This is a genomic window from Sanguibacter sp. HDW7 (genome assembly GCF_011300875.1).
Lineage (GTDB): Bacteria > Actinomycetota > Actinomycetes > Actinomycetales > Cellulomonadaceae > Flavimobilis.
This window is the reverse complement of sequence record NZ_CP049862.1, coordinates 2,111,112-2,341,797: the sequence shown is the minus strand read 5'-3', so window position 1 is coordinate 2,341,797 and position 230,686 is coordinate 2,111,112. Positions and strand designations below refer to the sequence as shown.

Sequence of the window (230,686 nt, the reverse complement as noted above, 5' to 3'; positions counted from 1 at the left end):
CAGCGCGTTGATGGCCTCCTGCGGCACGGGGTGCGTGCCGGCGGTCTTGCCGACGTCGACGACCTCGACGTCGTCGCGCGCGTGCTCGAGCGCGGCGCGCGGGGCGAGGCGGTCGAGGACGACGACGTCGGCCTGCGCGAGCATCTCCGCGGCGCGGAGCGTGAGGAGGCCGGGATCGCCGGGGCCGCCGCCGACGAGCGCGACCGAGCCGACGCCGGGAGGTGCGGGGACGGGCTCGGCCGGCGGCACGGCGGAGAGCGGCGACGGCGTCGTGCTCGCGGCGGCGCGGTGGCGCGGGGCACTGATCGTGCCCTCGCGCAGGGCCCCCGCGATCTTGTCGCGCAGCTCCATGGCGCGGCGGGGGTCGCCGCCGGCGCCGACGGTCACGGTGATGTCGTCGATGCGGGCGACTGCAGGTGACCAGAGGCTCGAGCGGGTGCGGTCGTCCGCGCGGCCGAGCCACACGCGAGCGGCCTCGGCGTCGGCGGAGACGGCCTCGTCGATCGCACGCACGCCGGTCGCGGTGTGCGCGACCCAGGCGTCGGCGAGGTCGCCCGTCGCGTACGGCCGCTGCTCCCAGGTGAGCTCGCCCCGTGCGGCGGCACCACGGACGTCGGCGCTCGCGACGGGCGCGACGACCGTGACGACCGCACCCGCGCGGACGAGCGCGAGCGCGCGCCGGGTCCCGACGGGCCCGGCGCCGACGACGACGCAGCGGCGACCGGCGACGCGGAGCGTCAGCGGGTAGGCGGGGTCGGTGGTCGAGGTGTCCACGGTGCCTCCGAGGTCGGTTGGTCGGGCGTCCGTGATCCTACCGACCGCGAGGTTTCGACCGCATGACGGCCCGTCGGGCCGTGCCCCGGCAAGCTGCACGACTGCCCACCCGTGCGTGCGTCGGCCCAGCCGGACGCGCGCCGGGACGGTCGCCGTCGCCGAGATAGTACTCTGCGCCCGACCTAGGACGGCGGGAGTCCTAGGTCGCGCGCAGAGGACTATCTCGCAGGCCCGGCGACCGGCACCCCGACGCGCAGTCCGAGGGACCAGCTCCCGACGACGACACCCCGGCGCGGCCCGGCCGGGGCCGCGCCAGGGTGCGTGCGCTCAGATCGCGAAGTCGACCGGACGGTCGCCGGGGAAACGTGCGGCGGCGAGCGCGTCGCCGACCATGCCTGCGGCGAGCGTGCGCCCGTCGGCGGGGTCGATGACGCAGAAAGCGCCCGTGCGCCGGTGGTCGACGTACTCCTCGGCGGGGATCGGCGCCGCGAGTCGCAGCTGGACCCGACCGATGTCGTTGAGCTCGAGCGCGTCGCCGGGCACGAGGTGCGCGGCGTCGAGGTCGAGGCGACCGACGACGTCGCGGACGATCGCCTGGACGACCTTCGTCGTGTGCTTGACGAGCACGCGCTGGCCGGGGCGCAGCGGATTCTCGCCGAGCCACGCGAGGGTCGCGGTGACGTCCTGCGTGAGCGCGGGGACGTCGGTGGCGGCGACGATCTGGTCCCCACGGGCGATGTCGATCTCGTCGGTGAGCCGCAGCGTGACGGACTGCCCCGCGAAGGCCTCGGCGAGCGGCCCGTCGGCCGTGTCGATCGCCTCGACGAGCGTGCGCTTCCCCGAAGGGAGCACGACGACCTCGTCGCCGGGACGCACGACGCCCTCGGCGATCTGGCCCGCGTAGCCGCGGTAGTCGACGTGCAGCGGGTCGCGTGCGGCGCCCTGGGGGCGCAGGACGACCTGGACGGGGAAGCGCAGGTGCTGCGCCGCGACGTCCTCGCCGACCGGGAGGTCCTCGAGGAGCTCGAGAAGGCTCGGACCGTCGTACCACGGCGTCGCGGCCGACCGGTCGACGACGTTGTCGCCGACGAGCGCGCTCACGGGAACCGTGTGGATCGCCGGCACGCCGAGGTCGGCGGCCGTGGCGCGGATCTCGGCGGCGAGCTCGGCGTAGCGCTCGGCCGAGTAGTCGACGAGGTCGATCTTGTTGACGGCGACGACGACGTGGGGCACGCGCAGCAGCGAGGCGACGGCGAGGTGGCGGCGGGTCTGCTCGAGCAGGCCCTTGCGTGCGTCGATGAGCAGGACGACGGCGTCGGCGGTCGACGCGCCCGTCACGGTGTTGCGCGTGTACTGGACGTGCCCGGGGCAGTCGGCGAGGACGAACGCGCGCCGCGCGGTCGCGAAGTAGCGGTAGGCGACGTCGATCGTGATGCCCTGCTCGCGCTCGGCGCGCAGGCCGTCGGTGAGGAGCGCGAGGTCGGCGCCCTCGAGGCCGCGGTCGCGCGAGACGCGCTCGACGGCGTCGAGCTGGTCGGCGAGGACGGACTTCGAGTCGAACAGCAGGCGGCCGACGAGCGTCGACTTGCCGTCGTCGACCGAGCCGGCCGTCGCGAGACGCAGGAGCGTCGCGGACGCGGGGAGGGTGGCGGTGCTCACGGGAGGATCTCCTTGCGGGCGGGCGAGACAGGGGACGCGATGGGGGAGCGGAGCATCAGAAGTACCCCTCCTTCTTGCGGTCCTCCATGGCGGCCTCGGAGATCCGGTCGTCGGCGCGGGTCGCGCCGCGCTCGGTGATGCGGGTCGTGGCGACCTCGGCGATGACGTCGGCGACCGTGACAGCGTCGGACGAGACGGCGCCGGTGCACGACATGTCGCCGACGGTCCGGTAGCGGACGACCTCGGTGCGGACGGACGCCGCCTCGGCGTCCGAGCGCGGGGCGGAGTACGGTCCGACGGCGAGGAGCATGCCGTCGCGGTCGAAGACCTCGCGCTCGTGCGCGTAGTAGAGGCCGGGCAGCGCGATGTTCTCGCGCTCGATGTAGCGCCACACGTCGAGCTCGGTCCAGTTCGACAGCGGGAACGCGCGGACGTGCTCGCCCGGGCGGTGCCGGCCGTTGTAGAGGTTCCACAGCTCGGGCCGCTGGTTGCGCGGGTCCCACTGACCGAACTCGTCGCGCAGCGACAGCACGCGCTCCTTGGCGCGCGCCTTCTCCTCGTCGCGTCGGCCGCCGCCGAAGACGGCGTCGAAGCGGCCGCCGGAGATCGCGTCGAGCAGCGGCTGCGTCTGCAGGGGGTTGCGCGTGCCGTCGGCACGCTCCTGGAGGCGACCGTCGTCGAGGTAGTCCTGCACGGACGCGACGACGAGGCGCAGGCCGAGCCGCTCGACCTCGGCGTCGCGGTACGCGAGGACCTCGGGGAAGTTGTGGCCCGTGTCGACGTGGACGACGGGGAAGGGCACGGGCGCCGGCCAGAACGCCTTGGCGGCGAGGTGGAGCATGACGACGGAGTCCTTGCCGCCCGAGAAGAGCAGCGCAGGGCGCTCGAACTCGGCGACGACCTCACGGATGATGTGGATCGCCTCGGACTCGAGCTGGTCGAGGTGGCTGAGGGTGTACGGCGCGGCCTGCGCGGCAGGGGCGTCGGTGGTGGTCGTCATGCGTGGAGCCCACATTCTGTCTTGTCGAGCCCTGCCCAGCGTCCTGAGCGAGGGTCCTCGCCGGGGGCGACCCGGCGGGTGCAGGGAGCGCAGCCGATCGACGGGTAGCCGTCGTCGAGCAGCGGGTTGAGCAGCACCTTGTGCTGCGTCGCGTAGCCGAGAAGGTCGTCGAACGACCAGGCGGCGAGCGGGTTGATCTTCACGAGGCGGTTCTTCTCGTCCCAGGAGACGAGGGGCGTGCCGGTGCGCGTGGGGGCCTCGTCGCGGCGGACGCCCGTCACCCAGGCCTCGTAGCCGCCGAGGGAGGCCTGGAGCGGGGCGACCTTGCGCAGCGCGCAGCACAGGCCGGGGTCGCGCTCGTGCAGGCGGGGTCCGTACTGGGCGTCCTGCTCGGCGACGGACTGCCTCGCGGCGACGTCGACGACGGTGATGGGCATCGTGGCCGCGGCGGCGTCGCGGGTGCCGATCGTCTCGGGGAAGTGGTAGCCGGTCTCGAGGAAGAGGACGTCGACCCAGGGGGCGCGCTGCGCGACGACGTGCGGCAGCACGAGGTCGGCCATCGAGCAGGCGACGGTGAGAAGGTCGCCGAAGGTCTCGGCGGCCCACGCGGAGATCTCGTCGGCGCTCGCCTCGGGGCCGTCGGCGGGCGAGAGCAGCGCAGCACCCTCGGCGGCGAGCCGCTTGAGCTCGTCGTCGCTGCGGCGGCGTGCGTCGCGTGCGGCGCGGGCCGCGGCGTGCGCGACGCGCGCCCGCTCGTGCTCGGCCGCGCGGGCGCGGCCCGCGGCACCGAACGCCGCGAGGTCACCGGCGCGTCCCTGCCCGACGACACCCTGCCCGGTGCCCGCTCCGGCGAGCCCGGGCAGCGCGAGGCCGAAGGGCCCGGGGAGGTCGACGGCGCTCATGCGAGCACCTCGTCGTCGACGCGAAGGGCCCAGTCGGCGAACGTCTCGTCGCCCTCGTGCTCGGCGTCGTAGCGGCTCACGACGCGGTCGACGTAGGACGCGACATCGTCGGCCGTGACCTTGAGGCCGCGGACGGTGCGGCCGAGGCCTCCCTCGTCGCGACGGTGACCTGAGAGGCCGCCGCCGAGGTGCACCTGGAAGCCGGGCACCTGCTCGCCGTCGGCGGTCGTGACGATCTGGCCCTTGAGGCCGATGTCGCCGATCTGCGTGCGGGCGCACGCGTTGGGGCAGCCGTTGACGTTGATCGTGATGGGGCGGCGCTCGCCGCGGTCGAGCCGCGTCTCGAGAGCTTGGATGGTCTCGCGCGCGAGCCCCTTGGTCTCGACGATCGCGAGCTTGCAGAACTCGATGCCGGTGCACGCGATGGTCGACCGGCGCCATGCGCTGGGCTCGGCCTCGAGCCCCGTGGCACGCAGACCGTCGACGAGCGCCGGCACGTGCTCGGCGGGGACGTCGAGCACGAGGAGCTTCTGCTGGGGCGTGAGCCGGATGCGACCGGACCCGGCGGCCTCGGCGAGCCGCGCGACCTCGAGAAGGGTCTCGCCCGAGACACGGCCGACGTAGGGGGCCGCGCCGACGTAGAAGCGCCCGTCCTTCTGCTCGTGGACCCCGACGTGGTCGCCCGAGCGCGGCGCGGGTGCGGGCGCGGGGCCGTCGGCGAGGCGGTAGCCGAGGTACTCGGTCTCGAGGATCTCGCGGAACTTCTCGGCGCCCCAGTCGGCGAGGAGGAACTTCAGGCGGGCCTTGTTGCGCAGCCGGCGGAAACCGTAGTCGCGGAAGATCGAGGTGACGCCGACCCAGACGTCGGGGACCTGCTCCTCGGTGACGAAGGCACCGAGACGCTCGGCGAGCCGGGGCTGCGCGGAGAGCCCGCCGCCCACCCAGACGTCGTAGCCGGGGCCGAGGTCGGGGTGGACGACGCCGACGAGCCCGAGGTCGTTGATCTCGTGGAGCACGTCGAGGCTCGGGTGGCCGGTGATCGCGGTCTTGTACTTGCGCGGCAGGTTGGAGAAGGTCGGGTCGCCGATGTAGCGGTCGACGATCTCGCGGATGACGGGGGTCGGGTCGATGATCTCGTCCTTGGCGACCCCGGCGACGGGGGAGCCGAGGATGACGCGCGGCACGTCGCCGCACGCCTCGGTCGTCGAGAGCCCGACGTCCTCGAGGCGACGCCAGATCTCGGGGACGTCACGCACGTCGATCCAGTGGAGCTGGATGTTGTGACGGTCGGTGATGTCGGCCGTCGACCGGCCGAACTCGACGGAGATCTCGCCGATGACGCGTAGCTGTTCGGTCGTGAGGGCCCCGCCGTCGGAGCGGACGCGCATCATGAAGAACTCGTCGTCGAGCTCGTGGGGCTCGAGGGAGGCGGTGCGACCGCCGTCGATGCCGGGGCGGCGCTGGGTGTAGAGGCCCCACCAGCGGAAGCGCCCGTGGAGGTCTTCCTTGGTGATGGACTCGAAGCCGCCGGCCGCGTAGATCGTCTCGATGCGCTCGCGGACGTTGAGGCCGTCGTCCTTCTGCTTGATGACCTCGTTGGCGTTGAGGGGCTCGGTGCCGTCAACCTTCCACTGCCCCTGGGGGCGGGTCGAGCGGGACGGGCGCGCGACGCCGCGCGAGGCGCGCGGTGCGGCCTCGGGCTGGCCGGGTGCTGTCGTCGTCATGGTGTCCCCTCGATGTGCGGTGGTCGGTGACCCAGAACTTAGGAACCTCCGCCGCGCGGAACAACCTGTCCCGCCATCCGGGACGACTTGATCTGACACCCCGTCACGGTCCGCACCCCCCGTCCGCGAGATAGGGGCGTGCACGCGAGATAGGGGCCCCTGGGCCCCTGTCTCGACGTTGCACCCCTATCTCGCGAGAGGTTCTGGACGGGTTGGGGTGGGGAGGGGGTGTCGGTCGTAGTGTGGGGGCTTCGAACGGGGAGGACGGGATGACGATGGTGGGTGGCGCTGCATCGCGGGACGAGCGCGCGGGGGTGACCCGATGGGGCTGAGCTCCCTCGCAGGTCTCGCCTTTCCGTGGGACCTCCTCGAGCCCGCGAAGGCACGTGCGGCCGCGCACCCGGACGGCATCGTCGACCTCTCCGTCGGCACCCCCGTCGACGCGACCCCGGACGTCGTGCGCCGCGCGCTCGAGTCCGCGTCCGACGCCCACGGTTACCCGCTCACCGCAGGCACGCCGGCGCTGCGCGCGGCGGTCGCGGGCTGGTTCGCGCGGCGCCGCGGCGTGACGGTCGCGCCCGACGCGACACTGCCGACGGTCGGCTCCAAGGAGCTCGTCGGCCTCCTGCCCTCGATGCTCGGCCTCGGCGCGGGCGACACGGTCGTCCACCCGGCCGTCGCGTACCCGACCTACGACGTGGGCGCGCGCCTCGCAGGGGCGACGTCGCTCGCGACCGACGACGTGCGCGACTGGGACGGTCGCGAGGGGGTCCGGCTCGTCTGGGTGAACTCGCCGGGCAACCCGCACGGGCGCGTCGCGGACGTCGCCGAGCTGCGCGCGGTCGTCGAGGCCGCGCGTCGCACGGGTGCCGTCGTCGTCTCCGACGAGTGCTACGCGGAGCTCGGCTGGGGCGACGGGCCGCACGACCCGCAGACCGTGCCGAGCCTCCTCGACCCGCGCGTGTGCGGCGACGACCACACGAACCTGCTCGTCACCTACTCGCTGTCGAAGCAGTCGAGCATGGCCGGCTACCGCGCGGCGTTCGTCGCGGGCGACCCGGCGCTCGTCGGCGCGCTCCTCGGCCTGCGCAAGCAGCTCGGGCTCATCGTCCCGGGTCCGGTGCAGGCGGCGATGGTCGCGGCGCTCGACGACGACGAGCACGTCGCCGTGCAGCGCGAAAGCTACCGGGCGCGGCGCGACCTCCTTGGTGCGGCCTTGACCGATGCAGGCTTCGTCATCGACCACTCCGAGGCCGGCCTTTACCTCTGGGTGCGGCCGGCGGGTGAGCGTGTCGACTGCTGGGCCACGGTCGACCGCCTCGCGCAGATCGGGTTGCTCGTCGCGCCCGGTGCGTTCTACGGCGCGGCGGGCGAGGGGCACGTCCGCGTCGCGCTCACCGTGACCGACGAGCGCGCGGAAGCCGCTGCGAACCGACTGAGCACGCTCGTGGACGCGTGATCGCGCAGGTCGGGACGTTCGTCCCACGCTTTGTGACGTTCATCACCGGATTCTGACCCGCAGATGACCCGTGAGGATTGGTCCCGGGCCGCTCAGCGCGGGTACCGTCGACCCAGACGGTCGACGCAGCCCGCCGGACGTGGGACACCCAGGTCCGCAGGCCGGGCCTCCGCACGCGCGGAGGATCCCGGGAGGTCGTCGACGCTCACGGACGTACGCGGCCACAGCCCTCGGGCCCGGCCCCAAGGAAGGACACCATGACCCAGAACGCGCAGACCGGTGTGTCGCTCACCGTCGGTCAGGTCACCCAGGACCTCCCCGTCGTCCCCGCGACGGAGGGCAACGACGGCATCGTCGTCTCCTCGCTCCTCGGCACGACCGGCAAGGTGACGCTCGACCCGGGCTTCACCAACACGGCGTCGTGCGAGTCCGGCATCACCTACATCGACGGCGGCGAGGGCATCCTCCGCTACCGCGGCTACCCGATCGACCAGCTCGCCGAGGGCTCGACGTTCCTCGAGGTCGCGTACCTCCTCATCCACGGCGAGCTGCCGTCGGCGGACGAGCTCGAGGCGTTCGTCACGCGCGTCAACCGCCACACGCTCGTCCACGAGGACTTCCGCACGTTCATGGGGACGTTCCCGCGCAACGCGCACCCCATGGCGGTCATGGCGTCGGCGATCAACGCGCTCTCGACGTTCTACCCGGAGTCCCTCGACCCGTTCGACGACGAGACGGTCGAGCTCGCGAGCGTCCTGCTCCTCGCGAAGACCCGCACGATCACCTCCTACGTGCACCGTCGCTCGGTCGGTGAGCCGCTGCTCTACCCGGACTACTCGCGCGGCTACGTCGACGACTTCCTCCGCATGAGCTTCGCGCAGCCGTACATGCCGTACGAGGCCGACCCGATCGTCGTCGACGCGCTCGACACGCTCCTCGTCCTCCACGCCGACCACGAGCAGAACTGCTCGACGTCGACGGTCCGCATGGTCGGCTCCGCGCACGCGAACCTCTATGCGTCCGTCTCGGCCGGGATCAACGCGCTCTCGGGCCCGCTCCACGGCGGCGCCAACGAGGCCGTGCTGACGATGCTCACCGATCTGAAGAAGTCGGGCGACGACGTCGACACGTACATGTCGCGCGTGAAGAACAAGGAGGCGGGCGTCCGCCTCATGGGCTTCGGCCACCGCGTCTACAAGAACTACGACCCGCGCGCGGCGATCGTCAAGAAGAAGGCGTACGCGGTGCTCGACGCCCTCGGCGCGCGCGACGAGCTGCTCGACATCGCGCTGCGGCTCGAGGAGATCGCGCTCAACGAAGACTACTTCATCGAGCGCAAGCTCTACCCGAACGTCGACTTCTACACAGGCCTCATCTACAAGGCCATGGGCTTCAGCCCGGCGATGTTCACGCCGCTGTTCGCGCTCGGTCGCATGCCCGGCTGGATCGCGCAGTGGCGCGAGATGATGAAGGACCCGACGACGAAGATCGGCCGTCCGCGCCAGGTCTACACGGGCGCGACGGAGCGCGCGTACGTCCCGGTCGAGAACCGCTGACTCACGGCCCACGACGGGCGCAGGGCTGCCTCGGCGGTCCTGCGCCCGTTCTCGTGCGCCGGGCCCGCGGGGTCCGGGGCCCGCGCGATTCCAGGCGTGCGAGCGCGGCGCACCTGCCCGCCCCGGGGGAGAGGCGCACCCCTCAGCGACGACGAAGGCCCCGGAGCGATGCTCCGGGGCCTTGCGTGTGCCGATGGTCGGCCGCTCCGAGACGATGCTCAGGCGTTGGGGCGGTTGCCGTGGTTGGCGGCGCTGCCCTTGCGGCTACGACGCTTGCGTCCGCGCTTGCTCATGGTGACTCCAAGTCCTTCGTGACGTGCTGGCCATCGACCATCTTCCCACACGCGACGTGGTGCGGGCGAACGGGCCGCCACGCCGAGCCCCGCGAGGCTCAAGTCTGTGCCCGAATGGGCCGATACTGTGTAGCGTGAACGCCACGCCGCAGTCCGTCATCCCGTTGCTCCACGCCGTCGTCAAGGCCGAGGCCTCGGACCTCCACGTCAAGGTCGGCTCCGCGCCCCGTGTGCGTGTCGACGGGCGGCTCCGTCGTCTGCAGGTCCCCGTGCTCACGCCGATGGACACGGACCACATGCTCTCGCAGGTGCTGCCCGCGGACCTCGTCGACCAGTTCGAGCGGACGCACGAGGCCGACTTCGCGTACTCGGTCGCGGGCGTCGGGCGTTTCCGCGTCAACGCGTACCAGGCGCGTGGCACGACGGCGATGGTGTTCCGACTCGTCGGCATGGGGACGTCGAGCCTTGCGGAGCTCGGTGTTCCCGGGATCGTCGGCGACCTTGCGCTCGAGCCGCGCGGTCTCGTGCTCGTGACGGGTCCGACGGGTGCGGGCAAGACGACGACGCTCGCGGCGATGGTCGATCTCATCAACACGCACCGCGAGGTCAACATCATCACGATCGAGGACCCGATCGAGGTCCTCCACGAGGACAAGAGGGCGATCATCTCGCAGCGCGAGGTGCGCCAGGACACGAAGGACTTCTCGACGGCGCTGCGTGCGGCGATGCGTCAGGACCCGGACGTCATCCTCGTCGGTGAGATGCGTGACATCGAGACGGTGCGTGCGGCGCTCCAGGCGGCGGAGACCGGTCACCTCGTGCTCTCGACGCTCCACACGATCGACGCGCAGGAGACGGTCAACCGCATCATCGACTTCTTCCCGCCGTACGAGCAGCTGCAGATCCGTACGGCGCTCTCGCAGATGCTGCGTGGCATCGTCTCGCAGCGTCTGGTGCGGACGGTCGACGACAACCGGTGCCCGTCGGTCGAGGTGCTCGTCAACACGGGTCGTACGGCTGAGGCGATCGTCAACCCGCTCGACAACCCGCCGCTCGCCGACCTCATCGCGGACGGTGGCTACTACAAGATGCAGACGTTCGACCAGCACCTGTGCGAGCTGGTCGTCTCGGGTCGCATCACGTACGACGAGGCGATCGTCTCGGCGTCGAACCCGCAGGATCTCACGCTGTCGCTGCGCGGCATGGGTGTCGAGGTCTGAGGCCCGCACCCCGAAGCACGCGAGGCCCCGTCCGTCCGGACGGGGCCTCGCGGCGTTCGTGGGTGGTGCTCAGGCGTCGGGGTCGGCGAGCCCGAGCCAGCGGTGCCAGCCGGAGTGGAGGACGAGCCAGGCCATGAGGCCGTAGCCGGCCTGCTGGGGGAGGTCGTCGCCGCGTCCGGCGAGGTCGGCGTGCCACTGGTCGTGGTTGACGAGGGGCGTGAAGGTCTCGACGAAGGGGACGCGTCGGCGCTGGGCGACGTCGCCGTAGGCGCGTGAGAGATCGGCGAGCCGGTCGTCGTCGGCGCGGCTGCCGGGCGGGGGCCCGACGACGAGGGTGCGCAGGTGCCGCGCCTCGGCCACGTCGAGAGTGTTGGCGAGGTTGAGGCGTGAGCGCGCGACGGAGAGGCCGGCGGTGAGGTCGTGGCGGCCGAGGGCGACGACGAGGCGCTGGTCGACGTCGGGGTCGGTCGTGAGGCGCGGCTCGACCTCGCGCTCCCAGCGGGCGGAGAGGGCGGTCGACGTCTCGCCGGGGGCGGCGAGGACGTAGTGCTCGGTCTCGACCTCGGTCGTGCGGGCGACGACGCGTCCGACCCAGCCGAGCGCCCGGGGGTCGCCGACGCCGGCGGCGAGCTCGTCGCCGACGACGACGATGCGCAGCTTCCTGGTCACGTGGGGTCCTCCTCGGGGGTTCGTCCCATCGTCACCCGTGCGGCAGCGCCGGGCGGCACTGACACGCCGCGTGGCCTACCAGCGCTCGTGCACGGAGGCGCGGACGTCCCGGTCGTAGATGCGGTGCACGGCCTCGTCGTACGCGGCGGGGAGCGGGGCGGCGGCCCCGGCCGCCGCGTTCGCGCGCGCCTGCTCGGGCGTGCGCGCGCCTGGGATGACGGTGGTCACGGCGTCGTGCTGCGCGAGCCACGCGAGCGCCGCCTGGGCGGCCGTGAGGTCGTCGGGGCCGTGCGACGCGAGCTCGGCGGCTGCTGCGACGCCCGTCGCGAAGTCGACGCCCGCGAAGGTCTCGCCGACGTCGAAGGCCTCGCCGTTGCGGTTGAAGGTCCGGTGGTCGTCGGCCGCGAACGTCGTCGTGGGCGTGTACCGGTTCGCGAGCAGGCCCGACGCGAGCGGGACGCGCGCGATGATCGCGACGCCGCGATCGACGGCCGTCGGCACGACGTCGTCGAACGGAGCGAGGCGGAACGCGTTGAGGACGATCTGGATGCTCGCGAGGCCCGGGCGCTCGAGCGCCCGCAGTGCCTCGACGCGCTTCTCGACGCTCACGCCCCACGACGCGATCGCGCCCTCGTCGACGAGCGTCCCGAGCGCGTCGAACACCTCGTCGTCCGTGTAGACGGACGTGGGCGGGCAGTGGAGCTGGACGAGCGGCAGCGTGTCGAGCCCGAGGTTGCGGCGCGAGCGGTCGGTCCAGGCGCGGAGGTTCGCGAGCGAGTAGTTCTCGTGGACCTGGGGCATGCGGCGCCCCGCCTTCGTCGCGACGAAGATGGCGGCGTCCGGGCGGGCCCGCAGGAACGAGCCGATGATCTGCTCGGAGCGGCCGTCGCCGTAGACGTCCGCGGTGTCGAAGAACGTCACCCCGGCCTCGAGCGCGGCGTCGAGCACCGCGTGCGCGTCCTTCTCCTCGACGTCGCCCCAGTCGGCCCCGAGCTGCCAGGTGCCGAGGCCGATCGCCGAGACCTGCTGTCCGTCGCTCCATCGCTTGGTCTGCATGCTCCGACCCTAGCCCCGTGCGCGGCGGCGCGGACCGCGCTCGGGTGCGGAGGGTCCGGGCCATGCCGACGAGCCGGGCGTGCAGAGATATGAGCGTTCACATAGCGCCGCCGGAGGACGTCGCCATGCCGACGGCTAGACGCGTCCTGCCTGTACGACGAGGGGAACGCGTGAGGCCCGCACCCTGGCGGGTGCGGGCCTCGGCTGCGTGACGGGAGGCGTCAGCGCGTGAACGCGGCCTCGAGGAGCTCCTCGTTCTGGCGCTGGTGACGCTTCATCGTGCCGGTCGACGGCGACGCCGACGCGGGACGCGAGACGACGCGGATGAGACGCCCGAGCGCGTGCTGGAGGTTCATCGCCATGAACGGCCACGGCCCCTGGTTCTCGGGCTCGTCCTGGACCCACACGATCTCGGCGTCGCCGAACGGTGCGAGGGCCTCGGCCACGGCCTCGGTCTCGAGCGGGTAGAGCTGCTCGAGACGGACGATCGCCGTGCGCTCGTCGCCGAGCTTGGTACGGCGTGCGAGCAGGTCGTAGTAGACCCGGCCCGAGCACAGCAGGACGCGGTCGACGCCGCCCGCCTTCGCGGCCAACTCGGCGTCGCCGATGACTGGCTGGAACGTACCGGTCGTGAAGTCCTCGACGCTCGACGCGGCGGCCTTGAGACGCAGCAGCTGCTTCGGCGTGAAGACGATGAGCGGACGGCGCGGGCGGTGGTATGCCTGGCGACGCAGCAGGTGGAAGTGCGACGCGGGCGTCGAGGGCTGCGCGACGAACATGTTGTCCTGCGCGGCGAGCTGGAGGAAGCGCTCGATGCGTGCGGAGGAGTGGTCCGGGCCCTGGCCCTCGAAGCCGTGGGGCAGGAGCATGACGAGCGAGGAGTGCTGGCCCCACTTCTGCTCGGCCGAGGAGATGAACTCGTCGATGACGGTCTGGGCGCCGTTGACGAAGTCGCCGAACTGCGCCTCCCACAGGACGAGTGCGTCGGGGCGCTCGACCGAGTAGCCGTACTCGAACGCGAGGGCGGCGTACTCGGACAGCGAGGAGTCGTAGACCCAGAGCTTGGCCTGGTCGGGCGAGAGGTAGAGCAGCGGCGTCCACTCGGCGCCGGTCTCGCGGTCGTGCATGACCGCGTGGCGCTGGACGAACGTGCCGCGGCGCGAGTCCTGGCCCGCGAGGCGCACGGGCGTGCCCTCGGTGAGCAGGGAGCCGAACGCGAGGAGCTCGCCGAAGCCCCAGTCGATGCCGCCCTCGCGCGACATCTGCTCGCGCTTCTCGAGGAGCTGCGCCAGCTTGGGGTGGACGGTGAAGCCCTCGGGCGGGTTGACGTGCGTGCGGCCGACGAGCTCGACGGTCGAGCGGTCGATCGCCGTCGTCCAGCCGACCATCGTGCCGGCGTCCTCGCGCTGCGACTCGGGGATCTCGAGGCCACGGATGGCCTCGGTGTGCGCGGGCGGCTGGAAGCCCCCCTCCTTCGCCTCCGTGAAGACGCGCTCGAGCTGCGCCTGGAAGTCCTGCGCGACCTGCTCGGCCTCGTCGACGGTGATGTCCCCGCGCGAGACGAGGGTCTCGGTGTAGAGCTTGCGGGTCGAGCGCTTGGCGTCGATGAGGTTGTACATGAGCGGCTGCGTCATCGAGGGGTCGTCGCCCTCGTTGTGACCGCGGCGGCGGTAGCAGACCATGTCGATGATGACGTCGCGGTCGAACTCCTCGCGGAACGCGAACGCGAGCTCTGCGACGCGGACGACGGCCTCGGGGTCGTCGCCGTTGACGTGGAAGATCGGGACCTGGAGGCCCTTGGCGACGTCCGTCGTGTAGAGCGTCGAGCGCGAGGAACCGGGGCCCGTCGTGAAGCCGACCTGGTTGTTGATGATGATGTGGACCGTGCCGCCCGTGCGGTAGCCGCGCAGGCCCGCAAGGTTGAGGGTCTCCTGGACGACGCCCTGGCCGGCGAAGGCCGCGTCGCCGTGGATGAGGATCGGCAGGACGGAGAAGCCGTCGCCGCCGAGGTCGATCTTGTCCTGCTTGGCGCGCACGACGCCCTCGAGCACGCCGTTGACGGCCTCGAGGTGGGAGGGGTTGGCCGCGAGGTAGACCTTCGTGGTCTCGCCCGTGTCGGTCGTGAACGTGCCCTCGGTGCCGAGGTGGTACTTGACGTCGCCCGAGCCCTGGAAGGTCTTGGGGTCGAGGTTGCCCTCGAACTCCGCGAAGATCTGCGAGTAGCTCTTGCCCGCGATGTTCGCGAGGACGTTGAGGCGGCCGCGGTGGGCCATGCCGATGCAGACCTCGTCGAGACCCGCGCGGGCGGCGGAGTTGAGGACGCCGTCGAGGAGCGCGATGACGGACTCGCCGCCCTCGAGCGAGAAGCGCTTCTGGCCGACGAACTTCGTCTGGAGGAACGTCTCGAACGCCTCGGCGGCGTTGAGGCGGCCGAGGATGCGCAGCTGCTCCTCGCGCGGCGTGCGCTCGTAGCCTGCCTCGAGACGCGCCTGGAGCCACTTGCGCTGCGTGCGGTCGGCGAGGTGCATGTACTCGGCGCCGATCGTGCGGCAGTAGGAGTCGCGCAGGAGGCCGAGGATGTTGCGCAGCGTGTCCTTGGGCTTGCCGCCGAAGCCGCCCGTGGGGAACGTGCGGTCGAGGTCCCACAGCGTGAGGCCGTGCGTCTGGACGTCGAGGTCCGGGTGACGGCGGACGCGGTAGGTCAGCGGGTCGGTGTCGGCCATGAGGTGGCCGCGCGAGCGGAACGCGTGGATGAGCTCGGCGACGCGCGCGGGCTTGGCCGCCTCGACGTCGTCGTCCACGGTGTTGTCGCGGACCCAGCGGACGGGCTCGTACGGGATGTGGAGCGCCGCGAAGATCCGGTCGTAGAGACCGTCCTCGCCCAGGAGCTTGGTGCCGAGGATCCGCAGGAACTCGCCCGAGTGCGCACCCTGGATGATGCGGTGGTCGTACGTCGAGGTGAGCGTGAGGACCTTGGAGACACCCATGCGGGCGAGGCGCTCGACGGACGCGCCCTGGAACTCGGCGGGGTAGTCCATCGCGCCGACGCCGACGATCGTGCCCTGGCCCTGCATGAGGCGAGGCACCGAGTGGACCGTGCCGATCGTGCCGGGGTTGGTGAGGGAGATCGTCGTGCCCTGGAAGTCCGCGACCTCGAGCTTGTTGCCGCGGGCGCGGCGCACGATGTCCTCGTACGCGGCCCAGAACCCGGCGAAGTCGAGGGTCTGCGCGGCCTTGACCGAGGGCACCATGAGCTGGCGCGAGCCGTCGGGCTTGGGCAGGTCGATCGCGATGCCGAGGTTGATGTCAGCCGGGTGGTGGACGGCGGGCTTGCCGTCGAGCTGCGTGTAGGACGCGTTCATCGCGGGCATCTCGGTGAGCGCCTCGACGAGCGCGAAGCCGATGATGTGCGTGAACGACACCTTGCCGCCGCGGCCGCGGGCCAGGGCGTTGTTGATGACGATGCGGTTGTCGACCATGAGCTTGGCCGGGACGGCACGCACCGAGGTCGCGGTGGGGACCTCGAGGCTCGCCTCCATGTTGGTGACGACGCGTGCGGCGGGGCCGCGAAGCTTCTCGACGTTCTCCGTGGCCGTCGCGGCGGCCGCGGCGTCCGTGCGGGTCGCGGCGCGCTGCGCGTAGGGCGCGGTCGCGGGCGTCGCGGTGGGGACGAGCGGGACCTGCGTCGTGCCGTGGCCTGCGGGAGGCACGGGGGAGGGCGCGGTCGCGGGGGTCGCGACCGGGGTGGGCGTCGCGGCGGGGCTCGCGTCCGGCGCCGGGCTCACGCTCGGCGCCGCTGCGACGGGCTCGCCCGAGGCGGTGACGGCGGGGGCTGCGGGGGCGGCCGACGTGACGTCGACGTCCGAGGTCACCGTGGTGCTCGGGGTGTAGTCGGCGAAGAACTCCCACCACGACGGGTCGACGGAGTTCTTGTCCCGGAGGTACTGCTCATAGAGCTCGTCGACGAGCCACTCGTTCGCACCGAACGTGGCGCTCGCCCCGCTGATCGACGTTGATTCAGCATTACCGGACACTTCGCAGATCGCCTCTTCCACAGACTGGGTGGTCGTGCGGGCACGGAGCGTGCACGCACGGCATCGGTCAGCACCACACTACGTGCCGGGGAAGGGCCTTCCGGGGCGTCGTCGGGCGGGTGACCAGCGACGCCTGTGCGGAAGGCAAAATCTGGACAAGGGGTGGGTCGCCTAGGACCAAGGACTCACCTCCGCCGGCCATCACTTGGTGAGGGAGGTGTATCAGTGTGACGAAGGTCACACCCCGCGGTGTCGAGTGGGACCGCTCCCGCTGTCCGCGCCTCGGACCGACGGTGTGTCGCGCCGTGGACGGCAGGCGCGCCGCCTCCGCGCCCGGACCCTGCGTCCGCGCGGCCTTCGTCGCGCCCCGCACCGAGTGCGGGGCGCGACGGCCCGTCAGTCGATGTCGCGACGGAAGGTCGTGAGCCTGCCGACGACGGTGAGGATCACCGCGTAGCCGAGCAGGACGAGAGCCCCCTGCCACCACGGCGCGAGCGTCCCCGGTGCCATGAGCGAGTAGATCGACCCCTCGGCGAGCGCGTCGCCCGCCGCGCCCGGCAGGAACTGCGCGATCCTCGTCCCCGCGGCACCGAGGCCGGCCGTCAGGCCCGTCCGTGCGATCGGCTCGACGAACTGCGTGAAGGCGAGCAGGACGACGAGCGCCGCGACCTGGTTGCTGATGGCCGAGCCGACGCCGACGCCGACGAGCGTCCACAGCGTGAGTGCGACGGTCGAGAGTGCGACGGTCCGCCACACCTCGGGGTGGCCGAGCATCGGGTCGCCGCCGCCGAGCGTGATGAGCGCAGCACCCGCGCCGAGCGCCGCGAGCGAGCCCACGAGCCCGTACGCGATCCCGACGGGCAGGGCGCCGAGATGCTTGGCGACGAGCAGTCGCGTGCGCGAAGGGTCTGCGAGGAGCGTCGGGACGATCGTGCGGTGCCGCAGGTCGCCCGTCACGGCGAGCGTGCCGATGATCGCGGGGAAGACGTAGCCGAGCGTCGTGCCGACCGCATAGACCGCGCGGGCCGTCGCGAGTGGGTCGGCGGCCGGAGTGCCCGTGCCGGCGCCCCCGGAGACGCTCTCCGGCGCGGCCGTGAACGCGAAGCCCATCCCGCCGGCAAGGAGCGCCATGTAGCCGCCCATGAGGATGAGCAGGACCCACCACATGCGGGTCGAGAAGAACTTCGCGACCTCGAGCCGCACCGCGCGCATCATGCCGCCACCTCCGTCGTCTGACCGGTGAGGCGGAGGAAGACGTCCTCGAGCCCCGGGGAGTCCTCCGAGAGGAGGTGGAGCTCGACGCCGGCGGCGAAGGCCGCGGTGCCGACCTCGGCGGCGTGCACGTCCCGGAGGCGCAGTGCGCCGGGCGACGTGGCGTCGGCGGGCTCGGACGCCCAGCCGCGCTGCGCGACGACGGCGGCGAGCGCCGCGGGGTCGGGCGACGCGACCGTGACGGTGCGGACCGCGCGCGCCGCGAGCTCCGTGAGCGAGGAGGTGTGCACGAGCCGGCCGTGGGCGACGATGACGACGTCGTCGACCGAGTGCTGCACCTCCGAGAGGATGTGGCTCGAGACGAGGACCGTGCGGCCGCTCGCGGCGAAGTTGCGCATGAACGAGCGCAGCCACGCGATGCCCGCGGGGTCGAGGCCGTTCGTCGGCTCGTCGAGCACGAGGATCTCGGGGTCGCCGAGGAGCGCGGTCGCGAGCGCGAGCCGCTGCCGCATGCCGGTCGAGTAGCCTCCGACCCGGCGATCGGCGTCGGGGGTGAGCCCGACGAGGTCGAGGAGCTGCTCGACGCGTGCCGCGTCGGCCCCGGCGGCGGGCGCGAACATGCGCAGGTGCGCACGTGCGGTGCGTCCAGGGTGGAACGTCGAGGCCTCGAGCGCGACGCCGATCGTACGGGCGGGGTCCGTGAGCTCGGAGTAGCGCCTCCCGCCGATCGTCGCGGACCCGGCCGTGGGGGTCGCGAGGCCGACGAGCATGCGCAGCGTCGTCGTCTTGCCGGCGCCGTTGGGGCCGAGGAAGCCCGTGACGCGGCCGGGGGTGACGTCGAACGTCAGGTCCTCGACGGCGTGCACGGTGCCGAATCGCTTGGTGAGCCCGCGGACGGACAGGCGCGCAGCCGTTCCTGGCGGGGAGTCGGAGATCGTCATGCCACCACCTTAGTTGTTCTATCTTCTCTAGAACAAGAGGCTTTACGTGCCGGCGTCGCGACCCGGCACCCGCAGCCCGCGCAGGCGCGGTGCGGGCAGCGACACCCGGAACGTCGCCCCCTGCTCGGAGTCGACGACCTCGATGTCCCCGTCGTGCAGCGCGACAGCCCACCGCACGATCGCGAGCCCGATGCCCGTGCCGCCCGACGTCCCGGCGCTCGCCGTCGCCTGCGGCGTCGCCCCGTGGACGAAACGCTCGAAGATCCGCGACCGGTCCGCCGCAGCGATGCCGGGCCCCTCGTCCGCGACGTCGATGACGACCCGGTCCCCGCGGCGCATCGCCGCGACACGCACCGTCGAACCGTGCGGCGCATGCCGGATCGCGTTGTGGAGGAGGTTGACGAAGATCTGCGAGAGCCGGTCCGGGTCCGCGGGGAGCGTGAGCTCCGCCGGCGTCACGTCGACCTCGAAGACGAGGTTCTTGCCCGCCTCGACCATCTCGACCTCGTCGACGACCGCGTCGAGGAAGTCGGCGACGTGCACCGTCGTCACGGTGAGGTCCGCCGCGCCCGCCTCGATCCGCGAGAGGTCGAGCAGATAGGTGACGAGCCGCGAGAGCCGCTCGGTCTGCGTGAGCGCCGTCCCGAGGGTCGCGGGCGTCGCCGGGGTCACGCCGTCGACGATGTTCTCGAGCTGCGCGCGCAGCGCAGCCACCGGTGTGCGCAGCTCGTGCGACACGTTCGCGATGAGGTCGCGCCGCTGCTGGTCGCCCGTCGCGAGGTCGTCGGCCATCTGGTTGAACGCGACGGCGAGCTGCCCCACCTCGTCGCGGCTCGTCGCCCGCACGCGGCGCGAGTAGTCGCCGCCCGCCATCGCACGCGCAGCCGCCGTCATCTCCCGGAGCGGCGACGTCATGCCGCGCGCCAGGATGGCCGTCACGATGATCGAGACGATGAGCGCGAGCGGGAACGTCCGCGTCGGCCCGAGGTGCATCCGCAGGCCCATCCACGTGATGAGCGCGGCGAGGGCGTTCGTCGCGATGACCAGCACCCCGAGCTTCGTCCGGATCGAGCGCAGGAGGTCGAGCGGACGCACGTCGGGAAGGTGCGGCCGGGGGACCCGACCGTGACGACCGGGCGACGGCACGCTCAGCCCTTCGCGCCCTCGTCGCCGTCCACGGGCGGCTCGAAGGCGTAGCCCACGCCGTGGACCGTGCGGATGAGCTCGGCGCCGAGTTTGCGGCGCACCGCCTTGATGTGGGAGTCGACGGTGCGCGTGCCGCTCGCGTCGACCCAGTCCCACACCTCCGCGAGCAGCCGCTCGCGCGTGAGGACCGTCCGCGGCGAGCTCGCGAGCATGACGAGCAGCTCGAACTCCGTCGGCGTGAGGTGGATCTCCTCGCCGCCTCGGTGCACCCGCCGCTGGTCGCGGTCGATCGTCACGTCGCCCGCGATGATCGGGGGCTCGCCCACGGGGGAGGTCGCGGCCTGCTGCGCGCGGTCCACCCGGCGCAGGAGCGCCTTGAGCCGCGCGACGAGCTCGCGCATCGAGAACGGCTTCGTCATGTAGTCGTCGGCACCCACGCCGAGTCCGATGAGCATGTCCGTCTCGTCGTCGCGCGCCGTGAGCATGAGGATCGGCACGGGGCGCTCGGCCTGGATGCGGCGGCACACCTCGAGCCCGTCGATGCCCGGGAGCATGACGTCGAGCACGACGGCGTCGGGCAGGACGCGGCTGGCGGCCGCGACACCCGCAAGACCGTCGCGGGCGACCTCGACCCGCCACCCCTCGGCGGTGAGTCGCTGGGCGATCGCCGTGGCGATCGTCGACTCGTCCTCGACGACGAGGATCGTCGTGCCGCGCGCGGCACCGGTGCTGGCTGCGTTGCTGCTCATACCCCCAAGATTCGCACAGCGGAACGTCCCGCGGTACTCGCGGCGCGCAGGATGCCCGCCCCGGTCGGTACGATCCGTGGCACGGGTGCGACGCACCTCGCCCGGGACGACCGGGTCGGACGACAAGGAGCGCGGCACGTGCCGCGCCACGAAGGGGAGCGCGTGCTGGCCGACTGGCTGCTCGTCGCGTTCGGGGTCCTGCTCACCGCAGGCACCGCGGTGTTCGTCGCGAGCGAGTTCGCGCTCGTGACGATCGACCCGGCCGGGCTCGAGTCCGAGATCGCGCAGAGGTCGGGGCCGGGGGGCCCCGACCGGCGCACGCGGTCAGTCCTCGCGGCGCTGCGCTCGCTGTCGACCGAGCTCTCGAGCTCGCAGGTCGGCATCACCGTGACGACGATCCTCCTGGGCTACACCGCTCAGCCCGCGCTGCAGCGGCTCCTCGTGCACGGGTTCGGGCTCACCGGGTGGGCGGCGTCGATCGTCTCCGTCGTCGCGACCGTGACCGCGCTCGTGCTCGTCAACCTCTTCTCGATGCTCGCGGGCGAGCTCATCCCCAAGAACTTCGCGCTCAGCGCGCCGCTCGCGACCGCACGGCTCGTCGTGCCCGTGCAGCGCGTCTTCACGCGCGCCATGCACCCGCTCATCACGGGCCTCAACGGCTCGGCCAACGCGCTCCTGCGTCGGCTCGGCGTCGAGCCCCGTGAGGAGCTCTCGGGCGCGCGTTCCGCGCCCGAGCTGCTCTCGCTCGTGCGCCGCTCGGCGCAGCAGGGCACGCTCGAGGCGTCGACGGCGCTCCTCCTCAAGAACTCCCTCGAGCTCGAGCAGCTCGACGCGTCCGACGTCATGACGGACCGCACGCGCCTCGTCGTCCTCACGCGTGAGGACTCCGCGCAGCGCGTCGTCGAGCTCTCGCGCTCCACGGGGCACTCGCGCTTCCCGGTCATCGACGGCTCGCGCGACGAGATCGTCGGGCTCGTCCACGTGCGCCGGGCCGTGGGGGTGCCGCGCGAGCGCCGCGCCGAGGTCCCGGCCGCCGCGCTCATGGTCGAGGCCCCGACGGTTCCCGAGACCGCCCGGCTCGGGCCGCTCCTCGTCACGCTGCGCGGCCTCGGCCTGCAGATGGCCGTCGTGCTCGACGAGTACGGCGGCACCGCGGGCGTCGTCACGCTCGAGGACGTCGTCGAGGAGCTCGTCGGGGACGTCGCCGACGAGCACGACGTGCGGCGCGCGGGCGCGACCCGCCAGGCCGACGGCGCGTGGCTGCTGCCGGGCCTCCTTCGGCCCGACGAGCTCACGGAGCAGACGGGTCTCGTCGTCCCCGACTCTCCCGTCTACGAGACGCTCGGCGGGCTCGTCATGTCGCTGCTCGGACGGCTCCCCGACATCGGCGACGAGGTCGACGTCGACGGCGTGCACCTCGAGGTGGTCGGCATGCACGGGCGCCGTGTCGCGCGGTTGCGTGCGACGCACGTCGCCGCGACCGAGGAGGACGCATGAGCACCGGCACCGCCCTCCTCGTGGGGCTTGCGCTGCTCGTCGGCAACGCGTTCTTCGTCGGCGCGGAGTTCGCGGTGCTCTCCGCCCGACGCTCGGCGATCGAGCCGCTCGCCGAGGCCGGCAACCGGCGCGCCCGGACCGTCCTGTGGGCGATGGAGCACGTCTCGCTCATGCTCGCGTGCGCGCAGCTCGGCGTCACCGTGTGCTCGATCGGTCTCGGCATGGTCGCCGAGCCCGCGATCGCGCACGCGCTCGAGGACCCGCTCGCGGCGCTGCGCGTGCCGGCGGCGCTCGTCCACCCTGTCGCGTTCACGATCGCGCTCGCGATCGTCGTCTACCTCCATGTCGTCCTCGGCGAGATGGTGCCGAAGAACCTCGCGGTCGCGGGTCCGGACGCGGCGGTCATGTGGTTCGGCCCGCCGCTCGTGTGGCTCGGACGTGCCGTGAGGCCCCTCATCGTCGTCCTCAACCGGCTCGCCAACCTCTTCGTGAGGCTCGGCGGGGTCGAGCCGCAGGACGAGGTCGCGTCGGCGTTCACGGCCGAGCAGGTGCACTCGATCGTCGAGGTCTCGCGCCAGGAGGGCGTCCTCGACGACGAGCAGGGACTGCTCGCGGGCTCGCTCGAGTTCTCCGAGCGGGTCGCGCGCGAGGTCATGGTGCCGACGGACGCGCTCACGGCGCTCGTCGCGGGTGCGACGCCCGACGACGTCGAGCACGCGGTCACCCGGACGGGCTTCTCACGATTCCCGCTCGTCGCGACCGAGGGTGGTCCCGTGACGGGCTATCTCCACCTCAAGGACGTCCTCTACGCGGGGGAGTCCGACCACGACGTCCCCGTGCCGACGTGGCGGGTGCGCTCGCTCGCGACCGTCGGTCCGGAGGACGAGGTCGAGGAGGTCCTCGCCGCGATGCAGCGCGACGGTGCCCACCTGGCGCTCGTCGTCGACGAGGGGCGGCAGACAGGCGTCGTCTTCCTCGAGGACATCCTCGAGGAGCTCGTCGGCGAGGTCCGGGACGCGATGCAGCGCGAGGCCGACCGTCCATGACGCTGTGGCCTCCTTCGTCGAGGGACGAACGTCCCAGCATCCGCCATCTGAGACGTAGATCGCAGTTGCGCAGGTGGTCTTGGCCGGGCGGCATCGGCTCGTTATAGTTTTGTGATCGACCTGAGGTCGACGCGGACGTCGTCCGTGCCGATGCAGGAGGTACCGCCGGAACGGCAACCACGCAGGGCCCTGACGGGGTCGCGTGCGGCCCGGAACGGTTCTGACCGGTCGCCCGGTCGGGGTAGCGTGACCTGTCGGGAATCCCCGGCGGGGCCGGGCAGGAACGCCGCGAGAACGGCGCACGAGCGTGGATGGAGGTGTCGTGAGCACGAGCAGCAAGGTCGAAGCTCCCGCTCCCGAGACCCGCCGTTCCCGCCGTGAGGCAGCACTCCTCGACGCCCGTGCAGCGACCGCCCCCGTCTCCTCCGGCGCACCCACCACCGGGTCGGCGACGTCAGCCCCCGTTCCTGTCGTGCGACCCCACGCGACCGCAGCCGTGACGTCCCCCTACGGGACGCTCGGCCGTCCGTCCGCGCACGTCGTCGTGCCCGACCTCGAGCCTGACGAGGCCCCCGTGCGCGCCACCGCGCAGAGCGGCGCCGCGTCGCCCGCTCGTGCGGCCGCGCGCCCCGTTGCGGGCCGTCCCCACGAGCTTCTCGGCCGCCCGGTGCCCGCGACCAGCTGGACGCCCGTGCCGCAGCCCTCGATCGCCCGGGGCGCCGAGCTCGCCGATGCCGCGGTCGCGGCGCGCGCCGCCCTGCGCTCCTCGGGCGTGACCCCCGCGCGGCCCTCCGCCGTCACCGACACCGGCCCTGTGCCGCGCACGGTCCCGGCACCCGTCGCCGCTGCTGCACGTCCCGCGGCCGCTCCGGCAGTGCGCACCGTCGCTCCCGCCAGGGTCACGCCGGCCGAGCCCGTCGTCGCGTCGTCGGCCGCCCCCGCGGATGTCCCGACCTCCGTCGAGGCGCCGACCGCCCCGCCGGCACCCGCTGCAGCACCGAGCCGCCAGCGCACCCGTCGTGAGTCCGTCGCCGACGAGCGTCGTCGTGCCGGCCGCGCGACGCCTCGCACAGCACCGCGCCGCCCCTCCGGGACCCGTGCCGCCCGCGCCGGGGTGCTTGCCGCGCTCGCGATCGCGACGGTCGCCGTCCCCGTCTCCCAGGGGATCGGTCAGACCGGCGACGAGGCCGTCGTGCGCGACTACGCCGAAGGTCGTGCGACGTACGACGTCCTCATGAGCCCGCGCGGCCTCTCCGACAACGCGGTCATCGTCGCCGACACCCTCGCGGGTCGTGACGTCGACCTCGCCTCGCGTTCCGAGGCACGCCCGGCGATCGCCGGGTGCGACGGCACGGTCGTCGTCCCGAAGACCAGCAACGGCCGCCTCTCCGGCGAACAGCTGTGCAACCTCCCGCAGCAGGGGCACCAGCTCCAGCCTGCGGCTGCGCTCGCGTTCGCCGAGCTCAACGCGCAGTTCGTCGCGCGCTTCAACACCCCGATCTGCATCTCGGACTCCTACCGCTCGCTGTCGGGCCAGTACTCGGTCGCGGCGAGCCGGGGCGCCTACGCGGCGCGTCCGGGCACGTCGCAGCACGGTCTGGGCCTGGCGCTCGACCTGTGCTCGGGCACGTATCGTGACTCGGCCAAGTGGTCGTGGCTCAAGGCGAACGCCCCGGTGTACGGCTTCGACAACCCCGCGTGGGCGCGTCGTGGCGGCTCCGGCATGTACGAGCCGTGGCACTGGGAGTTCTTCAGCCTCGTCGACTACTGAGCCGGCACCACCTGCGAGAGGCCACCCCGTCGGGGTGGCCTTCGTCGTCTCGGGCACCGGGCTGGCGTGCCCGGGGACGACGGAAGGGGGTGGTGGCCGGGAACGGCCACCACCCCCTTCCGGGGCGAGCAGGTCAGCGCTTGCGAGCTGCCTTACGTGCCTTGGGAGCCTCGGCCGGCTCGGCGCCAGCCTCGACGGCCGCTGCACCGACGGCCTTGCGCGACGCCTTGACCTCAGCGAAGGACGTGCCGTAGTAGGCGGCCTCCATGAGGATCTTCATGTCGTCGAGCATCGGCATGCGCGGGTTCGCGGGGGCGCACTGGTCCTCGTAGGCGCCCATCGCGAGCTCGTCGAGCTTGGAGATGAAGAGCTCCTCGTCGACACCCTGCAGCTGGAACGAGGCCGGGATGCCGACCTGCTCGCGCAGCTCCTCGACGGCCCGGGCGTAGGACTCGACGCCCTCCTCCGGGGTGCTCGCCGGGAGGCCGAGGTGCTTGGCGATCTCCTGGAAGCGCTCGGGGGCCACGTAGTGCTCGTACTTCGGCCAGCTCGTGAGCTTGGTCGGGACGGTGCCGTTGTAGCGGATGACGTGCGGCAGGTACGTCGCGTTGGTGCGGCCGTGGACGAGCTTGAACGTGCCGCCCGTGACGTGCGCCATCGCGTGGACGATGCCGAGGAACGCGTTGCCGAACGCCATGCCGGAGATCGTCGAGGCGTTGTGCATCTTCTCGCGCGCCTTGACGGTGCGCTCGTCGGTCGCGCCGGGGCCACCCTTGACCGAGTCTGCGATGTTCTCGAAGATCAGCTTGATCGCGTGGAGGCACAGACCGTCGGTGTAGTCGTTCGCGTAGACGGAGACGTAGGCCTCGGTCGCGTGCGTGAGGGCGTCGAAGCCGGAGTCGGCGACGAGGAACGACGGCATCATCGCGGTGAGGGCCGGGTCGACGATCGCGACGGTCGGCGTGAGCGCGTAGTCCGCGAGGGGGTACTTCTTGCCCTTGGCGGGGTCGGAGATCACCGCGAACGGCGTCATCTCCGAGCCGGTGCCCGAGGTCGTCGGGATGCAGACGAGCGAGGCCTTCTCACCGAGGTCGGGGAACTTGAAGGCGCGCTTGCGGACGTCGAAGAACTTCTCCTTCATGTCCGCGAACTCGATCTCGGGGTGCTCGTAGAGCAGCCACATGACCTTGGCGGCGTCCATGGGCGAGCCGCCACCGAGGGCGATGATCGTGTCCGGGTTGAAGTGCCGCATGAGGGCGGCACCCTTCTGGACGAAGTCGACGGTCGGCTCGGGCATGACGTCGTCGATGATCTGCAGCGCGATGCGCTCGCCACGACGGTTGAGGACGTCGAGGATCTTGTCGACGAAGCCGAGCTTGGTCATCGTCGAGTCGGTGACGATCGTGACCCGCGAGATACCACGCATGTCGGCGAGGTAGCGGATGGCGTTCGGCTCGAAGTACGTCTTGGCCGGGACCTTGAACCACTGCAAGTTGTTGTTCCTCCGCCCGATGCGCTTGATGTTGACGAGGTTGACCGCGGAGACGTTGTTCGACACCGAGTTGTGGCCGTAGGAGCCGCAGCCGAGCGTGAGCGACGGGATGAACGCGTTGTAGATGTCGCCGATGCCGCCGAGCGAGCTGGGCGCGTTCGTGATGATGCGGACCGCCTTGATGCGCGAGCCGAACTCGCGGATGATCGCCTGGTCCTCGGAGTGGATCGAGCCGGAGTGGCCCAGGCCGTCGAACTCGACCATCTGCTCGGAGAGGCGGATGCCCTCCTCGGCGCTCTCGGCGCGGAGAACGGCGAGCACGGGGCAGAGCTTCTCGCGGGTGAGCGGCTCGTTCGGGCCGACCTCGGTGACCTCCGCGAGGATGATCGAGGTGTCCTCGGGGACGGTGAAGCCCGCCTTCTCGGCGATCCACTGCGGCGACTGGCCGACGACGGCCGGGTTGAGCTTCGCACCGCCGCAGTTCTCGCCGCCCGCGGTGACACCGAAGATGAACTCCTCGAGCATCGCCTTCTCGGCGGGGGTCGCGCGGTAGGCGTGGAGCTTGGCGAACTCGGCCATCGCGTCGTCGTAGATGGGGGCGTCGAGGATGGCGGCCTGCTCGGACGCGCAGATCATGCCGTTGTCGAAGGCCTTGGACAGGACGACGTCGTTGACGGCGCGCTTGAGCTTCGCGGAGCGCTCGATGAAGGCCGGGACGTTGCCCGCGCCGACCCCGAGGGCCGGCTTGCCGCACGAGTACGCGGCGCGGACCATCGCGTTGCCGCCGGTCGCGAGGATGAGCGCGACACCCGGGTGGTTCATGAGGGTGCTCGTGGCCTCGAGCGAGGGCTGCTCGACCCACTGGACGCAGTCGGCGGGAGCGCCGGCCTCGATCGCGGCGTCACGCACGACCTTCGCGGCGGCGACGGAGGACGCCTGCGCGGAGGGGTGGAAGCCGAAGACGATCGGGTTGCGGGTCTTGAGGGCGATGAGCGCCTTGAAGATCGTCGTCGACGTCGGGTTGGTCACGGGGGTGACGCCGCAGATGACGCCGACGGGCTCGGCGATCTCGGTGATGCCCGTGATCTCGTCCTCGCCGACGATGCCGACGGTGCGCATCTTGAGCATCGAGTTGGTGACGTGCTCGCACGCGAAGATGTTCTTGACGGCCTTGTCCTCGAAGACGCCGCGTCCGGTCTCCTCGACCGCGAGGACGGCGAGCTCGCCGTGCTGCGAGAGGGCGGCGACGGAGGCCTTCTTGACGATGTGGTCGACCTGCTCCTGGTTGAGGAGCATGAAGGCGTCGAGGGCCTTCTGGCCGCGCGTGACGAGCGCGTCGATCGCCTGGGCGACGGGGCTGGTGGTGCCGGGGCCGGCGGTGGTGGTCATGGTCGATCCCCTTTGCGGGTTCGGGGTGCTTCTGTGGTCTCAAGACCAACCTACGGGCGTGTTGAACGTCACTCGCGTGTCAAAGGTCCCACCTTTTTCACCGGTGGGGTCGCGACGACCTCGCACGATGCCCGCGCAGGGTGTCGATGCAGGTCGGAGGTCCTAGAGCGGCGCGTCGTCGGCGTCGCCGCGGGGTTCTCCGCGCCGGCCGACGGCCTGCGCGAGCACCCGTCCGACGGCCCCGGCGACGAGCACGGCGCCGGCGACCGCGAGGGCGTCACGGGGGAGCGTCGCGACGAGCGCCAGGCAGCCGGCGAGCCCGAGCGCGGGCACCCAGCGCGGCACGATCCGCTCGCCTCGGGGCTGCGTCCACGCCGCCGCGTTCGCGACGCCGTAGTAGAGCAGCACGCCGGCCGACGACGCCCCGAGCACGCCGCGCAGGTCCGTCGTCCACACGAGGACGGCGACCGCAGCCCCGACGAGCAGCGTCGCCGTCGTCGGCGTGCGCCACCTGGTGCCGACGTGCGCGAGCGCGCGCGGCAGGTCACCCTCCCGGGCCATCGCGAACGTCGTGCGCCCCACGCCCGCGAGCAGCGCGAGCAAGGCCCCGCCCGACGCCGTGACCGCCGCGACGCCGACGACAGGCACGAGCCACGGCGCGCCCGCAGCCCGCGCCGTGTCGGCGAGCGGGGCCACCGACGCCGCGAGAGCCGCCGGGCCGAGCGCGGCGAGCGCCGCCGCAGCGACGAGGGCGACGACGGCGACGGCACCGACGAGCGCGATGGCCACGGCGCGCGGGATCGTCCGCGCAGGGTCGCGTACCTCCTCGCCGAGCGTCGCCACGCGCGCGTAGCCGGCAAGCGCGAAGAAGAGGAGGCCGGCGGCGCCGAGGATGCCGGTGAGGTCGGGGGCTGCCTGGAGGTCGAGCATCGTGCCGGTCGGAGCGCCAGCACCGGCCGCGTCAACGCTGCCGAGGATGTCGGGCACAGCGAGCGTCCCCGTCGCGGCCGCGACCGCCACGACGATGACGAGCGTCCCGAGCGCGAGCAGCGTGACGACGAGCAGCGCGCGCGTCGCACGCGCCGTCCGTGTCACCCCCGCGACGTCGATGGCGACGAGCAGCGCGAGCGCCACGAGTGCGACGACGCGCTCGTGGCCCGGCCACGCGTACGCGCCGAGCGTGAGCGCCATCGCGGCGCAGCTCGCGGTCTTGCCCACGACGAAGCCCCACCCCGCGACGAACCCCCACCAGGGGCCGAGCCGGGCCCGCCCGTAGGCGTACGCGCCGCCCGCAACCGGGTGCTGCGCGGCGAGCTGCGCCGTCGACAGGGCGTTCGCCGTCGCGACGAGCGCCGCGATCCCGAGCGCCACGAGCAGCCACCGCCCTGCGAGCCCGGCCGCGGGCGCGAGCGCGGCGAACACGCCGGCCCCGAGCATCGAGCCGAGGCCGAGCGTCACGGCGTCGCCGAGCGTGAGGCGGCGGGCAAGAGGGGCAGAGGTCACACGACGACGCTAGCCGTGACAGGTGCCCGGAGGTGGACGGGGCGTGTCCAGACAGCGACCTGGTCCACGCGTGTTGGTGGCGGTCTGACGCAACCCCGGGCGGCTCAGCCGCGTGGCGTCACGGGGGTGATGTCGAGCTTGAGCTTGGTGTCGCGGAGGGCGTTGGCGACTCGGTCTGTCGTATAGAAGATGTAGCTGCCGCCGCGACCGAGATCGGTGATGTCGGTATCGAGGGTGTCGGACGTGGTTCGGAAGCCGACGAACCCTGGCAGGGGGCTACCGTCACGGTTGCGTACGTCGAGGTCGTATGTGGCGTAGCCGGCGACGCCCAGGTCGTTGAGGACGGCGACGAGGGCGGTGGACGCGATCATGCCGAGGCCGCCTGTCCAGAGCATGTCGTTGATGCGCTTGCCCTGGTAGATGCGTGCCTGGACGGGGAAGGGAAGTTCGCCTGCCCGCCCTTCGCGGATCTCGTCGAGGATGTCGCGGCCGTCGGGGAGGAGGTGCGGGCCCAGGTCGGGTTTGCCGTCCCACACGTAGTCGGTCCATGCGTCTCGCGTTGCGCTGGGGGCGGCGACTCTCCACATAGGACTCATTCTGCACGGCTTGCGAACTGTCCCGGAAACGCAAGAACCCCGGACTCCGCGAGGGGAGTCCGGGGCCTGAACGTGCCCTCGATAGGAGTCGAACCTACGACCTTCTGCTCCGGAGGCAGACGCTCTATCCACTGAGCTACGAGGGCATGCGCACCGTGGTGCACGAGGGACGACATTAGCACCGCGCGCGGCGCAGGGTCACATCTGCCCAGGGTCAGCTCGTGAGGGCCTCGAGGTAGAGCTCGAGGTAGGCGTAGATCTCGCGTGCGGCCGCGTCCTCGTCGCCGTCGACGATGGCCTCGACGAGCTCGTCGTGCGTGTGGTCGGGGTGATCGGTCTCGACGTTGGCGCGGATGGAGTCGCCGATCGCGTCGAGGAGGTTCTCGTAGAGGTCGAGCAGCAACGGGTTGCGCGCTGCGGCGACGATCGCGCGGTGGAGCGCGAGGTCGCTCGTCACCATCGAGTCGACGTCGCCGACGGAGAAGCTCTGCTGGCGGCCCTCGTTGAGGGAGCGGAGAGTCATGACGTCGCGCTCGGTGCGGCGGCGGGCGGCGAGGCGGGCGGCCTCGACCTCGAGGCTGCGGCGGACCTCGAGGATGTGCTGCTGGTGGACGTGCTCGATCTGTCGGCCGAGGGCGACGGAGAGCTCAGAGTCCGAGAGCACGTAGGTCCCGGAGCCCTGGCGCCGCACGAGGAGCCCGGAGTGGACGAGCGACTGCACCGCCTCGCGGATCGTGTTGCGCCCGACGCCGAGCGTCGAGGCGAGGTCCGCCTCGGTGGGGATGCGGCTGCCGACGGGCCAGGTGCCGTCGATGACGGACTCGCGGAGCTGCTCGACCGTGCGATCGATGAGTCCGGTGCGGGCAACCATGTACGTCTCCTTCGTCGGGTGGTTCACGAGAAGTGAACACCGTCGTGGGTCCCGTGGCCACATCGGCTCACCGGCTGGACCGGAACATCCCGATCGTCACGCACACGACGCGGCGGCGACGGTCGCTCATGGCCAGGGGTCCGGCTAGGCTGGGGGCGTGCAGGTGCAGCACCCCACGGGACCGCGCCGCACGCCCGACATGCTCAAGGAGGAGCGATGACCACGGAGCGCCGCGGCGCCCCCGGCCGCAGCCGTGACGGTGCGCGGACGGCTGTGGCGTCGGTCGTCGCAGGCGTCCTCATGACGGGCCCCGTCGCTCTCGTTCTCGGCGTCGCCTCGCTCGTCGCGCGCCCCGCCGCGGCGGTGCGCAGGCTCGCGATCGTCGGCTGCGCGCTCGGGATCCTCGGCACGGCCGCGTGGGGCCTGTGGGGCGCGAGCCTCCAGGGCGACGTCGTCCCGTCGGCCGCGGCAGCACCGGTGCCCACCCCTGTCCGGCTCGCGCTGCCGTCCACGGCGATCACGACGGAGATGGTGACGGAGGACTCGCTCGGGTACCGCTCCGAGGCCACGGAGAAGGCGTCGACCGGCGGCACGGTGACGATCGAGGACCTCGACGGCATGACGGAGGTTCCCGTCCTCGGGACGGGCACGGGTCTCGTGCTCAGCCTGCCGCTGGAGATCGAGAAGTTCGCGACCGACGGCTGGACGGTCGTCGTCGACGACGGTGCGACCGAGTCGATGCAGGCGACGTTCACACGGAACGGCACTGCGGTCGCCGTCGTCGTCACGCTCCACCCGACCTCGACGGACGCCGAGGCGATGGCTGCTGGGATCGTCCGGGACCGCCTCGAGGGCGCCGACACGACCGAGGGCAAGACGCTGGCGGCAGAGGGCGGCGCGATCGTGCGCCGGGTGGTCCACGACGGCCGCACGACGTTCGTGTGGTCGGAGTTCACGGCGAGCGTCGAGGTCGACGGGCCGACGGGGGCGGCGCGCGTGCTCGTCGACCGCTTCCGCCTCGGACCGGGGGAGCAGCCCGGCTAGCAGTCTCGCTAGGATTGCCCGGTGACTCCCGACGAGCTTTCCCACGCGATCAGTTCCGCCCTCGCCGCCGCCGTCGCTGACGGCACCCTGGCTCTCCCCGCGGAGGAGGTCCCGACGTCCGTCCACGTCGAGCGACCGCGTCAGCGCGAGCACGGCGACTGGGCGACGAACGTCGCGCTGCAGCTCGCCAAGAAGGCGGGCGTCGCCCCGCGCGTACTCGCCGACGACCTCGCCGCGCGCCTCGCTGCGACGCCTGGCGTCGCCAAGGTTGACGTCGCCGGACCGGGCTTCCTCAACATCACCCTCGACGCGGCTGCGGCGGGCGAGCTCGCGCGCACGATCCTCGAGGCGGGCGCGGCCTATGGCCGCGGCACCGCCGAGGCGGGCAAGAAGATCAACCTCGAGTTCGTCTCGGCGAACCCGACGGGCCCCATCCACATCGGTGGTGTGCGCTGGGCCGCGGTGGGCGACTCGCTCGCCCGCGTCCTCGAGTCGCAGGGCGCCGAGGTGACGCGCGAGTACTACTTCAACGACCACGGCGCGCAGATCGACCGCTTCGCGCGGTCGCTGCTCGCGCGCGCCCGCGGCGAGGAGGCCCCGGAGGACGGCTACGGCGGCCAGTACATCCAGGACATCGCCGACGCCGTCCAGGCCGACGTCGCCGCAGCGGGCGACCCTGACCCGCTGACGCTGCCCGAGGCCGAGGCGCAGGAGGTCTTCCGCGCGCGCGGCGTCGAGCGCATGTTCGGCGAGATCAAGCAGTCGCTCCACGAGTTCGGCGTCGACTTCGACGTCTTCTTCCACGAGGACTCCCTCCACGAGTCGGGTGCGGTGGACCGTGCGATCGAGCGGCTGCGCGCGCAGGGCCACATCTTCGAGAAGGACGGCGCGACCTGGCTGCGCACGACCGACTTCGGCGACGACAAGGACCGCGTCGTCGTGAAGTCCGACGGTGACGCCGCCTACATCGCGGGCGACATCGCCTACTACCTCGACAAGCGTGAGCGCGGCTTCGACGTCGAGATCCTCATGCTCGGCGCCGACCACCACGGCTACGTCGCCCGCATGCAGGCCGTGTGCGCCGCGTTCGGCGACACCCCGAACGTCAACCTGCAGATCCTCATCGGGCAGATGGTCAACCTCCTCAAGGACGGCCAGCCGCTGCGCATGTCGAAGCGTGCGGGCACGATCGTCACGCTCGAGGACCTCGTCGAGATCGTCGGCGTCGACGCCGCGCGCTACTCGCTCGCGCGCTCCTCGTCCGACTCGTCGATCGACCTCGACCTCGATCTCCTCGCCCGCGCGAGCAACGAGAACCCCGTGTTCTACGTGCAGTACGCGCACGCGCGCACCGCGAACGTCGCGCGCAACGCGGCCGAGCACGGCGTGCGCCGCGAGGACGGCTTCGACCCGTCGCAGCTCGACCACCCGACCGAGGCCGCGCTCATCGGTGCCCTCACGGAGTTCCCGCGCGTCGTCGCGCAGGCTGCGGAGCTGCGCGAGCCGCACCGTGTCGCGCGCTACCTCGAGGCCCTCGCGGGCTCGTACCACAAGTGGTACGGCGAGCGTCGCGTGACGCCGCTCGGCGAGGAGCCCGTGGGCGACGAGCACCGCACGCGCCTGTGGCTCAACGACGCGACGCGTCAGGTCATCGCGAACGGCCTCGGCCTGCTCGGCGTGTCCGCGCCGGAGCGGATGTGAGCGCCGCGGCCGGCGGGCCGGTGCCCGCCCAGGTGCCCGGCGGCACGTCGATGCCCGGGGAGCCGTGGCCGCGTTCGGCGCGCCGCGACGACGACGGCGCCGTGCACGTCGCGGGCGTCGACGTCCGTGAGGTCGCGGCCGAGCACGGCACGCCCGCCTACCTCGTCGACGAGTCCGACATGCGGGGGCGCGCCCGCGCCTACCGCACGGCCTTCGAGGCCGCGTTCGCTGCGATCGGTGCCGAGGTCGACGTCTACTACGCGGGCAAGGCGTTCCTCTCGACGGCCGTCGCGCGCTGGATGCACGCCGAGGGCCTGCGCATCGACACCGCGTCGGGTGCCGAGCTCCTCACCGCGCTCCGCGCAGGCGTGCCGGGCGCCGACATCGGCCTGCACGGCAACAACAAGTCCGACGCAGAGATCGCCCGGGCGCTCGAGGAGGGTGTCGGTCGCATCATCGTCGACTCCCTCGCCGAGATCGAGCGCGTCGCGGACGCGGCCGGTGCGCACGGCGTCGTCGCGCCCGTCATGGTGCGCGTGACGACGGGCGTGCACGCGGGCGGCCACGAGTACATCTCGACGGCGCACGAGGACCAGAAGTTCGGCCTCTCCGTCGCGGCTCCCGAGGGCGCTGACAGCCCCGCGCTCGCGGGACTGCTCGCGGTGCTCGCTCACCCCGAGCTCGCGCTCCAGGGCATCCACTCCCACATCGGCTCGCAGATCCTCGACGCCTCGGGCTTCGAGGCCGCCGCGCACAAGGTCCTCGAGCTTCGCGGCGCCCTCGCGGCGCGCACGGGCGTCCTCGTCGACGAGGTCGACCTCGGCGGCGGCTACGGCATCGCCTACCTGCCCGGGGAGGTCGCGCTCGACCCCGAGCGCGTCGCGAAGGAGATCGCGTCGGCCGTCGCGGACGCCGCGGCGTCCCTCGGCCAGAGCCTGCCGCGCTTCTCGATCGAGCCCGGCCGCTCGATCGCGGGCCCTCCCGGCACGACGCTCTACACGATCGGCACGATCAAGCCCGTGCGGGTCGACGACACCACGTCGCGCCTCTACGTCTCGGTCGACGGCGGCATGAGCGACAACGTGCGCCCCGCGCTCTACGGCGCGGCGTACCACGCCGAGGTCGCCGGGCGTCTCTCGACGGCCGAGCCCGTGCTCGCGCGCGTCGTCGGCAAGCACTGCGAGTCGGGCGACATCGTTGTCCACGACGTGTGGCTGCCGGCGGACGTGCGCGCGGGCGACCTCCTGCTCGTCGCCGCGACGGGCGCGTACGGCCGCTCGATGGCGTCGAACTACAACATGGTGCCCCGTCCGCCCGTCGTCGCCCTCGCCGAGGGCGGCACGAGCGTTCTCGTGCGCCGCGAGACCGAGGACGACCTGCTCGCGCTCGACGTCGGCTGACCGTGCGGGGCCGTCCACGTTCGTGGACGGCCCCGCACGGCCGGTCCGCCGCCGCCTATCCTGTGCACGACCCGCCGCACCCGGACCGGAGCGGCGTCCGATCCGGGGCTCCACGAGCCCCGAACGAAGGAGGACCGGTGCCTGCACCGTCCAGCGCCCTGCGCATCGCCCTGCTGGGCTGCGGCGTCGTCGGCACGCAGGTCGTGCGGCTGCTCACGGAGCAGTCGGAGGACCTCGCGGCCCGCGTCGGCGCCTCGCTCGAGCTCGTCGGTGTCGCCGTCCGTGACGTCGACGCCCCGCGCGACGCGGTCGTCCCGCGCGCCCTGCTGACGACGGACGCGGCGGAGCTCGTGACGCGCGCCGACATCGTCGTCGAGCTGATGGGAGGTATCGAGCCCGCGCGCGGCCTGCTGCTGCGTGCGATCGAGCACGGCGCGAGCGTCGTCACGGCCAACAAGGCGCTCCTCGCCCAGCACGGTCCCGAGCTCTACCAGGCGGCCGACGCCGCGGGCGTCGACGTCTACTTCGAGGCCGCCGTCGCGGGTGCGATCCCGCTCGTGCGGCCGCTGCGCGAGTCGCTCGCGGGCGACCGCGTGCGCCGCGTCCTCGGCATCGTCAACGGCACGACGAACTACATCCTCGACGAGATGACGACGAAGGGCCTCGCGTTCGCGGACGTCCTGCGCACGGCGCAGGAGCTCGGCTACGCCGAGGCGGACCCGACCGCCGACGTCGAGGGCCACGACGCCGCGGCGAAGGCCGCGATCATCGCGTCGCTCGCGTTCCACACGCGCGTGCGGCTCGAGGACGTCGCATGCGAGGGCATCACGCGGGTCTCGGCCGACGACGTCGCCTGGGCGGCCGCGACGGGCCACGTCATCAAGCTCCTCGCGATCGCGGAGCTCACCGACGAGGGCGTCTCGGTGCGCGTGCACCCCTCGCTCGTCCCCCTGACGCACCCGCTCGCCACCGTCGGCGGCGCTTTCAACGCTGTCTTCGTCGAGGCCGAGGCGGCAGGCGAGCTCATGTTCTACGGCCGCGGCGCCGGTGGCGCACCGACCGCGTCGGCCGTCGTCGGTGACGTCGTCTCCGTCGGCCGTCACCGCGTGCTCGGGGGCAAGGGCCCCGACGAGTCGCGCTACGCCGACCTCCCGCTCGCGCCCGCCACGGCGGCCGTGACGCGCTACCAGATCCGCGTGCTCGTCGACGACCGTCCCGGTGTGCTCGCCCGGGTCGCGGGCGTCGTCGCGGAGCACGGCGTCTCGATCGCCGCGATGCGCCAGCAGGGGGAGACCGCCGACGGCGGAGCCCGCCTCGTGCTGACGACGCACTCCGCACCCGAGGCCGCGCTCGCGGCCACCGTCGAGGCCGTCCGTGGCCTCGACGTCGTCAAGGAAGTCACCTCCGTCCTGAGAGTTGAGGGAGCCTGATGGCCCACCAGTGGCAGGGAATCATCCGTGAGTACGGCGATCTGCTCCCGGAGCACCTCCGCACGCACGTCGTGACGCTCGGCGAGGGCGGCACGCCGCTCGTGCCCGCTCCGGCGCTCTCGGCCCGCACGGGTGCCGAGGTCTTCGTCAAGGTCGAGGGCATGAACCCGACCGGCTCGTTCAAGGACCGCGGCATGACGACCGCGATCTCGGCCGCTGCCGCGCGCGGTGCCAAGGCCGTCGTGTGCGCGTCGACCGGCAACACGTCGGCGTCGGCTGCGGCCTACGCGACCGCGGCGGGCATGACGTGCGCCGTCCTCGTGCCCGACGGCAAGATCGCGATGGGCAAGCTCAGCCAGGCGGTCGCGCACGGCGCGCGTCTGCTGCAGGTCGACGGCAACTTCGACGACTGCCTCGACATCGCGCGCAAGCTCGCCGAGGTCTACCCGGTCGAGCTCGTCAACTCGGTCAACCCCGACCGCATCCAGGGCCAGAAGACGGCGTCGTTCGAGATCGTCGACGCCCTCGGCGACGCCCCGGACATCCACTGCCTGCCCGTCGGCAACGCGGGCAACATCACGGCATACTGGAAGGGCTTCCGCGAGTACGCGGAGGCTGGCGTCGCGACGCGCACCCCGCAGATGTGGGGCTTCCAGGCCGAGGGCGCCTCGCCGCTCGTCAAGGGCTACCCGATCGACGAGCCCGAGACGATCGCGACCGCGATCCGCATCGGCAAGCCGGCGTCGTGGGACCAGGCGATCGAGGCGCGCGACGCGTCGGGCGGCGTCATCGAGGCCGTGACCGACGAGCAGATCCTTGCGGCGCACCGCATCCTGTCGGCCGAGGTCGGCGTGTTCGTCGAGCCGGCCTCCGCAGCGGGTGTCGCGGGCCTGCTCATGCGTGCCGAGCGAGGGCTCGTGCCCGCGGGCGCCCGCGTGACGATCACGGTGACTGGCCACGGGCTCAAGGACCCGCAGTGGGCGCTGCGCACGCTCGACGGCGCGGACGTCGAGCCGCAGAAGGTGTCGGTCGACGTCATGTCGGTCGCCGACGCCCTCGGCCTCGTCTGACCATGCGGCTCGGACACGACCACGTCCGGGTGACGGTTCCCGCGACGAGCGCGAACCTCGGCCCCGGCTTCGACGCGATGGGCCTCGCGCTCGGTCGGCACGACGTCCTCGACGTCCGGGCGATCGGCACGGACACGACCGAGGTCTCGGTGCTCGGGGAGGGCGCGGGGGAGGTGCCGCTCGGCGAGGACCACCTCGTCGTGCGTGCGCTGCGCGCCGCGCTCGACCTCGTGGGTGCGCCGCAGACCGGTCTGCTCATGACGTGCACGAACGAGATCCCGCACGGCCGCGGCATGGGCTCGTCGGCCGCCGCCGTCGTCGCGGGTATCGCCGCTGCGCGTGCGCTCATCTCGGACCCGGAGGCGCTCGACGACCGGGTTGCGCTGCGGCTCGCGACGCAGTTCGAGGGGCACCCCGACAACGCGGCTCCCGCGATCCTCGGCGGTGCGACGATCGCGTGGCAGGAGGCTGGCGGCGCGCGTGCGACGCGGCTCGAGGTCCATGCGGACGTCGAGCCCTGGGTGCTCGTCCCGACGGAGAGGCTCGCGACGAAGCGAGCGCGCGGCGTCCTGCCGACGCACGTCCCGCACGCGGACGCGGCGTTCAACGCCGGCCGGGCGGCGCTCCTCGTCGAGGCGCTCACGCGCCGTCCCGAGCTCCTGCTCGAGGCGACCGAGGACAAGCTCCACCAGGACTACCGCGGTGACGTCATGCGTGGTTCCGTCGACCTCGTCCACGCTCTGCGCGAGCGCCGCCTCGCAGCCGTCGTCTCGGGTGCGGGGCCGACGGTCCTCGTGCTCGGCCGTGCGAGCGAGGGCGATCTCGTCGCCGACACGGTCGCCGAGCTGCTCGACGGCGCACCTGCGTGGCATGCGTCGTGCCCTGGCATCGACGCGGTCGGTGCCCACGCCGAGCGGCTCTGAGCGCGTCGTTCCACCTCGTGGTGGTGCGACGCCCGAGCCCACAGGACCCGCAGAACGACGCTGTGCGCGAGGGATGCGCGAGTGCGGTGCTCGTGTACGATAGGTCTGTTCCCCCGGTGATTCTCCTGAGACCGGGTCTGCCCGCGCCGCGACGCGCAGGGCTGCCACACGGGGGTACGTCTCCGGAACGTCGCGTCGGCACCTGCCGGCCCCTGTACGTGCGCGAGCACGAGGGTAGTCGCGTCCGGACGGTCCGCGCGCGGGAGACGCGTGAGTCCTCCACACCAGCGGTCGACCGCACGGGCGGCGTACCGCAACATCAGGGGAAGGGTCCTCAGTGACTGACACCACCTCCGCTCCCTCCGGCGCACTCACAGCGATGCGCCTCGCCGAGCTCCAGACGGTCGCGTCCGGCCTCGGCGTCAAGGGAACCTCGAAGATGCGCAAGAGCGACCTCGTCGAGGCGATCAAGGGAGCCCGCGGCGCCGCCGCGTCCAAGCCCCGGACCGAGAAGGCCGCGCAGGCAGAGAAGCCTGCGACCGCCCGGTCCGCCGAGAAGCCCGCCGCCGAGAAGGCGGCCGCCGAGAAGCCCGCCGCCGAGAAGGCGGCCGGAACCCCCGACCGCGAGGAGCGCGCCGAGCGCCCCGCCCGCGAGGACCGCGCTCGTCGTGAGGACGGCCGCCGGCCAGCGCGTGGCGAGCGTCCGCGTCGCGGCGACGACGCCGAGCAGCGCGCCGAGGAGGCCCGTAAGCGGGCCGAGGCCCGCAGCGGGCAGCGTCGCGACGAGCAGGGTGCTGGCGAGGAGACGCCGCGCGCCGCGCGCGAGGTCGTCGCCGCCGACCTCGCCTCGATCGAGCGTGGCCTCGAGCGCGGCCAGCGCCGTCGCGCCGGCCGCGACCAGGGCCCCGCCGAGGGGCAGGACAAGAACCAGGGGCAGGGCCAGCAGTCGCGGCAGTCGCGGCAGTCGCAGCAGGGCCAGCAGGGTCAGCAGGGTCAGCCGCAGAACCAGCAGGGCGGCCAGGGTCAGCGCCCGGCCGGCCAGCCCCAGGCCGGCCAGCCCCAGCAGGAGCAGGGCTTCGAGGACGACGAGCGCGGCGGCCGTCGCCGTCGCGGTCGCGACCGCTACCGCGAGCGCGACCGCAAGCGCGGCCGCAGCCGCACGGGCAACCTCGACCTGGACGCCGAGGACTTCGAGATCCACGAGGACGACGTCCTCGTGCCCATCGCCGGGATCCTCGACATCCGCGACAACATGGCGTTCGTCCGCACGAGCGGCTACCTGCCGGGCCCGAGCGACGTCTACGTCTCCATGGGTCAGGTGAAGAAGTCCGGCCTCCGCCGCGGCGACGCGATCACGGGTGCCGTGCGCCAGCCCCATGAGGGCGACCAGGGCCCGCAGTCGAACATCGCGCGCGCCAAGGCCAACGCCCTCGTGCGCCTCGACACCGTCAACGGCGATGTGCCGTCGAAGGCGCACGAGCGTCCCGACTTCGCAAAGCTCACGCCGCTGTACCCGCAGGAGCGGCTGCGCCTCGAGAACCCCGCGGCGACGAAGCTCACGCCGCGTGTCATCGATATCGTCGCGCCGATCGGCAAGGGGCAGCGCGGCCTCATCGTCGCGCCGCCCAAGGCGGGCAAGACGATCATCATGCAGCAGATCGCGAACTCGATCACGGCGAACAACCCCGAGGTCCACCTCATGGTGGTGCTCGTGGACGAGCGCCCCGAGGAGGTCACGGACATGGAGCGGACGGTCGACGGCGAGGTCATCGCCTCGACGTTCGACCGCCCCGCCACGGACCACACGATGGTCGCCGAGCTCGCGATCGAGCGCGCGAAGCGGCTCGTCGAGCTCGGGCAGGACGTCGTCGTGCTCCTCGACTCGCTCACGCGCCTGTCGCGCGCCTACAACCTCGCCGCCCCCGCGTCGGGCCGCATCCTCTCCGGTGGTGTCGACGCTTCGGCGCTCTACCCGCCGAAGCGGTTCTTCGGTGCGGCGCGCAACATCGAGAACGGCGGCTCGCTGACGATCCTCGCCTCGGCGCTCGTCGAGACGGGCTCGAAGATGGACGAGGTGATCTTCGAGGAGTTCAAGGGCACCGGCAACATGGAGCTGCGTCTGTCGCGGAGCCTCGCCGACAAGCGGATCTTCCCCGCCGTCGACGTCAACGCGTCGGGCACGCGCCGTGAGGAGATCCTCATGGGCGGCGACGAGCTGAAGATCGTCTGGAAGCTCCGCCGCCTGCTCTCCGGGCTCGACCAGCAGCAGGCCATCGAGCTGCTGCTCGGTAAGTTCAAGGAGACGAAGTCGAACGTCGAGTTCCTGCTCCAGGTGCAGAAGACGACGCCGACGACGGCGCACGACGACGACGCGGGCAAGACCGTCTGACCTGAGACCGACGCAGCCACGGGCTCCACGACCCTTCGGTCGTGGAGCCCGTGGTCCGTTCGGCGACGACCCTTCCGGACGAGAAGGGGCGACCTGCATGAGATCGGTCGTCATGCGCTAGCGTTACACCGCTCGCATGACGAGCAACCGTGACGATAGTGCTTGTCGTGCCATCGCTTGTCTCAGGGGGACCCATGACCCGTCGCCACCGGATCGCCTGGCGCTACGTCCTGCTCGTCGCACCGCTCGTCGCGTTGGTGGGACTCTTCTTCACCGGGGGATCGGCATCGCTCTCGCGACGTCGGGCCTCAACCCGGATCACTGGGAGACCACGGACGGGCTCGTCGTCTCGGTCACGAGCGGCGAGGTCGTCAATGCCGACGAGATCGAGGAGGCCCGCCGTCTCGCCGCCGCCGAGGGGGTCGAGGCGTCCGACACGAGCCTGCCGGAGCCGCACTACAGCTCGTGCACGGTGACGTTCACCTACGTGGTCGGGTCGGAGACCCTCACGTCGCGAGCGTACGAACCGCGCGCCACCGAGTGGTGCGACCAGGAGGCGGGAGCGGTCATCAAGCTCGCCTACGACCCGGCTGACCCGACGAACGTCACGGACGACTTCAACGCGTCCTGGAACGCGATGTTCCGGACCTACCAGATCATCAACGTCGTGCTGGTTCTCGTCTCGGTCGTCGGCCTCGTGCTCATCGTCCGCGGGCACGTGCACAATGCTCGTCACCGGCGCGCGGAGCGTGAGGCCGTTCTCGTGTGAGGGCCGTCCGTGCCGTGTGGCGCTAGGCTGACCGCGACCCGTCCGGCGACCTGGAGACTGGTGTGCGCACGCTCATCCTCACGAACGACTTCCCGACGCGTCAGGGGGGCATCGAGACCTTCGTCAAGGCGTTGACGGACAGGTTCCCGGCCGACGAGGTCGTCGTCTACACCGCGCGCATGCCGGGCGACGCCGAGCTCGACGCGACCCTCCCGTACCCCGTCGTGCGCGACCGGGCGCGGACGCTCCTGCCGACGCCCCGCGTGGGCCGTGAGGTCGTCCGTGTGTTCCGGGAGCACGGGTGCGACACGGTGCTCGTCGGGTCGTCCGTCCCGCTGGGGCTGCTCGCGCCGGCGTTGCGGGCCGCCGGCGCCCGCCGTGTCGTCGCGATGACCCACGGTCACGAGGTGTGGTGGTCGCGCCTGCCCGGGGCGCGGCAGGCGCTGCGAAAGGTCGCGGCGAGCGTCGACGTCCTCACGTACGTCTCGGGGTGGTGCCACGACGCCATCGGGTCGGCGCTGCGGCCGGCGGACCGTGCGCGCATGCGCCCGCTCTCGCCGGGGGTCGACGTCGACCAGTTCCGTCCGGGGGAGGGTGGCGCGGCGGTGCGAGCGCGGCTCGGGCTCGGACCGACGGCGCCCGTCGTCCTGTGCGCGGCCAGGCTCGTTCCGCGCAAGGGGCAGGACATGCTCGTCCGCGCATGGCCGCGCGTCCTCGAGCAGGTGCCTGACGCTCATCTCGTCCTCGTCGGCCGGGGACCCGCGGCGGGCTCGCTCGCGAAGGACGTGGCGCGGCTCGGGCTCGACGCGTCGGTGACCCTCGTCGGACCTGTTCCGTGGGACGACATCCCGGGATTCTTCGACGCTGCCGACGTCTTCGCAGGTCCGTCGCGCACGCGGCTCGGCGGGCTTGAGCCCGAGGCCTTCGGCATCGTCTTCCTCGAGGCCGCTGCGTGCGGCAAGCCGATTGTCGTCGGACGCTCGGGCGGCACGCCGGACACGCTTGAGGACGGCGAGACAGGCTTCCTCGTCGACCCTCGGAGCACCGAGGAGATCGCCGCGCGGATCGTCGAGCTGCTCCGGGACCCGGAACGCGCACGCGCGATGGGGGCTGCGGGCCGTGAGCGAGCTGCGAACGGCTGGACGTGGGACGAGGCGACTGCAAAGGTGCGCGGATACCTCGCCGGATAGATCCGCTTGGCGGTACCGGTTTCTTGAGTGGCGACTGTCTGGTTAGGGCGCTAATTTGACGATCGCGGCGTATCGATACGTCGCGAGGTGGCGCCGCTGGGGTGGCGCCCTGACAGTCAGGAGCAGGGGCATGGGTATTCGTCTGACTCGGGTGGCGGCGTCGTTCGCGACGCTCGCCATCGCGGCAGGTATGGGGCTGGCGGCGACGTCGCCAGCGGCCGCCGCAGGCACGAAGGTGACAAGCACGTGCGCCAACGTCGTCATCATGGGCGCGCGCGGCTCGGGCGAGTCGAGCACGTCAGGGAGGATCAAGAACTTTGGCGAGCGTCTCGACGATGTCGCCGAGAAGATCGCGGCCGGGCTCGAGAAGGGGCAGACGTACCGCTATGCGGGAATCAGCTACCCGGCGAACGGTCTCCCGAGCCCGAAGTCGGCCACGGAGATGCGTGCCTACCTCGACTCGATGCTCAGCGGTGCGTCGGCGGTCCAGTCGGCGGTGACCTCCCTCGTGAAGTCGTGCCCGTCCACGCGGATCGTGCTCACGGGCTACTCGCAGGGGGCCTTTGCCGTGCACTGGGGCCTGTTCAAGATCGGTGACAACGCTGCCGTGTCGAAGGCCGTCCGTTCGGTGATCCTGCTCGCCGACCCGCTCAACTACGGGGACACGATGCGCCAGAGGATCATCACGACCTCGGGGGCGCTCGTGCGGGAGCACTCGCCCTCGACGAAGGGCCTGATCCACACGGTTGCGCCGGCGCTCGACGCGATCGTGCTCTCCAAGCTCGGGAAGTCGCTGACGGTCGAGGCGCGCAAGTCGAACGTGCCGCTGCTCGTCGACCACACCCGGACTCTGTCGATCTGCCAGTCGAGCGACCCCGTGTGTGCCTCGGGCAAGGATTCGAAGGCGCACAGCACCGCGTACTCGCCGGCAGCGGTGTCGAGCGCCGCTGCGGCGTTCGCACTTCCGACTCTCAAGAAGTCGAACGGCAACGGCGTCTGCGACGCCGGGGAGCTCTGCGCGTACGACGGAAGCGGGTACACCGGGTACCTCACCGACTGGAGCGCGAACCTCAAGCCGACCTCGATCAGCATGTTCAACATCTCTGTCGTCAACGACAAGACGTCGTCGGTGTGGAACCGCACGCCCTACTCCGTCACTGCGGTGAACGAGAAGATCGGACGCGGAGACGAGAAGCTCGTCCTCAGGGCGGGAACGTCGACGAACCTCACGAAGGTGAAGAAGGGCTTCTCGGGCGACTGGTCGAACGTCATCGACCACTTCGACGTGAGCAAGTGAACTGATCCGTGTGACCACGAGGTCTTGACGTCCGTGGCACAATGGAGCGCTGGGATTCCGGTTCACGGCCGCGGTGCGCGGGCGACCCGGGACCTACTCACATGAGGAGAACCATGAAGAAGGACATCCACCCGGAGTACGTGGAGACCACGGTGTACTGCACCTGTGGCAACACGTTCACCACGCGCTCGACGAAGACCTCGGGCGAGATCCGCGCGGACGTGTGCAGCGCCTGCCACCCGTTCTACACGGGCAAGCAGAAGATCCTCGACACGGGCGGCCGCGTGGCGCGCTTCGAGGCTCGCTACGGCAAGAAGGCTGCCAACTAGCTTTCTCTCCGACGCCGGCGGGACCACGTCCGACAACCTCTCCAGGGGCAGTCGGAGCCGTGGACCCGCCGGCGTCGGCCGTTCCCGGGCACTCCGTCCGGGCACCCCTGAGCACGAGAGGCACCGATGAGCACCCCCGTCGGGCCCGACGCCTTCGCGGCGGTCGAGCCCCTCCTCGCCGAGCACGCCGACATCGAGCAGCAGCTCGCCGACCCGGCCGTCCATGCGGACGGTGACCGTGCGCGCACGCTCGGCCGTCGCTACGCCGAGCTGGGCCGCGTCGTCGGTGCGTACCGAGCGTGGCGCGCGGCCGTGGACGACCTTGGCGCTGCGCGCGAGATGGCCGCCGAGGACGAGGGCTTCGCCGCCGAGGTCCCGGGGCTCGAGGCAGCCGCCGCGGAGGCGACGGAGCACCTGCGCCGCGTCCTCGTCCCGCGCGACCCGGACGACGCGCGCGACGTCATCCTTGAGATCAAGGCGGGGGAGGGCGGCGAGGAGTCGGCTCTCTTCGCGGGCGACCTCCTGCGCATGTACCTGCGCTACGCCGAGCAGCGTGGCTGGCGCACCGAGATCCTCGAACGCACCGAGTCCGACCTCGGCGGCTACAAGGACGTGCAGGTCGCGGTCAAGGCGCGCGGCACCGTCGCGCCCGAGGACGGGGTGTGGGCGTCCCTCAAGTACGAGGGCGGCGTCCACCGTGTCCAGCGCGTGCCCGTGACGGAGTCGCAGGGCCGCATCCACACGTCGGCCGTCGGAGTGCTCGTGTTCCCGGAGGTCGAGGACGCGGGCGAGGTCGTCATCGACCCGAACGACCTGCGCATCGACGTCTACAGGTCCTCGGGCCCGGGCGGTCAGTCCGTCAACACGACGGACTCCGCGGTGCGCATCACGCACGTACCGACGGGCATCGTCGTCTCGATGCAGAACGAGAAGTCCCAGCTGCAGAACCGCGAGCAGGCGATGCGTGTCCTGCGCGCGCGCCTCCTCGCCGCGCAGCAGGAGGAGGCCGCCGCAGCGGCCAACGACATCCGCCGCTCGCAGGTGCGCACCGTCGACCGCTCCGAGCGCATCCGCACGTACAACTTCCCCGAGAACCGCATCGCCGACCATCGCACGGGCTACAAGGCCTACAACCTCGACACCGTGCTCGACGGCGAGCTCGGCCCTGTCGTCGCGTCGGCGATCGAGGCCGACGAGGCGGCGCGCCTCGCAGGCGCGGGCGAGTGACGGTGACGTTCGCGGGCACGACGTCGGTCCGTGACGCGGTCGCGGCCGCGACCGCGCTGCTGGGCGAGGCGGGCGTGCCGAGCCCGCGCGTCGACGCGGAGCTGCTGTGCGCGCACGCCGCGGGAACTGACCGTTCGGCCGTGACCACGGCGGGACTGCTCGGGCGTTCGCTCGCTGACCTCGGCCCGGGCGTCGCGGACGAGCTCGCACGGCTCGTCGCCGCCCGCGGCGAGCGCCGCCCGCTCCAGCACCTCACGGGCCGCGCGCCCTTCCGTCACCTCGAGCTCGAGGTCGGGCCCGGCGTCTTCGTGCCGCGCCCAGAGACCGAGGACGTCGCGCAGGTCGCGATCGACGCCGCGCGCGCGGCCGTCGAGGCGCGGGGGAGCGCGGTCGTCGTCGACCTCTGCACAGGCTCGGGCGCGATCGCGCTCGCGGTCGCGACCGAGGTCCCCGGGGCGCAGGTCCATGCGGTCGAGCTCGACGCCGACGCGCACGCGTGGGCCGCGCGCAACGTCGCGCGGGTCGCTGCAGCCACAGGTGCTGTCGTCACCCTGGTGCGGGGCGACGCGCGCACCGCGCTCGGCCACCTCGACGGGTCCGTCGACGTCGTCGTCTCCAACCCGCCGTACGTGCCGTCCGACGCCGTGCCCCGTGACCCCGAGGTCGCCCGCCACGACCCGGCCGTAGCCCTCTACGGGCTCGGCGCCGACGGCCTCGAGGTGCCGCGCGGCGTCACGGCAGCGGCCGTGCGCCTCCTGCGCCCGGGCGGCCTCTACGTCATGGAGCACTCCGAGGTCCAGGATTCCGCGGCGCGCTCGATGGCCGAGGCTGCGGGCCTCGTCGACGCCCGCACGATCCCCGATCTCACGGGCCGTCCGCGGGCCGTCGTCGCGCACCGGCCGCCCGCGGACGTGGGAGGATCGGAGTCGTGACGCACGCGATCCTCCCCGCCTCAGACCCGCAGACGTGGGGTCCCGCGCTCGACGAGACGGTCGCCGCCGTCCAGCGCGGAGCCGTCGTCGTCCTGCCGACCGACACCGTCTACGGCGTCGGCGCCGACGCGTTCTCGCCCGCGGCGGTCGCGGCAGTGCTCGCGGCCAAGGGCCGCGGCCGGCAGATGCCGCCGCCCGTGCTCGTGCCTGACGCCCGCACGCTCGACGGCCTCGCGACCGACGTCTCGGACGACGTCCGGGCGCTCGTCGAGGCGTTCTGGCCCGGCGGCCTCACGGTCATCTGCCGCGCGCAGCCGACGCTCGCGTGGGACCTCGGCGAGACGCACGGGACCGTCGCGCTGCGCATGCCCGACCACCCGACCGCGCTCGCCCTCCTGCGTCGCACGGGGCCGCTCGCGGTCTCGAGCGCCAACCTCACGGGTCAGCCGGCGGCGCTCGAGGTCGCGGACGCTGCGGCCCAGCTCGGAGACGCCGTCGCCGTCTACCTCGACGGGGGTCCCGTCCCCGGCGGCGTCGCCTCGACGATCGTCGACGCGACAGGCGACGTGCCCGTCGTCGTCCGCGAGGGCGCGATCTCCCTCGAGTGCCTGCGCGAGGTCGTCCCGGCGCTGCGCGGCGCCGGGGAGCCTGTCGCCGAGCCGGAGGAGCCGGGGGACACGTCTCCCGATGCACACCGGTGAGGGCCTATCTGCTCGTCGCGCTCGTCGCCGCGACCGTCACCTTCCTCCTCACGCCGCTCGCGCGGTGGATCGCGATGCGCACGGGCGGCATGACCGCTGTGCGTTCGCGGGACGTCCACACGGTCCCGACGCCGCGGCTCGGCGGGCTCGCGATGCTCGCCGGCCTCGCTGTCGCGTTCCTCGTCGCGTCGCAGATCGGGTTCCTCGAGGACGTCTTCGCGTCCGGGGAGGCATGGGCGATCCTCCTCGGTGCGACCCTCGTCGCGCTACTCGGCGCGGCCGACGACATCTGGGACCTCGACTGGATGACGAAGCTCGCGGGCCAGGTCCTCGCGGCCGGCGTCATGGCGTGGCAGGGCGTCCAGCTCATCACCGTGCCGATCGGCGGCCTGACGATCGGCTCGGGACGCCTCTCGCTCTTCCTCACCGTGCTCGCGGTCGTCACCGCGATGAACGCCGTGAACTTCGTCGACGGTCTCGACGGTCTCGCCGCGGGGCTCATCGCGATCGGCGGCAGCGCGTTCTTCCTCTACACCTACCTGCTCACGCAGTCGACGAACCCGACCGACTACTCCGACCTCGCGAGCCTCGCGACCGTCGCGCTCGTCGGCGTGTGCCTCGGCTTCCTGCCGCACAACTTCCATCCCTCGCGACTCTTCATGGGCGACTCGGGCTCGATGCTCATAGGCCTCGTCATCGCGGCCGCAGCGATCGCCGTCACGGGTCGCATCGACCCGGCCCGGATCTCCGAGGGACAGTCCATCCCAGCGTTCCTGCCGATCCTCCTGCCGGCAGCGGTCATCGTGCTCCCGCTGCTCGACATGATCCTTGCGGTGCTGCGCCGCACCCTGCAGGGCAAGAGCCCGTTCCACCCCGACCGCATGCACCTGCACCACCGGCTGCTCCAGCTCGGGCACACGCACCGCCGCGCCGTCGTCATCATGTACCTGTGGACCGCGGTGCTCGCGTTCGGCGCGGCCGCGCTCGTCGCGTTCTCCGCGACCGAGGTGCTCATCGGGATCGCCGTCGCCTCCGTCGTCGTCCTCGCACTCACCCTCGGACCGCTCGGCCGCCCCGGTCGTCGTGACGAGGCCCCCGTCCCGGCCGGCACCTCGCAGGCATGACCGAACCAGGAGCCACCATGTCCCAGCCTTCCGGCCCGTCCCCGGTCCGCGCAGCCTTCGCCGGCGTGCTGCGGGCACTGACGATCTTCGTCGCCGCCGTCACCGTGCTCGGCGCGGGCATCGGGCTGCTCGTCGGGGGGACGCCCGGTCTGTGGGGCGGTCTCATGGGCGCGGCCGTCGCTGCGTTCTTCTCGCTGACGACCGCGCTCATCATGGTGCGGACGGCCGACCGGCCGATGCACGTCATGAACGCCTGGGTCGTCGGGGCGTGGCTCGCGAAGATGCTCGTCCTGCTCGTCGTCCTCGCTGTCCTCAAGGACGCGACGTACTTCCACAAGGGCGTGTTCTTCGCGGTGCTCGTCGTCGCGATCCTCGGCTCGACCGCTCTCGAGATGGTCCAGCTGCAGCGGGCCCGCATCCCTGTCGTCGATCTCACGCAGTCGCCCCGCGCGGACGACGGCGCGGGGCCGGATGCGACATAGCCCCACGACGTCCGGACGATCCGTGGAGCGCAACCCCTGCGCACGTGGTCATCGTCACACCAGAGGGCACCTGCGGCCCTCGGCTGCGGCAGATCGACGCGGCTCCATGCGCTAGTCTTGGACCCGATTCCGACAATGTAGTCCGACGGCCCACGTCCGCACCTGCGTGGTGTGGTATGCCGTCGACACGATCGCTGGGAGATCACCCTGTTCGCTCTGCCTCTCCACGGTGCCACTGTGCTCGCTGCCGGTGACGGCGGTGGGTTCCACACGCCCACCCTGGCCGACTTCTTCCCCCCGGCGATCTTCTTCGAGGGCACGCCCTTCGAGTTCAACCGGATCACTCTCGTCCGCGTCTTCGTGACGGTCGTGCTGCTCACGGTCTTCGCCATCGCGGCGCGCCGCGCGAAGCTCGTCCCCGGCCGCTTCCAGGGCGGCGTCGAGATGGTGCTCGACTTCGTGCGCGTCCAGATCGTCGAGGAGATCATCGGCAAGAAGACGGCCCGCCGTCACACGCCGCTCCTCACGATCATGTTCGTGACGATCTTCGCGTTCAACATCACCGGCATCGTCCCCGCCCTCAACATCGCGGGCTCGGGCGTCATCGGCTTCCCGATCGTCATGGCCCTCGTCGCCTACGTCGCGTTCATCGTCGCGGGCGTCCGCGCCCAGGGCGGCGCGCACTTCCTCAAGAGCTCGCTCTTCCCGAGCGGCGTGCCGTGGCCGATCTACTTCATCCTCACGCCGATCGAGCTCATCTCGACGTTCATCCTGCGCCCCGCGACGCTCGCGATCCGACTCCTCGTCAACATGGTCGCCGGGCACCTCCTGCTCGTCCTGTGCTTCGCCGCGACGCACTTCCTCTTCCTCGAGGCTGCCGGCGCGCTCAAGCTCGTCGGCGGCGTGACGCTGGCGGCCGGCTTCGCCTTCACCGCGTTCGAGATCTTCATCGCAGTCCTGCAGGCGTACATCTTCGTCCTGCTCACCGCGGTGTACATCAACCTCTCCGAGGAAGCCCACTAAGCATCCCTGCTGGGACAGGCCGCGGACCGGCCCGTCCTCACACCCCCGACCGGGACTCTCCCGGCCGTACTGGAAGGAACACACTCGTGGACATCACGACGCTCGCCGCTCTCGAGGGCAACATCGCGACCATCGGTTACGGTCTCGCGGCACTCGGCCCGGGTATCGGCCTCGGCATCATGGTCGCCAAGACGCAGGAGGCCACGGCTCGTCAGCCCGAGGTCGCCGGCGCCCTCCGCACCAACATGTTCATCGCCCTCGCCGCCATCGAGGCCCTCGGCCTCATCGGCTTCGCCGCGGGCTTCGTCTTCTGACGATGATCACCACGACGACCATCCTCGCGGCAGCGGAAGGGGAGCAGCCCTCGCTGCTCTTCCCCGCGCCGTACGACATCATCTGGTCGGCGGTCTGCTTCGCGATCATCGCGTTCGTCCTGGGCAAGTTCGTCCTCCCCGTCTTCACGGCGATCCTCGACGAGAGGACCGCGAAGATCGAGGCCGGCCTGAGCTTCGCCGACGAGGCGAAGGCGAGCGCCGAGGCCGCGGCCACCGAGCAGGAGCAGACGCTCCGCGCGGCACGTGCCGAGGCCGCCCAGGTCCGCGAGCAGGCTCGTACCGAGGCCGCTGCCATCGTGGCCGAGGCCCGGACCAAGGCGACGGCTGAGGCCGACCGGCTCGTCGAGACGGCCCAGCGCCAGATCGACGCCGAGCGCCAGGCCGCGGCGGTCTCGCTGCGTGCCGACGTCGGTGCGCTCGCGACCGAGCTCGCTTCGAAGATCGTGGGCGAGTCCCTCGAGGACATCGCGCGCCAGTCGCGTGTCGTGGACCGCTTCCTCGACGAGCTCGAGGCGTCCACCCTCACCACCGCCAAGGAGAAGTGATGCGGGGTACCAGCCAGCGTTCGCTGGAGGTCGTGCGTGCCGGGTTCGCCCCGGTGCTCCGCGACGCCGGCGAGGGCGCCGCCGAGCTCGGAGAGCAGCTGTTCACCGTGCTCGACGCGCTCGACGGATCCGCTGCGCTTCTGCGCGGCCTCGCCGACCCGGCGCGTGACGCCGCGGCGAAGGCCGGGCTCGTGCGCGGCATCCTCGGGGGGAAGGCCGACGACCGCGTCGTCGCCGTCCTCGTCGACCTCGTGGCCCAGCGCTGGTCGGCGGACGCCGACCTCGCCGAGGCCGTCGAGGACCTCGCGGTCGGGGCGACTCTCGCGTCGGCACGTTCGCGAGGGACGCTCGAGACCGTCGAGAACGAGCTCTTCACGATCGTGAGGTCGCTCATCGGCTCCCCGGCCGACGTCCGTGCCATGCTCAGCAACCCCGGTGTCTCCGTGGCCGACAGGATCCGTCTTCTCGACGCGATCCTCGCGGGCCGCGGCGACGAGGCCACGCGCGGGCTCGCACGCCGCGCCGCCGGCCTGCGGGGCGGGCGCCGGTTCGTCGCCACGCTCAGCTGGTACATGGAGATCGCCGCCGCCATGCGCGACCGTCTCGTCGGTCTCGCCACGGTCACCGCACCTCTCTCGGAGGCGCAGACCGATCGGCTCGGCACCCTGCTCGCCCAGGCATACGGCAAGCCCGTCCAGCTCAACGTCGTCGTCGACCCCTCGGTCGTCGGCGGCCTGCGCATCCAGGTCGGCGATGACATCGTCGAGGCCACCGTGCTCGCACGTATGGCCGACGCCCGCCGCCGACTGGCGAGCTGACCCCCGCGCCGCAGGCGCACCACCCGCACCTCGCGGCCCGGCAAGGTCCGCACACTGAAGATCGCACGACCGCCACGGGCGGTCATGACAGGAGAGATCAATGGCTGAGCTGCAGATCCGGCCGGACGAGATCCGTGCCGCGCTGGACAGCTTCGTGAAGTCCTACGAGCCCACGGCCGCCGCGAGCGAGGAAGTCGGTCGCGTCACGCTCGCGGGCGACGGCATCGCCCGCGTCGAGGGCCTCCCGGGCGTCATGGCGAACGAGCTGGTCCGCTTCGAGGACGGCACGCTCGGCCTCGCCCTCAACCTCGAGGCCCGCGAGATCGGTGTCGTCGTCCTCGGCGAGTTCACCGGCATCGAGGAGGGCCAGACGGTCCACCGCACGGGCGAGGTCCTCTCGGTCCCCGTCGGTGACGGCTACCTCGGCCGCGTCGTCGACCCGCTCGGCAAGCCGATCGACGGGCTCGGCGAGCTCGAGACGACCGGCCGCCGCGCCCTCGAGCTCCAGGCGCCCGGCGTCATGCAGCGCAAGTCGGTGCACGAGCCGCTCCAGACTGGCCTCAAGGCGATCGACGCGATGATCCCCGTCGGCCGCGGCCAGCGTCAGCTCATCATCGGCGACCGCCAGACGGGCAAGACCGCGATCGCGATCGACACGATCATCAACCAGAAGGCGAACTGGGAGACGGGCGACCCGACCAAGCAGGTCCGCTGCATCTACGTCGCCATCGGCCAGAAGGGCTCGACGATCGCGTCGGTCCGCGGCGCCCTCGAGGAGGCCGGCGCGCTCGAGTACACGACGATCGTCGCGGCTCCCGCCTCCGACCCGGCCGGCTTCAAGTACCTCGCGCCCTACACGGGCTCGGCCATCGGCCAGCACTGGATGTACGACGGCAAGCACGTCCTCATCGTCTTCGACGACCTGTCGAAGCAGGCCGAGGCCTACCGTGCCGTCTCGCTCCTCCTGCGTCGTCCGCCGGGCCGCGAGGCCTACCCCGGTGACGTCTTCTACCTGCACTCCCGTCTGCTCGAGCGTTGTGCCAAGCTCTCGGACGAGATGGGTGCGGGCTCGATGACAGGTCTGCCCGTCATCGAGACGAAGGCGAACGACGTCTCGGCGTACATCCCGACGAACGTCATCTCCATCACCGACGGTCAGATCTTCCTCCAGTCCGACCTCTTCAACGCCGACCAGCGTCCCGCTGTCGACGTCGGTATCTCCGTCTCGCGAGTCGGTGGTTCCGCGCAGGTCAAGGCCATGAAGAAGGTCTCCGGAACGCTCAAGCTCGACCTCGCCCAGTACCGCTCGCTCGAGGCGTTCGCGATGTTCGCGTCCGACCTCGACGCGGCGTCCAAGGCGCAGCTCACGCGTGGCGCGCGTCTCATGGAGCTCCTCAAGCAGGCGCAGTACACGCCGTACCCGGTCGAGGACCAGGTCGCGTCCATCTGGGCCGGCACGAAGGGCAAGCTCGACGACGTGCCGCTCGAGGACGTCCGCCGGTTCGAGACCGAGCTCATCGACCACCTGCGTCGCAACACCGACGTCCTCGCGACCATCGGCTCGACCGGCAAGCTCGAGGACGAGACCGAGGCTGCCCTCGCGGCCGGGGTCGAGGACTTCCGCCTCGGCTTCCTCAAGGGTGACGGCACGCCGCTCGTCGGTGGCGAGACCGCTGACGAGGACACCCCGGTCGAGCAGGAGCAGATCGTCAAGCAGAAGAAGGCCTGACGATGGCGGGTCAGCAGCGCGTCTACCGGCAGAGGATCCGGTCGACACAGTCGCTGAAGAAGATCTTCCGTGCGATGGAGCTCATCGCGGCCTCACGCATCGGCAAGGCCCGTGCGAAGGTCACCGCGGCGACGCCGTACACGGAGATGCTCACGCGTGCCGTCTCGGCGGCCGCCACGCACGGCGCGACCGACCACCCGCTGCTCTCGGAGCGTGAGGACACGAACCGCGTCGCGGTCCTGCTCGTCACGTCCGACCGCGGCATGGCCGGCTCGTACTCGGCGTCCGTCATCCGCGAGGCTGAGACGCTCATCGAGCGTCTCGAGGGCGAGGGCAAGGTCGTCGACCTCTACCTCGCCGGGCGCCGCGGCATCTCGTACTACGCGTTCCGCAACCGGCCCGTGGTCGCGTCGTGGTCCGGCGAGTCCGACGCTCCGACGGTCGAGACGGCCAAGGAGATCGCCGATCAGCTGCTCGGCGCCTTCCTGGCACCGGCCGAGGAGGGGGGCGTGGGCGAGCTCCACGTCGTCTACACCCGGTTCATCAACATGGTGACGCAGAAGCCGCGCATCGTCCGGCTCCTGCCGCTCGAGGTCGTCGAGGGCGTCACCGTCGCGGGCGCCGACGAGCCCCTTCCGCTCTACGAGTTCGAGCCGTCCGCGGAAGCCGTGCTCGACGCGCTCCTGCCGCGCTACGTCGGTCGTCGCATCTACACCGCGCTCCTCCAGGCGGCCGCGTCCGAGCTGGCCGCCCGCCAGCGCGCGATGCACACGGCGACGGACAACGCGGAGGATCTCATCCGCAACTACACGCGTCTGGCCAACCAGGCGCGTCAGGCTGAGATCACGCAGGAGATCTCCGAGATCGTCTCGGGCGCTGACGCCCTGGCGGCGTCATGAACCTGACGTCCCGAACCCACGTTGCAAGCATCGACCCCGTCGGGCACCTGCCCGGCTCTGTGAAGCGAGGCCAGCAGTCATGACCGCCACCACTGTCGACACCGGCGCAGCCGGCGCGAAGACCCCCGGCGTGGGGCGCGTCGCCCGCGTCATCGGCCCCGTCGTGGACATCGAGTTCCCGTCGGACCAGATTCCCGAGCTCTACAACGCGCTCCAGGTCGAGATCGACCTGTCGTCGCAGGGCGAGGGCGAGAAGTCGTTCACGCTCAACCTCGAGGTCGCCCAGCACCTCGGCGACTCGATGGTCCGTGCCATCGCCCTCAAGCCGACGGACGGTCTCGTCCGTGGGTCCGAGGTCCGCGACACGGGCGCCCCGATCTCCGTCCCCGTCGGCGACATCACCAAGGGTCACGTCTTCGACGTCACCGGTGAGGTCCTCAACGCGGAGCCTGGCGAGAGGATCGAGATCACCGAGCGTTGGCCGATCCACCGCAAGCCCCCGGCGTTCGACCAGCTCGAGTCGAAGACCTCGATGTTCGAGACCGGCATCAAGTCGATCGACCTCCTCACCCCGTACGTGCAGGGTGGAAAGATCGGCCTCTTCGGTGGTGCGGGCGTCGGCAAGACCGTCCTCATCCAGGAGATGATCTACCGCGTCGCCAACAACCACAACGGTGTCTCCGTGTTCGCCGGTGTCGGCGAGCGCACGCGTGAGGGCAACGACCTCATCCAGGAGATGACGGAGTCGGGCGTCATCAAGCAGACCGCCCTCGTCTTCGGCCAGATGGACGAGCCGCCGGGCACGCGTCTCCGCGTCGCCCTCTCGGCCCTCACCATGGCCGAGTACTTCCGTGACGTGCAGAAGCAGGACGTCCTCCTCTTCATCGACAACATCTTCCGCTTCACGCAGGCCGGCTCCGAGGTCTCGACGCTGCTCGGCCGCATGCCGTCCGCCGTCGGCTACCAGCCGAACCTCGCGGACGAGATGGGTCAGCTGCAGGAGCGCATCACCTCGACGCGTGGTCACTCGATCACGTCGCTCCAGGCGATCTACGTCCCCGCCGACGACTACACGGACCCGGCCCCGGCGACGACGTTCGCGCACCTCGACGCGACGACCGAGCTGAGCCGTGAGATCGCCTCGCGCGGTCTCTACCCGGCCATCGACCCGCTGACGTCGACGTCGCGCATCCTCGACCCGCGGTACGTGGGCCAGGAGCACTACGACACGGCGACGCGCGTGAAGTCCATCCTCCAGCGCAACAAGGAGCTCCAGGACATCATCGCGATCCTCGGTGTCGACGAGCTCTCCGAGGAGGACAAGACCGTCGTCGGTCGTGCCCGCCGCATCCAGCAGTTCCTCTCGCAGAACACCTACATGGCCGAGCAGTTCACCAACGTGCCCGGCTCGACCGTCCCGCTCACGGAGACGATCGAGGCGTTCAAGAAGATCGCGGACGGCGAGTTCGACCACATCTCGGAGCAGGCGTTCTTCAACATCGGTGGCCTCGAGGACCTCGAGCGCAACTGGGCCCGGATCCAGAAGGAGTACGGCGTCTGACGCCGTCCGCCTTCTGAACGAGCCGACACACGCTAGGAGCTCCCATGGCTGATATTTCCGTCGACGTCGTCGCCGCCGACCGGGCCGTCTGGTCCGGCACGGCACGATCCGTCACCGCGCCCGCGCACGACGGGTCGATCGGGATCCTCGCGGGGCACACGCCCCTGCTCGCGCTGCTCTCGGCCGGGACGGTCGTCATCCGTCCCGCCCAGGGCAGCGAGCTCGAGATCTCGGTGACGGGCGGGTTCCTGTCCGTCGACTCCGACCAGATCACGGTGGTCGCCGACGAGGCGACGATCGTCACCGCCTGATCACGCACAGGGGCGGCCGTCATGGAGGAGTGGTTCCGTTGGATGCTCGTCATCCTCGGGCTGCTAGCCGTGGTGGCCGCCCTTGTCGTCGTCGTGCGCCTGCGGGCGCTCGACAGGAGGGTGGGTTCGTTCATGTGCTGCGTGGTCGGCCTGCCCGTCCCGCCAGCACCGTCGGCCCCGAGCGCACCCGTGCGCGTCGGGGTCGCCCACTATGGTGTCGGCCGGCTCGACTGGTACCGACGCTGGTCCTTCTCCCTGCGCGCGGACCGCACGTGGTCGCGGTACGAGCTCGAGGTGGACTCGCGCGACCTCGTCGCCGGGTCGAGCGACCGGTATCGCGTCCGGTGCAGCTATCGTGGGGAGCCGCTCGTCCTCGAGATGTCGGTCCCTGCGTATGCGGGGCTCACCTCGTGGCTCGAGTCCGCGCCGCCGTCGGACGGTGGCGTGGTCTCCTGACCGTGCCGCGTCCCCGGACGCCCGGCGCGGCGGAGCGCCGCCCGTCACCCCCGAGCCTGAGGACGTCGTGAGACTCGTCATCGCGGACTGCGCCGCGCACTACACCGGTCGGCTGTCGGCCCACCTGCCGCTCGCGCGGCGCCTGCTCGTCGTCAAGGCGGACGGTTCCGTGCTGCTGCACTCCGACGGCGGCTCGTACAAGCCGCTCAACTGGATGAGCCCGCCGTGCACGCTCGTCGTCTCGGAGCCCGACGAGGACGAGGCAGCCGCTGGTATGACCGCGGTCTGGGACGTCCAGCACACCAAGAGCGACGATCACCTGCGCATCGAGATCCACGAGGTCGTGCTCGACACGACGGCTGAGCTCGGCATCGACCCCGGCCTCGTCAAGGAGGGCGTCGAGGCGCACCTCCAGGCGCTGCTCGCGGAGCAGATCGAGCTGCTCGGCCCCGGGCACACGCTCGTGCGGCGCGAGTTCATGACGGCCATCGGGCCCGTCGACATCCTTGCGCGTGACCCGCGCGGCGGGTCCGTCGCGATCGAGATCAAGCGGCGGGGCGAGATCGACGGCGTGGAACAGCTGACGCGCTATCTCGACCTGCTCAACCGCGACCCGCTCATCGCGCCGGTGCGCGGCGTGTTCGCGGCTCAGCAGATCAAGCCGCAGGCGCGTGTGCTCGCGACGGACCGCGGCATCGAGTGTCTCGTGCTCGACTACGACGCGATGCGCGGTGTCGACGACGTCGACTCGCGTCTCTTCTGAGCGGATCGGGACCTCGGGACTGGCGCTCGGCGTCCCCGCAGGGCAACAATGGCAGCATGGCTAACAAAGTGGTGCTGCGCGGTCGGGTCCTCACGGGGACGACGGAGATCCCGGACGGCGTCGTCGTCCTCGACGGGTCGAGGGTCGCGTTCGTCGGTGACGTGAGCGCAGCGCAGACCGCGGGTCACGAGCTGGCGGACGCGCGCACCGTGCCGGTCATCACCCCGGGTCTTGTCGACATCCACTGCCACGGCGGCGGCGGCGCGAGCTTCCCTGACTCCGAGGACGCGGAGACCGCGATGACCGCGGTCCTCGTGCACAGGCGCGCGGGCACGACGTCGCTCGTCGCGTCGCTCGTCACCGCGAGCCCCGAGACGTTGCTCGCGCGCAGCGCGGTCCTCGCGGGCCTCGCTGAGGCCGGCGAGCTTGCGGGAGTCCACCTCGAAGGACCGTTCGTCTCCGTCGCGCGCTGCGGCGCACAGGACCCCAACCTCATCCAGGAGCCCGACGCGGAGCTCGTACGGCGCGTCGGGGCCGTCCTCGGACGCCACTTCGTGACGATGACTCTTGCACCCGAGGCCCCTGGCAACACGGGTGACGGTGGTGTCACCGAGGCGCTCGTCGAGGCCGGAGCACTGCCGAGCTACGGGCACACCGACGCGGCAGCGGGCGAGATGCGGGCGGGGCTCGACGAGGCCTTCGACCGGCTCGCTGCCCCGGGCGTCCGCTCGGCACGGCCGACGGTCACGCACCTCTTCAACGGCATGCGCCCGCTCGCGCACCGTGAGGCGGGCCCGATCGCTGACTGCCTCTCCGCCGCAGCGCGTGGCCGCGCCGTCGTCGAGCTCGTCGCCGACGCGACGCACGTCAACCCTGCGCTCGTGCGGGACGTCGTCGAGATGGTCGGCGCGGACAACGTCGCGCTCGTCACTGACGCGATGGCCGCGGCGGGAATGCCCGACGGTGCCTATCGGCTCGGCTCGATGGAGGTCACGGTCGCCGACGGGGTCGCGCGCCTCACCGTGGGCGGCGCGATCGCGGGTGGCACGGCGCGCCTGAGCGACGTCGTGCGTCGCACGGTGCGCGGCGGTGTTCCGCTCGTCGACGCGGTGCGGGCGGCGACGCACACGCCTGCGACGGTGCTCGGGCGGACGGACATCGGTCGGCTCGAGGCCGGCGCGCGCGCCGACGTCCTCCTGCTCGACGACGAGCTCCACGTCCTTGACGTCCTCCGCGGAGGAGAGCCGGTCGCGCAGTCCTGACAGGACGCCGTCACGGCGAGGTCCTCACGCGGCGGTCGCTGCCGCATCCCGAGCGAACCGTCTCCGGATCGAACCACCTTCCGACTCGTAGGGCCCCAGCGCCGTTCGATGGTGCTGGGGCCCTACGAGTCGAGAACCCTGGGTGACTCGTAGCGTTCCTGCACGCTCGCGTGTGCGCAGCGACGTTCCGAGTCCGAGAGGCGTCGGGCGGGATCGGCGACGGAGAGGTGGAGGGGCGCTCAGCGCCGCGTCGTCGATCCGCGGTCGACGAGCGTGGGGGCGACGAGCCTGATCTCCGTCGGGCGGTCCTCCTCGACGCGGTCGACGAGCATGTCGACCGCGACCGAGCCGATGTCTGCGGCCGGGATCTCGACGGCGGTGACCGGCACGGTCTGCCGTTCCGCGACGTCGGCGGGGCAGATCGCGAGGACCGACGTGCGTGCCGGGACGTCGTGCCCGAGCGCCGCGAGGCGGGCGAGGACGTGGGGGAGCGCGGGCTCGTTGTGGACGATGAGGGCCGTCGGTGCGGGGGTGCCGGCGAGAAGCGTGTCGACGGCGGACGCGGTGCCCGCTGCGGAACCGTCGCTGCCGACGAGGCGGACGTCGACGCCGCGGGTCGCGCCCGCGTCTGTGACGCCTCGCGCGAGGCGGACGGCGAACGAGGCGCCGCGCTCCCGGAACTCGTCGGCGTGCGCGACGACGCCGACGCTCGTGTGCCCGAGGTCGGCGAGGTGCTCGACGGTGAGCCGACCCGCTCCCTCGAAGTCGAGGTCGATGCACGAGAGCCTGCCGGGGGCTGCGGGGAGGCCGACGAGGACGGCCGGGCGACCGAGCCCGTCGAGGGCGGCGACGCGGGGGTCGTCGGCCTGGACGTCGAGGACGACGACGCCGTCGACGACGGAGCCGCTCGCGACGCGCTCGACGCCGTCGACGTCGTCCTGGGTGAGGAGGAGGACGTCGAGCCCGTGGTGGCGGGCGCGCAGGACGATCGCGGCGACGAACTGCATGACGACGGCGGTGTCGGTCCCGGTGCGGAGCGGGGCCATGAGAGCGATCGTGCGGGTGCGGGGGGAGGCGGAGGCGAGCGCGCGTGCGCCGGCGTGGGGGCGGTAGCCGAGCTCGTCGACGGCGGCCGCGACGCGGAGCCGGGTCGGTTCCGAGATGCGTCGCTTGCCGGAGAGGGCGTAGGACGCGGTCGAGACGGAGACGCCTGCTGCGCGTGCGACGTCGGCGATCGTCACTGCCATGGGTGCTCCTCTCTGGTCGAGGCCCACCGTAGCGCGTCGGGGGTGGACGCACGGCACGGAGAGCGCTACGGTTGTCGAAACGCTTCGACGATCATAGTCGAACAACGACGGAACGGCGGCAGACCGATGAAGTTCACCGACGGCTACTGGCAGGCCCGCGAGGGCATGCATCCCCAGTTCGCCGCCCAGGCCTACGATGTCTGGCCCGGCGAGGGCACGCTCACGGCGTACGCGCCGACGAAGCGCATCGAGACGCGTGGAGACGTCCTCAACCGCACGATGCTCACGGTCGAGTACTCCGCGCCGATCCCGGACGTCGTCACCGTGAAGGTCACGCAGCACGCCGGCGCGCTCGACCGGGGCCCGCACTTCGCGCTCTCTCGCGCCGAGGGACATGTGGCGGACGTCGTCGTCGCGGACGACGTCGCGACGCTCACGTCGGGCAGCCTCGCGGTGCAGGTGCACCGCGGCGACCACTGGCAGGTCGATTTCGTCGCGGGCGGTCGCGTCCTCACGAGCTCGCTGCCCAAGTCGCTCGGCGTCGTCACGGACGACGAGGGCCGCACCTACCTCCACGAGCAGCTGACCCTCGGTGTCAACGAGCACGTGTACGGCCTCGGCGAGCGCTTCGGGCCCGTCGTGAAGAACGGTCAGACGGTCGACGTGTGGCAGGCGGACGGCGGCACGTCCTCCGAGCAGGCCTATAAGAACGTCCCGTTCTACCTCACGGACAAGGGCTACGGCGTGTTCGTCGACCAGCCCGAGCTCGTCTCGTTCGAGATCGCCTCCGAGGTCGTCTCGCGCACGCAGTTCTCGGTCGAGGCTCAGTCGCTCACCTACCACGTCATCCACGGCGCGACGCCCAAGGCGATCCTCGAGCGCTACACGGCGCTCACCGGCCGTCCCGCGCGTGTGCCCGACTGGTCGTTCGGGCTGTGGCTCTCGACGTCGTTCACGACCGACTACGACGAGGCGACCGTCACGGGCTTCATCGACGGCATGGCCGAGCGTGACCTGCCGCTGTCGGTGTTCCACTTCGACTGCTACTGGATGCGCGAGTTCAACTGGTGCGACTTCGAGTGGGACCCGCGGACGTTCCCGGACCCCGAGGGCATGCTCGCGCGGCTCAAGGCCCGCGGCCTGCGGGTGTGCGTGTGGATCAACCCGTACATCGCCCAGCGCTCGCCGCTGTTCCGCGAGGCGGCCGACGCCGGCTACCTCGTCAAGCGTCCCGACGGCTCGGTGTGGCAGTGGGACCTGTGGGTCGCGGGCATGGGCCTCGTCGACTTCACGAACCCGGAGGCGGCGGCCTGGTACACCGGCAAGCTCGAGGGCCTCATGGACATGGGCGTCGACGCGTTCAAGACGGACTTCGGCGAGCGCATCCCGACGGACGTCGTGTGGCACGACGGCTCGGACCCGGCCCGCATGCACAACTACTACGTGCAGGCGTACAACCAGGCGGTGTTCGAGATGCTCGAGCGGCGCTCGGGTGTCGGCAACGCGGTGCTCTTCGCGCGGTCGGCGACCGCGGGTGGCCAGCAGTTCCCCGTGCACTGGGGCGGCGACTGCTTCTCGACGTTCGCGGCGATGGCCGAGTCGCTGCGCGGCGGGCTCTCGCTCGCGTACTCGGGCTTCGGGTACTGGAGCCACGACATCGGCGGCTTCGAGGGAACTGCCGAGCCCGCGGTGTTCAAGCGTTGGCTCGCCTTCGGCCTGCTCTCGTCGCACTCCCGCCTGCACGGCTCGACGTCGGTGCGGGTGCCGTGGGCGTTCGACGAGGAGGCCGTCGACGTGACGCGTCGCTTCACGCGCCTCAAGCTCTCGCTCATGCCGTACCTCGGCCGGGTCGCGGGGGAGGCTCACGCGGCGGGCACGCCGATGGCACGCCCGATGCTCCTCGAGTTCCCCGAGGACCCGGCGGTCGCGACTCTCGAGACGCAGTACATGCTCGGCGACGCGCTGCTCGTCGCGCCCGTGTTCACCCACTCGGGCGAGGTGACGTACTACGTGCCTGCGGGGACGTGGACGCACCTGCTCGACGGGCGCACCGTGGAGGGTGGCCGGTGGGTGACGGAGTCCTACGGCTTCGACTCGCTGCCGCTGCTCGTGCGGCCGGGCACGGTCCTGCCGGTCGGCGCGCGCGAGGACTCGCCCGAGTACGACTGGGCGGACGGCGTGACGCTGCGGCTCTTCGAGCTTCCCGACGGCTTCGAGGAGACGGTCGTCGTGCCGGCCGCGCAGTCGGTTGGCGGGGAGGCGACGGAGTTCCGCGTCGTGCGCTCGGGCAGCGAGGTTCGGGCGACGTCGTCGAGCACGCGACCGTGGCGCCTCGAGCTCGGCGGCCGTGTCGTCGAGGCGTCGTCGGGCGCGGCGGTCCTCACCGTCTGAGCCCCACCACCTCGACCCTGCGGCCCCGGCCGCATCCCGCACCGGTCCGGCACCTGCCGGGCCGGTGCGGCTTACCGCAACATCGAAACGTTCCGATACGCTAGGGCAAGGGTTGCGCACACCCGCCGTGGTCAGTCACGGTGGATGCGGGACCCGCCCGTATCTCGAAGAGGAGACCACACCCGTGACCGCACCACGCACCTTCCCCGCCGACTTCCTCTGGGGCACGGCGACAGCCTCATATCAGATCGAGGGCGCCGCGACCGAGGGCGGCCGCGCCCCCTCGATCTGGGACACCTTCTCGCACACGCCCGGCAAGACGCTCGACGGCGACACCGGCGACGTGGCAGTCGACCACTACCACCGCTGGCAGGAGGACGTGCAGCACCTCGCCGACCTCGGTGTCGGTGCCTACCGTCTCTCGATCGCGTGGCCCCGCGTCCAGCCCGACGGCCGCGGAGAGCTCAACCGCGAGGGTGTCGAGTTCTACTCGAACCTCGTCGACGCGCTCCTCGAGAAGGGCATCAAGCCCGTCGTCACCCTCTACCACTGGGACCTCCCGCAGGTCCTCGAGGACGAGGGCGGCTGGCGCAACCGCGAGACCGCGCTGCTCTTCGGCGAGTACGCACGCGCCATGGCGCGCGAGCTCGGCGACCGTGTCCACCTGTGGACCACCCTCAACGAGCCTTGGTGCGCCGCGTTCCTCGGCTACGGCAACGGGCAGCACGCGCCCGGCGTGACCGACGACCTCGCCTCGCTCGAGGCCGCCCACCACCTCAACCTCGCCCACGGCCTCGCCGTCTCGGCGATCCGCGAGGAGCTCGGCGCGGACGCCCCCGTCTCGCTCACGCTCAACCTCCACGTCTTCCGGCCCGCCGACCCGGCGAACCCGGGCGACCTCGAGTCGGTCCGCCGCATGGACGCCGTCGGCAACCGGATCTTCACGGGCCCCGTGCTCGACGGCGCCTACCCGGCCGACCTCCTCGCCGACACGGCCGCGATCACCGACTGGTCCTTCGTCCTGGACGGCGACCTCGAGGCGATCCACCAGCCGCTCACCAACCTCGGCCTCAACTACTACGACATCTCGGTCGTCGCCGCGCCGACGGGCGAGCCCGTCGGAGACTTCCCGACCCCCTGGCCGGGCTGCCGCGACGTCCACTACCCCGAGCGTCCGGGCGAGAAGACCTCGATGGGCTGGGGCATCGACGCGACCGGCCTCACCGAGCTGCTCACGGGCCTGTCCGCCCGCTACCCGGACCTGCCGCTCATGGTGACGGAGAACGGTGCCGCGTTCGACGACGAGGTCTCGCCCGACGGTGCCGTCCACGACCCCCGCCGTGTCGCGTACTACGCGCAGCACGTCGAGGCCGTCGGCAAGGCGCTCGACGCGGGCGCGGACGTGCGCGGCTACTTCGCGTGGTCGCTGCTCGACAACTTCGAGTGGTCCTTCGGCTACGCGCGCCGCTTCGGCATCATCCGCGTCGACTACGACACGTTCGCGCGCACGTGGAAGGACTCGGCGCACTGGTACCACGAGCTCGTGACGACCGGCACGCCTCCCGCGCTGCCGTACACGCACGCGGGCTGACCGTGACGACGACGCCCTCCTCACCGGCCGGTGAGGAGGGCGTCGTCGTCGGGGGGACTCAGGCCGGGACGCGCTCGGCGAGCCACGCGAGCTGGCGCGGGGCCATGTGGCCGCCGCCGCCCTCGTGGCCGTTCCAGGGCCACACGACGATCTCCTTGTCCGTCCCTGCGTACGCGTTGAAGGCCGCGTAGATGGTCGACGGCGGGCAGACCGTGTCGCGCAGCGCGGCGGAGGTGAGCAGCGGAGCCGTCGCGCGGCGCGCGTGCGTGACGCCGTCGAAGTACGCGAGCGTCCGGAACGCCTGCTCCTCGTGCCCGCGGTTGACGCTGAGGTACTGGACGATCTCCTGGTAGGGGAAGGAGTCGGTGAGGTCGACCGACCTGCGGAAGTGGCAGAGGAACGGGACGTCGGCCATGACGCCCGCGAGCCCCTCGGCGAGACCTGCGGCGGCGAGCGCGAGGCCGCCGCCCTGGGAGCCGCCCGTGACGACGATGCGGTCGCCGTCGACCTCGGGCATCAGGCGGGCCGCGTCGATCGCGAGCACGGCGTCCGTCTGCAGGCGGCGCAGGTAGTGCTCGCGGGGGTCGAGGATGCCGCGGGTCATCTGTCCGGGCGCCGCCGGGCCGTTGCCGACGGGGTCGGGCGTCTCGCCGCCGTTGCCCCAGGTCGAGCCCTGGCCGCGGGAGTCCATGAAGAGGTGGGCGTAGCCGGCGCTCGCCCACAGGAGGTGCTCGATCGGCAGGCCGCGGCCGCCGCCGTAGCCGTTGTACTGGACGACGGTCGGCAGCGGGCCGTCCGCGCCCGCGGGGAGCGTGAGCCAGGCCCGGACGGGGTGGCCGCCGAAGCCGGAGAACGTCACGTCGTAGGAGTCGACCGCGCGCAGGCCCGTCGTGACGCGCGTGCGCGTCGGAGCGGAGGCGAGCGCGCGGGACTCCGCAAAGGTCGTCGCCCAGAAGTCGTCGTGGTCGGGCGCCTCGCCGACCTCGTCGGGGCCGGGGGCGAACGCCCGCAGCTGGTCGGTGGGCAGGTCGAAGATGGCCATCTGGTCCTCGTCGTCGGGGGTCGTCGCGCACGTCGTCGACGGCGTGCGCACGCCCAGCCTAGGCGACGCGTTGGGAGCGCTTCCGGCGCTGGGCGCGCGTGTCGTCGAGGAGCCCTCCGGCGTGTCGCGCGCGGGCGTGTCGCGCCGGCGGCGGGTGAGATCTGCGCCGAGGTGCGTCGTGCTCCACCGGCTGTGGACAGCGTGCGTGCACCGGGTGGGGACGACGCCGCGGGCGCCGGAGCGGACGGGCGGAGAGAGCCTGGAGCGGCGTCCCGCCGCGGATGTCGGTGGCTCGTGGGAGGCTGCTCGCAGGGTCGCCCACGCGGCCTCGCGGGGGCGACTGCGCGGTCGTCCACAGGCTTCCCACACGTCTGTCCACCGCTCGTCGAACATGGGATGACATCGATGTAAGTCACAACACCTAGGGGTTGTGGTCTTGGAGGACCACTAGGTGTAGTGTTGCGACGTCGATGAGTGCTCCGGGGTTCCGGAGCCCGCACGACGAACCACACGAACGTAGTTCAGCCGCTCCGCGCGGCCGGACGCTCCGAACGAGGGGACCCGCGTGATGAGCATCACGGTCTACAGCAAGCCGGCCTGCGTGCAGTGCGACGCCACCTACCGCGCGCTCGACAAGCGCGGTATCGACTACACGGTCGTCGACATCAGCCAGGACCTCGAGGCCCTCGAGATGGTCCGCTCGCTCGGCTACATGCAGGCCCCCGTCGTCGTCGCCGGCGACTCCCACTGGTCGGGCTTCCGCCCCGACCAGATCTCCGCCCTCGCGACGCAGGTCGCGACCGCCGTCGCCTGACGGCGCACCCGCCCGGCCGCCTCGAGCAGGCGCGCCGGGCGCTTTCGTACCCGCCTGTCCTGCGGCACCCGCAGGGCGACCGCCCCACGAGGGAGGTGGCACGTGGTCCCGCACCACGGTCGCTCGACGGTCACCCGCTCGAGGTGATCCGGTGAGCAGGCTCGTCTACTTCTCCAGCGTCTCCGAGACGACCCACCGCTTCGTCCTGAAGCTGGGTCTCGAGGCCACACGCATCCCCCTGACACGCATCGAGGACCCGCTCCGGGTCACCGAGCCCTACGTGCTCGTCACCCCCACCTACGGCGGGGGCAACGGCAAGGGCGCGGTGCCCAAGCAGGTCGTCCGGTTCCTCAACGACGAGGGCAACCGGTCGTTGATCCGCGGCGTCATCGCCGCGGGCAACACCAACTTCGGCGAGGCCTACTGCCTCGCAGGGAAGATCATCTCCGCCAAGTGCGAGGTGCCGTACCTGTACGGCTTCGAGCTCCTGGGGACGAGCGAGGACGTCACCCGCGTCCGCGAAGGATTGAGGCAGTTTTGGCAACGACAGTCACGGAGAACAGCATGATCGCCCTCGAGCAGGAGTCCGAGATGGACTACCACGCGCTCAACGCGATGCTCAACCTCTACGGCCCGAACGGGGAGATCCAGTTCGGCAAGGACCGCGAGGCCGCCCGCGCCTACTTCCTCCAGCACGTCAACCAGAACACGGTGTTCTTCCACTCGCTGCGTGAGCGCCTCGACTACCTCGTCGAGCACCACTACTACGAGCCCGCCGTGCTCGACCAGTACTCGTTCGAGTTCATCACGCAGCTCAACGACCTCGCGTACGCCAAGAAGTACCGCTTCGACACGTTCCTCGGCGCGTTCAAGTACTACACGTCGTACACGCTCAAGACCTTCGACGGGAAGCGCTACCTCGAGCGCTTCGAGGACCGCGTCGTCATGACGGCCCTCGCCCTCGCCTCGGGCGACGAGAAGCTCGCGACGAACCTCGTCGAGGAGGTCCTCTCGGGCCGCTTCCAGCCCGCGACCCCCACGTTCCTCAACGCCGGCAAGGCGCAGCGCGGCGAGCTCGTCTCGTGCTTCCTCCTGCGTATCGAGGACAACATGGAGTCGATCTCGCGCGGGATCAACTCCTCGCTGCAGCTCTCCAAGCGCGGCGGCGGCGTTGCGCTCCTCCTCTCGAACATCCGTGAGGCCGGGGCGCCCATCAAGAAGATCGAGAACCAGTCGAGCGGCATCATCCCCGTGATGAAGCTCCTCGAGGACTCGTTCTCGTACGCCAACCAGCTCGGCGCGCGTCAGGGCGCGGGCGCGGTCTACCTCTCCGCGCACCACCCGGACATCATGAAGTTCCTCGACACCAAGCGTGAGAACGCGGACGAGAAGATCCGCATCAAGACGCTCTCGCTCGGCGTCGTCATCCCCGACATCACGTTCGACCTCGCGCGCAAGAACGAGCCGATGTACCTCTTCTCGCCCTACGACGTCGAGCGCGTCTACGGCGTCCCGTTCGGCGACATCTCCGTGACGGAGAAGTACGCGGAGATGGTCGAGGACTCCCGGATCCGCAAGACGAAGATCAACGCGCGTGAGTTCTTCCAGACGCTCGCGGAGATCCAGTTCGAGTCGGGCTACCCGTACATCGTCTTCGAGGACACGGTCAACAAGGCGAACCCCATCAAGGGTCGCATCAACATGTCGAACCTCTGCTCGGAGATCCTCCAGGTCAACACGCCGACGACGTACAACGAGGACCTCTCGTACGACGCGATCGGCAAGGACATCTCCTGCAACCTCGGCTCGCTCAACATCGCGCGCGCCATGGACTCCCCGGACCTCGGCCTCTCGGTCGAGACCGCGATCCGCGCTCTGTCGGCCGTGTCCGACCAGTCGCACATCTCCTCCGTCCGCTCGATCGAGGTCGGCAACGACTCCTCGCACGCGATCGGCCTCGGCCAGATGAACCTCCACGGCTACCTCGCCCGCGAGCGCGTCTTCTACGGCTCGGAGGAGGGCATCGACTTCACGAACATCTACTTCATGACGGTGCTCTTCCACGCGCTGCGCGCCTCCAACCGCATCGCGATCGAGCGCGGCGAGACGTTCGGCGGCTTCGAGGACTCGGCGTACGCGTCGGGCACGTTCTTCGACAAGTACACCGAGCAGGCGTGGGTGCCCTCGACGGCGCGCGGCGCGGAGCTCTTCGCGCAGGCAGGCCAGCACATCCCGACGCAGGACGACTGGCGCGAGCTCAAGGCCTCGGTCATGGAGCACGGCATCTACAACCAGAACCTCCAGGCCGTCCCGCCGACCGGCTCGATCTCGTACATCAACCACGCGACGAGCTCGATCCACCCGATCGCCTCGAAGATCGAGATCCGCAAGGAGGGCAAGATCGGGCGCGTCTACTACCCGGCGCCCTACATGACGAACGACAACCTGGAGTACTACCAGGACGCGTACGAGATCGGCTACGAGAAGATCATCGACACGTACGCCGCGGCGACGCAGCACGTCGACCAGGGTCTCTCGCTCACCCTGTTCTTCAAGGACACCGCGACGACGCGCGACCTCAACAAGGCGCAGATCTACGCGTGGCGCAAGGGCATCAAGACGATCTACTACATCCGTCTGCGCCAGCTCGCGCTCGAGGGCACCGAGGTCGAGGGCTGCGTCTCCTGCATGCTCTGACCTGAGACCGGAGGATCACACATGGCACCGGACGCGCGCGGCGCACGCACCTGGCAGGTCCAGGCGCTGGGTCGCGCGCGCCCGGCAGCAGTCGGGGGCACAGCCGCCCTCGTCGCCGGCGCGTTCCTCCTCGTCTTCGGCACGATCTGGCTCGGCGTCACGCTCACGGTCGCCTTCGCGACCGGCACGGTGCGGGCGGTCGTCGACGACGACCTCGTCCGCGTCGAGGGCACCGTCGTCTCGCTGGAACGCAGGGCGATGGACGACGGCGGCTCCGGGTGTCGTTCGATCGTCGGGTTCGTCGGCCTCGACGGCGTCGAGCGGACCGCGACCGACGGCGTCACCCGGTCGCCGTGCCAGAGCCTCGGCACTGAGGTCGGTGTGCTGCTGGACCCCGCCGACCCCGCGTGGTCCCAGGTCGACCCGGTCGGTGGGTTCCTCGGCTGGTTCCTCGGTGCCTTCGCCGCCATCGGGCTGGTCCTCCTCGTGAGCGGCGCGTTCGCCGTGTGGCGCGGAGCGCGCGCGATCCGGCGAGCACGACGCTCCCGAGCGACGCCTTCGGGGCCTCCCGGCACCTCTGGGCCTCCCGGTCCTGCCGGGCAGGCACGCGGACAGGGGGCCTCGATGCCCGGTGTCGTCGTGATGCCGGGGAGCGTGCCCGACGCTACGGCTCCCGGGTCGTCAGGCGCTCCGCCGACAGCTCCGGGCACCCCGGGCAGCGGCGCCCGCGTCGCACCCCCGCTCTTCTGACAGACTCATGACCAGACACATCCCTCCGAGCTCGAACGAGGCCCACAGAATGACCCCCAGCCCGAAGATCAAGCTGATCGACCGTGTGACGGCGATCAACTGGAACCGCATCGAGGACGACAAGGACCTCGAGGTCTGGGACCGTCTCACCGGCAACTTCTGGCTGCCGGAGAAGGTCCCGCTGTCGAACGACATCCAGTCGTGGGCCAACTTCAACGACGAGGAGAAGACGCTGACGACGCGCGTCTTCACCGGCCTCACGCTGCTCGACACGATCCAGGGCACGGTCGGTGCCGTCTCGCTCATCCCGGACGCGCTGACCCCGCACGAGGAGGCCGTCTACACGAACATCGCGTTCATGGAGTCGGTCCACGCGAAGAGCTACTCGTCGATCTTCTCGACGCTCATCTCGACGCCGGAGATCGACGAGGCGTTCCGCTGGTCGGAGGAGAACGAGGCCCTGCAGCGCAAGGCGCAGATCATCCTCGACTACTACCGCGGCGACGACCCGCTCAAGCGCAAGGTCGCCTCGACGATGCTCGAGTCGTTCCTCTTCTACTCGGGCTTCTACCTGCCGATGCACTGGTCCTCGCGGGCCCGCCTCACGAACACGGCGGACCTCATCCGCCTCATCATCCGTGACGAGGCGGTCCACGGGTACTACATCGGCTACAAGTACCAGAAGGGCCTCGAGCGCGCCTCGCAGGAGGTCCGCGACGACATGAAGGCCTACACGTTCGAGCTGCTCTTCGAGCTCTACGAGAACGAGGTCCAGTACACGCAGGACCTCTACGACGGCGTCGGCCTCACGGAGGACGTCAAGAAGTTCCTGCGCTACAACGCGAACAAGGCGCTCATGAACCTCGGCTACGAGGGGCTGTTCCCCAAGGACGAGACGAACGTCAACCCCGCGATCCTCTCGGCGCTCTCGCCGAACGCCGACGAGAACCACGACTTCTTCTCGGGCTCGGGCTCGTCGTACGTCATCGGCAAGGCCGTCAACACGGAGGACGAGGACTGGGAGTTCTGACGCTCCCGGTCTCCTGACCGTACGGCCGAGGGCCGGTCACCGCTGAGGCGGTGACCGGCCCTCGGCCGTCCATGGTCTCAGGCCTGGGCGCCGACCTCGTCCCCGGTGTCTGCGGACGAGCTGACAGCGTCCCGCGCTTCGCGGGCCATGCGACGCACGGCCCGCAGGCCGAAGACGGCCGCGGGACCGATCGTCGAGCCCGGGCCGGGGTAGGTGCGGCCCATGACGGACGCGGACGCGTTGCCGGCGGCGTAGAGCCCCTCGATGACGCTGCCGTCGGCGCGCAGCGCGCGACCGTCGACGTCGGTGACGACGCCACCCTTGGTGCCCAGGTCGCCGAGGACGACCTTGTACGCGACGAACGGGCCGCGCTCGATCGTGCCGAGGTTGTTGTTCGGCCGGACGGTCGGGTCGCCGTAGTAGCGGTCGTAGGCGGAGTCGCCACGGGCGAAGTCGCCGTCGACGCCTGCGCGTGCGAAGCCGTTGAAGCGCTCGATCGTCGCGCGGAGGGTGGCGTGGTCAGCGCCGATGGCGGTCGCGAGCTCCGCGAGCGTCTTCGCCCGGACCTCGACGCCTTCGGCGCGCATGGCCTTGGTCGCACGCGGGTCCATCGCGAACGTGCGGAAGTAGCGGCGGAGGTACCGCGCGTCGAGGATCATCCAGTAGGGGCCGGCGCCGCCGTCGTGCTCGAGCATGTGGTGGCCGAGGTCGACGTACGACTCGGACTCGTTGGCGAAGCGCGCACCGCGAGCGTCGACCATGAGCGAGTACGGCATCGAGCGCTCGCCGACGATGAACGACGGTCCGGTCGTGGAGGTCGGCGCGATCGACGCGCCCCACCAGGCGTCGTCCATGAGCTCGACGGTCGCGCCGCGGCGCTGGGCCTCGGCGATCGGCGCGCCGAGGTTGCCGGGGTTGCCCGACGGGGTGCCCTCGACGCCCTGGTGCGCGAGCCGCCACTCACGGTTGGCCTCGAAGCCGCCCGAGGCGAGCATGACGCCGAGCCGGGCGCCGACGCGCACGGTGCTGCCCTCGCGTTCGACGGTGATGCCGACGACGCGCCCGTCCTCGACGACGAGCTCTCCGAGAGGCGACGAGAGCCACATGGGGACGTTGCCGTCGACGATCGTCGCCCGGCCGAACGCCGTGGCCCATGCGTTGCCGATGCCGACGAGGCGGCGGCCGGTGACGACTCCACCGAGGACGCGGGAGACGACGCGGACGCCGCGGACCATGCCGGAGACCGTCGACCACGAGCGTCCCAGCTCCCAGACGTCGTCGGTCATCGCGGGCAGAGCCATCGCGTTGCGCAGCGTGTCCCAGTGGGGGCCGAGGGGCTTGGACGACAGGGGCTTGACCTCGATGCTCCGGCCGATCTTGCCGCCGGGGCGCTCGGGGTAGTAGTCGGGGTAGTCGGTCGCGCGGGCAAAGGTGACGCCGTGGCGCTCGGCAGTCGTCACGAGGTCGTCGACCCCGTCGACGAAGGCCTCCTTGCGCTCGCGGGACGCGGCGGCTCCGCACTCGCCGATCGTCGCCTCCATGTAGGCGAGGGACTCCTCGCGGGAGTCGCCGACGCCGGCCCGGGCCATGAGGGGGTTGTCGGGGAGCCACATGCCTCCGCCCGACATCGCTGTGGATCCGCCCCACTTCTCGGTGGACTCGACGAGCAGGACGCTGAGCCCCTCGTCGACGGCGCCGAGCGCGGTGGACAGGCCTGCGGACCCCGTGCCGACGACGACGACGTCGAAGGTGTGGTCGAACGTGGTCATGGTGTGCTCCTCACCTCACCGGACAGCGTTGTCCGGATCTATGATCCCAGCATGCCCATCTCGCGCCGCCCGGTCAACCGAGGACCCGCTGCCGCGGCAGCCAACCGCGCCGCCCTCGTCGACGCCGCCCGCCGGCTCTTCACCGAGCGCGGCTACCGCGTCCCGCTCCACGCGATCGCGCAGGAGGCCGGCGTGGGCCAGGGCGTCCTCTACCGGCACTTCCCTGCACGGCTGGATCTCGCGATCGCCGCGTTCGAGGACAACTTCCGCGACCTCGAGGAGGCGGCGTCCGGCGACGACGCGGGCGCGCTCGGCCGCGTGTGGGACCTCCTCGTCGCACAGACGCTGCGGGAGGCGGCGTTCGTCGAGATGGCGGTCGAGGCACGGCGCACGCACCCCGTGTACGACGGGGACACCCGGCTCGAGCGCCTCGTGGGACAGACGCTCCCGGCGGCTCGTGCGGCGGGCCTCGTCGACGAGGCGACGACCGTCGGCGACGTCCTGCTCGCCTGGCGCATGGTCTTCGGCGTCGTCGTCACCGCGGCGACCCCGGAGGCCGCCGCGGCGGACGTGGCACGGCTCGAGATGCCGTACGTCTCCCGTGCCCGAGGGGACGTGCGCTGACGGTCAGTCCCCGGGCGTCGTCGTCCCGATCGCGGGCTGCGCGGACCACGGGAACGTGATCCACAGGTCCGTGTCCTTCCACGAGTAGTCAGGGCGCACGATCGAGCGCGGCTTCGTGAAGAGCACGGCCGAGCGCGCCTCGGCGCCCTTCGCCGCAAGGATCTCCATGACGAGCGCGAGCGTGCGGCCCGAGTCCGCGACGTCGTCGACGACGAGCACGTGCGCACCCGGCAGGTCGGAGGTGTCCATGAGGGGAGGCAGGACGCGCGGGTCCTCGAGCGTCTGGCCGATGTCCGTGTAGAACTCGACGTTGAGCGTCCCGACGCCCTTCGTGCCGAGCGCGTACGCCACTGCGCCGCCGGGGACGAGTCCACCACGGGCGATCGCGACGACGACGTCGGGCCGGAACCCGGAGTCGTAGACCTGCTGGGCCAGCTCACGGGAGGCGACGCCGAAGGCCTCCCACGTGAGGATCTCGCGCTCGGGGGACGGGACCTGGTTCTCGGTGCTCATCGCCTCACGATACGTGTGCTGGAGCGGCACGTCGGGGCCGCAGGGCCCGGATCGGACGGACGTCACGCGTGAGGCTGCTCACGCACGCCGCGCGGAGCCCCCACCTGCCGCAACGTCCGCGAACGCCCGAGGGGCGCGCACCGTGCGGTGCGCGCCCCTCGGGACGGGTGGCGGCCGGTGCCGCCGGAGGTCACTTCGCGTCGACGACCTTCTCGATCGTCACGACGAAGATCATCGTCTCGGTCGCGAGCTCGCTCGACTGGTTGAGCCCGTAGCCGTACGCCGGCGGGATGACGAGCATGACGGTCGAACCGGCCTTGACGCCCGAGAGACCGTGCGTCCAGCCGGAGACGACCCCCGAGAGGGGGAACTCCGTCGGCTCGTCGCCGCGGCTCCACGAGGAGTCGAACTCGGTGCCGTCGGAGCCCTTGACGCCGAGGTAGTGCGCGGCGATCGTGTCAGTCTTCTCGACGACGGGGCCGTCGCCCTCCTCGAGGACGACGCGCGAGATGCCGCGGGGAATCGTGATGCCGCCCTCGGGCAGCTTCACGGTGGGCTTGGTGCCCTTCTCCGCGGTCGCCGTCGGCAGGCCGGCGTCGCCCGCCTTCGCATCCGTGACCTCTGGGGTCGCGGGGAAGGTGTCGACGATCTCGAACACCTGGGCGGCAGCCGACCCGCTGTTGGGGAAGGCGGAGACGATGCGGGTCCCGACGGTGAGGCCTGCCAGAGCGCCCGTGTCGAGCGTGCCCGTGGTCGCGGGCGTGGGGAAGAAGAGCGGCGCCGACGTGAGGCCGAGGTGCGTGCCGTCGGCGATGGTGACGACGCGCGCGAGGAAGCTCACGAGCTCACCCTCGGCGACCTTCGGACCGTCGCCCGTGCACGCGACCGCGGTCTCACCCTTCTCGGGGACCTCGAACTTCGGGTCGATCTTGATCTCCGGCGTCGTGCCGACGTCACCCGTGAGCGTCGTCGCGGCGAGGAGCTTCGAGTCGCCGGCCGCGACAGGCGTGCAGGAGGTCGCGGCGGTGTCGTACGTCCCCGGCGTCGGCTCCTCGGTCGGGGTGGCGGACCCGGTGGCGCTGGGCGTGCCGGTCGCGCTCGGCGTGCCTCCCTCGGAGGCGTCGTCGGAGCAGCCGGCGAGAGCGAGAGCGGCTACGGCGACGAGCACGGCGCCGCGTCGCAGGAAGGTGCTGGACACTTGGGGGGATCCTCACGTCTGGGGGCGTGGCGCGCCACGGGTCCCCGCTACCTTACGGGGTGAACCTGGGTGCGCGCTGAGTACTTCGCCATCCGGCCCCCGGACCGTGGCACGATGGACCGATGCCCTCCAAGCGTCCTTCACATCGTCGTCCGTGGGGTGAGCCGCACCGCGAGCTCGACCTCGACCGGGCCACGGGCGGGCGCTCGACGACGCAGCGCGGCGGCGAGGACTGGACGGTGCAGAAGATCCGCGCGAGCGACAAGGCCTATCGCTGCCCGGGCTGCCAGCAGGAGATCCCGCAGGGCACCCCGCACGTCGTTGCCTGGGCCCAGGACGGGCTCTTTGGGGCGTCGGCAGCGCTCGAGCAGCGGCGGCACTGGCACGCAGCGTGCTGGGACCGCGCGCGCTGAGCGAGCCCCGCTGCGTGGACGTGCCCGAGGTCACGCGGACCGGCGGACCCGGAGGGCGGGGCCCGGGCTAGGCTCGGGCCTCGTGACGACCGAGATCCGCTCCACGACAGTCCTGCCCGCCCGACGCGAGGACATCGAGCTCCACACGGCCGACGGCCTCACGCTCGTCGGCGAGCTCGCGCTCCCTGCTGACCGCGATCCTGTCGCGACGCTCGTCACCCTCCACCCGCTGCCGACGCACGGCGGCTTCATGGACTCCCACGTCTACCGCAAGGCCGCGTGGCGCCTGCCGGCGCTCGCCGACCTCGCGGTGCTCCGCTTCAACACGCGCGGCACCTCCTCGCCGCGCGGCACGAGCGAGGGCGCCTTCGACGGCGGCGAGGCCGAGCGCTTCGACGTCGCCGCGGCCATCGAGCTCGCGGAGTTCCGCGACCTTCCGCGTCGCTGGCTCGTCGGCTGGTCCTTCGGCACCGAGCTCGTCCTCAAGCACGGCACGGACCCGTCGATCGAGGGCGCGATCCTCCTCTCGCCGCCGCTGCACCGCGCGACCGACGACGACCTGCGGCGCTGGGCCGACTTCGGCCGCCCGCTCAAGATCCTCGTCCCCGAGCACGACGACTACCTGCAGCCGGCCGAGGCGCGCGAGCGCTTCGACCTCGTCCCGCAGGCCGAGGTGATCGGCGTCGATGGCGCCAAGCACCTGTGGGTCGGCGAGGCAGCGGTCCGCACGGTGCTCGACGAGATCGTCGCGACGGTCCTGCCGGGCCACGCGCCCCTGCCGACGACGTGGGACGGCGAGGCCGCGACGGCCGACGAGCCCGAGACCCGCTGACACGTCCCTTCCCGCGGGGGAGGATGGGGCTGCGGGCACCGTGCCCGTACTGCTGACGGGCCTCGCGGCCCGGGGGACGGAGGCACCACGTGATGACCGGTGACGGACTGCTCGCCCACCACCGCCTGCGCGAGGGGGAGGGCACGCCCCTCGTCCTGCTCCACGGCTTCCCGCTCGACTCCCGCATGTGGCACGACGTCGTCCCTCTCCTTCCGGGAGCGTTCCCCGTCCTCGCGCTCGACCTGCCGGGCATGGGGTCCTCGCCGTCCGGGCACGACGTCGCGCAGCGCCTCCAGGTCCCCGACGTCCCCTCGGTCGACATCCAGGCCGACGCGGTCGCGGACACGCTCGCCGAGCTCGGAGTCGACCGCGCGGTCGTCGCGGGACTCTCGATGGGCGGCTACACGGTCCTCTCGCTCCTCGAGCGTCATGCCTGGCTGCTCGCGGGTGCGGCGCTCGTCGACACGAAGGCCGGCGCGGACACGGACGACGCACGCGCCAACCGGCTGCGTATCGCCGACGAGGTCGAGCGCTCCGGCACGGTCGACGAGGTGCTCGGTATGCGGCGTGCGGTCCTCGGCGAGACGAGTCGTGAGCAGCGCCCCGACCTCGTCGACCGGGTCGACGGCTGGATCCGTGACCAGGGCCCCGCCGGCGTCGCGTGGTGCCAGCGCGCGATGGCGGCCCGCCCGGACCGCCTCGCCGCGCTCGCCGCGTTCGACGGCCCCGTCGCGGTCGTCGTCGGTGACGAGGACGAGCTCTCGCCCGTCGCCGAGGCCGAGGCCATGCAGGACGCAGCGCGCGACGCGACGCTCACCGTCGTCCGGCGCGCGGGCCACATGACACCGATCGAGAACCCCGAGCCCGTCGCGGCCGCGCTGGCCGCGCTCGTCGGGCGGGCTCGCGACTGACCGCTGCGGACGCACGACGGCCGCGGACCCAGCCCGGGGTCCGCGGCCGTCGTCCGTGCGGGATCAGCTCTCCGGGACGACGCGCGCGAGGGCGTCGCGCAGGTCGATCGACTCGCCGTCACGACCTCCCTTGCCGAGGGTGATCGGCGGATCGCTCGGCTCGGGCCGCGACCCGCGCAGGCGTGCGACGAGCCCGCCCGCGACGGTGAGGACGTAGAACTCGCCGTCCTCGCCGATCGCGGCCGAACGGTTGGCCCGGACGTACCAGCCGCGCAGACCGGTGCGGTAGGGGCCGCCGCCCGAGTAGTCGCGGGCGAGGAGCGGCTCGGGCTCGACGCCCTGTGCGCGAGCGCGCACGAGGAAGTCCTCGACGAGGACGCGTGCACGGGCGGTCTCGCCCGCCTGCTTCTCGCGCAGGCGCTGCTCGTGGACGAGGGCGGCCTCGCGCCGCTGCTCGGCCCAGCCGCCCTCGGCGCTCATCGCGTCGCCTGCTCCGGGTCCTGCTCGTCGGGCTCCACGACCGGCACGTCGACGTCGACGTCCTCGGACGCGTCGTCAGCAACGGGCTCGGCGGAGGCTGCCGACGGGGCAGGCTCGGCCGACGCCGCGGACGGAGCCGGCTCTGCGGAGACTGCCGACGGCGCCGAGGCAGCGCCCTCCGCGGCGTCGTCCGACTCGGCCTGCTGCTCGAAGCGCTCCTGGGCGACCGAGACCTTCTCGAGCGTGCGGCGCGAGGGGATGGGGTCGCCGCCGAGCAGCGAGCGCAGCTCGTCGAGGTACGTCGTGATGGACTCGCGCTGCTTGTTGAGGTCGTCGACCTGACGCTGCGCGGTCGTGCGCTCGCGGTCGGCCTCGCTCACGGCCTCCGAGAGCGTGCGCTCGGAGTGCTCGCGCGCCCCGGCGACGATCTCGTCGGCGTTGCGGCGCGCCCCCGCGAGGAGATCCTTCGCGTGGGCGTCGGACTCCTGGCGGATCTTCTCGGCCTGCTCGACGGCGCGGACCACGCGCTGCTCGGCGTCGGCGGCGTGGGCCTCGGCCTCGGCGACCATGCGGTCGGTCTCTGCGCGGGCGGCCGCCATGCGCTCGTCCTCGGACCGCTCGAACTCGGCCTTGCGGGTCGCGACCGCGAGCTCGGCGTCGGCGAGGGTCTTGCGGGCCTGCTCGCGCAGGGTGTCCGCGTCGGTCTTCGCGGACGCGAGGAGCGCTGCGGCCTCGCGGGACGCCTCCGCGCGCTGGGCCTCGACCGCGAGGCGGGTGCTCTCGCGGAGCTCGGCGGTCTCGCGGTCCGCGGTCGCGCGGAGCTCGGCGGCAGACGCCGCGGTCGTCTCGCTCAGCTCGGTCGTCTCGCGCTCGGTCGTCTCGCGCAGCGCTGCGGTCTCGAGGCGGGCGGTCTCTCGCTGCTCGGTGGTCTCGCGGTCCGTCGTCGCGCGCAGGGTCGTGACGTGCTGCTCGGTCTCGGTGCGCTGCGTGGTGGTCCACGTGTCGGTGTCGGCGCGGAGCTGGGCGACCTCGGCCGCGGCAGCGTCCCGGAGCTCGCGGACCTCGCGGTCGGCCGTCGTCCGCGTGAGCGCGGCGTACTGGTCGGCCTCGGTGCGCAGCGCGTCGGTCTCCTCGGTGACGCGACGGCGGAGCTCGGTCGTCTCGCGCTCGGCGGTCTGGCGGAGCGTGTCGGCGAACTCCTGGGCGTCCGCGCGAAGCTCGGACGCTGCGGTCTCGGCGGCCTGGCGCAGCTCGCTGGTCTCGCGGGCGGCGGTGCGGCGCAGCTCGGCGGTCTCGGTGTCCGTGGTCTGGCGCAGCGCGCCGGTCTCGGACTCGGCCTTCTGGCGGAGCGCGGAGGTCTCGACGTCGACCGTGCGGCGCAGGTCGGCCGCGTACGCGTCGGTCTCCTCGCGGAGCGTCGTCGTCTCGGTGTCCGCCGACTGGCGGAGCGCGGCGACCTCGTCCTGCGTCGCGACGCGGAGCTCGGTCGTCTCGAGCTCGACGGCGGCGCGCAGGCTCGACGTCTCGCGCTCGGCGGTCGCGCGGAGCTCGGCGACCTCGGTCTGCGTGACGGACTGGATGCGGGCGGCCTCGCGCTCGGCGGAGCTCACCATCTCGTCGGCCCGGCGCAGGGCGCTGGTCGTCACCGACTCGGCCTCGGTCGCGGCGGCCGCGCGGGTGTCGTCGGCCTCGCGGCGGGCGGTCGCGAGGACCTCGGCGGCCTCGTTCTCCGCGCGGGCACGGATCTGGCCGGCGGCGAGCTTTGCACGGGCCACCGAGTCGGACGCCTGGGCGTTGGCCTGGGCGACGACGTCGGAGGACTGCTCCTCGGCGGAGCGCATGAGCTGCTCGATGCGCGAGCCGAGACCCGAGTACGTCGGGCGCTCGGCCTCGCGGAGCTGACGCTGCGCGTCCGAGAGCTCACCGCCCATCTGGAGCGTCTTCTCGTCGAGCGCGGCGACCTGCGTGCGCGCGGCGTCGAGCTGCTTGGAGAGGCGGGCGATCTCGCCGTCGACCTGGCCGCGGTCGTAGCCGCGCATGACGACGGGGAACAGAGGACGGTCTTCGGACACGATGAGCCTTTGGCGTCGGGGAGTGGTGCACCGGGAGCGCAGGGTCGCCGGTCGGTCGTCGTCGACGGCGTCGTGGCGTGCGCCGTCCCAGGGTATCGGTTCACCCGCACCTTAGGGACCCGTCGTACGTGATCCGTGCCGGTGTGCAGATCCGGTGGCGAGGTGGGGGCGGCGGAGGGGCTCGGTGGCCGTCGCCAGGGACGACGCCGTAGGCTGGAGCGTCCGGAACGGAAGGAATCTTGGTGCTGCAACGCGTCATCGGTTGGCTGCTCGTCGCGCTCGGCGTGCTCTCGGCCGCCCTGGGCGTCGCCTCGGCGACGGTCTGGCGACCCGACGACCTCGTCACGGCGTCGAGCTCCGGAGCAGGGGCCACGACGCTCCTGGCGGTCGAGCCCGGGGTGCTCGACCTCGTCTCGGACGACGTCACCGTCACCGCGACCCGGCCGGACGGCGGCGAGATCACCGTCGCGCTCGGCCGCGAGGTCGACGTCCGCGGCTGGGTCGGTTCCGACGCCCATCTCTCCGTCACGGGCCTTGCGACGTGGGACCGGCTCGCGACGACGCTCGTCGCAGGGGAGACGACCCCGCTCGAGCCTGCGGACGGCGAGTCGACGAAGGCGTCGGACGACAAGACGACCAAGCCTTCCGACGACAAGACGACCAAGCCCGCGGACGACGGGTCGGCCGCTGCCACGCCCGGGCCCGCAACCGTCGTCGGTACCTCGGGCCTCGTGGGCCCGGACCCGTCGGGCTCCGACATGTGGTTCGCGTCGGCGACCGGCGCGGGCAGCGCGACGCTCCCCGTGGACGTTCCCGCCGGCGTCGGACGCACCATGCTCCTCGTGGCCTCGGTCGGCGACGGCGCCCCCGCGCCCGTCCTTGCGCTCGCCTGGCAGCGCGAGGTCGCCACGCCGTGGCTCGTCCCCGCGCTCGTCGTCGGCATCCTCCTGCTCCTCGCGGGTGGCCTCGTGCTGCTCGCCGCGACGCGCGGCGGCCTGCTCGCGGTCGGTGCGACGGCACGCCGCAGCATCCTCGAGACCTCTGCCCGAACGGCCGCGACGCTCTCGACGCGCCGCGACGGCCGGCGCGCGGACACGCCCGCGGAGCCTCCGGCGCCCGCGACGCCCGCCGGAACTGTCTCCCCGACGTCCACGACGACCCGGACCGCGGACCCCGCCGCGTCGGCACCTTCCACGTCGTCGCCCTACGGACCGCGCCCCGTCGCACCTTCCGCCGACAGTGCGTCGGTCCTCCCCGGCATGGCCGTGGGGGCGACCCGGCCGCCCGCGCCGGCGAGCCCCTACGCGGTCCGTCGGAGCGCCCCGTCGGCGGGTTCCGCGACGGATCAGGGCACCGACGCAGCTTCGCTCGCCGCCACGGCGCCGGCCGGCGCAGGCGGACGGCCGCTCACGCGTCGCGAGATGCGCGAGCAGGCGGAGCGCGAGGCGGCCCTCGCCGCCCAGGAGAAGGCTCGGCGCCGTCCGCGGACGGGGACGCTTCCCGTCGTGCGCGCCGCCCGCTCGGCGGGCGAGACCGTCGACGCAACGCCAGCTCCGCCGCCTGCGACCTCGCCCAGCCCTCCCGCCGAGGACGCAGGCACCGCCCGCGCCGACGCATGGCGTCGCGCCTGGGGCTTCGAGCAGCAGACGTGGAGCCCCTCACCCCAGGACCAGAGCCCGACGAACCCCGAGGAGGACGCATGACCCGCACGCTTCGCCTGCGACGCAGCGCCCTCGCTGCGACTGCCGTCGCGCTCGCCCTCGGGCTCGCCGCGTGCGCCGAGCCCCTGCCGACGCCCGCGCCCGCCGCGCCTCCCGTCCAGGCGCCGCCCGTGCTCACGCCCGACCAGTCCGCCGCGATCCTCGCGGCCGTCGGCGAGACCCTCGCGACCACCGACGAGGCCCGCAGCGACAAGGGACTCAAGGAGCGCCTCGCGGGACCCGCACTGGCGATCCGCAAGGTCGAGCTCGCGGTCGCGAAGGAGAAGAAGAGCGACGACCCGCTGACGAAGCTTCCGACGACCGCGCTGTCGATGACGACTCCCGTCGCGCAGACGTGGCCGCGCTCGGCGCTCGTCGTCTCCGAGCAGCCCGAGCTCGAGACCGAACGGCTCCTCGTCCTCGAGCAGGACGCTGCGCGCGACCCGTGGCGCCTGTGGTCGTGGGTGAGGCTCTTCCCCGGCGTCACGCTGCCCCGCTTCGCGGCCGCGTCGGTCGGCTCCGCCGAGGTCGGCGCCGACGACGAGGGCTACCTCGTCACAGCGTCCGAGGCGCTCGAGCGCTACGCCGACGTCCTGTCGAAGCCCAAGAAGTCCGAGCACCTCGACCTCTTCGCCGAGGACCCGTTCCGGGAGCGCATCGCGCAGCTCGGCAAGCTCCAGAACGCTGCGCTCAAGCCTGCCGCGGGCAAGCAGACGATGACGTTCACGGCCGTGCCCGGCGCGCTCCACGCGTTCGCGACCGTCGACGGCGGGATGCTCGTCGTCGGCGAGCTCACCGCGCTCGAGGACCGCGTCGCCGAGAAGGGCGCCAAGATCTCGCCCGTCGACGACGTCGAGAAGCACCTCACGAAGAAGCTCAAGGTCAAGAACTCGATGGCGCTCACGTATTCGACCGTCGTCGCGATCCACGTGCCCGCAGCCGACGCAGGGGCCTCGACGGTCGACGTGCTCGGCATCGAGCACGCCGCGGTGAAGGCCTCGATCCCCGAGAACAAGGACTGACGACACCCGTCGTCTCCGCACGCAGGAAGGTGCCATGAGCCAGTCGCAGCCCGACCCCCGTCTCGACGTCCGCGGGGCCGTCGACCTCTCGTCGCTCGGCCGCCCGAGCGCACCGCCGCCGGGCGAGCCCGGCGGAGCGCCCGCCGCGGGCGGCAACGTCGTCGACGTGACGACGGAGTCCTTCGGCGACGTCGTCGAGCTCTCCGCGCGCGTCCCCGTCGTCGTCCTCATGTGGCTGCCGACGGACGAGGCCGTCGCACGCTTCGGCACCGCGCTCGGCGCTCTCGTCGACCGCTACGAGGGCCGCATGCTCCTCGCGCGCGCCGACGTCGAGGCGCACCCGCAGATCGCCGCGGCGTTCCAGGTGCAGGGGGTGCCGTCGGTCGTCGCGCTCATCTCGGGCCAGCCCGTGCCGCTGTTCCAGGGCATCCTCGACGACGAGCAGGTCGCCGGCGTGCTCGACCAGGTGCTCCAGGCGGCCGAGGCCAACGGCGTGACGGGCCGCCGCGACGCGGACGGCGCCGCCGCAGCGGACGAGGCTCCCGCGGAGCCCGAGCCCGAGCCGCTGCCGCCGCTCCACCAGCAGGCCTACGACGCGATCGAGGCGGGCGATCTCGACGGCGCGATCGCCGCGTACTCGCAGGCACTGCGCGAGGACCCGCGCGACGCGCTCGCCTCGGCCGGCCTCGCCAACGTCCGCCTGCTCGCGCGCACCGCGACGATGGAGCTCGCGGCCGTCCGGACGGCCGCGGCCGAGCGCCCCGCGGACGTCCAGGCACAGCTCGACGTCGCCGACCTCGACCTCGCCGGCGGCAAGGTCGACGACGCCCTCGGGCGCCTCGTCGAGCTCTTGCCGTCCGTCGACGCCGAGGGCAAGGAGACGGTGCGCACGCGACTCGTGGAGTTCTTCGAGATCCTCGGTCCCGAGGACCCGCGCGTCGGCCCGGCCCGCCGCGCCCTCGCGAACGCCCTGTACTGACGCCAGCACGACGACGGCGGCCACCCCCTCGGGGGTGGCCGCCGTCGTCGTGCTGGGGAAGCGTGCCGTCAGGCCTCGTGGCGCAGATAGATCGCGCCGAGCGGCGGGACGCGCAGCTGGACCGAGAACGGCTGACCCTTCCACTGCTGGTCCTCCGCGGTGACCCCGCCGAGGTTGCCGACGTCCGAGCCGCCGTACGCGGCAGCGTCCGTGTTGAGGATCTCCGTCCAGGTGCCGCCCGCGGGCAGAGGCAGGCGCCAGCCCTCGTGGATGGTGTCGGCGAAGTTCACCACGACCGCGACGTCGCGCCCGTCCGTGCCACGGCGCAGGAACGCGATGATGTTCGCGTCCGCCGCGTCGGGGTCGAGCCACGCGAAGGCCTCGGGGTCGAAGTCCCGCTCCCACAGTGCACCCTCGGCCCGGTAGACCGAGTTGAGGTCACGCACGAGCGACTGCACGCCGGCGTGCGGCGCATGGTCGAGCAGGTACCACTCCACCCCGCGTGCGTCGTCCCACTCGGTGCCCTGGGCGATCTCGCAGCCCATGAAGAGCAGCTGCTTGCCGGGGTGCGCCCACTGGTAGGCGAGCAGCCCGCGCAGGCCCGCGAACTGCTGCCACTCGCCGCCGGGCATCTTGCGCAGCAGCGAGCCCTTGCCGTGGACGACCTCGTCGTGGCTGAGGGGCAGCATGAACTGCTCGGAGTACGCGTACACCATCGAGAACGTCACCTCGTGGTGGTGGTAGCGCCGGTGCACGGGGTCCGTGGCGAGGTAGCGCAGCGTGTCGTTCATCCACCCCATGTTCCACTTGAGGCCGAAGCCGAGGCCGCCCGCGCTCGTCGGCGCGGTGACGCCGGGCCACGACGTCGACTCCTCGGCGATCATGACGACGCCCGGGTTGCGGCGGTAGGCCGTCGCGTTGGCCTCCTGGATGAACCCGATGGCCTCGAGGTGCTCGCGGCCACCCTGGGCGTTGGGACGCCACTGACCGGGCTTGCGCGAGTAGTCGAGGTAGAGCATCGAGGCGACGGCGTCGACACGCAGACCGTCGACGTGGAACTCCTCGAGCCAGTACGTCGCGTTGGCGACGAGGAAGTTGCGGACCTCGGCGCGGCCGAAGTTGAAGACGTACGTGCCCCAGTCGGGGTGCTCGCCGCGCAGCGGGTCAGGGTCCTCGTAGAGCGGCGTCCCGTCGAAGCGGGCGAGCGCCCACTCGTCCTTGGGGAAGTGCGCGGGCACCCAGTCGAGGATGACGCCGATGCCGGCCGCGTGCAGCTGGTCGATGAGGAAGCGCAGGTCGTCAGGGTGACCGAAGCGCGAGGACGGCGCGTAGTAGCCCGTCACCTGGTAGCCCCACGACGGCCCGTAGGGGTGCTCGGCGACCGGCATGAGCTCGACGTGCGTGAAGCCCTGCTCGACGACGTACGCGGTGAGCTGCTCCGCGAGCTCGCGGTAGCCGAGGCCCGGCCGCCACGAGCCGACGTGAACCTCGTAGACGCTCATGGGGCCCGTGTGCGGGTCGGTCTGCGCGCGGCGTGCCATCCAGGCGTCGTCGCGCCACGTGTGGTTCGACGCGACCACGACGGACGCCGTCGCGGGCGGGACCTCGGTGCCCTTGGCCATGGGGTCGGCCTTCTGCCGCCACGAGCCGTCCTGCGCGAGGATCTCGAACTTGTAGCGCGAGCCCGCCCCGACCCCGGGGACGAAGAGCTCCCACACGCCCGAGCTGCCGAGCGACCGCATCGCGTGCGACGCGCCCTGCCAGTGGTTGAGGTCGCCCACGACGCGCACCGCACGCGCGTTGGGCGCCCACACCGCGAAGGAGGTGCCGTGAACCTCGCCGAGCGCGCCCGGGTAGGTGCGGAGGTTCGCGCCCAGCACCGTCCAGAGCGTCTCGTGACGACCCTCGCGCACGAGGTGGAGGTCGAGCTCTCCGAGGGTCGGCAGGAAGCGGTAGGGATCGTCGGAGTCCGTGACCTCGTCGCCGTAGCGCACGCGCAGCCGGTAGTCGGGCACCTCCGTGACGGGGAGGACGACGCACCAGACGCCGTCCTGCTCGTGCGTGGCAGCATGCTCGCCGTCGGTCGTGACGACGAGGACCTCGTCGGCGAACGGCCGCAGCACGCGGACCGTCACCGTGCCGTCGTGCAGGTGCGGCCCCAGCACGGAGTGCGGGGCGTGGTGGCGCCCGGCAGCGACGGCCGCGAGCAGCGCGGCGTCGACGGGGAGCGGCGAGGGGGAGGACGGGGTCATTGCACTACCTTTCCACGGCACTGGCAGGTCGAGGAGGGACCGACGTCCGGCGAGTCGGGTCCCGGTGCAGGTCACCCGGGCACGGGGCCGTCCCCTTCCGGGGTCGGGGGATCGGCCGGGGCGAGCAGACGGTCGACCGCGCCGAGGGGGATCGCGAGCCAGTCTGGGCGGTTGTTCGCCTCGTAGACGACCTCGTAGAGCGCCTTGTCGAGCTCGAGAGCGTCACGCAGCGCGTGCGCGAGGCCGTCGGGCGTCGGGCACGCGTCCGCATAGCCCGCGAGGAACGCCGCGCGCGCGTCGGCCGCCCACGTGGGCGACGTCGCCTCGCCGACGGCAGCCGCATAGTCGAAGGAGCGCAGCATGCCTGCGACGTCGCGCAGCGGCAGGTCGGGTCGCTGCCGCTCCTCGAGCGGCCGCATCGGCTCGCCCTCGAAGTCGAGGACGCGCCACGAGCCGTCGCCCGCGCGCAGCACCTGGCCGAGGTGGAGGTCTCCGTGGATGTGCTGGAGGTCGAGGAGGTCCGTGCCGTCGCCCGGAGCCTCGAGCCGCGCGTAGAGGCGCTCGACGGCCGCGAGCCGGCCCCCGAGCACGCTTGCTCCCGCGGCCGCGGAGCGCGCCCGGCGGCGTAGCTCCGAGCGCTGCCACGCGAGCCCGACGGTCTGGCCCGCCGCGGGCAGCGCCCGCAGGAGGGCGGCGTGCATGCCGGCGATCGTGCGCCCGAGCTCGAACGCGTCCTCGGCGAACGAGAGATCGCCCGTCGCGTACGCGCACGCGAGCTGGAAGCCGTCCGAGGCGTCCGGCACGAGCTCGGTGAGAACGCCGAGGTCGATCGGATCGGCCTCGCCCGGCACGTCCGTGTCGCCCGCGAGCTCGAGCCACGCGATCGGTGCGGGCACGCCGTCCCACCCCGCCTGGACGAGCGCGCGCGGCACGTCGACGTCCGGGTTCGCACCACGGGCGACCGTGCGGAAGAGCTTGAGGATCGCGCCGCCCGCGACCTCGGGCAGGAGGATCGACGTGTTCGACTGCTCGACCGTGAGCATGCGCGCTCCCGCGAGGTCCACGTCCGCAGGCGCCGCGTCTGCCTCGCCCCACTGCGCGAGCGCGAGCCACGCGCGCCAGAAGGTCGGGTCGTCGCACGCGTCGAGCAGGTCCGTGCCGTCGCCGAGCGTGCCGATCCACGCCGTCGGCACGTCCTCGCCGACGGCGTGGACGACCGCGGGCCGCACGACGACGGGCACCTGCACGGTGACCGTCACCTCGCCGCCCGTGACGTGCAGCAGGTGGACGACGGCGTCGGTGCCGTCGGCGAGGCCGTACGAACGCCACGGCGTGATCGTCGTGGGCCCCGACTTCACGGGGAACCAGCGGCGCGCAGGCATCCACGCGCGCAGCAGCGCGAGCTGCGCGTCGTCCGGCAGGGGCGCGGGGACGAACGGGCCGAGCTGGTCGGCGAGGTCGATGCGGCGACGGGTCACGAGCGGTCCCCTCAGCGTGCCGGGGCCGCAGGAACGAGCGACGCCCAGTGGAAGTCGCGCGCCCCGAACGTCCAGCGCACCGTGCCGTCGGCCGCGACCGTGCCGAGCACCGCGCCGCCGAAGAGGTCCGTGAGCGTCGCCCCCGCGTGACCGGGCAGCGTGAGCGTCGTAGCGCGCGCCGTCGCACCGAGGTTCGCGAGGCACAGCAGCGTCTCGTCGGCCGTCGTGCGCAGGAACGCGAGGACCGAGTCGTCGTCCGCCGCGACCGGCACGAACGCGCCTGTGCCGAACGCGGGATGGCGCCGCCGCACCGTGAGCATGCCGTGCACCCAGTGGAGGAGCGATCCTGACGTCGCGAGCTGAGCCTCGACGTTCGTCCCCTCGTACGTGTGCCCGAGCGAGCGCACGACGGGCAGGTAGAGCTTGCCCGGGTCCGCCGTCGAGAAGCCCGCGTTGCGGTCCGGCGTCCACTGCATGGGGGTGCGCACGCCGTCGCGGTCCTCGAGCCAGATGTTGTCGCCCATGGCGATCTCGTCGCCGTAGTAGAGGCACGGGCTGCCCGGCAGCGAGAGCAGCAGCGCGTGCGCGAGCTCGATCTCCTTGCGCGAGCCCCCGAGCAGCGGCGCGAGGCGCCGACGGATGCCGACGTTCGCGCGCATGCGCGGGTCGGGCGCGTACCAGCCGTACATGGCCGCGCGCTCCTCGGTCGAGACCATCTCGAGGGTGAGCTCGTCGTGGTTGCGCAGGAACGTCGACCACTGCGCGCCCGCGGGGATCTCCGGGGTGTCCGCGAGGATCTCGAGGATCTTCGTCGCCTTCTGGTCGCGCAGCGCGTAGTAGATGCGCGGCATGACGGGGAAGTGGAAGCACATGTGGCACTCGGGAGCGTCCTCGGTGCCGAAGTACTCGACGACCTCGTTCGGCCACTGGTTGGCCTCCGCGAGCATGATGACGCCCGGGAACTCCGCGTCGACCATGGCCCGCACGCGCGCGAGGAACGCGTGCGTGCGCGGCAGGTTCTCGCAGTTCGTGCCCTCCTCCTCGAAGAGGTAGGGGACGGCGTCGAGACGGAAGCCGTCGACGCCGACGCGGCACCAGAAGCGGGCGACGTCGAGCATCGCGTCCTGCACCGCGGGGTTCTCGAAGTTGAGGTCCGGCTGGTGGGAGAAGAAGCGGTGCCAGAAGTACTGGCGGCGCACGGGGTCGAACGTCCAGTTCGACGTCTCCGTGTCGACGAAGATGATGCGGGCGTCACCGTAGCGCGACGGGTCGTCGCCCCACACGTAGAAGTCGCCGTAGGGGCCCTCGGGATCCTGGCGCGAGGCCTGGAACCACGGGTGGGCGTCGCTCGTGTGGTTCATGACGAGGTCGATGACGACGCGCATGCCGCGCGCGTGCGCCGCCTCGATGAGCTCCGTGAAGTCCTCGAGCGTCCCGTACTGCTCCGCGATCGCCGTGTAGTCGGCGACGTCGTAGCCGCCGTCGCGCAGGGGCGAGGGGTAGAACGGCGGCAGCCACAGGCAGTCGATGCCGAGCCACTGGAGATAGTCGAGCCGGTCGAGCAGGCCGCGCAGGTCGCCCGATCCCGACGCCGTCGAGTCGGCGAACGCCCGGACGAGCACCTCGTAGAAGACCGCGGTGCGGTACCACTCGGGATCGTCGGACAGCTTGCGGGGGACGGCCGGGACCTCTGGCCGCCGTTGCGGTGGCAGCGCCGCGGCAGCGAGCTGGCCCGTGACGGGCGCGGGCTCGGGCATGCGGGGGAGCGTGGTCATGGCGTCCTCACCTCGATGACGTGGGCGGTGCGGCCGGGCTCGAGCCGCACGAACGCGCGGCGGCCCCACGCGTACGTCTCGCCCGAGAGCAGGTCGTGCGCGTTGAAGCGGGGCTCGTCGTCGTCCGCGGGCTCGAGACCGAACGACGTGAGGTCGAGGTCGACCATCGCCTCCTGCGGACCCCACGGGTCGATCGAGACGACCGTGATGACGGTGTTCGGGCGGCCGTCGGCCGTGAACGCGCCGTCGAGGTGCGAGGAGAACGCGACGACCTGGTCGTTCGTCGTCGGGTGCACGGTGAGGTTGCGCAGCTGGCGCAGCGCGGGGTGCGCGTGGCGGATCTCGTTGAGACGCGTGAGGAGCCCCGTGAGGCGAGCGGCCTCGGGCGCGGCCCAGTCGCGCGGCTTGTACTCGTACTTCTCGTTGTCGATCTGCTCCTCGGCGCCCGGGCGCGCGACGCGCTCGGCCAGCTCGTAGCCCGCGTAGATGCCCCACGTGGGGGCGCCCGTCGCCGCGAGGACGGCGCGGATCGCGAAGATCTCCTCGCCCCCGTGCTGCATCGTCGGCGTGAGGATGTCGTGCGTCGTCGGCCAGAAGCTCGGCCGCATGACCGAGCCCACCTCGCCCGAGACCTCCTCGAGGTACGACGTGATCTCGTCGCGGGTGTTGCGCCAGGTGAAGTACGTGTACGACTGCTGGAAGCCGATGCGCGCGAGCGTGAGCATCATGGCCGGGCGCGTGAACGCCTCCGCGAGGAAGATCACGTCGGGGTGCGTCGCCCGGACGCTCGTGAGCAGGCGCTCCCAGAAGTCGAGCGGCTTGGTGTGCGGGTTGTCGACGCGGAACGCCGTGACCCCGTGGTCGATCCACAGCCGCACGACCCGCTCGATCTCCGCCTCGAGGCCCGCGGGATCGAGGTCGAAGTTCAGCGGGTAGATGTCCTGGTACTTCTTCGGCGGGTTCTCCGCGTACGCGATCGTGCCGTCGACGCGGGTCGTGAACCACTCGGGGTGCTCAGCGACCCACGGGTGGTCGGGCGAGCACTGCAGCGCGAGGTCGAGCGCGACCTCCATGCCGAGCGAGCGGGCGCGCGCGACGAACGCGTCGAAGTCCTCGAAGGTCCCGAGGTCGGGGTGGATCGCGTCGTGACCGCCGTCGGGCGAGCCGATCGCGTAGGGCGAGCCAGGGTCGCCCGGAAGTGCCTCGAGGGAGTTGTTGCGTCCCTTGCGGAACGTCGTGCCGATCGGGTGGATGGGGGTGAGGTAGACGACGTCGAAGCCCATCGCGGCAACGCCGGGCAGGCGCTCCGCGGCCGTACGCAGGGTGCCCGAGCGCCACGACTTCGTCGTCGCGTCGTACACCGCGCCCTCCGAGCGCGGGAAGAGCTCGTACCAGGCACCCGCGAGCGCGAGCTCGCGGCTCACGACGAGCGGGTAGTCGGCCGACGGCGAGACGTGGTCGCGCAGGGGGCTGCGGACGACGAGCACGTCGTGGACGTCGTCCGCGAGCGCGGCCGCGAGCCGGTCCTGCGGCGTCGAGCGTGTGTCCGCGAGCGTCGTACGCACGCGCTCGACCGTCGCGGCGTCGGCGTCCGCGAGCGGGACCTCGGCGAGGACCCGGCCCAGGAGCCGGACGCCCTCGGCGAGCATGAGCTCGACGTCGACGCCTGCGGCGATCTTCACGGCGGCGTCGTGCGCCCACGTGCCGTACGGGTCGGACCACGCCTCGACGCGGAACGTCCACTCGCCCGGCGCGTCAGGGGCGACGCGTGCCTCGTAGCGGTCGAGGCCAGGAGCGATGTCGACCATGCGGGCGGTCGCGTGGACCGTCCCGTCGGGGGCGACGAGGACGGCGGTCGCGGCGACCGCGTCGTGCCCCTCGCGGAACACCGTCGCGCGGACGGGCACGGCCTCGCCGACGACGGCCTTCGCCGGCCAGCGACCCTGCTCGACGGTCGGGGAGACCTCGACGACGGGGATGCGACCGACCGGTGTCGGGAGCACGGGGACGGGCTGCACGACGCGCTCGGCGGGGGCGACCGGCGCACTTGCGCGTACGACGCTGCCCTGGCTCGCGGCGGCACTGACGGGGCGGGGGCGCTTGTTCCTGCTCACAGGTCGAACCTAGTCCGTCCGGGGTGTCGCTCGCGCGTCGCCACGCAACCCGCAGACCTCCGGCAGCGACCGTTGTGGGACCGTGACCAGCAAGGTCGACGTCAGTGCGCACCCTCGACGTAGAGGCGCATGCTCAGGGGCTCGAGCTCGGTGCCCTGGTCCTCGAACGGCTCGAGACGCTGGTCGGGCTGCTCCCACGAAGAGTCCCACACGAGCTCCCAGCCGACGTGGCCCTCGGGCAGGGCCGCGTCGACGACGTCGAGCGAGCCGTTGAGGACGAGAAGGACCGCCGGGTCGGCGGCGTCCGCCGTCCGTCGCACCATCTGCAGCACACGGCGCGACGGGTCGTACCACTCCGCCGGCGTCATCTGCGTGCCCCCCTCCGTGTACCACGCGAGGTCGAGCCCGTCGTGGGGACGGGACTCGTAGGGACGGCCGAGGAAGAAGCGAGCGGGACGCAGCGCCGCGAGCTCGGCGCGGCGCGCGAGGAGGTACCGCGTCGTCGCGAGAAGGTCGGCCTCGACCCCGACCGCGTCGAGGCGCAGCTGAGTGAGCTCGTTGTCCTGGCAGTAGGCGTTGTTGTTGCCCTGCTGGCTGTGACCGACCTCGTCGCCCGCCGTGATCATCGGCGTGCCCGCCGAGAGCAGGAGCGTGCCGAGAAGGTTGCGGTGCGAGCGGCGGCGCAGAGCGGCGATGCCGTCGGCGTCGTCGACGTCGGGGCCCTCGATGCCGTGGTTCCACGAGCGGTTGTCGTCCGTGCCGTCGCGGTTGTCCTCGCCGTTGGCCTCGTTGTGCTTGTGGTCGTAGCGCGTGAGGTCGGCCATCGTGAAGCCGTCGTGCGCCGTGACGTAGTTGATCGACGCGACCGGGCCGCGCTCGAGCGGCGGGTCGGAGTGGCCGAAGAGGTCCGCCGAGCCCGACAGGCGCGTCGCGAGGTCGCGCAGGCCGTGGCCCGTCCGGCCGTGCGAGAGCTCGCGCGCGTCCGCGAGCCAGAACTGGCGGACGGCCGAGCGGTAGCGGTCGTTCCACTCGCCGAACGGCGCCTTGAAGCTGCCCGTCTGCCAGCCGCCGGGGCCGACGTCCCACGGCTCCGCGACGAGCTTGACGTCCGCGAGCGACGGGTCGGTCGTGAGGGCGACGAGGAACGGGTGGACGTTCGTGAAGCCGTCGTGGTGCCGGCCGAGCGTCACGGCGAGGTCGAAGCGGAAGCCGTCGATCCCGATCTCGTCGGCCCAGTAGCGCACCGAGTCGAGCGCCGCCTGCACGGGGCGGGTCCGCCGGTGGTCGAGCGTGTTGCCCGTGCCCGTCGTGTCCGCGAACCGCGCGGGGGTGCCGCCGTCGTGCATGTAGTGGACCGTCGCGTCGAGCCCGCGCCACGACAGGTGGAGCCCATCCGTGCCGCCCTCGGCCGTGTGGTTGTGGACGACGTCGAGCATGACCTCGAGCCCCGCCTCGTGGAGGAGCGCGACCATGCCCTTGACCTCGTCGAGGACGGCCGTCGGGCCCTGTGCGCGCGCGGCGGCCGTCGCGTACGACGGCTCGGGGGCGAAGAAGCCGAGCGTGCTGTAGCCCCAGTAGTTGACGCGGCCCTGCTCGAGGAGGTGCGGCTCGGAGACCTTGGCGTGGATCGGCAGGAGCTCGATCGTCGTCACGCCGAGCGAACGCAGGTACGCGATCGTCGCGGGGTGCGCGACGCCCGCGTACGTGCCCCGCAGCTCGCTCGGCACGCCCGCCAGGTGCGCGGTGAGGCCCTGGACGTGCGCCTCGTAGACGACGGCGCGCGACCACGGCACGCGCGGCCGGGAGGGCGTGGGCCGGTAGCCCGAGTCGACGACGACGGACACGGGGACGTGGCCGAGCGAGTCGAGGTCCGACGCGAGCTGCAGGCCGTCCGCGTCGCGCGCGTCGAGCACGTGGCCGTAGACCGCGGGACCGAGGTCGAGCTCACCCTCGAGGCCCCGCGCGTACGGGTCGACGAGCAGCTTGGCGGGGTTGTGGCGCAGGCCTGCGCGGGGGTCCCATCGGCCGTGGGCACGGAACCCGTAGCGCTGGCCGTCTCCGACGTCCGGGACGTACGCGTGCCAGACGCCGCGCGTCCCGCGGGTCATTGGGAACCGGCGCTCCGCCCAGCCCGAGGCCGCCGCAGGGTCGCGGTCGAGGAGGCACAGCTCGACGAGGTCGGCGTGCGACGCGAACACCGCGAAGGTCGTCCCGCCGGCGACGACGTGCGCGCCGAGCGGAGGCGTCGGCTCGTCGTGCGCGGTACGGGCGGCGGTCGTCGTCATGGTGGTGCGTCTCCTCGGACGTGAGGCGCCGCGGTGCGGGCCGGGGTCGACCGTCGATCCTACCGCCGTGCACCGACCGGATGACGGGACGTCCGTCACCCGGCGCACGCGACCGCGCCGGGGAACGATAGCCTCGACGGGTCCGGTCCCGGCCCCACCAGGAGGCTCGCAGCGTCATGGCCCGCAGAATCGTCGTGGTCGTCAAGCACGTCCCCAACATCCACTCCGCCCGCGCCTTCGCGGACGGCCGCACCGTGCGCGGCGCGGAGGACGGCTCCCTCAACGAGCTCGACGAGCACCCTGTCGAGGAGGCCGTCCGGATCCTCGAGGGTCTCGACGAGCCCGAGCGTGCGGCCTCCGAGATCGTCGTCGTCACGGTCGGACCCGCCGAGGCGGTCGACGCCCTGCGACGCGCGTTCCAGCTCGGCGCGACGACCGCGGTCCACGTCGGCGACGACGCTCTCGCGGGCTCCGACTATGCGGGCACCGCCCGCGTGCTCGCGGCCGCGGTGCGCAAGGTCGCGGCCGACGGGCCCGTCGACCTCGTCCTCGCAGGCATGGCGGCGCTCGACGGGCTCGGCTCGGTCGTCCCCGCGCTGCTCGCCGCAGAGCTCGGCATGCCGCAGCTGACGAACGCCGGCAAGCTCGAGCTCGACGGCGCGACGGCCCGCGTCGAGCGCGTCGTCGACGGCGCGACCGAGGTCCTCGAGGCGCCGCTGCCCGCGGTCGTCTCCGTCAACGACCACATCAACCGGCCCCGCTTCCCGAACTTCAAGCTCATCATGGCGGCTCGCACCAAGCCCGTGACGACGTGGACCCTCGCGGACCTCGGCGTCGACGCGACCGAGGTCGGGGAGGCCGGGGCGCGCACGCGCGTCCTGTCGGCCGAGCCGCGCCCCGAGCGCGCCCCCGTCGAGCTCCACGTCGACGCAGGCTCTGGCGGCGAGGCGCTCGCCGAGTTCCTCGTCCGCCGCGGCCTGGTCTGAGAGGACACCCCATGACCCGCACCATCTCCGTCGTCCTGCTCGACGACGTTTCCGGCGCGCTGCGCGGCCCGGACCTCGAGCTCCTCACCGTCGCGCGCACGCTCGGCACCGTCCGTGCCGTCGCGTTCGACGCCCCGTCGGACGCCGCGCTCGAGGCGCTCGGCGCGTACGGCGTCGCGGACGTCGTCCGACTCGACGTCGACGGCGAGCCGCACCTCACGGGCGTCGCCGCGGCCGCGCTCGAGCCCGTCGTCGACGACGCGCGCGTGCTCCTCGCCCGCGCGACCTTCGCGAACAAGGAGGTGCTCGCGCGCCTCGCCCACCTCACCGGTGCGGGCCTCGTCATCGACGCGGCGCGCGTCCGCGAGCACGAGGGCCTCGTCGCGGGCTGGAAGCGCGTGTTCGCCGGCTCGTGGGACGTCGACTCGGTCGTGACGACCGACCTCGCGCTCCTCACGGTCCGCCCCAACGCCGTGCGCCCCGAGCCTGCGGCGACCGCGGTCTCACCCGTCGTGCGCGTCGTCGCGCTCGACGCGGCGGCCGCGGAGGCGGCTGCGGGCGGTGTCCGCCTCGTCTCCCGCACGCTCCACGAGGTCTCGGGGTCGGCACGCCCGCCGCTCGCCGAGGCGAGCGTCGTCGTCGCGGGCGGCCGCGGGACCTTCGGCGACTTCGGTCCCGTCGAGGAGCTCGCCGACGCGCTCGGCGCGGCGATCGGCGCGACGCGCGACGCTGTCGACGAGGGCTGGATCGAGCACGACGCGCAGGTCGGCCAGACCGGCGTGACCATCACCCCGCACCTCTACATCGGCGCGGGCATCTCCGGGGCTCCCCACCACCGGGGCGGCATGCAGGCGTCAGAGGTCATCGTGGCGGTGAACTCCGACCCCGAGTGCCCGATCTTCGAGATCTGCGACTTCGCGGTCGTCGGCGACCTCGCGACCGTGCTGCCGCAGGCCGCGGCCGCGTTGCGGGCACGTCAGGCCTGAGTCTCGCGTCCGGACGCCGCGACCCCCTGCACGGGGGTCGCGGCGTCCTTCGTAGGATGGGGTCCGTGACCCCTCCCGCCTATCTCGACCACGCCGCGACGACCCCCATGTCGCCCGCGGCGGTCGCGGCGTACACCTCGCAGCTCGCGGTCGTGGGCAACCCCTCGTCCCTACACACCGCGGGCCGCGCCGCGCGGCGCGTCGTCGAGGAGGCGCGCGAGTCCATCGCGGCGTCGCTCGGCGCGCGCCCGAGCGAGGTCGTCCTCACCGCGGGCGGCACCGAGGCCGACAACCTCGCGATCAAGGGACTCTTCTGGGCGCGCCGCACGGGGCACCCCGAGCGCACGCGCGTCCTCGTCTCCGCCGTCGAGCACCATGCGGTCCTCGACCCCGCGTTCTGGCTCGCGGAGCACGCGGGAGCAGAGATCGTCCTCCTGCCCGTCGACGGCACGGGGCGGCTCGACCTCGACGCGCTCGCGGCCGAGCTCGCCGCGCACGCCGAGGAGACCGCGCTCGTCTCCGTCATGTGGGCGAACAACGAGATCGGGACGGTCGAGCCCGTCGCGGACGTCGTGCGCCTCGCGCACGCCCACGGTGTGCCCGTTCACGCGGACGCGGTCCAGGCTGTCGGCAACGTCTCCGTCGACTTCGGCGCGAGCGGTCTCGACGCGATGACGGTGACGGCGCACAAGCTCGGCGGGCCGGTCGGTGTCGGTGCGCTCGTCGTCGGCCGCTCGGTCGAGCTCGTGCCGGTCCTCCACGGCGGCGGCCAGGAGCGCGGCGTGCGCTCGGGCACGCTCGACGCGGCCGGCGCACGCGCGTTCGCGGTCGCGCTCGCCGAGGTCGTCGCGGACCGTGAGGCCGAGGCCTCCCGTCTCGCTGCGCTGCGCGACGAGCTCGTCGCGGGCATCCTCGCGCGCGTGCCCGACGCGACGCTGCGTGGCCCCGCGCTCGACGCGCGCACGGCCGACGGTGGCGCCGCCCGTCTGCCGGGCAACGCCCACCTGACGTTCGCAGGCTGCGAGGGCGACTCCCTCCTCTACCTTCTCGACTCCGCGGGCGTCGAGGCGTCGACAGGCTCGGCCTGCCAGGCCGGTGTGCCGCAGCCCTCGCACGTCCTCCTCGCGCTCGGGATGACCGAGCACGAGGCTCGTGGTGCCCTGCGGTTCTCGTTCGGCGCGACGTCGACGCACGAGGACGTCGTGCGCGTGCTCGACGTCCTGCCGGGCGTCGTCGACCGGGCGCGCGCGGCGGGTCTTGCGGCGCCCGCGCGACGGCCTGCCTCGTCGGCCACGTCGTCCGCCGCGTCCTCTGCCGCGTCGGCGGGGGTAGCGTCGTGAGGGTCCTCGCCGCCATGTCGGGCGGCGTCGACTCCGCGCTCGCGGCCGCGCTCGCGCTCGAGGCCGGCCACGAGGTGGTCGGCGTGCACATGGCCCTGTCGCGCGAGCGCGCGCAGATGCGCACGGGCTCGCGGGGCTGCTGCTCGATCGAGGACGCGGGCGACGCCCGCCGCGCGGCCGACGTCCTCGGCATCCCGTACTACGTGTGGGACCTCTCGGAGACCTTCGAGGAGACCGTCGTCGCCGACTTCCTCTCCGAGTACGCGGCCGGTCGCACCCCCAACCCGTGCGTGCGCTGCAACGAGCACGTGAAGTTCGACACGCTGCTCGACAAGGCGACGGCCCTCGGCTTCGACGCCGTCGCGACGGGCCACTACGCGCAGGTCCGCGAGGTCGCGGGCCGCCGCGAGCTCCACCGCTCGCCCAACACCGACAAGGACCAGTCCTACGTCCTCGCCGTCATGGGACCGGAGCGGCTCGCGCGCTCGATCTTCCCGCTCGGCGGATTCACCTCGAAGGCCGACGTCCGCGCCGAGGCCGCGCGCCGCGGCCTCGGCGTCTCGACGAAGCCCGACTCCTACGACATCTGCTTCGTCGCCGACGGCGACACACAGGGCTTCCTGCGCTCGCGGCTCGGTGCGCAGACCGGCGAGATCCTCGACGACTCCGGACAGGTCGTCGGCGAGCACGACGGCGCGTACGCGTACACCGTCGGGCAGCGCCGCGGCCTCCACCTCGGCCGCCCCGCGGCCGACGGCAGGCCGCGCTACGTGCTCGAGGTCCGCCCGGACACCAACCAGGTGATCGTCGGCGCGGCAGAGCTCCTCACGGTCGACCGTGTCGCGGGCGACCGCACGGTCTGGCTCGCGGACGACGTCGACCCGTCGACGGGGATCGACGCCGAGGTCCAGGTGCGCGCCCACGGCACGCCCGTGCCCGCGCGCATCACGTGGACCGGCGCCGAGCTCGTCGCCGAGCTCGGCGACCAGCGTCTGCGCGGTGTCGCGGCAGGGCAGTCGCTCGTCGTGTACGACGGCACGCGCGTGCTCGGGCAGGCGACAGTGACGTCGGCGGGGCGGCGGGCAGCCGTGGGCGCCGTCGCATGACGCCGGACGGTGTCCCGCCCTATCCCGGCGCCGCAGCACCCCTCGCGTGGCCCGGGACGGAGCCGCTCGAGGCTCTGCTCACGCTGCTCGGCGACGCCGACGACGCTCCGGCCGAGGTGCGTTCGCTCGTGACCTTCCCGGCCCTCGAGCACCGTGGCCCGGGTGCCGACAGGGTCGGACGGACGGCCGCGCTCCTCGAGGGCCTGCCCGTCGAGCTCGGTCCGCACGGCTGGCGCCTCGCGGACCGGCCGGGCGTCGACCTCGAGCGGGCGCTCGCCTTCGGGCGCGAGGACCTCGATGCGCTCTCGATCGCGGCGTCCGGCTGGTCGGGCGAGCTCGTCCTCGAGGCGGTGGGTCCGTGGTCGCTCGCCGCGTCGCTGTGGCTCGCACGCGGCGACCGCGCGCTCGGCGACCCGGGAGCCGTGACGGAGCTCGGCGCGTCGCTCGCGGAGTCGCTCGCGCGGCACGTCGCCGACGTACGTCGTCAGGCACCGGGCGCCCGCGTGACCGTGCTCCTCGCCGAGCCGCTCGTCGGGCAGGTCATCGCCGGAGTCGTGCCGTCGTTCTCGGGGCACGAACGTCTGCGCGCCGTGCCGCGGCCGCGGGTGCTCGAGGTGCTCGAGCCTGTCGTGTCGGCGGTGCACGGTGCCGGGGCGCGCGTCGTCGTCCACGTGGGCACGGCGCACGGGGGAGTGGCTCCCGTGGTGCTCGCGGGGGCCGACGGCGTCGGACTCGACGTGGGTCCGTGGGACGAACGGCGCTGGGAGACCGTCGCGCATGCCGTCGAGCGCGGCGTCGAGCTGTGGCAGGGCCTCGGTCCTGCTCGGGTGTCGTCGTGCGCGGGCCCCGACGTGCGCGGGCTTGCCGAGCTCGTCGCGGAACCGTGGCGGCGCATCGGCCTGCCTGCGGCGGACCTGGCGCGCGTCGTGCTCCACGAGTCGCTCGGGACCGTGCGCGTCGACCCGGTCCCGCCGCCGCGGCGGTCGGTCGAGGACGTGAGGGCCTCGGGCCGGACGCTGCGGCGCGCCGCCCTGCTCCTTGCGGAGCGCGCAGCAGGCTGAGCGTGGCCGCCCGGTCGGGTGCTCAGCACGACAGGCGCGCTCCGGGCTGACGGCGAGCGCGGACGCTCGCCGTCAGCCCGGGACTACCTCCCGAGCCGCTCCCAGCAGAACGCGTACGCGAGCGCGGCGAGGTGCGCGGCCTGCGTGTTGTCGGCCGCGCCGCCGTGGCCGCCCTCGAGGTTCTCGTAGTAGGTGACGTCGGCTCCGAGCGCCTCGAGGAGCGCTGTCGTCTTGCGGGCGTGGCCGGGGTGGACGCGGTCGTCCTTCGTCGACGTCGTCAGCAGGACGGGCGGGTACTCGATGCCCGGCCGCAGCAGGTGGTACGGGGAGAACGTGCGGATGAACTCCCACTGCGCGGGGTCGTCGGGGTCGCCGTACTCGGCCTCCCACGAGGCGCCCGCGAGGAGGTGGGTGTACCGGTGCATGTCGAGGAGCGGCACCTGGACGACAATCGCGCCGAAGAGCTCGGGGTAGCTCGCGAGCATGTTGCCCGTGAGCAGGCCGCCGTTCGAGCCGCCCTTGCACGCGAGGTGCGCGTGGTCGGTGATGCCGCGTGCGACGACGTCGCGCGCGACGGCCGCGAAGTCCTCGTACGCGCGGTGGCGGTTCTCCTTGAGCGCGGCTGCGTGCCACGCGGGCCCGTACTCGCCGCCGCCGCGGATGTTCGCGAGGACGTACGTGCCCCCGCGGGCGAGCCACGCGCGGCCGAGGACGCCCGAGTAGTCGGCGGTGAGCGAGATCTCGAAGCCGCCGTAGCCGTAGAGGAGCGTCGGTGCGGGGCCGTCGCCCTCGCGGGCGGCCGGGTCGCCGTGGACGACGAAGTACGGCACGAGCGTGCCGTCGGCGGAGACTGCGGTGTGCTGCTCCCAGCTCATCGTGGACGCGTCGAAGTGGGAGGGTGCAGCCTTGAGCGTCTGCGCGGGGCGGGCGCCGGTTGCGTCGACCCGGAGCAGCGTCGGCGGCGTGAGGAAGTCGGTCGCGGTGACCCAGAGGTCGTCGCTCGTGTCCTTGTCGACCGCGCCGACCGCGAGCGTCGCGGCGCTCGGCGCGCCGGGCAGCGGTGCGCTGCCCCAGGCGCCGCGCGGCGTCGTGGGCGGCGTGAGCACCTCGACGCGGTGGCGGACGTCCTCGAGGATCGTGAGGACGACGAGGTTCTGCGTCCAGGTGAGGCCCTCGAGCGCGCTCGTCGCGGTCGGGGCGAAAAGCACGGCGGGCTCGGCGGTCCCGGCGAGGAGCTCGCCGAGGTCGGCGACGAGGAGCGTGCCGTCCGGGTGCGTCGTCCCGGCGACCTCCCAGGGCTCGCGCAGGCGCACGAGCGCCCACGGGCCGTGGAGCGCGACGTCGGCCGAGCGCGGGACGGGCACGAGGACGGGCGTGCCCGCGGCGTCGAGCACGTAGGTCTCGGAGTCGTAGAACGCGATGGACCGCGTGACGACGTCGCGCTCGAAACCGGGCGTGCGCTCGTGGTGCGCACCGATGTACATGTCCTCGGCGAGTCCCTCGTAGACGACCTCGGCCGCTGTGAGCGGCGTGCCGCGACGCCAGCGGCGCACGACGCGCGGGTAGCCCGAGCGGGTCGTCGTCCCTTCGGAGTCCGCCGAGAAGTGGAACACGGTGTCGCGGTCGATCCAGACGAGGCCTCCCTTGGCCTCTGGGCGTACGAACCCGCCGTCGGCGGGGTCGACGAACGTCAGCGTCGTGAGGTCGAGCTCGCGGTCGACGTCGGCGTCGGAGCCGCCGTGCGAGAGCGTGACGATCGCGCGGTCGAGGTCGGGGCGCAGGATGCTCGCGCCGTGCCACACCCAGTCCTCGCCTTCGGCCTCGTTGAGCGCGTCGAGGTCGAGGAGCACCTCCCACTCGGGCTCGTCGGTGCGGTAGGAGGCCTCCGACGTGCGGCGCCACAGGCCGCGCGGATGCTCGGCGTCGCGCCAGAAGTTGTAGAGGTGCTCGCCCGCCGCACCGACGTAGGGGATGCGTGCGTCGTCGTCGAGGACCTCGAGCACCTCGGCCTCGATCTCGGCGAGGAGCCCGCCGCCCGCGACGCGGGCGTCGGCGATCTCGCCGCGCTCGCGCGCCCACGCGAGCTGGGTCTCGCCGCCGACCTCCTCGAGCCAGGCGTACGGGTCCGCGCCCGGGACGGGCAGCGTGACGTCGGTCGGGTGCTGTCGGGGCTGGGAGTCAGGCTGCGTCGGCATGAGGACACGGTAGCCGGGGTGGCGGACATTCCTCGGAGGCAGGTGCTGCGACCTGCGCGGATGCCGCGCGCACCCGACGGTGACGCCCGATGTCGGACCCGCTTGGCATGATGGTGCGGTGACCGACGCCGACGTTTCTGCCCCCGCGCCCGAAGAGCCCGACCCCGCCGCGCACGAGCGCTGGGCGGAGCTCGCCGAGACCGTGGCGGCGCACCAGTTCGCCTACTACGTCAAGGACGCCCCGCTCGTCTCCGACGGCGAGTTCGACGCGCTCCTCGGCGAGCTCGCGGCGCTCGAGGACCGTTTCCCGTCGCTGCGCACCCCGGAGTCGCCGACACAGCGGGTGGGCGGCACGTTCTCGACGGAGTTCACGGCGGTCGACCACGTCGAGCGCATGCTCTCGCTCGACAACGCGTTCTCGCTCGAGGACGTCGAGGCGTGGGCAGGCCGCGTCCGCCAGGGCGTGGGCGACGCGGAGGTCCACTACCTCACCGAGGTGAAGATCGACGGTCTCGCGATCGCGCTCGTCTACGAGAAGGGGCGCCTCGTTCGCGCGGTGACGCGCGGCGACGGGCGCACGGGGGAGGACGTCACGCTCAACGTCCGCACGATCTCCTCGGTGCCGCACGCGCTCGGCGGCGACCCGGCGACGCACCCGGAGCTCGTCGAGGTGCGGGGCGAGGTGTTCTTCCCCGTCGAGAGGTTCGAGGCGCTCAACGCGGCTCAGGTCGCCGCGGGGCGCGCCCCGTTCGCGAACCCGCGCAACGCGGCTGCGGGCTCGCTGCGCCAGAAGGATCCCCGGGTCACGGCGGGGCGCGCGCTCGCGGTCTACGCGCACGGCGTCGGCGCGCTCGTGTGGGGCGACGCGGAGGTGCCGGGGGTCTTCGCCGAGGGCCGTGTCCGTCAGTCCCAGGAGTACGAGCTGCTCGCCGGCTGGGGCGTGCCCGTCTCGCCGCACAACCGCGTGTGCGACGACCTCGACGGCGTCCGCGACTTCATCGCGTACTACGCCGAGCACCGCCACGACATCGAGCACGAGCTCGACGGCATCGTCGTCAAGGTCGACGAGGTCACGCTGCAGCAGGGGCTCGGCGCGACGAGCCGTGCGCCGCGCTGGGCGATCGCCTACAAGTACCCGCCGGAGGAGGTGACGACGCGCCTGCTCGACGTCGTCGTCGGCGTCGGCCGCACGGGCCGCGCGACCCCGTACGCGGTCATGGAGCCCGTGCGCGTCGCGGGCTCGGTCGTCCGGCAGGCGACGCTGCACAACCAGGACGTCGTCAGGGCCAAGGGCGTGCGCATCGGTGACATGGTCGTGCTGCGCAAGGCAGGGGACGTCATCCCCGAGATCGTCGGTCCGGTCGAGGCCGCGGCGGGCGACGGCGTCCCGCGTCGCGACTTCGTCATGCCTGTCGTGTGCCCGGAGTGCGGCGCGACGCTGCGTCCCATGAAGGAGGGCGACGTCGACCTGCGCTGCCCCAACGCGCGCTCGTGCCCCGCGCAGGTGCGCGGACGCGTCGAGCACATCGGATCGCGCGGCGGCCTCGACGTCGAGGTGCTCGGCGAGGTGACGGCGGCGGCCCTCACGCAGCCGCTCGTCCCCGAGGTTCCGCCGCTCGAGACCGAGGCGGGACTGTTCGACCTCTCGGTCGCGGACCTCGTGCCCGTGCGCGTCGTCGTCAAGGACTCCGAGACGGGCCTGCCGAAGGTCGACGACGACGGCCACGCCAAGGAGCGCACGCCGTTCGCGCGGCGCGCCACGAAGAAGGACCATGCCGCGTGGGCCGAGGAGCAGGGCCTCACGCTCGACGAGGCGCTCGCGGCGGGCCCGCTCCCGCCGGACGTCGTCCCGTCGGCAGCGGCCCACAAGCTTGTCGCCGAGCTCGCGAAGGCCCGCACCAAGGACCTGTGGCGCATCCTCGTCTCGCTCAACATCCGCCACGTGGGACCGTCCGCGGCGCGCGCGCTCGCGGAGCACTTCGGCTCGCTCGAGCTCGTGCGGACGGCGTCGGCCGAGGACCTCGCGGCGGTCGAGGGCGTCGGCCCGACGATCGCGACAGAGATCCTCGCGTGGTTCGAGGTCGACTGGCACGCGGAGATCGTCGAGCGCTGGCGTGCGTCGGGCGTGCGCTTCGAGACCCCCGGCCACCCGGGGCCCGGCGCTCCCAAGGAGGAGGTGTCGGGCGTGCTCGACGGCCTCACCGTGGTCGTCACGGGCGGCCTCGAGGGCTTCTCGCGCGACGGCGCGAAGGAGGCGATCCTCGCGGCAGGAGGGAAGTCCGCGGGCTCGGTGTCGAAGAAGACCGACTTCGTCGTCGTCGGTGAGAACGCGGGGTCCAAGGAGACGAAGGCGCGCGAGCTCGGCCTGCGGATCCTCGACGAGGCGCAGTTCGTCACGCTCCTTGCGGAGGGCCCTGCGGCGCTCGACGCCTGAGGGGGCGGTGCGTCAGGCGCGCGCCGCCCAGAGCAGCCCGCGCTCGATCATCGTGCGCACCTGGGGGACCGCGAGGTCGGCGAGGTGGTGCCCGGGTGCGCACACCACGATGCGGCCCGCGCCCCAGCGTCGCGTCCACACGGCGGGGTGCGTCGTCGGTCCGTCCCACGGGTCCTCGGGGCCGGCCTCGATCGTCGTCGTCGCGAGGACGTCGAGCAGCGGGTCGGTGAGGAGCCAGTAGCGCTCGGAGCGCAGCGTGAAGTCGTCGAGCCCCGCGACGACGGGGTGGTCGGCGCGCTCGGGAAGGAAGCGCACGGTGTGCTCGACGGAGTCGCCGGGGTGGGCGGCGAACTGGGCGCCCATGAGGTGGAGGTACTCGGCCGACATGCGGAAGGAGTCGACGACGCCGCCGTGCCAGCCGACGAGCCCCGTGCCTGCGGCGACGGCCGTGCGCAGGCCGTGGACCTCGTCGCCGAGGATCTCGCCCATGGTCCAGGACTGCAGGACGAGGTCGGTCGCGGCCATGAGGGCGTCGTCCGCGTAGACCTCGAGCGAGTCGGAGACGACGACCGTGAACCCGGAGTCCTCGAGGAACGGGATGAAGAGGTCGGTCGCCTCCTGCGGGGCGTGCCCGTCCCACCCTCCTCGGACGACGAGTGCCTGGCGTGCGGTCATCGGGGACTCTCCTCTGGCGGGCGCGGGAGCGGACGGCTGTGTCCTGCTCCGACCGTAGCGGTCGGGGGTGGGCTGGGCGAGCATCGCTACAGGACGAGCGTCTCGACCGCGGTGGCCGAGAGGACGGCCTCGGCGGCCATGGCACTTGCGCCGAGGACGCCGGCGCGGGCGCGGGTGCGTGACGTGACGATGCGCAGGTGCTGCGTCGCGAGCGGCAGGGAGCGTTGGTAGACGACCTCGCGGATGCCCGCGATGAGGTGCTCGCCGGCCTCGGCGAGGGCACCCCCGACGACGATCATCGAGGGGTTGAGCATGCTCACGCACGTCGCGAGGACGGCGCCGAGCTCTCGTCCGGCCTGGCGGACCTCGGCGCTCGCGGTCGTGTCGCCGGCGCGGACGAGGGCGACGACGTCGGCGGTCGTGCGGACGTCGCGGCCGGTGTCGCGGAGGCGGGTGACGAGGGCGCCGCCGCCGGCGACTGCCTCGAGGCAGCCGGTGTTGCCGCAGCGGCACACGACGTCGTGGCGGTCGGGGACGGCGACGTGGCCGAGGTCGCCTGCGGCGCCCTGGGCGCCGCGTCGGATGCCGCCGTCGGAGATGATGCCGGCGCCGATCCCGGTCGCGACCTTGACGAAGAGCAGGTGGTCGACGTCGGGCCAGGTGGTGGCGTGCTCGCCGAGCGCCATGATGTTGACGTCGTTGTCGACGAGGACGGGGGCGCCGAGGGCGCGACGGAGGACGCCGGGGACGTCGGCGTCGTCCCAGCCGGGCATGATCGGTGGGCTGATGGGGCGGCCGCTCGTGTGCTCGACGGGGCCGGGGAGTCCGACGCCGATGCTCACGAGGTCGGTGCGGGGCCGTCCGGAGTCGGCGATCATCTTCTCGGCGAGCTCGACGACGCGCGCGAGCACGGGGCCTGGGCCCTCGGCGATGTCGAGGTCCTCGGTGCGTTCGTCGAGGACGTGCGAGGCGAGGTCGGTGAGGGCGAGGCGGGCGTGGGTCGCGCCGAGGTCGACGGCGAGGATGAGGCGGGCGCCGGGGTTGAACGCGAAGGTGGCGGGCGGTCGGCCTCCGGTCGAGACGGCCTCGCCGGCGGGGGCGACGAGCCCGGAGGCGAGGAGGAGGTCGACGCGGGCGGCGATCGTCGAGCGGGCCTGGCCGGTCGTCTGGGCGAGGTCGGCGCGGGTGCGGGGCGTGCCGTCGCGGAGCAGCTGGAACATCTCCCCGGCGCCGCTGCCGCGGGGGGCGAACTTTGCGGAGTCCTCGACCATGCGCACAGTGAACCACGTCTGCTTCTGCAGGTCACGTTCTCATAACGCGCGTCATCATCTTTCATCTTTTGATTGACGGTCGACAGAAGTTTCCGTAGCGTCGTCGACATGGTCAACGACGACCCCCACCAGATCGACGACCCCGCTCCGTTCCTCCGGATGCGCGCTATCGTCAAGACGTTTCCCGGGGCCAGAGCGCTCGGCGGGGTGGACCTCGACGTCCGCCCCGGCGAGGTCCACTGCCTCCTCGGGCAGAACGGCGCCGGCAAGTCCACCCTCATCAAGGTGCTCGCCGGAGCCCACCAGCCCGACGAGGGCGAGATCGAGATCGACGGCGAGGTCGTCGCCCTCCCGAACCCGGTCGCCGCGCTCCGCCTCGGGGTCGCGACGATGTACCAGGAGCTCGACGTCGTCGACGGCCTCTCGGTCGCTGAGAACGTCTTCCTCGGCCACGAGCTCGCGAGCGCGGGCCTCACCCGTCGTGGCGAGCTCCGCACCCGGACCGCGGAGATCCTCGCGCGGCTCGGCCACCCCGAGATCCGCCCGGGCCGCGAGGTCGGGACGCTCTCGGCCGCCGGCAAGCAGGTCGTCTCGATGGCCCGGGCACTCTCGCGGGGTGCGCGCGTCATCGTCATGGACGAGCCCTCGGCGGTGCTCGACACGGAGGAGGTCGACAACCTCTTCCGCGTCGTCGCCGAGCTCACGGCCGCAGGCGTCGCAGTCGTGTACATCTCCCACCGCCTCGAGGAGATCCGGCGCATCGGTCACCGGATCACGGTCCTCAAGGACGGCCGCACCGTCGCGACAGGCCTCGAGGTCGCAGCGACGCCCACGAGGGAGCTCATCCGGCTCATGACGGGACGCGAGGTCGAGCGGGTCTTCCCCGACCGTCCGTCCGAGGTGCTCGAGGGGGCGCCCGTGCTCGAGGTCGCGGACCTCGCGCTCGCGGGGGTCTTCGAGGGCGTGGACCTCACGATCCGGCCGGGCGAGGTCGTCGGGCTCGCGGGCCTCGTCGGCTCGGGACGCTCCGAGATCCTCGAGACGATCTACGGAGCCCGCCGCGCGACGCGCGGCACGGTCCGCGTCGACGGCCAGCCGTTGCGGCGCGGCTCGGTGCGACGCGCGGTCGCCGCCGGCATCGGCCTGTGCCCCGAGGAGCGCAAGTCCCAGGGGCTCCTGCTCGACGAGCCCGTCTACCGCAACATCACGCTGTCGACCTTCACCCGCACGTCGCGTGCGGGGTTCCTCGACGAGCGTGCCGAGCGCCGCGAGGCGCGCGCGCAGATCGCCGACCTCGACCTGCGTCCGGCCGACCCCGAGCGCGACGCCCGCACGCTTTCGGGCGGCAACCAGCAGAAGATCCTCCTCGGACGGTGGCTGCTCCACGGCTGCCGTGTCCTCCTGCTCGACGAGCCGACGCGTGGCGTCGACGTCGGGGCGAGGGCCGAGATCTACGCGCTCGTGCGCCGACTGACGGCGCAGGGCACGGCCGTCCTCGTCGTCTCGAGCGAGATCGAGGAGGTGCTCGGCCTGGCCGACCGCGTCCTCGTCATCGCCGAGGGCCGGGTCGTCCACACCGGCCCTGCGGCAGAGATCGACGAGCACCGTGTGCTCGACCTCGTCATGGAAGGAAGTGCAGCGTGAGCTCCTCGACCTCGTCCCCCGCCGCGCCCGCAGGGGCGCCGGCACCGGTCGCCTCGAAGCGGCGCAGCCTGCTCTCTGGCGCGGCCGGACGTAACGCCGGCCTCGTCGTGGCGCTCGTGCTGCTGAGCGTCGTCGGCCTCGTCACGGCCGATGAACGCTTCGCGTCGGTGAGCAACTTCCTCACGGTGCTGAGCCTCGCGTCGGTGATCGGCGTCCTGAGCGTCGGCATGACCTTCGTCATCACGACCGGCGGGATCGACCTGTCGATCGGCGCGGTCATGGGGCTCGCGTCGGTCTGGGCGACGACGCTCGCGACGCAGCAGATGGCTCTCGACGTCCACTGGTCGGTCATGGTCCTCACGGCGCTCGCCGTCGGCCTCGTCGCAGGCCTCGTCAACGGCGCGCTCGTCGCGTACGGCAAGGTCGTCGCGTTCATCGCGACGCTCGCGATGATGGCGGCGGCGCGCGGTCTCGCCGAGATGATCTCGAACCGCCAGACGCAGCGGGTCAAGGTCAAGCCGTTTCTCGACCTCTTCGGCGGCTCGGTGCTCGGTGTGCCGGTGCTCGTGTGGATCTTCGCGCTCGTCGCGGTCGCGGGCTGGATCCTCCTCAACCGCACGACGTTCGGCCGCCGCACCGTCGCGGTCGGCGGCAACCCGGAGGCCGCACGTCTCGCCGGCATCGACGTGCGCCGACACACGATGTACGTCTATGGGCTCGCGGGCCTCACGGCCGGCATCGGCGCGGTGATGATGCTCGTCCGGACGACGGCAGGCACCTCGACGCACGGCTCGATGTACGAGCTCGACGCGATCGCCGCGGTCGTCGTCGGCGGCACGCTCCTCATCGGTGGTCGCGGCACGATCGTCGGCACCGTCCTGGGCGTCCTCATCTTCACGACGCTCACGAACGTCTTCACCCTCAACAACCTCTCGACGTCGGCCCAGGCCGTCGCGAAGGGCGTCATCATCGTCGCCGCCGTGCTGCTCCAGCAGCACCTCGCGCGGCGGTCCCGCTCGACCTCCTGACCCGGCTGCCGGTCCCGGCGCCGCGGGCGCCGTGGCCGACGGCCGCAGCTCGACCCTCCAGGTATCACCTCCATCCGTACCGACCCCCACCCATCGCGAACCAAGGAGACTGTCATGCCCGCACCATCGATGCTGCGCCGCCGCCTGACCCTCACGCTCGGCACGGCCGCTGCTCTGACGCTCGCCCTCACGGCGTGCACCTCGAACGAGGCCCCGAAGGACCCGACGTCGGCTCCCGGCGGCAGCGTGTCCGCTCCCGCGCCGGCCCCCGGCGGCAACGACGAGCCCGGCAAGAAGATCACGATCGGCTTCTCGGGCCCCGCGGCCGACCACGGCTGGCTCGGCGCGATCAACAAGGCTGCGATCGCGGAGGCGGGTCGCTACCCGGACGTCGACCTCAAGGTCTCGGAGGGCACGAACGACGCCAACCTCCAGATCTCCCAGGTGGAGACGTTCATCAACGACAAGGTCGACGCGATCGTCCTTCTGCCGACGGACGGCGCCGCACTCACGGACGTCGCGATCAAGGCGATGGAGGCGGGCATCCCGGTCATCAACGTCGACCGTGAGTTCTCCTCGACCTTCGCGGCGCGCGTCACCGTGCTCGGCGACAACTACGGCATGGGCGTCTCGGCCGGCACGTACATCTGCGAGCGCCTGGGCGACAAGCCCGACTCGGTGATCGCCGAGATCGCGGGGATCGACTCGCTGCCTCTCACGCAGGACCGGACGAAGGGCTTCAACGACGCGCTCGCGGGCTGTGGTCTCAAGGTCTCCAACCGTGTCGCGGCGGACTTCACGATCCAGGGTGGTCAGGCGGTGACGTCGCAGCTGCTCCAGGCGGCGCAGAAGATCGACGCGATCTGGAACCACGACGACGACCAGGGCATCGGTGTCCTCGCGGCGATCGAGACGGCCAAGCGCGACGAGTTCTTCATGGTCGGCGGCGCCGGCTCGAAGGACGTCATGGAGCTCATCAAGAGCGGCGACTCGGTCATGGAGGCGACGGTCATCTACCCGTCGACGCAGGCCGCGGACGGCATCCGCCTGGCGCGGCTCGTCGCGCAGGGCCGGATCATGGGTGACCTCGTCTCGGGCACGATCCCGCGCAAGGTGCAGCTGTACGCGCCCGTCGTCACGAAGGACAACGTCGACGACTTCATCGGTGCGGCCTTCGAGTCCTGACCTTCGTCGGGCGGGCGCCTGGGCGCCCGCCCGACACTGTCCGAGAGGAGGACACGCATGAGCGGGACGGATCGACCCCGGCTGGGGGTCGGGATGGTCGGCTATGCCTTCATGGGTGCGGCGCACTCGCAGGCCTGGCGCAACGCGCCGCGGTTCTTCGACCTGCCGCGCTCGATCGACATGGCTGTCCTGGGCGGCCGCAACGGTGCCGCGGTCTCGGCGGCTGCGGAGCGTCTCGGCTGGCGGAGCACGGAGACGGACTGGCGTGCGCTCGTCGAGCGGGACGACGTCGACCTCGTCGACGTGTGCACGCCGGGTGACACGCACGAGGAGATCGCGGTCGCGGCGCTCGCGGCGGGCAAGCACGTCCTGTGCGAGAAGCCTCTCGCGAACACGCTCGCGGAGGCGGAGCGCATGGCGGAGGCTGCGCGAGCGGCGCAGGAGCGCGGCCAGATCGCGATGGTCGGCTTCACCTACCGGCGGGTGCCGGCGGTCCAGCTGGCGAGGCAGCTCGTCGAGGAGGGCCGGATCGGCCGGGTGCGGCACGTGCGTGCGCAGTACTTGCAGGATTGGATCGCGGACCCGGAGGCGCCGCTGTCGTGGCGGCTCGACCGGGAGAAGGCCGGCTCGGGCGCGCTCGGCGACATCGGCGCGCACGTCGTCGACCTCGCGCAGTTCGTCACGGGGGAGTGGCTCACGGGTGTCTCGGGCCTGCTCGAGACGTTCGTCCACGAGCGTCCGGTCGCGGACGCGCACGCGGGCCTCCGGGGGGAGGCCGGCGTGGGTCGCGGCCCTGTGACGGTCGACGACGCCGCGGTGTTCTACGGCCGGCTCACGGGAGGCGGTCTCGCGACGTTCGAGGCGACGCGCTTCGCGTGGGGCCGCAAGAACGCGATCCGGCTGGAGATCAACGGTGAGAACGGCTCGCTCGCGTTCGACTTCGAGGACATGAACGTCCTGCACGTCTATGACGCGACCGAGCCGGCCCGCACGGCGGGCTTCCGACGCATCGTGGTCACCGAGCCCGAGCATCCCTTCGTGGGCGGCTGGTGGCCTGCGGGCCATGGGCTCGGCTACGAGCACGGCTTCACGCACCAGGTGGTAGATCTCGTCGAGGCGGTCGCGTCGGGCACGTCCCCGCGCCCGACGTTCGACGACGGTCTGCAGGTCCAGCGGGTGCTCGACGCTGTCGAGCGCTCGAGCCTGGCCGACAACGTCTGGGTCCCGCTCCCGGGACCCCGCCGCGCGCAGCCCGCCGCGGCCCGAGAGTGAGGAGAGCTGCTGTGGCACGACCGATCACGCTGTTCACCGGCCAATGGGCCGACCTGCCGCTCGAGGAGGTGGCGCGTCTCGCCTCCGGCTGGGGGTACGACGGTCTCGAACTTGCCTGCTGGGGCGATCACCTCGACCCGTGGCGGGTCGACGAGCCCGACTACGTCGAGGGGCGCCTCGAGATCCTCGAGCGGCACAACCTCAAGGTGTGGACGATCTCGAACCACCTCAAGGGCCAGGCGGTGTGCGACGACCCGATCGACGAGCGTCACCGCGACATGCTGCCGGACGTCGTGTGGGGCGACGGTGACGCGGAGGGCGTGCGGCAGCGCGCCGCGGAGGAGATGCGTCTGACGGCGCGTCTGGCGCGCAAGCTCGGCGTCGACACCGTCGTCGGCTTCACGGGCTCGTCGATCTGGAAGTACGTGGCGATGTTCCCGCCGGCGTCGCAGTCGATGATCGACGCGGGCTACGAGGACTTCGCGCGCAGGTGGAACCCGATCCTCGACGTGTTCGACGGCGAGGGCGTGCGGTTCGCGCACGAGGTCCATCCGAGCGAGATCGCGTACGACTACTGGACGACGCATGCGGCGCTCGACGCGATCGACCACCGTGAGGCGTTCGGCCTCAACTGGGACCCGTCGCACATGGTGTGGCAGGACATCGATCCGGTGAGCTTCCTCTGGGACTTCCGCGAGCGGATCTACCACGTCGACTGCAAGGACACGAAGAAGCGCATGACGAACGGCCGCAACGGCCGGCTCGGTTCGCACCTGCCGTGGGCGGACCCGCGTCGAGGCTGGGACTTCGTCTCGACTGGGCACGGCGACGTGCCGTGGGAGGACGCGTTCCGCATGCTCACGACGATCGGCTACCAGGGGCCGATCTCGGTGGAGTGGGAGGACGCAGGCATGGACCGCCTCGTCGGGGCGCCGGAGGCGCTCGAGTTCGTGCGTCGCACGGCGTTCGACGCGCCGACGGCGGCGTTCGACGCTGCGTTCAGCGTGCGCTGAGCTGCTGAGCGTCGCGCCCTCGGGCGCGACGCGGAGCGTGGGTCCCGCGCTGGGGCCCGGGCGCTGACTGACGGGCGCGGCACCTCCGGGGGAGGGGGTCGCGCCCGTCCTCTGCGGGTGCTCAACCTGCCCGATGACCTCTCGGCCGCAGGATCATGCCGATTTGGCGTCGGTGCCGGGGCACGTGTAATGTTCTTCGAGCCAGCCCGGCAGGGCGAAGGAACGGGATGAAGATCCCGGGCCGAACCGCCGAGGCTCAGCCACCCACCTTCACCGGCTCCCGGAACTCCGGGTCATTCGGTGCGCGTGGAGGGCGCGGGTACTTCCGCAGCTCGAACACGGTCGGACAGACCGAGTTTGACACGGGGAAGCGAACGGGGTAAGTTTGAACGGTTGCCTCCGAGCAGGACCCGCAAGGGAAGAGCGAGGATGCGCGTCTGTTCCTTGAGAACTCAACAGTGTGCTTGATAGTCAATGCCAAATAACTCTCGTGCGAGAGGGATGCCGGCCGCTACATGGCGACCCGGTGCCTGATCGTTGAGATTCCTTTGGAATGGACCGACATGAGTCGGTCATTGCCAGTTTATTTGAACCTTCGGGTTCGCTTCGTATGGTTGTTAGTCCTTCGGGGCTGGCGCTAGACATTTACGGAGAGTTTGATCCTGGCTCAGGACGAACGCTGGCGGCGTGCTTAACACATGCAAGTCGAACGGTGACGGTGGAGCTTGCTCCGCCTGATCAGTGGCGAACGGGTGAGTAACACGTGAGTAACCTGCCCCTCACTTCGGGATAACCTCGGGAAATCGTGGCTAATACCGGATATGAGACCTGGCTGCATGGCCGGGTCTGGAAAGATTTATCGGTGGGGGATGGACTCGCGGCCTATCAGCTTGTTGGTGAGGTAACGGCTCACCAAGGCGACGACGGGTAGCCGGCCTGAGAGGGCGACCGGCCACACTGGGACTGAGATACGGCCCAGACTCCTACGGGAGGCAGCAGTGGGGAATATTGCACAATGGGCGAAAGCCTGATGCAGCGACGCCGCGTGAGGGATGAAGGCCTTCGGGTTGTAAACCTCTTTCAGCAGGGAAGAAGCGAAAGTGACGGTACCTGCAGAAGAAGCGCCGGCTAACTACGTGCCAGCAGCCGCGGTAATACGTAGGGCGCAAGCGTTGTCCGGAATTATTGGGCGTAAAGAGCTCGTAGGCGGTTTGTCGCGTCTGGTGTGAAAACCCAAGGCTCAACCTTGGGCTTGCATCGGGTACGGGCAGACTAGAGTGCGGTAGGGGTGACTGGAATTCCTGGTGTAGCGGTGGAATGCGCAGATATCAGGAGGAACACCGATGGCGAAGGCAGGTCACTGGGCCGCAACTGACGCTGAGGAGCGAAAGCATGGGTAGCGAACAGGATTAGATACCCTGGTAGTCCATGCCGTAAACGTTGGGCACTAGGTGTGGGGCTCATTCCACGAGTTCCGTGCCGCAGCAAACGCATTAAGTGCCCCGCCTGGGGAGTACGGCCGCAAGGCTAAAACTCAAAGGAATTGACGGGGGCCCGCACAAGCGGCGGAGCATGCGGATTAATTCGATGCAACGCGAAGAACCTTACCAAGGCTTGACATACACCGGAATCATGCAGAGATGTGTGCGTCTTCGGACTGGTGTACAGGTGGTGCATGGTTGTCGTCAGCTCGTGTCGTGAGATGTTGGGTTAAGTCCCGCAACGAGCGCAACCCTCGTCCTATGTTGCCAGCGCGTTATGGCGGGGACTCATAGGAGACTGCCGGGGTCAACTCGGAGGAAGGTGGGGATGACGTCAAATCATCATGCCCCTTATGTCTTGGGCTTCACGCATGCTACAATGGCCGGTACAGAGGGCTGCGAAACCGCGAGGTGGAGCGAATCCCAAAAAGCCGGTCTCAGTTCGGATTGGGGTCTGCAACTCGACCCCATGAAGTCGGAGTCGCTAGTAATCGCAGATCAGCAACGCTGCGGTGAATACGTTCCCGGGCCTTGTACACACCGCCCGTCAAGTCACGAAAGTCGGTAACACCCGAAGCCGGTGGCCCAACCCTTGGGAGGGAGCCGTCGAAGGTGGGATTGGCGATTGGGACTAAGTCGTAACAAGGTAGCCGTACCGGAAGGTGCGGCTGGATCACCTCCTTTCTAAGGAGCCACAACCCGTCCAGCCCTTGGCTGGTGATCGGGTCAGTGCCACGCTCGAGCCGTACGTGCTCGAGGTGGACGCTCATGGGTGGAACATTGACTCTCGCCTCCCCGCATAGGGGGTGGGCGCTGCTAGTACGCTCCAGCTTCGGTTGGGGAAGGAACGCGGTGGCTACCTCGGTGGGGTGGATCAGGCACGCTGTTGGGTCCTGAGGGAACAGGCCCACACCCTTTCGGGGTGTGTGGAGGTACCTCTCGGACCGCGCCGGCCGGCGAACCCCAGCCCCACTCCTTGTGAGTTCGGGCTGGAGGCGCCAGGCATGGGTGCGCGGGGCCGGTGGTTGCTTGAGAACTGCACAGTGGACGCGAGCATCTTTGTAATTCAAAGATCTTTATCTTTGGTATCTGCAATAGCTGTTGTTCAAGTTTCTAAGAGCACATGGTGGATGCCTTGGCACTAGGAGCCGATGAAGGACGTCGTAGCCTGCGATAAGCCTCGGGGAGTTGGCAAACGAACCGTGATCCGAGGATGTCCGAATGGGGAAACCCACCTGGAGTCATGTCCAGGTACCCTCACCTGAATATATAGGGTGAGCGGAGGGAACGCCGGGAAGTGAAACATCTCAGTACCGGCAGGAAGAGATATTCCGTGAGTAGTGGCGAGCGAAAGCGGATGAGGCCAAACCGTACGCGTGTCAAAGCCGGCAGGCGTTGCGCGTACGGGGTTGTGGGACCCTTCAGGATCAGCTGCCGCTGGTCCAGGGAGTCAGAAAGTCGCGTCATAGTCGAAGGATCTGGAGAGGTCCGGCACAGAGGGTGAGACCCCCGTAGACGAAATGGCGTGACCTCCCGAGGGTGTTCCCAAGTAGCACGGGGCCCGAGAAATCCCGTGTGAATCCGTCGAGACCACTCGATAAGCCTAAATACTACCTAGTGACCGATAGCGGACCAGTACCGTGAGGGAAAGGTGAAAAGTACCCCGGGAGGGGAGTGAAATAGTACCTGAAACCGTGTGCTTACAAACCGTGGGAGCCTCCCTAGCAGGGGTGACCGCGTGCCTTTTGAAGAATGAGCCTGCGAGTTAGTGCTCAGTGGCGAGGTTAACCCGTGTGGGGAAGCCGTAGCGAAAGCGAGTCCGAATAGGGCGATCATAGTCGCTGGGTCTAGACCCGAAGCGGAGTGATCTACCCATGGCCAGGTTGAAGCGCGGGTAAGACCGCGTGGAGGACCGAACCCACCTAGGTTGAAAACTGGGGGGATGAGCTGTGGGTAGGGGTGAAAGGCCAATCAAACTCCGTGATAGCTGGTTCTCCCCGAAATGCATTTAGGTGCAGCGTCACGCGTTCCTTGCCGGAGGTAGAGCTACTGGATGGCCGATGGGCCTCACCAGGTTACTGACGTCAGCCAAACTCCGAATGCCGGTAAGCCAGAGCGTGGCAGTGAGACTGCGGGGGATAAGCTCCGTAGTCGAGAGGGAAACAGCCCAGACCACCAGCTAAGGCCCCTAAGCGTGTGCTAAGTGGGAAAGGATGTGGAGTTGCACAGACAACCAGGAGGTTGGCTTAGAAGCAGCCACCCTTGAAAGAGTGCGTAATAGCTCACTGGTCAAGTGATTCCGCGCCGACAATGTAGCGGGGCTCAAGTACACCGCCGAAGCTGTGGCATTCACACTTTCGCTAGGCCTTCGTGGTCCAGGCGTGTGGATGGGTAGGGGAGCGTCGTGTGGGCATTGAAGCTGCGGGGGAACCCAGTGGTGGAGCCTACACGAGTGAGAATGCAGGCATGAGTAGCGAATGACGGGTGAGAATCCCGTCCGCCGAATGACCAAGGGTTCCAGGGCCAGGTTCATCCTCCCTGGGTTAGTCGGGACCTAAGGCGAGGCCGACAGGCGTAGTCGATGGACAACGGGTTGATATTCCCGTACCGGCGAAGAGCCGCCCAGATCGAATCCGGTGATGCTAAGCGCCCGAGCCGGCACCATGTTCCCTTCGGGGGACCGGTGCTCCGGTGAGGCCGCGAACCGATCCGGTAGTAGGTCAGCGCGAGGGGTGACGCAGGAAGGTAGTCGAAGCACGGCGATGGTAGACCGTGTCCAAGGCTGTAGGGCGAACGGTAGGCAAATCCGCCGTTCATGTGCCTGAGAGCTGACGGGGACCGTTAAGGGAAGTCGATGATCCTATGCTGCCTAGAAAAACCTCGGCGCGAGGCTCCAGCCGCCCGTACCCTAAACCGACTCAGGTGGTCAGGTAGAGAATACTAAGGCGACGAGAGAATCGTGGTTAAGGAACTCGGCAAAATGCCCCCGTAACTTCGGGAGAAGGGGGGCCTGAGGCGTGAACCTGCTTGCCAGGGGAGCGTTTGAGGGCCGCAGAGACCAGGGGGAAGCGACTGTTTACTAAAAACACAGGTCCGTGCGAAGTCGCAAGACGATGTATACGGACTGACGCCTGCCCGGTGCTGGAAGGTTAAGAGGACCGGTTAGCTCTCTTGAGCGAAGCTGAGAATTTAAGCCCCAGTAAACGGCGGTGGTAACTATAACCATCCTAAGGTAGCGAAATTCCTTGTCGGGTAAGTTCCGACCTGCACGAATGGCGTAACGACTTCCCCGCTGTCTCAACCGCGAACTCGGCGAAATTGCAGTACGAGTAAAGATGCTCGTTACGCGCAGCAGGACGGAAAGACCCCGGGACCTTTACTATAGCTTGGTATTGGTGTTCGGTGCGGCTTGTGTAGGATAGGTGGGAGACTGTGAAGCCGGCACGCCAGTGTCGGTGGAGTCATCGTTGAAATACCACTCTGGTCGCTCTGGATACCTAACCTCGGTCCGTGATCCGGATCAGGGACAGTGCCTGGTGGGTAGTTTAACTGGGGCGGTTGCCTCCTAAAATGTAACGGAGGCGCTCAAAGGTTCCCTCAGCCTGGTTGGCAATCAGGTGTCGAGTGCAAGTGCACAAGGGAGCTTGACTGTGAGACTGACAGGTCGAGCAGGGACGAAAGTCGGAACTAGTGATCCGGCGGTGGCTTGTGGAAGCGCCGTCGCTCAACGGATAAAAGGTACCCCGGGGATAACAGGCTGATCTTGCCCAAGAGTCCATATCGACGGCATGGTTTGGCACCTCGATGTCGGCTCGTCGCATCCTGGGGCTGGAGTAGGTCCCAAGGGTTGGGCTGTTCGCCCATTAATGCGGTACGCGAGCTGGGTTTAGAACGTCGTGAGACAGTTCGGTCCCTATCCGCTGCGCGCGTTGGAAATTTGAGAAGACCTGTCCCTAGTACGAGAGGACCGGGACGGACTAACCTCTGGTGTGCCAGTTGTTCCGCCAGGAGCACGGCTGGTTGGCTACGTTGGGAAGGGATAACCGCTGAAAGCATCTAAGCGGGAAGCCTGCTTCGAGATGAGATTTCCGTGCCCCTTTGAGGGTGAGAGGCTCCCAGTAGACCACTGGGTGGATAGGCCGGATGTGGAAGCGAGGACGAAAGACTCGTGGAGCTGACCGGTACTAATAGCCGATGACTTGATACAACAGTTTTTATGCTACGCGTCCACTGTGCGGTTCCCGGGTCATCACCGGTGTGTTGATAACCCCATAGAGTTTCGGCAGTCATAGCGTGAGGGAAACGCCCGGTCCCATTCCGAACCCGGAAGCTAAGCCTCATAGCGCCGATGGTACTGCCCTGGTGACGGGGTGGGAGAGTAGGACGCTGCCGGACATTCATTCGCGAAGGCCCACCCCGTTTCGGGGTGGGCCTTCTGCGTTCCCCGGGGTGGATCCGTTCCGGCCTCGCGCCGGAAAAGGTTCACCAGGGGATGATGCGGATCCACCATTGCGCACGACAAAGGCCCACCCCGTGCAGGGGAGGGCCTTCGCCGTGGCGGGAAGGTCAGCTCACGCCTTCTCGTTCAGCGGTGGACCGAAGATGGACGCGAGAGCATTGCTCAACGAGCGGCCGCGGAACCGCGGACGACGCAGGAGCGGTTGTTCTCCCAGCCCCAGCCGTCGCCGTCGGGGTCGCTCGACCCGCTCGCGCAGTACGGGTAGCCGTTCGGAGCCGTCGCGCCGCTGCTCGATCCGGTGTCCGGAGCCGACCCGCGCACCACGCAGGAGCGGTTGTTCTCCCAGCCCCACCCGTCGCCGTCCGGGTCGCTCGACCCGCTCGTGCAGTAGGGGTAGCCGTTCGGGGCGATGCCGCCCGTCTCGGTCGGAGGGTTCGTCGGATCGACGGTCCCGCCTGAGTAGACGGAGGCGACCTTGGGTGCGCGCGCCTTGAGGCCGTCGGTGCCGTTGATGAAGCGCTGTCCCCACGAGGTGAGGCGGCCGGCGTCGAAGTTGTTCGCCATGTCGAGGTACTCGACCCCGCTGCCGTTGCCGGACCACGACCAACCGAGCATGCCGACGCCGGTGGTCCGCGTGTACCGCATGATCGTCGCCTCGTCGGGGTTGCCGTCCGAGTGCGCGTCGCCGAACTCGCCGACCATGAGCGCCAGGCCCCGGCTGCGGAAGGAGTCGATGTACGACGTGACCTCTGCGGCCGTGTCGTAGACGCCGTACATGTGGATCGAGAAGACGGTGTTGCCGTCAGCGGTGGCGACGCGGGGCGCGTCGGCCTTCATGGTGCCGGACCAGTCCTGGCCCCAGTTCGGGGCGTCGACGACGATCGTGTGCCGCAGGCCGGCATGACGCAGCGTGCTGATCGCTGAGATCGTGTCGGAGGCCCAGGACTGGTAGCCGCTGTTGCCGAACGGCTCGTTGCCGATGTTGATCATCACGTAGGCCTCCTGGCCCACGAGCGCGCTGCGGACCTGCGTCCAGAACTGCGCGGCCTGCGCGAGCGAGCGTGCGGATCCGTCCTCGCCGTACCCCGTCGTGTCGTGGTTCTCGAGGATGCACACGAGCTGGTTGGCGCGGCAGCGGGCGACGACGTCAGCGACGTCGGAGACCGTGCTGGGTGTGTAGCGGCCGCCCGAGAGCACGACGCGCACCGTGTTGGCGCCGGCGGCGCGGATATCCGCGAACGAGCCCGTCTGCGACGGGTACCAGGCGTGGGCGTGGTTGATGCCCTGCGGCACGAACTCGACGCCGCGGGCGTCGTAGATCCGTCCGCCCGAGACGCTGAAGCCGTCGGTCGCGGCCACGGCGCTCTGCGTCGCCGGCAGCAGAGCGACCGCGAGCGTCGCCGCGCCCAGCAGCGCGGCGACGCGGGTGAGGAGCCTTCTCATGGGGGAGTGTCCCTTCGTCGGCGGCGGGCGTCGTCGCCCGCCGGCGGGTGCGCAGCCCCGCTGGGGCGACGCATCGCGAGCAACGGTGCCCGCGACAGGACTAGTGAAGCGCTTAAGTGACGAGTGTGCGACCGGAACGGGCGCAGCGGGCGGACTCGCCTCCGGAGTGTCCGCCGCAGCACCTAGACTGGTCCCATGTCCTCCATCTCACGCGACGAGGTGTCGCGCGTCGCCGCTCTGGCACGCATCGACCTCACCCCCGACCAAGTGGACCGGTTCGCCGCCGACCTCGACGTCATCGTCGATGCGATCGCTCAGGTGAGCGAGGTCGCGACCGCCGACGTCCCCGCGACGAGCCACCCGCTCCCGCTCACGAACGTCATGCGCGCCGACGAGCCCGTCGCGCCGCTCACCCAGGACCAGGCGCTCTCGGGCGCACCGGCGCAGGAGGACGGCCGCTTCCTCGTCCCGCAGATCCTCGGGGAGGAGTGACCATGGACCTCACACGACTTAGCGCAGCCGCGCTCTCCGAGAAGCTCACTGCGGGGGAGGTGACCTCGGTCGAGGTCACGCAGGCCCACCTCGACCGCATCGACGCGGTCGACGGTGCCGTCCACGCGTTCCTCCACGTCTCCGACGACGTCGCGCTCGCGACCGCTGCGGACGTCGACGCGCGCCGCGCAGCCGGCCAGACCCTCCACCCCCTCGCGGGCGTGCCGATCGCCGTCAAGGACGTCGTCGTCACCGAGGGCATGCCGACGACCGCCGGCTCGGAGATCCTCGAGGGCTGGGTGCCGCCGTACGACGCGACGCTCGTCGAGCGCCTCAAGGCCGCGGGCCTGCCGATCCTCGGCAAGACGAACATGGACGAGTTCGCCATGGGCTCCTCGACGGAGCACTCGGCGTACGGCAACACGCACAACCCCTGGGACCTCGAGCGGATCCCCGGCGGCTCGGGCGGCGGCTCCGCCGCGGCCGTCGCCGCGTTCGAGGCCCCGCTCGCGATCGGCACCGACACGGGCGGCTCGATCCGCCAGCCCGGCGCCGTCACCGGCACAGTCGGCGTCAAGCCGACGTACGGATCGGTCTCCCGCTACGGGCTCATCGCCATGGCGTCCTCGCTCGACCAGGCGGGCCCCGTCACGCGCACGGTCCTCGACTCGGCGCTGCTCCACGAGCTCATCGGCGGCCACGACGTCCGCGACTCGACCTCGATCGCCGAGCCGCTGCCTCCGCTCGTCGAGGCCGCTCGCCAGGGCGCTCTCGGCGACCTCACGGGTGTGCGCGTCGGTGTCGTCACCGAGCTCTCGGGGGACGGCTACCAGGCCGGCGTCTCGGCACGCTTCGCGGAGTCGCTCGAGCTCCTCGAGAAGGCCGGCGCGACGATCGTCGAGGTGTCGTGCCCCAACTTCCGGTACGCGCTCGGTGCGTACTACCTCATCATGCCGTCCGAGGCGTCCTCGAACCTCGCGAAGTTCGACGGCATGCGCTTCGGCCTGCGCGTCGAGCCCTCCGAGGGCCCCGTCACCGCCGAGCGCGTCATGTCCGCGACCCGCGGCGCCGGCTTCGGCGACGAGGTCAAGCGCCGCATCATCCTCGGCACGTACGCGCTCTCCGCGGGCTACTACGACGCCTACTACGGCAGCGCGCAGAAGGTCCGCACGCTCATCCAGCGTGACTTCGAGGCCGCGTTCACGCAGGTCGACGTCCTCGTCTCGCCCACGGCTCCCACGACGGCGTTCAAGCTCGGCGAGAAGCTAGACGACCCGCTCGCGATGTACCTCAACGACATCGCCACCATCCCGGCCAACCTCGCGGGCGTGCCCGGCATCTCGGTGCCGAACGGCCTGTCCGACGACGGCCTGCCGGTCGGCTTCCAGATCCTCGCCCCCGCGAAGGCCGACGACCGGCTCTACCGCGTCGGCGCCGCCCTGGAGGCAGCCCTCGAGAACGTGTGGGGCGCGCCGCTGCTCGCGCAGGCCCCGGAACTGGAGATCGCACGATGAGCGCCACCTTCGTCGACCTCGTCGACTACGACGAGGCGATCCGCCGCTACGACCCGGTCCTCGGCATCGAGGTCCACGTCGAGCTCGGCACGCGCACCAAGATGTTCTGCGCGGCCGAGGTCGAGTTCGGCGGCGAGCCCAACACGCAGACGACTCCCGTCTCGCTCGGCCTGCCCGGCGCGCTCCCGGTCGTCAACGCGACGGCCGTCGAGTACGCGATCCGCATCGGCCTCGCGCTCAACTGCTCGATCGCCGAGTCCTGCCGCTTCGCGCGGAAGAACTACTTCTACCCGGACGTCCCGAAGAACTTCCAGACGTCGCAGTACGACGAGCCCATCGCGTTCGACGGGTACCTCGACGTCGAGCTCGAGGACGGCACGATCTTCCGCGTCGACATCGAGCGCGCGCACATGGAGGAGGACGCCGGCAAGAACACGCACGTCGGCGGCTCCACCGGCCGCATCCACGGCGCCGAGTACTCGCTCGTCGACTACAACCGCGCCGGCATCCCGCTCGTCGAGATCGTCACGCGCCCCATCGAGGGTGCGGGTGAGCGCGCCCCGGAGGTCGCGCGCGCCTACGTCCAGACGCTGCGTGACATCTTCCGTGCGCTCGACGTCTCCGAGGCACGCATGGAGCGTGGCAACGTCCGCGCCGACGTCAACCTCTCGCTGCGCCCGACTCCCGAGAGCCCCCTCGGCACGCGCACCGAGACGAAGAACGTCAACTCGTTCCGCTCGATCGAGCGCGCCGTGCGCTACGAGGTCTCGCGCCAGGCCGCCGTGCTCGACGCGGGTGACAAGGTCATCCAGGAGACGCGCCACTGGCACGAGGACACGTCGATCACGACGTCGGGCCGCGTGAAGTCCGACGCCGAGGACTACCGCTACTTCCCCGAGCCCGACCTCGTCCCCGTCGCGCCGTCGCGCGAGTGGGTCGAGGAGATCCGTGCGGCGCTCCCCGAGATGCCGGCGGCCCGTCGCCGTCGTCTCCAGGACGCGTGGGGATACGCCGATGCCGAGATGCGCGACGTCGTCAACGCGGGTGCGCTCGACCTCATCGAGGCGACCGTCGCCGCCGGCACGTCGGCCGCGGCCGCGCGCAAGTGGTGGATGGGCGAGCTCGCGCGCCGCGCGAAGACCGACGAGGTCGAGCTCGACGCGCTGCCGATCACGCCCGCGGGCGTCGTCGAGCTGCAGACGCTCGTCGACTCGGGCCGCATCAACGACAAGATCGCGCGCCAGGTCCTCGAGTCCATGCTCGCGGGCGAGGGCACCGCCGAAGAGATCGTCACGACCAAGGGCCTCGAGGTCGTCTCCGACGACGGCCCGCTGCTCGCGGCGATCGACGAGGTGCTCGCGGCCCAGCCCGACATCGTCGAGAAGATCAAGGGCGGCAACCTCGGCCCGATCGGCGCGATCATCGGTGGCGTCATGAAGGCCACGCGCGGGCAGGCCGACGCCGGCCGCGTGCGCGAGCTCATCATGGAGAGGATCGGCTGACATGGTCCGCGGACCCCAGCTGCTGGGCGAGCTCGCGCGTCTGCGCCCCTTCGTGGACGCAGACGTCGAGCGAGCCTGGGACCTCGTCCAGGACCCCGAGGGCATGCGCCTGACGGGAACGAGCGCCTCGTTCACGCGCGAGCAGATCGCCGCGTGGGTGCACGACGTCCAGGAGCGGCCCGGTCGCTACGACTGGGCGATCACGAGCGCCGTCCAGCGTGACGGCGAGCTCGTGAGCGACGAGATGTTCGGCGAGATCGTCCTCAACGAGCTCGACGAGGACGCGCGGTCCGCGAACCTGAGGCTCAACCTCCTGCCGAACTACCGGGGGCGCGGCTACGGGCGCGAGGCCATCGGCCTCGTGCTCGGCTACGCGTTCGCGGCCGACGGGCTCGCGCTGCACCGCGTCTCGCTCGACGTTCTCGACATCAACCCGCGCGCGCAGATGCTCTACGAGTCGATCGGCTTCACGGTCGAGGGACGCCTGCGCGAGGTCTACCGCGACGGCGACCGCTGGGCGGACGCCATCATGATGAGCATCCTCGAGCACGAGTGGGAGCCCGACGGCGACATCGTCTGACGGACCTGCAGCACGCCCGCACGGCGCCGCACCCCACGGGGTGCGGCGCCGTCGTCGTTCTCGGGCCTGTGGTGCTGAGCCAGTGGTGTTGAGCCCGTCCTGCTGGATCGCGACGTGCCGATACTCGCAGCGCCGAGACCCGTCCTGCTGGGAACTACCGCGCCCTGCGCCGCGCGGCGCCTCGCGGCCTGGGTGGACGACCGCTGGTGGGGGAGCCGCCGCGGTGGTTGGCTGGAGGCATGGAACCTCTCGAGATCGAACGCGTCGAGCAGGCGGTCGCCGGGACCGGCTGGGAGGTCGTCGACGGCCAGCTCGTCATCAGGTACGCGACCGGGAGCTTCGTCGCGGGCGTGCGCCTCGTCGAGCTCGTCGCGGGCGCGGCCGAGGCCGCGAATCACCACCCCGACGTCACGCTCACGTACCCGTGGGTCGAGCTGCGGCTCCTCACGCACGAGGTCGACGCGCTGACGAGCGCGGACGTCGACCTGGCGCTCGAGCTCGCGGAGGTCGTCCGGGAGCACGGCGTCGAGGTCGCGTCCTAGCACGGACCCGGCCGGACGCGTTGGGCAGGTCGTCGGACGACCACGCTGCGGACGCGTGCGACCTGCACCGCTGCGGGAGACGTACGGTGGTGCGGCGGCGCTCGCCGCATCGTTCGCGTCGAAGGAGCACCACCGACATGAGCCGCCCACTGCGCTCCCGCACGTCCACCCACGGCCGCAACATGTCCGGGGCCCGCGCCCTGTGGCGCGCGACCGGCATGGGGTCGGAGGACTTCGGGAAGCCGATCATCGCGATCGCGAACTCCTACACGCAGTTCGTCCCGGGTCACGTCCACCTCAAGGACATGGGCGACCTCGTCGCCTCCGCGATCCGCGAGGCCGGCGGCGTGTCCAAGGAGTTCAACACGATCGCGGTCGACGACGGCATCGCGATGGGCCACGGCGGCATGCTCTACTCGCTGCCGAGCCGCGACCTCATCGCCGACTCCGTCGAGTACATGGTCAACGCGCACTGCGCCGACGCGATCGTCTGCATCTCCAACTGCGACAAGATCACGCCCGGCATGCTCAACGCCGCGCTGCGCCTCAACATCCCGGTGATCTTCGTCTCCGGTGGGCCCATGGAGGCCGGCAAGGCGGTCGTCGCCGACGGCGTCGCGAAGACGCACCTCAACCTCGTCAACGCGATCAACTACGCGGCCGACGACAACGTCTCGGACGAGGCCCTCGCCAAGGTCGAGGAGTCGGCGTGCCCGACGTGCGGCTCGTGCTCGGGCATGTTCACGGCCAACTCGATGAACTGCCTCACGGAGGCCCTCGGCCTCTCGCTGCCCGGCAACGGCTCGACGCTCGCGACGCACACGGCCCGCAAGGAGCTCTTCCTCGAGGCCGGCCGCACGATCGTCGACCTCGCCCGCCGCTACTACGAGGACGAGGACGACTCGGCGGCTCCGCGCTCGATCGCGACGAAGGCTGCGTTCGCCAACGCGATGACGCTCGACGTCGCGATGGGCGGCTCGACGAACACGGTCCTGCACATCCTCGCCGCCGCGCAGGAGGCCGAGCTCGACTTCACGCTCACCGACATCGAGACGATCTCGCGTCGCGTGCCGTGCCTGTCGAAGGTTGCGCCCAACCACCCGAACTACCACATGGAGGACGTCCACCGCGCGGGTGGCATCCCCGCTCTCCTCGGCGAGCTCGACCGTGCGGGCCTGCTCGACCACGACGTCACGAGCGTCCACACGCCGACGCTGCGCGCGTGGCTCGACGACTGGGACATCCGCGGCGGCAAGGCCACCGACACCGCGAAGGACCTCTTCCTCGCGGCGCCCGGCGGCGTGCGCACGACGCAGGCCTTCTCGACGTCGAACGTCTGGGAGTCCCTCGACACCGACGCGGCGAACGGCTGCATCCGCGACCTCGAGCACGCGTACACGGTCGAGGGCGGTCTCGCGGTGCTCCGCGGCAACCTTGCCGAGGACGGCGCGGTCTTCAAGACCGCCGGCGTCGACCCGGACGTCTTCCACTTCGTCGGGACCGCGCTCGTCGTCGAGTCCCAGGACGAGGCCGTCGAGAAGATCCTCTCGAAGGAGGTCCTGCTGGGCCACGTCCTCGTCGTGCGCTACGAGGGCCCCGCGGGCGGCCCCGGCATGCAGGAGATGCTCTACCCGACGTCGTTCATCAAGGGCCGTGGGCTCGGCAAGAGCGTCGCGCTCATCACCGACGGACGCTTCTCGGGCGGCTCCTCGGGCATCTCGATCGGTCACGTCTCGCCCGAGGCCGCGGCCGGTGGCGTCATCGGGCTCGTCGAGAACGGTGACCGCATCGAGATCGACGTCGACACGCGTCGAGTCCACCTCGACGTTCCCGACGACGTCCTCGCGGAGCGTCGCGCCAAGATGGAGGCCTCGGAGAACCCGTGGCAGCCGGTCGCCCGCGACCGCTACGTCTCCCCGGCGCTGCGCGCGTACGCCGCGATGGCGACGTCCGCGGACCGCGGTGCCGTGCGCGACGTCTCGCTCATCGCGCGCCGTTGACCGCGCCGACCGGCTGACTGTTCCGACGGGCCCGCTCCTCCGCACGGGGGAGCGGGCCCGTCGGCGTCCGCGCAGGTGTGGCCCAGGTCACTGCCCCGGGGTGATACTCGGGTATGGATGCCTCTGAGATCGACGTCAAGCCACGTTCGCGCCAGGTGACCGACGGGCTCGAGGCCACGGCCTCGCGCGGGATGCTCCGTGCCGTCGGCATGGGGGACGACGACTGGGTCAAGCCGCAGATCGGCGTCGCGAGCTCGTGGAACGAGATCACGCCGTGCAACCTCTCGCTCCAGCGGCTCGGCGCCGCCGTGAAGAACGGCGTCCATGCTGCCGGCGGCTACCCGCTCGAGTTCGGCACGATCTCCGTGTCCGACGGCATCTCGATGGGCCACGAGGGCATGCACTACTCGCTCGTCTCGCGCGACGTCATCGCGGACTCCGTCGAGACGGTGATGATGGCCGAGCGGCTCGACGGCTCGGTCCTGCTCGCCGGGTGCGACAAGTCGCTCCCGGGCATGCTCATGGCGGCGGCGCGGCTCGACCTCGCGGCGGTGTTCCTCTATGCGGGCTCGATCATGCCGGGCTGGGTGAAGCTCTCCGACGGCACCGAGAAGGACGTCACGCTCATCGACGCGTTCGAGGCCGTCGGCGCGTGCTCGCGCGGGCTCATGAGCGTCGAGGACGTCGACCGCATCGAACGTGCGATCTGCCCCGGCGAGGGCGCGTGCGGCGGCATGTACACCGCGAACACCATGGCGTCGGTCGCCGAGGCCATGGGGATGTCGCTGCCGGGCTCCGCAGCGCCGCCGTCCGCCGACCGCCGGCGCGACCACTTCGCCCAGCGCTCGGGGGAGGCCGTCGTCGGACTCCTGCGCCGGGGCATCACGGCGCGCGACATCATGACGAAGGACGCGCTCGAGAACGCGATCGCCGTCGTCATGGCGTTCGGCGGCTCGACGAACGCGGTCCTCCACCTCCTGGCGATCGCGCACGAGGCCGAGGTCGACCTCACGCTCGACGACTTCCGGCGCGTCGCCGCGCGCGTGCCGCACCTCGGCGACCTCAAGCCCTTCGGCCGCTACGTCATGGCCGACGTCGACCGGGTCGGCGGCGTCCCCGTCGTCATGAAGGCCCTGCTCGACGCGGGGCTGCTCCACGGCGACTGCCTCACCGTCACCGGCCGCACCGTCGCGGAGAACCTCGCCGACATCGACCCGCCCGACCCCGACGGGAAGATCCTGCGCGCCCTCGACCGGCCGATCCACCGCACGGGTGGCATCACGATCCTCTCGGGCTCCCTGGCGCCCGACGGCGCGGTCGTGAAGTCGGCCGGCTTCGACTCCGACGTCTTCGAGGGCACCGCACGCGTCTTCGAGCGCGAGCGCGCCGCGATGGATGCCCTCGAGGACGGCACGATCGTCGCGGGCGACGTCGTCGTCATCCGCTACGAGGGCCCCAAGGGCGGTCCCGGCATGCGCGAGATGCTCGCGATCACCGGCGCGATCAAGGGAGCCGGGCTCGGCAAGGACGTCCTCCTGCTCACGGACGGCAGGTTCTCCGGCGGGACGACGGGCCTGTGCGTCGGGCACGTCGCGCCCGAGGCCGTCGACGGCGGGCCCGTCGCGTTCGTGCGCGACGGCGACAGGGTGCGGCTCGACGTCGCGGCCGGGACGCTCGACCTGCTCGTCGACGCGAGCGAGCTCGAGGCGCGCCGCGAGGGCTGGGCGCCGCTGCCGCCGCGCTTCACGAAGGGCGTGCTCGGGCGCTACCAGAAGCTCGTGGGCTCGGCGTCGCAGGGCGCGGTCCTCAGCTGACACCTCGCGACTCGTAGGCCTCCAGCACCATCGAACGGTGCTGGGGACCTACGAGTCGGGTTCGGGTGGTGACTGGTAGGGCTGGGGCACCATCGAACGGTGTTGGGGACCTACGAGTCGGGTTCGGGTGGTGACTGGTAGGGCTCGGGCACCATCGAACGGTGCTGGGTGCCCCCGAGTCGGCGGGGTCAGCGCGCCCGGCGGACCTCGAGCGTCCGATAGGTCGGGACGAGGACGCGAGGCTGCGCGCGGCGCCGCACGATCTCGAGCGGGCCGTCCTCGAAGAGGGTGCGGAGCAGGTGCTCGAGCTCGGCGCGTGCGAGCGCCGCGCCGAGGCACAGGTGACGCCCCGCGCCGAACCACAGCTGGCGGTTCTCCGCGACGTAGGGGCGGTCGATGCGGAACGGGCCGGGAGCGGTGTTGGCGCTCCACACGAGCATCATCACGCGCTCGCCCGCGCGCAGCGTGCGGCCCGCGACCTCGACGTCCGCGGCGACGCCCCGTCCGATGACCGACGCGGGGCTCGTGACGCGCAGGCCCTCGCGCACGACGTCCTCCCACGGGTCCTCGCCGCGCGCGAGCGCCGCGAGGAGCCGCGTCTGCTCGCCGGTGTCGACGAGCAGCGCGGTCGTGCGTGCCATCGCGCTCGCGGACGTCTCGGTGCCCGCGACCATGAGGAGGCTCGCGATGCCCGTCGTCTCCTCGAGGCTGAGCCCGAGCTCGCGGCAGCGGCCGAGCAGCAGGTGGGACGGCGCGTGCGCCCAGCCGTCGGGCACGCCTGAGGTGAGCTCGGCGACGATGCTGCGCGCGGCCGCGACCTGGTCGGGGGACAGGTGCGTCGAGGAGCCCGTGCCGAGCGCGACCGACGCGAGCCGCTCACCCGTGCGGAACGTCTCGAGCGCCTCGGCGTCCGTCGGCCACGGCGCCTCCGACGTGCGCCCTGCGGGCGGCACGATGCCGAGGATCGTCGTCATCATGCGGCCGACGAGCGTGCGCGTCAGCGGGCCGACGTCGAGGGTTCCGCCCGAGGCGAGCGTCGCCCGGGCAGCGGCGAACGACGGGCCCCACGCGTCGTCGACGATCTCCGTCGCCGTCGCCTTCGTGAAGAGGTCGCGGGCGCGCGTGCGCAGGTCGTGGTGGCCGGGCCCGTCGAAGAGCTCGAACACCCAGTCGCCGAGGATCTGGCCCCACAGGTGTCCGACGCCGCCCTCGTCGAGGATCGTGAAGGAGCGGCCGTCCTTGAGGATCTCGCGGCTCACGACGGGGTCCGATGTCACCCAGCCGAGGCCTGGGACCTTGGCGAGCGGACGGCGCAGCGCGCGCCCGCCGAGGAGGACCGCGGCCATCGCGGGACGCGCGCGTGTGAGGAGCGCCAGCTCGGAACGTGTCGTCACCCGCGAGAGTCTGCCGGACGGCAGGGATCTCGACCAGGCTGTCCACAGGTGTCGGTCGGTGCGCCATCATCCAGAACCAGGCGCGGACCAGGGGAGCGCCCGCTACGCTGACCGCCATGCTCCAGCCGCTCCTCACCCCGACGCCCGTCGCGGGGCCCGTGCGCCCGGCCCCGGCCGCCGCGATCCTCGGCGTCGCCGTGCACCTGCCTGACGACGTCCGCAAGGTCGCCGACGTCGAGCGCGAGCTTGCGCGCCGCAACCCCGGGATCGCCCCGCGCACTCCGCTCGTCACGCGGCTCACCGGGGTGCGGCGCATCCACGTGCTGCCCGACGGCGAGGACGCGTCCGACCTCGCGGTCGCGGCCGCCCGGACGCTCCTCGCCGAGCACCCGGGCACGCGGGTCGACCTGCTGATCTTCGCCTCGGCGAGCCAGGACATGGTCGAGCCCGCGACGTCGCACATCGTCGCCCACAAGCTCGGCCTCGACACCGTGCCCGTCATGGACGTCAAGAACGCGTGCAACTCGGTGCTCAACGGGATCGAGGTCGCCGAGGCTCTCGTCGCGACGGGCCGCTACCGCACCGTCCTCGTGGCGTCGGGCGAGGCCCCCTCGCGCGCCGTGCGTCACGACGTGCCCGACCGGGCGACGTACGCGCTCTCCGCGCCGGGGTACACGATGTCCGACGCGGGCGCCGCGGTGCTCGTGGGCCTCCCGCCGGCCACAGGGCCCGATGAAGCGCCGCGTGGCATCCTCGCGAGCGCGTTCTCCGCCCGCTCCGAGCACTGGGACGTCGGCATGCTCCCCGGCGGCGGCACCGCGCACCCGCGCGACGTCGAGCGCACCTACTTCGAGATCGACGGCGGGCGTCTGCGCGACGCGTTCTGCGCGCTCGGCCCCGGAACCGTCCACGAGGCGCTCGAGCGGGCGGGCCTCACGCTCGACGACGTCGCGCTCGTCGCCGTCCACCAGGTCGCCGTCGCCTACCTCGACGACGTCCACGACGCGCTCGGCCTGCCGCGCGACCGCACGCTCGTCACGGTCGCCGACCACGGCAACGTCGCCTCCGTGACGCTCCCGCTCCAGCTCGTCCGTGCCCGCGAGAGCGGCCGGGTCCGGGACGGCGACGTCGTCCTGCTGCTCGGCCTTGCGGGCGGCATCTCGATCGGCGCGACCCTGGTACGCCTGTGAGGCCGCCGCGCCCCGGCGGTCGCGTCCGCTCGACGGCGGGCACGCACCCCGCGCCCGGGCGGCTCGGTGTCGTCGTACCCGCGCGCGACGAGGCCGCGGGCATCGCCGCGACGCTCGACGCGCTGCGAGCCCAGCACGACACCGACTTCGACCTCGTCGTCGTCGACAACGGGTCCTCGGACGGCACGGGCGACGTCGTGCGCGAGTACGCCGCCTGGCACGGCATGCACCGCTGGCGCGTCGTCGTCGAGGTGCAGAAGGGGACGGGTGCGGCGGCGGACACGGGCATGCGTGCGGCCGCCGACGCGGGCGCCGCTCTCCTCGCCCGGACCGACGCCGACTGCCTGCCCGACCCCGGCTGGACCGCGGCCGTGCGCCGTGCGCTCGCGCTGTCCGAGCTCGTCGCGGGGCGCCTCGTGCCGCGCACCGACGACCTGCCCGTCTCCCGTCCGCGCACCGCCCTGCTCAACGGGGCTGTCGCGCTCGCGGGGGCGTTCGGCAAGGTCCGTCCCGGCAACCAGGACGACGGCTACCTCGGGCCGTACATGATGTCCGCGGGCTGCAACATGGCCGTCACCGCGGACCTCTACGTCCGCGCAGGAGGCTTCCCGCGCACCGCGATCGAGGACATCCACGAGGACCGTGCGCTCGTCAACGCCGTCCGCCGGCTCACGACGCGCTACGCGACGTACGACGACGTGCTCGTGCGCGGCTCGACGCGTCGTGTGGCTGCGTGGGGGCTGGTCCGGACGCTCGGCTGGTACGCCGACCACCGCTACCGGCCCGAGCACGTGGACATCCGGTGAGCGTCGAGGACGTCGCCCGCGCCGCGCAGGTCGCACAGGTCGTGTGCGACGCCGACGACGAGGTCCTCTTCCACGAGGAGCGCGTGCAGCGCGGTGCCCACCCGTTCGCCTATCCCGCGCTGCGGGCCCTGCGCAACCGTGCCGCGGTGCGCGTGCCGGGGCTCGGCGTCGTCGTCTCCGACGCCGCGACCGCGCGGGCCGTGCTCCTCGACACCGAGGGGTTCTCGAAGGTCGGGCCGGGCTCGCCCGCAGAGCTGTGGACGCCCGTTCTCGGTCCGTCCGTCCTGCTCAACATGGAGGGTGCCGAGCACGCCGCGCTGCGGCGCACGCTCGCGCCGCTCTTCACGCCGTCGTCCGTGCGCGCCCTCACGGCGACCCGGTCGGCGCGTCTCGACGGGCTCGCCGAGCAGCTGCTCGCAGGGGAGCGGGTCGACCTCGTGCCCGTCGTCGGGGAGATGGCGGGCTCGCTCATCTGCCACCTCGTCGGCCTCGGCGACACGGGCGACGCCGTGCGTGAGCAGCTCCGCAGGGCCCAGGAGATCGTCGGGCTCGTCCGCCTCCATCGGCGCGGGCTCACCCGGTCGCAGGTCGCCCGCGCCCGCACCGTGCTCGACGAGCTGAGCGAGCCCGCGCGCGCCGCCTACCGCGACGGTGGGACGGACACCGTGCCCGGCCGTATGCGTGAGCTCGGGCTCTCCGAGCGTGAGGCGATGGGGGCTGTCGGCGCGTTCGTCCTCACGGGCACCGAGACCGTCCAGTCGTTCGTGCCGCGGCTCGTGGCGATCGCGCACGACGCGGGCGTGCTCGACCGCCTGCTCGCCTCGGCGACGACCGACCGCTGGCGCGGCCGCGTCGTCGAGGAGGCGCTGCGCACAGCCGTGCCGACGCCCGTCATGCTGCGTTCCGTGACGGCCGAGCGTGAGGTTGCCGGGGTGCGCGTGCGCCCGGGGGACAGGGTCGTCGTCGTGACGATCTCGTGCTGCCGGGGTGCCGGTCCCTTCGACCCCTCGGTCGACTCGGCGCCCGCCGTGCGCCAGCTGTGGTTCGGGGCCGGCCCGCACTTCTGCCTCGGCATGCCGCTCGCCATGGCGCAGATCGACTCCGTGCTCGCCGCGCTCGCCCCCGTCGCCGCGGCAGGCCGGTCCGTCCACGTCGTGCGGCGCACCGTCGCGCGACGCGTGCTCATCCCCGCCTACCGCGAGCTCGTGGTGACGGCGTGAACGGCGCCGAGGCCTGCGGTCCCGCGCCGACCGTGTCGGACGACGGCTCAGGCGGCGTCGACGCGCACCTCGTCACGCTCGTCCTCGACGCGTGCGCGCGGACGCCTGACGCCGTCGCGCTCCGTGTGCCCCGACGCACCCGGCGCGGGCGGCCCCAGCGATTCCGCGCACTGACGTTCCGCGAGCTCGCCGACCGCATCGAGGCCGTCGCACGCGGCCTGCGCTCCCGCGGGCTCGAGCCGGGCGGACGCGTCCTCTTCTCGATCCGGCCGCGTCTCGACGGCATCGTCACCGCGCTCGGCATCGCGCGCGCCGGCGGGACCGTCGTCTTCGTCGACCCCGGCTCGACGCCCGAGCTCTTCGCGGCCCGGGTGCGGGCGGCCCGGCCGACGCACGCGGCGACCGAGTCGCTCCTCCACGCGCTCTCGCGCGGTCCGCTGCGAGCCGTCGCGCGGAGTCGCGGGCTCGCGCTGCCGGGCTACGCCACGCTGCCGGTCACGCACGTGCACTCAGGGCCGTGGCTGCCCGGGGTTCCGCGCGGGTCGGTCCCCGTCGCGCGGCTGCGGCGGGGGAGCGCCGCACCCGCGGCCTCGCACCGCCTCGCCGGTGACCTGCCGCCGCCCGACCCGCGCGCCCCCATGCTCGTCGTCTTCACGTCCGGGACGACGGCCGCGCCCCGCGCCGTCGTCCACTCCGGAGCGACGCTCGCAGCCGCGACGCGCACGCTCGGCGAGATCGTCGACCTCACGCCCGGCCAGGACGTCGTCACCGACCAGATGCTCCTCGGCGTGCCCGCACTCCTCGCCGGGGCGACGTGGACCGTCCCCGTCGTCGCGCCCGCCCGCGACGTCGTCACGGCCGGGCGCCTCCTCACGGGCGCCGACGTCACCTTCCTCGTCCCCTCCGACGTCACCGGGCTGCTCGACGCGATCGAGGCCGGCGCCGTCCCCGCCCGGACCGCATCGACGGTGCTCGTCGGCGGCGCACCCGTGACGCGCGCGCTGCTCACGCGAGCGACGCGGCTCCTCCCGGGAACGCGGTGGGTCGGGATCTACGGCATGACCGAGTGCCTGCCCGTCGCGTCCGTCGAGGCACCGGCCAAGCTTGCGCACGCGGGCGACGGCGACCTCGTCGGGACGGCCGTGAGCACGGTGGCGGTGCGGGTCGTGCCCGACGACGCTGTGCCCGACGGCGCTGTGCCGGACGGCGCTGTGCCGGACGGCGCTGTGCCGGACGGCGCTGCGCCCGACGGCGCTGTGCCCGACGTCGCGCCCGGTGCTGTCGGCGAGCTCGTCGTCTCCGGGCCCGCCCTCATGCTCGGCCTGCTCGGCGAGTCCGGAGAGGTAGTCCCCGTGGCCGAGCACCGCACGGGCGACCTCGCCCGCGTCGACCCCGACGGCACGCTCGTGCTGCTCGGTCGGACGCGCGACATGATCATCCGCGGCACGGTGAACATCTACCCGGCGCTCTTCGAGCCGCGGCTCGCGGCGCTCACGGGCGTCGGCGAGGCGGTACTTGTCGGGCTGCCGCGCGAGGACGGTGACGAGGAGGTCGCGCTCGTCGTCGTCCCGTCGAACGCGGGCTCGCGGCCGGACCGGCTCGTGTGCACGCACCCGCTCGCGGACGCGGTGCGGCCGCTGCTCGCGGACGTCCTCGACCACGGGGCGCTGCCCGACGTCGTGCTCGTCGCCCCGGCGGTGCCCGTCGCGGGACGCAGCCGTAAGCCTGACCGCGCCGGGCTCGCCCGCGCGGTCGCGGAGCACGTCGCGCAGGCGCGCGCGGGTCGTGTCCGACGTCGGGGAGCGGGCCTCGAGGATCCCGCCGGGGTCGCGTCAGCGGAGGGGGAGGCCTGCGCGTGCGCGTCGCGGTGACGGGGGCGTCAGGCTTCGTCGGGGGTGCCGTCGCCCGCGCGCTCGTCGCCGACGGTCATGACGTCCACGCGTTCTCGCGCCGCCCTGCGGGCGTCGGGACCTGGCGGGAGTGGGACCTTGCCGGCGGGGCGCTCGCGGACCCGCCCGACGTCGACGCGGTCGTCCACGTCGGGGCAGCGGTCGCCGACGGGGGCAGCCACGGGGCGGCGGCACGGATCAACGTCGACGGCACGCGCGCCGTGCGCGAGACCTTCGCGGGCGCCCGCATGGTCCACGTGTCGTCCGCGAGCGTCTACGACCCGCGCGTGCCGACCGTCGTCGGGCGCGAGGACTCGCCCCTGCCGGACCGCCACCTCAACGCGTACGGTGCGACGAAGGCCGCCGCCGAGCGCTACCTCGCCGGCGCCGACCTCGGACCCGTGCTCGTGCTGCGGCCCCACGCCGTCTACGGGCCGGGCGACACGACGCTCCTGCCTCGCGTCGAGGGGCTCGTGCGACGCGGCCGCGTCCCTCTCGTCGGCGACGGCAAGGCGCTGCACTCCTTCACGCACGTCGACACGTTCGTCGCCGCCGTCCGGGCGGGTCTGACGAGCGACGTCACGGGCGTCGTCAACGTCGCTGACGCCGAGCCGTGGCCCTTGCGTCGCGCGGTCCTCGAGCTCCTCGAGCGGCGCGGGCACCGCGGCCCGGAGGGCGGGTCGCTGCGCGTGCTCGAGGTCCCGCCACGTCTCGCGCACGGCCTCGCGGGACTCCTCGACGGCGCGGCCGCGTGCGGGCTGCCGCGCTCACGGCTCAGCCGCTACGCGCTCAGCCACCTCGCGGTCGAGCGGACGCTCGACCTCACGCGTCTGCGCTCGTGGCTCGGCGTCGACCCGCCGCCGACGACCCTCGAGGGCGCCGAGACCTGGTGAGAGGGCTCAGCCTGCCGTGACCGAGCCCGACTCGTAGGCCGCGACGACGAGCTGCACCCGGTCGCGGCACCCCGTCTTGCGGAGGATCTCCGAGACGTGCGACTTCACCGTCGGCTCGCTCACCCACTGCTCGGCCGCGATCTCCGCGTTCGACAGCCCGCGAGCGACCGCTGCGAACACCTCGCGCTCGCGCGGCGTGAGATCGGCGAGGCCCGGCACGACGCGCGGTGCCGGCTGCCGCGTCGCGACGTCCGTGACGAGGCGCCGCGTGACGCCCGGGCCGAGGAGCATCGACCCCTCGGCGACGAGCCGCACCGCCTCGACGAGACGCTCGGCGGTGACGTCCTTGAGGAGGAAGCCGCTCGCCCCGGCCCGCAGCGCGTCGTACACGTACTCGTCGAGGTCGAAGGTCGTGAGGATGACGACCCGCGTCCTCGCCCTCGACGCGGTGACGCGTCGCGTCGCCTCGATGCCGTCGACGTGCGGCATGCGGACGTCGACGAGTGCCACGTCGGGGGAGGTGCGGGCGACGAGGTCGACGAGCTCTGCGCCGTCGGCCGCCGTGCCGACGACCTCGATGCCGGGCGTCGCCGCGAGGATCGCGGCGAGGCCGTGGAGGATGACCGGCTGGTCGTCCGCGAGGACGACGCGCACGGGTGCGCCTGCGGAACCAGGTGCGGCAGCGGTGTCGGGAGCGGTCACGAGGTCATCCTGCCAGGGCGCCCGGCCCGTGGCGCCGGGCGCCATGACGCTCACGGGACGTCGGTGGGCACGAGGGGCAGGGTGACCTCGACGACGAAACGCCCGTCGACGAGCTCCGTGCCGGCGGTGCCGCCGACCTGGGCGGCCCGATCCCACATGCCTGACAGTCCGCGGCGGGTGGTCCCCGGGGTGGCGGTCGCCGGGTTGCTCACGGTGAGTCGCAGCATCCCGTCGAGCTCCGAGAGCTCCAACGTCACCGGGGCGGACGGTGCGTGACGGCGAGCGTTCGTCAGGCACTCCTGGGCGATCCGGAAGAGGGCGTGACCCGTGCGGTCGTGGACGCGGGCGAGCAGGTCGTCGACGTCCGCGGGCAGGTGCGCGTCGATCTGCTGGCCCGCGTCCTGCGCGCCGGAGACGAGGCTGAGGAGGTCGAGAGCCGTCGGCGGCGGGGAGAGCGGCGCGTCGTGGCCGTCCGGCGCCAGGAGGTCGAGGGAGCGCCGCAGCTCGGTGAGTGCGGCACGGGCGCCCTCGGCGACGAGCGCCAGCTCGTCGCGCGTGCGCGCGGTGAGGTCGGGCGTCGCGTAGCGCAGGGACTCGGCGCGCACGGCGACGAGCGAGAGGTGGTGGGCGGCGACGTCGTGGAGGTCGCGTGCGATCTCGGCGCGTCGGCCGTCGTCGAGACGACGGGACTCGGCGCGCGTGGCCGCGGCGACCGAGGCGTCTCGGGCTGCCCAGGCGTCCAGGAGGGCGCGCACGGTGAGGATGACGACGGCGACGACGGCGACGGGGAGCACGTAGCCGACGACGGCGTCCCGGACGGGGGAGAGCGCGCCGCCGGGAGCGACGAGCCATGCGGGCGCACCCAGATCGGACCTGCCGCCCAGTGCCGCCGCGAGGGTCCCGACGACCGCGAGGCCGGACGCCGTGGCGAGCGGGACCCAGGACCGGCGGGCGGCCGCGAGGCCTCCGACGAGGGCCGCAGCCACCGCCGCCCCCCACCAGGCGATGTCGACGAACTCGACGGTCAGCGGCGGAACGATGACGAGGAGGGCCATGCCCGCAGCGACGACGGGCCGGGTCCGTGCGACCCAGATCGCGGCGACCATCCACAGCAGGCCCGCGGCCGGCAGCACCAGCGCCCAGAGGCTGGAGCCTTCGGTCCAGGCCGCCCCGTCGGCGGCGGTGGCGTCGCTGCCGAGCGCGGCGCGCCAGCGCGTCGCGAGGAGGGAGACGCCCGTGACGAGGACGCCGAGGCTCGAGAGGGCCGCGACTCCGGTGAGGAGACGGGGCGGGGCGGGGCGGGCAGCGGGGAGCCGCCGCAGCCGGGTGGAGGTGGGAGGAGCGGGGGCGGCGGCCGTGGGGAGAGCCTGTGTGGTGGTCATGGTTCGATCCAACTCGCGTCGTCGTCGTCGCCACCACCGCCGTGAGGAGGAACCCGGTCCCCGCCGCGGGGAGGGCAGCGCTCCGTGACCTGGACCACACGGTCCCGGACCGTGAGACCGCGGCGACCCGTATGTGACACGGGCGCCGCCCCGGGCGTAGGGTGGCGCTCGTGCAGACGATCCTCGTAGTACTTCCCGGGCGCGCGGCCTGACCGGCCACATCCCGGTCGTTCTCGCGCGCTCTCCCCTCGCATGGCCCCCACCCGGGCTCGAGGGGTTTTTTCTTGCCGCTGAACCCTCAGCGGCGCCACCCGAGGATCGACGCTCACCACCGTGAGACCGGGGCCGCAGCCGCATCCGGCGAAGGCCCCGCCAGCAGTCAGAGCAGTCCCAGCACCGCAGCCAGGGAGAAGACCATGGCCCAGGGTCACCCCGCAGCCGACCAGGCGCCCAGCGCGCCCAAGCCGGCGCCCAGCCCCGCCCACGCCGCCGCCGCGGCCGCCGAGCGCGTCCGCGCGTCCGTACCGCAGCGCGAGGAGATGACGGGCGCGCAGTCCCTCATCCGCTCGCTCGAGGCGGCCGGCGTCGACACCGTCTTCGGCATCCCGGGCGGCGCGATCCTCCCGGCCTACGACCCGCTCATGGACTCGACCCAGCTCCGGCACATCCTCGTGCGCCACGAGCAGGGCGCCGGCCACGCGGCACAGGGCTACGCGCAGACGTCCGGCAAGGTCGGCGTGTGCATGGCGACGTCGGGCCCCGGCGCGACGAACCTCGTCACGCCGATCGCGGACGCCAACATGGACTCGATCCCGCTCGTCGCGATCACGGGCCAGGTCGGCGCGTCGTTCATCGGCACGGACGCGTTCCAGGAGGCCGACATCGTCGGCATCACGATGCCCGTCTCGAAGCACAACTTCCTCGTCACCGACCCCGCGGACATCCCGCGCGTCGTCGCCGAGGCCTTCCACATCGCGCGCACGGGCCGTCCCGGCCCCGTGCTCGTCGACGTCGCGAAGTCCGCCCTGCAGTCGCGCACCGTCTTCGAGTGGCCGACGGACCTCTACCTGCCCGGCTACCACCCCGTGACGAAGCCGCACTCCAAGCAGATCCGCGAGGCCGCCAAGCTTCTCGCGACCGCGCGACGCCCCGTCCTCTACGTGGGCGGCGGCGCGATCCGTTCGGGAGCGTCCGACGTGCTGCGCAAGCTCGTCGACCTCTCGGGCGCGGCCGTGGTCACGACCCTCATGGCGCGCGGCGCCGTGCCGGACTCCCACCCGCAGAACCTCGGCATGCCCGGCATGCACGGCACGGTCCCGGCCGTCGCCGCGCTCCAGCGCGCCGACCTCGTCGTCTCGCTCGGCGCGCGGTTCGACGACCGCGTCACGGGCAAGCTCTCGTCGTTCGCGCCCGGCGCCGCGATCATCCACGCGGACATCGACCCCGCAGAGATCGGCAAGAACCGCGTCGTCGACGTCCCGATCGTCGGCGACCTGCGCGAGACGATCTCCGAGCTCGTGCCGGCGCTCGCCGACGAGCACGCGAAGAACGGCAAGCCCGACCTCGCCGCCTGGTGGGCGACGATCGACGACTGGCGCGAGACCTACCCGCTCGGCTACTCGCCGACGGCGGACGGCCTCCTCTCGCCGCAGCACGTCATCCAGACGCTCGGCGAGATGGCCGGCCCCGAGGCCGTGTACGTCGCGGGCGTCGGGCAGCACCAGATGTGGGCCGCGCAGTTCATCCGCTACGAGCGCCCGAACGCGTGGCTCAACTCGGGCGGCCTCGGCACGATGGGCTACTCCATCCCGGCCGCCATGGGCGCGAAGGTCGGCGACCCCGACCGCGAGGTCTGGGCGATCGACGGCGACGGCTGCTTCCAGATGACCAACCAGGAGCTCGCGACCTGCACGATCAACGACATCCCCATCAAGGTCGCGCTCATCAACAACTCCTCGCTCGGCATGGTCCGGCAGTGGCAGACGCTCTTCTACGACGAGCGCTACTCCAACACCGACCTCCACACGGGCCACGGCACGATGCGCGTGCCCGACTTCGTCAAGCTCGCCGACGCGTACGGCTGCGTCGGCCTGCGCGTCGAGCACGCGAGCGACGTCGAGGCGACCATCAAGAAGGCGCGGGAGATCAACGACCAGCCCGTGCTCATCGACTTCAACGTCTCGCGCGACGCCATGGTGTGGCCCATGGTCGCCGCCGGCGTGAGCAACGACGACATCCAGTACGCGCAGGGGATCTCCCCGGCGTGGGACCGCGAGGACTGAGAGGAACCGGCACCATGACCCGTCACACCCTCGCCGTGCTGCTCGAGAACAAGCCCGGCGCCCTCACCCGCGTCGCCGCCCTGTTCGCGCGCCGCTCGTTCAACATCCACTCCCTCGCGGTCGGGCCGACCGAGCACGAGGGCATCTCGCGCATGACGATCGTCGTCGACGTCGACGAGCTCCCTCTCGAGCAGGTGACGAAGCAGCTCAACAAGCTCATCAACGTCATCAAGATCGTCGAGCTCGACGACGAGTCGTCCGTCCAGCGCGAGCTCCTGCTCGTCAAGGTCAAGGCCGAGGCCGGCACGCGCTCGGCCGTGCTCGAGGTCGTCGAGCTGTTCCGGGCGCACGTCGTCGACGTCGGGGTCGACGCCGTGACGATCGAGGCCACGGGCAACCCCGGCAAGCTCCGCGCGCTGCTTGCGGCGCTCGAGCCGTACGGCGTCCGTGAGATCGTCAAGTCCGGTGCCATCGGTATCGGTCGCGGCTCGCGCTCCATCACGGACCGCGCCCTCGAGCGCGTCTCACGCACCGCCTGATCCTGCGGCGGACAGCCGTCCTACGGTTGACTTGACCCGGACGGTCGGTCGCCGACCCACGCTTCACAACGAACATCAACGAGGAGAACCATCGTGGCAGAGCTTTTCTACGACGACGACGCCGACCTGTCGATCATCCAGGGCAAGAAGGTCGCGATCGTCGGCTACGGCTCGCAGGGTCACGCCCACGCGCAGAACCTGCGTGACTCGGGCGTCGAGGTCGTCATCGCGCTCAAGGAGGGCTCGAAGTCGATCGCCAAGGCGGCCGACGAGGGCTTCGAGGTCAAGACGGTCGCCGAGGCTGCGGCCTGGGCGGACCTCATCATGATCCTCGCGCCGGACCAGCACCAGCGCTCGATCTACGCCGAGTCGATCGAGCCGCACCTCGCCGAGGGCAAGACGCTCGCGTTCGCCCACGGCTTCAACGTCCGCTTCGGCTACATCACCGTGCCCGAGGGCGTCGACGTCATCCTCGTCGCCCCCAAGGCACCGGGCCACACTGTGCGCCGCGAGTTCGTCGCGGGCCGCGGCATCCCGGACATCATCGCGGTCGAGAAGGACGCGACCGGCACGGCGTGGGCCACCGCGCTGTCCTACGCGAAGGCCATCGGCGGCACCCGCGCCGGCGTCATCAAGACGACGTTCACCGAGGAGACCGAGACGGACCTCTTCGGCGAGCAGGCCGTCCTCTGCGGCGGTACGTCGCAGCTCGTCCAGTACGGCTTCGAGGTCCTCACCGAGGCCGGCTACCAGCCGCAGATCGCCTACTTCGAGGTCCTCCACGAGCTCAAGCTCATCGTCGACCTCATGTGGGAGGGCGGCATCGCCAAGCAGCGCTGGTCGGTCTCCGACACGGCCGAGTACGGCGACTACGTCTCGGGCCCGCGCGTCATCACGCCCGAGGTCAAGGAGAACATGAAGGCCGTCCTCGCGGACATCCAGTCGGGTGCCTTCGCGGAGCGCTTCATCGGCGACCAGGACGCGGGCGCGCCCGAGTTCCACGCCCTGCGCGAGAAGGGCGCCCAGCACCCGATCGAGACCGTCGGTCGCGAGCTCCGCTCGCTCTTCGCGTGGAAGCAGCAGGACGCTGACTACACGGAGGGCTCGGCCGCGCGCTGACCCCTGCACGACGACGGCCCGCCAGCACCGATTGGTGCGGGCGGGCCGTCGTCGTCCGACTCGTCGGGCCTCAGCACCATTCGATGGTGCTGAGGCCCTACGAGTCGGTTCCGGCGTTGCGCCGGGGTCAGGCCTTCTTGACGAGGCGGACGAGCTCGGCACCCTGGGCGTCGACGAGCACGAGGCGGCCGTCGGCGTCGAGGCCAGCGGCGCGCGCACCCGAGGCGAACACCGGCATCTGGACGCCCTCGCAGCCGATGAGCGTCTGGGGGCCGGCGATCGCTCGCCACGAGCCCTTGTCGGACAGCCACAGGCCGCTGACGCCGTTGCAGCCGTCCGAGCCGACCCAGGTGCCGTCGGCCGCGAGGGTGAGGTGGGAGGCCTCGGGGTCACCGACGGGCTCGGCCGGGAGCCAGCGGCCCACGAGCTCGTCCGTCGTCGCGGCGGTGACGCCGGCAGGGAGCGCGGGGGAGGCCGGGTCGAGCGCTGAGCGGAGCGCGTCGTCGAGGACGGGGTCCTGCGCGAGGTCGGGGGAGTCGTGCGCGGGGACCTTCGGGGTGCCGCCGGGCGTGAGGGTGGCCGTCGCGGCGCCGTCGGCGCCGAGAAGGACGAGGTCGTCGCCGGCGGTCGCGAGCGAGGCCGCGTCGTCGAGCCATGCCGGGAGGTTCGGGATGTCGCACGTGCCAGAGCCGGACCACGCGTCGGTGAGGAGCGTGCCGTCAGCTCCGAGGAGGTAGGAACCATCGACGCGGCCGCAGTCGAGCCACAGGGTCATGCCGTAGCCGATCTGGACGACCGCTCCCTTGTCGGCGGTGGTGCCGCTGACGGTCCACGTGCCGACGGCCTCGCGCGCGTCAGTGAGCGCGACGGGTGCGGGTTCGTCGATCGTCGTCGGCTGCGTGCCGGGTGCGCCCGGGGCGGCGCACGCGCCGAGCAGGAGCGCGGCGGGCGCGACGACGGCGGCGACGCGCGCGCGCCGGGACGGACGGGAGGTGGTGCTCACGAGGGATCCTCTCGGGTGGGTGACGTCCTGCATGTGTCCTGGCCGGCGTGGGGCTTGCACGCGTCGCGAAGAAGGGGTGCGCGCCCGTCGCCATCTCGCCCGACGGAATGTGTCGTCTCACCATGTGGTGAGACGGTCCGTCGGAGTGCGGACGCCGCGGCATACGATCCCCCGCATGACGAGCAACATCAACCTGGCGGTCGTCGCGGGCGACGGCATCGGCATCGAGGTCGTCGAGCAGGGCCTCGCGGTCCTCGAGGCGGCCCTCAAGGGCACCGACGCGACGGTCTCGCAGACGGCCTTCAACCTCGGCGCGCAGCGCTGGCACGCGACGGGGGAGACCCTCACCGACGCCGACCTCGACGCGATCCGCGGCCACGACGCGATCCTGCTCGGCGCGATCGGCGACCCGACGGTGCCGTCGGGCGTCCTCGAGCGCGGCCTCCTGCTCAAGCTGCGCTTCGCGCTCGACCACTACGTCAACCTCCGCCCCGCGAAGCTCTTCCCGGGCGTGCGCTCGCCGCTCGCCGAGCCCGGCGACATCGACTTCGTCGTCGTCCGCGAGGGCACCGAGGGCCCGTACGTCGGCAACGGCGGCTCGATCCGCACCGGGACGCCGCACGAGGTCGCCAACGAGGTCTCCGTCAACACCGCCTTTGGTGTCGAGCGCGTCGTCCGTGACGCCTTCGCCCGCGCCGCCGTGCGCCCGCGCAAGCACCTCACGCTCGTCCACAAGCACAACGTCCTCGTCCACGCGGGCCACCTGTGGCGCCGCACGGTCGAGGCCGTCAACGCCGAGTTCCCCGAGGTGACGACGGACTACCTCCACGTCGACGCCGCGACGATCTTCCTCACGACGAACCCCTCGCGGTTCGACGTCATCGTCACCGACAACCTCTTCGGCGACATCCTCACGGACCAGGCCGCCGCCATCACGGGCGGCATCGGTCTTGCGGCCTCCGCGAACATCAACCCGGACCGCACCGCCCCGTCGATGTTCGAGCCGGTCCACGGCTCCGCCCCGGACATCGCAGGCCAGGGCAAGGCCGACCCGACCGCGACCGTCCTCTCGGTCGCGATGCTTCTCGACCACCTCGGCTACACGGCCGAGTCGGCGAAGGTGACGGCCGCGGTCGCGGCCGACCTCGTCGAGCGCGGCACCCGAGTACGGTCGACGGCCGAGATCGGCACCGACCTCGCGCAGCGCGTGGCCGAGTGACCCCAGCGGGTCCCGTGCCCTCGGCCGTCCTCACCCGGTAACGTCCGTTGAAGGCGGGCGCGCACCCCGCGCGCCCGCCCGGTGAAAGGCCACCCCATGAACGACAGCACCACCACCACGCAGATCTCCGACCTCGCCGCGGCCTACGACGTGCGCCTCACGGACACGCCGACGCCCGCCGCCGAGCGAGCCGAGGCGCTCGCCGCACCGCGCTTCGGCACCGTCTTCTCCGACCACATGGCCCGCGCCCGCTGGACCGCCGACGGCGGCTGGGGCGAGCGCCGCGTCGAGAAGTACGGCCCGCTGCAGCTCGACCCCGCGACGGCCGTCCTCCACTACGCGCAGGAGATCTTCGAGGGCCTCAAGGCGTACCAGCACTCCGACGGCTCCGTGTGGACCTTCCGCCCCGAGGCCAACGCCGAGCGCTTCGCCGCCTCGGCCCGCCGCCTCGCGCTGCCCGAGCTCGCCGTCGAGGACTTCGTCGCGTCGATCGAGGCGCTCGTGCGCGTCGACCGCGAGTGGATCCCCACGGGCGACGAGGCCAGCCTCTACCTGCGCCCGTTCATGTACGCCTCGGAGAAGTTCATCGGCGTGCGCTCGACGCTCGAGGCCGAGTACCTCGTCATCGCCTCGCCCGTCGGCCCGTACTTCGCCAAGGGCGTCAACCCCGTCTCCATCTGGGTGTCGCAGAACTACCACCGCGTCGGCGCCGGCGGCACGGGCGCGGCCAAGTGCGGCGGCAACTACGCCGCAAGCCTGCTCCCGCAGCAGGAGGCCTACGCGAACGGCTGCGACCAGGTCGCCTTCCTCGACGCCGCGACGAACACGACGCTCGAGGAGCTCGGCGGGATGAACATCTTCGTCGTCGGCGCCGACGGCTCGGTGTCGACGCCGGCCCTCACGGGCTCGATCCTCGAGGGCGTGACGCGCCGCTCGATCCTCCAGCTCGTCGCCGACCGCGGCATCGAGGTCCACGAGCGCACCATCACGCTCGCCGAGGTGCTCGACGGGCTGCGTGACGGATCGATCGCCGAGATCTTCGCGTGCGGCACGGCTGCCGTCCTCACGCCCATCGGTCGCCTCGCCGGCGCCGACTTCGACCTCCCGGTCGCGGACGGCGGAGCGGGCGCGCTGACGATGTCGATCCGAGAAGAGCTCACCGACATCCAGAACGGCCGCCGCCCCGACCGTCACGGCTGGATGCACCGGCTCGTCTGAGCCGACGCTCTTTGCTGCCGCGCCCGGACACGACGAGGCCCCGCCGACCGAAGTCGGCGGGGCCTCGTCGTGTCCGGCGGTGCGAAGCTCAGACGCGCTTGATGAGCACCGAGGAGAGGGAGTATCCCGGGGCGTACGAGACGGAGCCGACCTTGAAGTAGATGCGGTCGCCGACGCGCAGGTTCTTGGCCTTGATCTTCACCACGGACCCGTAGGAGGCCTTGCCGAGCGTCGTGAGCGCGACGCGGGTGTAGGACTTCTTCCCCTTCTTCTTGACGAAGAGCGCGACCTTCGCCGTCCGCTGGTACTCGGGGGCGCGGACGGTGAACGTCGCCGTCGCGCCGGGCTTCCAGCTCGGGGCGCTGAAGTACGTGTTCGCCTTCGAGATGTTCGTGTTGGCGCGGACGTCGAAGCGGAAGCGCCCGATCACCTGGCGTTCGAGGTACTGCCCGTTGAGCTTGTAGTACTGCTTCACGGGGACCCGGATCTCGTAGCGTCCTGGCGACGCGAACTTCGCGAGCTCGAGCTTGTACTTCACCGGCTTCCCGGTGGTCACGGAGCCGACACGGGAGACGTATGCCCCGATCGGCTTGGCGACACGCGAGCTCACCTTGACGACCTCGGCCCAGCCGCCGCCGTAGTAGACGCCCACGCCATCGCCGTTGACGTCGGAGTAGCCGCCGTCGTCGGGCGAACCGACGACGGAGAGGTTGAACGTGAACGTACGCGTCCCGGAGGCCGACGGCACGACAGTCCGGGCGAGGCCGGAGATCTTGGGCGTACCGAGGGTCGGCTCGACGGTGTCTGCGCTGGCGGCGGGGGTCGTCACGAGGGCGGAGACCGCCACGAGTGCGAGCGAGGCGGCCAGCGTGGTGGCGCGGCGGACGAAGGTCTTCAAGAGGGTCCCCTGTGGTGTCGTGAACAATGACGTAGCCGGCGGGAACGTGCTCGACGCGGTGTCGCCGCCCCCGTGGCAGGGGAATCGTAAAAGGGTTTGCTTCGCGCCGCGCGGTGAGCGGGGAGACATCTCAACTTCAGAGCAACATCGCAGGTCAGCGCGGGGGAACGGACGGCGTCGAGCCGGGGTGATGTCCACGGAGTGGTCGCCGCCCCAGGCGCGTCAGCGGAGGTGGCATCATTCACGTGTGACCTGCTTCACCCTCATCATTGCGTAGCGCGCCCGGCCACCGGCCCGGCGCGCAGACCTCCCGTACCTTCCGGGGGGTCTTTTTGTTGGTCAGGACAGCAGCGTTGGTCACGACAGCAGTTCCGCACGACAGTCCGGTCACCTTGACCGCCGACCCGAGGAGAGTCCGATGGGCTTCGACGTCTACGACACGACCCTGCGCGACGGCGCGCAGCAGGAGGGCATGAACCTGTCCGTCGCGGACAAGCTCGCGATCGCCCCGCTGCTCGACGAGCTCGGCGTCGGCTACATCGAGGGCGGCTGGCCGGGTGCGGTGCCGAAGGACACCGAGTTCTTCGCGCGCGCAGCCAAGGAGCTCGAGCTCGAGAATGCGGTCCTCGCGGCCTTCGGCGCGACGCGCAAGGCTGGCGTCGCGGCGTCCCAGGACCCGCAGGTCCGTGCGCTGCTCGACTCGGGCGCGCCCGTCATCACGCTCGTCGCGAAGTCCGACCTGCGCCACGTCGAGCGCGCGCTGCGCACGACGCGCGAGGAGGGCCTCGCGATGATCTCCGACACCGTCGCGTTCCTCGTCGGCGAGGGTCGTCGCGTCTTCGTCGACGCCGAGCACTTCTTCGACGGCTTCCTCGCTGACCCCGAGTTCTCGCTCGCCGCCGCCCGCGCGGCCGCGGACGCGGGCGCCGAGGCCGTCGTCCTGTGCGACACGAACGGCGGCATGCTCCCCGACCAGGTGACCGAGATCGTCACGGCCGTGCGCGCGGCCCTCGGCTCCGGCGTGCGCCTCGGCATGCACGCGCACAACGACTCGGGCTGCGCCGTCGCCAACACGATCGCCGCCGTCAACGCGGGTGCCGAGCACATCCAGGGCACCGTCAACGGCTACGGCGAGCGCACGGGCAACGCCGACCTCCTCACGGTCGTCGCCAACCTCGAGCTCAAGCTCGGCCGCCCCGTCCTCGCGGGCGCGGGCCTCGCTGAGTCGAGCCGCATCGCCCACGCGATCTCCGAGCACACGAACATCTCTCCCTACGGCCGCCAGCCCTACGTCGGCGCGAGCGCCTTCGCCCACAAGGCGGGACTCCACGCGAGCGCCATCAAGGTCGACGCCGACCTCTACCAGCACATCGACCCGCGCCTCGTCGGCAACGACATGCGCATGCTCGTCTCCGACATGGCCGGGCGCGCGTCGATCGAGCTCAAGGGGCGCGAGCTCGGCATCGACCTCGCAGGCCAGGGCGAGCTGCTCGGCCGCGTGACGCATCGGGTCAAGGACGCCGAGGCCCAGGGCTACACGTTCGACGCGGCCGACGCGTCCTTCGAGCTGCTGCTCCGCGAGGAGGTCTCCGGCTCGCGCGTCAGCTACTTCACGGTCGAGTCGTGGCGCTCGATCGTCGAGCGGCACGGCTCGCGCGGCGCCGAGACGTCCTCTGAGGCGACGGTCAAGCTCGTCGCGGGCGGCGAGCGCATCGTCTCGACGGGCGAGGGCAACGGCCCGGTCAACGCGCTCGACCACGCTCTGCGCCAGGCGCTCATCCGCGTCTACCCGGAGCTCGAGGCGTTCGAGCTCATCGACTTCAAGGTCCGTATCCTCGACAACTCCCTCGGCACCGACGCCGTCACGCGCGTGCTCATCGAGACGACCGACGGGGAGTCGACCTGGTCGACCGTCGGCGTCGGCCCCAACCTCATCGAGGCGTCGTGGGAGGCGCTCACCGACTCGGCCGTCTACGGCCTCCTCAAGGCGGGCGTCGACCCCCGCTGACCCGCAGGACCGCCAGAGCTCGTGCCGCACCACCCCTGCGGCACGACGCCCCGGACGCCCACCATCGCGTCCAGGGCACGCGCGCCGCGCGACCCGGCCACACCGGCCGACGGTCGCGCGGCGCGCCCGGTTCCACGGCATGACGGCAGACTCGGTCTCCGTCGGCGAGGGGTGACCGACGCCACGCTCCCGGGCCCGGCCTCGCGGACGTAGTGTTGGGCCTTGTGAGAGGCGAATACAAGGTTCCCGGTGGCAAGCTCGTGGCGGTCGACGTCGAGACCGACGAGGCAGGTGAGAGGCTCGCGCGCGTCGCGGTCTCGGGCGATTTCTTCCTCGAGCCGGACACGGCGCTCGAGGACATCGACGCGGCGCTCGTGGGCATGCCCGCTACCGCGTCGGTCGCCCAGCTCGCGCGGGCGGTCGAGGGGGTGCTCGACGAGACCGTGACGATGGTCGGTTTCTCCGCCGAGGCTGTCGCGATCGCCGTGCGCCGCGCGCTCGGCCACGCGACGGGCTGGCACGACCACACGTTCGAGGTCGTCCACGAGGGCCCGCAGAGCCCCGCGATGCACATGGCGCTCGACCAGGCGATCTCCGAGAGCGTCGACCGTGGCGAGCGCCGCCCGACGCTGCGGATCTGGGAGTGGGGCGCGCCCGCAGTCGTCATCGGCTCGTTCCAGTCGCTGCGCAACGAGGTCGATCCCGAGGGGGCCGAGAGGCACGGCATCACCGTCGTGCGCCGGATCTCGGGCGGCGGCGCGATGTTCATCGAGCCCGGCAACACCATCACCTACTCGCTCACGGTCCCCGGCTCGCTCGTCGAGGGCCTGAGCTTCGAGCAGTCCTACGCCTTCCTCGACGACTGGGTGCTCGGTGCGCTCGGCTCGCTCGGCATCGAGGCGACGTACAAGCCGCTCAACGACATCGCGTCGCCCGCCGGCAAGATCGCAGGCGCGGCGCAGAAGCGCCTCGTCGGGGGCGCGGTGCTCCACCACGTGACGATGGCCTACGACATCGACGCCGACAAGATGCTCGAGGTCCTGCGCATCGGCCGCGAGAAGATGAGCGACAAGGGCACGAAGAGCGCCAACAAGCGCGTCGACCCGCTGCGCTCGCAGTCGGGCATGGCCCGCGAGGACGTCATCGAGGCGTTCAAGTCGTACTTCGCGAGCCGCTACGACACCGTCGCGGGCGAGGTGACCGACACCGAACGTGCGCGGGCCGCCGAGCTCGCGGAGACGAAGTTCTCGACGCAGGAGTGGACGGCGAGGGTCCCGTGACGACCGACGACGCGTTCGGCCGCGCGCGAGCGCGGCTCGACCGCGTCGTCGACGCTCTCGTCTGGAAGGCCGAGGGCCCCACGGAGCGTGAGCTGCGCACGCCCATGACCCCGACGGGCTTCACGCTGCTCGGGGCCCTGCGGCACCGCGCGAACATCGAGCTCGGCTACCTGGGGGACTGCTTCGGCCGGCCGTGGCCCGGCGAGCCGTCGCCCGTGGCCGTGCCGCTCGACGCGTACGACGCCGACCCGCAGGCCGACTGGTGGGTGCCTGCCGAGGTCCCGGCCGCGACGGTCGTCGCGTTCGTCCGCGACGTCCACGCGCACGTCGCACCGACGCTCGACCGCGGCCCGGACGCCCCGGGGCGCGTCCCGTGGTGGCCCGGCGAGAGGTCGTCGACGACGCTCGGCCTCGTGCTCGACCACCTGCTCACGGACCTGGTGCGGCACGCCGGCCAGATGGACGTCGTGCGCGAGCTCGTCGACGGAGCGGTGGGCCTGGCCCGTGACGACGCGTGGAACGTGCCGGCAGGCATCGACTGGCCCGCGTACTCCGCGCGACTGCGAGGGATCGCCGAGCAGTTCTGAGCGCGGCAGGAGCCCCGGGGATCCCGGGGCTCCTGCCGTTGCCCGTGGTGAGGTCAGCCGCGCCGCGCCGCGACGACGCTCGCGACGACGAGGACGATGACGAGCAGCCACATGAGCACGGCCATGACCGGGATGGTCGGTGCGCCGAGCGCGAGCGCGACGGTCGCGACGGCCGTCGTGGGGAGGGCGACGAGCCCCGTCGTCGCGAACGCCTTCTCGGCGAGCCTGGAGTCTCGCTCGTCGCCGTGGCCCGTGACCGTCCGCTCGGGGCGGGTGAGCCGTGCGGGGTTGCGCAGGGCGCGGACGACGGCGACGCAGAAGAGCAGAAGGACGGCGCCTCCGCCGACAGCGGCGCCCGTCGCCATGGACTCCTGACCGTTCGTCGCGAGCAGGACGATGAGGGTGGCGGCGGCGGCGAGCCCGCACGCGAACCCGACGAGGCCCTGGACGAGGGTGCTATGGCTTGTCGTCGACATGGAAGATCTCCTCGATCGTGAGGTGGAAGTGGCGGGCGATCGCGAAAGCGAGGGGGAGCGAGGGGTCGTACTTCCCGTTCTCGATCGAGTTGACGGTCTGGCGCGAGACGCCGAGCTCGGTGCCGAGCGCGGCCTGGGAGAGGCCGGCGGCCTCGCGGAGCGCACGGACGTCGTTGCGCATCAGGGGCCCTGCGGGGTGGGGCGGGTCATGACGACCTCCGATGTCAAGGTTGCTTGATAAGACAAGCGTGCTTGACATGCGCCGCAATGTCAAGCGTCTTTGACAAGCGCTGATGAGCGTCGCGCGGGTCCCGGTTGACGCGGACGTGCATACCGGGTATCTATAGTCTTGTCACGTCGACCATACCGAGTATGCAGGGGGTGCGGATGTCCGTCCGCCACGGGCTCATGGCCCTTCTCGCCGAACGACCGATGCACGGCTACCAGCTCCGCCAGGAGTTCGAGAGCCGTACCGGAGGCACCTGGCCCCTCAACGTCGGACAGGTCTACACGACGCTCCAGAGGCTCGTCCGCGACGGCCTCGTCACGCCGGCGCCGCAGGGGGATGCCGGCGCGGACGAGGCTGCCGCGGACGACGCCGGGACGGTCGAGTACCAGCTCACCGACGCCGGCCGCACCGAGGCCGACGCCTGGTGGACGACCCCGGTCCGCCGTGGCGCACCGGCCCGCGACGAGCTCGCGATCAAGCTCGCGCTCGCCGTGACGGTCCCCGGCGTCGACGTCCGCGCCGTCGTCCAGCTCCAGCGCACCGAGACGATGCGCGGCCTCCACGACTACACGCGCCTGCGCTCGACGACCCAGGTCGACGGCCCCGCCGAGCTCGCGTTCTCGCTCGTCCTCGACAACCTCGTCTTCCAGGCCGAGGCCGAGATGCGCTGGCTCGACCACGTCGAGGCCCGCCTCGCCCGCGCCGCGCACGCCCGCCGCACGCCGCCCGCGAACGGCGCGACCACCGCGACGCCGTCGGACACCACCGCCGCACCCACCCGCACGACCGACGACACCCCGGCCGGAGGCCTCCGATGACCACTCCCATCCTCTCCCTGCGCGCCGTCACCCGCACCCACGGGACGGGCGAGAACGCCGTCCACGCGCTCGACGGCGTCGACCTCGACGTCCGTGCGGGCGAGCTCGTCGCCGTCATGGGGCCCTCGGGCTCCGGCAAGTCGACGCTCCTCAACATCGCGGGCGGCCTCGACACCGCCGACGCGGGCGTCGTCGAGATCGCCGGCACCCCCATGAGCGGCCTCGGCCCCAAGCAGCGCGCCGCGCTGCGCCGCCGCGAGATCGGCTACGTCTTCCAGGACTTCAACCTCGTGCCCGCGCTTACGGCCGCCGAGAACGTCGCGCTGCCGCTCGAGCTCGACGGCGTCTCCGCGCGCCGCGCGCGCAAGGCAGCGCTCGTCGCGCTCGGCGAGGTCGAGATCCCCGAGCTCGCCGACCGTTTCCCCGACGACATGTCGGGCGGCCAGCGCCAGCGCGTCGCGATCGCGCGCGCCCTCGTCGGCCGCCGCAGCCTCGTCCTCGCCGACGAGCCCACGGGCGCCCTCGACTCCGTCACGGGCGAGGCCGTCATGGGCGTCCTCCGTGCCCGCGTCGACGCCGGCGCCGCAGGCCTCCTCGTCACCCACGAGCCGCGCTTCGCCGCCTGGGCCGACCGCACGATCTTCCTGCGCGACGGCGTCGTCGTCGACGGCACCGGTCGGCGCGCCGGCGCCGAGAGCCTGCTCGCCGCCTCGCCTCGCGGGGGCACCGCGTGACGCTCACCGCACAGCGGCCCGCTCCCGTCGCCCCCGAGGAACGGGCCGGCGTGCCGCGCTCGCGCGTCCCGTGGCGCGTCGCCGGGAGACTCGCCCGCCGCACCGTCCGGCGCAGCCGCGGCCGCACCGCGCTCGTCGCCGGGCTCCTCGCGCTCCCGCTCGCCTTCTCGACGCTCATGCTCGTCTCCTACTCCATGCAGTCGCAGCCCGCCGACCCCGCGGACCGCCTCGACACCGGTGTCGAGGCCGAGCTGACATGGCGGGGTGGGCCCGTCCTCCAGTCCGGCCCCGACCCTCGCGACGCCATCTCCGTCTCGAGCGAGCCCGAGGTCCTCACCTGGGACGAGGGCCTCGCCCGGATCCTCGACGTCCTCCCAGCAGCGAGCGGATCGGCCACCGGTGGTTGCACGAGCGGCTACGTCCCCGGCAACGGCGGCGGCACGCACGTGTCGACATGCACCTACCTGCCGATCGGGGCGGGTGGCGGCGTCCTGGCCGGCCGTGCCCCGACGACACCCACCGAGGCGCTCGCGCCCGCCGGTGGCCGGTGGCCGATCGGCGCGACAGTCGATCTCGTCCTCGACGGGGCTTCCGTGCCGCTCACCGTCGTCGGCACGTACGACCAGGGCCCGTACATGATCTACGAAGACCTCCGGGTCGGCGCCAGCAGCAAGACGCCCGCGCTCGAGGAGGTCACCGTGAGGCTCACCTCTCCGGCCGTCACCTGGTCCGACGTCGTCCGCCTCAACGAAGCTGGCTTCGTCGCGGTCGCGCGCGCCGCGCTCCTCGACCCGCCGGCCGACGCGGACATCCCGTTCCTCGCCCAGGGGCACTCCATCAGGTCATTCGACGGGCCCTCGAACGGCGCGGACCTCGCGGTCGTCGCGCTCGGCCTCGCCGCGATCCTCCTCCTCATCGTCCTCGTCGTCGGTCCCGCCCAGGTCGTCGGGGTTCGCCGCCAGACCCGCACGTACGCCCTCCTCGCGGCGACCGGCGCCGACGCGCGCACCCTGCGCTGGGTCGTCCTGCTCAGCGCCGCGCTCCAGGGGCTCGTCGCCGCAGTCTGCGGCATCGGGCTCGGGCTCGCCGTCGTCCTCACACTGCAGTACGTCGCCCCCAACGCCCTCACCGGGAGCTCGGTCGAGATGGTCGTCCCCTGGCTGCAGCTCGCCGGGATCGCGCTCCTCAGCGTGCTGCTCGTCATTGCGGCGGCGCTCGTCCCCGCCCGCACAGCGAGCAGGCTCGACGTCGTGCGCGTCCTCGCCGGACGCCGTGGCGAGGCTCATCCGCGCAGGCGCACGCCGCTCGTCGGCCTCGGACTCCTCGCGCTGGGGCTCGCACTCGGCGTCTGGGCGGTCCTCAGCACGTCGGCCGTCGCGGTCGTCGGCGCGCTGGCCTCCGTCGTCGTCGGGCTCCTGCTGTGCGCCGGCGGGCTCGTCGCGGGCGCCGCGCGCATCCTCGCTCCGCGCACGTCGCTGCCCGTGAGGCTCGCGCTGCGCGACGCCGCCCGGCACCGGTCACGCTCGGTCGCGGCCGTCTGCGCCGTGACGGCTGCCGCCGCGACGCTCGTCGGTGCGAGCCTCGTCGTCGCGAGCGACACCGCTCACTTCCAGGCCGCCCGGACCTTCGCCGCCGGTCACGGTGTCGTCGTCACGTACGTCAGCTCCGAGGTCGTCGACGGCGCGCCAACGCTCGCTGACGTCGAGAAGGCCGTCCGCGCAGCCGATCCCGGGGCCCGCACCGACCGTGTCCTCGCGATCGGGATGACGCGGCCAGGCTTCGAGGCACCCGTCCAGCTCTCGTGGGACGACGGCGTCCTCGAAGTCGATCCCAACGCTGACCTCGTCTGCCCGGCGAGCTCTCCGGGCGCCGACCTGGCCACCGACGTGGTCGAGCGCCTCGCCAGCGAGGACCCTCGCTGCGCTCCCGGGCTCGAGCAGAGCTACGGCACGGGATGGATGGCGCAGACGTTCGTCGACGACGGCACGTGGACCGGTGCGTCCGGGCTTGCGGACTCCGAGGCGATCGCCGCCGCGCTCGCCTCCGGCCGGGCCGTCGTCGCGGACCGTACGAACATCCAGGACGACGGCACGATCCGGGTGCGCTACGTCCCCGCGACCGACGACGACACGGACACCGAAGGGACCGACACCGATGGGACCGGCGCCGCCGGCCCTGACGCCGGCGCCTGGACGACCGTGCCTGCGCTCCACGTCCCCGTGCTCGAACGCACCGGCTACAGGACGATCCTGCCGCCCGTCGTCGTCGCCGACCTCGGCCTCGCGAGCGCGCCCGTCGGCCTCCTCACGCGACCTTCGTCGCCGGACCGAGCGGCAGCCGTCGAGAGTGCCGCGAAGAGCGCGGCCGGGAGCCGTGGCTGGACGGACATCGAGGACTTCGCGGAGAGCGGCAACCCCACGCTCACCGCGGTCATCCTCGGAGCGTCTTTCGTCCTCGGCATCGGCACAGCCGGCCTCGTGCTCCTGCTCGTCGCCGGGGAAGCACGAGCCGACCTCGCGGTCCTCTCCGCCGTCGGTGCCGCGCCGCGGACCCGGCGTCGACTCCTCGCCGCGCAGGCCGGCGTGCTTGTCGCGATCGGCACGGTCCTCGGGTCGGTCGTCGGGTTCGTCGGCGCAGCCGGGTTCGTGGCGCTCTCCGCCCGACGGAACGACGGGATCGTCGACCCGACCTGGACGCTCGCAGTGCCGTGGTGGCAGGTCGTCGGGATCGTCGTCCTCCTGCCCGTCGGGGCGTGGCTCACCGGCTGGCTCACGACACGCTCGCGCATGCCGCTGCCGAGCGAGGTCCGGTGAGCACCGACCAGCGGGTCCGTCCGGCACCCCGGGCCGCGGCCTCGCGTCACGCCGTCGGCCGTCGCGGCGGGAGGCTCGCGCGCCTGCGGGCGCTCGCCCGTGTCGCCCGCCGCGACGTCCGACGCAGCCCCGGTCGCACCGCGCTCGTCGCGGGGCTCACGCTCCTTCCGGCCGCAGTCGCAACGCTCCTCACGCTGAGCGCCGTCGCGGTCGTGCGCCCGCCGGTCGTCGACGACCTCGTGCCCTCAGGCGTCGAGGCTGTGCTCACGTGGCACGTCCGGCCCGTCACCCAGGACGGTCCGCTCGCGCTCGACGTCGCCGGGACGTTCGGCGAGGAGCTCCTGCCTGACGCGCTGAGCGCGGAGGCGGGGCTCGCGGCGCTCACCCGGACGGTCGACCCGGCGCGCGTCGTCGCGCTGCGCGGATGCTCGTGGACCGAGCACTCCGACGGCAGCACGAGGGGCTTCGACACGTGCGAGCTCGCCTCCGACACCGCGGGCCGTGCGGCACCGACCCTCGGCCGCATGCCCGTCGCGCGCGGCGAGATCGCGGCCGGCGACATCGGGCTCGGGCTCGGCGACGTCGTCACGGTCCGCGCCATCACGGCGACCGGCCCGGGCTACGTCGACGTCGACCTCACCGTCGTCGGCCTCCTCGACCCCGCGCTCGTCGGGGCCCGCGTGCTCGTCTCCGAGCCCGTCGTCGAGCCCCTCACCGGGAGCGACGGCATGTCGGCACCCGATGGCACCTACCTCGTCGTCGGGCAGCCCCTCGCATGGAGCGACCTCGTGGCGCTCAACCAGGTCGGCCTCTCCGGCCCGTCGCGCGCCGCAGCCGCCGACCCGCCCGCGGCCGCCGAGGTGCCCTACCTCGTGGCCGGCTACGGCGAGCCCGCAGGCACCCGCGCGGGCGAGGCGGTCGGGACCGTCGCGCTCGTCGCCGTCGGCGTGGGCCTCGTGCTCGTCCTCACCATCGCGCCCGCGCACGTCGTCGGGGTCCGGCGCCGTGCACGCGAGCTCGCGCTCCTCGCCGTCACGGGCGCCACCCCGCGCGACCTCCGCCACCTCATCATGCTCGGAGCAGCGCTCCAGGGCATCGTCGCGGCCCTCGTCGGGACGGGCGTCGGCATCGTCACGGCGCTCGTCGGCGAGGCCATCTCTCCCGGGTGGGTGGGCGGGGTCGACGCCACCGACGTCAGGTACGCGGCCCCGTACCTCGCGGGCGTGGGTGGCGTCGTCGTCCTCACGGTCGCGCTCGCGGCCTGGGCGCCCGGCCGCGCTGCGGGGCGCCTCGACCCGGTCGCGGTCCTCGCCGGACGACGTGCTGAACCGCGTCCGCCCGTGCGGCTCCACGCGCTCGGGGGCCCGCTCGCCGTCGTGGGCCTCGGCGCCGTCGCCTGGGCGTCACGCACCGGCGCCGACCTCACGCTCGCCGCCGGGACGCTCGGGCTCGTCATCGGCGCCGTGCTCCTCGCCGGGCCTGTCGTCGCGCTCCTCGGACGGCTCGCGCGTGGCGCGGCCCTGCCCGTGCGGCTCGCGTTGCGCGACGCCGCCCGCTACCGGACGCGCACCGCCGCCGGGGTCACCGCGGTCATGGTGACGAGCGCCGCCCTCGTCACCGGCATCGTCATCGGCACGAGCCTCGACGCGCGTGAGCTGGCCTCGCGCCATCACGCAGCGGGGGAGGGACGCGTCGTCGTCGACCTCCTCGCCAACGGGACGCATCGCCCGCCGCTCGCTCCTGGGAACGATGCCGAGGCCGACGTCCGGCAGCTGCTCGCGACCGTCCGCGACGTCGACCCGGGCGCGCGCACCCTCGTGGTCAGCGGTCTCGGCACCGACCTCACGCGCCTCACGCCCGAGGAGCGCGAGGAGATGGCGTCGCTCGGCGGCGTGCCGATCATCATGGCCCGCACAGCGCCCGGCGAGGCCTGCCCGATCGTGGCCGATCCCTTCGACCCCACGACCACGGTCGACGCGGACGCGCTGCGTCGCGCCCAGCGGGAGGACCCACGCTGCGACCCGCGGGTCGCCGAGCGGGAGTCCGGGGTGAGCTGGCCCGGGATGACGCTCGTCGACGACGGCACCGTGCTCGCCGCGCTCGGGCTGCCCGGGACCGACGACGGGGTCGCCGCCCTCCGCGCCGGCCGTGTCCTCGACTCCCGCGACGCCGTCGTCACGGCCGACGGCACGACAACACTCGAGGTGCACGACGCCGTCGGGAACGTCGGCGACGCCACGACCCTGCCCGCGACCCACGTGCCCGGGCTCGCCGCGACCGGCCGCCTCACGATCCTGCCGCCCGCGGTCGCCGAGGGGCTAGGGCTCCTCGTCGAACCTGTCGGGCTCGTCGTCGAACCGAGCAGCGACGAGGCCCGCACGGCCGTCGCCGCCGCGCTGCAGGGCGCACTGTCGCCGTTCTACGTCACCGTCGAGGACTGGACGGCGACCACCTACGGGCCCTACGTGCGCGGCCTCGCCGCCGCCGGTCTCGTCCTCGGCATCGGGACTGCGCTGCTCGTCCTGCTGCTGCTCGCCGGCGAGTCCCGGCCCGACCTCGCGGTGCTCTCCGCGATCGGCGCAGCCCCGGGTCTGCGGCGGCGGCTCGCTGGGGCGCAGGCCGCCGGCGTCGTCGGCACGGGCGTCGTCCTCGGGTCGCTCGTCGGGATCGTCGTGAGCGCAGCCGTCGTCCTCGCCCGCGTCGACCGCGACGTCCTCTACGACCCGTCGTGGCAGGTCGCCGTCCCGTGGGGCTGGCTCGCCGTGCTCGTCGTCGGGCTCGTCGGCGGCGCCTGGCTCACCGGCTGGCTCACGACACGCTCGCGCATGCCGCTGCCGAGCGAGGTGCGGTAGGGGCGGGACTCTCAGACGCGCGGGCCGACGATCGCCGTGCCGACGCGCACGATCGTCGCGCCCTCCGCGACGGCCCACTCGAGGTCGCCGCTCATGCCCATCGACAGCTCCGTCGCGCCTCGGGCGCCCTGCGTGACCACTTCGTCGCGCAGGGTGCGCAGGCGCGCGTAGCCGGCGCGGACCTCGGCCTCGACGGGGGAGTTGCGGCCGATCGTCATGAGGCCGCGCAGCCGCAGGCCGTCGGTCGCGGCGACCTCGAGCGCGAGGTCGAGCGCGGCGTCGGGCGTGACACCCGACTTCTGCTCCTCGCCCGACACGTTGACCTGCACAAGGACGTCGAGCACGCGCCCGTCGCGGACGCAGCGCGCACCGAGCGCGGCCGCGAGCGACGCCGAGTGCACCGTCTCGACGCACGCGACGTGACGCAGCGCCGCGTTGATCTTGTTCGACTGCAGCGGGCCGATGAGGTGGACGGCGGGCTGTGCGTCGAGCGCCTCGAGCGCAGGCGCCTTCGCGACGACGTCCTGGACGCGCGACTCGCCGAGGAGGCAGGCCCCCGCGGCGACGGCCTCGAGCGTGCGGGCGACGTCGACCGACTTCGTCGCGACAACGAGCGCGACGTCCTCCGGAGCCCGGCCCGCCGCCTGCGCGGCGGCCGCGAGGCGGTCGGTCGTGCGGGCGAGTGCGGCGGCGATGTCCCAGGTGCTCACGAGCGCCCATGGTAGTTCGTGCGGAGGCTCCGTCCCGAGGTCGTGCGGAGTCCGGGACGGTTCGTGCTCGAGGAGCCGACGTACGCCATCATGGACGCCATGACTGTGCGCACCGACGGCTCCGACGTGCCCGACGCGACCCTTCCGGAGCGTGACGGGGCCGCGGTCCACGGCGTCGAGGTGGAGCCCCTCGCGACGGGCTCCGTCGTGGACGAGCGTGTTCTTGACGAGCCTCTGCTCGGCGAACCTGTGCTCGACGAGGCAGCGACGGATGAGGCAATGGCCGAAGAGGCCGACCTGCCTGACGCCGACGACGCGACCGCTACCGGACTCGAAGCCGACGCGCCCGGATCCGAGCCCGTCGTCGTCGGGAGGTCCCGTCCTCGTCCCGAGCCGCGCGTCGAGCGCCCCTCGATCTGGCCCGCGGTCGCCGTCGCCGTCGTCGCCCTCGCGGCCTACCTCGCGCTGAGCCTCGCGCGCTGGAACCGCTGGGACACACCGAGCTGGGACAACGCGATCTTCGAGCAGGCGGTGCGCGGCTGGGCGGGGCTGGGCTGGCCGGTCGTCGACATCAAGGGCGAGGGCTACATCCAGCTCGGTGACCACTGGTCGCCGCTGCTCGTCGTCCTCGCTCCGTTCTACCGGATCTTCCCGAGCCCCGTGACGCTGCTCGTCGCGCAGGCAGTGCTCGTCGCGATCTCCGTCGTGCCGCTCACGCAGGCCGCGCGACGCTGGCTCGGCCGGACAGCGGGCCTCGCCGTCGGCGTCGCCTACGCGGCGAGCTGGGGCGTGCAGTCGGCGATCGACGTGCAGTTCCACGAGTACGCGCTGGCGGCGCCGATCCTCGCGTTCGGCCTCGCCGCAGCGCTTGACGGGAAGTGGCGTCGGGCCTGCCTCTGGATCCTCCTGCTGCTCGGCGTCAAGGAGGACATGGGTCTCACCGTCGCGGGCTTCGGAGTCGTCCTGTGGTTCTGGGGCGAGCGGCGACGCGCGTGGCAGATGGTTGCGGCCGGTCTCGGCGGCATGGCGCTCACGCTCTTCGTGCTCATCCCGATCTTCAACCCGTGGCACCGGTACGACTACTGGGGCAAGCTCGGCGAGGAGGGCGCGACCGGTGCCCCGCAGGGCCTCGCAGGGCTCGTCGACGGAGTGTGGCGGATCTTCACCAACCTTCTGTCGCCCGAGGTGAAGATCGAGACGATCCTCCTCCTGCTCGTCGTCACCGCGTTCGTCGCGCTGCGCTCGCCGCTGCTGCTCATGATCGTCCCGACGATGCTCTGGCGGTACGCCGGCTCGACCGAGTACTACTGGGGCTCGACCTGGCACTACTCGCTCATCCTCATGCCGATCGTCTTCGCGGCGACGGTCGACGGGACGCGGCTGCTGCGCAGGTCGTCGCGCGCCGCGGCGCGGGGGTACGCGCGGGCGGTGCCCGCGCTCACGGTCGTCGTCGCCGCGCTGCTCGTGCCGCGGTTCCCGTTCGCCGACCTCGTCGACCCGGCGACGTACGAGCGTGGCTCGCACGTCGCCGCGGGGGAGCGGGCGCTCGCCTCGATCCCCGCGGGCGCGAGCGTCGCGAGCGACCTCGGGCTCATCGTCCACCTCACGTCGGACCGCACCGTCTACTGGATCGGCACCGAGTCCCCCGTCCAGCCCGACTACGTCGCGATCCGCACGTGGTCCGGCTGGGGCGGCAACCCGCCCGACGACGTCGCCCGCTACGCGGCCTCGCGCTTCGGCGGGGTGTACGAGGTGTCGTTCGACGAGGGTGGGTTCGCGGTCGCGCGACGGATCGGGTGACGGGCGGGCCTGCCCCTGGACCTGACGCAGCGGTAGGCGACCTCCCTAGGATGGGCGCATGCGCACGCTTCTCAACATCATCTGGCTCGTCTTCGCCGGCTTCTGGCTCGCCGTCGGCTACGCCGTCGCCGGCATCATCTGCTGCGTGCTCATCGTGACGATCCCGTGGGGCATTGCGTCGTTCCGCATCGCGTCCTACGCGCTGTGGCCCTTCGGCCGGACCGTCGTGCGCAAGCCCGGGACGCAGGTCATGTCGACGCTCGGCAACATCGTGTGGCTGATCGTCGCGGGCATCTGGCTCGCGATCGGGCACATCACGACGGGCGTCGCACTCTGCGTGACGATCATCGGCATCCCGATGGGCATCGCGAACTTCAAGCTCGTGCCCGTGTCGCTGCTGCCCCTCGGCGCCGAGATCGTCCCGACGGACCAGGCGTTCGCGTAGCTGTTGGGGTCTCAGTCGCGGCTGAGCGCTGCGGTCGTGGCACCCATGAGCGTCACGAGGTCGGTGGGGGCGAGCCCGACGTCGAGCCCGCGCCGACCCGCGGAGACGTAGATCGTCGCGTGGTCGAGCGCCGACGCGTCGACGACCGCGCGCAGCCGCTGCTTCTGCCCGAGAGGGGAGATGCCGCCGACGACGTAGCCGGTCGCGCGCTCCGCCGCGGCCGGGTCTGCCATGTCTGCCTTCTTCGCGCCCACCGCGCGGGCGAGGGCCTTGAGGTCGAGCCGCCCGTCGACGGGGACGACGCCGACGACGAGCGTGCCGTCGGCGACCGCGAGGAGCGTCTTGAAGACCTGCTCGGGCGGCACTCCGATCGCCGCCGCGGCCTCGAGCCCGTAGCCGAGGTCCGTCGTCGGGTCGTGCACGTACGCGTGCACCGTGTGCGGGATGCCGGCGCGCTCGAGCGCGACGAGCGCAGGGGTTCCGGCCGGGGTCTTCTTCTTCGCCACGGCGCAGGTCTACCGCGCGGTGCGCGGCAGCGGCAAGTTGTCGGGTCCGGGTGAGGCCGGGGTGAGAAGCTGCCCGCGCCGCGCGCCTCGTACGTCTGTTCGATATTCTGGAGGTGTTCCCGCAGGTCGGGGCATGGCGTGATCCGACACGCGACGAGACGACTGGGCGCATCATGCGGCGCTGACGGAGGTGACGGCGATGGACCTTGTGGACCGTGGCGCGCCTGTCGTCGCGCCGTTCGAGGGCGCTATGGGCCTCCGTGACAAGTTCCTCGCGCTGCCGGCGGATCTCCTCGGCCAGATCGCTCTGCTCGAGCGCCTTGCTGTGCTCATCGCGTCGAACGACCCGGACTCTGGTGCTGCGTCGCTCGCGGCTGAGGCCTCCCGGCGGACGGCGGCGGTCATCGACCGGCTCGGGGCGCAGCGGCTCGCGTGGCTCGGCCGCGTCGAGGCCGACGGGCTGTGGCGAACAGACACGGTGCGCAGCTTCCCGTACTGGGTCGCGTGGCACGAGAAGCGCTCGCTGACTCTGGCGCGGCGTGAGGTGCTCGCGGCCGAGCGACTGCGCGACCATCTTCCCGCGACCCTGCGGTCCGCGCGGGCCGGGCGCCTCTCCGCGTCGCAGGTCGAGGTACTCAGCCGCACCCTGCCCACCTCGGACGCGCGGTGCGTCGAGCTGGCACGCGCGCACCTTCAGACGCGTCGGGCCAACGGCCCTGTATCTGACTGCCCCGTCCCTGGTGGTCCCGTCCCCGACGGCACCGTCCCCGGTGGTCGAGTCATCGACGGTGAGGATGTCAGCTCCTGGAACGCTCCCGGGCACGCACCCGGCTGCACGGCGGACCTCGGAGCGTGCACGTGCGAACGTGCGTCGATCACGGGAGAGCAGGCGATGCTCGGCGTCGCCAAACGTTTCGACCTGCGTGACCTCGGCAAGGCGGCACGACGCTTCGCGCACGTCGCCGACCCTGAGTCCGACGACCGCGGCTACAGCCGTGCGCAGGAACGAGAGCACCTCGATCTCTCGCTCACGCTCGGGGGCTACCACCTGTCCGGGTTCCTCACCGAGGAAAACGGACAGGTGCTGCGGACAGCGCTCGATGCCGCGAACGGTGTGCCGTCGAAGGACGACGGGCTGCGACCGACGCAGCGGCGGGCGATCGCGCTCGCGGGCGTCGCACGCTCGTTCCTCGAGCGAGGTGAGTCCGGCGGGGCAGGAGCCGGCGTCCGCCCGCACATGACGGTCCTCGTCCCGTGGCGTGACTTCATCGAGCTGGCGGGGAGCGACGGGGGCGGCGATGGCGCCGGACGAGGTGGCTCTGCCGGACGAGGTGACCCTGCTGGACGATGCGACGGTGCCGGTCAAGGTGATGGTGCCGAACGAGCTGACGGTGCCGAACAGCACGACGCAGTCGGGCGTGGCGACGCGCCGCGACGAGCGTTCCGCTCGCAACGCCGAACGGTGCCGGGTCCGGCCGACGACCTCGTCGCCGAGCTCCTCAGCCCGGGACCGACGTGGATCGACGGCTCAGGCCCCGTACCGCGACAGATCCTCGAGAGGATCGCGGCGGACTGCGCGGTGACGCGGGTCGTGTTCGGCCCGGACTCCGAGGTGCTCGACGTCGGCAGGACCCAGCGGACCTTCACCTCAGCGCGCCGCAAGGCCGTCATCGCCCGTGACCAGGGCTGCGTGTGGCCGGGCTGCAAGGCGCCGGTGCAGATCTCCGAGATCCACCACGCTCGGGTCCACTGGGCCGACGGCGGTGCGACCTCGACCGACAATGCCGCGCTCCTGTGCTGGTTCCACCACCGGCACGTCGACCGCGAACGCATCGCGATGGCGTGGCGTGGCCGGTGGACGTTCTCGGAGCCCGGCGGCTACGACCGGCTCGGTGAACCACCCGCCGGCTCGGTCCCCGTGAGGCGCGTGCGGGGACGGGCCGGTGCCAGGGGAGAGGAGAGTGCGAGTGGACGGGAGAGCAGCAGTGGCGACCCAGGCGACTAGCGCGCGACCTACAGGCTGCCGACCTCGGTGACGTGGAGGACGACCTCGCCCGCCTCGTCGCTCGCGTCGAGGTCGACGACGGCGCGGATGTGCCACGCCCGCTCGCCGTCCGGGTCGTCGAGCACCTGCCGCACGGCCCAGCGCCGCGCGTCACCGTCGACCTGCTCGGTGATCTCGACGAGACGCGGCGAGCGGGCCGCCGCCGTGATGCCGATCGCGTCGTCGCCGTACTCCTCGAACATCGGGTCGAGCGCGTCGGCCCACGCGTCGGCGTCCCACCCGTCGCCGCCGTCGAGCGCCCCGAGCGTCGTGTACGCCTCGCGCGACGCGAGCTCGACCCGACGGAACATCGCGTTGCGCACGAGCACGCGGAACGCCCGGAGCGACCCGGTGACCGGTCGCACGGGGGCGCTCTCGCCCGTCCCGGAGAGCGGCCCGTCACCCAGGAGCGTGTCCGCGTCGTCGTCGACCGGGTTCGCGAGCCGCTCCCACTCGTCGAGCAGGCTCGAGTCGGTGCCCTTGACGAGCTCGCCGAGCCACTCGGTGAGCTCCTCGACCTCCTCGGTGCGGTGCTCGGTCGCGACCGTCTGCCGCATCGCGCGGTACGCGTCGGCGAGGTAGCGCAGCAGGACGCCCTCGGTGCGGTCGAGCTGGTACCGCGAGACGTACTCGGTGAACGTCGACGCGCGCTCGACCATGTCCCTCACGACGGCCTTGGGCCGCAGCTCCTGGTCGGACACCCACGGGTTGCCGCGCTTGTACGACTCGAACGCGGGCGCGAGCAGATCCTCGAGCGGTCGCGGCCAGGTGACGTCCTCGAGCATCGCCATGCGTTCGTCGTACCCGTAGCCCTCGGCCTTGAGCGCCCCGATCGCCTCGCCGCGCGCGGCTCGCTCCTGCGCGTAGAGCACCTGGCGGGGGTCGTCGAGCGTCGACTCGAGCACCGAGACGACGTCGAGCGCGTGCGTCGGGCTCTCGACGTCGAGCAGCTCCTGCGCGGCGAGCGCGAACGGCGACAGCGGCTGGTTGAGCGCGAAGTCGCGCGGCAGGTCGACGACCATGCGCACGCCGGGCCGCTCGACACCGTCGTCGCCGCGCACGCGGATCTTCTCGACGATGCCGGCCTGCCGCAGGGAGCGGTAGATGCGGAAGACCTGCCGCACGTGCTTGGCCTTCGCGGTCTCGTTGTCGTGGTTGGCGGTGAGCAGGTGGCGCATCGCGCCGACCGGGTCCTCGCCGTGCTCACCGCGCGCGAGGACGTTGAGGACCATCGCGTGGTTGACGGTGAAGTGGCTCGTGAGGGCCTCGGGGTCGGAGTCGCGCAGCCGCTCGAAGGTCTTGTCGGTCCAGTTGACGGAGCCCTCGGGCGCCTTCTTGCGGACGAGCTTCTTGAGCTTCTTCGGGTCGTCGCCGGCCTTCTGCACGAGCTTGCGGTTCTCGATGACGTGCTCGGGCGCCATGACGAGCACGTCGCCTACGGTGTCGTACCCGGCGCGCCCCGCGCGGCCCGCGATCTGGTGGAACTCGCGCGCCGTGAGGTGGCGCATGCGCTCGCCGTCGTACTTGACGAGCGACGTGAACAGCACCGTGCGGATCGGCACGTTGATGCCGACGCCGAGGGTGTCGGTGCCGCACACGACCTTGAGCAGCCCGCGCTGCGTGAGGCGTTCGACGACGCGCCGGTACTTGGGCAGCATGCCGGCGTGGTGGACTCCGACACCGTGCCGGAGGAACTTTGACAGGACGCGGCCGAAGCCCGACGAGAAGCGGAAGTCGCCGAGCTCGTCGGCGATCGCGGCCTTCTCCTCGCGCGTCGCGACGTTCATGCTGAGCAGCGCCTGCGCGCGGTCGACCGCGTCCTTCTGCGTGAAGTGGACGATGTACACGGGCGCGCGGTGCGTGTGGACGAGGTCCTCGACGACCTCCCCGAGCGGCTCGAGCACGTACTCGAAGTTCAGCGGGACCGGACGCTGGGCGCTCGTGACGAGCGCGACGTCGCGGCCAGTGCGCTGCTCGAGGTCCTCGGTGAAGAACGACGTGTCGCCGAGCGTCGCGGACATGAGGAGGAACTGCGTGCCCGGCAGCTCGAGGAGCGGCACCTGCCAGGCCCAGCCGCGCTGCGGGTCGGCGTAGAAGTGGAACTCGTCCATGACGACCTGGCTGATCGCGTCCTCGCCCGTGCGCGAGCCTCCGTCACGCAGCGTGACGTTCGCGAGGATCTCCGCGGTGCAGCAGATGATCGGCGCCCCCGGGTTGACCGAGGAGTCGCCCGTCATCATCCCGACGTTCTCCGAGCCGAAGACCTCGACCAGCGCGAAGAACTTCTCCGAGACGAGGGCCTTGAGGGGCGCCGTGTAGTACGTGCGACCGCCACGACCGGCCTTGAACGCCGCGAGCGCCGCGAAGTGCGCGCCCATCGCGACGAGGCTCTTGCCCGAGCCCGTCGGCGTCGCGAGGATGACGTGCTGCCCCGCGACGAGCTCCATGAGCGCCTCGGACTGCGCCGGGTAGAGCTCGAGGTCGCGCCCCGCGGCCCACTCCTCGAACGCCTCGAAGAGGGCGTCGGGGTCGGGCGAGGCGGGCAGGGCTGCGGCGAGGGATGCGGTGCGGTTGCTCATGGTGGGTCCATGCTCTCAGGTGCGGCCGAGGATCGGGGGGAGCGCAGCCCGAGATCGCCCATGAGGGACGACTGTCGCATCCGTGCGCTGATGGGCGTGATGCCGCTAGGCTCTGGGCGCCGGCCGTCAGCCCGGGGCCCGGCTTCCGTGCTCCTCAGAGAGAGTGATCCGTGAGAACGATCGACGCGTCCGTGTGGGACGAGCTGTGCGCCCAGGTCGTCGACGGTGCTGCCCTGCGCCGCTCGATCGACAAGATCCTCGCGGACCCCGCCGCGTTCGACATCGACGAGGAGGAGGACCTCACGCCCGGTGACCTCCTCATCCACGCGATCAACGTGGCCGACGGAGACTGCTTCTGGCTGCTCGACTGGAAGAGCCCGTCAGCCGACCTCGTCCATCTCGTCCGGGCCGCAGTGAGCCACGCCCGTGGTGCGAACGCCGTCGCCGCCCTCGACCTGGCGGCCGTCCCGCTGGGCCGGATCGTCGCCGACGGCGTGACGGCCTCGGCCCTCGTCGACCCGCTCGCCGCGCTCGGCCTCGAGCTGTGCCAGGTCGACCAGGGCTTCGACGGGTACGCGACGCTCGTCGTCCCGACCGACCGCGCCGCGCATGCCGAGCGGCTCGTCGCGGCCCTCGGGCCTGACGTCCGGCTGCGCCCCCTGCCCGAGGGTCGCGTGTGGGATCTCCCGGAGGTGCCCGCGGAGACCCCGCGGAGCGGCTCCGTCACGCGTGCCGGCTCACGATCGGTGTGGGCCGTCGTCGGCTCGGTCGCCCTCCTGGTGTTCGTGACCGTCCGGGCGCTCCCGCTCCCGTGGCGCTACAAGGACACGGGGATCGACGACACGGGGATCGACACCGTCGCGATCACGCTCTGGACCGTCGCGGCGTGCCTCGTCGTCGTGTGGCTCCTGTCGTTCGCCCAGGCTGTCCGCGTGAGGCGACGGCGTCGGGCCCTCGCCCAGGCGAACCCGGGGTCCTTCGTCGGCACGACGGTCATGACCGCCGCGCTGCGGAACGCCCTCGCGGCCGTCGCCGCGAGCCACACACCGCAGGACGCCGCGGCCTGGACGTGGTCGGGCAGGCCGCACGAGCTCGAGTACGCCGTCACCCCGCGAGGTCTCGTCCTCGACGGGCGTGGAAAGCGCCCGGACCTCTGCGTGCCCCGGTCCGTCGTGCGGTCCGCCGCACCCGGTCGCGTCGCGCTCGAGAACAGGTACGCGTGGTCCGTCGTGCTCGCGTGCGTCGTCGACGGACGCGAGGTCGAGCTGCCGCTCGCGGGTCGCTGGGACGTGCCGCTGCCGTTGCCCGACGGGCTGCGCGCGACCCGAGCCGTCGCTGCCGAGATCTGCGTGCGCTGGCCCGAGGTCGTCGGGCGTGACGTGCCGGGGCTCGTGCGGGGGTAGTGGCGTTCCCTCCGACGGGAGGGGCGTGCGTGCCCGGCAACGCCGGACCGCGTGAGCCTCTCGGCGGCGTCAGGCCTGGCGGCGACGTCGGCGCAGCAACGTGATCCCGACGACGAGGTCCGGGCCTCCGTCGACGACGAGGAGCACCGCGGCGACCCAGACGATCCAGGACTGCCCGAAGGCGTCGCCGCCGGCGACCGCCCACATGGCCAGTGCGGCACCCACGAGCACCTCGAGGATCGCAAGCGTGATGAGCGCGGCGGGACGACGCCACAGCCACCGGCGGATCCGCGCGTGGAGTGCCTCCCCGGTCGGCTCGTCGAGCGCTGCGTCGAGCAGGCCGCGCGCGAAGGCGGCTCCGACGGTCGGGTCGGGCTCGAGGACGGTGGCGCCGGGCAGATCGAGCCATCGCAGGGGCGAGCCCGGCGTCGCAGCGACTGCTGCCGCTGGCTCGACCTCGGCTTCAGGTTCGACCTCGGCTGCCGGCTCGCTCTCCGCTGCCAGCTCGACCTCGGCCGCCGACGCGGCCTCCGCCGCCGACGCGATCTCCGCCGCCGCCACCGGCACAGCGTCCGCCCCGGTCGTGCGCTCGGCGTGCGACCGGCGCGCAGCGTCTCCGGCGCGCTCGACGAGCTCGGCGACGCCCGCAGGCAGCCCGAGCAGCGCGGCCGCGTCGTGCAGCAGCGTCTCCCGGACGAGCGGGAGCGCCCGCAGCGCCTCGAGCGTCCCGGGGTCGAGTCGTCGCGTGTCGGGGACGATCCGCAGGGTGCCGTCGCCGAGGACCTTCGCGAGCAGCGCGGCCGAGCTGCCCGGTGCACCCTCAGGCACGACGACCTCCGTCGCGGGCGGGGCCGCGAGCTCGATCGTCACGGGATGCCTGCCGTCGCGGTGGTGCCACGTCACGGCGCGCGACTCCCCGGCCCGCTGGAGCGTGACGACGGGACGCTCGGCGGCCCCGGCGATGCTGCGGGCGAAGGTCTCGGCGTCGACGGTCATGCCGGGCGGGAGCGCGAGAAGCGTCCAGCCATCGACGGTCGCGTGCTCGACGGCCGCACCGACCCCGCGAGCGATCCCGCGGACGAGCGCGCTGGACGGAGCCGAGGAGCGCCATGCGACGAGCGTCGTCGCGAGGCTCGCCGCGAGCGAGTCCTCGTCGGGCTCGGACTCGCTGCCGTCGGGTGCGACGACGAGCGAGTCGTCGACGACGACGCTCCGGCCCGTGAGGTGCGCGAGCCCGGGCACGAGGTGCTCGACGGGCTGTCCGGGGACGACGCGTCCCTCGGCGTCGAGCAGCACCCGTCCGCCGTCGTCGACCGCGATGATCACGACGGCCGCGCCGGGCGTGCCGAGATCGTCGCCGTCCGCGACGGCCCCGAGGATCGACCGCTGCCGCAGGAGGGTCGCGAGCTCGCCGGGCGTCGGACGGCCTGCGTCGTCGGGCAGGAACGTCAGGACGAAGCTCGTGTGCTCGTGGACGTGCGGGCGTTCGGGGTGGCGGTTGCGGGGGATGTCGGTCTGCATCGTCGTTCCGGTGAGAGGGGGCGGCCGGGACCTATCATCCCTGACGGCGCGCGCGGCCCTCGCGCTCGGCCCGCGTGCCGGCCGCCCTGCGGCCGAGCGACGTGCCGACGCTGCGCCCCCAGGCGCGGAGGCGCACCTGCATGAGGATCGTCCAGAACACCGCGGGCACCGTGATGATCCTGACGACGTCGTACACGTCGTCGATCTCGACGACGACGGCACCCAGCACGATCCATGCGAGCGCGAGCCCGGTGACGACGAGCGTGAACATGTGCCGACGCGCCCGACCGGAGGTTGTCACCCGTGCCGGGTCGTGGCCCTCGCTCACCGGGCGCCCGTCTCGCGCTCAGGGCGCGCCGGCCTGCGCGAACGGATCGAGGGCACGTCGCCGACGATGGGCACGGGCTTGCGGTGGAACGGGAAGCCGTAGCGCGTGACGATTCCCATGAGCGTCACGAGCCGGTTGCGCGGCCCGACGAGCCCCATGACGTGGACGAACAGCCAGGCGAGCCACGCGACGCCGCGCGTGAGGTGGATCTTGCCGAGCACCTGCGCGATCGCGGCGCGGCGCCCGATGATCGCCATCGTGCCCTTGTCGAAGTAGCGCAGCGGCTCGGTCGGGCGACCGGCGACGAGCGCTGCGATGTTCCGGCCCGCGCGACGGCCGGACTGGAGCGCAGGCTGCGCGAGCTGCGGCAGGCCGGCAGGGGAGACCGCGACGTCGCCGACGGCGAAGATCTCGTCGTGGCCCTCGACGCGCAGGTCGTCGCGGACCTTGATGCGGCCGCCGTCGCCGAGGGGCAGGCCCCAGCGGGCGACCTCCTCGTGCGGGGCGACGCCTGCGGACCAGATCGTGAGGTCCGACGGGATCCGGGTGCCGTCGGTGAGGACGACACCGTCCGCGTGGACCTCGGCGACGCCTGCGCCGAGGCGCAGGGTGACGCCGCGGCGCTCGAGCTGCTCGGCCGCGTAGCGACGCAGGGGAGCGTCGAAGGCCTTGAGGACCTCGGCGCCGCGCTGGACGATCATGACGTCGAACGCCTCGCCGTCGATCTCCGGGTAGGCGGGCCGCAGCCCGGCATCGCGCAGCTCGGCCATCGCGCCCGCGACCTCGACGCCGGTGGGCCCGCCGCCCACGACGACGATGCGCAGCCCGTCGTGCATCGTGCCGTCCTCGACGGCGTGCGCGGCCTCCTCGAGGCGTACGAAGAGCTGGTCGCGGATCTTGATCGCCTGCGAGCGCGAGTACATCGGCAGTGCGTGCTCCTTGGCGCCCGGCGTGCCGAAGTAGTTGACGGACACGCCGTTGGCGAGCACGAGGTGGTCGTACTCGAGGCGCGTGCCGTCGAGCAGCGTCACCGTGCGGCCCGCAGCGTCGACGTCGACGAGGTGCTCGTGAAGGACCCGGACGTTCTTCTGCCGCAGCCGCAGCGACCGCAGGAAGTAGGTGACGTTGCCGGCGGTGAGCCCGCCTGACGCGACCTGGTAGAGCAGCGGCTGGAACGTCGTGTACACGCGGCGGTCGACGAGCGTGATCCGCACGGGTGCCTTCGCGAGCGCGCGGACGGCGGCGAGGCCGGCGAAGCCTCCGCCGATGACGACGACGTGGGGCAGCGTCTGCGCCGCGGTGGCGGCGGGTGCGGCGGGGCGTGCAGGCACGGGCGAGCCTCTCGGACGACGACGGGTAGGACCATCGTCCCACCGGGCTGCGCCCCGGACCCGGGCTCGGGGGTGTGAGTCCCGCCGCACGCGTCCCGCCCTGCGAGAGTCGCGTCTCAGAGCGTGGCGCGCACTGCCTGAGCAGGCCCCGCACCGCCGGACGGCGCCGGTTCGTCAGCGAGAGCGGTACCGACGGCGAGAGCAGGATCGTGCGCGAGCACCGCGTCGCACGTCGCGACGAGCCGCTCGCGCAGGACGGCCGCGCGCTCCGCGAACCCGCGCTGCCGGGCCGAGTACTCGGCCTTGCCTTCCGGCGTCTCGATCGCGACCTCGTCGAGCCCGTAGGAAGACACGTCGTACGGGCTCGCCTGCATGTCGAGGTAGCGCACGTCGAGCGCGAGCTCGAAGCACTCGAGGACGAGCGAGGACTCGACCGTCGGCCCGAGCTTGAGGGCCCACTTGTAGAGGTCCATGTTCGCGTGGAGGCAGCCGGGCTGCTCCATCTCCACCTGCGTCTCGCGCGTCGGCGTGAGCCGGTTGAGCGGCGCGGCCTCGGGCGTGAAGAACCTGAAGGCGTCGATGTGGGAGCAGCGGATCTGGTGGCTCTCGACGACGTCGTCCGAGCCCGCGGCACCGAGCCGCAGCGGCAGCGGGTGCCGCGTGCCGTCACCCAGGCGGTAGACCATCGCCCACTCGTGGAGGCCGAAGCAGCCGACGTTCGCGGGGCGCTCCGCGGTGCGGGAGAGCAGCTCGCGCACGAAGCGCACGGTCGTGCCGCGGTCGGCGAGGAACGTCGACGCGTCGACCCGGGTGAGGCCGCCGTCGGACGTGTACCAGCGCCACGTGCGCCGCTCTTCGACGTCGTCGCCCGTGCCCTCGAGCGAGACCCCGACGCCTGGGTGCCAGCGTCGAAGCTGCCCGGGCCGCGTCGCGTAGTACGTGTGGAGGAAGTCCTCGATCGCGTGCGTCTCGCCCGCGTCGCGGCGGGCACGGTGGCCCGCCGTGAGAGCGTCGGCGCGCTCGGCGTGCGCGGCGGCGCGGGCGCGCCAGTCGGCGGCGGGCAGGGCGGGTTGGGCGGGGTGGAGCACGACCTGAGCCTACGACGACGCGCCCGGCGTCCCGAAGCGCCCGGCGTCCCGACGACCCGACGGCCCGGCGTCCCGAAGCGCCCGACGACCCGACGGCCCGGCGTCCCGACGGCCCGACGGCCCGGCGTCCCGACGGCCCGGCGGCCCGACGGCCCGGCGTCCCGACGGGCTGCGTCCTACCCGACGGCCGAGACGGCCGTGAGCACGCCCCCGACGACCCCGAGGATGAGCCCGACGACCCCGAGGACGAGCCCGACGAACCCCGCGACGCCGAGCGACCCGTCGGGTGTGAGCCGTGCGTCGCGCGGGTCGTCGATGTTGACGTGGACGGGCACGGACGTGCCCTGCGTCCAGCCGAGGGTCGTGATCCCGCCGGGGCTCAGCGGCGAGCGCGTCACGGTCGTCGTCCAGGTGCCGTCGGGCAGCGGGTACGCGACCTCGTACGGCGGTGTCCGCCCCCAGCCCACCTGCCGCACGATCTGACCCGTGACGACGACGCGCCGCGCGGGGCGCCGCCGCCCGGCGCGTGCCGCGGCGATGCCGACGACGACGAGCAGGACCCCGACAGCGAGGAGGGCGATGCCGGTGGCTCTCATGCGCCCATCCTCAGTCCCCCGCGTGGACCGCGCGCGTCATGACGGCCCCGCCGGGCTCGGTGCCGCGCAGCGCGCGAACGGCTAGAAGAGCGCGGACGGCTAGAAGAGCGCGACCTTTGCCGGCGGCGGGAAGAGCGCATCGATCTGCGCGAGCTCGTCGGCCGTGAGCGGGTGAACGGCCGCGGCGTTCTGCCGCACCTGCTCGGGGCGCGTCGCGCCCGCGATGACGCTCGCGACCTGCGGCTGAGCCGCGAGCCACGAGAACGCGAGCTCGAGCAGCCCGAGCCCGCGGTCGCGGCCGAGCTCGGTGAGCTCCTCGAGCGCGTCCCACGGGGCCTCGACGAGCATGTGCTGACGGGTGTGCGAGAGCCGGCCCTCCGACGGCGTCGTCCCGCGCGAGTACTTGCCCGAGAGCAGACCGTTGGCGAGCGGGAAGTAGGGGAGGAGGCCGAGCCCGTACGCCTGCGCGGCCGGCACGACCTCGAGCTCGGCGCGGCGGTCGAGGAGGTTGAAGTGGCTCTGCGAGGAGACGAAGCGCGTGAGGCCTGCGCGGCGCGCGACGTGCTCGGCGTCGGCGATCTGCCACCCGGCCCGGTTGGAGTGCCCGACGTAGAGGACCTTGCCCTCGCGCACGAGGTCGTCGAGCGCCGAGAGCGTCTCCTCGACCGGCGTGAGCGGGTCGGGGGTGTGGAGCTGGAGGAGGTCGATGCGGTCGGTCCCGAGCCGGGCGAGCGAGCCCTCGACCGCGCGGCGCACGTAGCGGCGCGAGCCGCGCGCCCCGTGGTCGTCGCCGTACAGGCCGCCGTTGGCCATGCCGAACTTCGTCGCGACGACGACCTCGTCGCGACGGCGCCCGAGCGCCGCGCCGAGCATCCGTTCGGAGAGGCCCCCCTCGTGGCCGTAGTTGTCGGCCGTGTCGAAGAACGTGATCCCCGCGTCGAGCGCCGCGTGGACGACTGCGTCGGTGCCCTCCTGGGTGAGCGTCGCGGTGCCCGTGCGGCCGAGGTTGTTGCAGCCGAGGCCGACGACGGAGACGGCGAGGCCCGAGTCGCCGACCCGGCGGGTCGCGGGGGCGTCGGGCGAGGAGAGGAGCGTGGTGGTCACGCGGTCACGCTACCTCGCGCCACGGACATCGGGCCGTGCGGGAGCCAGGCGCTCAGGCGAGCTCACGCACGACGCGTGCGGGGTTGCCCACGACGACGACGTCCGGCGGCACGTCCTTGACGACGACCGACCCCGCGCCGACGACCGAGCGTGCGCCGATCGTCACGCCGGGCAGCACGACGACGTTGCCGCCGAGCCACACGTCGTCCTCGATCGTCACGGGCTCGACACGCTCCCAGCCGGCGCGGCGGTCTGCGACGTCGAGCGCGTGCTGCGGCGTGTAGATCCGCACGGACGGGCCGACGAGCACGTGACGGCCGATCGTCACGAGGCCGCCGCCCAGGACGAGGAGGTCGGCGTTGAGGAACGACCCGTCGCCGACGTGGAGGCGGCTGCCGTAGTCGAGGTAGAGGGGCGGCCGGAAGTCGACGCCCTCGCCGACAGAACCGAGCAGGTCGCGGAAGAGCGCCTCGGCCGTGGGCCGGTCCGTGTCGTAGAGCGCGGTGATCCGGCGGCAGGCGGCCTGCGTGCCCGTCGTCATCTCCGCGAGGGCCGGGTCGAGCCGGTACCGGTACCAGTCGCCCGCGACCATGCGGTCGTGCTCGCTGCGAGGGTCGGTCGGGTCGGGAGCCGGCATGTCGCGCATCGTCCGAGCGTACGTGTGTCGCGGGACCACGATGTGGTCAGGAGGTCCCGGGCCGCGAGGCCCGTGGTTAGCGTGAGCCCATGTCGACGACCACCGGGACCGACGCCGTGACCGACGGCTCCAAGCCCCACCCCAAGGACTCCTACACGCACGGGCACCACGACTCCGTGCTGCGCTCGCACCGCTGGCGCACAGCGGAGAACTCCGCGTCGTACCTCCTGCCGCACCTGCGTGAGGGACTTTCGGTGCTCGACGTCGGCTGCGGCCCGGGCACCATCACGGTCGACCTCGCGCGCACGGTCGGCCCGGGCGTCGTCACGGGGATCGACACGTCGACCGCGGTCCTCGAGCAGGCGCGCGCGACGGCTGCGAACCAGGGTGTGCGCAACGTCGAGTTCGTCGAGGCCGACGTCTACGACCTGCCGTTCGAGGACGGCTCGTTCGACATCGTGCACGCGCACCAGGTGCTCCAGCACCTCTCGGACCCGGTTGCGGCGCTGCGCGAGATCCGCCGCGTCACGCGTCCGGGCGGACTTGTCGCGGTGCGCGACGCCGACTACGCGGCGATGGCCTGGTACCCCGAGCTGCAGGAGCTCACGGAGTGGAACGAGCTCTACCACGAGGTCGCGGCGGCGAACGGCGCGCAGCCGGACGCGGGCCGTCGTCTCGTGTCGTGGGTGCGGGCCGCCGGCTTCGCGGACGAGGCGATCACGGCGTCGGCGGGCGTGTGGTGCTACGCGTCCGAGGCCGACCGCGCGTGGTGGGGCGACCTGTGGGCGGAGCGCTGCCTCTCGTCGCAGTTCGGGCTGCAGGCGCGGGCGACGGGCCTCGCGGACGACGTCGCGCTCGAGGAGATCGCGCGTGGCTGGCGCCAGTGGGCGCAGGACGAGGACGGCTGGTTCTCCATCACGCACGGCGAGGTGCTCGCGCGGGCGTGAGCCCGGGTGTCGGAGGTCCCGCGTAGGCTTGGCCCGTGCGTATCGCTAGGTTCACCCAAGGCTCCGACCCCCGTTTCGCGCTCGTCGACGGCGCTCCCGGCGCGGAGACGCTCCACGTCGTCACGGGGGACCCGCTCTACATGCCGGTCCAGCAGACCGGTGAGGTCGTCCCGCTGACGGACGACGTGCGCCTCCTCGCGCCCGTCATCCCGCGCTCGAAGATCGTCGCGGTCGGCCGCAACTACGCGGACCACGTCAAGGAGATGGGCAACGAGCTGCCCACGTCGCCGATGCTGTTCTTCAAGCCGAACACGTCGGTCGTAGGCCCGGACGACCCGATCGTCCTGCCGTCGTGGACGCGCGAGGTCTCCTACGAGTCCGAGCTCGCGGTCGTCATCGGCAAGGTGACGAAGGACGTCTCGCCCGAGGACGCGCTGTCGAAGGTCTTCGGCTACACCGTCGCGAACGACGTCACGGCACGTGACGTGCAGCGCGCTGAGGACCAGTGGGCGCGCGCCAAGGGTTTCGACTCCTCGTGCCCGCTCGGTCCGTGGATCACGACGGGCCTCGACCCGGAGGACCTCGCGGTGAGCTCGCGCGTCAACGGCGAGCCCCGCCAGGACGGCCGCACGTCGGACATGATCTTCGACGTCGCGTTCCTCGTCTCCTACATCTCCCAGGCGTTCACGCTCCTGCCGGGCGACGTCATCCTCACGGGCACGCCTGCGGGCGTCGGGATCGTCGACCACGGCGACGTCGTCGAGTGCGAGGTCGAGGGCGTCGGAGTCCTGCGCAACCCCGTCCTGCGGCGCGACTGACCGCGTCCGCCCGTCCCGCTCGTCCGTACCCCCGCCCGCCGCTTCTTCCCAGGCCTCACCGCCACCAACTGGAACAAGGTGCACCTCGTGTCTGCAGTCCTGCCCACCGGCTCCGACGTCCGCGTCCGCTTCTGCCCCTCGCCGACGGGCACGCCGCACGTCGGCATGATCCGCACCGCCCTCTTCAACTGGGCGTACGCACGGCACGTCGGCGGCACGTTCGTCTTCCGCATCGAGGACACGGACGCTGCGCGTGACTCGGAGGAGAGCTACGCGCAGATCCTCGAGGCGCTGCGCTGGCTCGGGCTCGACTGGGACGAGGGCATCGACGTGGGCGGCCCGCACGGCCCGTACCGGCAGTCGCAGCGCAAGGACCTCTACGCGGACGTCGCTCGCCGTCTGCTCGAGGGCGGGTACGCGTACGAGTCGTTCTCGACGCCCGAGGAGATCGAGGCGCGCAACACCGCGGCCGGTCGGCCCGCGGCCATGGGCTACGACGGCTTCGACCGCGACCTCACGGACGAGCAGAAGGCCGCCTACCGCGCCGAGGGCCGCGAGCCCGTGCTGCGCCTGCGCATGCCCGACGAGGACGTGTCGTTCACCGACCTCGTGCGCGGCGAGATCACCTTCAAGGCCGGCACGGTGCCCGACTACGTCATCGTCCGTGCGAACGGCGACGCGCTCTACACGCTCGTCAACCCGGTCGACGACGCGCTCATGGAGATCACGCACGTGCTGCGCGGCGAGGACCTGCTGTCCTCGACGCCCCGCCAGGTCGTCCTCTACCGCGCGCTGCTCGAGCTCGGCGTCGCCAAGGTCCTCCCGGCCTTCGGCCACCTGCCGTACGTCATGGGGGAGGGCAACAAGAAGCTCTCGAAGCGCGACCCGGAGTCGAACCTCTTCCTCCACCGCGACCGCGGCTTCACGCGCGAGGGCCTCGTCAACTACCTCGCGCTGCTCGGCTGGTCGATCGCCGCGGACCGGGACATCTTCTCGGTCGACGAGCTCACCCAGGCGTTCGACATCGCCGACGTCAACCCGAACCCGGCACGCTTCGACCTCAAGAAGGCCGAGGCGATCAACGCCGCGCACGTGCGCCTGCTCGAGCCCGCGGACTTCCGTGCGCGACTGGTGCCGTACCTCCACGGCGCGGGCCTCGTCGACGCGGACGCGTACGACGCGCTCCCCGACGCGCAGCGCGCGCTGCTCGACGCAGGTGCGCCGCTCGTCCAGGAGCGCATGACGCTTCTCGGCGAGGTTGCGGGCATGCTCGGCTTCCTCTTCGTCGGGGACGACGCGGTCGTGCTCGACGAGGACTCGATGTCGGCCCTCGTCGACAAGAACACGTTCAAGGGCGTCCTGCCAGGCGTCCAGGCTGAGCTCGCCCTGCCCGAGGGCGCGGCCCCCGGCACCGCGATGCAGCTGACCGACGCGTCGGTCGCCCAGGTGCGTGAGCGCCTGCGCGAGATGCTCGACCGCGCGCTCGAGGTGCTCGAGAGCGTCGCGTCGTTCGACCCGGAGACGACGCAGGATGCGCTCAAGGCCGCGCTCATCGAGGAGATGGGCGTCAAGCCGAAGTTCGCGTTCGCGCCCCTGCGTGTCGCGATCACGGGCCGCCGGGTCTCGCCGCCGCTCTTCGAGTCGATGGAGATCCTCGGCCGCGAGTCCTCGCTCGCGCGCGTGCGCGCGCTGCGGGCGGCGCTGTGACCGTCGGTCCCCGCGACCAGCAGCCGCCCCGCGCCGACGCCCTCGTGGCGCCGGCCGCGGGGCGTCCGCGCATCGCGGGCGTGCTGTTCGACGTCGACGACACGCTCGTCGACACGCGTGGCGCGTTCGCCGACGCGATGGCGGAGGTCGCGCGCGTCTACCTGCCGGACCTGCCGTCCGAGCGACGGGGCGAGGTCCTCGCCATGTGGCGGCGTGACGCGGGCGGCCACTACCGCGCGTACACACGGGGCGAGGAGTCGTTCCGAGCGCAGCGCTTCACGCGGGCGAACGAGCTCATGGCGGCGTTCGGCGGTCCCGTGCTCGACGACGCGGGCTTCGACGCGTGGGACGAGGTCTTCGAGTCGGCGTTCGCGGCGGCGTGGCGGGCGTTCCCGGAGTCGGCGGGAGCGGTCGACGCGCTGCTCGCCGCCGGCGTGCCCGTCGGCGCGCTGTCGAACGCTGCGACGGACTACCAGGTGCACAAGCTCGCGGCCGTCGGCCTGGGGGAGCGGGTGCCGATGCTCGTGGGCGTCGACGTCTTCGGCGTCGGCAAGCCCGACCCGCGCGTCTTCCTGGAGTCTGCGCGCAGGCTCGGAACGGACCCGGCCGAGACGCTCTACGTGGGCGACGAGCTCGACATCGACGCGGGCGGCGCCGTGCGCGCCGGGCTGCAGGGTGCGTGGCTCGACCGTCCTGGCGCGCGGCGTGGAGGAGCGCACCCGGAGGACCCCGAGGCGGCGCGTGCGGCCGGCATCGCGGTGATCTCGTCGCTCACGGACGTCCTCGCTCTCGTCGGCGTCGACGCGCCTGCTGCAGAGCCTGCGGGTCGCTGAGATCCCTGCGCAGGTCCCGGCGCCGTACCGGGGCCGCGAGCGGGCCGTGTGACCGTCCCGACGTCCTGAGGATTTTGGTGCTCGGCCGATCGTCGGGTAGTGTTCTTTCTCGGGACAACCCCTGGAAAACGGGTTGGCGGCCTCCTCGGAGGGCGTCGATGACGGACTGGTGGGTTACCCCCTTGGGGTATGGTGTAATTGGCAACACAACGGTTTCTGGTACCGTCATTCTAGGTTCGAGTCCTGGTACCCCAGCTCAAGATCTTCGGATCGACGCGGCTCTCGCAGCCGCAAGATTCCGAGGATCTTGTTCCGTCAGGTGGAGTGTTCGCGCTCGTTCCTGACACGTCCTGCCCCCGTCGTCTAGCGGCCTAGGACGCCGCCCTCTCACGGCGGTAACACGGGTTCAAATCCCGTCGGGGGTACGTCTCGAAGGCCCGGTCATCATCGATGACCGGGCCTTCGTCGTGCCGGACGGGAGGAGGGCGAGGGGTGGGCGTGACGCGCTCCTGTCCTCGGACAGATCGCTGCATCCGAGATGTCGGTTCTGCTAGCGTGTCGGCACGTCTCCGGGAACGGGGCGATCGACGCCGACGCAGGGTCTACGGGCCTGCAGAACGTGAGGTCCTCCATGCAGTCGAAGCCGCCGCGCCGCCGCCGCCTGCTCTGGCGCTACCTGCTCGCGCTCGTCCCCGGGACGCTCGCGGTACCGCTGCTCGGAGTCGCCCTGCCGCTGTGGGGGTTCTTCGGGATGTCCGTGACGGCGCTGCCCTCCGAGTCGTGGACCCGGGTCACCGGCGTCGTCACGTCGCTCGAGCGCGGCACGCGCGACGCGGGCGAGGGGGCTCTCGTCCACGATCCCGCCGGGGAGGGCTGCCTGCTCACGTACGCGTTCGTCGACGGTGCCGGAACCGAACGCACAGCTTCCAGCGGGTGGGGCTACGAGAACTCCGAGTGGTGCGGGCTCGCGGTCGGCAGCCCCATCGATGTCGCGTACGACCCCGCGGACCCGTCGCACTCCCAGGAGGACGGTCGTGACGCGTGGGAAGCGTCGATGGCGGTCTTCGACCTCGTGTTCGCGGGGATCGCCGTCCTGTTCGCCCTCTCGGCCGTCGGGACGGTGCTCGTCGTCGTCGGACATGTCGGCAACCGTAGGTTCCGTGCAGCGGCCGGGGGTGGCGAACCGCCGGCGGACGGCTCCACGCCCGGTGCTCGCGAGGGCACATCCACGCCGCCGCCGAACGTCACGGTCTGACGGGTCCGCCCCCGGACGGCACCCCACGCGACGGAGCCCGGGTGTGACGACGGCCACGTCGGTCCAACTGGCGCGCGCGCCCGCCCTTTGTGTAATGTTCTCGACGGCGCAGAGAGCGGCCCCTTCGGGGGCGGCTCGAGCACCGTCCGGCCCCCGTCGTCTAGCGGCCTAGGACGCCGCCCTCTCACGGCGGTAACACGGGTTCAAATCCCGTCGGGGGTACGTCTCGAAAGGCCCGGTCATCATCGATGACCGGGCCTTTCGCGTGCGTGGCGGTAGCGTTGCTGCGCGAGACGTCGCGAGCCTGGGGCCGCGCCGACCGGCTCACCGTGGAGGACCACATGCCCGCGACCCAGCGGATCACGACCCGCAACGCGACGTTCCAGCTGTGGGAGGCGCTGCTCACCAACCGCCGCAAGCGCAACCAGCTCGGCGAGATGATCGTCCAGGGCGTCCGCCCCATCACGCTGGCCGTCGAGCACGGATGGTCCGTCCATGCCCTGCTCCACGACGAGAGCCGGCCCCTGTCAGGCTGGGCGCGCGACCTGCTCGCGTCGAGCGGCGCGACCCAGGTGGCGATGGCGCCCGAGCTCCTCGCAGAGCTGGGGGAGAAGACCGCCGACGTGCCCGAGCTCGTCGCGGTGGTCGGCCTGCCGGACGACGACCTCGGCCGGATCTCCGTCGGCCCGGACCTCCTGGGCGTGATGTTCGATCGCCCGACGACACCGGGGAACATCGGGAGCATCATCCGCTCGGCCGACGCGTTCGGCGCGCACGGTGTCATCGTCTCGGGCCATGCGGCCGACGTCTACGACCCGCGCGCGGTGCGTGCGACGACGGGCAGCCTCTTCGCCCTCCCCGCGGTCCGCGTGCCGGGTCCGGCCGAGGTCATGGCGTGGGTCGAGCAGGCACGGGTGGGCGGCGTCCCGGTGAAGCTTGTCGGTACGGACGAGCGCGGCGACGTCGACGTGTTCGACGCCGATCTCACGGGTCCGACGCTCCTGCTCGTCGGCAACGAGACGTCGGGCCTCTCGCACGCGTGGCGCGAGCTGTGCGACCTCACGGTGAGCATCCCCATGTCGGGGGCCGCGAGCTCGCTCAACGCGGCGAACGCCACGACAGCCGTGCTCTACGAGGCGGCGCGGCAGCGGATCGCGGCGGGTCGCAGGGGCTGACGGAGGAGCGTCGGCACCCCTGCCCGGACGTACCGAGGCCCGCCGAGCGGGTGCTCGACGGGCCTCGTGGCACGGGGTGGTCAGCTGGCGGCGCGCCGGAGGACCTCGGTGAGGCGGTTCGCGGCAGCGACGACAGATCCGGCGTGGAGGCGGCCGGGCTGGCGCGAGAGGCGCTCGACGGGTCCCGAGATCGAGACCGCAGCGACGACGCGCCCGGACGGGCCGCGCACGGGCGCGGACACCGAGGCGACACCGGCCTCGCGCTCCGAGACGGACTGCGCCCAGCCGCGGCGGCGGACGCCCGAGAGGATCGTCGCCGTGAACTTGGCGCCCTGGAGGCCGCGGTGGAGGCGGTCGGGCTCCTCCCACGCGAGAAGGATCTGCGCGGCGGAGCCGGCGAGCATCGTGAGGGTCGCGCCCACGGGGATCGAGTCGCGCAGGCCGACGGGCCGCTCGGCGGCCGCGACGCAGATGCGCTGGTCGCCCTGCCGTCGGTAGAGCTGCGCGCTCTCGCCCGTGTGGTCACGGAGGGCCGTGAGCACGGGGTTGGCGGCCGCGAGGAGGCGGTCCTCGCCTGCGGCGGTCGCGAGCTCGTTGAGCCGCGGGCCGAGGACGAAGCGCCCCTGCATGTCGCGGGCGACGAGACGGTGGTGCTCGAGGGCGACGGCCAGTCGATGTGCCGTCGGGCGGGCGAGATGGGTGGCTGCGACGAGCTGGGCGAGTGTCGCAGGACCAGCTTCGAGAGCACCGAGAACGGCGGCGGCCTTGTCGAGGACGCCGACTCCGCTAGAGTTGTCCATAGGACGATATTGCAGTCTCGGAGGCTGAGACGCAAGTGCGACGCACCGTGTGTCGTCGCGATTCTAGTCCCTGCCGCCGCTTCGCGGCAGTCTTTGACGAGAGGAACACTCCATGGCCGGCACGCTGGCAGAGAAGGTCTGGGACGCACACCTCGTGCGTCAGGGTGTCGATGGAGCGCCCGACCTCCTGTACATCGACCTCCACCTGCTCCACGAGGTGACGAGCCCCCAGGCCTTCGAGGGTCTCCGCCTCGCCGGGCGCAAGCTGCGCCGCACGGACCTCACGATCGCGACCGAGGACCACAACACGCCGACGCTCGACATCGACCTGCCGATCGCGGACCTCACGAGCCGCACGCAGATCGACACGCTGCGCAACAACGCCAAGGAGTTCGGCGTCCGCCTCCACTCCCTCGGCGACGCCGACCAGGGCATCGTCCACCAGGTGGGCCCGCAGCTCGGCCTCACCATGCCCGGCCTCACCGTCGTCTGCGGCGACTCGCACACCTCGACGCACGGGGCCTTCGGCGCCCTCGCGTTCGGCATCGGCACGTCCGAGGTCGAGCACGTCATGGCGACCCAGACCCTCCCGCTCGCCCCGTTCCGCACCATGGCGATCAACGTCGAGGGCGAGCTCCCCCCTGGCGCCACGTCGAAGGACATCATCCTCGCGATCATCGCGAAGATCGGCACCGGTGGCGGTCAGGGCTATGTGCTCGAGTACCGCGGGGAGGCCATCCGTACGCTCTCCATGGAGGCGCGGATGACGATCTGCAACATGTCGATCGAGGCCGGCGCCCGCGCCGGCATGATCGCCCCCGACCAGACGACCTTCGACTACCTCGAGGGCCGCCCCCACGCACCCGAGGGCGACGACTGGGACGCCGCGGTCGAGTACTGGAAGACGCTCCGCTCGGACGACGACGCCGTCTTCGACACCGAGGTCACCCTCCAGGCCTCCGACCTCGAGCCCTTCGTCACGTGGGGCACGAACCCCGGCCAGGGCCTGCCGATCTCGGCGACCGTCCCCGTCCCCGACCTCATCGCCGACGAGAACGACCGCGTCGCCGCCGAGCGCGCGATCGAGTACATGGGTCTCGTCCCCGGCGCCCCGCTGCGCGACCTCAAGATCGACACCGTCTTCATCGGCTCGTGCACCAACGGCCGCATCGAGGACCTCCGCTCGGTCGCCAAGGTGTTCAAGGGCAAGAAGAAGGCCGCGGACACCCGCGTCCTCGTCGTGCCCGCCTCCGCCCGCGTGCGCCTCCAGGCCGAGACCGAGGGGCTCGACCAGATCTTCCTCGACTTCGGAGCCGAGTGGCGCAACGCCGGCTGCTCGATGTGCCTCGGCATGAACCCCGACCAGCTCACCCCGGGGGAGCGCGCCGCCTCGACGTCGAACCGCAACTTCGAGGGCCGCCAGGGCAAGGGTGGGCGGACGCACCTCGTCTCGCCGCTCGTCGCCGCAGCGACCGCGATCCGCGGCACGCTCTCGTCGCTCTCCGACCTCGACCTGCCCGAGGGCACCGACCTCACGACCTTCGACGGCTCGCCGCTCGCGCCGCTCGACCCGAACGTCCTCGTTCAGGTCTGACGCCCGCACCGGTCACCGAAGCCACATCCAAGGAGCCTGTCATGGAGAAGTTCACCACCCACACCGGTGTCGGGGTGCCGCTGCGCCGCAGCAACGTCGACACCGACCAGATCATCCCCGCCGTCTACCTCAAGCGCGTGACCCGCACGGGCTTCGAGGACGCGCTCTTCGCCGCCTGGCGTGGCGACGAGTCCTTCGTCCTCAACCAGCCGGCGTACACGACGGGCTCCGTGCTCGTCGCGGGCCCCGACTTCGGCACCGGCTCGTCCCGCGAGCACGCCGTCTGGGCGCTCAAGGACTACGGCTTCAAGGCCGTCCTCGCCTCGCGCTTCGCTGACATCTTCCGCGGCAACTCGGGCAAGCAGGGTCTCCTCGCGGCGCAGGTCGCGCAGGAGGACATCGAGCTCCTGTGGAAGGTCCTCGAGAACGAGCCCGGCACCGAGGTGACGGTCGACCTCGTCGAGCGCACCGCGACCGCGGGCGACGTCGTCGTGCAGATCCACGTCGACGACTACACGCGCTGGCGTCTCATGGAGGGCCTCGACGACATCGGCCTCACCCTCCAGCACGAGGACGAGATCACGGCCTTCGAGGCGCGTCGTGAGGGCTGGCGCCCGAAGACGCTCCCCGCGAAGCACCTGCCCAAGCAGGACATCGTCGCCGCGCGTCCGATCGACGCCTGAGCGACCACGCACGACCCGACGCCGGGACGCCGCGATGCGGCGTCCCGGCGTCGTCGTCCGGGGAGCGCCACGAGGGAATACCGTGCGCGGCGCGGCGCGTTCGACCCTCGGAGAGCCCGATGCCGGCGACCTGACCCCGGGATCACCCCGCCCTCCCACGAAGTCCACACACCGCGCGCGGCGCATCTGGCCCCCTGGCCCCCAGCGATAGGCGACGATAGACACATGACCGATCTCATCCACGTCACCGGCGGCACCCCGCTCAACGGCAGAATCCGGGTCCGCGGGGCCAAGAACTTCGTCTCCAAGGCGATGGTCGCCTCGCTCCTCGGCGACGGGCCCAGCGAGCTGAGGAACGTCCCGCTCATCCGTGACGTCGAGATCGTCAAGGGCCTTCTCGAGCTGCACGGCGTCGTCGTCGACCACGACCGTGAGGGCGGCGTCCTGCGCATGGACTCGACGGCGGTCGAGTCGGCGCACGTCGCGGACATCGACGCGCACGCGGGCTCGAGCCGCATCCCAATCCTCCTGTGCGGACCCCTCCTGCACCGCCTCGGCGAGGCGTTCATCCCCGATCTCGGTGGCTGCCACATCGGCGACCGGCCGATCAACTACCACCTCGACATCCTGCGCCAGTTCGGCGCGGTCGTGGACAAGCGTCCCCAGGGCATCCACCTCACGGCACCCAACGGCCTGCGCGGCACGAAGATCGAGCTGCCCTACCCGTCGGTCGGCGCGACCGAGCAGCTCCTCCTCACGGCCGTGCGTGCCGAGGGCGTCACGGAGCTCGCGAACGCTGCGATCGAGCCCGAGATCATGGACCTCATCAACGTCCTGCAGAAGATGGGCGCGATCATCTCGGTCGACACCGACCGCGTCATCCGCATCGAGGGCGTCAAGCGCCTCGGTGGATTCCGTCACACCGCGCTCGGCGACCGCATCGAGGCGGCATCGTGGGCCTCGGCGGCGCTCGCGACGCGTGGCGACATCTTCGTCGAGGGCGCGACCCAGCCCGAGATGATCGCGTTCCTCAACACGTTCCGGAAGGTCGGCGGCGAGTTCGAGGTCGAGGACGACGGCATCCGCTTCTACCACCCGGGCGGCGAGCTCCGGTCGATCGTCCTCGAGACGGATGTGCACCCGGGCTTCATGACCGACTGGCAGCAGCCGCTCGTCGTCGCCCTCACGCAGGCCACGGGCCTCTCGATCGTCCACGAGACGGTCTACGAGAACCGTTTCGGCTTCACCGAGGCGCTGCGCGGCATGGGTGCGACGATCCAGGTGTACCGCGAGTGCCTCGGCGGCCTGCAGTGCCGCTTCGGGCAGCGCAACTTCCACCACTCGGCCGTCATCTCGGGCCCGACCCCCCTCGAGGCCGGCGAGATCACCGTCCCGGACCTTCGCGGCGGCTTCTCGCACCTCATCGCGGCGCTCGCCGCGAAGGGCACGTCGACCGTCCACGGGATCGGCCTCATCGATCGTGGCTACGAGAACTTCACGGAGAAGCTCACCGCCCTCGGCGCGGACTTCGAGCGCCCCTGACCTCGGGCGCTCCTCACGACGTGAGCGCCGGGCCACCGGACTGTACGACGACGACCCCGGTCCTGGCACCTGCCGCGACCGGGGTCGCTTCGTCCCCGCGCCGGTAGGATGTGGTCCCGTGCCGAAGCATCCAGCCAGCGCCAACCGCGCCTACCGCAACGTCGCACGGTTCGTGCGCCCCCTCATGCGCTCGATGACGCGTCGGGACTGGCAGGGCCAGGAGCACCTGCCGACGACGGGAGGCTTCGTCGTCGCAGGCAACCACATGTCGAACATCGACCCGTTGACGTTCGCGCACTACGTCTACGACGCGGGGTTCGCCCCGCGGATCCTCGCGAAGGCGTCGCTGTTCGAGGTGCCCGTCCTGGGCGCGCTCCTGCGCGCGACGGGCCAGATCCCCGTCGAGCGCAACTCGACGCACGCGCACGACGCCCTCGGCCCCGGCATCGACTCGCTCCGCGCAGGACGTTGCGTCGCCGTCTTCCCCGAAGGCACGCTCACGCGCGACCCCGACCTGTGGCCCATGACCGCGAAGACGGGTGTCGCGCGGCTCGCGCTCGAGGCCCGCGTGCCCGTCATCCCCGTCGCGCAGTGGGGCATGCAGGACATCCTGCCGCGCTACTCCAAGCGCTTCCGGCCGTTCCCGCGCAAGCACGTCTCGGTGCACGCAGGCCCGCCCGTCGACCTCGACGACCTCTACGGCCGTCCGCTCGACACGGCGACGCTCCGCGAGGCCACCGAGCGCGTCATGGACGCGATCACGGCGATCCTCGCCGACATCCGCGGCGAGGAGCCGCCCGCGGTGCGCTACGACATGCGCGCGGCCCTGCGGGCCGCGCAGGCCGACCCGGCGAAGACCCCCGTGGGTCCGAGCCGCGGGACCCCGGCCGACGACCCGCGGTCGCGTCCGGAGACGTCAGACGAGACGATCGCCGCGACGCCCCCGACGGGCGAGGGTCTGACGGCAGGGAGCGCGAACGAGCCCCGAGCCGACGACCCCCGAGCTGACGAGCCCAGCGCGAACGAACCCGGCACGACGACGGCGGGTGACGACGCATGACGACCGACGCGAGCACGACCGCCGGCGCCGCGGCGGCCGAACGCCCCCTGCGCGCCACCGTCCTCGGCACGGGCGCCTGGGGCACGACGTTCGCCGTCGTCATGGCCGACGCAGGTTGTGACGTGCACATGTGGGGCCGCTCGCCCGAGGTCTGCGCGCAGATCACCCGCGACCACCGCAACTCCCGCAACCTCCCGGGCGTGCGCCTGCCCGAGCAGATCACGGCGACGACCGACGCCGCCGCCGCGCTCGAGGGCGCCGACCTCGTCGTCGTCGCGGTCCCGTCGCAGTCCGCGCGCGCGACCCTCGGCGCCCTGCGCGAGCACGTGCCCGCGGGTGCCGTCGCGGTCTCGCTCATGAAGGGCGTCGAGCTCGACACCGACCGGCGCATGAGCGAGGTCGTCGCCGAGGCGCTCGGGCTCCCGGCCCGGCAGGTCGTCGTCGTCTCGGGTCCCAACCTCGCGCGCGAGATCGCCGAGAAGCAGCCGACCGCGACCGTCGTCGCAGGCACCGACCCGGTCGCGACAGCGCTCGTCACGCGCGCCTGCACGAACACCTACTTCCGCCCGTACACGAACGCGGACGTCGTCGGCGTGGAGCTGTGCGGCGCCGTGAAGAACGTCATCGCGATCGCCGTCGGCATCGCGCAGGGCAAGGGCTTCGGGCTCAACACGACGGCGACCGTCATCACGCGCGGTCTCGTCGAGATCACGCGGCTCGGCCGCGCCCTCGGCGCGAACCCCGAGACGTTCCCGGGCCTCGCGGGCATGGGCGACCTCATGGCGACCTGCGCCTCGCCGCTCTCGCGCAACCACACGCTCGGCAAGCACATCGGCGAGGGCCTCACGCTCGAGGAGGCGATCGTCGCGACCGGCGGCACGGCTGAGGGTGTGAAGTCCTCGCGCTCGGTGCTCGAGCTCGCGCGCTCGCTCGGCGTCGACATGCCCATCACGCAGGCCGTCGCGGCCGTGCTCTACGAGGGCCTCGCGGTCGACGACATGGCGCGGGCCCTGCTCGCGCGGCCCCAGAAGGCCGAGGTGTCCTAGCGCGTGGAACCCTGGCTGCAGATCCTCGTCGCGTTCGGCGTCGTCGCGAGCATCCTCGTCGTCGTCGCCGCTCCGCGGCGTCGGGACGGCAGTGAACGGCGCAGCTCGACGGGCTCGGACGTCGCGTCGGGCATGCTCGGTGAGCTGCTCGAGATCTTCCAGCCGTCGCGGACGACGCTCACCGAGGAGCGCGAGCGCGTCCGCCACGACCGGCAGCAGGCGGGGTCGGCCGCTCCGCCGTTCGGAGTCGACCTCGACGCGGGCACCGCGGTGCTGCCTGGCTCGTCGTCCGCTTCGGCAGCACCGGAGGGCCGACCGGTCACAGGTACGGACGCCGCAGAGGGTGCCGGCGGACGCGTCACCGACAGTGCTGTCGGACGCTCCGTCGAGAGCGCCGAGAGCGCCGAGAGCGCCGAGAGCGCCGAGAGCGCCGACAGCACGCCGTCGGACCGGGACTGACGCCTCTCAGCCCACCGCGACGCGCAGCGCCCGGTCGAGGTCGGCCCAGAGGTCCTCGACGTGCTCGATGCCGACGCTGAGGCGCAGCAGGTCCTCGGGCACGGTGACGGACTCCGTGCCGAAGCGTCGACGACGCTCGAGCGTGGACTCGACCCCGCCGAGGCTCGTCGCGGGCGTCCACACGCGCAGGGCCGCGACGACCGCGTCCGCGGCCTCCGGACCGCCGTGCGGACGGACACCGAGGATCGCGCCGTAGCCCGCCATGAGCCGCGTCGCGCGCTCGTGGCCGGGGTCCGTCGGGAGGCCGGGGTGCCGCACCTCGGCGACGGCCGGGTGCTCGGCGAGGCGTCGGGCGAGCTCGAGCGCGTTGGCCTGCGCGCGCTCGACGCGCAGCGCGAGCGTCCGCAGGCCACGCAGCGCGAGCCACACCTCGAACGGGCCGGCGATCGCGCCGTGCGACGTGCGGTAGGAGCGCAGGTGGTCGGCGAGGTGCTCGCTCCCGGCGAGAGCGACGCCGAGCACGACGTCGGAGTGCCCCGCGAGGTACTTCGTCGCGGAGTGCACGACGATGTCCGCGCCGTGCTCGAAGGGTCGCTGGACGAGCGGCGTCGCGAACGTCGAGTCGACCGCGACGAGCACGTGGCGCGCGTGGGCGGCCTCGACGAGAGCGGGGAGGTCCGCGACCTCGAGCATGGGGTTCGTCGGCGTCTCGACCCACAGCAGGTCGACGCCGTGGAGAGCCGCGACGACCGCGTCGGTGTCAGCGACGTCGACGCGACGCACGTCGATGCCGCGGTCGACCGCGAGCTGGTCGAGCAGCCCGAGCGTCGCCTGGTACGCGTGCCGCGGCACGACGACCGCGCCGCCGAGGGGCACGATCGCGAGCACCGCGGCGACCGCAGCCATGCCCGAGCCGAACACCGTCGCCCCGTGCTCCCCGCCCTCGAGGGCCGCGACGGCCTCCTCGAACGGCTCCCACGTCTCCGTGCCCATCCGCGTGTAGAGGCGCTCGCCGGGCTCGACAGTGCCCTGCGACACGTACGTCGAGGAGAGGACGACCGGCGGGTTGACCGGTGCGCCCTGGACGGGCGCTGGCCGGCCGGCGACGACCGCGAGCGTCGCGGGGTCGAGGGCGGGCGGGACGTCAGGGTGCGCGGGCGTCGTCATGTCCGCAGGGTACGCCCGCAGGTTGCCGCACGCAGGGAGCTTCCGCGACCGTCTCGTGGCCGTCCCCGACGGTAGGCTTGCCCGCGATGGACACGCACAGCACGACACACGCCACCGTCCCCGCAGGCCGCCCCCGCGTCATGATCCTCTTCGGAGGCCGCTCGGGCGAGCACGCCATCTCCTGCGCGACCGCCGCCGGAGTCCTGCGCGCGATCGACCGCGACCGCTGGGACCCGGTCCCCGTCGGCATCACGCGCGCAGGCCAGTGGGTCGTCGCGGCCGACGACCCGGCGGTCTGGGAGATCACCGACGGCCGCCTGCCGGAGGTCGAGGCGTCGCACGCCGACGTCGTCCTTCCCATGGCGACCCACGCGCGCGAGGTCCAGGTCCTCACGCCCGGCGAGGTGCCGACGGCGATCGGCGACGTCGACGTCGTCATGCCGCTCATCCACGGCCCCTTCGGCGAGGACGGCACGCTCCAGGGCATGCTCGAGATGTCCGACGTCCGCTACGTCGGCGCGGGGGTCCTCGCGTCGGCCGTCGGCATGGACAAGCACTACATGAAGGTCGTCTGCGAGTCCGAGGGGCTCGAGGTCGCGCCGTACGTCGTCGTCCGCCCGGGCACCTGGGAGTCCGACCGAGACAACCTGCTCGCCCGCATCGCTGAGCTCGGGCTGCCTCTCTTCGTCAAGCCCGCCCGCGCGGGCTCGAGCCTCGGCATCTCCAAGGTCGACGACCTTGCGGATCTCGACGCGGCGGTCGCCGCGGCACGCGAGCACGACCCCAAGGTGCTCGTCGAGCAGGGGGTCGTCGGGCGCGAGATCGAGTGTGCGGTCCTCGGCGGCCACGGCGGTGACCGTCCGCGCGCGTCGCTCCCCGGCGAGATCGTCGTGCGCGCCGACGACCGCGCGTTCTACGACTTCGAGGCGAAGTACCTCGGCGAGGGCGACGTCGAGCTCTCGTGCCCCGCAGACCTGCCCGCGCAGGTCGTCGCGGCCGTCCAGGACGTCGCGGTGCGCACGTTCGAGGCGCTCGGCTGCGAGGGTCTGTCGCGCGTCGACGTGTTCGTCACGCCCGACGAGCGCGTCGTCGTCAACGAGATCAACACGATGCCCGGCTTCACGCCGTTCTCGATGTACCCCCGGATGTGGCAGGAGTCGGGCCTCGGCTACGCCGAGCTCATCGACGAGCTGCTGACGCTCGCGCTCGAGCGGCCCACCGGGCTGCGCTGAGCGCTTCCTCCCGCGAGCGAGGCCCGTGCCGTTCGGCACGGGCCTCGCTGCGTGCGCGAAGGGGTCAGGTGCGGTGGCGGCTGGTCAGAGGCAGTGGCGCGTCTGGGGCGCGGCGGACACCGCGCGGTTGAGGTCGACGACCGACGAGCCGGACATCCCCGCAGGGATGCGCACCTCGGTGGTCGGCGTGCGGCCGTACGTCGTGAACACCCAGTCGCCCGTGCCGGGCTCCTCGACGACGATCCAGTCGACGCTCGCGCCCGTCGCGTCCGTGATCGCCTGGCACTGGTCGGCCGTCGGCGGCGGCGGCTCGACGCCGCAGCGCAGCGTGACCGCCGAGGACGTCGTGCCCCAGGCCGCGGCCGCCTGGGCAGAGGCCGTGATGCGCTCGAGGCTGCCCAGCCGGTCCGGCATCGCCAGGACGATCGACGCGCACACCGGGTCGGTCGCGTAGGGGCCGGCCGTGAGCGAGATCGACGGCGCGCACGCCGCGAGCGGCGCGGCGAGCATCGCGACAGCGAACGTGGCGCCGAACGCGCGGCGGCGCGCGGAGGGACGGGACGACGAGCGGACGGGGAGGGGCACGGCTCCACGCTACCCGTCCGGCACCGTTAGGTTGGGCCCGTGACACGTGCGACGCCCCACGCCCCGGACCCCGTTGACGACACTCTCGTCGGCGACCTCTCGGAGTCCGAGCTCCTCGCGCGCTTCGTCCCGCTGCTCGGCTCTCCCGCGGCGACGCTCGTCGGCCCGGGCGACGACTGCGCCGTCCTCGCCGCGCCCGACGGTCGCGTCGTCGTGAGCACGGACGTCCTCGTCGAGGACGTCCACTTCCGGCACGCATGGTCGAGCGCCCGCGACGTCGGACGCCGCGCGGCCGCCCAGAACCTCGCCGACGCCGCGGCCGTCGGCGCCGTGCCGACGGGTCTCGTCGTCTCGCTCGTCCTGCCTGGATCGCTCCCGGCGCGGTGGGTCGAGGACCTCGCTCGAGGGCTCGACGACGCGTGCCGGCCCTGGGGCGCGGGCGTCGTCGGCGGGGACCTCGCGGGCGGCCCGCTCGTCGTCCTCGCCGTGACCGTCCTCGGCGATCTCGAGGGGCGAGCGCCCGTGCTGCGCTCGGGGGCTCGCCCGGGCGACGTCGTCGCTCACGCGGGCGTGCGCGGGCGCTCGGCCGCGGGCTACGCGCTGCTCGCGGCGGGTCGTGCGGACGACGACGCCGTCCCCGTCGACCTGCGGACCCTCGTGCTCGAGGCATTCCGGGCGCCGTCCCCGCCTGTTCCGGCGGGTCGGGCGGCGGCCCTCGCGGGGGCGACGGCGATGCTCGACGTCTCCGACGGGCTGCTGCGCGACGCCGGGCGGATCGCCGCGGCGAGCGGTGTGCAGCTTGCGCTCGACGATCCTGCCGACGTGCTGGCCGACGAGCTCGCGCTGCTCGCGCCGGTCGCAGGTGCCCTCGGGGCGGATGCGACCGACTGGGTGCTCACGGGTGGCGAGGACCACGGGCTGCTCGCGACGTTCCCGCAGGGTGTCGTGCTGCCCGACGGGTTCCGGGCGATCGGCCGGGTGGCTCAGGCTTCCGACGACGCGCCGCGCGTCACCGTCGGCGGGGTGGCCGCCGGTGCCGGGGGTGGCTGGGACCACTTCGGGGCGGACCGAGGCTGACCGGACGCCCGACGGGTGCGCTCAGGCACCCGTCCGGACGTAGCGGACCTCGGTGAGGTGCGTGCCGCCGAACTCCTCGAGCCGTTCGACGCCGTCCGGCGCGAGGCCGTGACGCTTGTAGAAGTGGCGGGCGCGGTCGTTGTCGGCGAACACCCACAGGGTGAGGCGGGCCGCCGCCGGGACCTCGGCGAGCAGAGTGCGCATGAGCTCGCGGGCCGCGCCCGTGCCCCAGGACTCGGGGGAGAGGTAGATGGCGTAGAGCTCGAGGTCGCCGTCGTCCGCATCCTCGTCCCGCGCCGGGCCGAGCGTCGCGAAGCCGATCGCGCGGTCCGCGACCTCCGCGACCCACGTGTGCACCGTGGTGTCGGCGAGGTTGTCGTGCCAACGCTGCTCGCGCGCGTCGACGTCGAGCGTCGCAAGGACCTCGTCCGGGACGATGCCCGCGTAGGCTCCCCGCCACGACGCGACGTGCACGCGGGCCACCGCCTGGGCGTCCTCGGTCGTCGCGGTCCGGATCGTCAGGGCGCTCATCTCCTCCACCATGTGTCAAGACTGCCACCGGGACGGTCATGGGTCTACCGGGGAGCGGCAAAGAACCCCTGTCGTTCACCACGGCGTGGTGAGAGAGCCGTCAAACTTCGACGTCACCCGCTCGGACGCACCTGCGCGCCGCGATGTTCCGGGACCTGGTCGGGCGAGCAACCTGGTCGGCGGGCGAGGGGCGTCGGGAACGACGAAGGCCCGCGTCCCTCGAGGGGAAGCGGGCCTTCGGTCGAGCCGTGGGCTCAGGCGGGGCGCTGGACCTTGCCGGCCTTGAGGCACGAGGTGCACACGTTCACGCGCTTGGGCGTGCCGTTGACGATCGCACGGATGCGCTGGATGTTCGGGTTCCAGCGGCGCTTGGTGCGCACGTGCGAGTGCGAGATGGAGTGCCCGAAGCTCGGACCCTTGGCGCAGACGTCGCAGTTGGCGGCCACTGTCTCTCCTGAAATAGTCGGTCGTGCAGGCCGCGAGGTAGCGGCCGAAGCATGAGGTCGGGGTGTTCCTGGACGTGACCCGTCCCTGCGAAGAGGGATGTGAGGCCTGCGTCGGGCGCACCGCCGAGCCCGGGTCGTCCCGGGCAACCTGAACAGCGTACCCGATCGCCCCCGCCACGCCCAAACATGACGGGGCGACGTGTCCTGTGGCGTGCGTCTCGCCGGTTGTCGGTGGTCCCGCGTACCGTGGACGCGACCTCACCGACGTGCCTGTCCGCGACGACCTGCGGCGTGATCGCCGTGGCATCGTGGAGGCGCCCGCACCCAGCCTAGGAGACTGCCCCGTGGAACCCCACCTCGACGCTGCCGCGGTCCGTCGTTGGGCCGATCTCGCGGTCGCGGCCCTCGAGGGCGCGCGGGAGCGGATCGACGCGGCCAACGTCTTCCCCGTCGCGGACTCGGACACGGGCACGAACATGCTGCTCACGCTCGCCGCCGCGCGGCGCGCGGTCGACGACGCGGAGGACGACGCCGTCGGCGCGCTCCACGACCTCGCGCGCGGGGCCCTGCTCGCGGCGCGCGGCAACTCCGGGATCATCCTCTCCGAGCTGCTCCGCGGGCTCGCGGTCGGTGCCGAGCGCGCCGTGGTCGCGGCGCGGTCCGGCGCGGGCAGTGACGGCAGATCAGGAGCCCGCGGCCTCGCGCTCGCTCTGCGGACCGGTGCCGACGCCGCGCGCGCCGCGGTCGCCCGCCCGGCACCGGGCACGATGCTCACGGCGGCCGACGCCGCGGCCGACGCCGCCGAGCGCGCGGTCGCCGCGGGAGCCGGCACGGCCGATGCCGCCACCGAGGCCGTCGCGGGTGCACGGCTCGCGGTGCTCGGCTCGCCCGACGAGCTCGACGTCCTCGCGCACCACGGCGTGCTCGACGCGGGGGCCTTCGGTCTCACGCTCGTCCTCGCGGCGCTGCGCGACGCGCTCGCCGTCCCGGGCGAGGGGCGCGCCTCCGCCGACCTGCCGGGGGTCGACCTCCCCGAGGATCTCGCCGCCGCCAGTGGCCGGCGCCCGACGGACGTCCCGCACCCGGGCCACGGCGTCACGGCGGGGGAGCCCGACGGTGCGTTCGAGGTCATGTACGTGGTCGAGGCCGACGCGGACGGCGGCGACCTCGCCGACGGGCTGCGCGCCCGCCTGCGCGCCGTCGGGGAGTCGGTCGTCGTCGTCGGCGGGGACGGCGTGTGGCAGGCCCACGTCCACACGGACGCCCCGTCGGACGCGCTCGGCGCCGCCGAGGGCGCGGGGCTGCGGCAGGTGTGCGTGCGCTCGCTCCTCGTGCCACCGGGCGACGTCGGCGTCGTCGCGGGCGTGCGCAGTCCTGGCCTGCTCGCTGACGCCGCCGGCACGGGAGCCGTCGTCCTCGCCCGCACCGACAGGCCGTGGACGCCCTCGGAACTCGTCCGCGTCCTCGAGGACACGGGCCGCGACCGCATCGTCACCGTCCTGCGGTCGGACTCGGTCGCGACCCTGCGCCGCTCGCTGCACCGCATGCCCGGCGTGAGCGTCGAGGCCGTCGTCGTGCCCGACGACCTCCACGTCGTCGCCGCGCTCACGGCGCGCGAGGAGTCGCTCGGCCGCCACGGCGACGAGGACCGTGCGCTCGAGGACATGCGCGCCGCGGTCGCGTCGCTGCGCTGGTGCGACCTCGACGTCCGCACGGACGACGTCACCGCGGGGCTCGCGAGCCTCGGCGAGGCCGGCGACGTCGGGCTCGCGATGGTCCTCGTCGGCGGCGACGTCCCGCAGGAGACCCTCATGACGTGCCGCACGCACCTCGGGAGCACGCTCGGCCTCGACGTCACCGAGCTCTTCTCGGGCCGCCACGACGCCGTCCTGCGCGTGGGCCTCCTGTGAACGACCTCGCGGTGCCCGCCGACGCCTCGGGGCTCGACGCGCTGCTCGAGCGCGTCCTCGGCAAACCGACGGCCAAGGGGCTCGCGACCCTCGGCCTCGCGACCGTCGGCGACCTGCTGCGCCACTACCCGCGCCGCTACGTCGAGCCGGGGGAGCGCACGAGCATCGCTGACCTCGAGGTCGGTGCGCACGTCACCGTCGTCGCACAGGTCGAGCGCGCGACCGTCCGCACCATGCGGGCGCGCTCGGGGGCGATCCTCGCCGTCGTCGTCTCGGACGGCGTCAACAGCCTCGACCTGTCGTTCTTCGCGCGGCACGCGGGCGCGCTGCGCCCGCACGAGTCGCGGCTCGTGCCGGGCCGTCTCGCGCAGTTCTCGGGCACCGTGAGCGAGTACCGCGGCACCCTGCAGCTCACGCACCCCGACTACGAGGTCATCGAGGACGTCGAGGGGCTCGACGAGATGCCGCCGACGCCCATCTACCCGGCGACCGCCCAGATGCCCTCGTGGAAGACGGCCCGCGCCGTGCACGCGGTCCTGCCCGCGCTCGTCGACGGCCTGCCCGAGCCCGTGCCCGTCGAGGTCCGCGCGCGCCGCGGTCTCATGCCCCTGCCCGAGGCGATCCGCACCGTGCACGCGCCCGCGAAGGTCGCCGACGCCTACCGGGCGCGCCGCACGCTGCGCTTCGAGGAGGCGCTCGTCCTGCAGACCGAGCTCGCACGTCGCCGGCACGCCGCGCTCGTGCTCTCCGCGACGCCGCGCCCGCGGCCCGAGGGCCCCTCGCTCGTCGCCGACCTCGACGCGCGTCTGCCCTTCGACCTCACCGCAGGCCAGGTCGCCGTCGGTGAGGAGATCGCCGCCGACCTCGCGCGCGCCCACCCCATGCAGCGGCTCCTGCAGGGCGACGTCGGCTCGGGCAAGACGCTCGTCGCGCTGCGCGCGATGCTCCAGGTCGTCGACGCCGGCGGCCAGGCCGTCCTGCTCGCGCCCACCGAGGTCCTCGCGCAGCAGCACCACCGCACGCTCACGGCGCTGCTCGGCCCGCTCGCCGAGGCCGGGATGCTCGGCGACCTCGGCCCGGACGGCGCCGAGCGCGCGACGCGCGTCGCGCTGCTCACGGGCTCCCTCGGCGCTGCCGCGACGCGCGAGGCGCTCCTCGACGCCGCGAGCGGCCGTGCGGGCATAGTCGTCGGCACCCACGCGCTGCTCTCCGAGAGGGTCCAGTTCGCCGACCTCGGTCTCGTCGTCGTCGACGAGCAGCACCGCTTCGGCGTCGAGCAGCGCGACGCGCTGCGCAGCCGGGGCGACGACGTTCCGCACATGCTCGTCATGACCGCGACCCCCATCCCACGCACGGTCGCGATGACCGTCTTCGGGGACCTCGAGGTCTCGACGCTCACCGAGGTGCCCGCGGGGCGCGCCGGCATCACGTCGCACGTCGTGTGGGCCGACCGGCCAGCCTGGGTGCAGCGCGTCTGGCAGGTCGTGCACGACCACGTCGCCGCAGGCGAGCGCGTGTTCGTCGTGTGCCCGCGCATCACGGGCGACGACGCGTCGTCCTCCGACGACGCCGACCTGCTCGACGACCTCGCCGCGCAGCTCGGCGGCGCCGCGCCCGGTGGTTCCGCGCACGGCGATTCCCCGCAGGGCGCGGGCGGGCCGACGCCTCCCGCGCGCCGCGCCGTCGAGGACGTCGTCCGCGAGCTCGAGGCCATGCCCGTCCTCGGCGGCGCCGCCGTCGGCACGCTCCACGGCCGCATGGCGTCGGAGGACCGCGACCGCGCGATGGCCGCGTTCCTCGAGGGACGCACGCAGATCCTCGTCGCGACGACCGTCATCGAGGTCGGCGTCGACGTTCCGCTCGCGACCGTCATGGTCATCCTCGACGCGGACGTCTTCGGCATCTCCCAGCTCCATCAGCTCCGCGGACGCGTCGGCCGCGGCACCCTGCCCGGCACGTGCTTCCTCGTGACGCGCGCCGAGGAGGGCTCGGACGCCGCCGAGCGGCTCACGCACCTCGCGGGCACGACCGACGGCTTCGAGCTCGCGCTGCTCGACCTCTCGGTGCGCCGCGAGGGCGACGTGCTCGGAGCGTCGCAGTCGGGCGGAGCCAGCTCGTTGCGGCTCCTGCGCGTCGTCAAGGACGCCGACCTCATCGCGGAGGCCCGCGAGGAGGCGACCGACCTCGTCGCCGCCGACCCGACGCTCGCCGAGTTCCCCGCGCTCGCGGCCGCGGTCGAGGCGCGCCTGCGCGACGTCGAGACGGCGTTCCTCGACCGCGGCTGACGGCCAGGTTGGCGGTAGGGCTGATTGCCCGGCTGACGGCTCGGCTGGCTGCCCGGCTGACGGCTCGGCTGGCTGCCCGGCCAGCGACCGCGGCCGGCAGCTCGGCGGGCAACCTCGACGAGGCGCGACTCCGACCCCAGCGACGCCGAGGAGCCCGCAGCGGCCCTAGGCTTGTCCCGTGACTCGGATCGTGGCCGGACGTGCCGGCGGACGCAGCCTCAAGGTGCCGCCCAAGGGCACGCGCCCGACGAGCGACCGGGTGCGCGAGGCCATGTTCTCGCGCCTCGAGCACTACGACGTCGTCGACGGGGCGCGCGTCCTCGACCTCTTCGCGGGCTCGGGCGCGCTCGGGCTCGAGGCCGCGAGCCGTGGCGCTGCGGCGGTGGTCCTCGTCGACGCATCGCGCCAGGCAGCCGACGTCTGCCGCGCGAACGCTGCGGCGACCGGCCTCACGGACATCGTCACGGTGGTCGCCGACCGCGCCGAGCGCGTCGTCGCGCACCCGCCCGCGCGGCCGTGGGACCTCGTCCTTCTCGACCCGCCGTACGACCTGCCCGAGGCGACCGTCGACGCGCTCCTCGAGGCGCTCGCCGTCGACGGGGCGCTCGCGCCCGGCGCCGTCGTCGTCGTGGAGCGGTCGAAGCGTACGTCGCCGCCCACGTGGCCCGCGGGCTGGAGCGAGGTCGCGCACAAGGACTACGGCGAGACGAGCGTCTGGTACGGCGGCCCCGACAGCGAGGACGCACCCGCCTGAGCCCGGAGCGCCCGCGCGCAGGCCCATGGTCTAGCGTGGAGGACGTGACCATCGCCGTCTGCCCGGGCTCGTTCGATCCCTTCACCCTCGGACACCTCGACGTCGTCCGGCGCGCCCGCCGCCTCGTGCCCGAGGTCGTCGTCGGCGTCGCCCGCAACTCCTCGAAGTCGGCGCTCCTCACGCTCGACGAGCGTCTTGCCGTCGCCCGCGCTGCCGTCGCGGACCTCGACGGCGTGCGCGTCGAACCCGTGCCCGGCCTGCTCGTCGACTTCTGCCGGGAGCAGGGCGCAACCGTCGTCGTCAAGGGCCTGCGCGGAGGCGCCGACTACGACGCCGAGGTGCCGATGGCCCTCATGAACCGTCACCTCGCGGGCGTCGAGACAGTCTTCGTCGTCGGCGACGGATCGCTCGCGCACGTCGCGTCGTCCCTCGTCAAGGACGTCGCCCGTTTCGGCGGGCCGATCGACGACCTCGTCCCGCCGGGCGTCGGCGACCTCGTCCGCGCCGCGCTCGAGCGCCGGGCCGACGCAGCAGCCGCGGCCGCGCCGCTCCCCACCAGCACCGACCGACCCACCGAGGAGCCCCGATGACCGAGCAGCACCCCACCGAGGACGAGGCGCTCAGCCTCCCCGCGCTCGTCGACGAGCTCGACACGCTCATCACGCACGCGCGTGCCATGCCGATGTCCGCGTCCGTGCTCGTCAACCGTGCCGAGGCGCTCGGTCTCGTCGACGAGCTGCGTGCCGCGATGCCCGGGCAGCTCGACCGCGCCGACGAGGTTCTCTCGGACGCCGATCGCGTGCTCGCGGACGCCGAGGAGCAGGCTGAGCGCGTCATCGCGGCCGCCCGCACGCGTGCCGCACAGCTCGTCGCGGAGGAGCAGGTCGTCGTCCAGTCGCGCGCCGAGGCCGCACGCATCGTCGAGGAGGCGCACGCGCAGGCGGACACGCTGCGGCGGGAGGCCGACGACTACTGCGACCGGCGGCTCGCGGAGTTCGAGATCGACCTCGGCAAGCTCGTCCTCCAGGTCCAGGCCGGTCGCGCGAAGCTGGCCGAGCGGCTTGATGACGGCGCGTCGCCCTCGAGCGACTAGCATCTAGGCATAGCCGCGCTGACCCAGCATGCGGCCCGGAGAACAGCAGGCACCGACCGTGGACCACCGCACGCCCGACCCTCGCGACCCCTTCGTCCTCGACGTGCACGACCTGGGGCGCTCGCCGGGCTCGATGCGCACGTTCGAGGCGACGCTCGAGGCCCCGGCCGGTTTCGGCACCGACATCGTCACGGTCCCGCAGGGCTCGTCGGTCCACCTCGACCTGCGTCTCGAGGCCGTCATGGAGGGCGTCTACGTCTCCGGCCTCGTCACGGCGGACGCCGTCGGCGAGTGCGCGCGCTGCCTCACCGAGCTCGAGATCGACGTGGACGTCGACGTCGCCGAGCTCTTCGTCTACCCCGAGCGTGCTGCCGCGGCCGCGGAGGAGCAGGCGGAGGACGAGAACCCCGACGAGGTCTACCTCGTCGACAACGAGCTCATCGACCTCGAGCCGCCGCTGCGCGACGCCGTCGTCATGGCGCTTCCGTTCTCGCCCCTGTGCCGTCCCGGCTGCAAGGGTCTGTGCTCCGAGTGCGGGGCCGACCTCAACGAGCCTGAGAATGCCGATCACTCCCACGAGATCCTCGACCCCCGCTGGAAGGCGCTCGCGGCCCTCGGCGGTGATGCCGACGACGCTGCCGACGGGAGCGCGCGATGAGCGCGGCCGAGAGCACGCTCTCGCCCGCGGACCTGCTCGAGCAGCTCGGCGTCGACGTCGACCCGGAGCTTCTCGTCCTGGCGCTCACGCACCGCAGCTTTGCGCACGAGGCCGGCGGCATCCCGACGAACGAGCGCCTCGAGTTCCTCGGCGACTCGGTGCTCGGCATCATCGTCACGGAGTCGCTCTTCCGTCGGCACAGCACGCAGCCCGAGGGCGAGCTTGCGAAGATGCGGTCGGCGACCGTCTCTCAGCGTGCGCTCGCGGAGGTCGCTCGGACGCTCGACCTCGGCCGGTACATCCTGCTCGGCAAGGGGGAACGGCGCACGGGCGGTCGTGAGAAGGACTCGATCCTCTCCGACACGGTCGAGGCGATCATCGGCGCCGTCTACCTCACCCACGGGCTCGAGCGCACGCGCCGCTTCGTGCACACGCTCGTCGACCCGCTGCTCGACGCGGCCGCGGGCCTCGGTGCCGGTCTCGACTGGAAGACGAGCCTCCAGGAGGCGTCGGCGGAGGCCGGGCTGGGTGCGCCGCGCTACGAGTCGGACTCCGAGGGGCCGGACCATGCGCGTGTCTTCACGTCGCGCGTCCTGCTCGCCGGCGTCGTGCGCGGCACAGGCCGGGGGACCGCGAAGAAGCACGCGGAGCAGATCGCGGCCGAGGAGGCCTACGTCTGGATCGACCAGCAGCGTGTGGCCGCGGCCGAGCCGTCGGAGCCCGCAGCGAGTGCCTGAGCTCCCCGAGGTCGAGACCGTCCGTGACGGTCTCGACCGTCACGTCGTCGGGCTCACCGTCGCGCGCACGGAGGTCTTCGCCCACCAGAGCGTGCGTCGCCACGAGGGTGGCGGCCCCGACCTCGTCGGTCGCCTCGCGGGTCTGCATCTCGCCGCCGCGGTGCGGCGCGGCAAGTTCCTGTGGCTGCCGCTGTCCGACGCCTCAGGCCCGACGGGGGAGGCGCTGCTCGCGCACCTCGGCATGTCGGGCCAGCTGCTCGTGGCCGACGCGCCCGGGCCTGAGCGCCGCCACCTGCGCGCCCGCCTGCACCTCGACGACGGCGACCGCGTGCTCGACCTCGTCGACCAGCGGATGTTCGGCTACCTCACGGTGACCGATCTCGTCGCGACGCCCGACGGCCTGCCGGGCGGGCTCGGCTCCGACGCGCCGTTCGTCCCCGCCCCCGTCGGGCACGTCGCACGCGACCTCCTCGACCCCGCGGTCGACGCGCGCGTCCTCGCGCGCGCCGCCAAGTCGCGCCGGACCGCCGTCAAGCGGCTGCTGCTCGACCAGACGTTCGTCTCGGGCGTCGGCAACATCTACGCGGACGAGGCCCTGTGGCGGGCACGCGTGCACCACGCGAGCCCTGCGCAGGCCGTGAGCGTCGAGCGTCTCACCGACCTCTTCCGGGCCGCGCACGACGTCATGACGGAAGCTCTTGCCGTCGGGGGTACGAGCTTCGACGCGCTCTACGTCAACGTCAACGGCGAGTCCGGCTACTTCGCGCGCGGTCTCAACGCCTACGGGCGCGAGGGCGAGCCGTGCGCGCGCTGCGGCACGCCGCTGCGACGCGAGGCGTTCACGAACCGCTCGTCGTTCTTCTGCCCGCAGTGCCAGCGGCGGCGGTGACGTCGCGCGCGACGTCATAGACTCCCCGCCATGCCCCGCATCCGCCGCTCTCGTGACATACCGCTGCGCTTCGACGACGGGTTCCGCGGGGCAGTGTCGATGCTGGTCGCGGCGCCGCTCGCTGTCGCTGCGGCCGTCGTCGTGGTGCACGACGCCGGTGGGCTCGGGCCCGCTCTCGCGTGGATGTGCGGGGCGTTCACGGTGTTCTTCGGCGTGTACATCGTCTGGACGCACCTGCTGCACGACCGCGCCGACGCGCAGCGCGTCGAGCGGATCGCAGCGGTGCAGCACCGGCGCGGCGCGAGCGCCCTCTCCCGGATGCTCGGGCTTCGCTCCGCGGAGGAGTGGGGCGTGTCGGCCGCGGCCACGGCGCTCGTCATCTCGATCGCTGCGGCCATCGTCGGCGCACGCGACGGCGGCCTGCTGCTTCCCGTGCTCGTGCTCGTCACCGTCGCGATGACGTGGGCATCGGTCGTCTATGCGTTCGCGCTGCGCTACCTGCGGCTGCACGCCGCGGGCGAGACGATCGACTTCGGGCTCGACGAGCCGCCGGGGTTCAGCGAGTTCCTCTCGATGGCCGTCATGGTCTCGGCCGTCGGCGCGCTCTCGGGCGGCACGCCCCGCACGCGCGCCGGCCTCACGGCGGTACGGGTGCAGACGATCGTCGCGTTCGCGTTCAACGCGCTCGTCGTCGCCATGGCGGTCTCGCTCATGACGGGACTCGTCACGGGGGCGTGAGCGGCGGGCGACGCCCGCCTGCAAGGGTCGCTCGTGCTCGTGACGGAACTGCCGCAGTGCCGGGCGTGCCCTCAGGCCCGCTCGCGCTCGTCGACGGGCGTCGCGCGGTAGGCCTCCCACGCGCGGAGCAGGTCTGCGCGTGAGCCGTCAGGGTGCTGCGCGTGCCAGGCGCGCGTGAACCGGTTGAGCTCGAACTGCTCGCCGATCTCCTGCGGGCCGAGGCCTCGCGTCGCGTGGAAGTGCGCGAGGGCGTCGCCGAGGGTCGTCGTGCCGTCGGCGCGCGCGAAGAAGTCGCGCATCGACGCGTCGAAGCTGAACGGGGCGCCGAGATGCTCCGCGAACCACGCGCGGACCAGCTGGCTGCAGCGTTGCCCGGCCGGGATGACCGTCGCCGCGGTGAGCGTGCCGGCCAGCTGGCGTCCGCCCGGCGCGCGCGCAGGAGCGGGCTCGTCGAACGGCACGCCGTCGAGCGCCGCCGCGAGGCGCCGCGTGAGCACCTGCTTGCCGCCGCCCGTGCGCACGCCGAGCGTGCGCGCGAGCCCCGCGAGCTCTTCCGCGAGCCAGTACCAGCGCGCGAGCTCGGCCCCGCTGAGCGCGGGGGAGAGATCGGGGCGTCGGGAGTCAGCCATTCCGGGAACGCTAGCGCCAGCGTCGGACATCGGCGGCCGCCGGGCGTCGTCGCGATGCCGGGACGAGCCGCGCGAGGATGTGGCACGCGAGAGCCGCGGGAACGAGGAGCGCCGCGCCGCGCACGTAGTCGGCCGGGCACAGCGGCGTGCCCTCGCGCGCGAGCTCGCGGCGCGCGACAGCCGCGCCCGGGAGCATGATCGGAAGCGCGGTGACGATGCCCGGCGTGTACGCGCGCTGTGCCGCGGACGCTCCGACATGGGTGACGACGTGCGCCCCGAGGCCCGCGACGACCGCGCGGTAGACGCGCGAGCCACCTCCGTGCGCAGCGCCCGCCCGGCACGCGGCCGCGACGAGCACGCCCATGAGCCCGACGGCGATCCACGACTGCCGGTGGTCCGTCCGCAGGTGCTCGACACCCGTGGCGTCCGCGGCGCGCTCGCACGCCACGGGGAACGCCATGGCCTCCTCGACGTCGTGCAACGCCCACGCGAGCAGGAGTGCAGAAGGTCCGTTCCGTGGCATGTGGATGACAGTAGTGGTGTGTCACCGGCCGCGCAGGTCGAACGCGCGCGCGACGCGCGCGGGGTACGTCGTGAACAGTGCGACGCGCTGGGTACGATGGTCCTATGCGAGCGACGAACGCCACAGACACGTCCGGTGAGCCCATCACCGTCATGATCGTCGACGACCACGAGGTCGTCCGCCGCGGCATCGCCGAGGTCGTCGACAGGTCGGAGGGGCTGAGCGTCGTCGCCGAGGCTGGCTCGGTCGCCGAGGGCGAGCGCCGTGCGGCGCTCGTGCGCCCCCAGGTGATCCTCGTCGACCTGCAGCTGCCCGACGGCACCGGCATCGACCTCATCACGAAGCTGCGCGCAAGCGGCTCCGAGGCGCGCGCCATCATCCTCACGTCGTTCGACGACGACCGTGCGCTCGCCGAGGCACTCGATGCCGGGGCTGCCGCCTATCTCCTCAAGAGCGTGCGCGGCGCAGAGATCTCTGACGTCATCCACGCCGTCGCCGCGGGGCGCGTGCTGCTCGACGAGCGCACCGTGACGCGTCGTCGTGCCGAGCACGAGGACCCGACCGCCGACCTCACGCCGTCCGAGCTGCGCGTCGTCGACCTCATCGGCGAGGGCCTCTCCAACCGCGAGATCGCCGAACGCCTCTCGGTCGCCGAGAAGACGGTGAAGAACCACATCACGTCGCTCCTCGCGAAGATGGGTCTGCAGCGCCGCACGCAGGTCGCCGCGTGGGCCGCGAGCCGCAAGAACCGCGAGTGGGCGGCGACGGACAAGAACTGATGAGCGAGGTCGGCATGCTGCGCCCCACGATCAAGGGGCTCATGCCCCGCGCCCTCGACGAGCTCGCGCAGCTCGTCGCCATCCCGTCGGTCGCCGACGAGGCGCTCGTCCCGCACGAGACTCTCGTCCGTGCCGCCGAGCTCACGCGCGACCTCTTCACGGAGGCGGGCGTGCCGTGCGAGCTAGTCCCGACGCCCGACGGCACCGACGCGGTCATCGGCCACCTGCCCGGTCCCGACGGCGCCCCGACGGTCCTGCTCTACGCGCACTACGACGTCCAGCCGCCGCTCGACGAGGCCGCGTGGACGACCCCGCCGTTCGAGCTCACCGAGCGTGACGGCCGCCTCTACGGCCGCGGCTCGGCCGACTGCAAGGGCAACATCGTCGCCCACCTCACCGCGCTGCGCGGCCTGCGCACCTGGTCGGAGACGACCGGCCGGCCGATCCCCGTGGGGATCCGCGTCGTCGTCGAGGGCTCCGAGGAGCAGGGGACCGGCGGGCTCGAGCACCACCTGCTCGCGCACCCGGACGCCTACCCGGCCGACGTCGTGCTCGTCGCGGACGCGGGCAACGTCGCCGCGGGCCAGCCGACGCTCACGGTGTCCCTGCGTGGCACCGCGGACGTCGAGGTCGAGCTGCGCACGCTGGCCGGCCCGCTGCACTCCGGCGCGTACGGCGGCGCGGCCCCGGACCCTGTCGCGGCCCTCGTCGCGCTCCTCGCAACCCTGCGCGACGCCGACGGCGTCGTGACGGTCGACGGCCTCGACACCTCGGGCACGTGGGACGGCGCACCCTACGACGTCGCGACGTTCCGCTCCGACGCGGCGATCCTCTTCGGCGTCCGGGTGACCGGCTCGGGCACCGTCGCCGACGCCCTCTGGGCGCGTCCCGCGCTCACCATCACGGGCATCGACGTCCCGAGCGTCGCGAACGCCGTCAACGCCGTGCAGGCCTCGGCCCGCGCGCGCCTCAACCTCCGGGTGCCCCCGGGCATGGATCCGGCCGCGGTGCAGGACCTCCTCGTCGCTCACCTCGAGCGGCACGTGCCGTGGGGCGCGCACGCGACGATCGTGCGCGACGTCCCCGGCTCGCCGTTCCTCGCGCGGACGGACGGCCCCGGGTTCGCAGCTCTGTCCGACGCCCTTGCTGAGGCCTACGGCGTCGAGCGAACCGTGACGAGCGGCCAGGGCGGCTCGATCCCGCTGTGCAATGTGCTCCAGCAGGTCAACCCGGGCGCCGAGATCGTCCTCATGGGCTGCGAGGAGCCGGCGAGCCTCATCCACGCACCCAACGAGTCGGTCGACCCCGCTGAGATCGAGGCGCTCGCCCTCGGCGAGGCGCTCTTCCTCCTCCGCCTCGCGGGCTGAGCCCGGCGCGTCCACGTACGCAGGAACCCGCGGTCCAGGTCACTCTCGGTGACCCGCACCGCGGGTTCTTGCGTCGGGGGAGACCGTCAGGCGAGCGGGGCCCACCAGCGGACGAGCGTGCCCGCTCCCTCAGGGTTCGGCTCGAGCGTGAAGTCGCCACCATGCTGACGCGCACGTGAGGCCAGGTTTCCCGTGCCCGAGCGCCGGCCAGAGACCTGGTCGAGGCCCACGCCGTCGTCGCGGACCTCGACGAGCACCTCGCCGCCGCCTGCGATGCCCGGCATCATGTCCGTCGCGAGAGACGTGATCGCGACCGTGACCTGCACCGACGACGCGTGGGCGTGCCGGGCCGCGTTCGCGAGCCCCTCGCGGACCACGGCGACGACGTCGTCAGCGAGCCCGTCCAGGACGAAGTCGTCGACGACCGACTCGTCGTCCGCGAGCGACGGCTCCGCACGCGACTCCGAGCCGAGCACGTGCCCGTCGATCGTGATGACGAGCGACGGCGCGAACGACAGGCCGGTGCGAGCGAGGCTCGCCTCGCGCCGCAGCCGCTCGACGAGCCCCGTCGCGGCATCCGGGTCGCGCAGGGCGTGGACGATCGCCCGGATCTGCTTGACGGTCGAGTCGACGTTGTCGAGGGCCTCCTCGACGATGCTCACGAGCTCGGTCGCGTCGACGCCGCGCGCCGCTCGGCGCCTGACGGTCTCGAGCTGCATGCCCGTCGCGAAGAGCTGCTGGATCGCGAGGTCGTGCAGGTCGCGCGCGATGCGGTCGCGCTCGCCCGCGAGCTCGGCCTCGGCCTGCGACTGACGGGCAGAGGCGAGGATCATCGCGATCGCGGCCTGCCCGGCGAACGTCTCGGCGGTCGCGAGATCCGTCTCGTCGAACGCCTCGCGTCCCGGCTTGCGCAGCAGGACGAGCACGCCGACGGGATCCTCGGGCGTACCCATGGGCGCGTAGAGGGCGGGGCCGAATCGACGCATCTCGGGGACGCGGATGCCGGGGGCCGTCGAGAGGTCGAGCAGCACCCCCCAGCCGGACGAGAGCGCCGTGCCCGCGATGCCGTCGGGCGGGACCTCGACGCCGAGGATGTCGGCGTCCGACCAGCCCTCGGCGAACTCGATGAAGAGGCGCCCACCGACGCCCGGGAGGATGAGTGCGGCCGTGTCGGCGTCGGCGATGTAGCGGGACGTCGAGACGATCTCCTGGAGGATCTCCTCCTCGTCCTTCTCGCCCGAGAGCAGGAGCGTCGTGAGCTCCTGGCCCGCGCGCAGCCAGCGCTCGCGTCGGGCGGCGAGCTCGTAGAGCTGCGCGTTCTGGATCGCGACGCCCGCCGCGGCCGCGAGGGCCTCGACGATGTATCCGTCGCGGCGCGTGAAACCGCCAGCCTTCTCGGCGAGGTAGAGGTGACCGAAGATCTTGTCGCGCACGCGGATCGCCGTGCCGAGGAACTGGTGCATCGGCGGGTGCCCGGGCGGGAAGCCCTCGAACGACGGGTCCTTCATGAGGTCGAAGAGCATGAGGGTGCCGCGCTCCGGGATCGTGCGCAGCACGCCGTGGAACCCGGGCGGGTGCGGCAGGCTCTCCGCGGTGCGCTCGTCGATACCGACCTGGACGAAGAGGACCGAGTCCCCGGACTGGGAGAAGGAGTTGATCGCGGCGTAGGGCGAGTTCGTGAGGCTCGCGCACGTCTCGACGAAGTTCTGCAGGACCGCCGGCAGGTCGAGGTCGGATGCGAGCCCGAGGACGGCCCCGAGGACCTCGTCGTCGATGTTGTGCGGCCTGTTGACTGCCATGCCGTCCTCCCAGTGGATCGTCGTCACCGGGCCTCCGCTCGTTCGAGGTCCCACGCCGTACGGTACGCGGGCAGGTGGTCGAGAAGGAAAGCGTGCGTGCCGCGGGCGACGACGCGGGCAGCAGGACGCGTCCCGTCCGTGCCCGGCGCCGTGCCCGGCACCGGGTCCGGGAGCGCGAGGACGACGACCTCGTCGACCGCCTCGAGCGGCGTGAGCCGGTGGGTGGCGACGACGACGCCGCGACCCGCGGCGGCGAGGCGCGGCAGGACGTCGGTGACGAGCTCGTCCGCCGCGGTCGGCTCGACGTGCTCGGCGGGCTCGTCGACGAGGAGCAGCGGCGCGTCGGCGAGGACGGCACGGGCAAGGAGCAGGCGTCGGCGCTCGCCGCCCGAGACGGTTGCGCCGCCCGGGCCGAGGAGGGTGCCGAGCCCGTCGGGCAGGGCCCCGAGCCACGGGCCGAGGCCGAGCATGCCGAGCGTAGCGGTCGCCTCGTCCTCGGAGACCGTGCCGCGGGCGACGCGAAGGTTCTCGAGGACGCTCGTCGCGAAGACGTGCGCGTCCTCGGTCGTCACGATGCTCGCGCCGACAGGACTCTCGACGGTTCCGGCGGCCGGCTCGAGGAGCCCGCCGAGCGTGAGGAGCGCGGTGGTCTTGCCGACGCCGCTCGGCCCGACGAGAGCGACGACGCGGCCAGGGGCGACCTCGAGGTCGAGCCCCTCGACGACGGGGGATCGGCCGGGCCACGCGCACGAGGCGGCCGACGCGGCCAGGCGCGGGCCGGCGGGCACGGCTGTCGTGCTCGTGGGGGCGTCGGGCGCGGTGGTTCCGGACGCGGTGACGTCGGCGTCGTCGCGCGGCTCGGTCGTCGGCGAGCCGGGCACCGCAGGTGCGTCGGCCGTGGCGGGCGTCGCGAGCACGCGCGCCGTCACGGAGCCGTCGGGGTCGCTCGCGTCGAGCACCGCCGCGATGCGGGCGGCGGCCGCGCGCGAGCGGTGGAGCTGGACGGCGGCGGCGGGCAGGAGCGACGTCGCCTCGAACGCCGCGAGCGGCACGAGCGCGACGACCGCGAGCTCGACGGGTGCGAGCGTGCCCGCGCCGACCGCCGGGATGCCGAGGACGAGCGCCCCCAGCAGTGCGACACCGACGGCGACGTCGGCGATCGCCGCGGCGACCGCGAGCGGTGCCGCGGTGCGGTCGCGGGCCGCGGACATCTCGGCGTCGGCCGTGCGCAGGCGCGCACGCTCGGCGGGCAGGGCCCCTGAGACCCGCAGGAATGCCGAGTCCTCGAGCAGCGTGAGCGACGCGTCGGTGACGCGCGCACGCGCGTCGACGGTCGCGATCTCGGACGCACGGGTCGCGCGCGCCGTGAGCCACGGGCTCACGACACCCGCGACGAGCAGGCACAGCGCGAGCACGAGCGCGGCCGACGGCAGGAACACCCCGACCGTGACGACGGCGCCGCACGAGAGGACGACGGCGACGCCCGCGGGCACGAGCGCCCGCACGACGACGTCCCCGACCGTGTCGGCATCCTGGCCCGTGCGGGCGAGCAGGTCGCCGCGCCGCAGCCCCGCGACCGCGTCGAGGCGGCCGCCCGCGAGGACGCGGTAGAGGTTGGTGCGCAGCGCGGCGACGCCGCGCAGGGCGACCTCGTGCGACGCGATTCGCTCGAGGTAGCGGAAGAGGCCGCGCCCGATGCCGAACGTGCGGACGCCGACGGTCGCGACGGAGAGCGTGAGGACGGGCGGCATCTGCGAGGCGCGGGCGATGAGCCATGCCGAGACGGCTGCGAGGGCGAGCGCTGAGCCGAGGGCGAGCGAGCCGAGGCCGACCGCGGCGAGTGCGCGCGCGGGGGAGACCTCGAGCAGCGGCAGGACCCGGCGGAGGGGGTCGCGGTGCCGCGTCGTCGGGCGGGCAGCCGCTGCGCTCGTGGGGGCGACGTGGGGTGCGGTCATGCGTCGGCCCTCCCGGACGCGCGGACGGAGGCGTCGTCGGCGTGGGCACCGTCAGAACCGCCGGCGGGGGATGCACCGTCGTCGGTCGAGGCGTCGTCGCGCGCGACGACCTCGACGACGGTGTCGGCCGCCGCGACGAGCGAGGCACGGTGCGCGACGACGAGCACGGTCCGGCCCTGCGCGCGCAGCGTCTCGACGGCGGCGAGCACCTGCTCCTCGCTCAGCGCGTCGAGGTGCGCGGTGGGCTCGTCGAGGACGACGACGGGCCGCGCGGCGACGAGCGCGCGCGTGAGGTGGACACGCTGGCGCTGGCCGAGGCTCAGCCCGGCGCCGCCCTGGCCGACGGGGGAGTCCCAGCCGCCGGGCAGCGTCGCGACGACGGCGTCGAGGCCCGTGGCGCGCGCGGCGTCGAGCTCGGCGGGCGTGGGGGCGCCGTCGGTCGTGCGGACGCCGCGCACCGCGGCGAGGACGGACCCGGGCGTGAGCGTCGCGCGCTGGGGGACCCAGGTGACGAGGCCGTGCCAGGTCGTGAGGTCGACGTCGGACAGGTCGACGTCGGTGAGGTCGACGTCCGTGCGCGGGGTGCCGTCGTCGACCGTGAGCGTCACCCGGCCGGCGCTGGGCTCGACGAGCCCGAGCAGCGCGAGGACCGCGGTCGACTTGCCGGCGCCGTTGGGCCCGACGAGGGCCGTCACCTCGCCCGGCCGGGCGCTCAGCGAGAGCCCGGCCGGCGCCGTGCGGCCACGGCCAGGGGCGACGACGTCAAGACCGTCGACGCGGATCGACACCCGCGGGGACAGCGCGCCGGAAGACAGCGCGGCGGAAGACAGTGCGGCGGACGGCAGCGCGACGGTGCCGCGCGGCCGCGGCGCCGCGTCCGGGTGCTCGATGACGTCGAACGCGGCCGCCGCGGCGGCGAGGCCGTCCGTCGACGCGTGGAAGTGGAGCCCGACCTGCCGCAGCGGCAGGAACACCTCGGGCGCGAGGACGAGCACCGCGAGACCCGTCTGGAGGTCGAGGTTGCCGTGGACGAGGCGCATGCCGATCGTCACGGCGACGAGCGCGACGCACAGCGTCGTGAGGAGCTCGAGCACCATGCCCGAGAGGAACGCGACGCGCAGCGTGCCCATCGTCGCTCGGCGGTGCGCGTCACCGAGCGCACGGACGCGTGCCGCCGGGCCGCGCTCGCGCCCGAGGGCGCGCAGCGTCGGCAGCCCCGCGAGGAGGTCGAGGGTCTGCGCGCCGAGGCGCTGCATCGTCGCGAGGCGACGCTCCGAGACGCCCTGCGTCATGACGCCGACGAGCCACATGAAGATCGGCACGAGGGGGATCGTCGCGAGGATGATCGCCCCCGACACCCACTCGTGCCACCACACGACGGCGAGCGTCGCGGGCGTGAGCGTCGCCGCGAGGAGAAGCTGTGGCAGGTACCGCACGAAGTACGGCTCGAGATCGTCGAGCCCGCGCGTCGCGAGCGTCGTCACGGCCGGTCCGTCGCCCCCAGCGAGCCAGCGCGGCCCGCGCGCGAGCGCCGCGTCGACGACCTGCCCGCGCAGGTCCGCGACGACGCGCGTCGCGGCCCGGTGCGCATAGCGCTCCTGCAGGCCGACGACGAGCATGCGCACGACGATGACGCCCGCGAGCCACATGATCAGCCCGCGTGCCTCGGCGAGCGGACGCGCCGACGTGATGGCAGGGGCGAGGATCGCCGCGAGGAGCAGCGCCTGGGCGACGACGAGCCCCGCCGTCGCGACGCCCGCGGCCGCCGTCACGAGGACGTGGCCGCGGGCGTCGCGCGCGTGCGCGAGGAGCCGCGGGTCGAGAGGCTTCACAGGGCTGGCGTCAGCCGACCGTGATGTCGTTGGTCTTCGTGAGCGAGAGCCCGATGGGGTCCGGGATGTGCTCGACCGTGAGGCGCTTCTTGAAGACCCAGTACGTCCAGCCCTGGTAGAGCAGGACGACGGGGACGAGGAACGCGGCGACCCACGTCATGACCGTGAGCGTGTAGTCGGTCGAGCTCGCGTTGTGGATCGTCAGCGAGTTCGCGGGGTCGATCGCCGGCATGACGTCGGGGAACATCGAGCCGAAGATCAGCACGACGGCCGCGACGAGGGCGACGGACGAGAGCAGGAAGGCCCAGCCCTCGCGGTCCTTGCGGGTCGCGACGACGACGCCGACGAGGCACGCGGCGGCGACCGCGACCGCGGCCCACGTCCACGTCACCGAGTACGCGAGCTGCGCCCACACGGCCCAGCCGCCCGCGATCACGGTCGCCACGAGCGAGAGCGTGCGCGCGAGGCGCCCGGCGCGGACCCGCATCTCGCCATCGGTCTTGAGCGCGAGGAACACGGCGCCGTGCATGAGGAAGAGCGAGAGCGTCACGAGCCCGCCGAGGAGGGTGAACGGCGTGAGGAGCGAGAAGAACCCGCCGACGAACTCGTGGTCGGCGTCGAGCTTGACGCCTGCGACGAGGTTCGCGAACGCGACGCCCCAGAGGATCGCGGGCACCCACGAGCCGATGATGATGCCGCGATCGGCCCACGACGCCCAGCGGGCGTCGGCGATCTTGCCGCGGTACTCGAACGCGACGCCGCGGATGATGAGCGCGACGAGGATGAGCAGCAGCGGCAGGTAGAAGCCGCTGAAGAGCGTCGCGTACCACTCGGGGAACGCCGCGAAGGTCGCGCCGCCCGCGGTGAGCAGCCACACCTCGTTGCCGTCCCACACGGGGCCGATCGTGTTGATGACGACGCGGCGCTCCTTGTCGTTCCTGCCGAGGATCGGCAGGAGCATGCCGACGCCGAAGTCGAAGCCCTCGAGGACGAGGTAGCCGGCCCAGAGGACCGCGATGAGCACGAACCAGAGCTCGGGAAGCATGTGTTTTCTCCTTGTCCTGGTGGCGGCTCAGTAGGCGAACGACAGCGGTGCGTCCGCGTCGTCGTCCGTACGGGCCTCGGGGGACTCGTCGTGCACGACGAGGGGCACGCCCTCGATCGTGTACCGGTGCATGAGCTTGCCCCACACGACGGCGAGGCCGCCGTAGACGAGCGTGAACGTGATGAGCGAGGTGAGGACGACGCCGGGGCTCGTGACGTTCGAGACGCCGCGCCACGTCATCATCCACACGCCGTCGACCCCCGACGGGTTGGGGTTGGGGTAGACGACCCAGGGCTGGCGGCCCATCTCGGTGAAGATCCAGCCGAACGCCGAGGCGAGGAACGGGGCGGGCAGCGCGACGAGCGCGAGCCGCTTGAACCACACGTTGTCGGTGATCGCGCCCTTGCGGGTGAACCACAGCGCGCCCACGGCGAGCAGGGCCGAGAAGACGCCGAAGCCGATCATGAGGCGGAACGACCAGTACGTGATCGCGAGGTTGGGGATGTAGTCGAGCGGGTCGTCGGCCGTGCCGTCCGTCGGGACCGGCAGGTTGTTGAGCTGCGCGTGCTCGCCCTTCGTCGCGCCGTGGACCTTCGCCATCTCCTCCTGGAGCTGCTCGGTGCCCTTGATCGTCGCGTCGAACGTGTTGGTCGCGAGGAACGACGTGAGGCCGGGGACCTGCAGGACGTGGTGGACCGAGTCGCAGTCGCCCTCGAGGTTGCCGATCGTGAGGATCGAGAACCCGGCGCCGTCCTCCGTCTGGCACAGGCCCTCGGCGGCGGCCATCTTCGCGGGCTGCTGCTCGAACATCAGCTGGGCCTGCGTGTGGCCGGACAGGGCGACGCCGACGCCGGCGACGAGCATGACCCACGCGCCGACGCGGAGGCCCGACCGGTACGTCGTGCGTGCGAGCTCGACGTTCTCGGGCTTCTTCGAGCGGGCGAGGCGGACCATCCACCAGGCGCTGATCGCGGCGACGAACGTGCCACCCGTGACGAACGCGGCGGTGATGGTGTGCGGGAACGCCGCGAGCACCGTGTTGTTCGTGAGGACTGCCCAGATGTCGACGAGCTCCGCACGGCCGGTCGCCGGGTTGAAGATCGTGCCGACCGGATGCTGCATCCACGAGTTGGCCGCGAGGATGAAGTAGGCCGAGAGGTTCGTCGCGATCGCGACGGCCCAGATGCAGGCGAGGTGGATCTTCTTGGGGAGGCGTCCCCAGCCGAAGATCCACAGGCCGAGGAAGGTCGACTCGACGAAGAACGCGGCGAGCGCCTCCATCGCGAGCGGAGCGCCGAAGACGTCGCCGACGAAGCGCGAGTACTCCGACCAGTTCATGCCGAACTGGAACTCCTGGACGATGCCCGTGACGACGCCGATGGCGAAGTTGATGAGCAGGAGCTTGCCGAAGAACTTCGTGAGGCGCAGCCACTTCTCGTCGCCCGTGCGCACCCAGGCCGTCTGGAGGCCGGCGACGATCGGTGCGAGACCGATCGTCAGGGGGACGAAGATGAAGTGGTAGACGGTGGTGACACCGAACTGCCATCGTGCGAGGTCGAGTACTTCCACCGGGATCTCCACGTTCGAGGTGCGGGGGCTGTCGACGCGCGTGAGGTGACGCTGCGTCGTGTCACATCGAACCTAGAGGTGGGGGGATGAAGGTCCCGGGACCTTGGTCCCGGATCGGACCCTGCCGGGCGGGTCGACCGTCGCCATCGTTATCTCTGTGTGATACTTGGGGGAGCGTCGTCCCGCGCACCGGGGCGCCGCGACGAGCGCGCAACAGCCGCTCCGGTCCTGCGGAACCGACGCCCCGGCACGTGCCGGCGGCGCGTAGCCCACCGGGACCGGGAGCGCGGTCCGCAGCCGTCCTCACGGACGGCGCGCCGCGGGGCGAGCGCTGCGCCGTCATCGACGACTTCCGTCGCCGGTCAGGTTCTCCTGCCGAGCGACGACCTGACTGCCTCGGGGCCGTGGGTGCGGACGGGGCCCGGGGTGTGGAGTACCCCATGACTCTCGACAACGACGCGACCACCGGATCCTCATCGGCTCCCGCGCCGCGGACCCGTCGCCGCGCGACCCGTACGGTCGCCGCCCCCGGAGCCGCCGAGACCGCTGCCCCGCAGGCCGACGTGACCGCTCCGGCCACGGTCGCCCCCGCTGCTGACGACTCGGCCGCCGACGCGCCCGCGCCCCGCCGCGCCACCTCGACGCGCACGCGGTCCGCCGCGAAGAAGACCACGGCCGACGCTCCTGTCGCCGACGCCCCCGCAGCGGACGCTGCCCCCGCGGCCGCCGAGAAGCCGGCCAAGCCGGCGCGCCGCCGCGCGGGCCGTGCCTCGGGCCCCGCCGAGGGCGTCGCGCAGACGCTCGACGCCGCGGTCGCCGAGAGCGCCCCCGCCGAGGAGAAGGTCGTCGCGGAGAAGCCCGCCGCGAAGAAGTCTGCCGCGAAGGCCACCGAGGCTGCCGCCGAGGCTCCGGCCGAGAAGAAGCCCGCGCGTCGTCGCTCGACGCGTGCCGCTGCTGCCGCCGAGGGCACCGAGCCCGCCGTCCCGGCTGCTGAGGTTCCTGCTGAGGCCGAGGCCCCCGCCGAGAAGCCTGCGAAGACCCGCGCCGCCGCCAAGGGCTCCCGCTCGACGAAGGCCGCGCGCACCGCGCCGGCCGAGGTCGTGCCGGCCGAGGCCCCCGCCGCCGAGCCCGAGGTCGTCGAGGTCGCCGCCGAGGTGCCCACGACGACGCCTGCTCGCCGCTCGCGTCGCGCCGCCGGCCGCCCCGCCGGTGCACCCGACGCCGCGAAGGCGCAGGCCGCCGAGGCTTCCGCTCCGACCGAGGCCGCGCCGGCCGAGGCCCCCGCGCAGGAGGAGAAGGCCGAGACCTCGGCCAAGGCTCCCGCGCGTTCGCGCTCCTCGCGCTCGCGTGCCGCCAAGACTGCCGTTGCGCCGGTCGAGGCCGCCGAGGTCGAGGAGGCTCCCGCGACCCGCCTGCCGATGACCGCGCTGCTCTTCCAGGCGCCCGACGCGTCGAAGGCCCCGCGCCGCCGCCGCGCGCAGTCGACCTCCGGCGCCCCCGCGCCCGTCGTCGAGCCCCCGGCCGAGGACGAGGTCGAGGAGACCGAGGTCGTCGAGGACGTCGACGCCGAGACGACCGACGCCGACGACACCACGGACGAGGACGCGTCGGAGGAGTCCGACGACAGCTCTGACGACGAGGGTGGCGCTCCGCGCCGCCGACGCCGCCGTGGCGGCCGTGGCCGCCGCCGTTCGGGCTCCGGCCAGAACGGCGAGGCGAGCCAGAACGGCGACGCCGAGCAGGACGGTGACACCGAGGAGCCCTTCGACGACGGCGCGGCCGAGCCGGCCGACGCGTCCGACGAGGCGGCCTCCGAGGACTCCGACGAGCAGGCCGAGGGCTCCTCGAGCCGTCGCCGTCGTCGCCGTCGCCGCTCGGGCGACTCCGACGGCGAGCCGCGCCAGCGCCGCTCGTCCGGCTCGTCGACCTCGTCCGACGAGGTCACGGCGCTCAAGGGCTCGACCCGCCTCGAGGCGAAGCGCCAGCGTCGTCGCGAGGGCCGCGACGCGGGCCGTCGCCGCCAGATCATCACCGAGGCCGAGTTCCTCGCGCGCCGCGAGGCCGTCGAGCGCTCGATGATCGTCCGCGAGAAGGACGGTCGCACGCAGATCGCGGTCCTCGAGGACGGCGTCCTCGTCGAGCACTACGTCTCCCAGGCCGAGCAGGCCTCGATGGTCGGCAACGTCTACCTCGGCCGCGTCCAGAACGTGCTGCCGAGCATGGAGGCCGCGTTCATCGACGTCGGCAAGGGCCGCAACGCCGTGCTGTACGCGGGCGAGGTCAACTGGGACGCCGCGGGCCTCGAGGGCCAGCCGCGCCGCATCGAGCAGGCGCTCAAGTCCGGCGACCCCGTGCTCGTCCAGGTGACGAAGGACCCCATCGGCCACAAGGGTGCGCGCCTCACGTCGCAGATCACCCTCGCCGGCCGCTACCTCGTCTACGTCCCCGGCGGCGGCATGACGGGCATCTCCCGCAAGCTCCCCGACACCGAGCGTGCGCGTCTCAAGAAGCTCCTGCGTGAGCTCGTCCCCGACACCGCGGGCGTCATCGTCCGCACCGCGGCGGAGGGCGCGAGCGAGGAGGAGCTGCGCGCGGACATCGCCCGCCTGCAGGACCAGTGGGAGAAGATCGAGAAGAAGTCGAAGAGCGGCAACGCGCCCGTCCTGCTCCAGGGTGAGCCCGACATGGCGATCCGCGTCGTCCGCGACATCTTCAACGACGACTTCTCCTCGCTCGTCGTCCAGGGCACGGACGCGTGGGACGCGATCTCGACGTACGTCGGTGAGCTCGCTCCGGACCTCGCCGAGCGCGTCACGCGCTGGACCGAGGAGCGCGACGTCTTCGCGGGCCACCGCATCGACGAGCAGCTCGCCAAGGGCATGGACCGCAAGGTCTGGCTGCCGTCGGGCGGCTCGCTCGTCATCGACCGCACCGAGGCCATGACGGTCGTCGACGTCAACACGGGCAAGTTCACGGGCTCGGGCGGCACGCTCGAGGAGACCGTGACGCGCAACAACCTCGAGGCCGCGGAGGAGATCGTCCGCCAGCTGAGGCTCCGTGACATCGGCGGCATCATCGTCATCGACTTCATCGACATGGTGCTCGAGTCCAACCGTGACCTCGTGCTGCGTCGCCTCGTCGAGTGCCTCGGCCGCGACCGCACCAAGCACCAGGTCGCCGAGGTCACGTCGCTCGGCCTCGTCCAGATGACGCGCAAGCGCGTCGGGCAGGGCCTCGTCGAGGCCTTCTCGACGACGTGCGAGCACTGCCACGGCCGTGGCTTCATCGTCCACGCCGAGCCCGTCGAGAAGGGCAACGGCGGCAACGGCGGCAACAGCGGCAACAGCGGCCAGCAGGCCTCCGAGCAGCAGGGCGAGTCGAAGCGGTCGCGTCGCAAGCGTGGCGGCGCGACGAAGGAGGAGCAGGCGCCCGCGGCGCCCGCCGTCCCCGTCCTGCCTGCCGCGCGTGCCGAGGTGAGCGCGACGCTCGCCGCGATCGCGGCAGCGGCCGCGCACGCGCACACCGACGAGCCGACGGCCGACGCGCCGGCAGCCGAGGCCCCCGTGGCCGAGGTGCCCGTCGCCGAGGTCGCCGCGGACGAGGCCCCTGCGGCCGAGGAGACGGCCCCCGCAGCCGTCGAGCCGGTCGAGGCCCCTGTCGTCGAGGAGATCGTCCTCGACCTCCCTGAGCCCGCGACGAAGCCCCGCACCGCCCGCGGTCGTGGCTCCCGCCGGGTCACGGCGAGCGGCCGCGCCGCGGACCGCGAGGCGAAGGCCACCGAGGCGAAGGCCCCTGCGACCGACGCATCGGCGGGGGAGGAGGCGCGCCCGCGCCTCGACGTCCTCGCCGAGCTGGCGCAGGTCCGCCGCGAGGACCTGCACTGAGACACCCGTCGATCGTCGTGTGACGATCGACACCATGCCGACCGGCGGCGTGGCGCGTGCGAACGCACCGCGCCGTCGGGCAGCATGTACGTGGTTCCCGGACGACCGGGCCTCGTCCTCGGACGGCGGTCCTCGGCCGGGCCCGCACGCGGAAGCGGTGCGCTATGTGACGTGCGCCCGCGGAGGGGCACGGCATTTGACCGGCCGCCCGTGATTCCGTATCTTTGAACGTCGGTGCGTATCGACTCGCGCCGTTCCCCGTGTGCTCCCGGATCTCTCCGGTTCACGAGCACGCCGAGAAGACCTAAGAGAGATGAGCAGCAACGTGGTGTACGCGATCGTCAAGGCCGGTGGCCGCCAGGAGAAGGTTTCTGTTGGCGACGTCGTCGTCGTCGACCGTCTTGCTGGCAACGCCGGCGAGACCGTTGAGCTGCCCGCCCTCCTTCTTGTGGACGGTGAGACGGTGACCTCGGACGCAGAGGCCCTGGCCAAGGTCAAGGTCACCGCCGAGATCGTCCGGGACGAGAAGGGCCCGAAGATCAACATCCTCAAGTACAAGAACAAGACCGGCTACCGCAAGCGCATCGGCCACCGCCAGGCCCTCACGCGCCTCAAGGTCACCGGCATCAAGTGACGTCGCTCGGGCGGCGGTGACGCCACCCGGGTCCCCGACACCCAGTTCTCGATCCCAGATAGGTAGGTTGCCGTCATGGCACATAAGAAGGGCGCGAGCTCCTCGCGCAACGGTCGTGACTCCAACGCTCAGCGTCTCGGTGTCAAGCGCTTCGGCGGCCAGGTCGTCAAGGCCGGCGAGATCATCGTGCGCCAGCGCGGCACCCACTTCCACCCCGGCGTCAACGTCGGTCGTGGCAAGGACGACACGCTGTTCGCCCTCGAGGCCGGCGCCGTCCAGTTCGGCACGCGTCGTGGCCGCAAGGTCATCGACATCGTCGAGGCTGCCTGAGCCTCCACGCTCATGACCGGGAGGGGCGCACCGTGCGGTGCGTCCCTCTCGGCGTTCCCGGCCGGGGTCTCCGACCCCGCCGACCCCGGCGCGCGAGCGCCACGGCCTCACCGGCCCCTGACGTAAGGACTCCCCATGGCCAGCTTCGTCGATCGTGTCGTGCTGCACGCCTTCGGGGGTGACGGCGGCAACGGCTGCGCGTCGATCCGTCGCGAGAAGTTCAAGCCCCTCGCGGGCCCCGACGGCGGCAACGGCGGCGACGGCGGCTCCGTGCGCCTCGTCGTCGACCCGCAGGTGACGACGCTCCTCGAGTACCACCACTCGCCGCACCGTCGCGCGCCCAAGGGCACGATGGGCATGGGCGACTACCGGTGGGGCGCCAACGGCGAGGACCTCGTCCTCGGCGTGCCCGACGGCACGGTCGTCAAGACGCCCGACGGCGAGGTCCTCGCGGACCTCGTGGGACCCGGCGCCGAGTACACGATCGCCGAGGGCGGCAAGGGTGGGCTCGGGAACTTCAAGCTCGCGTCCGCGAAGCGCAAGGCCCCCGGCTTCGCGCTGCTCGGCGAGCCCGGTGACGACGCCACCGTCGTCCTCGAGCTCAAGTCCATCGCGGACGTCGCGCTCGTCGGCTTCCCGAGCGCCGGCAAGTCCTCGCTCGTCGCCGCGATCTCTGCGGCGCGCCCGAAGATCGCCGACTACCCGTTCACGACGCTCGTGCCGAACCTCGGCGTCGTCCAGGCGGGCGAGGTCCGCTACACGGTCGCCGACGTCCCCGGACTCATCCCGGGCGCGAGCGAGGGCAAGGGCCTCGGCCTGGAGTTCCTCCGCCACGTCGAGCGGTGCGCCGTGCTCGTCCACGTGCTCGACTGCGCGACGCTCGAACCGGGGCGCGACCCCATCACGGACCTCGAGACGATCGAGGCGGAGCTCGAGGCCTACGCGGGCGACCTGGGCATCGACGGGAACCGGCTGCCGCTCAACGAGCGCCCGCGGATCGTCGTCCTCAACAAGATCGACGTGCCCGAGGCCCGCGAGCTGGCGGACTTCGTCAAGGCCGACCTCGAGGCCCGCGGACTCAAGGTCCTCGAGATCTCGACCGCGAGCCACGAGGGCCTGCGCCCGCTGACGTTCGCCCTCGGCGAGCTCGTCACGGCGGCCCGTGCGGCCGAGCCCGCGGCCGAGCCCACGCGCATCGTCCTGCGGCCCAAGGCTGTCGACGACGACGGCTTCACCGTGACCCGTCACGGCGGGGGCGAGACCGAGTACTTCCAGATCCGCGGAGCCAAGCCCGAGCGTTGGGTGCGCCAGACGGACTTCACGAACGACGAGGCCGTCGGCTTCCTCGCGGACCGGCTCGCCAAGCTCGGCGTCGAGGCGAAGCTCTTCCGGGCGGGCGCCGTCGCGGGTGCCGAGGTCGTCATCGGCGAGGGCGACCGCGCCGTCGTCTTCGACTGGGAGCCGACGCTCATGGCGGGCGCCGAGCTCCTCACGGGCCCCCGTGGCACGGACCTGCGCCTCGAGGGCGGCGAGCGTCCGACACGTGCGCAGAAGCGCGAGGTGTACAAGGACCGTATGGACGCGAAGGCCGAGGCCCGGGCGGAGCTGTGGACCGAGCGCGAGGCCGGGCACTGGACGGCCGACGACGACTCGACCGAGGTCTGAGCGACACCTGCACGACACTGCGACCCCGTCCGGCACGAGCCGGGCGGGGTCGCGCCGCACCGTGGACGTGCAGGCAGCAGGGGCGCGGGCGGGGGATGATGTGGGCGTGAACCAGCCCGTCTCCGCCGCCGAGGGTCGCGCCGCGATCGCCGCGGCGCGCCGTGTCGTCGTGAAGATCGGCTCGTCCTCGCTCACGCGCGCGGACGGGCACCTCTCGGTCGACGCGCTCCAGCAGCTCGTCGAGGTCGTCGCGCGCCGGCGCAGGGCGGGTGTCGAGGTCGTCCTCATCACGTCGGGAGCCGTCGCGGCGGGGCTCGCCCCGCTCGGGCTCACGGCCCGGCCCAAGGACGTCGCGACCGCGCAGGCGGCCGCGTCCGTCGGGCAGGGGCTGCTCGTCGCGCGGTACACGGAGGCGTTCGCGTCGCACGGCCTGCGCGTCGGCCAGCTGCTGCTCACGGCGGACGACACGATCCGCCGCGCGCGCTACCGCAACGCGCAGCGCGCGCTCGAGCGGCTGCTCGACCTCGGCGTCGTGCCGATCATCAACGAGAACGACGCGGTGACGACCGACGAGCTGCGTTTCGGCGACAACGACCGCCTCGCAGCCCTCGTCTCCCACCTCGTGCGCGCGGACGCGATGATCCTCCTCACGGACGTCGACGGACTCTACGACGCACCCCCGTCGCGCCCCGGCGCGCGGCGCATCTCGGAGGTGCGCTCCGCGGAGGACCTCGCAGGCATCGAGGTGACGGGCCGGGGGAGCGCGGTCGGCACGGGCGGCATGCTCACGAAGCTCGACTCGGTGCGCACCGCGACGAGCGCGGGCATCCCCGTCGTCCTCACGAGCGCCGCGAACGTGCACGGTGCCCTCACGGGCGAGGACACGGGCACGTGGTTCTCGGCCTTCGGCGAGCGGGGCACCGCGCGCAGCCTGTGGCTCGCGCACGCGGCGCGCGCGCACGGCCGGCTCGTCCTCGACGACGGTGCCGTGCGGGCCGTCCTCGGTGGCAAGGCGTCGCTCCTCGCGGCGGGCATCACGGCCGTCGAGGGGGAGTTCTCCGCGGGGGAGGTCGTCGACCTCGTCGGGGCCGACGGGAGCGTGCTCGCGCGCGGTGTCGTGAGCTTCGACGCGGGCGAGCTGCCGGCGCTGCTCGGACGAACGACCACGGAGCTCAAGGAGAAGTTCGGCGAGGGCTACGACCGCACGGTCGTGCACCGTGACGACCTCGTGCTCGTCAAGCGCCGGCCCGCGCACGCGGGCTGACAGGTCGTCCGTCCGCGGTCCGGCGCAGCGTCCGCACCCCGGACCGGTGGTGCCACGCGGAGCCTCGAGGACTACCCTCGGGCCGCATGACGACCGAGACGCAGGCCCCCCTCGCCGATGACGTGACGACCGCCGTCCAGGACATCGCGCGCCGCGCCAAGGTGGCCTCGCGCGCGCTCGCGACAGCGACGCGCGCTGTCAAGGACGCGGCCCTCCACACGATGGCCGACGCGCTCGTCGAGGCGGCCGACGAGATTGTCGCGGCGAACGCCCTCGACCTCGACCGCGGCCGTGCGAACGGCATGGAGCCGGGTCTGCTCGATCGCCTCGCGCTCGACCCCGCGCGCATCGCCGCGATCGCCGACGCCCTGCGGGAGCTCGCCGCGCTGCCCGACCCCGTCGGCGAGCTCGTCCGCGGCTGGACGCTCCCCAACGGGCTGCGTCTGCGCCAGCTGCGCGTGCCCATGGGCGTCGTCGGCATGATCTACGAGGCACGCCCCAACGTCACTGTCGATGCAGCGGGCCTCGCGCTCAAGAGCGGCAACGCCGTCATCCTGCGCGGCGGCTCGGCAGCGGCCTCGTCGAACGAGGTCATCGTCGACGTCCTGGCGCGCGCCCTCGAGAGCGCGGGCCTGCCGCGCGACCTCGTCCAGTCGATCGACAGGTACGGCCGTCCTGGCGGCGTCGCGCTCATGCGAGCGCGCGGGCTCGTCGACGTGCTCGTGCCGCGCGGTGGCGCGGACCTCATCCGCACGGTCGTCGCGGAGTCCGTCGTGCCGGTCATCGAGACGGGCGTCGGCAACTGCCACCTCGTCGTCGACGCCTCCGCCGACCTCGACGACGCGCTCGCGATCCTCCTCAACGCCAAGCTGCAGCGCGTCGGGGTGTGCAACGCCGTCGAGACGCTGCTCGTCCACGAGGCCGCGGCGCAGGCGTTCCTGCCGCGTGCGCTCGACGCTCTCGCGTCGGCCGGCTGCGTCCTGCACGGCGACGACGCGACGCGCGCGCTCGCCCCGGCGGGCGTCGAGGTCGCCCCGGCGACCGACGAGGACTGGGCGACCGAGTACCTCGCGCCCGAGCTCGCCGTGCGCGTCGTGCCGGACCTCGATGCCGCGATCGAGCACGTGCAGACGTGGTCGAGCGGCCACACCGAGGCCATCCTCACGAACGACCTGCGCAGTTCCGAGCGGTTCGTCGCCGAGGTCGACTCGGCGGTCGTCAACGTCAACGCGTCGACGCGCTTCACGGACGGTGGGCAGTTCGGCCTGGGGGCCGAGATCGGCATCTCGACCCAGAAGCTCCACGCGCGCGGCCCCATGGGTCTTGCCGAGCTCACGACGACGAAGTGGGTCGTCGAGGGCGAGGGCCAGACGCGTCCCTGAGAGGAACCTGAGCGTGGCGTGGAGGTCCTGGGGACAGGGCGCCCGACACGCCCGGAACGGGTTCTCCCGGCACCTTCGCCATGAGAGACTGGGGCATTCGTGGCGGCTCCGCGCAGGGGCGCCCGACGACAGCATCCGACCAGGAGGTCCTTCCATGATCGCGTCCGTGCTCCGTGCCTCGGAGTCCACCGTCGTCACCGAGCTGCCGATCCCGCCGATCGCGTACGGACTGCTCACGCTCGGCGCGCTCCTCGCGCTCCTGCTCGTGACCTTCGCCTTCAAGAGCTCGGGCACGCGCCACTGACCCGAGGTCAGGCTGCGAAGGGGTTCTGAGAGGATGACGGCCAGGCGGTTCCGGCTCGGGGTCATGGGTGGCACCTTCGACCCGGTGCACCACGGGCACCTCGTCGCCGCGAGCGAGGTTGCCGCGCGGTTCGAGCTCGACGAGGTCGTCTTCGTCCCGACGGGACGCCCGACGTTCAAGCAGGACGACCAGGTGACCGAGGCTGAGGACCGCTACCTCATGACGGTCGTCGCGACCGCCTCGAACCCGCGTTTCACCGTGAGCCGTGTCGACATCGACCGGCCAGGGCTCACGTACACGATCGACACGTTGCGCGACCTGCGTGCGCAACGGCCCGACGCCGACCTCTTCTTCATCACGGGCGCCGACGCGATCGCGCAGATCACGGGGTGGAAGGACTCCGCCGAGCTCTTCGACCTGGCGCACTTCGTCGCCGTGACGCGGCCCGGGCACGTCCTCGACCTCGGTGAGCTCGACGCGTCGCGCGTCACCGCGGTCGAGATCCCCGCGCTCGCGATCTCCTCGACCGACTGTCGCGAACGCGCCCGCGCAGGACGCCCCGTCTGGTACCTCGTGCCCGACGGCGTCGTCCAGTACATCCAGAAGCACCACCTCTACGTGGACCAGCCATGACGACCCCGGAGCAGCCCATGTCCGCCGGAGCGCCCCTCACCCGTCGCCAGATGCGTGAGATCGCCGAGCGCGAGGAGCGCAGTCGCACCGAGCAGGCCGACGCGCGGGAACGCGCCCTGCGTGCCCAGGCGCAGCCTCCTGCTGCGCGGGTGCAGCCTTCTGCTCCGCAGGCGCCGGCCGCTCAGGCTCCCGCGGGGCGGGCAGCCGCGCCGCAGGCTCCTCCGGCGCAGCGTCGATCCGTCCACGCACCCGCCTCCCGGGCCGCGGCACCCCAGGCGTCCGCACCCCGGCCCGCGGAGCCTCGCCCGGCCCCGCCCGCGACGCCGCAGGGGCGTGTGCCCGCCAGGCCGGCCGCCGAGGCCCCGGCTGCTCAGGCGACGACGGCCCGGCCGCAGTCACCCGCAGGGCCGTCGTGGTCCGCGCCCGCGCAGCCCGGCCAGGCTCGTCCCGCACCGGTCACGCGACAGCCGGCGGCCGGTGCCACTCTCCCGCAGCGAGCCCCGGTCCCCGCCGTCCAGCAGGCTCCGACGGGCCCCTCGCGTCGCGCCACCCTCCACGTCCCTGATCTCGAGCCGTCGCCGCGCTCGCGCCCCGCACCGACCGTCGTCCCGCCGGCCGTCACGGGCGCCATGCGGACCGTCGACCACACGGGGCGCATCACGCCCGTCGTCCCCGTCGACCAGACGGGCCGGACCGGTGCCGTCCCGACGGCGTACGCCGGCGCGCCACGGACCGTCGCGCCTGCGGGAGCGCCTGCGGGCGACCCGCGCGCGTCGTCCGCGCCTGCGCGCATGGGCGTGCGCGACGCCGTCGCCCAGGCCTCGGCCGGGTCGCAGTCACCCGTCAACCCGTCAGGCGGGGTCACTCCCCAGGCAGCGGCCCCCATCCAGACGCAGCGCACGTCGCTCGCGAGCGCGCCCTCGGCGCCGAGCGCCTGGGCGCCCTTCGACGAGGCCGCACGTCCTGCCGCAGGTGCACGCGGTCCGTTCGCCCCGACCGCCGTCGCGCAGCAGGGGGCCTTCGCCGGCGCGGCGCCGCAGGGCGCTGCCTCCGGCGCGAGCGACTCCGGCGCGGACGCCTCCGCAGGGCGCATGACGCCGTGGGGTCCCGTCACCGGGGCGGGCACGCCCGCATCCTCGTCTGCGCCGGGGTTCGCGCCGCAGTCCGCGCCGGCCGGGTCCTCGGCCCAGGCCGGCGGGTTCGGGCAGGTCGGTGCGCCGTCGTTCGCCCCGGGCGCCACCGACGCGGCAGGGGAGGCCGCACCTCTCGTCCCCGCCTGGGGCCAGGTGCTCGCGGACCCGTCCGCAGAGGGCGTCGACGACGTACCCGCGGACGACGTACCTGTGCGCGAGCAGGACGCAGTTCTCGGCCTGTCGTGGCCGCAGATCATCATCCTTGTCGCCGTCGGGCTCCTGCTCGGCGTCCTCGTCTGGCTCCTCCTCGAAGCGCGCTCGCCCGACGGCGCGGCGGAGGCGAGCGCGGACGTCGCGACCGTCACGGTCGACGCACGCGCCCCCGGGGGCCTCTGACCGTCATACTGGGGTGTCAACCCACCGCTCCCGCTAGGAGAACCGTGCCCGCCACCCAGCGCGCCCTGGACCTTGCCGTCGTCGCCGCCCGCGCGGCCGCAGACCGCAAGGCCGAAGAGATCATCGCCCTCGACGTCTCGGAGCAGCTCGTGCTCACCGACGTCTTCCTCATCGCCTCCGCGAGCAACGAGCGCCAGGTCACCGCGATCAGCGACGCGATCGAGGAGGCCATGCACAAGGCCGGCTCGAAGCTCGTCCGCCGCGAGGGCCGCACCGAGGCCCGCTGGATCCTCCTCGACTTCGGCGAGGTCGTCGCGCACGTGCAGCACGCCGAGGACCGCGTCTACTACGCGCTCGAGCGCCTCTGGAAGGACTGCCCCGTCGTCGAGCTTCCGGCCGACCTCCACGGCGCGCCGGCCGACGACGCCCAGGACGCCCCGCAGGCATGAGAGCCGGGACGCTCCTGCTGCTGCGGCACGGCCGGACGGCGTACAACGCCTCCGGCCGGCTGCAGGGGCAGGTCGACATCCCGCTCGACGACGTCGGGCGCTGGCAGGCGCGCGAGGGCGCCTCGGCGCTCACCGCGTCGCACCGCGTCACGCGGATCGTCGCGTCCGACCTCGTCCGTGCCGCGGACACCGCGTACGCCCTCGGTGAGGTCACGGGCCTGCCCGTGACGCTCGACGCGCGCCTGCGTGAGCGCGGCTTCGGCCCCTGGGAGGGGCTCACCGCCGCCGAGATGCGTGAGGGCTGGCCCGACGAGTACGCGTCCTGGCGTCACGGCGGCGAGCCCGTCGACGGCGCCGAGCCGCGTGCAGCCGTCGCCGAGCGCTTTGCCGCGGCCGTCGAGGAGCACGCTGCAGGGCTCTCACGGGACGAGGTCCTGTGCGTCGTCTCGCACGGCGCCGCGATCTCGACCGGGACGACCGCGCTGCTGGGCCTCGACGTCGACGCGTGGCGCGGCCTCGTCGGGCTCGCGAACGTCCATTGGGCCGAGCTGCGGGCCGGGGGACCGGACGCGGCGCCGCCGTGGCGGCTCGCACGCTACGACGCTGGGGCACCGTTCGCACGTGAGCACTGGGCAGCCGGGCCCGATTGGATTTCTCGGCAGCCCTCTGCGTAGACTTACCGAGGCCCACCACGGTGGGTCACGCGAGGGCGTCGCCCTCACGGGGCTGTGGCGCAGCTGGTAGCGCACCTGCATGGCATGCAGGGGGTCAGGGGTTCGAATCCCCTCAGCTCCACCCGAGAACGAAGGCCGGGACCTCATGGTCCCGGCCTTCGTCGTTCCGCACGAGAACGGCCCGCTGGCCGGTGCGGGCGGGCGTCCGCTCGACCTGCAGGGTGCGCGTCGTGCCCGAGCACGTGACGATGAAGGGCTCGCCGACGGGTGGTCGGGTCGTGCCGCGCCGCCTGCGCCGCCTGCGTTCGCGGTCCGAGCGACCGTCGGCGACGGTACCGTGACCTGAGGCCGTCCGCCGGCGGCCGTCCGCTGGAACGGGAGGGTTCCCATGCGCATCGCGCTCGCAAGCATCTTCGTCGACGACCAGCGCGCGGCACGCGCGTTCTACACCGAGGTCCTCGGCCTCGTCGTGAAGAACGAGGTCCCGGTCGGCGACGACCTGTGGCTCACGGTCGTCTCCCGGGACGACCCCGAGGGGACCGAGCTGCTGCTCGAGCCGTCGGGCCACCCCGCCGTCGGCCCCTACCGGGCAGCGCTGCGGGCCGACGGCATCCCGCTCGCGCAGCTCGAGGTCGCCGACCTGGCGTCCGAGCACGAGCGGCTCCGAGCCGCGGGCGTCGTCTTCACGCAGGATCCCGTCGACATCGGCTCGGGCCTGCTCGCGGTCTTCGACGACACGTGCGGCAACCTCGTGCAGCTGTTCGAGCCGCGCCGGGACGGCTGACACGCGGTCCAGGCCGCGCGCGGCGGGTCAGGCCGGCCCTGCTCCGGCCTGGTCGGCCGCGAACGACACGACGTACGCGAGCGCCGAGTTCCAGTTGATCGTCAGCTCGTTGACGCCCCACGCGCCGATGTCGTCGACGTAGCAGAGCTGCGGCGCGCACCCGGCGAGGGAGGACGAGACGGGGTCGGGCACGTCGGAGTTCGGGCCGCCCGAGACGGTTCCGGCCGGCGGGTGCGGAAGGGTGGCGTCGGCCTGCGCCGCGTACCAGCGCGAGTGCTGATTCTGCGCGTACCGCGTCCCGTAGCCCGTGACGTAGGACAGGCCCATCGCGTTGCGGCCGAGGAGGTGGTCGAGCCCGGTGAGGACGCCCTGGCGGAAGCGGTCCTCGCCGCCGAGGTCGTACGCCGCGGCGAGGACGGCAAGGTTGTTGAGCAGCAGACCGTTCGAGCCCCAGTCGTAGCGGCCGCCGTCCGGGACGTACGCGGTGCCGAACGGCTGCGTCGTCTGCCGGGCGAGGGTCGCCTCGGCGGCGTCGACGACCGAGCGGCGGACCTCGGCGAGGTCGGGCAGGTCGTTCGGCACCGTCGCGAGCTGGGTGCGGGCGTACGCCGCGACGTGGCCCCAGTCGAAGGCGGCAGCTCCGAAGGGCTCGGCCGTGCCGCCGACATGGTACGGGTTCGAGCGGAGGGCCGCGGCGAACGCGTCGTCGCCCGTCGTGAGGAAGAGCTCCACGGCCGCCCAGTAGCGCTCGTCGTCGAGCTCGGTGTCGTCGTAGGGGCCGCCGCCGGGGGAGGGGTGGAGGTTCGTGTTCGGCGCGAAGAGGTCAGGGTGGGCGGCAGCTGCCGCCCAGGCGGTCCGCGCGGCGTCGAGCAGGCGTGTCGCGAAGGCGTCGTCGAACGGTGCGAAGAGACGAGACCCCTGGGCAGCCACCGCGGCGAGGTTGAGCGTGGCCGCCGTCGAGGGACGGTGGACGTAGCGGGTGCGGTCGTCGTCGGACGGGAGCAGCGGGATGCCCGTCCAGCTGTCGTCGTGCACCTTGTGGTGGACCATGCCGGCAAGGTCCTTCCCCGCCGGGACCTGCATCTTCAGCATCCACTCGAGCTCCCATCGCGCCTCGGAGAGGACGTCCGGGATGCCGTCGCCGTGGCCGGGGACGCGCAGCGTCCCGTCGCCGAGCGCATCCGCGTCGCCCGTGGCGGCGTGGAGCGCCCGCTCGTAGGTGCTCATGACCTGCCCGACGGAGATGCCGCCGTTGACGACGTACTTGCCGTGGTCGCCCGCGTCGTACCAGCCGCCCGCGACGTCGATCGTCCCCTCGCACGTCCAGCCGTCGTAGAGGTCCTTCCCGTCGACCGTGAGAGCGCCCGCGGGCAGGCATGCGACGGCGCCGTCGCCCGCGTTCGGGTCGACGTCCGTGTGGCCCGCGGGCCGTGCGTAGGCCGCCCCGGCGACGTCGCCGTCGATCGCGACGCCCGAGCGCTGCGGGTAGAAGAAGCTGAGGGCGTCGACACGCATCGCCCGGTAGAGGTCGTCGCCGATCGCGAACGGGTCGCTCGTCGCACCGTCGACGGCGAGCGTGTAGCCGGTGCCCGGCGTCGTGACCTTGGAGAGGTCGACGGTGTGGACGGCGACGCCGGCCGAGGGGTCCGTCCCGCGCGGCTCGGTGGTGCCGCGCGCGACGGTCGTGCCGTCGAGGTCGAGCGTCCACGGCAGGGGCGCGGTGGCGTCGGTGACGACCGTCGCGACCTTCGCAGCGTGCGTGAGGTAGCCGACCTGGTTGACGCGGACGGCGGGTGCGTCGGACGCGGCCGTGGGCAGGGAGTCGCGGGTGGTCACGGAGGCCTCCGAGATGCAGAAGGTGAAGGGAGCGGCGTTGCCCAGCTGGATCGCGACCTGGCCGACGTCGCCGTCGGTCGCGGAGAGCGCGATCGCGGCGGTGAAGTCGTGCTCGGTCCGCTGCGCCGTCGGGGTGAGCGGCGCGAAGAGCTCGGTTGCGGTGCGGTAGGCGCCGGTGGCCTCGCCGACGACGACGCGCACGGTCGCCGCGGGAGCGGCGCTCGCGGCGAGTGCGAGATGGTAGGCGGCCGACGCGTCGATGCCGAGGCCGTTGTAGGTGAGGCCGACGTCCCACGGGTTCGTGGCGCCGCCGGGCAGGTCGACGCACGTCGCGCCGTCGGCGGTGCGGGGTGCGGCGTCGGTCCCGTAGAGGGTCCACGGTCCGAGTCCGTCGGCGAACGAGGTGGCAGGGAGGAGCTCGGTGCCGGTGTCCGCCGGCGTGGAGGTCTGCGCGGTCGGGGGGACGGTGGGCGGTGGCGTGGAGGAGGAGCGGTCGCATGCGGTGAGGGAGACGGCGAGCGCCAGGGCGAGGAATGCCGTGAGGGGTCGCCGGACGGCGGTGGGCGGGGCGGTGACGACGGTGTCCACCGTGGTGTCCTCCATGACGACGCTGTGCGAGGGACGCGGGGCGCAGGGTGCGTGAGAGCGCTCCCATGTGGGGTGAAGTCTTGCGGCGTACGCGCCCGACGTCAAGACGTGGGGCAGGGTTCTTGCAGGTCCAGGCAGGCGTGGACTGTGCTCGCGCTGCTGGCCGGGCCGACCCGACGGTCCTGACGACGGCTGCGTCAGCCGGCCTCGACGAGCAGCTGCACCGCGAGGATGTGCGCGCACGGGCCGCGGCCCGTGCCGTGGCGCAGGTACCAGGGGCACGTGCACGTCGCGTCCCGACCGACGTCGCGCACCGTGTAGCCGGGGCCGTCGCCCGTCCTCACGCGCCACGAGTCGGCGAGCGACTCGACCGCGCCCTCGGCAAGGAGCCGGCGTGCGCGGGTGAGTCGGGTCGCGTCCTTCGTGACGCGCGCCGGGTCGTGCGGGAGCTCGCGGTGGAACCACGCGTCGTCGACGACGTCGCGACCGATGCGTCCCGAGGCCGCGAGCACTCCGAGGCCGTCGCGCACACGCGCGGCTCTCAGCGCGGAGTCGCGGGCGAGGCGGCCCTCGTCGAGAACCGGCTCGAACGCGAGGAGCGCCGCGAGCAGCTCGGCGTCCTCGAGGGCGCTGCCACCCGCGAGGTGCTCGAGCAGCGAGCCCTCGCCCGAGAAACCGCGCCACGGCACGTCCGTGAGCCCGAGGGCGAACCGCGCCCCGGGCAGCAGCAGCGTGACGACCGACGGGCCCTGCTCGTCGGTGCCGTGCACGACGAGCCCCGTGACGTGCGTGAGGAGACGCTTGAACGCCGAGAGGCGGTGGAGGCCCGCGACGTGGACGCCGCCCGCGACGCGTCGGGGCGACAGGCGCAGCCCCGTGCGGTCGGCGACGAGCCACCCGGTCCGGTCGACGCCGGTCGCAGGGGGGAGGCCCGCGACGAACGCCCGGGCATGTGCAGCCCCGACCTCGAAGGCACGCGGCAGCCCGTGATGGATCTCGGCGGCGTTGCCGAAGCCGCGGACCCAGCGGTCGGGCATGACGACGGGCCGCTCGTGCGTCGTGCCCCCGGGCGTCGCGACGGCCAGTCCCTCGCGACCGATGTCGAGGTGCAGCAGCTCGGCACGTCCCACCTGTGTGAGCGCGGTGCGCATCTGCGGACCGATGTCGACGTTCGTCGTGCCGTGGCGCATTTCTCCCGAGTCGAACGACTCCGGCAGCAGGTCGAGGCGCGCGTGCACCGAGGCGCACGCGGAGAAGCACTCGGCGCGCAGCCGGTCGCCGTGGGCCGTGAGCACGGGGTCGCGCATCGACTCGGGGACGTGCTTGTAGTAGCGCGTCGACGTGATGTCGGCGAGCGCCACCAGCCCACGCGCGAGGACGAGCGGCTGCGCGGCGAAGCCGTGGAAGAAGCTCGGTGCCTCGACGAGACCTTCGGGCGTGAGGGCCGGCGCGAGCGCGAGGGCGAGCCCCGCGTCGTCGAGCCGCGACGCGTCGACGAAGGCACGCGCGCTCATGCCGCACCATCCTGCGTGGTGAGGTCGAGGAGCGAGGCGAGCGCGGCGGACTTGCGGAACGCGACCATCGAGCCCTTGCGGTCCGCGAGGTCGAGGAGCCCGGGCCACGCGGCGGCATCGGGTGGGAGGAGACCCCGGTGTGCCGCCGTGCGGAGCGCGGGCGCGTGGATCGTCGCGGCGTCGAGCACGCGGGGCAGCCAACGCGACGGCGACGGACACGTCGCAGCGTGCTGGACGGCCTCCGTGAGCAGCGGCCACAGGACGGGGAGCAGCTCGGGCTCGTGGGCGAGGATGCGGAGCAGCAGCCCCGGGTTGACGTCCTCGAGAGGCAGGAGACGCTGCACGGCGGTGCGCACGGCCGACGCCCCCACGTCCCCGCCGCGCAGCGCGGACGCGAGGTAGTACGGGGCTGCGGGCTCGGAGCATGCCGAGGCGAGGAGCACGGCGACCATCGACACCGTGAGCGGTGTGCGCGCTGCCCCACCGAGCGGCTCCTCGTTGCCTCCGAGCCGGTTGCGGACGGGGGAGACGGCGACAGTGCCGGCCGTCGCGTCCCAGAAGAGCCACTGCGTCGTGCGGCGGCGCGACACCGGTGGCGGGGCGCTGTCGGCCCACGGCTCGGCCTCGCACTGGCCCTCGACCTCGAGGTCGTAGAACCAGTACTTCGACACGCGGAACGTCCCGAGATGGGCGAACGTGAGGTCGAGCGAGCACAGGTGATGGGTGCCGACAGCGACGACTGCCGCGCCAAGGGTCGCGCCGTCGTCGATCTCCGGCGAGGTGCCGAGGTCCGGCGGCCACGCGCGGGCGAACGCGTCGTCGTCGAGCAGATCGGCGGGCGCGGGGAGCGCGGGCGCGGAACGGCCCGCGCGTGCGGCGCCTGCGGAACGGGCCCGCGTGGGGCCGATGCTCGTGGCGCCTTGGCTCGCTGACGTGGCGTTCGCTGACGAGGTGCTCGTGCCGTCGGCGACGGTGGAGAGCAGGGTCACGGCGGCGCGCGCCGCCGTGACGGCCTGCGACGAGCCCGTGCGATCGGCGATCGCGCGCAGGCCGGGAACCTCGAGAACCTGGGCCGGCGCGATCCCGCGGCCCACCGCATCGAGGGCGTCCGGCACGAGAGCCGTGAGCGTCCCGACGAGCTCGGCCGTGCCGACCGGGATGCGGGGCAGCGCGGCGAAACGTGCGAGCAGGTCGTCGGCGAAGGGCCAGACGGCGGCTGCCGCGCCGTCGTCGGCCGCAGCGAGGAGCGACGCGGCGAGCGCCGCGACGCGCGTGGGCGACGTGCCCCGCCACGGAAGGGACGAGTCGGCCGCGCCCGGCGTGAGCAGGCCACGCGACCACGCGTCGCGCACGGCCCTGGTGCCGTCCGTCACGGCGACGGGCAACAGCGTCGACGGCTCGACGAGGAGGGCCGTCGCGACAGCGCGGGGCAGCGGTGCACGGCGCCGCGCGGCCTGGGCCAGTGCGAGCCCCGAGCCTGGCGTCTCCGCCGGGACGACACGGTCGACCGGCATCTGGGTCCAGGTCGGGAAGGCCGTGACGTCGGGCACCGGCCAGCGGGCGTGCGCGCGCTGGGGCAGGTCGGACAGCGAGGCGGGGATCGTCACGTCCTGCTCCGACGGCCGGCTGCTGCGCGCGGTGTCGGCGGACGCGTCGCGCAGGACGTAGGGGTCGTCGAGGTAGCCGAGCGCGACCGCGACGGCGTCGCGTGCGCACGGGACCCCGCGCTCGTCGAGGAGACGGATGCTGTGGGCGGAGAGGCCGGCGAGACGCTCACGCACGG

The 230,686-nt window shown here is 72.4% G+C and carries 188 protein-coding genes, 5 tRNA genes and 3 rRNA genes (2 of these 196 only partly in view); 130 read left to right on the top strand and 66 right to left on the bottom strand.

What is annotated here, in order from left to right:
* From cobA to G7063_RS10670, 5 genes are all read right to left on the bottom strand, one after another.
* Positions 1-774, bottom strand: partial view of a uroporphyrinogen-III C-methyltransferase gene (gene cobA, locus G7063_RS10690; RefSeq protein ID WP_166414375.1) — the 5' portion only. 510 nt of this gene lie to the left of the window's left edge; 774 of the gene's 1,284 nt are visible here — the first part of the coding sequence; its start codon is at positions 772-774; its stop codon lies beyond the left edge, outside the window.
* A gap of 327 nt (positions 775-1,101) precedes the next feature.
* Positions 1,102-2,433 (bottom strand): sulfate adenylyltransferase subunit 1, encoded by a 1,332-nt coding sequence (locus tag G7063_RS10685; RefSeq protein WP_166414374.1) that lies wholly within the window; start codon positions 2,431-2,433, stop codon positions 1,102-1,104.
* Between the two features lie 55 nt (positions 2,434-2,488).
* Positions 2,489-3,433, bottom strand: a complete 945-nt coding sequence (gene cysD, locus G7063_RS10680) for a sulfate adenylyltransferase subunit CysD (protein ID WP_166414373.1) — start codon at positions 3,431-3,433, stop codon at positions 2,489-2,491.
* Positions 3,430-4,335 carry a phosphoadenylyl-sulfate reductase gene (locus G7063_RS10675; RefSeq protein ID WP_166414372.1) on the bottom strand — a complete coding sequence of 302 codons (906 nt, stop codon included), beginning with the start codon at positions 4,333-4,335 and terminating at the stop codon, positions 3,430-3,432. Before G7063_RS10675 ends, cysD begins: the two co-directional genes overlap by 4 nt.
* Positions 4,332-6,059: a nitrite/sulfite reductase gene (locus tag G7063_RS10670; protein WP_166414371.1), complete on the bottom strand. Its 1,728-nt coding sequence runs from the start codon at positions 6,057-6,059 to the stop codon at positions 4,332-4,334. The genes G7063_RS10675 and G7063_RS10670 overlap by 4 nt, the downstream gene beginning before the upstream one ends.
* 322 nt (positions 6,060-6,381) lie before the next feature.
* On the opposite strand from G7063_RS10670, the gene dapC reads away from it, so the two are divergent.
* Positions 6,382-7,518, top strand: a complete 1,137-nt coding sequence (gene dapC, locus G7063_RS10665; RefSeq protein ID WP_166414370.1) for a succinyldiaminopimelate transaminase — start codon at positions 6,382-6,384, stop codon at positions 7,516-7,518.
* A 257-nt stretch (positions 7,519-7,775) separates the two neighbouring features.
* Complete coding sequence (locus G7063_RS10660; RefSeq protein WP_166414369.1) at positions 7,776-9,074, top strand: citrate synthase; 1,299 nt, start codon at positions 7,776-7,778, stop codon at positions 9,072-9,074.
* Between the two features lie 218 nt (positions 9,075-9,292).
* On the opposite strand, the gene G7063_RS15505 is transcribed toward G7063_RS10660, so the two are convergent.
* Positions 9,293-9,367 carry a 50S ribosomal protein bL37 gene (locus G7063_RS15505; RefSeq protein ID WP_155859599.1) on the bottom strand — a complete coding sequence of 25 codons (75 nt, stop codon included), beginning with the start codon at positions 9,365-9,367 and terminating at the stop codon, positions 9,293-9,295.
* 134 nt (positions 9,368-9,501) lie between these two features.
* Between G7063_RS15505 and G7063_RS10655 the strand changes: the two genes are divergently transcribed.
* Entirely contained in the window at positions 9,502-10,587 is a 1,086-nt protein-coding gene (locus tag G7063_RS10655; RefSeq protein WP_166414368.1) for a type IV pilus twitching motility protein PilT, read from the top strand.
* A gap of 69 nt (positions 10,588-10,656) precedes the next feature.
* Here G7063_RS10655 and G7063_RS10650 read toward each other — a convergent pair whose 3' ends face one another.
* From G7063_RS10650 to G7063_RS10620, 7 genes are all read right to left on the bottom strand, one after another.
* Positions 10,657-11,256: a GDSL-type esterase/lipase family protein gene (locus G7063_RS10650; protein WP_240916040.1), complete on the bottom strand. Its 600-nt coding sequence runs from the start codon at positions 11,254-11,256 to the stop codon at positions 10,657-10,659.
* Between the two features lie 75 nt (positions 11,257-11,331).
* The gene (locus tag G7063_RS10645; RefSeq protein WP_166414367.1) at positions 11,332-12,312 is read right to left on the bottom strand and encodes an aldo/keto reductase; all 981 of its coding nucleotides are present in this window, start codon (positions 12,310-12,312) and stop codon (positions 11,332-11,334) included.
* Between the two features lie 221 nt (positions 12,313-12,533).
* The gene (locus tag G7063_RS10640; RefSeq protein WP_166414366.1) at positions 12,534-16,346 is read right to left on the bottom strand and encodes a multifunctional oxoglutarate decarboxylase/oxoglutarate dehydrogenase thiamine pyrophosphate-binding subunit/dihydrolipoyllysine-residue succinyltransferase subunit; all 3,813 of its coding nucleotides are present in this window, start codon (positions 16,344-16,346) and stop codon (positions 12,534-12,536) included.
* Positions 16,347-16,742: 396 nt separating this feature from the next.
* Complete coding sequence (locus G7063_RS10635; RefSeq protein WP_166414365.1) at positions 16,743-17,561, bottom strand: ABC transporter permease; 819 nt, start codon at positions 17,559-17,561, stop codon at positions 16,743-16,745.
* Positions 17,558-18,499: an ABC transporter ATP-binding protein gene (locus tag G7063_RS10630; RefSeq protein WP_166414364.1), complete on the bottom strand. Its 942-nt coding sequence runs from the start codon at positions 18,497-18,499 to the stop codon at positions 17,558-17,560. The genes G7063_RS10635 and G7063_RS10630 overlap by 4 nt, the downstream gene beginning before the upstream one ends.
* A 42-nt stretch (positions 18,500-18,541) precedes the next feature.
* On the bottom strand, positions 18,542-19,594 hold the full coding sequence (locus G7063_RS10625) for an ATP-binding protein (RefSeq protein WP_240916039.1): 1,053 nt from the start codon (positions 19,592-19,594) through the stop codon (positions 18,542-18,544).
* Positions 19,595-19,647: 53 nt separating this feature from the next.
* Positions 19,648-20,394: a response regulator transcription factor gene (locus G7063_RS10620; RefSeq protein ID WP_166414362.1), complete on the bottom strand. Its 747-nt coding sequence runs from the start codon at positions 20,392-20,394 to the stop codon at positions 19,648-19,650.
* A 162-nt stretch (positions 20,395-20,556) separates the two neighbouring features.
* Between G7063_RS10620 and G7063_RS10615 the strand changes: the two genes are divergently transcribed.
* From G7063_RS10615 to G7063_RS10605, 3 genes are all read left to right on the top strand, one after another.
* Positions 20,557-21,891, top strand: a complete 1,335-nt coding sequence (locus G7063_RS10615; RefSeq protein ID WP_166415321.1) for a hemolysin family protein — start codon at positions 20,557-20,559, stop codon at positions 21,889-21,891.
* Positions 21,888-22,937: a hemolysin family protein gene (locus G7063_RS10610; protein WP_166414361.1), complete on the top strand. Its 1,050-nt coding sequence runs from the start codon at positions 21,888-21,890 to the stop codon at positions 22,935-22,937. Before G7063_RS10615 ends, G7063_RS10610 begins: the two co-directional genes overlap by 4 nt.
* A 322-nt stretch (positions 22,938-23,259) precedes the next feature.
* Positions 23,260-24,708, top strand: a complete 1,449-nt coding sequence (locus tag G7063_RS10605) for a D-alanyl-D-alanine carboxypeptidase family protein (RefSeq protein ID WP_166414360.1) — start codon at positions 23,260-23,262, stop codon at positions 24,706-24,708.
* Between the two features lie 133 nt (positions 24,709-24,841).
* On the opposite strand, the gene adhE is transcribed toward G7063_RS10605, so the two are convergent.
* The 5 genes from adhE to G7063_RS10580 all read right to left on the bottom strand — a co-directional run bounded on the left by adhE (position 24,842) and on the right by G7063_RS10580 (position 30,559).
* The gene (gene adhE / locus G7063_RS10600; RefSeq protein ID WP_166414359.1) at positions 24,842-27,589 is read right to left on the bottom strand and encodes a bifunctional acetaldehyde-CoA/alcohol dehydrogenase; all 2,748 of its coding nucleotides are present in this window, start codon (positions 27,587-27,589) and stop codon (positions 24,842-24,844) included.
* A 162-nt stretch (positions 27,590-27,751) separates the two neighbouring features.
* Positions 27,752-29,092, bottom strand: coding sequence for an APC family permease (locus G7063_RS10595; RefSeq protein WP_166414358.1), 1,341 nt, complete (start codon positions 29,090-29,092; stop codon positions 27,752-27,754).
* A 104-nt stretch (positions 29,093-29,196) separates the two neighbouring features.
* Positions 29,197-29,679, bottom strand: coding sequence for a hypothetical protein (locus G7063_RS10590; protein ID WP_166414357.1), 483 nt, complete (start codon positions 29,677-29,679; stop codon positions 29,197-29,199).
* Between the two features lie 82 nt (positions 29,680-29,761).
* Positions 29,762-29,834: transfer RNA gene (locus tag G7063_RS10585), tRNA-Arg, on the bottom strand.
* 68 nt (positions 29,835-29,902) lie between these two features.
* A complete protein-coding gene (locus G7063_RS10580; RefSeq protein ID WP_166414356.1) occupies positions 29,903-30,559 on the bottom strand; it encodes a FadR/GntR family transcriptional regulator in 657 nt (218 codons plus the stop codon).
* Positions 30,560-30,775: 216 nt separating this feature from the next.
* On the opposite strand from G7063_RS10580, the gene G7063_RS10575 reads away from it, so the two are divergent.
* The 27 genes from G7063_RS10575 to G7063_RS10445 all read left to right on the top strand — a co-directional run bounded on the left by G7063_RS10575 (position 30,776) and on the right by G7063_RS10445 (position 58,269).
* Positions 30,776-31,603 (top strand): DUF4190 domain-containing protein, encoded by an 828-nt coding sequence (locus G7063_RS10575; RefSeq protein WP_166414355.1) that lies wholly within the window; start codon positions 30,776-30,778, stop codon positions 31,601-31,603.
* Between the two features lie 21 nt (positions 31,604-31,624).
* Complete coding sequence (argS, locus tag G7063_RS10570; RefSeq protein ID WP_166414354.1) at positions 31,625-33,304, top strand: arginine--tRNA ligase; 1,680 nt, start codon at positions 31,625-31,627, stop codon at positions 33,302-33,304.
* 50 nt (positions 33,305-33,354) lie between these two features.
* Positions 33,355-34,704: a diaminopimelate decarboxylase gene (gene lysA, locus G7063_RS10565; protein WP_166415320.1), complete on the top strand. Its 1,350-nt coding sequence runs from the start codon at positions 33,355-33,357 to the stop codon at positions 34,702-34,704.
* A gap of 137 nt (positions 34,705-34,841) precedes the next feature.
* Positions 34,842-36,134, top strand: coding sequence for a homoserine dehydrogenase (locus G7063_RS10560; RefSeq protein WP_166414353.1), 1,293 nt, complete (start codon positions 34,842-34,844; stop codon positions 36,132-36,134).
* Positions 36,134-37,204, top strand: a complete 1,071-nt coding sequence (thrC, locus tag G7063_RS10555; RefSeq protein ID WP_166414352.1) for a threonine synthase — start codon at positions 36,134-36,136, stop codon at positions 37,202-37,204. Before G7063_RS10560 ends, thrC begins: the two co-directional genes overlap by 1 nt.
* A 2-nt stretch (positions 37,205-37,206) precedes the next feature.
* Positions 37,207-38,127 carry a homoserine kinase gene (gene thrB / locus G7063_RS10550; protein ID WP_166414351.1) on the top strand — a complete coding sequence of 307 codons (921 nt, stop codon included), beginning with the start codon at positions 37,207-37,209 and terminating at the stop codon, positions 38,125-38,127.
* 379 nt (positions 38,128-38,506) lie between these two features.
* Positions 38,507-40,516, top strand: coding sequence for a transcription termination factor Rho (gene rho / locus G7063_RS10545; protein ID WP_240916281.1), 2,010 nt, complete (start codon positions 38,507-38,509; stop codon positions 40,514-40,516).
* A 136-nt stretch (positions 40,517-40,652) separates the two neighbouring features.
* Positions 40,653-41,285 carry a hypothetical protein gene (locus tag G7063_RS10540; RefSeq protein ID WP_166414349.1) on the top strand — a complete coding sequence of 211 codons (633 nt, stop codon included), beginning with the start codon at positions 40,653-40,655 and terminating at the stop codon, positions 41,283-41,285.
* Between the two features lie 62 nt (positions 41,286-41,347).
* Positions 41,348-42,475 carry a glycosyltransferase family 4 protein gene (locus G7063_RS10535; protein ID WP_166414348.1) on the top strand — a complete coding sequence of 376 codons (1,128 nt, stop codon included), beginning with the start codon at positions 41,348-41,350 and terminating at the stop codon, positions 42,473-42,475.
* A gap of 130 nt (positions 42,476-42,605) precedes the next feature.
* Positions 42,606-43,772, top strand: coding sequence for a cutinase family protein (locus tag G7063_RS10530; RefSeq protein ID WP_166414347.1), 1,167 nt, complete (start codon positions 42,606-42,608; stop codon positions 43,770-43,772).
* Positions 43,773-43,885: 113 nt separating this feature from the next.
* A complete protein-coding gene (gene rpmE, locus G7063_RS10525) occupies positions 43,886-44,101 on the top strand; it encodes a 50S ribosomal protein L31 (protein WP_102507654.1) in 216 nt (71 codons plus the stop codon).
* Positions 44,102-44,227: 126 nt separating this feature from the next.
* Positions 44,228-45,328, top strand: a complete 1,101-nt coding sequence (gene prfA, locus G7063_RS10520) for a peptide chain release factor 1 (RefSeq protein WP_166414346.1) — start codon at positions 44,228-44,230, stop codon at positions 45,326-45,328.
* A gap of 2 nt (positions 45,329-45,330) precedes the next feature.
* Positions 45,331-46,260: a peptide chain release factor N(5)-glutamine methyltransferase gene (gene prmC / locus G7063_RS10515; protein ID WP_166415319.1), complete on the top strand. Its 930-nt coding sequence runs from the start codon at positions 45,331-45,333 to the stop codon at positions 46,258-46,260.
* On the top strand, positions 46,257-46,961 hold the full coding sequence (locus G7063_RS10510; protein WP_240916038.1) for an L-threonylcarbamoyladenylate synthase: 705 nt from the start codon (positions 46,257-46,259) through the stop codon (positions 46,959-46,961). Before prmC ends, G7063_RS10510 begins: the two co-directional genes overlap by 4 nt.
* Positions 46,958-48,085, top strand: a complete 1,128-nt coding sequence (locus G7063_RS10505) for an MraY family glycosyltransferase (protein ID WP_166414345.1) — start codon at positions 46,958-46,960, stop codon at positions 48,083-48,085. The genes G7063_RS10510 and G7063_RS10505 overlap by 4 nt, the downstream gene beginning before the upstream one ends.
* A 17-nt stretch (positions 48,086-48,102) precedes the next feature.
* Entirely contained in the window at positions 48,103-48,567 is a 465-nt protein-coding gene (locus G7063_RS10500) for a hypothetical protein (RefSeq protein WP_166414344.1), read from the top strand.
* Between the two features lie 237 nt (positions 48,568-48,804).
* Positions 48,805-49,590 (top strand): F0F1 ATP synthase subunit A, encoded by a 786-nt coding sequence (atpB, locus tag G7063_RS10495; protein WP_240916037.1) that lies wholly within the window; start codon positions 48,805-48,807, stop codon positions 49,588-49,590.
* Between the two features lie 86 nt (positions 49,591-49,676).
* Positions 49,677-49,904 carry an ATP synthase F0 subunit C gene (gene atpE / locus G7063_RS10490; RefSeq protein ID WP_102507663.1) on the top strand — a complete coding sequence of 76 codons (228 nt, stop codon included), beginning with the start codon at positions 49,677-49,679 and terminating at the stop codon, positions 49,902-49,904.
* Positions 49,905-49,906: 2 nt separating this feature from the next.
* Positions 49,907-50,470, top strand: a complete 564-nt coding sequence (locus G7063_RS10485; protein WP_166414343.1) for a F0F1 ATP synthase subunit B — start codon at positions 49,907-49,909, stop codon at positions 50,468-50,470.
* Positions 50,470-51,288, top strand: coding sequence for a F0F1 ATP synthase subunit delta (locus tag G7063_RS10480; RefSeq protein ID WP_166414342.1), 819 nt, complete (start codon positions 50,470-50,472; stop codon positions 51,286-51,288). The genes G7063_RS10485 and G7063_RS10480 overlap by 1 nt, the downstream gene beginning before the upstream one ends.
* 100 nt (positions 51,289-51,388) lie before the next feature.
* On the top strand, positions 51,389-53,017 hold the full coding sequence (atpA, locus tag G7063_RS10475; RefSeq protein ID WP_166414341.1) for a F0F1 ATP synthase subunit alpha: 1,629 nt from the start codon (positions 51,389-51,391) through the stop codon (positions 53,015-53,017).
* A gap of 2 nt (positions 53,018-53,019) precedes the next feature.
* Positions 53,020-53,916, top strand: a complete 897-nt coding sequence (locus G7063_RS10470) for a F0F1 ATP synthase subunit gamma (RefSeq protein WP_166414340.1) — start codon at positions 53,020-53,022, stop codon at positions 53,914-53,916.
* Between the two features lie 79 nt (positions 53,917-53,995).
* Positions 53,996-55,477, top strand: coding sequence for a F0F1 ATP synthase subunit beta (atpD, locus tag G7063_RS10465; protein ID WP_166414339.1), 1,482 nt, complete (start codon positions 53,996-53,998; stop codon positions 55,475-55,477).
* A 44-nt stretch (positions 55,478-55,521) separates the two neighbouring features.
* Positions 55,522-55,788: a F0F1 ATP synthase subunit epsilon gene (locus G7063_RS10460; RefSeq protein ID WP_166414338.1), complete on the top strand. Its 267-nt coding sequence runs from the start codon at positions 55,522-55,524 to the stop codon at positions 55,786-55,788.
* A 21-nt stretch (positions 55,789-55,809) separates the two neighbouring features.
* Complete coding sequence (locus G7063_RS10455; protein WP_166414337.1) at positions 55,810-56,244, top strand: DUF2550 family protein; 435 nt, start codon at positions 55,810-55,812, stop codon at positions 56,242-56,244.
* Positions 56,245-56,311: 67 nt separating this feature from the next.
* Positions 56,312-57,007 carry an endonuclease NucS gene (gene nucS / locus G7063_RS10450; RefSeq protein WP_166414336.1) on the top strand — a complete coding sequence of 232 codons (696 nt, stop codon included), beginning with the start codon at positions 56,312-56,314 and terminating at the stop codon, positions 57,005-57,007.
* Between the two features lie 56 nt (positions 57,008-57,063).
* The gene (locus G7063_RS10445) at positions 57,064-58,269 is read left to right on the top strand and encodes an N-acetylglucosamine-6-phosphate deacetylase (RefSeq protein ID WP_166414335.1); all 1,206 of its coding nucleotides are present in this window, start codon (positions 57,064-57,066) and stop codon (positions 58,267-58,269) included.
* Between the two features lie 239 nt (positions 58,270-58,508).
* Here G7063_RS10445 and G7063_RS10440 read toward each other — a convergent pair whose 3' ends face one another.
* A complete protein-coding gene (locus G7063_RS10440) occupies positions 58,509-59,516 on the bottom strand; it encodes a LacI family DNA-binding transcriptional regulator (protein WP_166414334.1) in 1,008 nt (335 codons plus the stop codon).
* A 126-nt stretch (positions 59,517-59,642) separates the two neighbouring features.
* On the opposite strand from G7063_RS10440, the gene yicI reads away from it, so the two are divergent.
* A complete protein-coding gene (yicI, locus tag G7063_RS10435; RefSeq protein ID WP_166414333.1) occupies positions 59,643-61,907 on the top strand; it encodes an alpha-xylosidase in 2,265 nt (754 codons plus the stop codon).
* A gap of 184 nt (positions 61,908-62,091) precedes the next feature.
* Positions 62,092-63,498 carry a GH1 family beta-glucosidase gene (locus G7063_RS10430; RefSeq protein ID WP_166414332.1) on the top strand — a complete coding sequence of 469 codons (1,407 nt, stop codon included), beginning with the start codon at positions 62,092-62,094 and terminating at the stop codon, positions 63,496-63,498.
* Positions 63,499-63,556: 58 nt separating this feature from the next.
* Here the strand turns inward: G7063_RS10430 and G7063_RS10425 are convergent, their stop codons facing one another.
* Positions 63,557-64,540 (bottom strand): acetylxylan esterase, encoded by a 984-nt coding sequence (locus tag G7063_RS10425; RefSeq protein ID WP_166415316.1) that lies wholly within the window; start codon positions 64,538-64,540, stop codon positions 63,557-63,559.
* 568 nt (positions 64,541-65,108) lie between these two features.
* Between G7063_RS10425 and nrdH the strand changes: the two genes are divergently transcribed.
* The 5 genes from nrdH (at position 65,109) to nrdF (ending at position 69,831) form a co-directional block, all read left to right on the top strand.
* Positions 65,109-65,354: a glutaredoxin-like protein NrdH gene (nrdH, locus tag G7063_RS10420; RefSeq protein WP_166415315.1), complete on the top strand. Its 246-nt coding sequence runs from the start codon at positions 65,109-65,111 to the stop codon at positions 65,352-65,354.
* Between the two features lie 151 nt (positions 65,355-65,505).
* Positions 65,506-65,922 (top strand): class Ib ribonucleoside-diphosphate reductase assembly flavoprotein NrdI, encoded by a 417-nt coding sequence (gene nrdI / locus G7063_RS10415; protein WP_166414331.1) that lies wholly within the window; start codon positions 65,506-65,508, stop codon positions 65,920-65,922.
* Positions 65,919-68,051 (top strand): class 1b ribonucleoside-diphosphate reductase subunit alpha, encoded by a 2,133-nt coding sequence (nrdE, locus tag G7063_RS10410; protein ID WP_166414330.1) that lies wholly within the window; start codon positions 65,919-65,921, stop codon positions 68,049-68,051. Before nrdI ends, nrdE begins: the two co-directional genes overlap by 4 nt.
* A 21-nt stretch (positions 68,052-68,072) precedes the next feature.
* Positions 68,073-68,801 (top strand): DUF3592 domain-containing protein, encoded by a 729-nt coding sequence (locus G7063_RS10405; protein ID WP_166414329.1) that lies wholly within the window; start codon positions 68,073-68,075, stop codon positions 68,799-68,801.
* A gap of 49 nt (positions 68,802-68,850) precedes the next feature.
* Complete coding sequence (gene nrdF, locus G7063_RS10400; RefSeq protein WP_166414328.1) at positions 68,851-69,831, top strand: class 1b ribonucleoside-diphosphate reductase subunit beta; 981 nt, start codon at positions 68,851-68,853, stop codon at positions 69,829-69,831.
* A gap of 77 nt (positions 69,832-69,908) precedes the next feature.
* On the opposite strand, the gene G7063_RS10395 is transcribed toward nrdF, so the two are convergent.
* Positions 69,909-71,600, bottom strand: a complete 1,692-nt coding sequence (locus G7063_RS10395; protein WP_166414327.1) for an FAD-binding protein — start codon at positions 71,598-71,600, stop codon at positions 69,909-69,911.
* Between the two features lie 51 nt (positions 71,601-71,651).
* On the opposite strand from G7063_RS10395, the gene G7063_RS10390 reads away from it, so the two are divergent.
* Positions 71,652-72,224 (top strand): TetR/AcrR family transcriptional regulator, encoded by a 573-nt coding sequence (locus G7063_RS10390; RefSeq protein WP_166414326.1) that lies wholly within the window; start codon positions 71,652-71,654, stop codon positions 72,222-72,224.
* Between the two features lie 3 nt (positions 72,225-72,227).
* Here G7063_RS10390 and G7063_RS10385 read toward each other — a convergent pair whose 3' ends face one another.
* The gene (locus tag G7063_RS10385; RefSeq protein ID WP_166414325.1) at positions 72,228-72,737 is read right to left on the bottom strand and encodes a phosphoribosyltransferase; all 510 of its coding nucleotides are present in this window, start codon (positions 72,735-72,737) and stop codon (positions 72,228-72,230) included.
* Positions 72,738-72,927: 190 nt separating this feature from the next.
* Positions 72,928-73,935, bottom strand: a complete 1,008-nt coding sequence (locus G7063_RS10380) for an FKBP-type peptidyl-prolyl cis-trans isomerase (protein ID WP_166414324.1) — start codon at positions 73,933-73,935, stop codon at positions 72,928-72,930.
* 122 nt (positions 73,936-74,057) lie between these two features.
* Here G7063_RS10380 and G7063_RS10375 point away from each other — a divergent pair, with 122 nt between their 5' ends.
* From G7063_RS10375 to G7063_RS10365, 3 genes are all read left to right on the top strand, one after another.
* Positions 74,058-74,348, top strand: coding sequence for a hypothetical protein (locus tag G7063_RS10375; RefSeq protein ID WP_166414323.1), 291 nt, complete (start codon positions 74,058-74,060; stop codon positions 74,346-74,348).
* Positions 74,349-74,430: 82 nt separating this feature from the next.
* Positions 74,431-75,180: an alpha/beta hydrolase gene (locus G7063_RS10370; protein WP_166414322.1), complete on the top strand. Its 750-nt coding sequence runs from the start codon at positions 74,431-74,433 to the stop codon at positions 75,178-75,180.
* 92 nt (positions 75,181-75,272) lie between these two features.
* Positions 75,273-76,091 carry an alpha/beta fold hydrolase gene (locus G7063_RS10365; RefSeq protein ID WP_166414321.1) on the top strand — a complete coding sequence of 273 codons (819 nt, stop codon included), beginning with the start codon at positions 75,273-75,275 and terminating at the stop codon, positions 76,089-76,091.
* A gap of 63 nt (positions 76,092-76,154) precedes the next feature.
* On the opposite strand, the gene G7063_RS10360 is transcribed toward G7063_RS10365, so the two are convergent.
* Together G7063_RS10360 and G7063_RS15445 are read right to left on the bottom strand one after the other, a co-directional pair.
* Complete coding sequence (locus tag G7063_RS10360; protein WP_166414320.1) at positions 76,155-76,571, bottom strand: hypothetical protein; 417 nt, start codon at positions 76,569-76,571, stop codon at positions 76,155-76,157.
* Positions 76,568-78,643, bottom strand: coding sequence for a hypothetical protein (locus G7063_RS15445; protein ID WP_166414319.1), 2,076 nt, complete (start codon positions 78,641-78,643; stop codon positions 76,568-76,570). The genes G7063_RS10360 and G7063_RS15445 overlap by 4 nt, the downstream gene beginning before the upstream one ends.
* A gap of 242 nt (positions 78,644-78,885) precedes the next feature.
* Here G7063_RS15445 and G7063_RS10350 point away from each other — a divergent pair, with 242 nt between their 5' ends.
* Genes G7063_RS10350 through G7063_RS10340 form a run of 3 tightly spaced genes read left to right on the top strand, consistent with a single transcriptional unit; the run spans position 78,886 to position 82,344 of the window.
* Complete coding sequence (locus G7063_RS10350; protein WP_166414318.1) at positions 78,886-80,346, top strand: hypothetical protein; 1,461 nt, start codon at positions 78,886-78,888, stop codon at positions 80,344-80,346.
* On the top strand, positions 80,343-81,365 hold the full coding sequence (locus G7063_RS10345) for a hypothetical protein (protein WP_166414317.1): 1,023 nt from the start codon (positions 80,343-80,345) through the stop codon (positions 81,363-81,365). The genes G7063_RS10350 and G7063_RS10345 overlap by 4 nt, the downstream gene beginning before the upstream one ends.
* A gap of 34 nt (positions 81,366-81,399) precedes the next feature.
* On the top strand, positions 81,400-82,344 hold the full coding sequence (locus tag G7063_RS10340) for a tetratricopeptide repeat protein (RefSeq protein WP_166414316.1): 945 nt from the start codon (positions 81,400-81,402) through the stop codon (positions 82,342-82,344).
* A 68-nt stretch (positions 82,345-82,412) separates the two neighbouring features.
* On the opposite strand, the gene glgB is transcribed toward G7063_RS10340, so the two are convergent.
* The 5 genes from glgB to glgX form a co-directional block, all read right to left on the bottom strand.
* Positions 82,413-84,596 carry a 1,4-alpha-glucan branching protein GlgB gene (gene glgB / locus G7063_RS10335; RefSeq protein WP_166414315.1) on the bottom strand — a complete coding sequence of 728 codons (2,184 nt, stop codon included), beginning with the start codon at positions 84,594-84,596 and terminating at the stop codon, positions 82,413-82,415.
* A gap of 71 nt (positions 84,597-84,667) precedes the next feature.
* The gene (locus G7063_RS10330) at positions 84,668-86,074 is read right to left on the bottom strand and encodes an aminoglycoside phosphotransferase (protein WP_240916036.1); all 1,407 of its coding nucleotides are present in this window, start codon (positions 86,072-86,074) and stop codon (positions 84,668-84,670) included.
* Between the two features lie 11 nt (positions 86,075-86,085).
* A complete protein-coding gene (gene treS / locus G7063_RS10325; protein ID WP_166414314.1) occupies positions 86,086-87,849 on the bottom strand; it encodes a maltose alpha-D-glucosyltransferase in 1,764 nt (587 codons plus the stop codon).
* Complete coding sequence (locus G7063_RS10320) at positions 87,846-89,963, bottom strand: alpha-1,4-glucan--maltose-1-phosphate maltosyltransferase (protein WP_370520703.1); 2,118 nt, start codon at positions 89,961-89,963, stop codon at positions 87,846-87,848. The genes treS and G7063_RS10320 overlap by 4 nt, the downstream gene beginning before the upstream one ends.
* 101 nt (positions 89,964-90,064) lie before the next feature.
* Positions 90,065-92,248, bottom strand: a complete 2,184-nt coding sequence (glgX, locus tag G7063_RS10315; protein WP_166414313.1) for a glycogen debranching protein GlgX — start codon at positions 92,246-92,248, stop codon at positions 90,065-90,067.
* Positions 92,249-92,424: 176 nt separating this feature from the next.
* Between glgX and G7063_RS10310 the strand changes: the two genes are divergently transcribed.
* From G7063_RS10310 to G7063_RS10290, 5 genes are read left to right on the top strand one after another with little or no spacing between them, the layout of a single operon-like run.
* A complete protein-coding gene (locus G7063_RS10310) occupies positions 92,425-93,234 on the top strand; it encodes an electron transfer flavoprotein subunit beta/FixA family protein (protein WP_166414312.1) in 810 nt (269 codons plus the stop codon).
* Between the two features lie 11 nt (positions 93,235-93,245).
* A complete protein-coding gene (locus tag G7063_RS10305; RefSeq protein WP_166414311.1) occupies positions 93,246-94,220 on the top strand; it encodes an electron transfer flavoprotein subunit alpha/FixB family protein in 975 nt (324 codons plus the stop codon).
* A gap of 56 nt (positions 94,221-94,276) precedes the next feature.
* Positions 94,277-95,560, top strand: coding sequence for a cysteine desulfurase family protein (locus G7063_RS10300; protein WP_166414310.1), 1,284 nt, complete (start codon positions 94,277-94,279; stop codon positions 95,558-95,560).
* A complete protein-coding gene (mnmA, locus tag G7063_RS10295; protein WP_206188139.1) occupies positions 95,557-96,666 on the top strand; it encodes a tRNA 2-thiouridine(34) synthase MnmA in 1,110 nt (369 codons plus the stop codon). The genes G7063_RS10300 and mnmA overlap by 4 nt, the downstream gene beginning before the upstream one ends.
* Entirely contained in the window at positions 96,663-97,727 is a 1,065-nt protein-coding gene (locus G7063_RS10290; RefSeq protein ID WP_166414309.1) for a hypothetical protein, read from the top strand. The genes mnmA and G7063_RS10290 overlap by 4 nt, the downstream gene beginning before the upstream one ends.
* An 83-nt stretch (positions 97,728-97,810) precedes the next feature.
* Here the strand turns inward: G7063_RS10290 and G7063_RS10285 are convergent, their stop codons facing one another.
* On the bottom strand, positions 97,811-99,922 hold the full coding sequence (locus G7063_RS10285) for a prolyl oligopeptidase family protein (RefSeq protein ID WP_166414308.1): 2,112 nt from the start codon (positions 99,920-99,922) through the stop codon (positions 97,811-97,813).
* A gap of 118 nt (positions 99,923-100,040) precedes the next feature.
* On the opposite strand from G7063_RS10285, the gene ligA reads away from it, so the two are divergent.
* Positions 100,041-102,356: an NAD-dependent DNA ligase LigA gene (gene ligA, locus G7063_RS10280; protein WP_166414307.1), complete on the top strand. Its 2,316-nt coding sequence runs from the start codon at positions 100,041-100,043 to the stop codon at positions 102,354-102,356.
* Positions 102,357-102,368: 12 nt separating this feature from the next.
* Here the strand turns inward: ligA and G7063_RS10275 are convergent, their stop codons facing one another.
* Positions 102,369-103,031 (bottom strand): ThuA domain-containing protein, encoded by a 663-nt coding sequence (locus G7063_RS10275; protein ID WP_166414306.1) that lies wholly within the window; start codon positions 103,029-103,031, stop codon positions 102,369-102,371.
* A gap of 86 nt (positions 103,032-103,117) precedes the next feature.
* A complete protein-coding gene (locus G7063_RS10270) occupies positions 103,118-104,302 on the bottom strand; it encodes an ROK family transcriptional regulator (RefSeq protein WP_240916035.1) in 1,185 nt (394 codons plus the stop codon).
* Between the two features lie 108 nt (positions 104,303-104,410).
* Between G7063_RS10270 and G7063_RS10265 the strand changes: the two genes are divergently transcribed.
* The 8 genes from G7063_RS10265 to rrf all read left to right on the top strand — a co-directional run bounded on the left by G7063_RS10265 (position 104,411) and on the right by rrf (position 116,320).
* Entirely contained in the window at positions 104,411-105,946 is a 1,536-nt protein-coding gene (locus tag G7063_RS10265; RefSeq protein ID WP_206188138.1) for a sugar ABC transporter ATP-binding protein, read from the top strand.
* Positions 105,943-106,974, top strand: coding sequence for an ABC transporter permease (locus G7063_RS10260; RefSeq protein WP_166414305.1), 1,032 nt, complete (start codon positions 105,943-105,945; stop codon positions 106,972-106,974). Before G7063_RS10265 ends, G7063_RS10260 begins: the two co-directional genes overlap by 4 nt.
* A 114-nt stretch (positions 106,975-107,088) precedes the next feature.
* Positions 107,089-108,159, top strand: coding sequence for a substrate-binding domain-containing protein (locus G7063_RS10255; RefSeq protein ID WP_166414304.1), 1,071 nt, complete (start codon positions 107,089-107,091; stop codon positions 108,157-108,159).
* Positions 108,160-108,216: 57 nt separating this feature from the next.
* A complete protein-coding gene (locus G7063_RS10250) occupies positions 108,217-109,431 on the top strand; it encodes a Gfo/Idh/MocA family protein (protein WP_166414303.1) in 1,215 nt (404 codons plus the stop codon).
* Positions 109,432-109,442: 11 nt separating this feature from the next.
* Positions 109,443-110,444 (top strand): sugar phosphate isomerase/epimerase, encoded by a 1,002-nt coding sequence (locus G7063_RS10245; RefSeq protein ID WP_166414302.1) that lies wholly within the window; start codon positions 109,443-109,445, stop codon positions 110,442-110,444.
* A gap of 644 nt (positions 110,445-111,088) precedes the next feature.
* Positions 111,089-112,609 (top strand): 16S ribosomal RNA (locus G7063_RS10240).
* Positions 112,610-113,028: 419 nt separating this feature from the next.
* Positions 113,029-116,132, top strand: a 23S ribosomal RNA gene (locus tag G7063_RS10235).
* Between the two features lie 71 nt (positions 116,133-116,203).
* Positions 116,204-116,320: ribosomal RNA gene (gene rrf, locus G7063_RS10230) — 5S ribosomal RNA — on the top strand.
* Together the 16S, 23S and 5S rRNA genes form the textbook arrangement of a ribosomal RNA operon.
* A 226-nt stretch (positions 116,321-116,546) precedes the next feature.
* Here rrf and G7063_RS10225 read toward each other — a convergent pair.
* Positions 116,547-117,827 (bottom strand): cellulase family glycosylhydrolase, encoded by a 1,281-nt coding sequence (locus G7063_RS10225; protein ID WP_166414301.1) that lies wholly within the window; start codon positions 117,825-117,827, stop codon positions 116,547-116,549.
* Between the two features lie 195 nt (positions 117,828-118,022).
* Here G7063_RS10225 and gatC point away from each other — a divergent pair, with 195 nt between their 5' ends.
* From gatC to ilvD (G7063_RS10190), 7 genes are all read left to right on the top strand, one after another.
* Positions 118,023-118,319, top strand: a complete 297-nt coding sequence (gene gatC, locus G7063_RS10220) for an Asp-tRNA(Asn)/Glu-tRNA(Gln) amidotransferase subunit GatC (RefSeq protein ID WP_166414300.1) — start codon at positions 118,023-118,025, stop codon at positions 118,317-118,319.
* A 2-nt stretch (positions 118,320-118,321) separates the two neighbouring features.
* The gene (gene gatA / locus G7063_RS10215; RefSeq protein ID WP_166414299.1) at positions 118,322-119,833 is read left to right on the top strand and encodes an Asp-tRNA(Asn)/Glu-tRNA(Gln) amidotransferase subunit GatA; all 1,512 of its coding nucleotides are present in this window, start codon (positions 118,322-118,324) and stop codon (positions 119,831-119,833) included.
* On the top strand, positions 119,830-121,335 hold the full coding sequence (gatB, locus tag G7063_RS10210) for an Asp-tRNA(Asn)/Glu-tRNA(Gln) amidotransferase subunit GatB (RefSeq protein ID WP_166414298.1): 1,506 nt from the start codon (positions 119,830-119,832) through the stop codon (positions 121,333-121,335). Before gatA ends, gatB begins: the two co-directional genes overlap by 4 nt.
* Before the next feature lies 1 nt (position 121,336).
* The gene (locus G7063_RS10205) at positions 121,337-121,915 is read left to right on the top strand and encodes a GNAT family N-acetyltransferase (protein WP_166414297.1); all 579 of its coding nucleotides are present in this window, start codon (positions 121,337-121,339) and stop codon (positions 121,913-121,915) included.
* A 239-nt stretch (positions 121,916-122,154) separates the two neighbouring features.
* Positions 122,155-122,457 (top strand): 4a-hydroxytetrahydrobiopterin dehydratase, encoded by a 303-nt coding sequence (locus G7063_RS10200; protein ID WP_166414296.1) that lies wholly within the window; start codon positions 122,155-122,157, stop codon positions 122,455-122,457.
* A 137-nt stretch (positions 122,458-122,594) separates the two neighbouring features.
* Positions 122,595-124,457, top strand: a complete 1,863-nt coding sequence (gene ilvD, locus G7063_RS10195) for a dihydroxy-acid dehydratase (protein WP_166414295.1) — start codon at positions 122,595-122,597, stop codon at positions 124,455-124,457.
* Between the two features lie 113 nt (positions 124,458-124,570).
* Positions 124,571-126,271 (top strand): dihydroxy-acid dehydratase, encoded by a 1,701-nt coding sequence (ilvD, locus tag G7063_RS10190; RefSeq protein WP_166414294.1) that lies wholly within the window; start codon positions 124,571-124,573, stop codon positions 126,269-126,271.
* Between the two features lie 188 nt (positions 126,272-126,459).
* Here ilvD (G7063_RS10190) and G7063_RS10185 read toward each other — a convergent pair whose 3' ends face one another.
* Positions 126,460-127,665 carry a cytochrome P450 gene (locus G7063_RS10185; protein ID WP_240916034.1) on the bottom strand — a complete coding sequence of 402 codons (1,206 nt, stop codon included), beginning with the start codon at positions 127,663-127,665 and terminating at the stop codon, positions 126,460-126,462.
* 116 nt (positions 127,666-127,781) lie between these two features.
* Between G7063_RS10185 and G7063_RS10180 the strand changes: the two genes are divergently transcribed.
* Genes G7063_RS10180 through G7063_RS10160 form a run of 5 tightly spaced genes read left to right on the top strand, consistent with a single transcriptional unit; the run spans position 127,782 to position 133,663 of the window.
* On the top strand, positions 127,782-128,855 hold the full coding sequence (locus G7063_RS10180; protein ID WP_166414293.1) for a 3-oxoacyl-ACP synthase III family protein: 1,074 nt from the start codon (positions 127,782-127,784) through the stop codon (positions 128,853-128,855).
* Entirely contained in the window at positions 128,852-129,661 is an 810-nt protein-coding gene (locus G7063_RS10175; protein ID WP_166414292.1) for a glycosyltransferase, read from the top strand. Before G7063_RS10180 ends, G7063_RS10175 begins: the two co-directional genes overlap by 4 nt.
* Positions 129,658-130,881, top strand: a complete 1,224-nt coding sequence (locus G7063_RS10170) for a cytochrome P450 (RefSeq protein ID WP_240916033.1) — start codon at positions 129,658-129,660, stop codon at positions 130,879-130,881. The genes G7063_RS10175 and G7063_RS10170 overlap by 4 nt, the downstream gene beginning before the upstream one ends.
* On the top strand, positions 130,878-132,752 hold the full coding sequence (locus G7063_RS10165; protein WP_166414291.1) for a class I adenylate-forming enzyme family protein: 1,875 nt from the start codon (positions 130,878-130,880) through the stop codon (positions 132,750-132,752). The genes G7063_RS10170 and G7063_RS10165 overlap by 4 nt, the downstream gene beginning before the upstream one ends.
* The gene (locus G7063_RS10160; RefSeq protein WP_166414290.1) at positions 132,737-133,663 is read left to right on the top strand and encodes an NAD(P)-dependent oxidoreductase; all 927 of its coding nucleotides are present in this window, start codon (positions 132,737-132,739) and stop codon (positions 133,661-133,663) included. The genes G7063_RS10165 and G7063_RS10160 overlap by 16 nt, the downstream gene beginning before the upstream one ends.
* Positions 133,664-133,669: 6 nt before the next feature.
* Here G7063_RS10160 and G7063_RS10155 read toward each other — a convergent pair whose 3' ends face one another.
* Together G7063_RS10155 and G7063_RS10150 are read right to left on the bottom strand one after the other, a co-directional pair.
* Positions 133,670-134,365: a response regulator transcription factor gene (locus tag G7063_RS10155; protein ID WP_240916032.1), complete on the bottom strand. Its 696-nt coding sequence runs from the start codon at positions 134,363-134,365 to the stop codon at positions 133,670-133,672.
* Positions 134,366-134,415: 50 nt separating this feature from the next.
* Positions 134,416-135,747 (bottom strand): histidine kinase, encoded by a 1,332-nt coding sequence (locus tag G7063_RS10150; protein WP_166414289.1) that lies wholly within the window; start codon positions 135,745-135,747, stop codon positions 134,416-134,418.
* A gap of 416 nt (positions 135,748-136,163) precedes the next feature.
* Here G7063_RS10150 and G7063_RS10145 point away from each other — a divergent pair, with 416 nt between their 5' ends.
* The 3 genes from G7063_RS10145 to ilvC all read left to right on the top strand — a co-directional run bounded on the left by G7063_RS10145 (position 136,164) and on the right by ilvC (position 139,687).
* Positions 136,164-138,029 carry an acetolactate synthase large subunit gene (locus tag G7063_RS10145; RefSeq protein WP_166414288.1) on the top strand — a complete coding sequence of 622 codons (1,866 nt, stop codon included), beginning with the start codon at positions 136,164-136,166 and terminating at the stop codon, positions 138,027-138,029.
* Positions 138,030-138,043: 14 nt separating this feature from the next.
* Positions 138,044-138,568, top strand: coding sequence for an acetolactate synthase small subunit (gene ilvN, locus G7063_RS10140; protein ID WP_166414287.1), 525 nt, complete (start codon positions 138,044-138,046; stop codon positions 138,566-138,568).
* Positions 138,569-138,661: 93 nt separating this feature from the next.
* Positions 138,662-139,687 carry a ketol-acid reductoisomerase gene (gene ilvC, locus G7063_RS10135; protein ID WP_166414286.1) on the top strand — a complete coding sequence of 342 codons (1,026 nt, stop codon included), beginning with the start codon at positions 138,662-138,664 and terminating at the stop codon, positions 139,685-139,687.
* Positions 139,688-139,814: 127 nt separating this feature from the next.
* On the opposite strand, the gene G7063_RS10130 is transcribed toward ilvC, so the two are convergent.
* A complete protein-coding gene (locus tag G7063_RS10130) occupies positions 139,815-140,690 on the bottom strand; it encodes an META domain-containing protein (RefSeq protein WP_166414285.1) in 876 nt (291 codons plus the stop codon).
* 175 nt (positions 140,691-140,865) lie between these two features.
* Between G7063_RS10130 and G7063_RS10125 the strand changes: the two genes are divergently transcribed.
* Entirely contained in the window at positions 140,866-141,909 is a 1,044-nt protein-coding gene (locus G7063_RS10125) for a 3-isopropylmalate dehydrogenase (RefSeq protein WP_166414284.1), read from the top strand.
* Positions 141,910-142,005: 96 nt separating this feature from the next.
* Positions 142,006-143,127, top strand: coding sequence for a branched-chain amino acid aminotransferase (locus G7063_RS10120; RefSeq protein WP_166414283.1), 1,122 nt, complete (start codon positions 142,006-142,008; stop codon positions 143,125-143,127).
* Between the two features lie 88 nt (positions 143,128-143,215).
* Here the strand turns inward: G7063_RS10120 and G7063_RS10115 are convergent, their stop codons facing one another.
* Positions 143,216-144,025, bottom strand: a complete 810-nt coding sequence (locus tag G7063_RS10115; RefSeq protein ID WP_166414282.1) for a hypothetical protein — start codon at positions 144,023-144,025, stop codon at positions 143,216-143,218.
* A 418-nt stretch (positions 144,026-144,443) separates the two neighbouring features.
* Here G7063_RS10115 and cimA point away from each other — a divergent pair, with 418 nt between their 5' ends.
* The 3 genes from cimA to G7063_RS10100 all read left to right on the top strand — a co-directional run bounded on the left by cimA (position 144,444) and on the right by G7063_RS10100 (position 147,900).
* Positions 144,444-146,033, top strand: a complete 1,590-nt coding sequence (gene cimA, locus G7063_RS10110) for a citramalate synthase (protein ID WP_166414281.1) — start codon at positions 144,444-144,446, stop codon at positions 146,031-146,033.
* Positions 146,034-146,257: 224 nt separating this feature from the next.
* Complete coding sequence (locus tag G7063_RS10105; protein WP_166414280.1) at positions 146,258-147,313, top strand: biotin/lipoate A/B protein ligase family protein; 1,056 nt, start codon at positions 146,258-146,260, stop codon at positions 147,311-147,313.
* A complete protein-coding gene (locus tag G7063_RS10100; RefSeq protein ID WP_166414279.1) occupies positions 147,310-147,900 on the top strand; it encodes a DUF664 domain-containing protein in 591 nt (196 codons plus the stop codon). Before G7063_RS10105 ends, G7063_RS10100 begins: the two co-directional genes overlap by 4 nt.
* Before the next feature lie 53 nt (positions 147,901-147,953).
* Here the strand turns inward: G7063_RS10100 and G7063_RS10095 are convergent, their stop codons facing one another.
* Positions 147,954-148,376, bottom strand: coding sequence for a DUF2178 domain-containing protein (locus tag G7063_RS10095; protein WP_166414278.1), 423 nt, complete (start codon positions 148,374-148,376; stop codon positions 147,954-147,956).
* Complete coding sequence (locus G7063_RS10090) at positions 148,357-148,557, bottom strand: helix-turn-helix transcriptional regulator (protein ID WP_166414277.1); 201 nt, start codon at positions 148,555-148,557, stop codon at positions 148,357-148,359. The genes G7063_RS10095 and G7063_RS10090 overlap by 20 nt, the downstream gene beginning before the upstream one ends.
* 206 nt (positions 148,558-148,763) lie before the next feature.
* Here G7063_RS10090 and G7063_RS10085 point away from each other — a divergent pair, with 206 nt between their 5' ends.
* Genes G7063_RS10085 through G7063_RS10070 form a run of 4 tightly spaced genes read left to right on the top strand, consistent with a single transcriptional unit; the run spans position 148,764 to position 155,822 of the window.
* Positions 148,764-149,423, top strand: coding sequence for a PadR family transcriptional regulator (locus tag G7063_RS10085; protein ID WP_166414276.1), 660 nt, complete (start codon positions 148,764-148,766; stop codon positions 149,421-149,423).
* Entirely contained in the window at positions 149,420-150,157 is a 738-nt protein-coding gene (locus G7063_RS10080; RefSeq protein WP_166414275.1) for an ABC transporter ATP-binding protein, read from the top strand. The genes G7063_RS10085 and G7063_RS10080 overlap by 4 nt, the downstream gene beginning before the upstream one ends.
* Positions 150,154-152,970 (top strand): ABC transporter permease, encoded by a 2,817-nt coding sequence (locus G7063_RS10075; protein WP_166414274.1) that lies wholly within the window; start codon positions 150,154-150,156, stop codon positions 152,968-152,970. Before G7063_RS10080 ends, G7063_RS10075 begins: the two co-directional genes overlap by 4 nt.
* Positions 152,967-155,822, top strand: coding sequence for an FtsX-like permease family protein (locus tag G7063_RS10070; RefSeq protein ID WP_166414273.1), 2,856 nt, complete (start codon positions 152,967-152,969; stop codon positions 155,820-155,822). The genes G7063_RS10075 and G7063_RS10070 overlap by 4 nt, the downstream gene beginning before the upstream one ends.
* An 11-nt stretch (positions 155,823-155,833) precedes the next feature.
* Here the strand turns inward: G7063_RS10070 and G7063_RS10065 are convergent, their stop codons facing one another.
* Complete coding sequence (locus G7063_RS10065; RefSeq protein ID WP_166414272.1) at positions 155,834-156,532, bottom strand: YggS family pyridoxal phosphate-dependent enzyme; 699 nt, start codon at positions 156,530-156,532, stop codon at positions 155,834-155,836.
* 99 nt (positions 156,533-156,631) lie between these two features.
* Between G7063_RS10065 and G7063_RS10060 the strand changes: the two genes are divergently transcribed.
* Positions 156,632-158,332 (top strand): DUF2079 domain-containing protein, encoded by a 1,701-nt coding sequence (locus G7063_RS10060; protein ID WP_166414271.1) that lies wholly within the window; start codon positions 156,632-156,634, stop codon positions 158,330-158,332.
* A 58-nt stretch (positions 158,333-158,390) separates the two neighbouring features.
* Positions 158,391-158,777, top strand: coding sequence for a YccF domain-containing protein (locus G7063_RS10055; protein ID WP_166414270.1), 387 nt, complete (start codon positions 158,391-158,393; stop codon positions 158,775-158,777).
* 11 nt (positions 158,778-158,788) lie between these two features.
* On the opposite strand, the gene ybaK is transcribed toward G7063_RS10055, so the two are convergent.
* The gene (gene ybaK / locus G7063_RS10050) at positions 158,789-159,283 is read right to left on the bottom strand and encodes a Cys-tRNA(Pro) deacylase (RefSeq protein ID WP_166414269.1); all 495 of its coding nucleotides are present in this window, start codon (positions 159,281-159,283) and stop codon (positions 158,789-158,791) included.
* A 199-nt stretch (positions 159,284-159,482) separates the two neighbouring features.
* Here ybaK and G7063_RS10045 point away from each other — a divergent pair, with 199 nt between their 5' ends.
* Entirely contained in the window at positions 159,483-161,288 is a 1,806-nt protein-coding gene (locus tag G7063_RS10045) for an HNH endonuclease signature motif containing protein (protein WP_166414268.1), read from the top strand.
* A gap of 8 nt (positions 161,289-161,296) precedes the next feature.
* Here the strand turns inward: G7063_RS10045 and G7063_RS10040 are convergent, their stop codons facing one another.
* Positions 161,297-163,906 carry an RNA helicase gene (locus G7063_RS10040; RefSeq protein ID WP_166414267.1) on the bottom strand — a complete coding sequence of 870 codons (2,610 nt, stop codon included), beginning with the start codon at positions 163,904-163,906 and terminating at the stop codon, positions 161,297-161,299.
* A 170-nt stretch (positions 163,907-164,076) separates the two neighbouring features.
* On the opposite strand from G7063_RS10040, the gene G7063_RS10035 reads away from it, so the two are divergent.
* Positions 164,077-165,309: a hypothetical protein gene (locus tag G7063_RS10035; protein WP_166414266.1), complete on the top strand. Its 1,233-nt coding sequence runs from the start codon at positions 164,077-164,079 to the stop codon at positions 165,307-165,309.
* A gap of 69 nt (positions 165,310-165,378) precedes the next feature.
* Here the strand turns inward: G7063_RS10035 and G7063_RS10030 are convergent, their stop codons facing one another.
* The 7 genes from G7063_RS10030 to G7063_RS10000 all read right to left on the bottom strand — a co-directional run bounded on the left by G7063_RS10030 (position 165,379) and on the right by G7063_RS10000 (position 171,923).
* On the bottom strand, positions 165,379-166,830 hold the full coding sequence (locus G7063_RS10030; RefSeq protein ID WP_166414265.1) for a hypothetical protein: 1,452 nt from the start codon (positions 166,828-166,830) through the stop codon (positions 165,379-165,381).
* A gap of 34 nt (positions 166,831-166,864) precedes the next feature.
* Positions 166,865-167,158, bottom strand: coding sequence for a hypothetical protein (locus G7063_RS10025; RefSeq protein WP_166414264.1), 294 nt, complete (start codon positions 167,156-167,158; stop codon positions 166,865-166,867).
* Positions 167,155-168,489: an NAD(P)/FAD-dependent oxidoreductase gene (locus G7063_RS10020; protein ID WP_240916031.1), complete on the bottom strand. Its 1,335-nt coding sequence runs from the start codon at positions 168,487-168,489 to the stop codon at positions 167,155-167,157. The genes G7063_RS10025 and G7063_RS10020 overlap by 4 nt, the downstream gene beginning before the upstream one ends.
* A 116-nt stretch (positions 168,490-168,605) precedes the next feature.
* Positions 168,606-169,577 (bottom strand): 3-methyladenine DNA glycosylase, encoded by a 972-nt coding sequence (locus G7063_RS10015; RefSeq protein ID WP_240916030.1) that lies wholly within the window; start codon positions 169,575-169,577, stop codon positions 168,606-168,608.
* A 176-nt stretch (positions 169,578-169,753) separates the two neighbouring features.
* Positions 169,754-170,173 (bottom strand): hypothetical protein, encoded by a 420-nt coding sequence (locus G7063_RS10010; RefSeq protein ID WP_166414263.1) that lies wholly within the window; start codon positions 170,171-170,173, stop codon positions 169,754-169,756.
* Positions 170,174-170,272: 99 nt separating this feature from the next.
* Positions 170,273-171,277, bottom strand: coding sequence for an aldo/keto reductase (locus G7063_RS10005; RefSeq protein ID WP_166414262.1), 1,005 nt, complete (start codon positions 171,275-171,277; stop codon positions 170,273-170,275).
* A 52-nt stretch (positions 171,278-171,329) separates the two neighbouring features.
* Positions 171,330-171,923 carry a DapH/DapD/GlmU-related protein gene (locus G7063_RS10000; RefSeq protein WP_240916029.1) on the bottom strand — a complete coding sequence of 198 codons (594 nt, stop codon included), beginning with the start codon at positions 171,921-171,923 and terminating at the stop codon, positions 171,330-171,332.
* A gap of 80 nt (positions 171,924-172,003) precedes the next feature.
* Between G7063_RS10000 and G7063_RS09995 the strand changes: the two genes are divergently transcribed.
* The 9 genes from G7063_RS09995 to G7063_RS09955 all read left to right on the top strand — a co-directional run bounded on the left by G7063_RS09995 (position 172,004) and on the right by G7063_RS09955 (position 178,649).
* Positions 172,004-172,861, top strand: coding sequence for a methyltransferase domain-containing protein (locus G7063_RS09995; protein ID WP_166414261.1), 858 nt, complete (start codon positions 172,004-172,006; stop codon positions 172,859-172,861).
* Between the two features lie 35 nt (positions 172,862-172,896).
* The gene (locus G7063_RS09990; protein ID WP_166414260.1) at positions 172,897-173,679 is read left to right on the top strand and encodes a fumarylacetoacetate hydrolase family protein; all 783 of its coding nucleotides are present in this window, start codon (positions 172,897-172,899) and stop codon (positions 173,677-173,679) included.
* Positions 173,680-173,766: 87 nt separating this feature from the next.
* On the top strand, positions 173,767-175,386 hold the full coding sequence (gene gltX / locus G7063_RS09985) for a glutamate--tRNA ligase (RefSeq protein WP_166414259.1): 1,620 nt from the start codon (positions 173,767-173,769) through the stop codon (positions 175,384-175,386).
* Positions 175,383-176,219 carry an HAD family hydrolase gene (locus G7063_RS09980; RefSeq protein WP_240916028.1) on the top strand — a complete coding sequence of 279 codons (837 nt, stop codon included), beginning with the start codon at positions 175,383-175,385 and terminating at the stop codon, positions 176,217-176,219. The genes gltX and G7063_RS09980 overlap by 4 nt, the downstream gene beginning before the upstream one ends.
* A 183-nt stretch (positions 176,220-176,402) precedes the next feature.
* Positions 176,403-176,474 (top strand) — tRNA-Gln (locus tag G7063_RS09975).
* Positions 176,475-176,571: 97 nt separating this feature from the next.
* A tRNA-Glu gene (locus G7063_RS09970) sits at positions 176,572-176,644 on the top strand.
* A 206-nt stretch (positions 176,645-176,850) separates the two neighbouring features.
* The gene (locus G7063_RS09965) at positions 176,851-177,474 is read left to right on the top strand and encodes a DUF3592 domain-containing protein (protein WP_166414258.1); all 624 of its coding nucleotides are present in this window, start codon (positions 176,851-176,853) and stop codon (positions 177,472-177,474) included.
* 149 nt (positions 177,475-177,623) lie between these two features.
* A tRNA-Glu gene (locus tag G7063_RS09960) sits at positions 177,624-177,696 on the top strand.
* A gap of 119 nt (positions 177,697-177,815) precedes the next feature.
* A complete protein-coding gene (locus tag G7063_RS09955; RefSeq protein ID WP_166414257.1) occupies positions 177,816-178,649 on the top strand; it encodes an RNA methyltransferase in 834 nt (277 codons plus the stop codon).
* Between the two features lie 80 nt (positions 178,650-178,729).
* Here G7063_RS09955 and G7063_RS09950 read toward each other — a convergent pair whose 3' ends face one another.
* The gene (locus tag G7063_RS09950) at positions 178,730-179,449 is read right to left on the bottom strand and encodes an IclR family transcriptional regulator (RefSeq protein ID WP_102507833.1); all 720 of its coding nucleotides are present in this window, start codon (positions 179,447-179,449) and stop codon (positions 178,730-178,732) included.
* A gap of 112 nt (positions 179,450-179,561) precedes the next feature.
* On the opposite strand from G7063_RS09950, the gene leuC reads away from it, so the two are divergent.
* The 6 genes from leuC (at position 179,562) to G7063_RS15135 (ending at position 185,833) form a co-directional block, all read left to right on the top strand.
* A complete protein-coding gene (gene leuC, locus G7063_RS09945) occupies positions 179,562-181,043 on the top strand; it encodes a 3-isopropylmalate dehydratase large subunit (RefSeq protein ID WP_166414256.1) in 1,482 nt (493 codons plus the stop codon).
* 41 nt (positions 181,044-181,084) lie between these two features.
* Positions 181,085-181,726 carry a 3-isopropylmalate dehydratase small subunit gene (gene leuD, locus G7063_RS09940; RefSeq protein ID WP_166414255.1) on the top strand — a complete coding sequence of 214 codons (642 nt, stop codon included), beginning with the start codon at positions 181,085-181,087 and terminating at the stop codon, positions 181,724-181,726.
* 225 nt (positions 181,727-181,951) lie between these two features.
* Positions 181,952-183,268 (top strand): UDP-N-acetylglucosamine 1-carboxyvinyltransferase, encoded by a 1,317-nt coding sequence (gene murA / locus G7063_RS09935; RefSeq protein WP_166414254.1) that lies wholly within the window; start codon positions 181,952-181,954, stop codon positions 183,266-183,268.
* Between the two features lie 118 nt (positions 183,269-183,386).
* Complete coding sequence (locus G7063_RS09930) at positions 183,387-184,328, top strand: lysophospholipid acyltransferase family protein (protein WP_370520702.1); 942 nt, start codon at positions 183,387-183,389, stop codon at positions 184,326-184,328.
* Positions 184,325-185,374: an NAD(P)H-dependent glycerol-3-phosphate dehydrogenase gene (locus G7063_RS09925; RefSeq protein ID WP_166414253.1), complete on the top strand. Its 1,050-nt coding sequence runs from the start codon at positions 184,325-184,327 to the stop codon at positions 185,372-185,374. The genes G7063_RS09930 and G7063_RS09925 overlap by 4 nt, the downstream gene beginning before the upstream one ends.
* Before the next feature lie 3 nt (positions 185,375-185,377).
* The gene (locus G7063_RS15135; RefSeq protein ID WP_206188137.1) at positions 185,378-185,833 is read left to right on the top strand and encodes a DUF6191 domain-containing protein; all 456 of its coding nucleotides are present in this window, start codon (positions 185,378-185,380) and stop codon (positions 185,831-185,833) included.
* A gap of 6 nt (positions 185,834-185,839) precedes the next feature.
* Here the strand turns inward: G7063_RS15135 and G7063_RS09915 are convergent, their stop codons facing one another.
* Positions 185,840-187,000 (bottom strand): PLP-dependent aspartate aminotransferase family protein, encoded by a 1,161-nt coding sequence (locus tag G7063_RS09915; RefSeq protein ID WP_166414252.1) that lies wholly within the window; start codon positions 186,998-187,000, stop codon positions 185,840-185,842.
* Between the two features lie 86 nt (positions 187,001-187,086).
* On the opposite strand from G7063_RS09915, the gene G7063_RS09910 reads away from it, so the two are divergent.
* Entirely contained in the window at positions 187,087-188,232 is a 1,146-nt protein-coding gene (locus G7063_RS09910) for a D-alanine--D-alanine ligase family protein (RefSeq protein WP_240916027.1), read from the top strand.
* Positions 188,233-188,316: 84 nt separating this feature from the next.
* Here the strand turns inward: G7063_RS09910 and G7063_RS09905 are convergent, their stop codons facing one another.
* Complete coding sequence (locus tag G7063_RS09905) at positions 188,317-188,817, bottom strand: DUF3515 family protein (RefSeq protein WP_240916026.1); 501 nt, start codon at positions 188,815-188,817, stop codon at positions 188,317-188,319.
* 39 nt (positions 188,818-188,856) lie between these two features.
* Between G7063_RS09905 and G7063_RS09900 the strand changes: the two genes are divergently transcribed.
* Positions 188,857-189,894 carry a thiamine-phosphate kinase gene (locus G7063_RS09900; RefSeq protein WP_166414251.1) on the top strand — a complete coding sequence of 346 codons (1,038 nt, stop codon included), beginning with the start codon at positions 188,857-188,859 and terminating at the stop codon, positions 189,892-189,894.
* Between the two features lie 21 nt (positions 189,895-189,915).
* Here the strand turns inward: G7063_RS09900 and G7063_RS09895 are convergent, their stop codons facing one another.
* On the bottom strand, positions 189,916-190,425 hold the full coding sequence (locus tag G7063_RS09895) for a GNAT family N-acetyltransferase (protein WP_240916025.1): 510 nt from the start codon (positions 190,423-190,425) through the stop codon (positions 189,916-189,918).
* Positions 190,426-190,679: 254 nt separating this feature from the next.
* Entirely contained in the window at positions 190,680-190,871 is a 192-nt protein-coding gene (rpmB, locus tag G7063_RS09890; RefSeq protein WP_102507850.1) for a 50S ribosomal protein L28, read from the bottom strand.
* A gap of 344 nt (positions 190,872-191,215) precedes the next feature.
* Between rpmB and G7063_RS09885 the strand changes: the two genes are divergently transcribed.
* From G7063_RS09885 to G7063_RS09845, 9 genes are all read left to right on the top strand, one after another.
* Entirely contained in the window at positions 191,216-192,781 is a 1,566-nt protein-coding gene (locus G7063_RS09885) for a DAK2 domain-containing protein (protein WP_166414249.1), read from the top strand.
* Positions 192,778-195,066: an ATP-dependent DNA helicase RecG gene (locus tag G7063_RS09880; RefSeq protein WP_240916024.1), complete on the top strand. Its 2,289-nt coding sequence runs from the start codon at positions 192,778-192,780 to the stop codon at positions 195,064-195,066. Before G7063_RS09885 ends, G7063_RS09880 begins: the two co-directional genes overlap by 4 nt.
* 178 nt (positions 195,067-195,244) lie before the next feature.
* Positions 195,245-195,820: a 16S rRNA (guanine(966)-N(2))-methyltransferase RsmD gene (rsmD, locus tag G7063_RS09875; protein ID WP_166414248.1), complete on the top strand. Its 576-nt coding sequence runs from the start codon at positions 195,245-195,247 to the stop codon at positions 195,818-195,820.
* A 44-nt stretch (positions 195,821-195,864) separates the two neighbouring features.
* Entirely contained in the window at positions 195,865-196,410 is a 546-nt protein-coding gene (gene coaD / locus G7063_RS09870) for a pantetheine-phosphate adenylyltransferase (protein WP_166414247.1), read from the top strand.
* On the top strand, positions 196,407-196,913 hold the full coding sequence (locus G7063_RS09865) for an ATP synthase F0 subunit B (protein ID WP_166414246.1): 507 nt from the start codon (positions 196,407-196,409) through the stop codon (positions 196,911-196,913). The genes coaD and G7063_RS09865 overlap by 4 nt, the downstream gene beginning before the upstream one ends.
* Positions 196,914-196,971: 58 nt before the next feature.
* Entirely contained in the window at positions 196,972-197,571 is a 600-nt protein-coding gene (locus G7063_RS09860; RefSeq protein WP_240916023.1) for a DUF177 domain-containing protein, read from the top strand.
* The gene (gene rnc, locus G7063_RS09855) at positions 197,568-198,308 is read left to right on the top strand and encodes a ribonuclease III (protein WP_166414244.1); all 741 of its coding nucleotides are present in this window, start codon (positions 197,568-197,570) and stop codon (positions 198,306-198,308) included. The genes G7063_RS09860 and rnc overlap by 4 nt, the downstream gene beginning before the upstream one ends.
* Positions 198,301-199,197 (top strand): bifunctional DNA-formamidopyrimidine glycosylase/DNA-(apurinic or apyrimidinic site) lyase, encoded by an 897-nt coding sequence (gene mutM, locus G7063_RS09850; protein ID WP_166414243.1) that lies wholly within the window; start codon positions 198,301-198,303, stop codon positions 199,195-199,197. The genes rnc and mutM overlap by 8 nt, the downstream gene beginning before the upstream one ends.
* Positions 199,198-199,227: 30 nt before the next feature.
* Positions 199,228-199,935 (top strand): DUF1345 domain-containing protein, encoded by a 708-nt coding sequence (locus tag G7063_RS09845; RefSeq protein WP_166414242.1) that lies wholly within the window; start codon positions 199,228-199,230, stop codon positions 199,933-199,935.
* Between the two features lie 71 nt (positions 199,936-200,006).
* On the opposite strand, the gene G7063_RS09840 is transcribed toward G7063_RS09845, so the two are convergent.
* Positions 200,007-200,564 (bottom strand): DUF6434 domain-containing protein, encoded by a 558-nt coding sequence (locus G7063_RS09840; protein WP_166414241.1) that lies wholly within the window; start codon positions 200,562-200,564, stop codon positions 200,007-200,009.
* Between the two features lie 10 nt (positions 200,565-200,574).
* Positions 200,575-201,087: an HXXEE domain-containing protein gene (locus tag G7063_RS09835; RefSeq protein WP_166414240.1), complete on the bottom strand. Its 513-nt coding sequence runs from the start codon at positions 201,085-201,087 to the stop codon at positions 200,575-200,577.
* 152 nt (positions 201,088-201,239) lie between these two features.
* Between G7063_RS09835 and G7063_RS09830 the strand changes: the two genes are divergently transcribed.
* A complete protein-coding gene (locus tag G7063_RS09830; protein WP_206188263.1) occupies positions 201,240-201,866 on the top strand; it encodes a response regulator transcription factor in 627 nt (208 codons plus the stop codon).
* Entirely contained in the window at positions 201,866-203,233 is a 1,368-nt protein-coding gene (locus G7063_RS09825) for a dipeptidase (RefSeq protein WP_166414238.1), read from the top strand. The genes G7063_RS09830 and G7063_RS09825 overlap by 1 nt, the downstream gene beginning before the upstream one ends.
* Before the next feature lie 86 nt (positions 203,234-203,319).
* Here G7063_RS09825 and G7063_RS09820 read toward each other — a convergent pair whose 3' ends face one another.
* Genes G7063_RS09820 through G7063_RS09800 form a run of 5 tightly spaced genes read right to left on the bottom strand, consistent with a single transcriptional unit; the run spans position 203,320 to position 211,433 of the window.
* On the bottom strand, positions 203,320-205,059 hold the full coding sequence (locus tag G7063_RS09820) for a GAF domain-containing protein (RefSeq protein ID WP_240916022.1): 1,740 nt from the start codon (positions 205,057-205,059) through the stop codon (positions 203,320-203,322).
* Positions 205,056-206,987: a thiol reductant ABC exporter subunit CydC gene (gene cydC, locus G7063_RS09815; RefSeq protein WP_166414237.1), complete on the bottom strand. Its 1,932-nt coding sequence runs from the start codon at positions 206,985-206,987 to the stop codon at positions 205,056-205,058. The genes G7063_RS09820 and cydC overlap by 4 nt, the downstream gene beginning before the upstream one ends.
* The gene (gene cydD, locus G7063_RS09810) at positions 206,984-208,819 is read right to left on the bottom strand and encodes a thiol reductant ABC exporter subunit CydD (RefSeq protein ID WP_166414236.1); all 1,836 of its coding nucleotides are present in this window, start codon (positions 208,817-208,819) and stop codon (positions 206,984-206,986) included. The genes cydC and cydD overlap by 4 nt, the downstream gene beginning before the upstream one ends.
* 10 nt (positions 208,820-208,829) lie before the next feature.
* Positions 208,830-209,864, bottom strand: a complete 1,035-nt coding sequence (gene cydB, locus G7063_RS09805) for a cytochrome d ubiquinol oxidase subunit II (protein WP_166414235.1) — start codon at positions 209,862-209,864, stop codon at positions 208,830-208,832.
* A 27-nt stretch (positions 209,865-209,891) separates the two neighbouring features.
* Complete coding sequence (locus G7063_RS09800; protein ID WP_166414234.1) at positions 209,892-211,433, bottom strand: cytochrome ubiquinol oxidase subunit I; 1,542 nt, start codon at positions 211,431-211,433, stop codon at positions 209,892-209,894.
* Between the two features lie 440 nt (positions 211,434-211,873).
* Between G7063_RS09800 and G7063_RS09795 the strand changes: the two genes are divergently transcribed.
* The 13 genes from G7063_RS09795 (at position 211,874) to G7063_RS09735 (ending at position 224,965) form a co-directional block, all read left to right on the top strand.
* Positions 211,874-215,317: an Rne/Rng family ribonuclease gene (locus tag G7063_RS09795; RefSeq protein ID WP_166414233.1), complete on the top strand. Its 3,444-nt coding sequence runs from the start codon at positions 211,874-211,876 to the stop codon at positions 215,315-215,317.
* A 325-nt stretch (positions 215,318-215,642) separates the two neighbouring features.
* Positions 215,643-215,951, top strand: a complete 309-nt coding sequence (gene rplU / locus G7063_RS09790) for a 50S ribosomal protein L21 (RefSeq protein ID WP_192281174.1) — start codon at positions 215,643-215,645, stop codon at positions 215,949-215,951.
* 75 nt (positions 215,952-216,026) lie between these two features.
* On the top strand, positions 216,027-216,281 hold the full coding sequence (gene rpmA / locus G7063_RS09785; RefSeq protein WP_102507885.1) for a 50S ribosomal protein L27: 255 nt from the start codon (positions 216,027-216,029) through the stop codon (positions 216,279-216,281).
* Between the two features lie 135 nt (positions 216,282-216,416).
* Complete coding sequence (obgE, locus tag G7063_RS09780) at positions 216,417-217,946, top strand: GTPase ObgE (protein WP_166414232.1); 1,530 nt, start codon at positions 216,417-216,419, stop codon at positions 217,944-217,946.
* 106 nt (positions 217,947-218,052) lie between these two features.
* Positions 218,053-219,210, top strand: a complete 1,158-nt coding sequence (gene proB, locus G7063_RS09775; RefSeq protein WP_166414231.1) for a glutamate 5-kinase — start codon at positions 218,053-218,055, stop codon at positions 219,208-219,210.
* Positions 219,211-219,296: 86 nt separating this feature from the next.
* Entirely contained in the window at positions 219,297-220,592 is a 1,296-nt protein-coding gene (locus G7063_RS09770; protein WP_166414230.1) for a glutamate-5-semialdehyde dehydrogenase, read from the top strand.
* Positions 220,593-220,746: 154 nt separating this feature from the next.
* Positions 220,747-220,896 carry a hypothetical protein gene (locus G7063_RS09765; RefSeq protein ID WP_165375380.1) on the top strand — a complete coding sequence of 50 codons (150 nt, stop codon included), beginning with the start codon at positions 220,747-220,749 and terminating at the stop codon, positions 220,894-220,896.
* A gap of 33 nt (positions 220,897-220,929) precedes the next feature.
* The gene (nadD, locus tag G7063_RS09760) at positions 220,930-221,529 is read left to right on the top strand and encodes a nicotinate-nucleotide adenylyltransferase (RefSeq protein ID WP_166414229.1); all 600 of its coding nucleotides are present in this window, start codon (positions 220,930-220,932) and stop codon (positions 221,527-221,529) included.
* A complete protein-coding gene (locus tag G7063_RS09755; RefSeq protein WP_166414228.1) occupies positions 221,526-223,058 on the top strand; it encodes a hypothetical protein in 1,533 nt (510 codons plus the stop codon). The genes nadD and G7063_RS09755 overlap by 4 nt, the downstream gene beginning before the upstream one ends.
* Before the next feature lie 44 nt (positions 223,059-223,102).
* The gene (rsfS, locus tag G7063_RS09750) at positions 223,103-223,507 is read left to right on the top strand and encodes a ribosome silencing factor (RefSeq protein WP_166414227.1); all 405 of its coding nucleotides are present in this window, start codon (positions 223,103-223,105) and stop codon (positions 223,505-223,507) included.
* Positions 223,504-224,181: a histidine phosphatase family protein gene (locus G7063_RS09745; RefSeq protein ID WP_166414226.1), complete on the top strand. Its 678-nt coding sequence runs from the start codon at positions 223,504-223,506 to the stop codon at positions 224,179-224,181. Before rsfS ends, G7063_RS09745 begins: the two co-directional genes overlap by 4 nt.
* Positions 224,182-224,229: 48 nt before the next feature.
* Positions 224,230-224,302, top strand: a tRNA-Ala gene (locus G7063_RS09740).
* Between the two features lie 267 nt (positions 224,303-224,569).
* Positions 224,570-224,965 carry a VOC family protein gene (locus G7063_RS09735; protein ID WP_166414225.1) on the top strand — a complete coding sequence of 132 codons (396 nt, stop codon included), beginning with the start codon at positions 224,570-224,572 and terminating at the stop codon, positions 224,963-224,965.
* 27 nt (positions 224,966-224,992) lie between these two features.
* On the opposite strand, the gene G7063_RS09730 is transcribed toward G7063_RS09735, so the two are convergent.
* From G7063_RS09730 to G7063_RS09720, 3 genes are all read right to left on the bottom strand, one after another.
* Positions 224,993-227,404 (bottom strand): glycoside hydrolase family 9 protein, encoded by a 2,412-nt coding sequence (locus tag G7063_RS09730; protein WP_166414224.1) that lies wholly within the window; start codon positions 227,402-227,404, stop codon positions 224,993-224,995.
* Positions 227,405-227,586: 182 nt separating this feature from the next.
* A complete protein-coding gene (locus G7063_RS09725; protein ID WP_166414223.1) occupies positions 227,587-228,903 on the bottom strand; it encodes an SWIM zinc finger family protein in 1,317 nt (438 codons plus the stop codon).
* Positions 228,900-230,686 carry the 3' portion of a DUF6493 family protein gene (locus G7063_RS09720; RefSeq protein WP_166414222.1) on the bottom strand. The gene runs 1,477 nt beyond the window's last position, so only the last 1,787 of its 3,264 coding nucleotides appear in the window; its start codon lies off the right edge, out of view; it ends in the stop codon at positions 228,900-228,902. Before G7063_RS09720 ends, G7063_RS09725 begins: the two co-directional genes overlap by 4 nt.

Excerpts from the sequence above, each read along its gene's own strand:
- G7063_RS10200 (WP_166414296.1), top strand. The coding sequence starts at position 122,155 with ATGGAACCTCTCGAGATCGAACGCGTCGAGCAGGCGGTCGCCGGGACC.
- nrdH (WP_166415315.1), top strand. The coding sequence starts at position 65,109 with ATGAGCATCACGGTCTACAGCAAGCCGGCCTGCGTGCAGTGCGACGCC.
- G7063_RS09895 (WP_240916025.1), bottom strand. The coding sequence starts at position 190,425 with ATGAGCGCCCTGACGATCCGGACCGCGACGACCGAGGACGCCCAGGCG.
- G7063_RS10275 (WP_166414306.1), bottom strand. The coding sequence starts at position 103,031 with ATGACCGCACGCCAGGCACTCGTCGTCCGAGGAGGGTGGGACGGGCAC.
- G7063_RS10060 (WP_166414271.1), top strand. The coding sequence starts at position 156,632 with ATGACTGTGCGCACCGACGGCTCCGACGTGCCCGACGCGACCCTTCCG.
- G7063_RS09795 (WP_166414233.1), top strand. The coding sequence starts at position 211,874 with ATGACTCTCGACAACGACGCGACCACCGGATCCTCATCGGCTCCCGCG.
- G7063_RS10670 (WP_166414371.1), bottom strand. The coding sequence starts at position 6,059 with ATGACGACGACAGCACCCGGCCAGCCCGAGGCCGCACCGCGCGCCTCG.
- G7063_RS09755 (WP_166414228.1), top strand. The coding sequence starts at position 221,526 with ATGACGACCCCGGAGCAGCCCATGTCCGCCGGAGCGCCCCTCACCCGT.
- G7063_RS10250 (WP_166414303.1), top strand. The coding sequence starts at position 108,217 with ATGAGCGGGACGGATCGACCCCGGCTGGGGGTCGGGATGGTCGGCTAT.
- G7063_RS09845 (WP_166414242.1), top strand. The coding sequence starts at position 199,228 with ATGCCCCGCATCCGCCGCTCTCGTGACATACCGCTGCGCTTCGACGAC.
- G7063_RS09730 (WP_166414224.1), bottom strand. The coding sequence starts at position 227,404 with ATGGAGGACACCACGGTGGACACCGTCGTCACCGCCCCGCCCACCGCC.
- G7063_RS09725 (WP_166414223.1), bottom strand. The coding sequence starts at position 228,903 with ATGAGCGCGCGTGCCTTCGTCGACGCGTCGCGGCTCGACGACGCGGGG.
- G7063_RS10180 (WP_166414293.1), top strand. The coding sequence starts at position 127,782 with ATGCTCCAGCCGCTCCTCACCCCGACGCCCGTCGCGGGGCCCGTGCGC.
- G7063_RS10485 (WP_166414343.1), top strand. The coding sequence starts at position 49,907 with ATGATCACCACGACGACCATCCTCGCGGCAGCGGAAGGGGAGCAGCCC.
- G7063_RS10460 (WP_166414338.1), top strand. The coding sequence starts at position 55,522 with ATGGCTGATATTTCCGTCGACGTCGTCGCCGCCGACCGGGCCGTCTGG.
- G7063_RS10660 (WP_166414369.1), top strand. The coding sequence starts at position 7,776 with ATGACCCAGAACGCGCAGACCGGTGTGTCGCTCACCGTCGGTCAGGTC.
- G7063_RS09955 (WP_166414257.1), top strand. The coding sequence starts at position 177,816 with ATGCCCGCGACCCAGCGGATCACGACCCGCAACGCGACGTTCCAGCTG.
- leuD (WP_166414255.1), top strand. The coding sequence starts at position 181,085 with ATGGAGAAGTTCACCACCCACACCGGTGTCGGGGTGCCGCTGCGCCGC.
- G7063_RS10360 (WP_166414320.1), bottom strand. The coding sequence starts at position 76,571 with ATGAGCGCCGAGGGCGGCTGGGCCGAGCAGCGGCGCGAGGCCGCCCTC.
- G7063_RS10580 (WP_166414356.1), bottom strand. The coding sequence starts at position 30,559 with ATGGTTGCCCGCACCGGACTCATCGATCGCACGGTCGAGCAGCTCCGC.
- G7063_RS10645 (WP_166414367.1), bottom strand. The coding sequence starts at position 12,312 with ATGCAGACCAAGCGATGGAGCGACGGACAGCAGGTCTCGGCGATCGGC.
- murA (WP_166414254.1), top strand. The coding sequence starts at position 181,952 with ATGACCGATCTCATCCACGTCACCGGCGGCACCCCGCTCAACGGCAGA.
- G7063_RS10030 (WP_166414265.1), bottom strand. The coding sequence starts at position 166,830 with ATGCAGACCGACATCCCCCGCAACCGCCACCCCGAACGCCCGCACGTC.
- ilvN (WP_166414287.1), top strand. The coding sequence starts at position 138,044 with ATGACCCGTCACACCCTCGCCGTGCTGCTCGAGAACAAGCCCGGCGCC.
- nrdF (WP_166414328.1), top strand. The coding sequence starts at position 68,851 with ATGACCCCCAGCCCGAAGATCAAGCTGATCGACCGTGTGACGGCGATC.
- G7063_RS09950 (WP_102507833.1), bottom strand. The coding sequence starts at position 179,449 with ATGGACAACTCTAGCGGAGTCGGCGTCCTCGACAAGGCCGCCGCCGTT.
- G7063_RS10300 (WP_166414310.1), top strand. The coding sequence starts at position 94,277 with ATGGGGTCCGTGACCCCTCCCGCCTATCTCGACCACGCCGCGACGACC.
- rho (WP_240916281.1), top strand. The coding sequence starts at position 38,507 with ATGCGCCTCGCCGAGCTCCAGACGGTCGCGTCCGGCCTCGGCGTCAAG.
- G7063_RS10090 (WP_166414277.1), bottom strand. The coding sequence starts at position 148,557 with ATGCGCAACGACGTCCGTGCGCTCCGCGAGGCCGCCGGCCTCTCCCAG.
- rpmE (WP_102507654.1), top strand. The coding sequence starts at position 43,886 with ATGAAGAAGGACATCCACCCGGAGTACGTGGAGACCACGGTGTACTGC.
- G7063_RS10000 (WP_240916029.1), bottom strand. The coding sequence starts at position 171,923 with ATGCGCGACATGCCGGCTCCCGACCCGACCGACCCTCGCAGCGAGCAC.
- rnc (WP_166414244.1), top strand. The coding sequence starts at position 197,568 with ATGAGCGCGGCCGAGAGCACGCTCTCGCCCGCGGACCTGCTCGAGCAG.
- G7063_RS09735 (WP_166414225.1), top strand. The coding sequence starts at position 224,570 with ATGCGCATCGCGCTCGCAAGCATCTTCGTCGACGACCAGCGCGCGGCA.
- ilvD (WP_166414295.1), top strand. The coding sequence starts at position 122,595 with ATGAGCCGCCCACTGCGCTCCCGCACGTCCACCCACGGCCGCAACATG.
- G7063_RS10575 (WP_166414355.1), top strand. The coding sequence starts at position 30,776 with ATGACCACGGAGCGCCGCGGCGCCCCCGGCCGCAGCCGTGACGGTGCG.
- G7063_RS10150 (WP_166414289.1), bottom strand. The coding sequence starts at position 135,747 with ATGACCACCACACAGGCTCTCCCCACGGCCGCCGCCCCCGCTCCTCCC.
- G7063_RS10390 (WP_166414326.1), top strand. The coding sequence starts at position 71,652 with ATGCCCATCTCGCGCCGCCCGGTCAACCGAGGACCCGCTGCCGCGGCA.
- gatA (WP_166414299.1), top strand. The coding sequence starts at position 118,322 with ATGGACCTCACACGACTTAGCGCAGCCGCGCTCTCCGAGAAGCTCACT.
- G7063_RS10445 (WP_166414335.1), top strand. The coding sequence starts at position 57,064 with ATGGCTAACAAAGTGGTGCTGCGCGGTCGGGTCCTCACGGGGACGACG.
- G7063_RS09745 (WP_166414226.1), top strand. The coding sequence starts at position 223,504 with ATGAGAGCCGGGACGCTCCTGCTGCTGCGGCACGGCCGGACGGCGTAC.
- G7063_RS09835 (WP_166414240.1), bottom strand. The coding sequence starts at position 201,087 with ATGCCACGGAACGGACCTTCTGCACTCCTGCTCGCGTGGGCGTTGCAC.
- G7063_RS10045 (WP_166414268.1), top strand. The coding sequence starts at position 159,483 with ATGGACCTTGTGGACCGTGGCGCGCCTGTCGTCGCGCCGTTCGAGGGC.
- G7063_RS10440 (WP_166414334.1), bottom strand. The coding sequence starts at position 59,516 with ATGGCAGTGACGATCGCCGACGTCGCACGCGCAGCAGGCGTCTCCGTC.
- cimA (WP_166414281.1), top strand. The coding sequence starts at position 144,444 with ATGGGCTTCGACGTCTACGACACGACCCTGCGCGACGGCGCGCAGCAG.
- G7063_RS09995 (WP_166414261.1), top strand. The coding sequence starts at position 172,004 with ATGTCGACGACCACCGGGACCGACGCCGTGACCGACGGCTCCAAGCCC.
- G7063_RS10675 (WP_166414372.1), bottom strand. The coding sequence starts at position 4,335 with ATGAGCGCCGTCGACCTCCCCGGGCCCTTCGGCCTCGCGCTGCCCGGG.
- G7063_RS10635 (WP_166414365.1), bottom strand. The coding sequence starts at position 17,561 with ATGATGCGCGCGGTGCGGCTCGAGGTCGCGAAGTTCTTCTCGACCCGC.
- treS (WP_166414314.1), bottom strand. The coding sequence starts at position 87,849 with ATGACCACGCTCCCCCGCATGCCCGAGCCCGCGCCCGTCACGGGCCAG.
- G7063_RS09865 (WP_166414246.1), top strand. The coding sequence starts at position 196,407 with ATGACCGAGCAGCACCCCACCGAGGACGAGGCGCTCAGCCTCCCCGCG.
- G7063_RS09925 (WP_166414253.1), top strand. The coding sequence starts at position 184,325 with ATGACGACCGACGCGAGCACGACCGCCGGCGCCGCGGCGGCCGAACGC.
- G7063_RS10500 (WP_166414344.1), top strand. The coding sequence starts at position 48,103 with ATGTCCCAGCCTTCCGGCCCGTCCCCGGTCCGCGCAGCCTTCGCCGGC.
- G7063_RS10405 (WP_166414329.1), top strand. The coding sequence starts at position 68,073 with ATGGCACCGGACGCGCGCGGCGCACGCACCTGGCAGGTCCAGGCGCTG.
- gatC (WP_166414300.1), top strand. The coding sequence starts at position 118,023 with ATGTCCTCCATCTCACGCGACGAGGTGTCGCGCGTCGCCGCTCTGGCA.
- rpmA (WP_102507885.1), top strand. The coding sequence starts at position 216,027 with ATGGCACATAAGAAGGGCGCGAGCTCCTCGCGCAACGGTCGTGACTCC.
- G7063_RS10270 (WP_240916035.1), bottom strand. The coding sequence starts at position 104,302 with ATGGTCGAGGACTCCGCAAAGTTCGCCCCCCGCGGCAGCGGCGCCGGG.
- G7063_RS10425 (WP_166415316.1), bottom strand. The coding sequence starts at position 64,540 with ATGGCCATCTTCGACCTGCCCACCGACCAGCTGCGGGCGTTCGCCCCC.
- cydC (WP_166414237.1), bottom strand. The coding sequence starts at position 206,987 with ATGACCGCACCCCACGTCGCCCCCACGAGCGCAGCGGCTGCCCGCCCG.
- G7063_RS10375 (WP_166414323.1), top strand. The coding sequence starts at position 74,058 with ATGCCCTCCAAGCGTCCTTCACATCGTCGTCCGTGGGGTGAGCCGCAC.
- G7063_RS10395 (WP_166414327.1), bottom strand. The coding sequence starts at position 71,600 with ATGACCACGTTCGACCACACCTTCGACGTCGTCGTCGTCGGCACGGGG.
- adhE (WP_166414359.1), bottom strand. The coding sequence starts at position 27,589 with ATGACCACCACCGCCGGCCCCGGCACCACCAGCCCCGTCGCCCAGGCG.
- lysA (WP_166415320.1), top strand. The coding sequence starts at position 33,355 with ATGCCCGGGGAGCCGTGGCCGCGTTCGGCGCGCCGCGACGACGACGGC.
- glgX (WP_166414313.1), bottom strand. The coding sequence starts at position 92,248 with ATGACGACGACCGCCGCCCGTACCGCGCACGACGAGCCGACGCCTCCG.
- gatB (WP_166414298.1), top strand. The coding sequence starts at position 119,830 with ATGAGCGCCACCTTCGTCGACCTCGTCGACTACGACGAGGCGATCCGC.
- G7063_RS10345 (WP_166414317.1), top strand. The coding sequence starts at position 80,343 with ATGACCCGCACGCTTCGCCTGCGACGCAGCGCCCTCGCTGCGACTGCC.
- G7063_RS10205 (WP_166414297.1), top strand. The coding sequence starts at position 121,337 with ATGGTCCGCGGACCCCAGCTGCTGGGCGAGCTCGCGCGTCTGCGCCCC.
- G7063_RS10610 (WP_166414361.1), top strand. The coding sequence starts at position 21,888 with ATGAGCACCGGCACCGCCCTCCTCGTGGGGCTTGCGCTGCTCGTCGGC.
- atpA (WP_166414341.1), top strand. The coding sequence starts at position 51,389 with ATGGCTGAGCTGCAGATCCGGCCGGACGAGATCCGTGCCGCGCTGGAC.
- G7063_RS10010 (WP_166414263.1), bottom strand. The coding sequence starts at position 170,173 with ATGAGAGCCACCGGCATCGCCCTCCTCGCTGTCGGGGTCCTGCTCGTC.
- prfA (WP_166414346.1), top strand. The coding sequence starts at position 44,228 with ATGAGCACCCCCGTCGGGCCCGACGCCTTCGCGGCGGTCGAGCCCCTC.
- G7063_RS10620 (WP_166414362.1), bottom strand. The coding sequence starts at position 20,394 with ATGAGCAGCAACGCAGCCAGCACCGGTGCCGCGCGCGGCACGACGATC.
- G7063_RS10340 (WP_166414316.1), top strand. The coding sequence starts at position 81,400 with ATGAGCCAGTCGCAGCCCGACCCCCGTCTCGACGTCCGCGGGGCCGTC.
- G7063_RS10365 (WP_166414321.1), top strand. The coding sequence starts at position 75,273 with ATGACCGGTGACGGACTGCTCGCCCACCACCGCCTGCGCGAGGGGGAG.
- G7063_RS10080 (WP_166414275.1), top strand. The coding sequence starts at position 149,420 with ATGACCACTCCCATCCTCTCCCTGCGCGCCGTCACCCGCACCCACGGG.
- G7063_RS10385 (WP_166414325.1), bottom strand. The coding sequence starts at position 72,737 with ATGAGCACCGAGAACCAGGTCCCGTCCCCCGAGCGCGAGATCCTCACG.
- G7063_RS09965 (WP_166414258.1), top strand. The coding sequence starts at position 176,851 with ATGCAGTCGAAGCCGCCGCGCCGCCGCCGCCTGCTCTGGCGCTACCTG.
- G7063_RS10285 (WP_166414308.1), bottom strand. The coding sequence starts at position 99,922 with ATGCCGACGCAGCCTGACTCCCAGCCCCGACAGCACCCGACCGACGTC.
- G7063_RS10470 (WP_166414340.1), top strand. The coding sequence starts at position 53,020 with ATGGCGGGTCAGCAGCGCGTCTACCGGCAGAGGATCCGGTCGACACAG.
- G7063_RS10630 (WP_166414364.1), bottom strand. The coding sequence starts at position 18,499 with ATGACGATCTCCGACTCCCCGCCAGGAACGGCTGCGCGCCTGTCCGTC.
- yicI (WP_166414333.1), top strand. The coding sequence starts at position 59,643 with ATGAAGTTCACCGACGGCTACTGGCAGGCCCGCGAGGGCATGCATCCC.
- G7063_RS10290 (WP_166414309.1), top strand. The coding sequence starts at position 96,663 with ATGACGCCGGACGGTGTCCCGCCCTATCCCGGCGCCGCAGCACCCCTC.
- G7063_RS10125 (WP_166414284.1), top strand. The coding sequence starts at position 140,866 with ATGACGAGCAACATCAACCTGGCGGTCGTCGCGGGCGACGGCATCGGC.
- cysD (WP_166414373.1), bottom strand. The coding sequence starts at position 3,433 with ATGACGACCACCACCGACGCCCCTGCCGCGCAGGCCGCGCCGTACACC.
- atpD (WP_166414339.1), top strand. The coding sequence starts at position 53,996 with ATGACCGCCACCACTGTCGACACCGGCGCAGCCGGCGCGAAGACCCCC.
- cydB (WP_166414235.1), bottom strand. The coding sequence starts at position 209,864 with ATGCTTCCCGAGCTCTGGTTCGTGCTCATCGCGGTCCTCTGGGCCGGC.
- dapC (WP_166414370.1), top strand. The coding sequence starts at position 6,382 with ATGGGGCTGAGCTCCCTCGCAGGTCTCGCCTTTCCGTGGGACCTCCTC.
- G7063_RS10455 (WP_166414337.1), top strand. The coding sequence starts at position 55,810 with ATGGAGGAGTGGTTCCGTTGGATGCTCGTCATCCTCGGGCTGCTAGCC.
- G7063_RS09830 (WP_206188263.1), top strand. The coding sequence starts at position 201,240 with ATGATCGTCGACGACCACGAGGTCGTCCGCCGCGGCATCGCCGAGGTC.
- ilvD (WP_166414294.1), top strand. The coding sequence starts at position 124,571 with ATGGATGCCTCTGAGATCGACGTCAAGCCACGTTCGCGCCAGGTGACC.
- G7063_RS10225 (WP_166414301.1), bottom strand. The coding sequence starts at position 117,827 with ATGAGAAGGCTCCTCACCCGCGTCGCCGCGCTGCTGGGCGCGGCGACG.
- G7063_RS10085 (WP_166414276.1), top strand. The coding sequence starts at position 148,764 with ATGTCCGTCCGCCACGGGCTCATGGCCCTTCTCGCCGAACGACCGATG.
- G7063_RS10120 (WP_166414283.1), top strand. The coding sequence starts at position 142,006 with ATGAACGACAGCACCACCACCACGCAGATCTCCGACCTCGCCGCGGCC.
- G7063_RS10530 (WP_166414347.1), top strand. The coding sequence starts at position 42,606 with ATGGGTATTCGTCTGACTCGGGTGGCGGCGTCGTTCGCGACGCTCGCC.
- G7063_RS10310 (WP_166414312.1), top strand. The coding sequence starts at position 92,425 with ATGGCCCGCAGAATCGTCGTGGTCGTCAAGCACGTCCCCAACATCCAC.
- G7063_RS10305 (WP_166414311.1), top strand. The coding sequence starts at position 93,246 with ATGACCCGCACCATCTCCGTCGTCCTGCTCGACGACGTTTCCGGCGCG.
- thrB (WP_166414351.1), top strand. The coding sequence starts at position 37,207 with ATGCGGCTCGGACACGACCACGTCCGGGTGACGGTTCCCGCGACGAGC.
- G7063_RS10590 (WP_166414357.1), bottom strand. The coding sequence starts at position 29,679 with ATGTGGAGAGTCGCCGCCCCCAGCGCAACGCGAGACGCATGGACCGAC.
- G7063_RS09770 (WP_166414230.1), top strand. The coding sequence starts at position 219,297 with ATGACGACCGAGACGCAGGCCCCCCTCGCCGATGACGTGACGACCGCC.
- G7063_RS09765 (WP_165375380.1), top strand. The coding sequence starts at position 220,747 with ATGATCGCGTCCGTGCTCCGTGCCTCGGAGTCCACCGTCGTCACCGAG.
- nadD (WP_166414229.1), top strand. The coding sequence starts at position 220,930 with ATGACGGCCAGGCGGTTCCGGCTCGGGGTCATGGGTGGCACCTTCGAC.
- G7063_RS10040 (WP_166414267.1), bottom strand. The coding sequence starts at position 163,906 with ATGAGCAACCGCACCGCATCCCTCGCCGCAGCCCTGCCCGCCTCGCCC.
- nrdE (WP_166414330.1), top strand. The coding sequence starts at position 65,919 with ATGATCGCCCTCGAGCAGGAGTCCGAGATGGACTACCACGCGCTCAAC.
- glgB (WP_166414315.1), bottom strand. The coding sequence starts at position 84,596 with ATGACCCCGTCCTCCCCCTCGCCGCTCCCCGTCGACGCCGCGCTGCTC.
- G7063_RS10055 (WP_166414270.1), top strand. The coding sequence starts at position 158,391 with ATGCGCACGCTTCTCAACATCATCTGGCTCGTCTTCGCCGGCTTCTGG.
- G7063_RS10145 (WP_166414288.1), top strand. The coding sequence starts at position 136,164 with ATGGCCCAGGGTCACCCCGCAGCCGACCAGGCGCCCAGCGCGCCCAAG.
- leuC (WP_166414256.1), top strand. The coding sequence starts at position 179,562 with ATGGCCGGCACGCTGGCAGAGAAGGTCTGGGACGCACACCTCGTGCGT.
- G7063_RS10480 (WP_166414342.1), top strand. The coding sequence starts at position 50,470 with ATGCGGGGTACCAGCCAGCGTTCGCTGGAGGTCGTGCGTGCCGGGTTC.
- G7063_RS10540 (WP_166414349.1), top strand. The coding sequence starts at position 40,653 with ATGACGAGCAACCGTGACGATAGTGCTTGTCGTGCCATCGCTTGTCTC.
- G7063_RS09825 (WP_166414238.1), top strand. The coding sequence starts at position 201,866 with ATGAGCGAGGTCGGCATGCTGCGCCCCACGATCAAGGGGCTCATGCCC.
- obgE (WP_166414232.1), top strand. The coding sequence starts at position 216,417 with ATGGCCAGCTTCGTCGATCGTGTCGTGCTGCACGCCTTCGGGGGTGAC.
- G7063_RS09840 (WP_166414241.1), bottom strand. The coding sequence starts at position 200,564 with ATGGCTGACTCCCGACGCCCCGATCTCTCCCCCGCGCTCAGCGGGGCC.
- G7063_RS10265 (WP_206188138.1), top strand. The coding sequence starts at position 104,411 with ATGGTCAACGACGACCCCCACCAGATCGACGACCCCGCTCCGTTCCTC.
- G7063_RS10255 (WP_166414304.1), top strand. The coding sequence starts at position 107,089 with ATGCCCGCACCATCGATGCTGCGCCGCCGCCTGACCCTCACGCTCGGC.
- G7063_RS10095 (WP_166414278.1), bottom strand. The coding sequence starts at position 148,376 with ATGTCGACGACAAGCCATAGCACCCTCGTCCAGGGCCTCGTCGGGTTC.
- G7063_RS09910 (WP_240916027.1), top strand. The coding sequence starts at position 187,087 with ATGGACACGCACAGCACGACACACGCCACCGTCCCCGCAGGCCGCCCC.
- G7063_RS09915 (WP_166414252.1), bottom strand. The coding sequence starts at position 187,000 with ATGACGACGCCCGCGCACCCTGACGTCCCGCCCGCCCTCGACCCCGCG.
- thrC (WP_166414352.1), top strand. The coding sequence starts at position 36,134 with ATGGCCCACCAGTGGCAGGGAATCATCCGTGAGTACGGCGATCTGCTC.